Origin of the sequence: Roseovarius nubinhibens ISM (assembly GCF_000152625.1) — a bacterium.
Lineage (GTDB): Bacteria > Pseudomonadota > Alphaproteobacteria > Rhodobacterales > Rhodobacteraceae > Roseovarius > Roseovarius nubinhibens.
The window spans coordinates 3,090,905-3,316,389 of sequence record NZ_CH724156.1; the positions used below are offsets into that span (position 1 = coordinate 3,090,905).

225 protein-coding genes, 3 tRNA genes and 1 pseudogene (2 of these 229 running past the window's edge) are annotated in these 225,485 nt (G+C 63.6%); 131 read left to right on the forward strand and 98 right to left on the reverse strand.

Annotated elements, in window-relative coordinates; all coding sequences use genetic code 11:
* The 3 genes in view from alaS to ISM_RS14810 are tightly spaced (at most 4 nt apart) and all read left to right on the forward strand, a layout consistent with a single transcriptional unit that may run on beyond the window.
* Positions 1–891 carry the 3' portion of an alanine--tRNA ligase gene (gene alaS, locus ISM_RS14800; RefSeq protein ID WP_009815002.1) on the forward strand. 1,776 nt of this gene lie to the left of the window's left edge, so only the last 891 of its 2,667 coding nucleotides appear in the window; the start codon falls outside the window, past its left edge; the stop codon is at positions 889–891.
* A 1-nt stretch (position 892) separates the two neighbouring features.
* Positions 893–1,180, forward strand: coding sequence for a DUF1330 domain-containing protein (locus ISM_RS14805; protein ID WP_009815003.1), 288 nt, complete (start codon positions 893–895; stop codon positions 1,178–1,180).
* A gap of 4 nt (positions 1,181–1,184) precedes the next feature.
* On the forward strand, positions 1,185–1,667 hold the full coding sequence (locus ISM_RS14810) for an MOSC domain-containing protein (protein WP_009815004.1): 483 nt from the start codon (positions 1,185–1,187) through the stop codon (positions 1,665–1,667).
* Between the two features lie 15 nt (positions 1,668–1,682).
* On the opposite strand, the gene typA is transcribed toward ISM_RS14810, so the two are convergent.
* From typA to ISM_RS14825, 3 genes are all read right to left on the reverse strand, one after another.
* On the reverse strand, positions 1,683–3,500 hold the full coding sequence (gene typA / locus ISM_RS14815; RefSeq protein ID WP_009815005.1) for a translational GTPase TypA: 1,818 nt from the start codon (positions 3,498–3,500) through the stop codon (positions 1,683–1,685).
* Positions 3,501–3,535: 35 nt separating this feature from the next.
* Positions 3,536–4,204: a GNAT family N-acetyltransferase gene (locus ISM_RS14820; protein ID WP_009815006.1), complete on the reverse strand. Its 669-nt coding sequence runs from the start codon at positions 4,202–4,204 to the stop codon at positions 3,536–3,538.
* Positions 4,205–4,543: 339 nt separating this feature from the next.
* A complete protein-coding gene (locus ISM_RS14825; protein WP_009815007.1) occupies positions 4,544–5,071 on the reverse strand; it encodes a single-stranded DNA-binding protein in 528 nt (175 codons plus the stop codon).
* Between the two features lie 190 nt (positions 5,072–5,261).
* Here ISM_RS14825 and ISM_RS14830 point away from each other — a divergent pair, with 190 nt between their 5' ends.
* Positions 5,262–5,861 carry a lytic transglycosylase domain-containing protein gene (locus ISM_RS14830; protein ID WP_040618116.1) on the forward strand — a complete coding sequence of 200 codons (600 nt, stop codon included), beginning with the start codon at positions 5,262–5,264 and terminating at the stop codon, positions 5,859–5,861.
* Positions 5,862–5,924: 63 nt separating this feature from the next.
* Here the strand turns inward: ISM_RS14830 and ISM_RS14835 are convergent, their stop codons facing one another.
* Together ISM_RS14835 and miaA are read right to left on the reverse strand one after the other, a co-directional pair.
* Complete coding sequence (locus tag ISM_RS14835) at positions 5,925–6,791, reverse strand: AraC family transcriptional regulator (RefSeq protein WP_009815009.1); 867 nt, start codon at positions 6,789–6,791, stop codon at positions 5,925–5,927.
* Between the two features lie 92 nt (positions 6,792–6,883).
* Positions 6,884–7,759 carry a tRNA (adenosine(37)-N6)-dimethylallyltransferase MiaA gene (miaA, locus tag ISM_RS14840; protein WP_009815010.1) on the reverse strand — a complete coding sequence of 292 codons (876 nt, stop codon included), beginning with the start codon at positions 7,757–7,759 and terminating at the stop codon, positions 6,884–6,886.
* Positions 7,760–7,904: 145 nt separating this feature from the next.
* Between miaA and pyrH the strand changes: the two genes are divergently transcribed.
* From pyrH to lpxB, 13 genes are all read left to right on the forward strand, one after another.
* Positions 7,905–8,636 carry a UMP kinase gene (gene pyrH / locus ISM_RS14845; RefSeq protein WP_040618117.1) on the forward strand — a complete coding sequence of 244 codons (732 nt, stop codon included), beginning with the start codon at positions 7,905–7,907 and terminating at the stop codon, positions 8,634–8,636.
* Between the two features lie 64 nt (positions 8,637–8,700).
* Entirely contained in the window at positions 8,701–9,264 is a 564-nt protein-coding gene (frr, locus tag ISM_RS14850; RefSeq protein ID WP_009815012.1) for a ribosome recycling factor, read from the forward strand.
* Positions 9,264–9,998 (forward strand): polyprenyl diphosphate synthase, encoded by a 735-nt coding sequence (gene uppS, locus ISM_RS14855; protein ID WP_009815013.1) that lies wholly within the window; start codon positions 9,264–9,266, stop codon positions 9,996–9,998. Before frr ends, uppS begins: the two co-directional genes overlap by 1 nt.
* Complete coding sequence (locus ISM_RS14860; RefSeq protein WP_009815014.1) at positions 9,995–10,783, forward strand: phosphatidate cytidylyltransferase; 789 nt, start codon at positions 9,995–9,997, stop codon at positions 10,781–10,783. The genes uppS and ISM_RS14860 overlap by 4 nt, the downstream gene beginning before the upstream one ends.
* Positions 10,780–11,952: a 1-deoxy-D-xylulose-5-phosphate reductoisomerase gene (gene dxr / locus ISM_RS14865; protein WP_009815015.1), complete on the forward strand. Its 1,173-nt coding sequence runs from the start codon at positions 10,780–10,782 to the stop codon at positions 11,950–11,952. Before ISM_RS14860 ends, dxr begins: the two co-directional genes overlap by 4 nt.
* Before the next feature lie 28 nt (positions 11,953–11,980).
* The gene (rseP, locus tag ISM_RS14870) at positions 11,981–13,327 is read left to right on the forward strand and encodes an RIP metalloprotease RseP (RefSeq protein ID WP_040618118.1); all 1,347 of its coding nucleotides are present in this window, start codon (positions 11,981–11,983) and stop codon (positions 13,325–13,327) included.
* Positions 13,328–13,467: 140 nt separating this feature from the next.
* The gene (locus ISM_RS18610) at positions 13,468–13,593 is read left to right on the forward strand and encodes a hypothetical protein (RefSeq protein WP_009815017.1); all 126 of its coding nucleotides are present in this window, start codon (positions 13,468–13,470) and stop codon (positions 13,591–13,593) included.
* A gap of 166 nt (positions 13,594–13,759) precedes the next feature.
* Positions 13,760–16,081 carry an outer membrane protein assembly factor BamA gene (gene bamA, locus ISM_RS14875; RefSeq protein WP_198011693.1) on the forward strand — a complete coding sequence of 774 codons (2,322 nt, stop codon included), beginning with the start codon at positions 13,760–13,762 and terminating at the stop codon, positions 16,079–16,081.
* Between the two features lie 2 nt (positions 16,082–16,083).
* The gene (locus tag ISM_RS17815; protein WP_009815019.1) at positions 16,084–16,746 is read left to right on the forward strand and encodes an OmpH/Skp family outer membrane protein; all 663 of its coding nucleotides are present in this window, start codon (positions 16,084–16,086) and stop codon (positions 16,744–16,746) included.
* Positions 16,747–16,875: 129 nt separating this feature from the next.
* A complete protein-coding gene (gene fabZ, locus ISM_RS14885) occupies positions 16,876–17,346 on the forward strand; it encodes a 3-hydroxyacyl-ACP dehydratase FabZ (RefSeq protein ID WP_009815020.1) in 471 nt (156 codons plus the stop codon).
* Between the two features lie 2 nt (positions 17,347–17,348).
* Complete coding sequence (gene lpxA, locus ISM_RS14890) at positions 17,349–18,143, forward strand: acyl-ACP--UDP-N-acetylglucosamine O-acyltransferase (protein ID WP_009815021.1); 795 nt, start codon at positions 17,349–17,351, stop codon at positions 18,141–18,143.
* Position 18,144: 1 nt separating this feature from the next.
* Positions 18,145–18,945 carry an LpxI family protein gene (locus tag ISM_RS14895; protein WP_009815022.1) on the forward strand — a complete coding sequence of 267 codons (801 nt, stop codon included), beginning with the start codon at positions 18,145–18,147 and terminating at the stop codon, positions 18,943–18,945.
* Entirely contained in the window at positions 18,942–20,105 is a 1,164-nt protein-coding gene (lpxB, locus tag ISM_RS14900; protein WP_009815023.1) for a lipid-A-disaccharide synthase, read from the forward strand. The genes ISM_RS14895 and lpxB overlap by 4 nt, the downstream gene beginning before the upstream one ends.
* A gap of 175 nt (positions 20,106–20,280) precedes the next feature.
* On the opposite strand, the gene mnmA is transcribed toward lpxB, so the two are convergent.
* A complete protein-coding gene (mnmA, locus tag ISM_RS14905; protein WP_009815024.1) occupies positions 20,281–21,423 on the reverse strand; it encodes a tRNA 2-thiouridine(34) synthase MnmA in 1,143 nt (380 codons plus the stop codon).
* Between the two features lie 118 nt (positions 21,424–21,541).
* On the opposite strand from mnmA, the gene sciP reads away from it, so the two are divergent.
* The 4 genes from sciP to recG all read left to right on the forward strand — a co-directional run bounded on the left by sciP (position 21,542) and on the right by recG (position 27,142).
* Positions 21,542–21,838 (forward strand): CtrA inhibitor SciP, encoded by a 297-nt coding sequence (sciP, locus tag ISM_RS14910; protein ID WP_040618120.1) that lies wholly within the window; start codon positions 21,542–21,544, stop codon positions 21,836–21,838.
* A gap of 126 nt (positions 21,839–21,964) precedes the next feature.
* Positions 21,965–22,681 carry a response regulator transcription factor CtrA gene (ctrA, locus tag ISM_RS14915; protein WP_040618121.1) on the forward strand — a complete coding sequence of 239 codons (717 nt, stop codon included), beginning with the start codon at positions 21,965–21,967 and terminating at the stop codon, positions 22,679–22,681.
* Between the two features lie 127 nt (positions 22,682–22,808).
* Positions 22,809–25,055 (forward strand): NAD-dependent DNA ligase LigA, encoded by a 2,247-nt coding sequence (gene ligA / locus ISM_RS14920; RefSeq protein WP_009815027.1) that lies wholly within the window; start codon positions 22,809–22,811, stop codon positions 25,053–25,055.
* Positions 25,052–27,142, forward strand: a complete 2,091-nt coding sequence (gene recG, locus ISM_RS14925) for an ATP-dependent DNA helicase RecG (RefSeq protein WP_009815028.1) — start codon at positions 25,052–25,054, stop codon at positions 27,140–27,142. Before ligA ends, recG begins: the two co-directional genes overlap by 4 nt.
* Before the next feature lie 488 nt (positions 27,143–27,630).
* Here the strand turns inward: recG and ISM_RS14930 are convergent, their stop codons facing one another.
* Positions 27,631–28,086 (reverse strand): iron-sulfur cluster assembly scaffold protein, encoded by a 456-nt coding sequence (locus tag ISM_RS14930; RefSeq protein WP_009815030.1) that lies wholly within the window; start codon positions 28,084–28,086, stop codon positions 27,631–27,633.
* A 64-nt stretch (positions 28,087–28,150) separates the two neighbouring features.
* Here ISM_RS14930 and hisI point away from each other — a divergent pair, with 64 nt between their 5' ends.
* On the forward strand, positions 28,151–28,513 hold the full coding sequence (gene hisI / locus ISM_RS14935) for a phosphoribosyl-AMP cyclohydrolase (RefSeq protein ID WP_009815031.1): 363 nt from the start codon (positions 28,151–28,153) through the stop codon (positions 28,511–28,513).
* A gap of 119 nt (positions 28,514–28,632) precedes the next feature.
* Here the strand turns inward: hisI and ISM_RS14940 are convergent, their stop codons facing one another.
* Genes ISM_RS14940 through ISM_RS14950 form a run of 3 tightly spaced genes read right to left on the reverse strand, consistent with a single transcriptional unit; the run spans position 28,633 to position 30,957 of the window.
* Positions 28,633–29,694, reverse strand: a complete 1,062-nt coding sequence (locus ISM_RS14940; protein ID WP_009815032.1) for a methyltetrahydrofolate cobalamin methyltransferase — start codon at positions 29,692–29,694, stop codon at positions 28,633–28,635.
* A 10-nt stretch (positions 29,695–29,704) separates the two neighbouring features.
* A complete protein-coding gene (locus ISM_RS14945; protein WP_040618599.1) occupies positions 29,705–30,634 on the reverse strand; it encodes a methylenetetrahydrofolate reductase in 930 nt (309 codons plus the stop codon).
* Positions 30,635–30,660: 26 nt separating this feature from the next.
* Positions 30,661–30,957, reverse strand: a complete 297-nt coding sequence (locus ISM_RS14950) for a virulence factor (RefSeq protein WP_009815034.1) — start codon at positions 30,955–30,957, stop codon at positions 30,661–30,663.
* 238 nt (positions 30,958–31,195) lie between these two features.
* On the opposite strand from ISM_RS14950, the gene ISM_RS14955 reads away from it, so the two are divergent.
* The 4 genes from ISM_RS14955 to ISM_RS14970 all read left to right on the forward strand — a co-directional run bounded on the left by ISM_RS14955 (position 31,196) and on the right by ISM_RS14970 (position 33,753).
* Positions 31,196–32,308, forward strand: coding sequence for a Ppx/GppA phosphatase family protein (locus ISM_RS14955; RefSeq protein ID WP_040618122.1), 1,113 nt, complete (start codon positions 31,196–31,198; stop codon positions 32,306–32,308).
* Positions 32,308–33,024 carry an RlmE family RNA methyltransferase gene (locus tag ISM_RS14960; RefSeq protein WP_040618600.1) on the forward strand — a complete coding sequence of 239 codons (717 nt, stop codon included), beginning with the start codon at positions 32,308–32,310 and terminating at the stop codon, positions 33,022–33,024. The genes ISM_RS14955 and ISM_RS14960 overlap by 1 nt, the downstream gene beginning before the upstream one ends.
* Positions 33,025–33,603: a histidine phosphatase family protein gene (locus ISM_RS14965; protein ID WP_009815037.1), complete on the forward strand. Its 579-nt coding sequence runs from the start codon at positions 33,025–33,027 to the stop codon at positions 33,601–33,603.
* 74 nt (positions 33,604–33,677) lie between these two features.
* Positions 33,678–33,753, forward strand: a tRNA-Val gene (locus ISM_RS14970).
* A gap of 68 nt (positions 33,754–33,821) precedes the next feature.
* Here the strand turns inward: ISM_RS14970 and ISM_RS14975 are convergent.
* The 3 genes from ISM_RS14975 to ISM_RS14985 all read right to left on the reverse strand — a co-directional run bounded on the left by ISM_RS14975 (position 33,822) and on the right by ISM_RS14985 (position 36,729).
* The gene (locus ISM_RS14975) at positions 33,822–35,120 is read right to left on the reverse strand and encodes a TRAP transporter large permease (protein ID WP_009815038.1); all 1,299 of its coding nucleotides are present in this window, start codon (positions 35,118–35,120) and stop codon (positions 33,822–33,824) included.
* The gene (locus ISM_RS17820; RefSeq protein ID WP_009815039.1) at positions 35,117–35,644 is read right to left on the reverse strand and encodes a TRAP transporter small permease subunit; all 528 of its coding nucleotides are present in this window, start codon (positions 35,642–35,644) and stop codon (positions 35,117–35,119) included. The genes ISM_RS14975 and ISM_RS17820 overlap by 4 nt, the downstream gene beginning before the upstream one ends.
* A 113-nt stretch (positions 35,645–35,757) precedes the next feature.
* Positions 35,758–36,729, reverse strand: coding sequence for a TRAP transporter substrate-binding protein (locus ISM_RS14985; protein ID WP_009815040.1), 972 nt, complete (start codon positions 36,727–36,729; stop codon positions 35,758–35,760).
* 198 nt (positions 36,730–36,927) lie between these two features.
* On the opposite strand from ISM_RS14985, the gene ISM_RS14990 reads away from it, so the two are divergent.
* Positions 36,928–37,608, forward strand: coding sequence for an aspartate/glutamate racemase family protein (locus tag ISM_RS14990; RefSeq protein WP_009815041.1), 681 nt, complete (start codon positions 36,928–36,930; stop codon positions 37,606–37,608).
* A gap of 18 nt (positions 37,609–37,626) precedes the next feature.
* Here the strand turns inward: ISM_RS14990 and ISM_RS14995 are convergent, their stop codons facing one another.
* Entirely contained in the window at positions 37,627–39,003 is a 1,377-nt protein-coding gene (locus ISM_RS14995) for a M20/M25/M40 family metallo-hydrolase (RefSeq protein WP_009815042.1), read from the reverse strand.
* A 222-nt stretch (positions 39,004–39,225) separates the two neighbouring features.
* On the opposite strand from ISM_RS14995, the gene hemA reads away from it, so the two are divergent.
* The 3 genes from hemA (at position 39,226) to ispG (ending at position 43,017) form a co-directional block, all read left to right on the forward strand.
* Complete coding sequence (gene hemA, locus ISM_RS15000; protein ID WP_009815043.1) at positions 39,226–40,449, forward strand: 5-aminolevulinate synthase; 1,224 nt, start codon at positions 39,226–39,228, stop codon at positions 40,447–40,449.
* A gap of 115 nt (positions 40,450–40,564) precedes the next feature.
* Positions 40,565–41,812 (forward strand): helix-turn-helix domain-containing protein, encoded by a 1,248-nt coding sequence (locus ISM_RS15005; RefSeq protein WP_040618123.1) that lies wholly within the window; start codon positions 40,565–40,567, stop codon positions 41,810–41,812.
* A gap of 83 nt (positions 41,813–41,895) precedes the next feature.
* Positions 41,896–43,017: a flavodoxin-dependent (E)-4-hydroxy-3-methylbut-2-enyl-diphosphate synthase gene (gene ispG, locus ISM_RS15010; RefSeq protein WP_009815045.1), complete on the forward strand. Its 1,122-nt coding sequence runs from the start codon at positions 41,896–41,898 to the stop codon at positions 43,015–43,017.
* 3 nt (positions 43,018–43,020) lie between these two features.
* Here ispG and ISM_RS17825 read toward each other — a convergent pair whose 3' ends face one another.
* The 3 genes from ISM_RS17825 to ISM_RS15025 are packed head-to-tail and all read right to left on the reverse strand — an operon-like array spanning position 43,021 to position 45,613.
* Positions 43,021–43,536: a hypothetical protein gene (locus ISM_RS17825; RefSeq protein WP_156783411.1), complete on the reverse strand. Its 516-nt coding sequence runs from the start codon at positions 43,534–43,536 to the stop codon at positions 43,021–43,023.
* A complete protein-coding gene (locus tag ISM_RS15020; RefSeq protein WP_009815047.1) occupies positions 43,533–44,279 on the reverse strand; it encodes a DsbA family protein in 747 nt (248 codons plus the stop codon). The genes ISM_RS17825 and ISM_RS15020 overlap by 4 nt, the downstream gene beginning before the upstream one ends.
* 5 nt (positions 44,280–44,284) lie before the next feature.
* Positions 44,285–45,613 (reverse strand): M48 family metalloprotease, encoded by a 1,329-nt coding sequence (locus tag ISM_RS15025; protein WP_040618125.1) that lies wholly within the window; start codon positions 45,611–45,613, stop codon positions 44,285–44,287.
* A 63-nt stretch (positions 45,614–45,676) separates the two neighbouring features.
* Here ISM_RS15025 and ISM_RS15030 point away from each other — a divergent pair, with 63 nt between their 5' ends.
* From ISM_RS15030 to ISM_RS15070, 9 genes are all read left to right on the forward strand, one after another.
* Positions 45,677–46,819: a pyridoxal phosphate-dependent aminotransferase gene (locus ISM_RS15030; RefSeq protein WP_040618126.1), complete on the forward strand. Its 1,143-nt coding sequence runs from the start codon at positions 45,677–45,679 to the stop codon at positions 46,817–46,819.
* 227 nt (positions 46,820–47,046) lie between these two features.
* Positions 47,047–48,279, forward strand: coding sequence for an N-acetylmuramoyl-L-alanine amidase (locus tag ISM_RS15035; RefSeq protein ID WP_009815050.1), 1,233 nt, complete (start codon positions 47,047–47,049; stop codon positions 48,277–48,279).
* Between the two features lie 109 nt (positions 48,280–48,388).
* Positions 48,389–50,914: a penicillin-binding protein 1A gene (locus ISM_RS15040; RefSeq protein WP_040618128.1), complete on the forward strand. Its 2,526-nt coding sequence runs from the start codon at positions 48,389–48,391 to the stop codon at positions 50,912–50,914.
* A 68-nt stretch (positions 50,915–50,982) separates the two neighbouring features.
* On the forward strand, positions 50,983–51,942 hold the full coding sequence (gene speB / locus ISM_RS15045) for an agmatinase (RefSeq protein ID WP_009815052.1): 960 nt from the start codon (positions 50,983–50,985) through the stop codon (positions 51,940–51,942).
* A 113-nt stretch (positions 51,943–52,055) separates the two neighbouring features.
* On the forward strand, positions 52,056–52,487 hold the full coding sequence (locus tag ISM_RS15050) for a DUF1036 domain-containing protein (RefSeq protein ID WP_156783412.1): 432 nt from the start codon (positions 52,056–52,058) through the stop codon (positions 52,485–52,487).
* Positions 52,474–52,935, forward strand: coding sequence for a hypothetical protein (locus ISM_RS15055; protein WP_156783413.1), 462 nt, complete (start codon positions 52,474–52,476; stop codon positions 52,933–52,935). The genes ISM_RS15050 and ISM_RS15055 overlap by 14 nt, the downstream gene beginning before the upstream one ends.
* 23 nt (positions 52,936–52,958) lie before the next feature.
* Positions 52,959–53,753 (forward strand): pyrroline-5-carboxylate reductase family protein, encoded by a 795-nt coding sequence (locus ISM_RS15060; protein ID WP_009815055.1) that lies wholly within the window; start codon positions 52,959–52,961, stop codon positions 53,751–53,753.
* Positions 53,754–53,827: 74 nt separating this feature from the next.
* Positions 53,828–54,955 carry a peptide chain release factor 2 gene (prfB, locus tag ISM_RS15065; protein ID WP_009815056.1) on the forward strand — a complete coding sequence of 376 codons (1,128 nt, stop codon included), beginning with the start codon at positions 53,828–53,830 and terminating at the stop codon, positions 54,953–54,955.
* 70 nt (positions 54,956–55,025) lie between these two features.
* On the forward strand, positions 55,026–56,432 hold the full coding sequence (locus ISM_RS15070) for an amidase (protein ID WP_009815057.1): 1,407 nt from the start codon (positions 55,026–55,028) through the stop codon (positions 56,430–56,432).
* Between the two features lie 53 nt (positions 56,433–56,485).
* On the opposite strand, the gene ISM_RS15075 is transcribed toward ISM_RS15070, so the two are convergent.
* The 3 genes from ISM_RS15075 to ISM_RS15085 form a co-directional block, all read right to left on the reverse strand.
* Positions 56,486–56,758 carry a hypothetical protein gene (locus ISM_RS15075; RefSeq protein ID WP_009815058.1) on the reverse strand — a complete coding sequence of 91 codons (273 nt, stop codon included), beginning with the start codon at positions 56,756–56,758 and terminating at the stop codon, positions 56,486–56,488.
* Positions 56,755–57,912 carry an aromatic ring-hydroxylating oxygenase subunit alpha gene (locus tag ISM_RS15080; protein ID WP_009815059.1) on the reverse strand — a complete coding sequence of 386 codons (1,158 nt, stop codon included), beginning with the start codon at positions 57,910–57,912 and terminating at the stop codon, positions 56,755–56,757. The genes ISM_RS15075 and ISM_RS15080 overlap by 4 nt, the downstream gene beginning before the upstream one ends.
* 135 nt (positions 57,913–58,047) lie before the next feature.
* The gene (locus tag ISM_RS15085) at positions 58,048–58,872 is read right to left on the reverse strand and encodes a helix-turn-helix domain-containing protein (RefSeq protein ID WP_254655690.1); all 825 of its coding nucleotides are present in this window, start codon (positions 58,870–58,872) and stop codon (positions 58,048–58,050) included.
* Positions 58,873–59,081: 209 nt separating this feature from the next.
* Between ISM_RS15085 and ISM_RS17830 the strand changes: the two genes are divergently transcribed.
* Positions 59,082–59,471: a hypothetical protein gene (locus ISM_RS17830; RefSeq protein WP_156783414.1), complete on the forward strand. Its 390-nt coding sequence runs from the start codon at positions 59,082–59,084 to the stop codon at positions 59,469–59,471.
* A 138-nt stretch (positions 59,472–59,609) separates the two neighbouring features.
* Here ISM_RS17830 and ilvN read toward each other — a convergent pair whose 3' ends face one another.
* On the reverse strand, positions 59,610–60,167 hold the full coding sequence (gene ilvN, locus ISM_RS15095; RefSeq protein ID WP_009815062.1) for an acetolactate synthase small subunit: 558 nt from the start codon (positions 60,165–60,167) through the stop codon (positions 59,610–59,612).
* Positions 60,168–60,198: 31 nt separating this feature from the next.
* Complete coding sequence (locus ISM_RS15100; RefSeq protein WP_009815063.1) at positions 60,199–61,953, reverse strand: acetolactate synthase 3 large subunit; 1,755 nt, start codon at positions 61,951–61,953, stop codon at positions 60,199–60,201.
* A 365-nt stretch (positions 61,954–62,318) separates the two neighbouring features.
* On the opposite strand from ISM_RS15100, the gene ISM_RS15105 reads away from it, so the two are divergent.
* Complete coding sequence (locus ISM_RS15105) at positions 62,319–64,202, forward strand: PhoX family protein (RefSeq protein WP_009815064.1); 1,884 nt, start codon at positions 62,319–62,321, stop codon at positions 64,200–64,202.
* Positions 64,203–64,248: 46 nt separating this feature from the next.
* Here the strand turns inward: ISM_RS15105 and ISM_RS15110 are convergent, their stop codons facing one another.
* A complete protein-coding gene (locus ISM_RS15110; protein ID WP_009815065.1) occupies positions 64,249–64,905 on the reverse strand; it encodes a response regulator transcription factor in 657 nt (218 codons plus the stop codon).
* Positions 64,906–66,330 (reverse strand): cache domain-containing protein, encoded by a 1,425-nt coding sequence (locus ISM_RS15115; RefSeq protein ID WP_009815066.1) that lies wholly within the window; start codon positions 66,328–66,330, stop codon positions 64,906–64,908. It abuts the gene before it with no gap.
* A gap of 224 nt (positions 66,331–66,554) precedes the next feature.
* On the opposite strand from ISM_RS15115, the gene ISM_RS15120 reads away from it, so the two are divergent.
* The 5 genes from ISM_RS15120 (at position 66,555) to ISM_RS15140 (ending at position 72,308) form a co-directional block, all read left to right on the forward strand.
* Positions 66,555–67,637, forward strand: coding sequence for a TRAP transporter substrate-binding protein (locus ISM_RS15120; protein WP_009815067.1), 1,083 nt, complete (start codon positions 66,555–66,557; stop codon positions 67,635–67,637).
* A 104-nt stretch (positions 67,638–67,741) separates the two neighbouring features.
* A complete protein-coding gene (locus ISM_RS15125; RefSeq protein WP_009815068.1) occupies positions 67,742–68,632 on the forward strand; it encodes a TRAP transporter small permease subunit in 891 nt (296 codons plus the stop codon).
* A 15-nt stretch (positions 68,633–68,647) separates the two neighbouring features.
* Complete coding sequence (locus ISM_RS15130; RefSeq protein ID WP_009815069.1) at positions 68,648–71,005, forward strand: TRAP transporter large permease; 2,358 nt, start codon at positions 68,648–68,650, stop codon at positions 71,003–71,005.
* A gap of 145 nt (positions 71,006–71,150) precedes the next feature.
* Positions 71,151–71,885 (forward strand): hypothetical protein, encoded by a 735-nt coding sequence (locus ISM_RS15135; protein ID WP_040618129.1) that lies wholly within the window; start codon positions 71,151–71,153, stop codon positions 71,883–71,885.
* A gap of 84 nt (positions 71,886–71,969) precedes the next feature.
* A complete protein-coding gene (locus ISM_RS15140) occupies positions 71,970–72,308 on the forward strand; it encodes a cupin domain-containing protein (RefSeq protein ID WP_009815070.1) in 339 nt (112 codons plus the stop codon).
* On the opposite strand, the gene ISM_RS15145 is transcribed toward ISM_RS15140, so the two are convergent.
* Positions 72,305–72,763, reverse strand: coding sequence for an Lrp/AsnC family transcriptional regulator (locus ISM_RS15145; protein WP_009815071.1), 459 nt, complete (start codon positions 72,761–72,763; stop codon positions 72,305–72,307). The genes ISM_RS15140 and ISM_RS15145 overlap by 4 nt on opposite strands.
* Positions 72,764–72,880: 117 nt before the next feature.
* On the opposite strand from ISM_RS15145, the gene ISM_RS15150 reads away from it, so the two are divergent.
* Positions 72,881–73,084 (forward strand): DUF6356 family protein, encoded by a 204-nt coding sequence (locus ISM_RS15150; protein ID WP_009815072.1) that lies wholly within the window; start codon positions 72,881–72,883, stop codon positions 73,082–73,084.
* A 125-nt stretch (positions 73,085–73,209) separates the two neighbouring features.
* On the forward strand, positions 73,210–73,938 hold the full coding sequence (locus ISM_RS15155; protein WP_009815073.1) for a type 1 glutamine amidotransferase: 729 nt from the start codon (positions 73,210–73,212) through the stop codon (positions 73,936–73,938).
* On the opposite strand, the gene ISM_RS15160 is transcribed toward ISM_RS15155, so the two are convergent.
* Positions 73,939–74,613: a FadR/GntR family transcriptional regulator gene (locus tag ISM_RS15160; protein ID WP_009815074.1), complete on the reverse strand. Its 675-nt coding sequence runs from the start codon at positions 74,611–74,613 to the stop codon at positions 73,939–73,941.
* A gap of 427 nt (positions 74,614–75,040) precedes the next feature.
* On the opposite strand from ISM_RS15160, the gene ISM_RS15165 reads away from it, so the two are divergent.
* From ISM_RS15165 to ISM_RS15200, 8 genes are all read left to right on the forward strand, one after another.
* Entirely contained in the window at positions 75,041–76,447 is a 1,407-nt protein-coding gene (locus ISM_RS15165) for a glutamine synthetase family protein (RefSeq protein WP_009815075.1), read from the forward strand.
* An 86-nt stretch (positions 76,448–76,533) separates the two neighbouring features.
* Positions 76,534–77,469, forward strand: coding sequence for a class II glutamine amidotransferase domain-containing protein (locus ISM_RS15170; RefSeq protein WP_040618131.1), 936 nt, complete (start codon positions 76,534–76,536; stop codon positions 77,467–77,469).
* Positions 77,457–78,326, forward strand: coding sequence for a GltB/FmdC/FwdC-like GXGXG domain-containing protein (locus tag ISM_RS15175; protein WP_009815077.1), 870 nt, complete (start codon positions 77,457–77,459; stop codon positions 78,324–78,326). Before ISM_RS15170 ends, ISM_RS15175 begins: the two co-directional genes overlap by 13 nt.
* Positions 78,327–78,394: 68 nt before the next feature.
* Positions 78,395–79,759 carry an FMN-binding glutamate synthase family protein gene (locus tag ISM_RS15180; protein WP_156783415.1) on the forward strand — a complete coding sequence of 455 codons (1,365 nt, stop codon included), beginning with the start codon at positions 78,395–78,397 and terminating at the stop codon, positions 79,757–79,759.
* Positions 79,760–79,828: 69 nt separating this feature from the next.
* Positions 79,829–80,242, forward strand: a complete 414-nt coding sequence (locus ISM_RS15185; RefSeq protein ID WP_009815079.1) for a hypothetical protein — start codon at positions 79,829–79,831, stop codon at positions 80,240–80,242.
* A gap of 5 nt (positions 80,243–80,247) precedes the next feature.
* Positions 80,248–81,102 (forward strand): carbon-nitrogen hydrolase family protein, encoded by an 855-nt coding sequence (locus ISM_RS15190; protein WP_009815080.1) that lies wholly within the window; start codon positions 80,248–80,250, stop codon positions 81,100–81,102.
* Between the two features lie 94 nt (positions 81,103–81,196).
* Positions 81,197–82,813 (forward strand): trimethylamine N-oxide permease, encoded by a 1,617-nt coding sequence (locus ISM_RS15195; RefSeq protein ID WP_040618133.1) that lies wholly within the window; start codon positions 81,197–81,199, stop codon positions 82,811–82,813.
* A 77-nt stretch (positions 82,814–82,890) separates the two neighbouring features.
* Positions 82,891–83,475 carry a hypothetical protein gene (locus ISM_RS15200; RefSeq protein WP_254655691.1) on the forward strand — a complete coding sequence of 195 codons (585 nt, stop codon included), beginning with the start codon at positions 82,891–82,893 and terminating at the stop codon, positions 83,473–83,475.
* Here ISM_RS15200 and ISM_RS15205 read toward each other — a convergent pair.
* On the reverse strand, positions 83,472–84,404 hold the full coding sequence (locus ISM_RS15205) for a LysR substrate-binding domain-containing protein (protein ID WP_009815083.1): 933 nt from the start codon (positions 84,402–84,404) through the stop codon (positions 83,472–83,474). The two genes, ISM_RS15200 and ISM_RS15205, sit on opposite strands and share 4 nt — an antisense overlap.
* Before the next feature lie 261 nt (positions 84,405–84,665).
* Here ISM_RS15205 and ISM_RS15210 point away from each other — a divergent pair, with 261 nt between their 5' ends.
* From ISM_RS15210 to ISM_RS15225, 4 genes are all read left to right on the forward strand, one after another.
* Entirely contained in the window at positions 84,666–85,625 is a 960-nt protein-coding gene (locus tag ISM_RS15210) for an ABC transporter substrate-binding protein (RefSeq protein ID WP_009815084.1), read from the forward strand.
* 69 nt (positions 85,626–85,694) lie between these two features.
* Positions 85,695–86,723, forward strand: coding sequence for a quaternary amine ABC transporter ATP-binding protein (locus tag ISM_RS15215; RefSeq protein WP_040618136.1), 1,029 nt, complete (start codon positions 85,695–85,697; stop codon positions 86,721–86,723).
* Positions 86,723–88,705, forward strand: coding sequence for an ABC transporter permease (locus ISM_RS15220; RefSeq protein WP_009815086.1), 1,983 nt, complete (start codon positions 86,723–86,725; stop codon positions 88,703–88,705). The genes ISM_RS15215 and ISM_RS15220 overlap by 1 nt, the downstream gene beginning before the upstream one ends.
* Complete coding sequence (locus ISM_RS15225; protein ID WP_040618137.1) at positions 88,705–91,089, forward strand: trimethylamine N-oxide demethylase; 2,385 nt, start codon at positions 88,705–88,707, stop codon at positions 91,087–91,089. Before ISM_RS15220 ends, ISM_RS15225 begins: the two co-directional genes overlap by 1 nt.
* 329 nt (positions 91,090–91,418) lie before the next feature.
* Here the strand turns inward: ISM_RS15225 and ISM_RS15230 are convergent, their stop codons facing one another.
* The 4 genes from ISM_RS15230 to ISM_RS15245 all read right to left on the reverse strand — a co-directional run bounded on the left by ISM_RS15230 (position 91,419) and on the right by ISM_RS15245 (position 95,278).
* Positions 91,419–92,603, reverse strand: a complete 1,185-nt coding sequence (locus ISM_RS15230; RefSeq protein WP_009815088.1) for a vWA domain-containing protein — start codon at positions 92,601–92,603, stop codon at positions 91,419–91,421.
* An 18-nt stretch (positions 92,604–92,621) separates the two neighbouring features.
* Entirely contained in the window at positions 92,622–92,789 is a 168-nt protein-coding gene (locus tag ISM_RS18440; RefSeq protein ID WP_009815089.1) for a hypothetical protein, read from the reverse strand.
* A gap of 46 nt (positions 92,790–92,835) precedes the next feature.
* Positions 92,836–94,155 carry a DUF2927 domain-containing protein gene (locus ISM_RS15240; protein WP_009815090.1) on the reverse strand — a complete coding sequence of 440 codons (1,320 nt, stop codon included), beginning with the start codon at positions 94,153–94,155 and terminating at the stop codon, positions 92,836–92,838.
* 283 nt (positions 94,156–94,438) lie between these two features.
* Positions 94,439–95,278: an AAA family ATPase gene (locus ISM_RS15245; RefSeq protein ID WP_009815091.1), complete on the reverse strand. Its 840-nt coding sequence runs from the start codon at positions 95,276–95,278 to the stop codon at positions 94,439–94,441.
* 195 nt (positions 95,279–95,473) lie between these two features.
* Between ISM_RS15245 and dksA the strand changes: the two genes are divergently transcribed.
* On the forward strand, positions 95,474–95,896 hold the full coding sequence (dksA, locus tag ISM_RS15250) for an RNA polymerase-binding protein DksA (RefSeq protein WP_009815092.1): 423 nt from the start codon (positions 95,474–95,476) through the stop codon (positions 95,894–95,896).
* Positions 95,897–95,986: 90 nt separating this feature from the next.
* Entirely contained in the window at positions 95,987–97,159 is a 1,173-nt protein-coding gene (locus tag ISM_RS15255; RefSeq protein WP_009815093.1) for an FAD-dependent monooxygenase, read from the forward strand.
* Here ISM_RS15255 and ISM_RS15260 read toward each other — a convergent pair.
* The 11 genes from ISM_RS15260 to ISM_RS15310 form a co-directional block, all read right to left on the reverse strand.
* Positions 97,111–97,899 (reverse strand): carbon-nitrogen hydrolase family protein, encoded by a 789-nt coding sequence (locus ISM_RS15260; protein WP_009815094.1) that lies wholly within the window; start codon positions 97,897–97,899, stop codon positions 97,111–97,113. The genes ISM_RS15255 and ISM_RS15260 overlap by 49 nt on opposite strands.
* A gap of 2 nt (positions 97,900–97,901) precedes the next feature.
* Entirely contained in the window at positions 97,902–98,324 is a 423-nt protein-coding gene (locus ISM_RS15265) for a Fur family transcriptional regulator (RefSeq protein WP_009815095.1), read from the reverse strand.
* Positions 98,325–98,399: 75 nt separating this feature from the next.
* The gene (locus tag ISM_RS15270) at positions 98,400–99,647 is read right to left on the reverse strand and encodes a cation:proton antiporter (RefSeq protein ID WP_009815096.1); all 1,248 of its coding nucleotides are present in this window, start codon (positions 99,645–99,647) and stop codon (positions 98,400–98,402) included.
* Positions 99,648–99,765: 118 nt separating this feature from the next.
* The gene (locus tag ISM_RS15275; protein ID WP_009815097.1) at positions 99,766–101,190 is read right to left on the reverse strand and encodes a protein adenylyltransferase SelO; all 1,425 of its coding nucleotides are present in this window, start codon (positions 101,188–101,190) and stop codon (positions 99,766–99,768) included.
* 42 nt (positions 101,191–101,232) lie between these two features.
* The gene (locus ISM_RS15280) at positions 101,233–101,679 is read right to left on the reverse strand and encodes a GNAT family N-acetyltransferase (protein ID WP_009815098.1); all 447 of its coding nucleotides are present in this window, start codon (positions 101,677–101,679) and stop codon (positions 101,233–101,235) included.
* Positions 101,676–102,617: a nucleoside hydrolase gene (locus ISM_RS15285; RefSeq protein WP_009815099.1), complete on the reverse strand. Its 942-nt coding sequence runs from the start codon at positions 102,615–102,617 to the stop codon at positions 101,676–101,678. The genes ISM_RS15280 and ISM_RS15285 overlap by 4 nt, the downstream gene beginning before the upstream one ends.
* 32 nt (positions 102,618–102,649) lie before the next feature.
* The gene (gene tpiA / locus ISM_RS15290; RefSeq protein ID WP_009815100.1) at positions 102,650–103,396 is read right to left on the reverse strand and encodes a triose-phosphate isomerase; all 747 of its coding nucleotides are present in this window, start codon (positions 103,394–103,396) and stop codon (positions 102,650–102,652) included.
* Between the two features lie 49 nt (positions 103,397–103,445).
* Complete coding sequence (locus tag ISM_RS15295; protein WP_009815101.1) at positions 103,446–103,796, reverse strand: HesB/IscA family protein; 351 nt, start codon at positions 103,794–103,796, stop codon at positions 103,446–103,448.
* Positions 103,797–103,821: 25 nt separating this feature from the next.
* Positions 103,822–104,565 carry a DUF3307 domain-containing protein gene (locus tag ISM_RS15300; protein ID WP_009815102.1) on the reverse strand — a complete coding sequence of 248 codons (744 nt, stop codon included), beginning with the start codon at positions 104,563–104,565 and terminating at the stop codon, positions 103,822–103,824.
* A 5-nt stretch (positions 104,566–104,570) separates the two neighbouring features.
* Positions 104,571–105,230, reverse strand: coding sequence for a hypothetical protein (locus tag ISM_RS15305; protein WP_009815103.1), 660 nt, complete (start codon positions 105,228–105,230; stop codon positions 104,571–104,573).
* A gap of 161 nt (positions 105,231–105,391) precedes the next feature.
* Positions 105,392–105,754, reverse strand: a complete 363-nt coding sequence (locus ISM_RS15310) for an SUF system Fe-S cluster assembly protein (protein ID WP_009815104.1) — start codon at positions 105,752–105,754, stop codon at positions 105,392–105,394.
* Between the two features lie 231 nt (positions 105,755–105,985).
* On the opposite strand from ISM_RS15310, the gene ISM_RS15315 reads away from it, so the two are divergent.
* Entirely contained in the window at positions 105,986–106,378 is a 393-nt protein-coding gene (locus ISM_RS15315) for an RcnB family protein (protein WP_009815105.1), read from the forward strand.
* An 11-nt stretch (positions 106,379–106,389) separates the two neighbouring features.
* Entirely contained in the window at positions 106,390–106,614 is a 225-nt protein-coding gene (locus ISM_RS15320; protein WP_009815106.1) for a hypothetical protein, read from the forward strand.
* 22 nt (positions 106,615–106,636) lie between these two features.
* Here ISM_RS15320 and rimK read toward each other — a convergent pair whose 3' ends face one another.
* From rimK to ISM_RS15335, 3 genes are all read right to left on the reverse strand, one after another.
* Entirely contained in the window at positions 106,637–108,049 is a 1,413-nt protein-coding gene (gene rimK / locus ISM_RS15325; protein ID WP_009815107.1) for a 30S ribosomal protein S6--L-glutamate ligase, read from the reverse strand.
* A 106-nt stretch (positions 108,050–108,155) separates the two neighbouring features.
* Positions 108,156–108,434, reverse strand: a complete 279-nt coding sequence (locus tag ISM_RS15330) for an NfeD family protein (protein ID WP_198011672.1) — start codon at positions 108,432–108,434, stop codon at positions 108,156–108,158.
* Positions 108,431–109,321: an SPFH domain-containing protein gene (locus ISM_RS15335; protein ID WP_009815109.1), complete on the reverse strand. Its 891-nt coding sequence runs from the start codon at positions 109,319–109,321 to the stop codon at positions 108,431–108,433. The genes ISM_RS15330 and ISM_RS15335 overlap by 4 nt, the downstream gene beginning before the upstream one ends.
* 112 nt (positions 109,322–109,433) lie before the next feature.
* Between ISM_RS15335 and tgt the strand changes: the two genes are divergently transcribed.
* Positions 109,434–110,564 carry a tRNA guanosine(34) transglycosylase Tgt gene (tgt, locus tag ISM_RS15340; protein ID WP_009815110.1) on the forward strand — a complete coding sequence of 377 codons (1,131 nt, stop codon included), beginning with the start codon at positions 109,434–109,436 and terminating at the stop codon, positions 110,562–110,564.
* A gap of 456 nt (positions 110,565–111,020) precedes the next feature.
* Positions 111,021–113,428, forward strand: a pseudogene (gene lon, locus ISM_RS15345) (endopeptidase La).
* A gap of 53 nt (positions 113,429–113,481) precedes the next feature.
* Here the strand turns inward: lon and ISM_RS15350 are convergent.
* Positions 113,482–114,468 (reverse strand): phosphotransferase, encoded by a 987-nt coding sequence (locus ISM_RS15350; RefSeq protein WP_009815114.1) that lies wholly within the window; start codon positions 114,466–114,468, stop codon positions 113,482–113,484.
* A 144-nt stretch (positions 114,469–114,612) separates the two neighbouring features.
* Here ISM_RS15350 and ISM_RS15355 point away from each other — a divergent pair, with 144 nt between their 5' ends.
* The 4 genes from ISM_RS15355 (at position 114,613) to ISM_RS15370 (ending at position 118,840) form a co-directional block, all read left to right on the forward strand.
* Entirely contained in the window at positions 114,613–114,855 is a 243-nt protein-coding gene (locus tag ISM_RS15355; RefSeq protein ID WP_009815115.1) for an exodeoxyribonuclease VII small subunit, read from the forward strand.
* Positions 114,856–114,857: 2 nt separating this feature from the next.
* Entirely contained in the window at positions 114,858–115,721 is an 864-nt protein-coding gene (locus ISM_RS15360) for a polyprenyl synthetase family protein (protein ID WP_009815116.1), read from the forward strand.
* Positions 115,722–115,748: 27 nt separating this feature from the next.
* Positions 115,749–117,677 (forward strand): 1-deoxy-D-xylulose-5-phosphate synthase, encoded by a 1,929-nt coding sequence (dxs, locus tag ISM_RS15365; RefSeq protein ID WP_040618139.1) that lies wholly within the window; start codon positions 115,749–115,751, stop codon positions 117,675–117,677.
* Between the two features lie 74 nt (positions 117,678–117,751).
* Positions 117,752–118,840, forward strand: coding sequence for a PQQ-dependent sugar dehydrogenase (locus ISM_RS15370; protein WP_009815118.1), 1,089 nt, complete (start codon positions 117,752–117,754; stop codon positions 118,838–118,840).
* 21 nt (positions 118,841–118,861) lie between these two features.
* Here ISM_RS15370 and ISM_RS15375 read toward each other — a convergent pair whose 3' ends face one another.
* A complete protein-coding gene (locus tag ISM_RS15375; protein ID WP_009815119.1) occupies positions 118,862–119,863 on the reverse strand; it encodes a GlxA family transcriptional regulator in 1,002 nt (333 codons plus the stop codon).
* Positions 119,864–120,029: 166 nt separating this feature from the next.
* Here ISM_RS15375 and ISM_RS15380 point away from each other — a divergent pair, with 166 nt between their 5' ends.
* On the forward strand, positions 120,030–121,397 hold the full coding sequence (locus tag ISM_RS15380) for a class II 3-deoxy-7-phosphoheptulonate synthase (RefSeq protein ID WP_009815120.1): 1,368 nt from the start codon (positions 120,030–120,032) through the stop codon (positions 121,395–121,397).
* A gap of 137 nt (positions 121,398–121,534) precedes the next feature.
* Here ISM_RS15380 and ISM_RS15385 read toward each other — a convergent pair whose 3' ends face one another.
* Together ISM_RS15385 and ISM_RS15390 are read right to left on the reverse strand one after the other, a co-directional pair.
* Positions 121,535–122,041, reverse strand: a complete 507-nt coding sequence (locus ISM_RS15385; protein WP_009815121.1) for a hypothetical protein — start codon at positions 122,039–122,041, stop codon at positions 121,535–121,537.
* 132 nt (positions 122,042–122,173) lie between these two features.
* Complete coding sequence (locus tag ISM_RS15390; protein WP_009815122.1) at positions 122,174–122,947, reverse strand: PAS domain-containing protein; 774 nt, start codon at positions 122,945–122,947, stop codon at positions 122,174–122,176.
* 247 nt (positions 122,948–123,194) lie between these two features.
* Here ISM_RS15390 and ISM_RS15395 point away from each other — a divergent pair, with 247 nt between their 5' ends.
* The 10 genes from ISM_RS15395 to phoB all read left to right on the forward strand — a co-directional run bounded on the left by ISM_RS15395 (position 123,195) and on the right by phoB (position 132,770).
* Positions 123,195–124,073: a YicC/YloC family endoribonuclease gene (locus ISM_RS15395; RefSeq protein ID WP_009815123.1), complete on the forward strand. Its 879-nt coding sequence runs from the start codon at positions 123,195–123,197 to the stop codon at positions 124,071–124,073.
* A complete protein-coding gene (gene gmk, locus ISM_RS15400) occupies positions 124,063–124,725 on the forward strand; it encodes a guanylate kinase (protein WP_009815124.1) in 663 nt (220 codons plus the stop codon). The genes ISM_RS15395 and gmk overlap by 11 nt, the downstream gene beginning before the upstream one ends.
* Positions 124,722–125,249 (forward strand): gamma carbonic anhydrase family protein, encoded by a 528-nt coding sequence (locus ISM_RS15405; protein WP_009815125.1) that lies wholly within the window; start codon positions 124,722–124,724, stop codon positions 125,247–125,249. Before gmk ends, ISM_RS15405 begins: the two co-directional genes overlap by 4 nt.
* A gap of 2 nt (positions 125,250–125,251) precedes the next feature.
* On the forward strand, positions 125,252–126,295 hold the full coding sequence (locus ISM_RS15410) for a sensor histidine kinase (RefSeq protein WP_009815126.1): 1,044 nt from the start codon (positions 125,252–125,254) through the stop codon (positions 126,293–126,295).
* A gap of 238 nt (positions 126,296–126,533) precedes the next feature.
* Complete coding sequence (locus tag ISM_RS15415; RefSeq protein ID WP_009815127.1) at positions 126,534–127,592, forward strand: substrate-binding domain-containing protein; 1,059 nt, start codon at positions 126,534–126,536, stop codon at positions 127,590–127,592.
* A gap of 111 nt (positions 127,593–127,703) precedes the next feature.
* Positions 127,704–129,164 carry a phosphate ABC transporter permease subunit PstC gene (gene pstC / locus ISM_RS15420; RefSeq protein ID WP_040618142.1) on the forward strand — a complete coding sequence of 487 codons (1,461 nt, stop codon included), beginning with the start codon at positions 127,704–127,706 and terminating at the stop codon, positions 129,162–129,164.
* Positions 129,161–130,510 carry a phosphate ABC transporter permease PstA gene (gene pstA / locus ISM_RS15425; protein ID WP_009815129.1) on the forward strand — a complete coding sequence of 450 codons (1,350 nt, stop codon included), beginning with the start codon at positions 129,161–129,163 and terminating at the stop codon, positions 130,508–130,510. The genes pstC and pstA overlap by 4 nt, the downstream gene beginning before the upstream one ends.
* 19 nt (positions 130,511–130,529) lie before the next feature.
* Positions 130,530–131,327, forward strand: a complete 798-nt coding sequence (gene pstB, locus ISM_RS15430; RefSeq protein ID WP_009815130.1) for a phosphate ABC transporter ATP-binding protein PstB — start codon at positions 130,530–130,532, stop codon at positions 131,325–131,327.
* Positions 131,328–131,339: 12 nt separating this feature from the next.
* Positions 131,340–132,065, forward strand: coding sequence for a phosphate signaling complex protein PhoU (gene phoU, locus ISM_RS15435; RefSeq protein WP_009815131.1), 726 nt, complete (start codon positions 131,340–131,342; stop codon positions 132,063–132,065).
* Positions 132,066–132,080: 15 nt separating this feature from the next.
* Entirely contained in the window at positions 132,081–132,770 is a 690-nt protein-coding gene (gene phoB, locus ISM_RS15440; protein ID WP_040618143.1) for a phosphate regulon transcriptional regulator PhoB, read from the forward strand.
* Between the two features lie 63 nt (positions 132,771–132,833).
* On the opposite strand, the gene ISM_RS15445 is transcribed toward phoB, so the two are convergent.
* Positions 132,834–133,763, reverse strand: a complete 930-nt coding sequence (locus ISM_RS15445; protein ID WP_009815133.1) for a LysR family transcriptional regulator — start codon at positions 133,761–133,763, stop codon at positions 132,834–132,836.
* A gap of 120 nt (positions 133,764–133,883) precedes the next feature.
* On the opposite strand from ISM_RS15445, the gene ISM_RS15450 reads away from it, so the two are divergent.
* Positions 133,884–135,107 carry an acyl-CoA dehydrogenase gene (locus ISM_RS15450; protein WP_040618144.1) on the forward strand — a complete coding sequence of 408 codons (1,224 nt, stop codon included), beginning with the start codon at positions 133,884–133,886 and terminating at the stop codon, positions 135,105–135,107.
* Positions 135,108–135,355: 248 nt separating this feature from the next.
* On the opposite strand, the gene ISM_RS15455 is transcribed toward ISM_RS15450, so the two are convergent.
* The 3 genes from ISM_RS15455 to ISM_RS15465 all read right to left on the reverse strand — a co-directional run bounded on the left by ISM_RS15455 (position 135,356) and on the right by ISM_RS15465 (position 137,408).
* Positions 135,356–135,628, reverse strand: a complete 273-nt coding sequence (locus ISM_RS15455) for a hypothetical protein (RefSeq protein ID WP_009815135.1) — start codon at positions 135,626–135,628, stop codon at positions 135,356–135,358.
* Positions 135,629–135,644: 16 nt separating this feature from the next.
* Positions 135,645–136,991: an ISNCY family transposase gene (locus ISM_RS15460; protein ID WP_009815136.1), complete on the reverse strand. Its 1,347-nt coding sequence runs from the start codon at positions 136,989–136,991 to the stop codon at positions 135,645–135,647.
* Positions 136,992–137,168: 177 nt separating this feature from the next.
* Entirely contained in the window at positions 137,169–137,408 is a 240-nt protein-coding gene (locus tag ISM_RS15465) for an Lrp/AsnC ligand binding domain-containing protein (protein ID WP_009815137.1), read from the reverse strand.
* Between the two features lie 191 nt (positions 137,409–137,599).
* Between ISM_RS15465 and aroQ the strand changes: the two genes are divergently transcribed.
* Complete coding sequence (aroQ, locus tag ISM_RS15470; RefSeq protein WP_040618606.1) at positions 137,600–138,043, forward strand: type II 3-dehydroquinate dehydratase; 444 nt, start codon at positions 137,600–137,602, stop codon at positions 138,041–138,043.
* Positions 138,040–138,798 (forward strand): LuxR family transcriptional regulator, encoded by a 759-nt coding sequence (locus ISM_RS15475; RefSeq protein WP_009815139.1) that lies wholly within the window; start codon positions 138,040–138,042, stop codon positions 138,796–138,798. Before aroQ ends, ISM_RS15475 begins: the two co-directional genes overlap by 4 nt.
* 433 nt (positions 138,799–139,231) lie before the next feature.
* Here the strand turns inward: ISM_RS15475 and tsf are convergent, their stop codons facing one another.
* Both tsf and rpsB read right to left on the reverse strand, forming a co-directional pair.
* Entirely contained in the window at positions 139,232–140,107 is an 876-nt protein-coding gene (gene tsf, locus ISM_RS15480) for a translation elongation factor Ts (RefSeq protein WP_040618145.1), read from the reverse strand.
* 77 nt (positions 140,108–140,184) lie between these two features.
* On the reverse strand, positions 140,185–141,051 hold the full coding sequence (gene rpsB, locus ISM_RS15485; RefSeq protein WP_040618146.1) for a 30S ribosomal protein S2: 867 nt from the start codon (positions 141,049–141,051) through the stop codon (positions 140,185–140,187).
* 331 nt (positions 141,052–141,382) lie between these two features.
* On the opposite strand from rpsB, the gene ISM_RS15490 reads away from it, so the two are divergent.
* Positions 141,383–142,069: a DUF502 domain-containing protein gene (locus tag ISM_RS15490; RefSeq protein WP_009815142.1), complete on the forward strand. Its 687-nt coding sequence runs from the start codon at positions 141,383–141,385 to the stop codon at positions 142,067–142,069.
* Positions 142,070–142,087: 18 nt separating this feature from the next.
* Here ISM_RS15490 and ISM_RS15495 read toward each other — a convergent pair whose 3' ends face one another.
* Positions 142,088–143,113: a patatin-like phospholipase family protein gene (locus tag ISM_RS15495; RefSeq protein WP_009815143.1), complete on the reverse strand. Its 1,026-nt coding sequence runs from the start codon at positions 143,111–143,113 to the stop codon at positions 142,088–142,090.
* Positions 143,114–143,187: 74 nt separating this feature from the next.
* Positions 143,188–143,961 carry a 3-hydroxybutyrate dehydrogenase gene (locus tag ISM_RS15500; protein WP_009815144.1) on the reverse strand — a complete coding sequence of 258 codons (774 nt, stop codon included), beginning with the start codon at positions 143,959–143,961 and terminating at the stop codon, positions 143,188–143,190.
* 445 nt (positions 143,962–144,406) lie between these two features.
* Here ISM_RS15500 and ISM_RS15505 point away from each other — a divergent pair, with 445 nt between their 5' ends.
* Complete coding sequence (locus tag ISM_RS15505; protein ID WP_156783417.1) at positions 144,407–146,233, forward strand: extracellular solute-binding protein; 1,827 nt, start codon at positions 144,407–144,409, stop codon at positions 146,231–146,233.
* A 7-nt stretch (positions 146,234–146,240) separates the two neighbouring features.
* On the opposite strand, the gene ISM_RS15510 is transcribed toward ISM_RS15505, so the two are convergent.
* Positions 146,241–146,864, reverse strand: coding sequence for a helix-turn-helix domain-containing protein (locus ISM_RS15510; protein WP_009815146.1), 624 nt, complete (start codon positions 146,862–146,864; stop codon positions 146,241–146,243).
* 66 nt (positions 146,865–146,930) lie between these two features.
* On the opposite strand from ISM_RS15510, the gene ISM_RS15515 reads away from it, so the two are divergent.
* The 5 genes from ISM_RS15515 to ISM_RS15535 all read left to right on the forward strand — a co-directional run bounded on the left by ISM_RS15515 (position 146,931) and on the right by ISM_RS15535 (position 152,311).
* Entirely contained in the window at positions 146,931–148,457 is a 1,527-nt protein-coding gene (locus ISM_RS15515) for a class I adenylate-forming enzyme family protein (protein WP_009815147.1), read from the forward strand.
* Positions 148,444–149,115: a DsbA family oxidoreductase gene (locus ISM_RS15520; RefSeq protein WP_009815148.1), complete on the forward strand. Its 672-nt coding sequence runs from the start codon at positions 148,444–148,446 to the stop codon at positions 149,113–149,115. The genes ISM_RS15515 and ISM_RS15520 overlap by 14 nt, the downstream gene beginning before the upstream one ends.
* A 96-nt stretch (positions 149,116–149,211) precedes the next feature.
* Complete coding sequence (locus tag ISM_RS15525; protein WP_009815149.1) at positions 149,212–150,465, forward strand: multidrug effflux MFS transporter; 1,254 nt, start codon at positions 149,212–149,214, stop codon at positions 150,463–150,465.
* Positions 150,466–150,589: 124 nt separating this feature from the next.
* Positions 150,590–151,804 (forward strand): NADP-dependent isocitrate dehydrogenase, encoded by a 1,215-nt coding sequence (locus ISM_RS15530; RefSeq protein WP_009815151.1) that lies wholly within the window; start codon positions 150,590–150,592, stop codon positions 151,802–151,804.
* A gap of 171 nt (positions 151,805–151,975) precedes the next feature.
* The gene (locus ISM_RS15535; protein ID WP_009815152.1) at positions 151,976–152,311 is read left to right on the forward strand and encodes a DMT family transporter; all 336 of its coding nucleotides are present in this window, start codon (positions 151,976–151,978) and stop codon (positions 152,309–152,311) included.
* A gap of 9 nt (positions 152,312–152,320) precedes the next feature.
* Here the strand turns inward: ISM_RS15535 and ISM_RS15540 are convergent, their stop codons facing one another.
* Positions 152,321–152,782 carry an Lrp/AsnC family transcriptional regulator gene (locus tag ISM_RS15540; RefSeq protein WP_009815153.1) on the reverse strand — a complete coding sequence of 154 codons (462 nt, stop codon included), beginning with the start codon at positions 152,780–152,782 and terminating at the stop codon, positions 152,321–152,323.
* Positions 152,783–152,928: 146 nt separating this feature from the next.
* On the opposite strand from ISM_RS15540, the gene cysG reads away from it, so the two are divergent.
* From cysG to ISM_RS15570, 6 genes are all read left to right on the forward strand, one after another.
* Complete coding sequence (gene cysG, locus ISM_RS15545; protein ID WP_009815154.1) at positions 152,929–154,320, forward strand: siroheme synthase CysG; 1,392 nt, start codon at positions 152,929–152,931, stop codon at positions 154,318–154,320.
* 1 nt (position 154,321) lies between these two features.
* Entirely contained in the window at positions 154,322–154,624 is a 303-nt protein-coding gene (locus tag ISM_RS15550; RefSeq protein ID WP_009815155.1) for a DUF2849 domain-containing protein, read from the forward strand.
* A complete protein-coding gene (locus tag ISM_RS15555) occupies positions 154,624–156,291 on the forward strand; it encodes a nitrite/sulfite reductase (RefSeq protein WP_009815156.1) in 1,668 nt (555 codons plus the stop codon). The genes ISM_RS15550 and ISM_RS15555 overlap by 1 nt, the downstream gene beginning before the upstream one ends.
* Positions 156,278–157,018, forward strand: a complete 741-nt coding sequence (locus ISM_RS15560) for a phosphoadenylyl-sulfate reductase (protein ID WP_009815157.1) — start codon at positions 156,278–156,280, stop codon at positions 157,016–157,018. Before ISM_RS15555 ends, ISM_RS15560 begins: the two co-directional genes overlap by 14 nt.
* The gene (locus ISM_RS15565) at positions 157,015–157,419 is read left to right on the forward strand and encodes a DUF934 domain-containing protein (protein ID WP_009815158.1); all 405 of its coding nucleotides are present in this window, start codon (positions 157,015–157,017) and stop codon (positions 157,417–157,419) included. The genes ISM_RS15560 and ISM_RS15565 overlap by 4 nt, the downstream gene beginning before the upstream one ends.
* A 66-nt stretch (positions 157,420–157,485) precedes the next feature.
* Positions 157,486–158,337: a ferredoxin--NADP reductase gene (locus tag ISM_RS15570; protein ID WP_009815159.1), complete on the forward strand. Its 852-nt coding sequence runs from the start codon at positions 157,486–157,488 to the stop codon at positions 158,335–158,337.
* Positions 158,338–158,428: 91 nt separating this feature from the next.
* Here ISM_RS15570 and ISM_RS15575 read toward each other — a convergent pair whose 3' ends face one another.
* Positions 158,429–159,142 carry a hypothetical protein gene (locus tag ISM_RS15575; RefSeq protein WP_009815160.1) on the reverse strand — a complete coding sequence of 238 codons (714 nt, stop codon included), beginning with the start codon at positions 159,140–159,142 and terminating at the stop codon, positions 158,429–158,431.
* Between the two features lie 217 nt (positions 159,143–159,359).
* On the opposite strand from ISM_RS15575, the gene infC reads away from it, so the two are divergent.
* On the forward strand, positions 159,360–159,947 hold the full coding sequence (gene infC, locus ISM_RS15580; protein ID WP_246557992.1) for a translation initiation factor IF-3: 588 nt from the start codon (positions 159,360–159,362) through the stop codon (positions 159,945–159,947).
* A gap of 74 nt (positions 159,948–160,021) precedes the next feature.
* On the opposite strand, the gene ISM_RS15585 is transcribed toward infC, so the two are convergent.
* From ISM_RS15585 to ISM_RS15595, 3 genes are all read right to left on the reverse strand, one after another.
* A complete protein-coding gene (locus ISM_RS15585) occupies positions 160,022–160,987 on the reverse strand; it encodes an XdhC family protein (RefSeq protein ID WP_009815162.1) in 966 nt (321 codons plus the stop codon).
* 53 nt (positions 160,988–161,040) lie between these two features.
* Entirely contained in the window at positions 161,041–161,649 is a 609-nt protein-coding gene (locus ISM_RS15590; RefSeq protein WP_009815163.1) for a Pr6Pr family membrane protein, read from the reverse strand.
* 155 nt (positions 161,650–161,804) lie between these two features.
* Positions 161,805–163,808 (reverse strand): OmpA family protein, encoded by a 2,004-nt coding sequence (locus tag ISM_RS15595; RefSeq protein ID WP_009815164.1) that lies wholly within the window; start codon positions 163,806–163,808, stop codon positions 161,805–161,807.
* A gap of 287 nt (positions 163,809–164,095) precedes the next feature.
* Between ISM_RS15595 and ISM_RS15600 the strand changes: the two genes are divergently transcribed.
* Positions 164,096–165,073, forward strand: coding sequence for a hypothetical protein (locus ISM_RS15600; RefSeq protein ID WP_040618148.1), 978 nt, complete (start codon positions 164,096–164,098; stop codon positions 165,071–165,073).
* Positions 165,074–165,133: 60 nt separating this feature from the next.
* Positions 165,134–166,168, forward strand: coding sequence for a dihydroorotase (pyrC, locus tag ISM_RS15605; protein ID WP_009815166.1), 1,035 nt, complete (start codon positions 165,134–165,136; stop codon positions 166,166–166,168).
* Here pyrC and ISM_RS15610 read toward each other — a convergent pair.
* On the reverse strand, positions 166,161–167,807 hold the full coding sequence (locus ISM_RS15610) for a bifunctional helix-turn-helix transcriptional regulator/alpha/beta hydrolase (RefSeq protein ID WP_217622875.1): 1,647 nt from the start codon (positions 167,805–167,807) through the stop codon (positions 166,161–166,163). The genes pyrC and ISM_RS15610 overlap by 8 nt on opposite strands.
* A 467-nt stretch (positions 167,808–168,274) precedes the next feature.
* Here ISM_RS15610 and ISM_RS15615 point away from each other — a divergent pair, with 467 nt between their 5' ends.
* From ISM_RS15615 to purF, 11 genes are all read left to right on the forward strand, one after another.
* Positions 168,275–168,955, forward strand: a complete 681-nt coding sequence (locus tag ISM_RS15615) for an orotate phosphoribosyltransferase (protein WP_009815168.1) — start codon at positions 168,275–168,277, stop codon at positions 168,953–168,955.
* A 196-nt stretch (positions 168,956–169,151) separates the two neighbouring features.
* Positions 169,152–170,639, forward strand: a complete 1,488-nt coding sequence (locus ISM_RS15620; protein WP_040618610.1) for a replicative DNA helicase — start codon at positions 169,152–169,154, stop codon at positions 170,637–170,639.
* A gap of 197 nt (positions 170,640–170,836) precedes the next feature.
* On the forward strand, positions 170,837–171,874 hold the full coding sequence (gene alr, locus ISM_RS15625; protein ID WP_009815170.1) for an alanine racemase: 1,038 nt from the start codon (positions 170,837–170,839) through the stop codon (positions 171,872–171,874).
* Positions 171,871–172,656 carry an MlaE family ABC transporter permease gene (locus ISM_RS15630; protein ID WP_009815171.1) on the forward strand — a complete coding sequence of 262 codons (786 nt, stop codon included), beginning with the start codon at positions 171,871–171,873 and terminating at the stop codon, positions 172,654–172,656. Before alr ends, ISM_RS15630 begins: the two co-directional genes overlap by 4 nt.
* On the forward strand, positions 172,653–173,399 hold the full coding sequence (locus tag ISM_RS15635) for an ABC transporter ATP-binding protein (RefSeq protein WP_009815172.1): 747 nt from the start codon (positions 172,653–172,655) through the stop codon (positions 173,397–173,399). Before ISM_RS15630 ends, ISM_RS15635 begins: the two co-directional genes overlap by 4 nt.
* A gap of 196 nt (positions 173,400–173,595) precedes the next feature.
* The gene (locus tag ISM_RS15640) at positions 173,596–174,030 is read left to right on the forward strand and encodes a paraquat-inducible protein A (protein ID WP_040618151.1); all 435 of its coding nucleotides are present in this window, start codon (positions 173,596–173,598) and stop codon (positions 174,028–174,030) included.
* Positions 174,031–174,116: 86 nt separating this feature from the next.
* Complete coding sequence (locus tag ISM_RS15645) at positions 174,117–174,890, forward strand: DNA repair protein (RefSeq protein WP_009815174.1); 774 nt, start codon at positions 174,117–174,119, stop codon at positions 174,888–174,890.
* 115 nt (positions 174,891–175,005) lie between these two features.
* Positions 175,006–176,370: a DNA repair protein RadA gene (gene radA / locus ISM_RS15650; RefSeq protein WP_009815175.1), complete on the forward strand. Its 1,365-nt coding sequence runs from the start codon at positions 175,006–175,008 to the stop codon at positions 176,368–176,370.
* Positions 176,371–176,395: 25 nt separating this feature from the next.
* On the forward strand, positions 176,396–176,977 hold the full coding sequence (locus tag ISM_RS15655) for a CvpA family protein (RefSeq protein ID WP_009815176.1): 582 nt from the start codon (positions 176,396–176,398) through the stop codon (positions 176,975–176,977).
* A gap of 5 nt (positions 176,978–176,982) precedes the next feature.
* Positions 176,983–177,429, forward strand: a complete 447-nt coding sequence (locus tag ISM_RS15660; RefSeq protein ID WP_009815177.1) for a DMT family transporter — start codon at positions 176,983–176,985, stop codon at positions 177,427–177,429.
* Positions 177,430–177,580: 151 nt separating this feature from the next.
* Positions 177,581–179,032, forward strand: coding sequence for an amidophosphoribosyltransferase (gene purF / locus ISM_RS15665; protein WP_009815178.1), 1,452 nt, complete (start codon positions 177,581–177,583; stop codon positions 179,030–179,032).
* Between the two features lie 55 nt (positions 179,033–179,087).
* On the opposite strand, the gene ISM_RS15670 is transcribed toward purF, so the two are convergent.
* Complete coding sequence (locus ISM_RS15670; protein WP_050754152.1) at positions 179,088–179,744, reverse strand: class I SAM-dependent DNA methyltransferase; 657 nt, start codon at positions 179,742–179,744, stop codon at positions 179,088–179,090.
* A 223-nt stretch (positions 179,745–179,967) separates the two neighbouring features.
* On the opposite strand from ISM_RS15670, the gene ISM_RS15675 reads away from it, so the two are divergent.
* Both ISM_RS15675 and ISM_RS15680 read left to right on the forward strand, forming a co-directional pair.
* Positions 179,968–180,231 carry an amidophosphoribosyltransferase gene (locus tag ISM_RS15675; RefSeq protein ID WP_040618152.1) on the forward strand — a complete coding sequence of 88 codons (264 nt, stop codon included), beginning with the start codon at positions 179,968–179,970 and terminating at the stop codon, positions 180,229–180,231.
* Between the two features lie 39 nt (positions 180,232–180,270).
* On the forward strand, positions 180,271–180,714 hold the full coding sequence (locus ISM_RS15680; protein ID WP_009815181.1) for a DUF1284 domain-containing protein: 444 nt from the start codon (positions 180,271–180,273) through the stop codon (positions 180,712–180,714).
* A 69-nt stretch (positions 180,715–180,783) separates the two neighbouring features.
* On the opposite strand, the gene ISM_RS15685 is transcribed toward ISM_RS15680, so the two are convergent.
* Positions 180,784–181,350, reverse strand: coding sequence for a biotin transporter BioY (locus tag ISM_RS15685; protein WP_040618153.1), 567 nt, complete (start codon positions 181,348–181,350; stop codon positions 180,784–180,786).
* Positions 181,351–181,463: 113 nt separating this feature from the next.
* Between ISM_RS15685 and ISM_RS15690 the strand changes: the two genes are divergently transcribed.
* From ISM_RS15690 to ISM_RS15705, 4 genes are all read left to right on the forward strand, one after another.
* Positions 181,464–182,129: an SDR family NAD(P)-dependent oxidoreductase gene (locus tag ISM_RS15690; RefSeq protein ID WP_009815183.1), complete on the forward strand. Its 666-nt coding sequence runs from the start codon at positions 181,464–181,466 to the stop codon at positions 182,127–182,129.
* Between the two features lie 119 nt (positions 182,130–182,248).
* Positions 182,249–183,031: a 5'/3'-nucleotidase SurE gene (gene surE / locus ISM_RS15695; protein ID WP_009815184.1), complete on the forward strand. Its 783-nt coding sequence runs from the start codon at positions 182,249–182,251 to the stop codon at positions 183,029–183,031.
* On the forward strand, positions 183,028–183,681 hold the full coding sequence (locus tag ISM_RS15700) for a protein-L-isoaspartate(D-aspartate) O-methyltransferase (RefSeq protein ID WP_009815185.1): 654 nt from the start codon (positions 183,028–183,030) through the stop codon (positions 183,679–183,681). Before surE ends, ISM_RS15700 begins: the two co-directional genes overlap by 4 nt.
* A gap of 85 nt (positions 183,682–183,766) precedes the next feature.
* On the forward strand, positions 183,767–184,960 hold the full coding sequence (locus tag ISM_RS15705) for a peptidoglycan DD-metalloendopeptidase family protein (RefSeq protein ID WP_040618154.1): 1,194 nt from the start codon (positions 183,767–183,769) through the stop codon (positions 184,958–184,960).
* Between the two features lie 106 nt (positions 184,961–185,066).
* Here the strand turns inward: ISM_RS15705 and ISM_RS15710 are convergent, their stop codons facing one another.
* The 7 genes from ISM_RS15710 to ISM_RS15740 form a co-directional block, all read right to left on the reverse strand.
* Entirely contained in the window at positions 185,067–185,909 is an 843-nt protein-coding gene (locus tag ISM_RS15710) for an ATP-binding protein (protein WP_009815187.1), read from the reverse strand.
* The gene (gene tatC / locus ISM_RS15715) at positions 185,906–186,841 is read right to left on the reverse strand and encodes a twin-arginine translocase subunit TatC (RefSeq protein WP_009815188.1); all 936 of its coding nucleotides are present in this window, start codon (positions 186,839–186,841) and stop codon (positions 185,906–185,908) included. Before tatC ends, ISM_RS15710 begins: the two co-directional genes overlap by 4 nt.
* Entirely contained in the window at positions 186,838–187,431 is a 594-nt protein-coding gene (tatB, locus tag ISM_RS15720; protein ID WP_009815189.1) for a Sec-independent protein translocase protein TatB, read from the reverse strand. The genes tatC and tatB overlap by 4 nt, the downstream gene beginning before the upstream one ends.
* Before the next feature lie 9 nt (positions 187,432–187,440).
* The gene (locus tag ISM_RS15725; protein WP_009815190.1) at positions 187,441–187,665 is read right to left on the reverse strand and encodes a twin-arginine translocase TatA/TatE family subunit; all 225 of its coding nucleotides are present in this window, start codon (positions 187,663–187,665) and stop codon (positions 187,441–187,443) included.
* A gap of 126 nt (positions 187,666–187,791) precedes the next feature.
* Positions 187,792–188,898: an ABC transporter ATP-binding protein gene (locus ISM_RS15730; protein ID WP_009815191.1), complete on the reverse strand. Its 1,107-nt coding sequence runs from the start codon at positions 188,896–188,898 to the stop codon at positions 187,792–187,794.
* A gap of 107 nt (positions 188,899–189,005) precedes the next feature.
* Entirely contained in the window at positions 189,006–190,376 is a 1,371-nt protein-coding gene (locus ISM_RS15735; protein WP_009815192.1) for an SLC5/6 family protein, read from the reverse strand.
* 169 nt (positions 190,377–190,545) lie between these two features.
* Positions 190,546–191,325 (reverse strand): SDR family oxidoreductase, encoded by a 780-nt coding sequence (locus ISM_RS15740; RefSeq protein WP_009815193.1) that lies wholly within the window; start codon positions 191,323–191,325, stop codon positions 190,546–190,548.
* 194 nt (positions 191,326–191,519) lie between these two features.
* Here ISM_RS15740 and ISM_RS15745 point away from each other — a divergent pair, with 194 nt between their 5' ends.
* Complete coding sequence (locus tag ISM_RS15745; RefSeq protein ID WP_009815194.1) at positions 191,520–192,509, forward strand: Hint domain-containing protein; 990 nt, start codon at positions 191,520–191,522, stop codon at positions 192,507–192,509.
* Between the two features lie 8 nt (positions 192,510–192,517).
* On the opposite strand, the gene ISM_RS15750 is transcribed toward ISM_RS15745, so the two are convergent.
* Entirely contained in the window at positions 192,518–192,769 is a 252-nt protein-coding gene (locus ISM_RS15750) for a Rho termination factor N-terminal domain-containing protein (RefSeq protein ID WP_040618613.1), read from the reverse strand.
* Between the two features lie 102 nt (positions 192,770–192,871).
* Between ISM_RS15750 and ISM_RS15755 the strand changes: the two genes are divergently transcribed.
* From ISM_RS15755 to ISM_RS15770, 4 genes are all read left to right on the forward strand, one after another.
* Entirely contained in the window at positions 192,872–194,482 is a 1,611-nt protein-coding gene (locus ISM_RS15755) for a peptide chain release factor 3 (protein ID WP_009815196.1), read from the forward strand.
* 186 nt (positions 194,483–194,668) lie between these two features.
* Complete coding sequence (locus ISM_RS17835) at positions 194,669–195,190, forward strand: hypothetical protein (protein ID WP_009815197.1); 522 nt, start codon at positions 194,669–194,671, stop codon at positions 195,188–195,190.
* Positions 195,187–195,702 (forward strand): hypothetical protein, encoded by a 516-nt coding sequence (locus ISM_RS15765; protein WP_009815198.1) that lies wholly within the window; start codon positions 195,187–195,189, stop codon positions 195,700–195,702. The genes ISM_RS17835 and ISM_RS15765 overlap by 4 nt, the downstream gene beginning before the upstream one ends.
* Positions 195,703–195,792: 90 nt before the next feature.
* Positions 195,793–195,869, forward strand: a tRNA-Met gene (locus ISM_RS15770).
* 183 nt (positions 195,870–196,052) lie between these two features.
* Here ISM_RS15770 and ISM_RS15775 read toward each other — a convergent pair.
* The 15 genes from ISM_RS15775 to iscR form a co-directional block, all read right to left on the reverse strand.
* Positions 196,053–196,129 (reverse strand) — tRNA-Arg (locus tag ISM_RS15775).
* A gap of 169 nt (positions 196,130–196,298) precedes the next feature.
* Positions 196,299–196,430, reverse strand: coding sequence for a hypothetical protein (locus ISM_RS18615; protein ID WP_009815199.1), 132 nt, complete (start codon positions 196,428–196,430; stop codon positions 196,299–196,301).
* A 122-nt stretch (positions 196,431–196,552) separates the two neighbouring features.
* Complete coding sequence (locus ISM_RS15780; protein ID WP_009815200.1) at positions 196,553–197,773, reverse strand: cysteine desulfurase; 1,221 nt, start codon at positions 197,771–197,773, stop codon at positions 196,553–196,555.
* Entirely contained in the window at positions 197,773–198,378 is a 606-nt protein-coding gene (locus ISM_RS15785; protein ID WP_009815201.1) for a Yip1 family protein, read from the reverse strand. The genes ISM_RS15780 and ISM_RS15785 overlap by 1 nt, the downstream gene beginning before the upstream one ends.
* Entirely contained in the window at positions 198,375–198,758 is a 384-nt protein-coding gene (locus ISM_RS15790) for a hypothetical protein (protein ID WP_009815202.1), read from the reverse strand. The genes ISM_RS15785 and ISM_RS15790 overlap by 4 nt, the downstream gene beginning before the upstream one ends.
* A 104-nt stretch (positions 198,759–198,862) precedes the next feature.
* The gene (gene sufD / locus ISM_RS15795; protein ID WP_009815203.1) at positions 198,863–200,167 is read right to left on the reverse strand and encodes a Fe-S cluster assembly protein SufD; all 1,305 of its coding nucleotides are present in this window, start codon (positions 200,165–200,167) and stop codon (positions 198,863–198,865) included.
* Positions 200,167–200,922: a Fe-S cluster assembly ATPase SufC gene (gene sufC, locus ISM_RS15800; protein WP_009815204.1), complete on the reverse strand. Its 756-nt coding sequence runs from the start codon at positions 200,920–200,922 to the stop codon at positions 200,167–200,169. The genes sufD and sufC overlap by 1 nt, the downstream gene beginning before the upstream one ends.
* Before the next feature lie 31 nt (positions 200,923–200,953).
* Entirely contained in the window at positions 200,954–201,556 is a 603-nt protein-coding gene (locus tag ISM_RS15805; protein WP_009815205.1) for a hypothetical protein, read from the reverse strand.
* A complete protein-coding gene (locus tag ISM_RS15810; protein ID WP_009815206.1) occupies positions 201,553–202,320 on the reverse strand; it encodes an FkbM family methyltransferase in 768 nt (255 codons plus the stop codon). The genes ISM_RS15805 and ISM_RS15810 overlap by 4 nt, the downstream gene beginning before the upstream one ends.
* A gap of 52 nt (positions 202,321–202,372) precedes the next feature.
* Positions 202,373–203,248, reverse strand: coding sequence for a hypothetical protein (locus ISM_RS15815; RefSeq protein WP_009815207.1), 876 nt, complete (start codon positions 203,246–203,248; stop codon positions 202,373–202,375).
* A complete protein-coding gene (locus ISM_RS15820; RefSeq protein WP_040618156.1) occupies positions 203,245–203,997 on the reverse strand; it encodes an FkbM family methyltransferase in 753 nt (250 codons plus the stop codon). Before ISM_RS15820 ends, ISM_RS15815 begins: the two co-directional genes overlap by 4 nt.
* Positions 203,994–204,341 (reverse strand): hypothetical protein, encoded by a 348-nt coding sequence (locus ISM_RS15825; protein ID WP_009815209.1) that lies wholly within the window; start codon positions 204,339–204,341, stop codon positions 203,994–203,996. The genes ISM_RS15820 and ISM_RS15825 overlap by 4 nt, the downstream gene beginning before the upstream one ends.
* A 3-nt stretch (positions 204,342–204,344) precedes the next feature.
* Positions 204,345–205,868 (reverse strand): Fe-S cluster assembly protein SufB, encoded by a 1,524-nt coding sequence (gene sufB, locus ISM_RS15830; RefSeq protein WP_009815210.1) that lies wholly within the window; start codon positions 205,866–205,868, stop codon positions 204,345–204,347.
* A gap of 19 nt (positions 205,869–205,887) precedes the next feature.
* Positions 205,888–206,931 carry a cysteine desulfurase family protein gene (locus ISM_RS15835; RefSeq protein ID WP_009815211.1) on the reverse strand — a complete coding sequence of 348 codons (1,044 nt, stop codon included), beginning with the start codon at positions 206,929–206,931 and terminating at the stop codon, positions 205,888–205,890.
* Positions 206,932–207,076: 145 nt separating this feature from the next.
* On the reverse strand, positions 207,077–207,538 hold the full coding sequence (gene iscR, locus ISM_RS15840; protein ID WP_040618157.1) for a Fe-S cluster assembly transcriptional regulator IscR: 462 nt from the start codon (positions 207,536–207,538) through the stop codon (positions 207,077–207,079).
* Positions 207,539–207,693: 155 nt separating this feature from the next.
* On the opposite strand from iscR, the gene ISM_RS15845 reads away from it, so the two are divergent.
* The 4 genes from ISM_RS15845 (at position 207,694) to ISM_RS15860 (ending at position 209,409) form a co-directional block, all read left to right on the forward strand.
* On the forward strand, positions 207,694–208,347 hold the full coding sequence (locus ISM_RS15845; protein WP_009815213.1) for an alpha/beta hydrolase: 654 nt from the start codon (positions 207,694–207,696) through the stop codon (positions 208,345–208,347).
* Positions 208,348–208,350: 3 nt separating this feature from the next.
* Entirely contained in the window at positions 208,351–208,611 is a 261-nt protein-coding gene (locus tag ISM_RS15850; protein ID WP_009815214.1) for a hypothetical protein, read from the forward strand.
* Positions 208,612–208,905: 294 nt separating this feature from the next.
* Positions 208,906–209,139: a hypothetical protein gene (locus ISM_RS15855; protein WP_009815215.1), complete on the forward strand. Its 234-nt coding sequence runs from the start codon at positions 208,906–208,908 to the stop codon at positions 209,137–209,139.
* 36 nt (positions 209,140–209,175) lie between these two features.
* A complete protein-coding gene (locus ISM_RS15860) occupies positions 209,176–209,409 on the forward strand; it encodes a hypothetical protein (RefSeq protein ID WP_009815215.1) in 234 nt (77 codons plus the stop codon).
* Positions 209,410–209,457: 48 nt separating this feature from the next.
* Here the strand turns inward: ISM_RS15860 and mfd are convergent, their stop codons facing one another.
* Together mfd and ISM_RS15870 are read right to left on the reverse strand one after the other, a co-directional pair.
* A complete protein-coding gene (gene mfd / locus ISM_RS15865) occupies positions 209,458–212,919 on the reverse strand; it encodes a transcription-repair coupling factor (RefSeq protein WP_009815217.1) in 3,462 nt (1,153 codons plus the stop codon).
* 3 nt (positions 212,920–212,922) lie between these two features.
* Entirely contained in the window at positions 212,923–213,450 is a 528-nt protein-coding gene (locus ISM_RS15870) for a hypothetical protein (RefSeq protein ID WP_040618158.1), read from the reverse strand.
* 120 nt (positions 213,451–213,570) lie between these two features.
* On the opposite strand from ISM_RS15870, the gene hemB reads away from it, so the two are divergent.
* On the forward strand, positions 213,571–214,566 hold the full coding sequence (gene hemB, locus ISM_RS15875) for a porphobilinogen synthase (protein WP_009815219.1): 996 nt from the start codon (positions 213,571–213,573) through the stop codon (positions 214,564–214,566).
* Positions 214,567–214,689: 123 nt separating this feature from the next.
* Positions 214,690–215,250, forward strand: coding sequence for a lipid-binding SYLF domain-containing protein (locus tag ISM_RS15880; RefSeq protein WP_009815220.1), 561 nt, complete (start codon positions 214,690–214,692; stop codon positions 215,248–215,250).
* A 109-nt stretch (positions 215,251–215,359) separates the two neighbouring features.
* Here the strand turns inward: ISM_RS15880 and ISM_RS15885 are convergent, their stop codons facing one another.
* A complete protein-coding gene (locus ISM_RS15885; RefSeq protein ID WP_009815221.1) occupies positions 215,360–215,641 on the reverse strand; it encodes an usg protein in 282 nt (93 codons plus the stop codon).
* 228 nt (positions 215,642–215,869) lie between these two features.
* Here ISM_RS15885 and gyrA point away from each other — a divergent pair, with 228 nt between their 5' ends.
* Positions 215,870–218,626, forward strand: a complete 2,757-nt coding sequence (gene gyrA / locus ISM_RS15890) for a DNA gyrase subunit A (RefSeq protein ID WP_420806193.1) — start codon at positions 215,870–215,872, stop codon at positions 218,624–218,626.
* An 83-nt stretch (positions 218,627–218,709) separates the two neighbouring features.
* On the opposite strand, the gene ISM_RS15895 is transcribed toward gyrA, so the two are convergent.
* From ISM_RS15895 to ISM_RS15905, 3 genes are all read right to left on the reverse strand, one after another.
* Complete coding sequence (locus tag ISM_RS15895; protein WP_009815223.1) at positions 218,710–220,191, reverse strand: carboxypeptidase M32; 1,482 nt, start codon at positions 220,189–220,191, stop codon at positions 218,710–218,712.
* Between the two features lies 1 nt (position 220,192).
* Positions 220,193–221,338 (reverse strand): heme A synthase, encoded by a 1,146-nt coding sequence (gene ctaA, locus ISM_RS15900; protein ID WP_009815224.1) that lies wholly within the window; start codon positions 221,336–221,338, stop codon positions 220,193–220,195.
* Between the two features lie 73 nt (positions 221,339–221,411).
* Positions 221,412–222,155: an RNA methyltransferase gene (locus tag ISM_RS15905; protein WP_040618160.1), complete on the reverse strand. Its 744-nt coding sequence runs from the start codon at positions 222,153–222,155 to the stop codon at positions 221,412–221,414.
* 187 nt (positions 222,156–222,342) lie between these two features.
* On the opposite strand from ISM_RS15905, the gene ISM_RS15910 reads away from it, so the two are divergent.
* On the forward strand, positions 222,343–222,963 hold the full coding sequence (locus tag ISM_RS15910) for a thiamine phosphate synthase (protein WP_009815226.1): 621 nt from the start codon (positions 222,343–222,345) through the stop codon (positions 222,961–222,963).
* A 114-nt stretch (positions 222,964–223,077) separates the two neighbouring features.
* Here the strand turns inward: ISM_RS15910 and olsA are convergent, their stop codons facing one another.
* From olsA to ISM_RS18045, 3 genes are all read right to left on the reverse strand, one after another.
* On the reverse strand, positions 223,078–223,914 hold the full coding sequence (olsA, locus tag ISM_RS15915) for a lyso-ornithine lipid O-acyltransferase (RefSeq protein WP_009815227.1): 837 nt from the start codon (positions 223,912–223,914) through the stop codon (positions 223,078–223,080).
* A complete protein-coding gene (olsB, locus tag ISM_RS15920) occupies positions 223,911–224,675 on the reverse strand; it encodes an L-ornithine N(alpha)-acyltransferase (RefSeq protein WP_083780940.1) in 765 nt (254 codons plus the stop codon). The genes olsA and olsB overlap by 4 nt, the downstream gene beginning before the upstream one ends.
* A 158-nt stretch (positions 224,676–224,833) precedes the next feature.
* Entirely contained in the window at positions 224,834–225,037 is a 204-nt protein-coding gene (locus tag ISM_RS18045; RefSeq protein ID WP_083780941.1) for a DUF3553 domain-containing protein, read from the reverse strand.
* Between the two features lie 29 nt (positions 225,038–225,066).
* Between ISM_RS18045 and ISM_RS15925 the strand changes: the two genes are divergently transcribed.
* Positions 225,067–225,485, forward strand: the 5' portion of a protein-coding gene (locus ISM_RS15925) for a histidine phosphotransferase family protein (protein ID WP_040618161.1). The gene runs 178 nt beyond the window's last position; only the first 419 of its 597 coding nucleotides appear in the window; its start codon is at positions 225,067–225,069; its stop codon lies beyond the right edge, outside the window.

Here is a 225,485-nt window from a genome sequence, read left to right on the forward strand (position 1 = left end):
CTGCGCTTTGACTTTAGCCACAGCAAGGCGATGAGCGCGGACGAGCTCGACCAGGTGGCGCGCGAGGTCAATGAGTACATCCGTCAGAACACAAGGGTCGAAACCCGGATCATGACGCCGGATGATGCGCGTGACATCGGGGCGCAGGCGCTCTTTGGCGAGAAATACGGCGACGAGGTGCGTGTCGTGTCGATGGGGTCGCTCGACGGGTCGGGCAAGGGGCTCGACGGGACGACCTATTCGATCGAGCTCTGCGGCGGCACCCATGTGCGCCAGACCGGCGATATTGGCATGTTCGTGATCCTTGGCGACAGCGCCAGCAGTTCGGGCGTGCGCCGGATTGAGGCGCTGACCGGTGACGCGGCGCGGGGCTATCTCGCGGCGCAGGACGCGCGCGTTGCATCGCTCACCGGGGAAATGCGGTGCAAGCCTGAAGATCTGGTCGCGCGTGTGCGCGGGCTTCTCGATGAGCGCAAGGCGCTGACCAATGAGGTGGCTCAGCTGCGGCGTGAGCTGGCCATGGCGGGCGGTTCGGGCGGCGCGGCCTCCGATGATCTGCGTGAGATCAACGGTGTGAAACTGCATGCCCAAGTGCTGAGCGGCGTGTCCGGCAAGGATTTGCCTGCGCTGATCGACGAGCATAAGTCGCGGCTTGGGTCGGGCGCGGTGTTGCTGATCGCCGATACCGGCGGCAAGGTCGCCGTCGCGGCGGGGGTCACGGATGACTTGACCGAGCGCCTCTCTGCGGTCGAAATGGTGCGCGCAGCGGCGCCCGCGCTGGGCGGCAAGGGCGGTGGTGGCCGGGCCGACATGGCCCAGGGCGGCGGCGCCGATGCCTCGAAAGCGGATGAAGCGATTGCGGCCGTTGAAACTTTGATCGAAGGGGTCTGATATGCCTGCCTTGTGGATTGCCCATGTGACTGTCACCGACGAAGAGGCCTATGGCAAATACGCGGCCCTCGCGGGGCCCGCGATCGCCAAGCACGGCGGCAAGTTCATCGCCCGCGCCGGTCGCTATGTGCAGCTTGAGGGCAAGGACCGGCCGCGCAATGTGGTGGCCCAGTTCGACAGCGTCGAGGCCGCCGAGGCGTGCTATCATTCGCCCGAGTATCAAGAGGCGCTGGGCCATGCGCGCAACGCCTCTGAGCGCGAGCTTTTGATCGTCGAAACGAGCGAATAACCCAATGTCGGTGCTGCGCGAATTGCTGCGCAGCCATCGGGGCGATGGCCGGGTCGATTGGATCGGTCTGCGGCCCGAACGGCTCGCCCCGGTTCAGTCGGTGACGCGGGCGGAGATCACTGAAAAGGGCCTCGTGGGCGACCATGGGCGGCCGGGGAAACGTGCGCTGACCCTCATTCAGGCCGAGCATCTGCCTGCGATTGCAGCGCTCTGCGGAGCCGGGGAGCTGTCCCCTGAAATGCTGCGCCGCAATATCGTGGTGTCGGGGATCAACCTCATGGCGTTGCGCCATAATCAGATCCGTATCGGCAGTGCTTTGATCGAATTTACCGTGCCCTGCGCGCCCTGTTCGAGGATGGAAAAAGCCTTGGGAACAGGGGGCTATAACGCGATGCGCGGGCATGGCGGCTGGTGCGCCACGGTGATCGAGCCGGGCCATGTGGCCCTGGGCGATCCGGTGCGGCCCGAGGACCGGGCCGACACCTGATTTAAGTCGCCAAGCTTAGGCCGTTTTGGCCATCCGCTTGCGCTCGTGGGGGTCGAGATAGCGCTTGCGCAGACGGATCGCATTGGGCGTCACTTCGACCAGCTCGTCATCATTGATATAGGCGATGGCCTCTTCGAGGCTGAGCGTGATCGGCGTGGTCAGGCGCACCGCTTCGTCGGTGCCCGAGGCCCGCACGTTGGTGAGCTTCTTGCCCTTGAGCGGGTTCACTTCGAGATCGTTCTCACGGCTGTGCTCGCCGATGATCATGCCGGTGTAGACCTTGGCCTGCGCGCCGATGAACATCTTGCCGCGATCTTCGAGGTTCCACAGCGCATAGGCCACCGCCTCGCCGTTTTCCATCGAGATCAGCACGCCTGCACGACGGCCGGGGATCGAACCTTTGTGCTCGGTCCAGCCGTGGAACACGCGGTTGAGAACCCCGGTGCCACGCGTGTCGGTGAGGAATTCGCCATGATAGCCGATGAGCCCGCGCGACGGCACATGTGCGATGATCCGCGTCTTGCCCGCGCCCGCCGGTTTCATCTCGACCAGCTCGCCCTTGCGCGCGCCTGTGAGCTTTTCGATCACCGCGCCGGAATATTCGTCATCGACGTCGATGGTGGCCTCTTCGACCGGTTCCATCCGCTTGCCGTCGACGTCCTTCATGATCACCTGCGGGCGCGAGATCGACAGTTCGAACCCTTCGCGGCGCATGTTTTCGATGAGAACGCCCATCTGCAATTCGCCACGGCCAGACACTTCGAAGGCCTCGCCGCCGGGGGTGTCGGCGATCTTGATCGCGACGTTGCTCTCGGCCTCTTTGTGGAGGCGTTCGCGGATCACCCGGCTTTGGACCTTTTTGCCGTCACGACCGGCCAGCGGGCTGTCGTTGATGCCGAAGGTCACGGTGATGGTGGGCGGATCGATGGGCTGTGCTTCGAGCGGCTCGTCGACCGCCAGCGCGCAGATCGTGTCGGCCACGGTGGCCTTGGCCATGCCCGCGATGGTCACGATATCGCCTGCGACGGCCTCTTCGATGTCCTGGGTTTGCAGACCGCGGAAGGCTTGGATCTTGGTCACGCGGAACTGTTCGATTTTCTGGCCGACGCGGCTCAGCGCCTGCACGGTGGCGCCGACCTTGAGGCGGCCGCTTTCGACGCGGCCGGTGAGCTGACGGCCGACGAAAGTGTCAGAGCCGAGCGTGGTCGCCAGCATGCGGAAATCTTCGCCGGCACGCGCCACCTGGCGCGGGGCGGGGACGTGGTTGACGATGAGATCAAACAGCGCGGTCAGGTCCTTGCGTGGGCCGTCGAGCTCGTGATCGGCCCAGCCGTTGCGGCCCGAGGCATACATATGCGGGAAGTCGAGCTGATCATCATCGGCGCCGAGGCTTGCGAAGAGATCGAAACATTCGTCCAGCGCACGATCCGGCTCGGCGTCGGGCTTGTCGACCTTGTTGAGGACCACGATGGGGCGCAGCCCGAGGGCGAGCGCCTTGGAGGTCACGAATTTCGTCTGCGGCATCGGGCCTTCGGCGGCATCGACCAGCAGAACAACGCCGTCGACCATGCTCAGGATCCGTTCGACTTCACCGCCGAAATCGGCGTGGCCGGGGGTGTCGACGATGTTGACGCGCTTGCCCTTCCATTCCACCGAGGTGGGTTTGGCAAAGATGGTGATGCCACGTTCGCGTTCGAGGTCGTTGCTGTCCATGGCGCGTTCGTCGACGGCCTGGTTGGCACGGAAGGCACCGGATTGTTTCAGCAGCTCGTCGACAAGGGTGGTCTTGCCATGGTCGACGTGGGCGATGATCGCAATATTGCGCAGGTCCATTCTCGGTGTCTCTCGTTTATCGGGTTTACCGCGCCCTATACGGGGTCGCGCCGAAAGGCCAGAGGCAAAAGCGTAGAAGGCCCGCGTGTGAGCAGATATGTGGGCTCTATGCGGCGGATTTGTGCGCCTGCGCCGGTTTTGAAGTGGTCGAGCCCTTGATTTGCTGGGGTGGAGGGGCCGAGGTTGAGATGGGTGACCTGGGTGGCGGAATAGTGGGTCATGGCGGTCCAGAGGAGGAGATTGTGGGCGCAGGCGTGGCGGCCTGCGGGGCTGGACCAGCCGAGATGATAGCTCGCCATACTGCCGTGGCGCAAAAAGAGCATATAGGCCAAGGGGTTGGATGGATCTCCGGCGAGGAAAAGCCGTGTGGCACCCGGCGCGGCGCGGGCCCAGGCGAGGGTGAACGCCGTGGGCAGGGCGCGGTAGCCGCGCTGGCGGCGTTGCGAAATTTCGAGATCCAGCAAGGGTTTATCGCGCAAAGGGTCAAGCGCGCGGTGGTGGATGGGCAGGGTGTCGCGGGCGGCGCGGCGCATCCGGTTGCGCCATTTTCCCTGCATGGCGGCAAGCATCACATCACCATCTGATGAGAGCGGCAGGATATGCTCAGACCCCGGTTGGGTGAGCCGATATGCGCCCGAGAGCGGCAGATCATCGGGCTGATCGGGGGCGATGAGCCAGAGGGTCAGGGGCGAAAAACGCGACATCAGTTTTACGACTGCATCACGTCGGTATTGCGACGGTGCGTCTTTTGGCGCGTCTTGGAGCCAAAACGGACCCCTTGCGAGCCAGTGAAGACGCAAGGGCCCGAGCCGCCGTTCGACCCATTGCGCGTGGCCAAGAGGCGACGCTGCGTCAGGACCGAGCCACGCCTCACCAACAGAGCGCCCCATCGCGGAGAGCGCGCGGCCATAGAGCGGGTGCTGCTGCAAGGGCAGGGGGTAGGGATCAAGAAAATGGCGGCGATGCATCTGCATGGCCGCCATTCAATCCTGTCACGGTAAATCGCGCGTTAACCTGCGTCGATCAGCCGGTGCGAAAAACCTTTAGAAGGGGATTTCATCATCCATGTCGCGCGAGGGGGCACCGCCGCCCTGATTGCTGCCGCCGCCACCTTGGCCGCCACCGTAATCGCCGCCATAGCCGCCACCGCCGGCCTGATCGCCGCCATAGCCGCCGCCACCGTAGCCGCCGCTGCTGCCGCCCGAGCCGCCGCCTTCGCCGCGCCCGTCGAGCATGGTCAGGGTCGAGCCGAAGCCCTGCAGCACGACCTCGGTCGAATAGCGGTCCTGACCGCTTTGGTCCTGCCATTTGCGGGTCTGAAGCTGACCCTCGATATAGACCTTGGAGCCTTTGCGCAGAAACTGTTCGGCGACGCGCACCAGACCTTCGTTGAAGATCGCCACCGAATGCCATTCGGTACGCTCGCGGCGTTCGCCGGTGTTGCGGTCCTTCCAGGTTTCCGACGTGGCGATGCGCAGGTTGCACACCTTGCCGCCGTTCTGGAATGTCCGAACCTCGGGATCGCGCCCCAGATTGCCGATGAGTATGACTTTGTTAACCGAACCGGCCATGGCTGCTCTCCCGAATCCTGATGAGTGATGCCGGTGTTACATCACCGTGCAAAAGTGAAGGAAAGCCTAAAACACCCCTAAAATTACTTCAACCGTGCAAGATGCCGCCGAAGCGGGTTGCGGGGGTGGCAAAAAAACATTGGAACCTGTATGTTAAGAGCCGAGTTGGGGAACGGGACAATTTAGCCAGATGAAGAGACTGTTTTCAGCCGCAGTTGCGGGGGCGCTGTTTTTATCCGCGCCAGTGTCCGCCGAAGTTCTGTCGACGAAGAACCGTCAGAAATCTTTCAGCATTCAGACCAAGGTTCTCGATAACCGCGCGGCGTCGCAATATAAGGCGTCGGTCCGGCTCAAGCCGCAGAAGGTGGAAACACCGACCAAATGGGGCAGCGGCAAATCCTTCTCGGGCACCTATTCCGGTGCCTACAAAGGGCAGTATCTGACCATCGCCAAACAGGCCGCCGCGCGCCATGGCGTGCCGGAACATCTCTTCTTGCGGCTGGTGCAGCAGGAGAGCGGCTGGAAGCCCACGGCGCTGTCGCATAAGGGCGCGATCGGTCTGGCGCAGCTGATGCCGGGGACGGCGCGGGTGCTGCGGGTCGATCCGCATGATCCGGCGCAGAACCTCGAGGGCGGCGCGCGCTATCTGGCGCAGCAATATCGCAAGTTCGGCTCGTGGCGTCTGGCGCTCGCGGCCTATAATGCGGGCCCGGCGGCGGTGACGAAATATGGCGGGGTGCCGCCCTATAAGGAAACCCAGAATTACGTGCGGGTGATCTGGGGCAGCTAAGCCGCCTGCCAAGCCGCCTGCCGCAATCCTCAAATTACCAATATGACCGCCCGCCGCCCGGGATCAGGCGGCGCGGGCCGCCTTGCGCAGGCTGCTCGGGCTGTGGGTCGTGTGGTGTTGGATGAAGCGCGAGAAATAGGCGGCGCTGCCAAAACCGAGAGATGCGGCGATTTGGGTGATCGGCAGATCGCCATCCTCAAGGGCCACGCGGGCCGCGTGCAATTTGCGCCGCACCAGCATATCGGCGGCGGTCATGCCGGCGCTCTGGCGGCAGGTGCGGGTGAGATGGGTCGGGGTCACGCCCAAATCGGCCGCATAATCCGCCATCACCCGGGGCAGGTGGTAGTCGCGCTCGATGAGCGCCGCATAGGCGGTGACCAGCCGTTGCGAGGCCTTGGGCCGGGCGGTGTTGTCATGGTCGATCATCGCGCGGCGCAGCCAAACCGTCATCAGCTGGGCATGGGCGGCGAGTGCTTCGTCGGCGAAGGGCAGGTTGTGATGGGTTTCACGCTGCATCCGGTCGATGAGCGCGGTGAGCTCGGTCTGGTTCTGGACCTCGAGAATGCGCAGGATCTGGGCATTGTCCGGCATCAGGATCGGGCTCTGGGCCGCGACAGAGACCACCCAGCCGAAACATTGCGCCCCGGGTTCGAGGGCAAAGCCGCTGCCCGCCGGGATGACGACGGCATTATGCGCGCCAAGCCCGCGCTGCACCCCTTCGAGCGTGATGCGGGCCTGTCCCTTGGTGATCCAGAGGAGATTATGGGTTTTGCTGCTATGGGGCAGGGAGAGCCGCCAGCCGCCGCCCGCGCCCCATTGCGCGAGGGTCAGGAGCCGGACCTTGGGGCTGGGGAGGTCGGTGCCGAGCGTGGCGGTGTCGAGCGGATGAAGCTCGGCTGCGTCGGTGGGAATGGGCTGATGCTCTGCCATGGTGCCCCCTGTGGACATGTTTGTTTTGGTGTGAGACTCGCATCTCACCCCGATCATGTCACCTAATTTTGTCGAAAATTGTAAATAATGCGTTAATTGCAGGGCAGCCAGATCCAGCCCTGCATATGCTTGCGGAACCAGGTGCGCTGACGCTTGGCATATTGCCGGGTGATGGTGATCGACCGCTCGCGCGCCTCATCGAGCGTCATGTCGCCGCGCAAGTAGGCCACGAGTTCCGGCCCGCCATGGGCGCGCGACGAGGGGTGCGTCGGGTCGAACCCGTCGAGATTGGCCCGCGCCTCGTCGAGCGCGCCGGCCTCGAGCATGAGATCGAACCGCGCCTCGATGCGCGGCGTGAGCCAGGGTTTCGGCGCGTCGAGCACGAGGCAGGTGGCGGCGCTCTCGGGCAGCAGGGGGGCTGCCGTTTCGCGCTGCCACGACAGGAGCCCGCGCCCGGTGGCCTGCAGCACCTCCCAGGCGCGCTGCACCCGCATCGGATTATAGGGGTCGATGGCGGCGCGGGTCTCGTCGTCGAGCTCGGCGAGCATCGCCTCGCGCCCCGCGGTTTCAAGCAGTGCCGTGCCGCGCGCCCGGATTTCGGGATCGGTGGGCGGGATCTGCGCCAGCCCTTCGGTCAGGGCGCGGAAATAGAGCCCGGTGCCGCCGATGATGATGGCGCGCTCCGAGCCTGCGAGGATTTCGGCCACTTCGCGCAGCCAATGGCCGGTGGAATACTCGGCCCCGCGCGGCACGTGACCATAAAGCAGATGCGGCGCGCGTGCTTCGTCCTCGGGCGAGGGGCGGGCCGAGAGAATGCGCCAGTTTTCATAGACCTGCATGCTGTCGGCATTGACGATCACGCCGCCCTGATCCTCGGCGATGCGCAGCGCGAGGGCGGATTTTCCGCTGGCGGTGGGACCGGCGATCAGCACCGGTTTATGGCGGTCGATGTCAGGCAGGGCGATCATGGGCAGGGCAATACGACAGTTTCCACGGCGAGGCGAGGCGTCAGGATGCAATTCTTTGCAGGGCGCGGCAATCGGCGATTGAACTTGCCCGGTATTTACGACATTTTGCGCGCGACCTCTACATAGCCAAGAATGGAGCGCGGCCATGCCCGTCAGCGACACCCCCGCCACAACATACAACCGCGTCATGTTGAAGATTTCGGGGGAGGCGTTAATGGGCGATACGGGCTTTGGGCTGCACCCGCCGACGGTCGAACGGATCGCACGCGAAGTGAAGATCGTCCACGATATGGGTGTCGAGATCTGCATGGTCATCGGCGGCGGCAATATCTTTCGCGGCCTGTCGGGCAGCGCCCAGGGGATGGAGCGCACCACGGCCGATTACATGGGCATGCTGGCCACGGTGATGAACGCGCTGGCGATGCAGAGCGCGCTGGAAAAGCTCGGGGTGTTCTGCCGGGTGATCAGCGCCATTCGCATGGATGAGGTGGCCGAGCCCTATATCCGCCGTCGCGCGGTGCGCCACCTTGAAAAGAAGCGGGTCTGCATCTTTGCGGCGGGCACCGGCAACCCCTATTTCACCACCGACACTGCGGCGACGCTGCGGGCCAATGAAATGGCCTGTCAGGCGATCCTCAAGGGCACCAAGGTCGACGGGGTCTATGACAAGGACCCGGTGACCAATGCGGATGCCGTGCGCTTTGACACGGTGACCTATGACGAGGTGCTGGCCAAGCATCTCAAGGTGATGGACGCGAGCGCCATCGCGCTGGCGCGGGACAACAACCTGCCGATCATCGTCTTTTCGCTGGACGAGCCGGGCGGGTTCAAGGGCATTCTGGCGGGCGAGGGCACCTATACCAAGGTGCATGGCTGAGCGCGCCAGAGCGCGTGGCAAAACCCCGGCAAAGAAGTTATAAAGACGTGAAGGGACGAGGATAATGGCTGACGATTTCGAACTGAATACCGACGATCTCACCCGGCGCATGGATGGCGCCATGGCATCGCTGCGCACGGAGTTTGCCTCGCTGCGCACCGGGCGGGCTTCGGCCTCGATGCTCGAGCCGGTGATGGTAGACGCCTATGGCCAGCAGACCCCGATCAACCAGGTCGGCACGGTGAACGTGCCCGAGCCGCGGATGGTCACGATCAATGTCTGGGACAAGGGTCTCGTCAACAAGGTTGAGAAGGCCATTCGCGAAAGCGGTCTTGGCATCAACCCGCAGCTTAACGGCACCATCATCATGCTGCCGATCCCCGAGCTCAACGAGGAACGCCGCCGCGAGCTTGGCAAAGTGGCGTCGCAATATGCCGAGAGCGCCCGCGTCGCGATCCGCAACGTGCGCCGCGATGGCATGGACCAGATCAAGAAGGCCAAGGCCGATGGCATGTCGGAAGATGACCAGAAATTCTGGGAAACCTCGGTGCAGGAACTGACCGACAGCTTTATCGCCAAGGTGGACGAGGCGCTTGAACACAAGCAAGCCGAGATCATGCAGGTCTGATGCCAGAGGGTTCCGATACGAGTTTGCTGGCCTCCGCGCCGCGCCATGTGGCGATTATCATGGATGGCAATGGCCGCTGGGCGCAATCGCGCGGGCGGCCACGTCTGTTTGGGCATCATGCAGGCGCCAAGCGCGTCCGCGAGATTGTGGAAACCTGTCCCGATCTGGGGGTCAAATACCTGACGGTCTTTGCCTTTTCGACCGAGAACTGGAAACGCACCCAGACCGAGGTGGCGGGGCTCATGAGCCTCTTTCGCCGCTATATCACCAAGGAAGCGCGGGCGCTGCGCGATGATGGCGTGCGGGTGCGGTTCATCGGCGATCGGGTGCGGCTCGACCGCAAGCTTGTGTCGATGATGGACGAGCTCGAGGCGATGACCGAGGGCAATGACCGGGTGCATCTGACCATCGCGCTCAACTATGGCAGCCGCGACGAGGTGGGCCGGGCGATGAAGCTCATGGCCGAGGATGTGGCGGCGAACCGTCTGTCCCCCGGGGATGTCGATGACGGCACGCTGGCGCGGTATCTCGACACGCGGGTGCTGCCCGATCCCGATCTGGTCATTCGCACCAGCGGCGAGGCGCGGATTTCCAACTTTTTGCTCTGGCAATCGGCCTATGCGGAATATGAGTTCATCGACACGCTCTGGCCGGATTTCACCGCCGAAATCTTTACCGGGCTTGTGCATGGCTATGCCAAGCGCGACCGCCGGTTCGGCGCGGTCAAGGCATGAGCCGCAGGGCGAAATGGGCGGATCTCGCGCCGCGCGTCATGACGGCGGCGGTTCTCTTGGCCATCGGTCTGGCAGAGGTCTGGGCCGGGGGCTGGGTCTTTGCGCTGGGCATTCTGGCGCTCTGCGGGCTGATGATCTGGGAATTGTCGCGGATGCTGGCGCCGGGGGCCGAGGGCCGGGCGCTGGGCCTTGCGGTGCTGGGCGTGCTGGCGCTTGGCCTCGGCTGGCTCTTGCCGGGGCTGATGGCGCTGCCGCTCATCGGGGCGGCGGCGATTGGCGGGGCCGGGCGGTTTGCCCGGGATAGATGGATTTTCGGGCTCGGCTGTGCCGCGATCCTGCTTGGCGCGCATGTGCTCTGGGGGCTGCGCGAAGAGGCGGGGCTTGCTTGGCTCTTGTGGATCATCTCGCTGGTGATCCTGTCGGATATTGCCGGGTATTTCGCGGGCAAAACCTTTGGCGGGCCCAAGTTCTGGCCCGCGATCAGCCCCAACAAGACATGGTCGGGCACGATTGCCGGTTGGATCGGCGCGGCGCTGGTGGGGCTGGCCTTTGGCTATTCCACCGAGGCCGGCTTTGGCCTGGTGATCGTGTCGGTGCTCATCGCCATGGCCGGTCAGATGGGCGACATTGCCGAGAGCGCCATCAAGCGGCGCGTCGGCGTCAAAGACAGCTCGGAGCTCTTGCCGGGGCATGGCGGGGTGCTCGATCGCTTTGACGCGATGCTCGGCGCGGCGCTGGCCACCGGGCTGCTCTGGGGGCTGGGACTGATCCCGGGGATCGCATGAAACGGATTTCTATTCTGGGCGCGACCGGCTCTATCGGGCAGAGCACGGTAGACCTCATTGCTCGCGCGCCCGAGGCCTATGCGGTCGAGGCGATGACCGGCGGGCGCAACATCGCCCTTCTGGCGCAGGATGCGCGGCGGTTGGGGGCGCGGATCGCGGTGACCGCCCATGACGATCTGCTCGACGATCTGCGCGCGGCGCTTGCCGGCAGCGGCGTCGAGGCGGCGGCGGGGCGTGCCGCACTTCTCGAGGCGGCGGCGCGGCCGGTGGATTGGGTGATGTCGGCGATTGTCGGCAGTGCGGGGTTGGAACCCGGGCTGGCCGCTGTGGACACAGGCGCGACGCTGGCGCTCGCCAACAAGGAATCGCTGGTCACCGCCGGGCCGATCCTTCTCGACCATGGGCGGCGGGCCGGGGCGACGATCCTGCCCGTCGACAGCGAGCATTCGGGGATTTTCCAGGCCCTACGCGGCGAAGACATGGCCAGCGTCGAGCGGGTGATCATCACCGCCAGCGGCGGGCCGTTCCGTGACCGCAGCCGCGAGGACCTCGCCTCGGTGACGGTGGAAGAGGCCCTGCAGCATCCGAGCTGGTCCATGGGTCAGCGCATCACCATCGACAGCGCCTCGATGTTCAACAAGGCGATGGAGATGATCGAGACCAAGGAATTCTTTGGCATCGAAGCGGAGCGCATCGAGGCGGTGATCCATCCGCAGTCGATCATTCATGCGCTGGTGGGCCATTGCGACGGCGGTATGATCGCCCATATGGGCGCGCCGGATATGCGCCACGCCATCGGCTATGCGCTACACTGGCCCGAGCGCCGTGATCTGCCGGTCGAGCGGCTCGATCTGGTGGCGCTGGGCGCGCTGAGTTTCGCCAAGGCCTGCCCTAAGCGGTTTCGCGCGCTTGGGCTGGCGCGGCAAGTGATGGATCAGGGCGGTCTCTCTGGGGCCGTGTTCAACGCCGCCAAGGAGCGGGCGCTTGATCATTTCCTCGCGGGGCGGGCCAGTTTCCTGCAGATGGACGACCTTGTCGCCGGGGCCTTGGACCGGATGATGGGGCGCGAGGGGTTCGACCGCGTCGAGATGACGCTTGAAACGGTCAGCCATGCAGACCAAGTTACCCGGCAGGCGGTGGATGATATGATCCGCGTCGCCGCCGATTGATCCGACATTAACCGACAGGACCGAGCTTTTGGATATTTCCTCTCTTCTCCCGCAATTTGGCAGCCTTCTGGAAATGATCGCGGCCTTTGTGGTGGCGCTTTCGGTGATCGTCGCGGTTCATGAATACGGCCATTACATCGTCGGGCGCTGGTGCGGGATCAAGGCGGATGTCTTCTCTCTCGGCTTTGGGCCGGTGCTGTTGTCCCGGGTCGACCGGCATGGCACGCGCTGGCAATTGGCGGCGCTGCCCTTTGGCGGCTATGTCAAGTTTCGCGGTGATGCCGATCCGGCGAGCGCGGGCAAGGACGGCGCGGCGATCTCTGAGCTTTCGCCGAGCGAGCTGCGCCAGACCATGCATGGCGCGCCGCTCTGGGCGCGGGCGGCGACGGTGCTTGCCGGTCCGGTGTTCAATTTCATCCTGTCGATCCTGATTTTCGGCGCGGTTCTCATGGTGCAGGGCAGGGTGGCCGAGCCGCTGACCATCAGTGCGCTGCCGCCGCTGCCCTATGAGGAGCTGACGCTTGAACCGGGCGATCAGGTGCTGGCGATCGACGGGCAAGAGCTGCCCGCCTTTTCCGAGCGCGAGGCGTTCCGCGATATGCTCGACGCGTTGCCGCATGAGCGGGTGCTGCCCTATGCGGTGCTGCGGGCGGGCGAAGAGACCATCGTGCGGGGGCCCTATCCGATCCCGCCGCGGGTGGCGCAGCTCTCGCCGAAATCGGCGGCCTATGAGATCGACATGGAAGTGGGCGACATGATCCTCGCGGTCAATGGACGCGAGATCGCGGCCTTTGACGAGATCAAGGAGATCGTCGAGGCCTCGGAAGGCGCGCCGCTGCAGCTCGAAGTGTGGCGCGAGGGTGAGATCCTTGAGTTTGTGCTGGCACCGCGCCGGGTGGACGAGCCGCAGCCGGATGGCGGGTTCAAGACCGAATGGCGGATCGGCATTGCCGGGGGCTATGCGTTTGAGCCGGCGACCGCGACGCTCGGGCCGGTGCAGGCCGCCGGGGCAGGGGTCACGGCGATGACCGGGGTGATCACCAATTCGCTCTCGGGGCTCTATCACATGGTGACCGGCGCGATCAGCAGCTGCAACATGTCGGGGCCCATCGGCATTGCCCAGGTTTCGGGCGCGATGGCCAGTCAAGGGGTCGATAGCTTTATTTGGTTCATCGCGGTTCTGTCGACGGCGGTCGGGCTGCTCAATCTCTTCCCGATCCCCGTTCTCGATGGCGGGCATCTGATGTTCTACGGCTATGAGGCGGTGCGGGGCAAACCGCCGAGCGACGGCGCGCTGCGGGTCTTCATGTCGATCGGGCTCACGCTGATTCTCGCGCTGATGGGCTTTGCGCTGTTGAACGACGTGCTGTGCTAAAAGATTTTGCAGGGAGGTAAAAATTTCCCTGCAAAATCAAGGACAGTTTTAGGCATGGTCACAGAATGGCCATATTTGCCACGATTTTTCGCCACCTTGCGCCGATAGGGTCATCTCACCTGAATCTGTGGAGAGACCCAATGCAGCACCTCGTCGGTGGATATCGTGGCCTGAGCCTGATTGTCGATCTGAACTGGGATCGGCTGTTCTATCTTGCGGCCGTTGGCGGGGCGCTTTTTGCCGCGGCTTTTGTCGCCTCTCTCTAAGGTATTTTCCCACAAAATATGAGGTTTTACCCCCACAGTTGGGGATAAAATGCTGTCTGGACGCATCATATTGAATTGGCGTTTTGACAAGGTCTATGAGACCAGTTAGTGACATCTGATAAGTGGGGTGGCTGACTGGAATATGACTATGCTCGATGCAAACTGTATGTGCCCGAAACGCATTCTTCGCAACGCGCGAGCCGGATTGCTTCCGCTGGTTTTATTTGTAGCTTTGTTTTCAGTATTTAGCGCCAGTGCAGCACGCCAGGCCGAGGCACAGAATTACCGCTTTACTTCTGTCGATGTGGACGGGAACCAGCGGATCGAAACCGGCACCATTCTGACCTATGCGGGAATCGCCCGGGGCGAGACCATCAACGCCGGTCAGTTGAACCAAGCCTATCAGCGGATCGTGAGTTCCGGTCTCTTCGAGAGCGTGTCGCTCGAGCCGCGCGGCAATCTTCTCAAGATCACCGTGAAGGAATACCCGACGATCTCCAAGATCGCCTTTGAGGGCAATCGCAAGCTCAAGGATGACGATCTCAGCGGCTTTATCGAAAGCAGCCCGCGTCAGGTGTTCAACCCCGAGAAGGCCGAGCGCGACGCGCAGACCATCGTCGAAGCCTATGAGCAGAACGGCCGTCTGGCGGCCCGCGTCAAGCCGCGCATCATCCGTCGCAGTGACAACCGCGTCGATCTCGTGTTCGAGATTTTCGAAGGTGGCGCCATCGAGGTGCAGCGCATCGGCTTTGTCGGCAACCGCGCCTATTCCGACCGTCGTCTGCGCCGTGTGCTTGAAAGCAAGCAAGCGGGCCTTCTGCGGGCGCTGATTGCGCGCGACACATTCGTCGAAGATCGGCTCGAGTTCGACAAGCAGGTGCTTGCCGATTTCTATGCCGCCCGTGGCTTTGTCGATTTCCGGGTGACCGGCGTCAATGCCGAGCTGGCCCGCGAGCGCGACACCTATTTCGTGACCTTCAACATCGAAGAGGGGCAGCAATTCCGCTTTGGCGAGATCACCACGATCAGCGAGATCAACGGGGTTGATCCCGACATCTATCAAAACGTGCTCAAGATCCGCCCCGGCGTGATCTATTCGCCGACCGCCGTGGAAAACTCGATTGCCCGGATGGAACGTCAGGGCGTGCGCGATGGGGTGGATTTCCTTCGCATCGAGCCGCGCATCACCCGCAATGACCGCGATCTGACCCTCGATGTCGAATTTGCCATCGTCCGTGGCCCGCGTGTCTTTGTCGAGCGGATCGATATCGAAGGCAACACCACGACGCTCGACCGGGTGATCCGTCGCCAGTTCAAGACCGTCGAGGGCGACCCGTTCAATCCGCGTGAGATCCGTCAGGCGGCCGAACGCATCCGCGCGCTGGGCTATTTTGCCAATGCCGATGTGAATGCCCGCGAAGGCTCGCGCCCCGATCAGGTGGTCGTCGATGTGGATGTGGAAGAGCAGCCCACCGGCACGCTGAGCTTTGGCGCCTCCTATTCGACCAGCAGCGGGTTTGGTGTCTCGGTCGGCCTGCGCGAGCGCAACTTTCTCGGTCGTGGCCAGACGGTGGCAGCGAGCGTCTCTGTCGGCGCGGATACGGTCAACTATAATCTCGACTTCTCCGAGCCTGCCTTCCTGGGTCGTGATGTGGAATTTGGCGTGGGCTTCTCCTATCTCGAAACGGATAGCGACAATGCGCTCTATGACACCAATATCGGCACGTTCCGGCCGCGGCTGAGCTTTCCTGTGAGCGAAAACGGCCGCTTTACCGTGCTCTATTCGGCGCGCTATTCCGAAATGGATAACTATACCGGCACCTCCGGTATTCTCGCCCGGGAGAGCGCAGAGAGCGGCAGCTTTGCCAGCGGCTTTGGCTATAATTACACCTATGACACCCGCCGCTCGGGGCTCAATCCGAACGCCGGCGTGCTACTGTCCTTTGGGCAGGATTTCTACGGGGTCGGTGGCGATCTGGATTACATCCACACCAGCGCGCGGGTTGTCGCCCAAACACGGGTCTTCCACGAGGAAGTGACCTTGCGGGCGACGCTTGAAGGCGGGGCGCTGACCTTCGGCAGCGGGTCGAACAGCCGCGCGGTGGATCGGTTCAGCGGTCAGATCATCCGGGGTTTTGAAAGCAACGGGATCGGGCCTGCGGAAACCAATGGCACGACCACGGAACAGCTTGGCGGCAACTACTATGCCGCGCTCAAGCTCGATGCGGAATTCCCACTCGGCTTGCCTGACGAGTATGGTCTCACTGGCGGCGCTTTCTATGACATCGGCGCGATCTGGGATGTGAATACCGCAGGGGCCACCGGCACCTTGTCGTCGACCGGCTTTGAGGATCGCCATTCCATCGGCCTCTCGCTGATCTGGCGGTCGCCCTTTGGTCCGCTGCGCTTCAACTGGTCAACACCGTTGAAGAAAGAGCCGACAGACAAAACCCAGAACTTTGACATTTCGATCGCCACGGAATTCTGATCATGCCGGGGGCGGCACGGTTTGCAGCCCTGGGTTTGGCGCTCGGCTTGCTGGCAGCGGGGATGGCCCCCGCGCCAACCCAGGCCCAAGCGCCGGCCAGTGATCCTGCACAGGCGGGCGACCGGCAACCTGACCCCATACGTATCCTCGTGCTCGACACCGAGCGGCTCTTTGTCGACTCGGCGCCGGGGCGGGCCTTTCTCGAACGCTACAACACCGAGCGCGAGGCGCTGATTGCCAGCAATCGCACGGTCGAGGAAGAGCTGCGTCAGGAAGAGCAGGAGCTGACCCAGAAGCGGCTGCAGCTCTCGCCCGAGGCGTTTCGCAAGCTGGCGGATGCCTTTGACGAGAAGGTCCGCGAGATCAGGGAACAGAGCGAGCAGGCCTCGCGCGATCTTGAGCGGCGCCGCGATCAAGCGCCGTTTCTGCTGTTGCGACAGGCCGAGACGGTTCTTTTCGAGATCATGCGCGACACCGGCGGTGCGGTGATCCTCGATGCGCGGCAGGTGCTGGTGCGCTCGGATGCGGTGGACATCACCGAACTGGCCATTGCGCGTGTGAACGAGGCGATGGAGAGCCAGGCGGTCGATGACGGGCAGGCGCAGGAGCTGCCTGAGGCCGGCGGTGAGGACACGCAAGACACAGGCCAGCAACCGGCGGAGTGAGGCGCGCGCCGCCTGCCATCGCTTGCCCAAAGCCGGGCCAGTTGCTAAAGCCGAGGGAACGTGATCGGTGGCCCCAAAGAGAGCCGCCGCAGAATATCAGGGCCATGCTGGCCCGGAATAGGAGCATGGATGACTGACGCCCTGAAGACCGCCGATATCCAGATGATCAAGCGGCTTATCCCGCATCGCTACCCGTTTCTTCTCGTCGATAAGGTGGTCGATATCGACGGCTATAAATCGGCCCGTGGCATCAAGAATGTCACCATGAACGAGCCGCATTTTCAGGGCCATTTCCCCGACAAGCCGATCATGCCCGGCGTGACCATCGTCGAGGCCATGGCGCAGACTGCGGCCGTCATGGTGGGCACGGCGCTCGATATGGCGGACAAGAACCTGCTGGTCTACTTCATGGCCATCGACAAATGCAAATTCCGCCGCATGGTGGTGCCGGGCGATGTGCTCGAGATGAATGTCGAGACCATGCGCGGCAAGCCCGGTGGCAAGGTCTGGAAATTCACCGGCGTGGCCACGGTCGAGGGGGAGATGGCCTGTGAGGTCGAATTCACCGCGATGATGGATCTCGACGGCGCCGGAGCCTGAACATGAGCGAGACGCAGATACATCCGAGCGCGATCGTCGAGCCCGGGGCCGAGATTGGCGCGGGCGTGGTGATCGGTCCGTTTTGCCATATCGGGCCCGAGGTCCGGATCGGTGCGGGCAGCGTGATCAAGAGCCATGTGGTGATCACCGGTGACACGCGGATCGGCGAGGACTGCACGATTTTCTCTTTCGCCTGTATCGGCGAGATCCCGCAGGATCTTAAATTCGCGGGCGAAAAGACCCGGCTCGAGATCGGCGACCGCAATCGCATTCGCGAGCATGTGACCATCAATCCCGGCACCGAGGGCGGTGGCGGCGTGACCCGGATCGGCGACGATTGCCTCTTCATGGCGGGCTGTCACGTGGCGCATGACGTGATCATGGGCAACCGGGTGATCGTGGTGAACAACGCGGCGCTTGCAGGCCATTGCATCGTCGAGGATGACGTGATCATCGGCGGTCTCTCGGGCGTGCATCAATTCGTGCGCATTGGCCAAGGCGCGATCATCGGCGCGGTGACCATGGTGACCAATGATGTGATCCCCTACGGGCTCGTGCAGGCGCCGCGCGGCGTGCTTGATGGGCTGAACCTGGTGGGGCTCAAACGGCGCGGTGTGGCGCGGGCGGATATCACGGCGCTGCGCGCGGCGTTTCAGATGCTGGCGCAGGGCGAAGGCGCGTTTCAGGATCGGGCCCGGCGGCTTGGCGAGGAAACCGACAGCGACTATGTCCGCCAGATCGTTGATTTCGTGACCGGCACCAGCGACCGGTCCTTCCTCACCCCCGGAACCGACTGAGATGAGCCGCGATCTGGCAATTCTGGCCTGTGGCGGAGCCTTGCCCGTGCGGCTCGCCGAGGCCCATCCCGAAGCGCATATCTACACGCTCAAGGGCGTGCCGAGTGCGGTGAAGGGTGAGGCGCATCAGCTTGAAAAGATTGGCAGTCTCTTTGATGCGATGAAATCGGCGGGGGTCACGCGGATGGTCTTTGCCGGTCATCTGGCGCGGCCCGCGATCAACCCGGCGGAATGTGATGCGCAGATGCTGAGCATCGCGCCGCGGATCATGCAGGCGCTGCCCAAGGGCGATGACGCGCTCCTGCGCGAAGTCATTGCGATCTTTGAAGAACAGGGCTTTGCCGTGGTGGGCGCGCATGAGTTGTTGCCCGAGCTGGTGGTCGAAAGCGGGCTTGCCCTCGGACCAGCGCCGAGCAAGGCGGAAGAGGCCGATGTGGCGCGGGCCATCGAGATCCTGAGCCATATGTCGCCGCTCGATATCGGGCAGGGCTGTGTGGTGGCGGGCGGTCAGTGCCTGGGCATCGAGACGGTGCAGGGCACGGATGCGATGCTGGGCTTTGTGGCGGGCACGCCAGAGGCGCTGCGGCGCGGGCAGAAGGGGGTCTATGTGAAGGCCCCGAAACGCGGGCAGGATCTGCGCGTGGATATGCCGGCGATTGGCGCGAACACGGTCGAGGCGGTGGCCAAGGCGGGGCTTGCAGGCCTCGTGGTGGCAGCGGATCAGGTGATGATGATCGACCGCAAGACCACACTGGAAGCCTTGGAAAAGACAGGGGTTTTCCTTGTCGCGCGGGCGCTGTGACACGGGTTTTCCTGATCGCTGGTGAAGCCTCGGGGGATCGGCTTGGCGCGGCGCTGATGGCCGGGTTGAAAGAGCTGGGTGTCTCTGAGTTCACCGGCGTCGGCGGGCCGTTGATGCAGGCCGAGGGCATGGCGAGCCTCTTTGATATGAGCGAGCTCAGCGTCATGGGGATCGTCGAGATCCTGCCGAAATACGCCCATCTCAAGCGCCGTATCCGCGAGACGGCGCAGGCCATTCTGGACAGCAAACCCGATGTGGTGATCTCGATCGACAGCCCGGATTTCTGTTTGCGTGTGGCGAAGATCGTCAAGGAAAACAGCGACATACGGACCGTTCATTATGTAGCGCCTTCGGTCTGGGCCTGGCGGCCCAAGCGGGCGGTCAAGATGGCGAAGGTCATTGATCAGGTGCTGACGCTGCTGCCCTTTGAGCCGCCCCTGATGGAGGCCGTTGGGATGCGAGCGGATTTCGTCGGCCATCCGGTGGTGAGCGAGCCGCAGGCGAGCGATGCGGAAATCCTTGATTTCCGGGCACGGCATGGGCTGGGCGAGGATCCGGTGATGCTCGTCCTGCCGGGGTCGCGGCGTGGTGAGGTGAGCCGTCTGGCGCCGATTTTCGGTGCGGCGCTGGCTCCGGTTCTGCAAGACCATCCCAAGATGCGGCTGGTGGTGCCGACCACGGCCCATGTCGCCCCGGCGCTGCGCGAGGCGGTCAAGGATTGGCCGCAGGCGCCGCTCATCCTTGATCCGATCGACATGAAGATCGACCTCTACAGGGCTGATAAACGGGCAGCTTTTGGCGCGGCAACTGGCGCGCTGGCGGCCTCGGGGACGGTGTCGCTCGAGCTTGCGGCGGCCAATACGCCGATGGTCATCGCCTATGATGTGAACTGGATCAGCCGTCAGATCATCGCGGCGCTGTTGCGGATTGATACGCTCACCCTTGTCAATCTGGTGAGCGAGACGCGGGACATTCCCGAGTGCAACGGCAAGCAGTGTAATCCCGCGGAAATTGCCCCGGCGCTGCGCGAGATGCTGGCCCATCCCGAGCGGCAATATGAGGCGATGCGGATCACCATGGAGCGGCTCGGACGCGGTGGCGAGGCCCCCGGTCTGCGGGCGGCGCGGGCGGTGATGGACGGGCTGGAGACGGCTCAGTAGTCCCCGAAACACGCCTGAAAACGCCATGTCGGTAAGACGTCGGTATTGCGTCGGCAACGCGACAGTGGGCGTTTTGGGCAAAATCCCCCGGAGAAATTGAGGTAAATCCAACGGAAAAACCCGCCGCGCGCGGCGACGGGTTTGTGCAGGAAATCGTGAGAAAGGCGAGCGCCGCTCAGCCTTCGCCGCGCCAGATCCAGCCGCCGCCGAGGATGCGGCTGCCTTCGGTCTCGTAGAAGACGCAGGCCTGACCCGGCGAGATGCCGTCTTCGGGGCTCAGCAATTCGACCTCGGCCGTGGTCGGCGACAGCGGGCGAATGACCGCCTCGCGCGGCGGGCGGGTCGAGCGGACCTTGACCGAGACCTGCCATTCGGCGCGGCTGTCGAAGGGTTCGTCGCCGAGCCAGTTGATTTCGCGCACCGGCACGTTGCGGGTCGAGAGCATCTCTTTCGGGCCGACGACCACATGTTTCTTGTCGACGTCGAGTTTCACCACATAGAGCGGATCGCTCAGCCCGCCGATGCCGAGACCGCGGCGCTGACCGATGGTGTAATGGATCACGCCATTATGCGTGCCGAGCACCCGGCCATCGGCATGGACGATCTCGCCGGGTTCGGCCGCGCCGGGGCGCAGTTTCTCGATTACCGCGGCGTAATTGCCATTGGGCACGAAACAGATGTCCTGGCTGTCGGGCTTGTCCGCGACGCTCAGCCCGTATTTCGCCGCCAGCTCGCGGGTGGCATCCTTGGAGGGCAGGTGGCCCAGCGGGAAGCGCAGAAACTCGAGCTGCTCCGGGGTGGTGGAGAAGAGGAAATAGCTCTGATCGCGGTTGGCATCGGTGGCGCAATGCAGCTCGGGGCCGTTTTGGCCCTGCTTGCGCTGGATATAGTGACCGGTGGCCATGCAATCGGCGTCGAGATCGCGGGCGGTTTGCAGCAGGTCCTTGAACTTCACCCGCTCGTTGCACCGGATGCAGGGCACCGGGGTGGCGCCCGCGAGATAGCTGTCGGCGAACTCGTCGATCACCGCGTCCTGGAAGATGTTCTCGTAATCGAGCACGTAATGGGGAAAGCCCATTTCCTCGGCGACGCGGCGGGCATCATGGATGTCGATCCCGGCGCAGCAGGCGCCTTTTTTGGCCAGCGCCGCGCCATGATCGTAGAGCTGCAACGTCACGCCCACCACATCATAGCCCTCTTCGGCGAGCTGCGCCGCGACGACGGAACTGTCGACGCCGCCGGACATGGCCACGACGACGCGGGTTTCCGAGGGCGGCTTGGGCAGGCCGAGCGAGTTTAGCGGGTGATCGAGGGGCATAATCTTCTCCGGTGGAACCAGCGGAATATAGGAAAATCCTAAACACTCTCAAGGGCCGATTTCAGCCTGCGTTAAGGCTCGCCCGGCAGATTACCCCGGCAACCAAGGGGTAGGTGAGATGTATCTGAAGAAAGTTGAAGGGCCAAGGACTGTGACTTTGCCGGATGGGACGGTGCTCTGTCAGGCGGATTTGCCCGATCCGCGCACGCGCCGCTGGGTCGCGTCACGCAAGCTCTCGGTGGTGCGGGGCGTGCTGTATGGGTTGATCACGCAGGAGGAGGCGTTGCGGCGCTATGGGCTCAGCGAGGAGGAGTTTCGCGAATGGGTCCGCGCGGTGAGCCTGCATGGTGAAGCGGCGCTCAAGGTGACGGCGCTCAAGACATTTCGTGATGGGGGTGGTCACAAAGATGAATAGCAGACGCGGTCTTTATTCGATTTGGCAACCGAGGGTTGTGGAGGTTCCTATGACGCTTATAGTAACGGGTGGTTAACCAATTTTCGCCAGTGTCTATCGCAATCGATGACCATTCGGAGAAGTTTAATGCGCGTATTACTGGTGGAAGACGATCCCACGACATCGAAGAGCATCGAGATGATGCTCAGCCATGCCAATCTCAATGTCTATACGACATCGCTTGGCGAAGAGGGTGTCGATCTGGCGCGGCTTTATGATTACGATTTGATCCTTCTCGACCTCGGTCTGCCGGATATGACGGGCCATGAGGTGCTGCGGCAGCTGCGGCTGGCGCGGATCGAGACGCCGATCCTGATCCTGTCGGGGTCGGATGATACGGACAACAAGATCAAGGGATTTGGCTTTGGCGCCGATGATTACCTCACCAAGCCGTTCCATCGGGACGAGCTGGTGGCGCGCATTCATGCGATCATCCGCCGGTCCAAGGGCCATTCGCAATCGGTGATTCGCACCGGCGAGATCAATGTGAACCTCGACGCGAAGACGGTCGATGTGGACGGCAAGACCGTGCATCTCACCGGCAAGGAATATCAGATGCTCGAGCTGTTGAGCCTGCGCAAGGGCACGACGCTCACCAAGGAGATGTTCCTCAACCATCTCTATGGCGGCATGGATGAGCCGGAGCTCAAGATCATCGATGTGTTCATCTGCAAGCTGCGCAAGAAGCTCAGCCAGGCCACCGGCGGCGACAATCATATCGAGACGGTCTGGGGCCGGGGCTATGTGCTGCGCGATCCCGAGAGCACGCAGAACCGCGACGGGCGGCTCGCCATCGGGGCCTGACGGACCGGGGTCTGTGGCGCTGTGGTGATCCGGCGCTTTGGGTTCTGGACCTCGCCGCGCCCGCGTTCTATCCCTTGAGGCGGAGCAAGACCCGCCTGTGGCGCGGTCCACCGGCGCGAGGGGTATCATGGCGGAGACGACAGCGGTTGAGAGGCTCACCGAAGACGCGGCGCGGGCCGAGCTGGCCCGGCTGGCCGATCTGCTGCAGCGTGCCAATGCGGCCTATCACGGGGCGGATGCGCCCGAGATATCCGATGCGGAATATGACGCGCTCAAACAGCGCAATGCCGAGATCGAGGCGCGATTCCCAGAGCTGAAGCGCGACGACAGCCCGAGCGAGCAGGTGGGCGCGGCGCCGTCGGAGGGGTTTGGTAAGGTCGCGCATGAGATCAGGATGCTCAGCCTCGGCAATGCCTTTGCCGATGGGGATGTGGCGGATTTCGACGAACGTATCCGCAAATATCTCGGCCTCGGGTCTGGGGCGGCGCTGGCCTATACGGCGGAGCCCAAGATCGACGGTCTGTCGCTGTCGCTGCGCTATGAGCAGGGCAAGCTGGTGCAGGCGGCGACAAGGGGCGATGGCGCGGTGGGCGAAAATGTGACCGCCAATGCCCGCACCGTGGAAGACATCCCGCAGGAGATTTCGGGCGCGCCGGAGGTTCTCGAGGTGCGCGGCGAGGTCTATATGAGCCATGCAGATTTCGAGGCGCTCAACGCGCGGCAAGAGGCGGCGGGGGCGAAACCCTTTGCCAATCCGCGCAATGCCGCCGCCGGATCGCTGCGCCAGCTTGACCCGGGTGTCACTGCCGCGCGGCCGCTGAAATTCTTTGCCTATGCCTGGGGCGCGCTGTCGGCGCCGCTGGCCGAGACGCAGATGGGCGCGATTGCGCGGCTCGGGGCGCTGGGCTTTCCGGTCAATCCGCTGACCCGGCGCTGTGAGAGCGTGGGTGAGATGATCGCCCATTACCGCGAGATCGAGCAGGGGCGCGCGACGCTCGGCTATGACATCGACGGGGTGGTTTACAAGGTGGATGATCTGGCGTTGCAGGCGCGGCTCGGGTTTCGTTCGACCACGCCGCGCTGGGCGATTGCGCATAAATTTCCCGCCGAGCTGGCCTGGACGCGGCTCGAGGGGATCGACATTCAGGTGGGCCGGACCGGGGCGCTCAGCCCGGTGGCGCGGCTGGCGCCGGTGACCGTGGGCGGCGTGGTGGTGAGCAACGCGACGCTGCATAATGAGGATTATATCGCCGGGCGCGATGCCAAGGGCGGCGAGATCCGCGGCGGCAAGGATATTCGCGTGGGCGATTGGGTGCAGGTCTATCGCGCGGGCGATGTGATCCCGAAGATCGCCGATGTGGACCTCGCCAAGCGGCCCGAGGGGGCGGAGCGATTTGACTTTCCGACGCGCTGCCCGGAATGCGGATCGGAGGCCATTCGTGAAGAGGGCGATGCGGTGCGGCGCTGTAGCGGCGGGCTGATCTGTCCGGCGCAGGCGGTGGAAAAGCTCAAGCATTTCGTCAGCCGCGCCGCCTTTGACATCGAGGGGCTGGGCGCAAAACAGGTGGAGCAATTCTACCGGGATGGCTGGATCAAGGCCCCGGCGGATATTTTCACGCTGCAGGAGCGCTATGGCGCGGGGCTGCAGCAGCTCAAGAACCGCGAGGGCTGGGGCGAGAAAAGCGCCAATAATCTCTTTGCGGCGATCGAGGAAAAGCGACGTATCCCGCTGGCCAAGCTGATCTTTGCGCTGGGCATTCGCCATGCCGGGGAGGTCGCGGCGCGCGATCTGGCGCTGCATTACCGCGACTGGCAGGCGATGGCCGAGGCGATCGACCTGGCGCGCCCGGCGGCGCGGGCCCATCGCGCGGCGGATGAGGCGGAAGAGGCCGAACGGCAGGCGGCCGGGGCCGAGGGGCGGCGGGCGCGGGTGTCCGAGACCCGCGCGGCGGCGGTGGCGGATTGCGACGTGCCGGCAGAGGCGGCGGCGGCCTGGGCCGATCTCATCGCGGTGGACGGGATCGGCGCGGTGCTGGGCCTGTCGCTCTCGGATGCCTTTGCCAATGACCAGGAGCGCGCGGCGATTGACACGCTGGTGGCCGGGCTCGACATCGTGGCGCCCGATGCGCCCGCCGCCGACAGCCCCGTGGCGGGCAAGACGGTGGTGTTCACCGGCAGTCTCGAAAAGATGACGCGGGCCGAGGCCAAGGCGCGGGCCGAGAGCCTTGGCGCGAAAGTGTCGGGATCGGTTTCGGCCAAGACCGACATTCTGGTGGCCGGGCCGGGGGCCGGATCCAAGGCCACCAAGGCGGCCGAGCTCGGCATCGAGACGCTGGACGAGGATGGCTGGCTCGCGTTGATCGGCGACGCATGAGCGGGCGGCCGGAAATCCTCTTTCCGCTCTTTGCCGGGGTCGAGACGCTGCCCGGCGTCGGCCCGAAACTGGCGCAGGCCTTTGAGGGGCTGGGGGTGAGCCGGCCGCGCGATCTCATCTTTACCTTGCCGCATTCGGGAATCGATCGGCGGCGGCGCGACACGATCCGGGGGGCGGAGCTGCCCGGTGTGGTCACGGTCGAGGTCGAAGTGGGCCCCCACCGCGCGCCGCAGCGGCGCGGCGGGCCGTATCGGGTGACGGTGGAGGACAGCGAGACGAGCTTTCAGCTCGTGTTCTTTCACGCGCGCGATGAATATCTGCGGCGTCTCTTGCCAGAGGGCGCGCGGCGGGTCGTGTCGGGGCGGGTCGAGCTTTTCGACGGGATCGCCCAGATGGTGCATCCCGATCATATGCTGCCGGTGGAAGAGACCGGCGAGATCCCCGATTTCGAGCCGGTCTACCCGCTCACCCATGGCATCAGCCAGCGGGTGATGGCCAAGGCGGTGGCGGGGGCGCTGACGCGGGTGACGGCGCTTGAGGAATGGATCGATCCGGGGCAGAAGGCCAAGGCGGGCTGGCCCGATTGGAATGATGCGGTGATCGACGCCCATGGGCCGCAGGATCGCGGCGGCCTCGCGCCGAGCCACCCGGCGCGCGAACGGCTCGCCTATGACGAGTTTCTGGCGCATCAACTGACGCTGGCGCTGGCGCGGGCCAAGCGGCGGGCGGCCAAGGGGCGCGAGAGCCTCGGTGACGGGCATCTGCGCGACAAGGTCCTGGGTGCGCTGCCCTATCGGCCGACCAATGCCCAGACCCGGGCGGTGACGGATATCGCGGGCGACATGGCGCGGCCCGAGCGGATGAACCGGCTGTTGCAGGGCGATGTGGGCGCGGGCAAGACGCTTGTCGCGATGTTGGCGCTGCTCATTGCCGTGGAGGCGGGCGGGCAGGGGGTGATGATGGCCCCGACCGAGATCCTCGCGCGGCAGCATCTGGCGGGGCTGGCGCCTCTGGCCGAGGCGGCGGGGGTGCGGATCGAGATCCTCACCGGGCGCGACAAGGGCGCGGCGCGGGGCGAGAAGCTGCGCGCTCTGGCGGCGGGTGAGATTGGTATTCTGGTGGGCACCCATGCGGTGTTTCAGGCGGATGTGCAATTTGCCGATCTGCGGCTTGCGGTGGTCGATGAGCAGCATCGGTTTGGCGTGCGCCAGCGGCTTGAGCTGGGGCGCAAGGGGGTGCTCGCCGATGTGCTGGTGATGACCGCGACGCCCATTCCGCGCAGCCTGGCGCTGGCGCAGTATGGCGATATGGATGTGAGCATCCTCGACGAGAAACCGCCGGGGCGCAAACCGATCAAGACGGCGCTGGTGAATATGGCGCGAATGGAAGAGGTGGTTGCACATCTGCGCCGCGCCATTGCCGAGGGGCGGCAGGCCTATTGGGTCTGTCCGCTTGTCGAGGAAAGCGAGGCGGTGGATCTGTCGAGCGCCGATGAGCGGTTCAAGGCGCTGCGGGCGGTGCTCGGTGAGGGGCATGTGGGGCTTGTCCATGGTCAGATGCCGCCCGAGGAAAAAGACGCGGCCATGGCGGCGTTTCAGGCGGGCGAGACGGCGGTTCTGGTGGCGACCACGGTGATCGAAGTGGGGGTCGATGTGCCCAATGCCTCGATCATGGTGATTGAGCGGGCCGAGTATTTCGGGCTGGCGCAGCTGCATCAGCTGCGCGGCCGGGTGGGGCGCGGCGAGGCTGAGAGCACCTGTTTGCTGCTCTATCAAGCGCCGCTCAGCGAGACCGGGGAAAAGCGCCTGACCACGATGCGCGAGACCGAGGATGGGTTTCGCATCGCGGAGGTCGATCTCGAGATGCGGGGCGCGGGCGATGTGATCGGCACGGCGCAATCGGGGCTGCCGCGGTTCCGGGTGGCCGATCTCGAGCATCAGGCGGGGTTGATGGCGGTGGCGCAATCGGATGCGCGCAAGCTCTTGCATGATGATCCCGACCTCACCGGCGAGCGCGGGCGCGCGGCGCGTGTTCTGCTCTGGCTGATGGAACAGGATCAGGCGATCGGGCTGATCAAGGTCGGCTGAGCCGCGTTTTGTTCCAATTTCTTACCCTATAAAATCAAGCACTTGGGGATATTTGTTCCTAAGTGTTCTCAAATGTTCTTAAAAAGTTCTTTACAGGTTCCGGAAAAAATGAGAACAAATAAGCAACACGCAATCAAGGGAGGTTACGATGCTTCGCCAGATCACCACCACCGCCAGCCGCTGTGACACGCTTTTGAGCGATGCCATTGGCGGCGCTGCCTTGATGGTCTTGCTGATCGGAGGTCTCTACCTGCCCGGATTGTTCTGAGTTCTGCCTGCGACCCTTCCGTACCGGCGCGCAAGACGCATCACCTGTCCCCAAGCGATGATGCCGCGCGATCCATATCTGTCCCATTGGACGCGATTGCCCGGGTTTCTCTGCCTGTTTCCCCGGCCTCAGATATGCGCCCCGGATCCCGACGGAAGCCGCAATTCCTGACCGCCGCCATGCCCAGCATGTGCGGCGGCTTTTTTATGGGCGGGGGGATTTAGGCGCAGCTTTGCTTTGCGAGCTCGTCGAGCGCCTCGACTGAGGCGTCGAGGGTCAGCAGGATCGAGGCGTGGCGGTTTTTATAGTCGCGGGCGGGTTGCAGCACTTCGAGCCCGTCGAAGGGCGCGGGCGGCACCGGGCCGCCGTCCTTGAGCATGTGCCGCAGCGCGTCGCGGGCCTGGGTCACCTCGGCCCGGGTCAGCCCGATGATATTGGCGCCGACGATGCTGGCCGCGGCCTGGCCCAGAGCGCAGGCTTTGACGTCCTGGGCATAATCGGTGATCCGGCCCTGATCATCGGTGTTGATGTCCACGGTCACGGTCGAGCCACAGAGCGGCGCGCGTTTCTTGACGCTGGCCGAGGGCGCGTCGAGCCGGCCCACCCGAGGCATATCGGCGGCGAGCGCGAGAATTCGGGCTGAATAAAGCTTGATCAGATCGGTTTCGCCGCTCATGGCTTTTCCTTTGTGTCGCTGTCTCTTAGATAGACCTGCACGCCGGACAAGGAAAGGGCCCCGCATGACATTCGATCCCGCAACCCTGCGCTATGATGCCGCCGGGCTCATCCCCGCCATTGCCCAAGATGCCGAGACCGGCGAGATTTTGATGATGGCCTGGATGTCGTCGGAGGCGGTGGCGCGCACGCTCGAGACCGGGCGGGTGACCTATTGGAGCCGGTCGCGCCAGAGCTTCTGGATCAAGGGCGAAACCAGCGGCCATGTGCAGGAGCTGGTGGAGATGCGCGTCGATTGCGACCGCGATTGCCTTTTGGTGCTGATCCGGCAGACCGGGCCTGCCTGTCACACCAACCGCCGCAGCTGTTTCTACACGGCGCTGCGCGACGGGGAAGAGGTCGAGATCATGGCGCCGATGGCGGAGTGACGGGGGAGGGGCGCGGCCCCTCTTGGCCCAAGGGCCAATTCACCCCGGGATATTTCCCGCCAGAAGATGCGAAAACCCCGCCATGCGGCGGGGTTTTGCTTTGGTTTTGCGGGGTTCGATCAGGCGCGGCGGCGGCGGCCACCGGTGCGGCCGGCGCGGCCGCGGCCTTCTTCGCCGGCTTTCGGCGGGGCCTTGTTGAACTTGATCCAATTGCCGCCATGCGGGTCGTTGTTGGTCAGGAAGTTGGCGGCGAGGATCGCCTCCATCTCCTTGCCGGCGCGCGGCTTGGTCGAGCCGAGGCCGAAGAGCTGACAGAAGGTTTCGTCATCCATATCCTCGGGCAGCACCAGACCGGCGGCGGCGACTTCGAGCTTTTTGGCTTCGATCTCGGCCATTTTCACCGGCAGCGCCACCGGGTTCATGATCGCGGAGGTCATGCCCGCGCCCATGGCCATCGGCAGGAAGGCGTTGTTGATGCCGTGACGGTTGGGCAGGCCGAAGGAGATGTTCGACGCGCCGCAGGTGGTGTTGACGCCCAGCTCTTCGCGCAGTTTGCGGACCAGGGTGAAGACCTGCTGACCGGCGGTGCCCATGGCGCCGATCGGCATGACCAGCGGGTCGACCACGATGTCATGCGCCGGGATGCCGAAATCGGCGGCGCGTTCGACGATCTTCTTGGCCACGGCGAAGCGGACCTCGGGATCCTCGGAAATGCCGGTGTCGTCGTTGGAGATGGCCACCACCGGCACGTTGTATTTCTTGACCAGCGGCAGCACGAACTCGAGCCGGTCCTCTTCGCCGGTGACCGAGTTCAGCAGCGGACGGCCTTCGCAGGCCTGCAGACCGGCCTCGAGCGCGGCGGGGACCGAGCTGTCGATACAGAGCGGCACGTCGACGAGGCCTTGCACCAGCTCGACGATCTTGGTCATCAGCGGCGGTTCGGTCTCGTTCGGGTTGGGGTTCGAGTTATAGACCACGCCCGCGTTGATATCGAGCACCGTGGCGCCGGCCTCGACCTGGGCGATGGCATCGGCTTCGACGGTCGAAAAATCGCCGGCCTCAAGTTCGGCTGCGAGCTTTTTGCGCCCGGTGGGGTTGATGCGTTCACCAATCACGCAGAACGGCTGATCAAAGCCGATGATGGCGGTTTTGGTTTTGCTCTCGACGACAGTGCGGGTCATGTAACTTCCTTTAGGCGGGGTTGACGGGCTGGGTGGACGCGCCACCGTTTTCGATGGCCCATGTGGCATTGGTCTTGATCCCGCCCAGCGGGAAGAAATGCACGTTGGTGATGTTGAAATCCGGGTTGGCGGCCTTGTGGGCGGCCAGCTCGGCGATGACATCGGTGGGCTCGTAGGGCAGCAGCAGCTTGGACACGTCCATGGCGCGTTTCTGCAGAACCTTGAGCGACGGGCCGACACCGCAGGCGATGGCAAACTTGATCAGCGTCTGCAGCTTGGCCGGGCCGGCGATGCCGATATGGATGGGCAGGGTGACGCCCGCCTCGCGCAGGCTGTCGGCCCAGGCGATGATCGGCTTGGCGTCGAAGGCAAACTGTGTCGCCAGCGCCATTTCGGCATCGGTGGTTTCGTTGAATTTCGTCTTCCAGCGCAGAGCGGCATCGACATTGGTCGAGGAGCCATCGGGATCGATGTCCTTGTTGCCCTCGGGGTGGCCGGCGACATGCAGCCGGGTAAAGCCCGCGCGGTCGAACTCGCCGGTTTCCAGAAGCTGCATCGAGCTGTCGAAATCGCCATGCGGGTTGGTCACGCCACCGGCCAGCAGAAGCGCCTGTTTGACGTCGGCCTCGCCCTGATAGCGGGCGATCCAATCGGTGAGCGTGGCGCGGTCCTTGATGATGCGCGCCGGGAAATGCGGCATCACCGGAAAGCCTTCGGCGTTGATCCGTTTGGCGGTGGCGACCATGTCCTCGATCGGCGTGCCCTCGATATGGGCGATATAGACGCGGGTGCCTTCGGGCAGCAGGGCGCGGAAATCCTCGACCTTCTCGGCGGTGCGCGGCATCACCTCGATCGAGTAATCCTTGAGGAAGGCCTCGACCTGACCATTGACGGGCGTGTCGGCGGGTTTCTCACGTTTGCGGAAATTCAACAGAGCCATCGCGGCCTCCCAGAGTGTACGGGGCATTAAGCCCAGCCATCATTGGCGATCAGTTGCTTGATGCGCTCCTGATCATATTCAGCGTCGAGCCGGGCAACCTCGGCTTCGACAATCTCGGCGGGATCGCCCTCGATCTGGACCGGCGCGGCCTTGCGCCACTCGGCCAGATAGGCATCGGTGTCCTGTGCGCCCACTTTCATGGCCGCGCGGTCGATGGCCTGTTCGAACCGTTCGGGAAGCGGTTTTTTCGCGCCCCGGCGGCCCTTGCCCACGATGACCTGCGCGGGAATGTCGCGCCAGTATACGATTGTCACATCAGCCATGGTTGATTCCCCGTTTTCGATTGATCCTGTCTAAACCGCGCCCAAGGGTCCGCGACGTCGATTTTCGACATAAACGCTTCGTGCTGCGACCTTTGGCGACCATGCGACAGCCAGCGGGGAATGGCCAGAGAGGCGCGGTGGAGAAATCTTCATCATCAAGATGAGCCCTGCTCGGCGCTTGCGGAGCGTCAGGGAAAGACCTAGGTTAAAGGTAACTCGAAATGGAGGGCGTGACGTGATGGCGCCCAAGCGTCCCAAAGGTGCGGGCGCACTCCCGAAGCCGGTCGAGAGCGCCGCGCCCGAACAGCCCCGATCCCGTCCGCTTTATGCGGCGCTGGACCTGGGAACGAACAGTTGTCGCATGCTGATTGCCGAACCGAGGGGCAATCAGTTCAAAGTTGTGGACAGCTTTTCGAAATCCGTGCAGCTCGGCTCTGGTCTGGAGAAGACCGGGCGGCTGTCGCGCGGCTCGATCGCGCGGACCATTCAGGCGCTGCGGGTCTGTCAGCAAAAGCTCAAGCGGCACAAGGTGCGCAACATGCGGCTGGTGGCGACCGAGGCCTGTCGGCGGGCGGTGAATGGTGAGCAGTTCCTCAACCGGGTGGCGCGGGAGACCGGGCTCAAGCTCGAGATCATCCGGCCGCAGGAAGAGGCGCAGCTGGCGGTGGTGTCCTGTGCGCCGCTGGTCAGCCCGAAGACCGATCAGCTCTTGGTGGTGGATATCGGCGGCGGCTCGACCGAGCTTGTCTGGATCGACCTGACGGCGGTGCCAGAGCAGGAGCGGATCAAATCGATCATGCAGCTCTGCACCGGGTTCGACCGGCCCTGTGACGACGGCCCGCGGGCGCGGGTGGTGGATTGGATCAGCGTGCCGCTCGGCGTGGCGACGCTGCGCGATCAGTTCCAGGATGTCGAGGATGACGCGGCGCGGTTCGCGCTGATGAGCTGGTTCTTCGAGGAAAACCTTGCGGAATTCGCGCCTTACAAGGAAGAGCAGGCGCGCGAAGGCTTTCAGATCGTCGGCACCAGCGGCACGGTGACCACGGTCGCGGCCAGCCACCTTGGGCTGCGGCGCTATGACCGCAACCGCGTCGATGGGTTGCGCATGACGAGCAACGAGATAGATACGGTCATTCGCAGCTATCTGGCGCTTGGGCCTGAGGGGCGGCGGCGCGACCCCCGGATCGGGCTCGACCGGCAAGCGTTGATCATGTCCGGGGCGGCGATCCTGCAGGCGCTGTTGCGCTGTTGGCCGACGGATCGGCTGTCGGTGGCGGATCGCGGTCTGCGCGAAGGTATGTTATACGCCCAGATGGCCGCCGATGGCGTTTTGAGAGATGAGGACGAATGATGGCGAAGGGGCCGGACGGCAAGAACACCTCGGGACGCGGGCAGCGCGACCTTACGGTGAAGGTGAAAACCGCGCGGGGACGGCGCAATTCCTCGACCCGCTGGCTGCAGCGGCAGCTCAACGATCCCTATGTGAAACGCGCGCAGGCCGAAGGCTATCGCGGGCGGGCGGCGTTCAAGATCATGGAGCTCGATGACAAGTTCCGTTTCCTGGTGAACGGCGCGCGGGTGGTCGATCTTGGCTGTGCGCCGGGCGGCTGGGCGCAGGTGGCGGTGCCGCGGATCAACGCGCTGGGCGAAAAGCCGGGCAAGGCGGTGGGCCGGTTCATCGGCGTCGATCTGCAAGAGGTCGAGCCGCTGGCGGGGGCCGAATTCCACGTGCTCGATTTCATGGAAGACGGGGCCGATGACAAGGTCAAGGAATGGCTTGGCGGGCGCGCCGATGTGGTTATGTCCGACATGGCCGCGTCGAGTTCCGGCCATAAGCAGACCGACCATCTGCGGATCATCGCACTGTGCGAGGCGGCGGCCTATCTCGCCTTTGACGTGCTCGAAGAGGGTGGGACGTTTGTCTCCAAGGTACTCGCCGGTGGGGCGGAAGGCGATTTGCAGAAACTGCTCAAGCAGCGGTTCACCAAGGTGGCCAATGTCAAACCGCCGGCGTCACGGCCTGACAGTTCCGAGAAATTCGTCATCGCCACCGGGTTTCGCGGCTAGATGCTGCGGGACGTGCCGCCGATCTGGTTCCTGCGCCATGGCGAGACCGAGTGGAACCTCGAGAAACGCATTCAGGGTCGCCGCGATTCCTCGCTGACCGCGCGGGGCGTCGGGCAGGCCCATGCGCAGGCGCGGCTCATGTCAGGGATCATCCCAGAAGTGCTGGGCGCGGGCGGCGGGCTCTTTGTGTCGCCGCAGGGGCGGGCGCAGGCCACGGCGCGGATCGCGCTGGCAGGGCATGGTTTTGCCACCGATGCAAGGCTCTCTGAGATCGACACCGGCGACTGGGAAGGCCAGCTGCGCAGCGAGGTGGTCGGCGGGCAGGACGGGCTCGCGGCCTATGCGGCGGCGCCGGGGGGCGAGGGCTTTGACGGTCTTTCGGCGCGGGTCACGGAATTTCTATCAGAACTGCGCGCGCCTGCGGTGATCGTGTCGCATGGCATTCTGGGGCAGGTGTTGCGCGGTTTGATCTGTGGGCTTGGACCCGACGAGATGGCGCGGCTCAGCAATCATCAGGGCTGTGCCTATCTGCTCAAAGAGGGCGGTGAAACGCTGCTCCGCGAAGAGGCGAAGGCCTAGCCGCGCGATTTCGATCACGCGCGCCTTTTGCCCTCTTGCAACGCTCCGCGCGCTTGGCTATGACGCGGCACGGCGGGTGATTAGCTCAGTTGGTAGAGCGCTTCGTTTACACCGAAGATGTCGGGAGTTCGAGTCTCTCATCACCCACCATTTCCTCACATGCGAAACAGTCGAGCGCAGCCAAAACCGGGCGCCAGCCTTGGCCAGCGCCCGATGGGTCACTTGCTCAGCACCTCGGGCAGCCATGTGGCGAGGCCGGGGACCATGACGAGGATCACCACAAAGACGCACATCACCAGAAACATCGGAAACGAGGCCTTGGAGATGAACCCCATGTCGCGGCCGGTCATGCCTTGGAGCACGAAGAGGTTGAACCCGATGGGCGGAGTGATCTGGGCCATTTCCACCACGATCATCAGGTAGACGCCGAACCAGAGCATATCGAAGCCCGCGGCGCGGACCATCGGCTCGATCACCGCCATGGTGAGCACGATCGAGCTCAGCCCGTCGAGGAAACAGCCCAGGATGATGTAGAACACCGTCAGGATCGCGATGAGCGCCAGCGGCGAGAGCTTCCAGCCTTCGATGGTTTCGGCCAAGGCCCGGGGGATGCCGGTAAAGCCCATGGCGAGCGACAGAAACCCCGCGCCCATCAGGATGAACATGATCATCGCCGTGGTGCGGACCGAGCCCATGATGCTGTCGGTAAAGCTCTGCCATGTCATGCTGCGTTGCGACAGCGACAGAAGGATCGCGCCGAGCACGCCAAGTGCCGCCGCCTCGGTCGCGGTGGCGATGCCCGAATAGATCGAGCCGATCACGCCGATGATCAAGAGCAGCACCGGCGCCAGATCGAGCACCCGCCGCCCGAGATGCGAGACGTCGAGATCCTCCACCGGGTTAAAGCGCGCGCGGTTCAGCTTGGCCCAGATCACGATATAGATCATGAACATCAAGGCGAGGCAGAGCCCGGGGATCATCGCCGCCATGAAGAGCTTGGAGATGCTTTCATTGACGGTGACGCCAAAGATGATCATCGAGATCGACGGCGGGATCAAAAGACCGAGCGTGCCCGCGCCCGAGAGCGTGCCGATGATCATATGTTCGGGGTAGTTGCGTTGTTGCAGTTCGGGGATCGACATCTTGCCCACGGTGGCGACGGTGGCGGCACTCGAGCCCGAGATCGCGGCAAAGACCGCCGAGGCCCCCACATTCACATGCAAGAGACCGCCGGGCAGGCGGCGCAGGAAGGGGGCGAGGCCGCGAAAGAGCGTTTCGCTCAGCTTGGATCGGAAGAGGATTTCGCCCATCCAGATGAAAAGGGGCAGGGCGGTCAGGGTCCAGGAACTCTGTTCGCCCCAGATGGTGACCGCCATGCTGTCGCCGATGGGCGCCGAGGTAAAGAGCGCCATGCCGAGGATCGCGGTCAGCAGAAGCGCCGCGCCGACCCAGACACCGATGCCGAGCAGCACGAAGAGCGTGCTGAGAAAGATGATGATGGATAGCGCTTCGCTCATATCTCGTTCGGTCCCTCATTGGCCATTTTGTCGGGATCAACCGAGGCGTAATCGAATATCGCCTGCAACAGCGTATGCGCGACCGCGATGGCGAGCAGCCACGCGCCAAAGGCCACCGGCGTTTGCGGGATCCACAAGAGGATCGCGTCGGCACCTTCGCTGCGTTCGCCGAAATCGTAGCTGTCATAGGCGAGCCGTGCCATATACCAGGCGAGGAAGAACGCCAGCCCGGTCATGATCGCGAGGCAGAGAATTTCGAGCCCGCGGCGGGTGGCCCCGATGGCGCGCTGAATGAGAAGCTGCACCCGGATGTGGCCATCGCTGCGAAAGGTATGGGCGAGGGCGAGAAAAGTCGCGGTGGCCATGACATAGCCCGCCACATCGCTCGCGCCGCCGGAATAGAGGCCGAACATGCGCGCCACGATACTATAGAGCACGAGCGCGCAGAGCAGCACGAGCGCCGCGCCCGCGACATAGGCCCCGAACCTGTAGATATGATCGAAAAGTGCAGATATTCTGCGCATTTGGCCCCCCCGTCATCCCCATCGCCGTTTCTCGGCGTATTCTTCTGGTCGAACCAGACGTCACTCATACGACAGCCGGACGGCCCCGGAAGGGACCGCCCGAATTGGTCTGCTTACTTCATGCCTTCATAGGCTTCGAGCACGGCACGGCCCTTGTCGCCGGCGCGCTCTTCCCAATCGGCACGGAGCTCTGCCCCGACCTTTTCAAAGGCCTCTTGGATCTCGGCGGGCAGGGTGCCCACTTTCATGCCGTTCTCGGTGAATTGCGAGACATACCAAGCGTCGAGCTCTTCGGCCTTGGACCAGCATTTTTCCTCGGCAGTCGCGGCGGCCTTGGTCACCGTCTCTTTGGTGGCGTCGTCGAGACCGTTCCACGCCTTGCCATTGACGATCACCATGTTGCGCGGCAGCCAGGCCTTCACGTCATAGTAAAAGCCCACATGTTCCCAGAGCTTGCGGTCATAGCCGGTGCTGCCCGAGGAAATCATCGATTGCGCGACGCCGGTGGCAAAGGCCTGGGCCAGCTCGGCGGCTTCGATCTTGGTCGGGACCATGCCGAGCCCCTCGGCCATTTTCGAGGTGGTGGCGTTATAAGCGCGGAACTTCAGACCCGAGAGCGCATCGAGGCCGGTGGCCTCTTCAGCGGTGTAAAAGCCCTGCGGCGGCCAGGGGCAGGAATAGAGGAAATGCAGCCGCGCCTCTTCCAGTGTTTCAACGAGGCTGGGTTTCGACGCATCATAGAGCTTGCGCGCATCGGCAAAGCTCGAGGCGAGGAAGGGGATGCTGTCGACCTCATAGAGCGGGTCGTCATTGCCCAGCGCCGAAATCAGCCGTTCGCCGATCGGGGCCAGCCCCTTGCGCACCGCGCCAAAGATTTCCGAGCCGCCGAAGAGCGAGCCGCCGGGATGGGTGACGATCTCGAGCTCGGAATTGGCGGTGACCTCGGCGGCAAACTCGGCCGCGATCTCGGAATGGTAATTGGTCGCCGAATAGGCCAGCGCCATGTCCCATTTCTCGGCTTGGGCCGCGCTGGCGGCAAAGCTCAGCGAGACGGCGAGGGCGGAAAGGCCGGTGGTGATTTTCATGATGATTTTCCCTGTTACACATGACATCCTTGGCGGCGATCCCGGCCGTTTCGGCGGGAGAGCCGTAGAGACATTTGCCGGGGGCGGGTTGCGCGGTCGGGCGATCCGACCCGGTCCCGCCCCGGGCACAGGCACCAGATTAGCCGGTTATCGCGGAATGGCAAATGCCCTCTGGGGCAAGAGAGGGATGAGGCGGAAATGCTGGGAATTCTGGCGCTCGACACGCGATTCGAGCGGATCGTCGGCGATACGGGCAATGCCGCGAGCTATCCCTTTCCGGTGCGCATCCATGTGGTGGAGGGGGCCGACAGCCCGCTCATCGTGCGCGATGGCGCACCTGACGCGGCGCTGGTGGCGCGGTTCATTGCGGCGGCGCAGGCGCTCGAGGCAGAGGGCGTGCGGGCGATCATTTCCACCTGTGGGTTTTTGGTGAGCGTGCAGGACGAGATTGCCGCTGCTGTGAACGTGCCGGTGATGCTGTCGGCGCTGTCGCTCTATCCGCTGGTGGCGACGAGCGGCAAAGGCCGGGTGGCGATCCTCACCGCCTCGCGCGCCGCACTTGGCCCTCGCGCCATGGCGGCGGCGGGCATCGATCCTGCGCGGGTGGTGGTGATGGGATGCGAGGATATTCCCAGCTTTGCCGAGAGTTTTCTGGCCCCGCAGGCGGCGCAGGCGACACGGCTGGATCGAGAGTGCCTCGAACAGGCACTGGTTGAGAAATCACAAGAAGCCTTGCGGGAATCGCCCGATATAGGGGCTATATTGTTGGAATGTGGAAATTTGCCGCCCTATGCGCGGGCCATTGCCCGGGCCACCGGCCGGCCGGTGTTTCACATGCTCGATGCGGCGGCGCTGTTGATGCGGGCGCAAGGGCAATAGCCCCTGCGCCCATCGTCGTTATTTCGACAAGGCGTCGAGAACGCGGGCCCAGCTGCGCATGCCCTTGTGGAAGCTCTCGACATTGTATTTCTCGTTCGGGCTATGGATAGCGTCATCTTCCTGGGCAAAGCCGATGAGCATCGCGTCGAGCCCGAGGATGTCCTTGAAGAAGCCCGCGATGGGGATCGAGCCGCCCATGCCGCTGAACACCGCCTCGCGGTTCCATTCCTCCGACAGCGCGCCGCGTGCCTTTTCGAACTCGGGCCGCGCGATATTCATCACCGCCGCTTTGGAGCCGTCGAGATCATTGTTCCAGACGACCCGGGCATCGACCGGCAATTGTGCCTCGACATGGGCGCGCAGATTGCGGCGCAGCGCCTCGGGCTCCATGTCGCCGACGAGACGGCAGGTGAGCTTGCAATGTGCCTCGGCGGGGATCACGGTTTTAGAGCCTGCGCCCTGATAGCCGCCCCAGATGCCGTTGATCTCGAGCGTCGGGCGGGCCCATTGCTGCACCAGTGTCGAATAGCCTTCTTCGCCATGGGGCCGGGTGTAGCCCACGGAATTGAGATAGGCCGCCTCGTCAAAACCGCAGTTTTCCCATTGCCGCAGGATTTCGTCCGGGACCTCTTGGACGCCGTCGTAAAAGCCCTCGACCGCGACGCGGCCGGTGTCGTCATGGAACGACGCGATGACCTGACCCAGCACTTTGAGAGGGTTGAGGCCGGGGCCGCCGTAATGGCCCGAATGGAGGTCAATGCGCGGGCCGTGAATGGTGAACTCATCCTTGAGCATGCCGCGCAGCTGCGACGCGATGGAGGGGACGCCCGGCGCGACCATGGAGGTGTCGCAGATCAGTGCGAGATCGGCCGATAGCTCGGCCGCGTTCTCCTTCATGAAAGGGATGAGCGAGGGCGAGCCGCTTTCCTCTTCGCCTTCAAAGAAGAAGGTGATCTTGCAGGGCAGGGACCCGTGCACCGATTTATAGGCGCGGCAGGCCTCGACAAAGGTCATGAGCTGGCCCTTGTCATCCGACGCCCCGCGGCCCCGGATCACCGGGCCTTGATTGGTGTCCTCGATCTGCGGATCGAAGGGATCGCTGTTCCACAGCTCGAGCGGATCGACCGGCTGCACGTCGTAATGCCCGTAAAACAGAAGATGCGGCCCCGGCCCGTCGATATGGCCCACGACCATCGGATGACCCGGCGTGGGGCGTTTTTCGGCCTCGACGCCAAAGGATTTGAGATCGGCCACCAGCCAATCTGCGGCGGCGTCGCAATTCGCCTTATAGGCCGGATCGGTCGAGATGGATTGAATGCGCAGCACCTCTTTCAGCCGGTCCAGCGCGGCGGGCAGGGCGTCGTCGATATGTGACAGGACGGGCTCGAGGGCCATGGGAACACTCCTTCTTTGTCCGGTTTCGCGCGGAAGGTAACAGCATCGCGTCCACTGTCCAGCAGAAGCCGTGCGCGGGCCCGCCGGGGGCGCGGCACCCGGTCGCGGGGCAGTCTGAGGTGTTGCGATATGTGCTTTTCGGTTATATTCAACCGCGAAGATATGTTCCGGGGAGGGCCCCGGCCGGGCCAAGGGTCCGCGTGAAGACCGAGGAGACCCTAGGTGAATTACGACGCGAAACTGGATCAGGCCATCGCCCGTCTCCACGAGGAAGGCCGGTATCGTACCTTCATTGATATTGAACGGCATAAGGGTCACTTTCCGCATGCGACCTGGAAATGTCCCGATGGCACGGACCAGCCGATCACCGTCTGGTGCGGCAATGACTATCTCGGCATGGGCCAGCATCCCGCCGTGCTCGACGCGATGCACGAGGCGATTGACGCCACTGGCGCGGGCTCGGGCGGGACGCGCAACATTTCGGGTACCACGGTCTATCACAAGGCGCTCGAGGCCGAGCTGGCCGATCTGCATGGCAAGGAAGCGGCGCTTCTCTTCACCAGCGCCTATATCGCCAATGACGCGACATTGAGCACGCTGCCCAAATTGTTCCCAGGCATGATCATTTATTCCGACGCGCTCAACCATGCGTCGATGATCGAAGGCGTGCGCCGCAATGGCGGGGCAAAGCGGATTTTCCGGCACAATGACCTCGACCATCTGCGCGAATTGCTCGAGGCGGATGATCCGGCGGCCCCCAAGGTGATCGCCTTTGAATCGATCTATTCGATGGACGGCGATTTCGGCCCGATCGAGGCAATCTGTGATCTTGCCGACGAGTTCGGCGCGCTGACCTATATCGACGAGGTCCACGCGGTCGGCATGTATGGCCCGCGCGGCGCCGGTGTGGCGGAACGTGACCGTCTCATGCATCGGCTCGACATCATCAACGGCACCCTTGCCAAAGCCTATGGCGTGATGGGCGGCTATATCGCGGCCAGCGCGAAAATGTGCGACGCCATAAGGTCTTATGCGCCGGGCTTCATCTTTACCACGTCGCTGTCACCGGCAGTGGCGGCGGGGGCTGCGGCCTCGGTGCGCCACCTCAAGACCGATCAGAGCCTGCGCGATCAGCAGCAGACCCAGGCGCGCATTCTCAAGATGCGGCTCAAGGGGCTTGGCCTGCCGCTCATCGATCATGGCAGCCATATCGTGCCGGTCATGGTGGGCGATCCGGTCCACACCAAGATCATCAGCGATATGCTGCTTGAGCGGCACGGCATTTACGTGCAGCCGATCAATTTCCCGACCGTGCCGCGCGGCACCGAGCGCCTTCGTTTCACCCCCTCGCCGGTCCATGGCCCCGATGATATTGATCGGGTCGTTAAGGCGATGGATGAGCTTTGGAATCATTGTGCGCTAAATCGTGCCGATATTTCCGCCTGATCGCCACATTACTGCAATCTTCCTTGCAGTATGATAGCCTTTGTTAAAAGAACATGAGCATGATCCGAATCGGGACGTTCGGGTCATAGTTCAAGTACGATGAAGGGCAGGCTTTATGATTTTGCGTCGAGGAACGCGCGCTAAGCAGCAGGACGAGCAGACTCCGAACGGATTTGATTCTTTCGAACTGCGTCTTGGTGATATGATGCGCGGCGAGCGTGCCACGCTCGGGAAATCCCTTCTCGATGTCGAACGCGAACTGCGGATCAAAGCCAGCTTTATCGCCGCGATCGAAAACTGCGACCCCGATGCCTTTGATACGCCGGGCTTTATTCCCGGCTATGTGCGCTCTTATGCGCGCTATCTCCGGATGGATCCGGATCAGGCCTTCGCCGGGTTCTGCGCCGAAAGCGGATTTTCGACGGCCCATGGCATGTCTTCGGCCGCTTCGTCCAAACGCCAGGAAGAGGCGCCGCGCCAGACCCGCGCCAAGCGCGGTCTCGACGATCCTCTGATGACCCCCTCAACCCCCTTTGTGCCCGCCGCCGAGAGCATGTTCTCGCGGATCGAACCCGGTGCGATCGGCTCGCTCATCGTGCTGGCCGCGCTGATCGGTGGTATTGGCTATGGCGGTTGGGCGGTGCTCAATCAGGTGCAGCAGGTGCAGGTGGCGCCGGTGGAAAACACCCCCGATGTGCTCGCCGATCTCGACCCGCTGAGCGGCGTGTCCGGGGCGGGCACCGATGTGGCGCAGGCCGGCACCGGCCAGTTTGCCGCGCCGCAAGAGGATGCGCTCGACCGGCTCTACCGGCCCGAGGCGCTTGATGTGCCGGTGCTGGTGGCCCGTGATGCGCCGATTTCGACGCTGAGCCCGACGCAGGTCGGCACCATCCGCCCAACCATCGACCGCAGCAGCCAGCCGCAGTTTGCTACGGCCCAAGGCCCGCAGGCGACCGGCGGCATCGAGGGCGCGCTGACCCAGGCCATGTCGCCACAGGTTCTGGCCGCGCCGGAACCCGGTGTGCAGATGGTCGCCGTGCGCCCGGCCTGGGTGCGGGTCCGCGCGGCCGATGGCAGCGTGATCTACGAGACGATCATGAACGCGGGCGACACCTATAACGTGCCGGTGATGGAAGCCGCGCCGAGCCTTCGGGTCGGCGAAAGCGGCGCGATTTATTTCCGCGTCAACGGGCAACATTACGGCCCCGTCGGCCCGCGCGGCTCGGTCACCGCCAATCTGGCGCTCGACGCAGAGGCGCTGGCCGAGACCTATGCCGTCGCCGATCTGACGCAGGACGCGGACCTCAAGCGCTACGTGGCCGAGCTCAGCCAGCCCACCACGCAAGAGCAGCCCGCCCAATAAGCCCGCATCGCAGACAGTCGATTGCCTGACCGGGGCACAGCCCCTATGTAGGGCGTGAACCGCTTTGACAGAGGCCGCCGCCGATGACCCATAATCCGATCCGCCCCTGGCGCAATATCGAGCGCCGCAAATCCCGTCAGATCCATGTGGGCTCTGTACCGGTGGGGGGCGACGCGCCGATCTCGGTTCAGACCATGACCAACACGGTCACCACCGACATCAAGGGCACCATCGCGCAGGTCACCGCCGCCGCAGAGGCGGGGGCGGATATCGTGCGCGTCTCGGTGCCGGACGAGGCTTCGGCCAAGGCGCTCAAGGAGATCGTGCGCGAAAGCCCGGTGCCCATCGTGGCCGACATTCATTTCCACTTTCGGCGCGGCATCGAGGCGGCCGAGGCGGGCGCGGCCTGCCTGCGCATCAACCCGGGCAATATCGGCGATGAAAAACGCGTGCGCGAGGTGATCGCAGCGGCGCGGGATCATGGCTGTTCGATGCGGATCGGGGTCAATGCCGGCAGTCTCGAAAAGCATCTGCTCGAGAAATATGGCGAGCCCTGCCCAGAGGCGATGGTCGAAAGCGGGCTCGAACATATCCGCATTCTCGAGGACAATGATTTCCACGAGTTCAAGATTTCGGTCAAAGCCTCGGACGTGTTCCTCGCCGCCGCCGCCTATCAGCAATTGGCCGAGGCCACGGATGCGCCGATCCATCTCGGGATCACCGAGGCGGGCGGGCTCACCTCCGGCACGATCAAGAGCGCGATCGGCATGGGCAATCTGCTCTGGATGGGTATCGGCGACACGATCCGGGTGAGCCTGTCGGCCGATCCGGTGGAAGAGGTGAAGGTCGGCTATGAGATCCTCAAGAGCCTCGGGCTGCGTCATCGCGGCGTCAACATCATCTCCTGCCCGTCCTGCGCGCGGCAAGGGTTCGATGTGATCAAGACCGTCGAGGCGCTGGAAACCCGGCTCGAACATATCAAGACCCCGATGAGCCTGTCGATCATCGGTTGCGTGGTGAACGGGCCGGGCGAGGCGCTGATGACCGATGTGGGCTTTACCGGCGGCGGGGCCGGGTCGGGCATGGTTTATCTGGCGGGCAAGGCGAGCCACAAGATGTCCAATGATCAGATGATCGACCATATCGTCGAAGAGGTGGAAAAGCGCGCCGCCACCATCGAGGCCGAGGCGCAAGCGGCCGAGTAAGCCCTAGCGCGACAGGTATTTTTCCAAGACAATCGCGGGCATCGCGCCGCGCAGCATCATGTCGGGCAGCACATAGCTTGGCACGGTGTCGAGCTCGAGCGCGCGGGCGATGTCGGCGTGCGCGGCCATGTCGAGGACCCGCACCTGCCAGCCGGTCGCCTCCGCCAGATCGCGCAGCTCGGTCAGGGCCTGAGTACAGTTCTCACAAACGTCACGGGTCAGAAAGGCGATGCTGCGCGCCGGTGCGTCCGGGCCAAAGAGCGTGGCGCTATGGGCCGCGATCTGCGCCAGATCATCGCTCACCGCATCGGCATAGAGATCGACAGTGGGCGGCGGCGCATCTGGCAAAAGATCACGGGGCAGGGAGAGCAGAACCTCGCGGATTTCGGCGCCCAGGTTGGCGCGTTCGGTCGCGCTCAGCTCGGAAAATCGGGTGTCGCCCGCAGCCGCAAGCCCCGGGATGACACACAGGCCCGCTGCCAAGAGCGGGCCTGCGAAAAACTCTAAACGGCGGCTCACTCCTTGCGGAGCTCGGCCACGATCTGTTCCATGCCCTCGAGTGGAACATAGCCGCGCACCATCTGATCGCCCATCACGAAGGTCGGCGTGCCGGTGATCTGCAGCGCGCCGGCGAGCGCGTGGTTCTGGGCGATGGCCTCGGAGACCTCTTCATCCTCCATCCGCGCGGCAATGGCATCGGCATCGAGACCGAAGGAGGTGGCGAGACGCTTGAGCGCCGCCTCGGTGATATCGCCGTTGAACGCCATGAGCCCGTCATGCAGGCTCTCATAGGCCTCGTCGCCGGCTTCGAGCTTGGTCGCGATGGCAAAGCGCGAGGCCATCACAGAGGCTTCGCCGAGGATCGGAAACTCTTTGACGATAAAGCGGATATTGCCATCCGTTTCGAGCAGCTCCTTGACCTCGCCAAAGGCGCGTTTGCAATAGCCGCAGCGGTAATCGAGGAACTCGACGATGGTGATGTCGCCCTCGGGATTGCCGCCGACCCAAGAGTGGTCGTCGTTGAAAATGGCGTCGCTGTTGCGGCTGACCATTTCCTGATCGGCGCTGACCTGATCCTGTTGCTGGCGCTGTTCGAGAACGGCGACCGCCTCCATGATCACTTCGGGGTTTTCCAACAGGTAGGTGCGGATTTCGTCGTGCAGCGCGCTGCGTTCGGCATCGGTCATCGACCCGAGATCGAGGGCTGCCGCAGGCAGCGCCAGGGTGAGCGCGAGCGCGGTCGAGGTGAGAAAACGGGTCATCAACTTTATTTCCTTTTACGTTGAGCGGCCTTGGCCGCAGAGAGCACATCCTGAGCGCGTTGCCAACCGGCGGAGCCGCGCGGCAAAAGGTCCGAGGCGCGCCCGGCGTGAAGCCCGGCATCCGCCATCCGCCCCTGCAGCGCATAGCGTTCGGCCGTGACCAGCGAGGCCATACCGCGATTGCCGGATTTGGCATAGGCGACGCCGAGATCGCGCATCACGCGAATATCGCCGACGTCGCGGGACCGTGCCTTGGTGAGAATTTGCAGGGCCTTGTCATTTTGCCCCTGCGCCAGCAGCGCCCGCCCATAGGAACCGAGGATCAGCGCATCATTGGGGGCGGCGTTGACCGCGCGGGCATAGCTGTTGGCGGCCTCGGCAAAGCGGCGGTTCTCCATCAGGATCTGGCCGCGCAGCTCTAGGTAATAGGGATCGTTGCGGCGGATCGCGAGCGCCCCGTCGATCGAGCGCAACGCCCGATCCATCCGCGACTGGCGGTGATGGGCGGCGGCCTCGCGCATGAGTTTCACATCCTGAAAGCCGCTTTCACCGGCGCGGGTGAGCGTCCATTTCGGCGAGAGTTTGAAGGCCGAAAGCTTGCCCTTGGCGCGGGCGAACCAATAGTCGGCATTGGGCGATTTGGCCCCCGGACGGGCATTGGCATCGGCGAGGCTCTTGACCGCGCGGTAGCGGTCCGAGGACATCGGATGCGAGCGCGAATAGGGGTCCTGGCGGCTTTCGCTGAGCACTTCCTGACCGCGAAAAATCTCCATCACCTCGACCGCGCCCTGCGGGTCGATCCCGGCGCGCAGCAGATAGCGCACGCTGGCGCTGTCGGCGGAACTTTCTTCGGCGCGGGTGTGCACGAAGAAAAGCCGCAGCGCCGTGTTGGTGGCGCCCACGGCGCCTGCCGCCGCCACCTGTCCGTTGCCCGAGATGGCACCTGCCGCCGCGGCAAGCGCCACGCCGATCCCAGCCGCTGTGCGCGCGTTGCGCATATTGACGGGGCGGCGCACCAGATGGCCGCTGGCGATATGGGCCGCCTCATGGGCAATCACCGCCTGCAGCATTTCCGGCGTGCGCATTTTGAGCAAAAGCCCGGAATGGATAAAGATATGATCCTGATCCACTACGAAAGCGTTAAGATTGCGGTCGTCAATCACCAGGATCTTGACCCGCGCGGGGCTCAGCCCGGCGGCCTGCAGCACCGGCGTGGCGAGCTGTTTCAGCGCATGTTCGATATCGGGGTCGCGCAACAGCGTCAGCGCCCGGGCCGGGGAGGTCATCCCGAGGCCAAGAATGAGGATCGCTGCAAAAAGTCGTACAAGTTGCATTGACGGCAACCCCTTAACCAAGTGAATGGGCTGGGTGACTGTGCAACAATGTGAGAGAAACCCATGCGGAACTCAACCCGATCCCAGGTCGATCCCTTTATTGTGATGGATGTCATGGAGGCCGCCCGCCGGGCCGAGGCCGAGGGGCGTCACATCATCCATATGGAAGTGGGTCAGCCGGGCACGCCCGCGCCTGAGGGGGCGCGCGCGGCACTGGCGCAGGCGATGGAGGGCGACGCGATGGGCTATACCGTGGCGCTCGGCCTGCCGGCGCTGCGCGAACGGATCGCGGGGCTCTATAAGTCGTGGTACGGGCTCGATATTTCGCCCGAGCGGGTGGTTGTCACCTCGGGCTCTTCGGGGGCGTTCATCCTCGCCTTTACGGCGCTTTTTGATGCCGGCGACCGGGTGGGGATCGGCATGCCGGGCTACCCGTCCTATCGGCAGATTCTCAAGGCGCTCGACTTGGTCCCGGTGGAGATCGAGACGAAAGCGGAAAACCGCCTGCAACCGGTGGCGCAGGACCTGGAAGGCCATGATTTGCAAGGGCTTATGGTGGCGAGCCCGGCGAATCCGTCGGGCACGATGCTGGACCATGCGGCGCTGGCGGAGTTGATCGAGGCGGCGCGGGCGCAGGGGGCGAGTTTTATCAGCGACGAGATCTATCACGGGATCGAATATGACAGCAAAGCGGTGAGCGCGCTGGAGATCTCGGACGAGGTCTATGTGATCAATTCCTTCTCGAAATATTTCTCGATGACGGGCTGGCGTGTGGGCTGGATGGTGGTGCCGCAAGATCATGTGCGCACGGTTGAACGGCTGGCGCAAAATCTCTTCATCTGCCCGCCCCATGCGAGCCAGGTGGCGGCCTTGGCGGCGATGGGGTGTGACGAGGAATTGCAAGCGAATCTAGAGGTTTACAAGGTGAACCGACAGTTGATGATCGACGGTTTGCCGAAGGCAGGGTTCGACCGGATCGCGCCGCCGGACGGGGCGTTCTACGTCTATGCGGATGTCTCGCATCTGACCGAGGATTCCCGGGCTTTCGCAGCGGAAATCCTTGAAAAAGCAGGGGTTGCGGTGACGCCGGGGCTCGATTTCGATCCCAAGCGCGGCCATGGCACGATCCGGTTTTCCTATGCGCGGGCGACCGAGGATATCCGCGAAGGGCTGCGCCGGTTGGCGGAGTTCATGGCGGCGCGATAGGCCGGAAAGTGACGGATAATGCCACGTCGGTATCGCGTCGGTAAAACGACAGCAAAGCGACAGTGCGCAAAATCGCGTCTCGCGGCAGAGGACGAGAGGGCGTTGCGGCCTCTCGTCTTGGGGCGCACGGTTTGCTATAGCTTTGGCAACCAAAAGATTATCGAGCAGCCCCAATGATCCGATCTTTGCCCAGATTGATTCTCTGCGCCGCTTTGGCCGCAGGTCCGATGTCATGGTCGCCCCTTCAGGCGCAAGAGCAGACCCAGAGCCAGACCCAGGCCCAGAGCCAAGCGCCGGCCCCGGCCGCGCTCAGCGGTCTGGCGCGGTTCGATCCGGAGACGAGCCGGGTGGCCGACACAAATGGCGGGGTGCAGGTCGATCTCGATCTGAGCCAAGGCGTGCCCTATCGCGCCTATACGCTCGACGCGCCAAAACGGCTCGTCCTCGATTTCCGCGAGGTGGATTTCAGCACGCTGAGCGCCACGCGGCTTTTGCAAGGCGACAAGGTGCTGGCGGTGCGGGCGGGCAAGATCCGCCCCGGCTGGTCGCGGATGGTGCTCGACCTCAACGCGCCCTTGGTGCTGCGCAGCGCCAATATGGCGATTGACCGGGCGACGGGGCGGGCGGCGCTGTCGCTCTGGCTCGAGGACACCGACGCAGACGAGTTTGCGGCCAGCGCCGGTGTGCCCGATATTGCCGGCTGGGCACCGCCGAAGCCGGGCGAGGGCAAGCCGCCGGTGGCCCGTGACCCGCATGGGCCGCTGCGCGTCATGCTCGACCCCGGCCATGGCGGCATCGATCCCGGGGCCGAGGCCGATGGCGCGGTGGAAAAAGAGCTCATGCTGAGCTTTGCGCGGCAGCTCAAGGAGGTTCTGCTGCGGGGCGGTGATGTCGAGGTCATGCTCACCCGCGAGGATGATCACTTCGTCTCGCTCGAGCGGCGGGTGGCCATCGCCCATGAGCGCAAGGCCGATATTTTCATCTCGCTCCATGCCGATGCGCTGAGCGAGGGGGGCGCGCGAGGGGCCACGGTCTATACGCTCGACCCCGATGCCAGCGACGCGGCGAGCCGGGCCTTGGCCGAGCGTCACGAGCGCGACGATCTGCTATCGGGCGTCGATCTCAGCCAGAGCGACGATGTGGTGGCGGATGTGCTGATGGATCTGGCGCGGCTCGAATCAAGACCCCGGTCCGATCTTCTGGCGCGGGCCATCGTGCTGGCCTTGCGCGAAGAACAGCTGCCGGTGAACAACCACGCGCTGCGCGCGGCGGGGTTTTCGGTGCTGAAATCGCCCGATATTCCCTCGGTTCTGCTCGAGCTTGGGTTTCTCTCGTCCGAGAGCGATCGCGGCAATCTTCTGGATGAAGAGTGGCGCAACCATATGGCGGTGGCGGTGGCGGATGCGATCCGCGCCTGGGCCATTGCCGACGAGGCGGCGGCCGAGCTGGTGCGCCAGTGAGTTATGTGACGGCGTGGCGGCGGGTTTTGGCCCAGCGTCACGGCGGGGATGTTTTGACGCCGGGCGCGGCGATGCCTATATGGGCAGGTGAATTGATGCGGGGGCCGCAGTGCTAAGAGCCATTCTTTCGTTTTTCGGTACGATCTTTACCCTCCTGACCATGGGGGTGATGTTGATTGCGGTCAGTCTTGGCGCGGTTTTCTATATCTATGGCAAGGACTTGCCGAGCCATGAGAGCCTCGCCAATTACACGCCGCCGACGATCAGCCGAATCTTTTCGACCGAAGGCCGCATCATTGACGAATTTTCCCGCGAGAGGCGGCTTTTCACCCCGGCGGATGAAATCCCCGAGCTGGTGAAACAGGCGTTCATCAGCGCCGAGGACAAGAATTTCTATTCCCATGGCGGCTATGACGCGGGCGGGATCGCCGCCGCCGCCTATGAGGCGGTGCGGTCGCGGGGCGAAAACGTGCGCGGCGCTTCGACCATCACCCAGCAGGTGATGAAGAACTTCCTTCTGTCGGGCGACCGCAAGCTTGAGCGCAAGATCAAGGAGATCATCCTCGCCACGCGGATCGAAGAGACGCTCGACAAGGAAAAGATCCTCGAGCTCTATCTCAACGAGATTTTCCTCGGTCAGAACAGCTATGGCGTGGCGGCGGCGGCGCAGACCTATTTCAACAAGACCCTGTCGCAGCTCGCCCCGCATGAGGCGGCGTTCCTCGCCTCGCTGCCCAAGGCACCGTCGGATTTCCATCCGGTGCGGCGCAAGGACCGTCTCTTGCAGCGGCGCAACTATGTGCTGCGCGAAATGCGCGAGAACGGCTTTATCACCGAGGCCGCCTATGAGACGGAGGTCGATGAGCCGCTGCGTTCGGTGCAGAACGGCGATTACGAGCCCTTTGCCAAGGCGCTGCCGCCGCGCGATTATTTCACCGATGAAATCCGCCGTCAGCTCAGCCGGGATTTCGGCGAGGCCGAGTTCTTTACGGGCGGTCTGAGCGTGCGCGCCACGCTCGACCCGGAATTGCAGGTGGTGGCGGCCCGAGCGCTGCAGGGCAAGCTCGAGGAATATGACCGGGGCATTGGCCGCTGGCGTGGCACCGGCAAGAGCATCCCCGCCGAAGTGGCCACGGATGACGCGGCCTGGCGCGAGGCGCTGGCCAATGTGAGCGTGGCGCGTGATATCGATCTCGACGGGCCATGGTATCCGGCGGTGGTGCGCAAGATCGAGGATCAGCAGATGACCCTTGGCATCGAGGGCACCATCAATGATGCGGAGCCGCCGGTGGTGCCGCGCAAGGATATTTCCTGGCTGCGGGGCGATTTCGCCGCGAATTTCGAAGTGGGCGACGTGGTGCATGTGCGCCGCATGACCGAAGGCAGCAATGGCGAGGGCGCGTTCATCCGCTGGACCCTGCGGCAGGTGCCGGAAGTGCAGGGCGGCTTCATGGCGATGGACGTGAACACCGGGCGGGTGATCTCGATGCAGGGCGGGTTCTCTTATCAGAACTCGGTCTTCAACCGCGCCACCCAGGCCAAGCGTCAGCCGGGCTCGAGTTTCAAGCCCTTCGTCTATGCCGCCGCGCTCGACAGCGGCTATACGCCCGCGACGATCATCGTCGACGCGCCCATCGAGATCAACACGCCGCAGGGCCTCTGGCGGCCGCGCAACTCGTCCAACAAATTCTATGGGCCGACGCCGCTGCGCACCGGGATCGAACAGTCGCGGAACCTGATGACCATCCGTCTCGCGCAAGAGGTCGGCATGGATGTGGTGGCGTCCTATGCCGAACGCTTTGGCGTCTATGAGGATATGAGCCCGTTTCTCGCCAACTCGCTCGGGTCGGAAGAGACGACGCTCTATAACATGGTGGCGGCCTATGCGATGTTCGCCAATGGCGGCGAGCGGGTCGAGCCGACGCTGGTCGACCGGGTGCAGGACCGCTATGGCCGCACGGTCTATCGCCACGATCCGCGCACCTGTGTCGATTGTACCGATCCCGGCATCCCCGAGAGCCGTGGCCCGCGCATCGTGTCGGACCGCGAGCGGGTGATGGATGCAATCACCGCCTATCAGCTCACCTCGATGATGCGCGGCGTGGTCGAACGCGGCACCGCCAGCAACCATGTCAAGCTCAGCGTGCCGGTGGCCGGCAAGACCGGCACCACCAATGACGCGCGCGACGTGTGGTTCGTGGGCTTTACCAGCAATATCGTGGCGGGCTGCTACATCGGCTTTGACCAGCCCCGGAGCCTGGGCCGTGGCGCCTATGGCGCGGGCATGTGCGGGCCGGTGTTCACCGAGTTCATGCGCAAGGCGACGGCCAAATATGGCGGCGGCGAATTCAAAGTGCCGCCGGGCGGGTTCTTTATGAAGATCGACCGTTTCACCGGGGCGCGGCTGTCGGATGATGCGAGCGGGCCCAATGTGGTGGCCGAGTATTTCCGCGAGGGCGAAGAGCCGATCTTTGGCATCGCCTTTGACGGGGGCTTTGCCATGGGCAATGACCTCGAACTCTTTGCCACCGGCGAGCGGGACACGATCCGCGAGGTCACGACGTCGGACGGTCAGACCGGCAAGGTCGGCAAGAAAGCCACCTTTGGCTCGATCTCTTCCGGCGGGCTCTACTGATCGCGATTGCCAAATCGGCCCGGCCCCGATTACCCTGACCCGATGCGTCGCAAGAGGGAGGGCTGGGCATGAGCGGACATGGCTATGAGAGCGGGCGGTTGAACCTGCCGTTTGTGGGGATTTCGACCTTTGGCAAATCGCCTTATCAGCCCGATTGGGACGCGATAGAGGCCGATGTCGCCATCCTCGGCGCGCCGTTCGATTTCGGCACGCAATGGCGGTCCGGGGCGCGGTTTGGGCCGCGCGGCATTCGCGAGGCCTCGACGCTTTTCTCCTTTGGTCATGGCGGTGCCTATGACCACGAGGATGACATCACCTATCTGCCCGCCGACAAGGTGCGGATGGTCGATCTGGGTGACGCCGATATCATCCACACCGACACCGAACAGAGCCATGCCAATATCGAATTTGGCGTGCGCAAGATCCTCGCAGCGGGGGCGCTGCCGGTGGTGCTCGGCGGCGATCATTCGATCAACATCCCCTGTATCAACGCCTTTGAGGGCCAAGAGCCGATCCATATCGTGCAGATCGACGCCCATCTCGATTTCGTCGATGAGCGCCACGGCGTCCGCCATGGCCATGGCAACCCGATGCGCCGCGCGGCGGAAAAGCCCTATGTCACCGGGCTCAGCCAGATCGGCATCCGCAATGTGAGCTCGACCGCCAAGGAGGGCTATGACGATGCCCGCGCCATGGGCTCGGACATCCTGTCGGTGCGCCAGTTCCGCAAGCTGGGCGTCGACGCCGTGCTCGACCGGATCCCCGCGGGCGTGCGCTATTACGTGACCATCGACATCGACGGGTTTGATCCCTCGATTGCGCCGGGCACCGGCACGCCGAGCCATGGCGGATTTCTCTATTACGAGGTGCTCGAACTGCTGGACGGGCTGGCGCGGCGCGGCGATGTGGTGGGGATGGATCTGGTCGAAGTGGCCCCGGATTACGACCATTCCGGCAGCACGACGATCCTTGCGGCACAGATCCTGATGAACGCCATTGGAAGGGTCTTGCACCACCGGGCGGGGTAGCCGCAGAGCTCTGAGAGTGGCCTGAGGGGTTTACCCCTTCATATCCCTGTGCTTTCCTGACGCCATTCTAAGTCGACATTATCAGGCGACGATTGGCGAAAGGGATTTCAGACATGCGACGATGGATTGCGCGGCTCGGCATGATACCCGCCGCGCTCGCATTTGCGGCGGGGGCGGCGCAGGCCGCGGGGCCGAAGGTGCGGGTGACCAACCAATGCCCCGAAGAGATGTATCTCTACCTCTATTATCAGCCGACGGCGGGCGATTGGCGCACCGCTGGCTGGTACACGATCGCGCCGGGGGCGCGCACCACGCTCAACCATGATGGCGAGACGATCCGCCATGAGTTCAGCAAATATCTCTATGTCTATGCCGACACGGCCAGCGGCCATGGCTATTTCAACGATGCCGAGCTGGGCTCGCAGAAGCTGAATGAGATGTTGCTGATCAAGGCCGGCGACGAACGCTATCTCAAGGCCTATCCGGCCACGGGCGAGACGCGCGACGATATTTTCGACTGGATGATGCGCTGTGACAGATATTGACCGAACCGGTGCCACGCGCCGAGACACCCGTTCGCCGCGCCGTGCCCTGATCCTTGGGCTGGCCGCACTATTGCTGGGCGCGCTGAGCCTGCCCGCCATGGCCGAGCGGGACAAGAACCGCGCCCGGCAATTGGTGCTGGTGAACCAATGCCATCTCGATTTGCAGGTGGCGGTGCTCTATTCGCCCGCGCCCGATGTCTGGCGCAAGGCGGGCTGGTACACGATGGCGAGCGGCGAATATATCATGCCCTATAAGGGCGATACCAAAGTTCGGCATCGCGACAATGCGCGGCTCGTGGTGGCGGCCAACAAGAAGGGCGACACCGATATCATCATCAAGAACAGGAAAGAGGCGCATGAGTTCGAATATAAAGGCGAACGGCTCAAGGGGATGTTTGTCCTCCGGGTGCTGCGCGGTCCCTATGTGGAAAGCTATATCACCTGCTGAAGGCGGCGGCGAAAGGGCGAAACATGCGTGATCTGACACCTCTGGCGCTGGTTGGAGCCTCGGGCTGGCTTGGCCGGTTCATGGGGCCTGCGCTGTTGCGGGCGGGCGTGGTCGGGCCCGGTGATTTCATCGGGCTGAACCGGTCGGGCGCGTCCGAGGCCTATGCCCAATGGCCCGGGCTGCGCTGGTCCACCGATCCCGAGAAGGGGCTGGAGGGCGCGGGAATGGTGATCCTGTCGCTGCGCCCGGATGAGTTTCGCGCGGCCCCGCTGCGCTGTCCCGGGGCGCTCGTCCTGTCGGTCATGGCGGGGGTGAGCATGGCAGAGATCCGCGAACGCACCGGCGCGCGGGCGGTGGTGCGGTCGATGCCCAATGCCGCGATGGAGATCGGTCAGAGTTTCAGCCCCTGGGTGGCGGAGGCCGAAGCCGACGACGCCGACCGGGCCATGGTGCGCGCGGTGCTCGGCGCATCGGGGCGCGAAGAGGCCTTTGCCCGGGAGGCCGATATCGACGTCTATGCGGCGATCTGTGGCGCGGGGCCGGCCTGGGCCGCGCTCTTGCTCGAGGCGCTGGCGGCGGCGGGACGGGCCGAAGGGCTGTCGCCCGAACAGGCGCTGGCAGCGGCAGAGGGCGCGGTGGTCGGCGCGGGCGCGATGCTTGCGGGTCAAGGCGCGCAGGCGGGGGCCATGGTCGACGAGTTCATCGCCTATGCGGGCACCACGGCGGCGGGGCTTGAGGCGGCGCGCGCTGCGGGCTTTGCCGAGGCGGTGGCGGCGGGGATTGCGGCGGGCACGCAAAAGGCGCGGGCGCTCGGCTAAGTGATGCGCGCCGCCTTGCCGCTGCGCCAATGCTGCGGTATCACGCAGGCCTGAGCAGACAAAGGGCCAAAACTATGCGCGCGGAAATTCAGACGGTTGTGCAGGAGATCGAGAAATCGCTGGAGCTGTTGCGCCAGCGGATGGATTGGGACACCGCCAAACACCGGCTTGAGGAGTTCAACGCGCGGGTCGAGGATCCGAACCTCTGGGACGATCCCGCCAAGGCGCAGAAACTCATGCGCGAGCGCCAGTCTCTTGTCGATGCGATCGACACCCATGACGCCATCAATCAGGAAATGAGCGACAATATCGAGCTCATCGAGCTGGGCGAGATGGAAGGCGACAATGAGGTGATCGGCGAGGCCGAAAGCGCGCTCAAATCGCTCAAGGAGAAGGCCGGGGCGAAGGAGCTCGAGGCGCTGCTCAACGGCGAGGCGGATGCCAATGACACCTTCCTCGAGATCAACGCGGGCGCCGGCGGCACCGAGAGCTGTGATTGGGCCTCGATGCTGGCGCGGATGTATGTGCGCTGGGCCGAGAAGCGCGGCTATACGGTCGAGCTGCAATCCGAGAGCGCGGGCGAAGAGGCGGGGATCAAATCCGCCGCCTACAAGATTTCCGGGCATAACGCCTATGGTTGGCTCAAATCCGAGAGCGGCGTGCATCGGCTGGTGCGGATCAGCCCCTATGATTCCGCCGCCAAGCGGCACACCTCCTTTTCCTCGGTCTGGGTCTATCCGGTGGTCGATGACGATATCGAGATTGAGGTGAACCCCGCCGATATCCGCATCGACACCTATCGCAGCTCGGGCGCGGGCGGCCAGCACGTGAACACGACGGATTCGGCGGTGCGGATCACCCACCACCCGACGGGCATCGTGGTGACGAGTTCCGAGAAATCGCAGCACCAGAACCGCGACATCGCGATGAAGGCCCTGAAATCAAGGCTTTACCAGATGGAGCTCGACCGGCGAACGGCGGATATCAACGCCGCCCACGAGGCCAAGGGCGATGCCGGCTGGGGCAATCAGATCCGGTCCTACGTGTTGCAGCCCTATCAGATGGTCAAGGATCTGCGCACCAATGTGGAGACCTCGGACACCAAGGGCGTGCTCGACGGCGATCTCGATCAGTTCATGGCGGCGACGCTGGCGATGAATGTGAGCGGCAAGAGCCGCGCCGAGGCGCAGGGCGAGGATTGAGCCAGGTGCAGGCGTCTGTGGCCCGCGTCGGATTTGGGTATTTGAAACCAGAAAGAGAAGTGAGGCGCGCATGACCGACCCCGTGGATCTGGAGGCCAGCGCGCAGCTGGTGGAGCTGGCCGCCGGGCGGCTCAGCGTTGAGGCGCTGATAGAGGCGACGCTGGCGCGGGTGGCGGCGCGCAATGGCGCCTGCAATGCGGTGGTCTCGCCGCGTGATCCGGAGGAGGTCATGGCAGAGGCGCGGGCCGCCGACCGGGCCGAGACGCGCGGGCCGCTGCATGGGCTGCCGGTGGCGATAAAGGATCTGGCCGATGCCAAGGGCCTGCCGACCAGCCATGGCTCGCCGGTCTTTGCCGGGCAGATCGCGCAAGGTGACAGCCTGCATGTGGCGCGGATGCGCGCGGCGGGGGCGATCATCATCGGCAAGACCAACACGCCGGAATTCGGCCTTGGCTCGCACACTTATAACCCGGTGCATGGCGCGACCGGCAATGCCTATGACCCGAGCGTGAGCTGTGGTGGGTCGTCCGGCGGCGCGGCGGTGGCGCTGGCGCATGGGATGGTGAGCCTTGCCGACGGCTCGGACATGATGGGCAGCCTGCGCAACCCGGCGGGCTGGAACAATGTCTATGGGATGCGGCCGAGCTGGGGCCGGGTGCCGTCGGAGCCGGGCGACGATCTCTATCTGCACCGGCTGGCAACCAATGGGCCGATGGCGCGGAGCCCGCGAGACATGGCGCTTTTCATGTCGGTGATCGAAGGGCCGGGGGTACAGCCCGAGGGCTGGCCCTTTGAGCCGACGCTCTTGCCGCAGGGGCAGATTGGCGCGGCGCGGCTTGGCTGGCTCGGCGATTGGGACGGGGCCTTTGCCTTTGAGCCCGGCATTCTCGATCTGTGTCGCGGCGCGGCGGATGTCTTTGGCGATCTTGGCTGCAAGGTCGAGGATCTGGCGGCACCGATGCCGCGCGAGGTGATCTGGGACGCCTGGGTCACGCTGCGCAATTTCTCCAACGCGGCGGGCAAACAGCCGCTTTTGGAGAACCCGAAGACCCGCGATCAGCTCAAGCCCGAGGCGGTCTGGGAGATCGAGCGCGGGCTTGGCCTTTCGGCGATGGATCTGCAGGCGGCGAGCGCCGGGCGCAGCGCCTGGTTCAAACGCGCCATGGCGCTTTTTGACGAGTATGACGCGCTCTTGCTGCCCTCGGCGCAGGTCTGGCCCTTTGCGCTCGACATGCCTTGGCCCAAGGCGATCGCGGGGCAGGAGATGGACACCTATCACCGCTGGATGGAGGTGGTGATCTGTGCTTCGATCCTCGGGCTGCCAGCGGCCTGTGTGCCGGCGGGCTTTGGCGACAACGGCCTGCCCATGGGGCTGCAGATCATCGGCGCGCCGGGGCGCGATCAGCAGGTTCTGGAACTGGCCGAGGCCTATCACCGCGCCAGTGATTGGCCGGGGCAGCGCCCGCCCCAGGGCTAAAAGCTCAGGCTAGAATTTCCGCAAAGATCGGATGCTTGCGAGGGCGCGGGGCGTTAGGCCTCGCGCCCTTCGGCCTTGAGCCGGGCGTGGAGCTTGGGCGCATCGGCATGGCCCGCGTCCAGCGCGAAAATATAGGCATGGGTCAGGTAGAAACAGGCGGCGTCGAGATCATTGGCATGATCGGCGGCCTCGGCATAGAGCCGCACGAGCGCGGGCTTGTCGCCCGCCTCATGGGCCGCGAGAAGCCGCCGGTCGAGACCGCCTGCCATCAGGCCGGGCTTGCCTTCTGTCAGGCTCTCCGACATGGCCGCGACCGCGCCTGTCATTCCGCCGCTTGCGCGGTGCTGCGCCCGGCCATGATCTTGCCCGCGACCCAAGCGTGGAACATATGGGTCGGGCTGTCCATCACCGGCGAAAAACGCCCGCCGTCATAGCCCTGCACATGGCGGCCCTTCTGCATGCCTTCGACCACGAAAATATCCTCTTCGAACACCTGCTTCCAGAGCTTGGTGTTCTGGGCGCGCAGCTCTTCGTCGGTCTCGGGCGTCGCATAATAGAGATGGATATGTTCGACCGTGGCCTCGGGGCCCTTGGGCTCGAGCACGATGGCAAAGGCATGGTCGCGGTGCACGCCCAGAAGGACGTTGGGATAGACCGCGATATATTCGGCCTGTTCGTTCCACTTGGCGCCGACATCGGCGAAATCGGGGAATTTCTGGCCGCGCTCATTGGTGAGCTGGCGATAGACCAGCGTGCCTTGGCCGGAATATTGATCAGGCTCTTCGATATTGTAGTGATCCTCGAGCCGCGAATAGCTGTTGAGACCGGGGTGCACCCAAGGCAGGTGATAGCTCTCGCAATAGTTCTCGACCGCGAGCTTCCAGTTGGTCTTGATCTCGAGGGTAAATCGGCTGTCGGCACCGCCGTGATAGAGCGGCAGGTCGAACTCTTTCCAGCGCTCGATGACATGGGCCATGGCGTCCTCGAACGCGGGCGCATCGCCCGAGACGTTGATCCAGACCACATCGCGCCAGATATGGCTGCGCACCTCGTTGAGGCCGAGCGTGTCGCGGTCGATCGCCTGATGGGTGTTGTGGCCCGGGCCGCCCACATGCGGCGTCGAGACCAGCTTGCCCTTGGTCGAGTAGCACCAGGAGTGATAGGGGCAGCGGATCGCGCCTTCGATCTTGCGCGGCTCTTCGACGAGGATCATGCCCCGGTGGCGGCAGATGTTCTGAAAGACGCGGACCTGACCGTCGCGGTCGCGCAGCAGCAAAAGCGGCATGCCCATGAATTCCATCGGCACCGCATCGCCCGGTTCCGGCACATCGGCGGCGACGGCGAGACCCGACCAAGTGGCAAAGAGCACGGACTGCTTTTCTTCTTCATAGACAGCCGGATCGATGTAATGGGCATTGGGCAGCCCGTTGGCGCGGGCGACATCGGTGCGGACATTGGACAGGTCGGTCACAGGGCTCATGGCGAACTCCGAAAGGGGTGTGGCTTTCGGATATCTGACCGGAAATGCGGGGCGAAAAACCGTCAATGCGCGACCGAGTTTGCCTTTGGGCGACCAGTTTGCAGAGGTTGATTTGCCTAAAGGGCAGGGGGCCGCCTAGCGGAAATCCTGATCGAGTCGCAGCAGGCGCGCGTGGAATTGCGGCACCTCGTCGAGCGGCACTAGCCCTGAGCTGCGCGCCGCCTCCATCACCGCGCGACGGTCGCGCCCGAGATGTTCGTAAACCATCCTTGTGGCGCGGCGGCCGGTGACCTTTTCGCGCACGGTGCGGGTGACATAGCCCTCCCAGAGGTTGCTCTGGAACGAGGTTTCCTGGGTCAGGAAGTTGAACGAACAGGCCAGCGAGTCGCGATGGGTGACAATCGCCATGATGCCCTCTTCCTGGCGCATCACCAGGCCGCGAAATTCGCGGTCGCGGGGTTTGAGCGACAGGCCCTGACTGCGCAGCGCGGCGCGGGATTCGTAGCCGCGCAGGAAGGTATAGCCATCGGCGCGGCTGATATAGACGAGGCCGCGCACGAACTGCGTGTCGTCGATAAAGCTTGGCCGCACAAAGCGATAGAACCCGTCGGGAAAGATCTCCATCGGCACCTGCACCGGCCCCGCGCCGAAAAACCCGGCCACCACCGGGTGATTGAGCAGGTCGATGCCGCCGGGCTGGATTGCCTCCACCGGTTCGAGCAGCACCCGCGCGTCGACCTCGAAGAACTGACAGATCCGGTGCAGCACATCGGGACGCGGAAAGCTCTCGCCCGAGAGGTAGCGGTTGAACTGGGTGCGGTTGATCCCAAGTTCGCGGCAGAGCCCGGCGACCGAGCTGTAGCTTTCCGAGAGCTTGCGCAGGTTCTCGCCAAAGATCGCCCGAAGCTCGGCCGGATCGACCGCATCCGAGGCTGCTGCTGTTTGGGATTTTGCTGTCACGAATCGCACCAAGCGCTGGTCATTTTACTCTCTAGTCAGGGCTGTAACCCTTTGGCATATTAAGTCTTAAGGTTGTAAGTGATGCTATATCGCGTCACCCATGACGTCAAGCCGCGTCAGACTGATCCCGCTTTGACACAAACGAACGAGCGAGGAAACCGCTTTCATTATGTATCCGAAAGACAAGACGCGTCATTCTAGTGAAGACGATGTTGGATATGGAGGCGACTGCGATGCTTGGTGTTGTTCTTTGGAGTGACGTGAAAGACAACCGTGCCGTTGTGTGGTGCGACGATCATGGTGATCTGGCCTTCTACAAACCGGGCAAAACAACCGCCGACCGCGCGGTGTTCCAACCCGGCGATCTCATTCAATTCGAGCTGCGCGAAGCGTCACAGATGCGAATTGTCGCGCGTCCTCAAATGCTTGCACGGGACAGCCATCCCAATCTCGCGGATGAACTCAAGCAGGTGGGCGAGGCGATGGGCGTGGTCACTCATTCGCGCGACGCGAAACGCGCAAGCCCGCCGCAGGGGCGCACCCGGCGCGACGCGGATGTCATCCGCATGGACAGCTATCGCCGCGCCGAAGTGGCCTAAGCCACGGCGCGGACACGAAAAAGCCGCCCCAAAAGGCGGCCCGATCGATCCGGTTCACTCACGGATGAGGTCAAATCCACTCACGGATAGAGAGCAGACGGACCGGGCCGCCAACGGCCCGGTCTGATCGTTTTTGTGTCAGCCCCGCGGCAGGGCGGCGACCCCGGTGCGCGCGATGTCGATGAGCCCCAGCGGCCGCATCAGATCGGCAAAGGCGTCGATCTTGTCCGACGGGCCGGTGATCTCGAAGACGAAACTGCCAAGCGTGCTGTCGACCACATTGGCGCGGAAAATATCCGCCAGCCGCAGCGCTTCGACGCGTTTCTCGCCTTCGCCCTCGACCTTCATCAGCGCCAGTTCGCGCTCCACCACCGGGCCCTCGACGGTCAGGTCATGCACCGCATGCACCGGCACGATCCGGCCAAGCTGGGCCTTGATCTGTTCGATGATCTGCGGCGTGCCCTTGGTCACGATGGTGATGCGGCTGGTGTGGCCGGTGTGATCGACCTCGGCCACGGTCAGGCTGTCGATGTTATAGCCCCGGCCCGAAAACAGCCCGATCACCCGCGCCAGAACCCCCGGTTCGTTGTCGACGAGCACCGCCAGCGTATGGCTTTCCACCACGTCCGAGAACGTCGGCCGCAGGTTATAGGCGGAATGCTTGTTGGAGCCTTTTTTGATCTTCAGTGCGGACATTGCACAAATCCTTCCTTCGAATTCCAGCCGATCACACCAGCACCGCGCCGCCGGACTTGATGGCATCCTTGGTGGAGGCCTCGCCCAGCAGCATCTTGTTATGGGGCTCGCCCGACGGGATCATCGGGAAACAGTTCTCGTGCTTCTCGACCAGGCAGTCAAAGATGACCGGCCCGTCGTAGGTGATCATCTCCATGATCGCGTCATCGAGATCGGCGGGATCGCTACAGCGGATGCCCTTGGCGCCAAAGGCTTCGGCGAGCTTGACGAAATCGGGCAGCGCCTCGGACCAGCTGTGCGAATAGCGCTCGCCATGCAAGAGTTCCTGCCACTGGCGCACCATGCCGAGACGTTCATTGTTGAGGATGAACTGTTTCACCGGCAGGCGGAATTGCACCGCGGTGCCCATCTCCTGCATGTTCATGAGCCACGAGGCCTCGCCCGCGACATTGATCACCAAGGCCTCGGGATGCGCCATCTGCACCCCGATGGAGGCGGGGAAGCCATAGCCCATGGTGCCGAGCCCGCCCGAGGTCATCCAGCGGTTGGGATCGTTGAAGTTGAGATACTGCGCCGCCCACATCTGATGCTGGCCCACCTCGGTGGTGACATAGCGGTCGTGGTCGCGGGTCAGCGCCTCGAGCCGCGCCAGCGCGTGCTGCGGTTTGATCACCTTGCCGGTCTGTTTGAAGGCGAGGCAATCGACCTTGCGCCATTCGTCGATCTTGGCGCGCCATTTGGCGATGGCCGCGGCATTGGTCTTGCGGCCGCGCGCCTTCCAGACCTTGAGAATATCTTCGAGAACATGCGCCACATCGCCGACAATCGGGATATCGGCCTTGATCACCTTGTTGATCGAGCTGGGATCGATGTCGATATGGGCCTTGGTGGAATGCGGGCTAAAGGCATCGACGCGGCCGGTGATCCGGTCGTCGAACCGGGCGCCGACATTGATCATCAGATCGCAATCATGCATCGCCATATTGGCCTCGTAGAGACCGTGCATCCCGAGCATGCCGAGCCAATGCTCGCCATTGGCCGGATAGGCGCCAAGCCCCATCAGCGTCGAGGTGATCGGCACGCCGGTGGCCTCAACCAGTTCCCGCAAGAGCTGGCTCGCCGCCGGGCCCGAATTGATCACGCCGCCGCCGGTGTAGAACACCGGGCGTTCGGCGGTCTCGAGCGCCTCCACCAGTTCGGTGATCTCTTCCATATCGCCTTTGACCTGCGGCTGATAATGCGAGACCCGCGCCTTGGCCGGGGGGGTATAGTCGCCATTGGCGAATTGCACATCCTTCGGGATGTCGACGAGCACCGGACCGGGACGGCCGGTGGTCGCCACATGGAACGCCTCATGCAGCGTGCCCGACAGACGGTTGGTGTCGCTCACCAGCCAATTGTGCTTGGTGCAAGGCCGGGTGATGCCCACCGTGTCGGCCTCCTGGAAGGCGTCATTGCCGATCATGAAGGTCGGCACCTGGCCGGTCAGCACCACGAGCGGGATCGAGTCGAGCAGCGCATCGGTGAGGCCGGTCACCGCATTGGTGGCGCCGGGGCCAGATGTCACCAGCACCACGCCCGGCTTGCCGGTCGAGCGGGCATAGCCTTCGGCGGCATGCACCGCGCCCTGTTCATGGCGCACCAGAACGTGACGAATGTCATTTTGCTGAAAGATCTCGTCATAAATCGGTAGCACGGCGCCCCCGGGATACCCGAATACGACGTCCACACCCTGATCCTTGAGGGCCTGAACCACCATTTTCGCTCCGGTCATCTGACGTGTCATATGCTTGCTCCGTTCATGACGTCATTGTCGTGCTGCATAAAAAAGCCCCCGTCGTTTCGGGGGCGCATGGGGAACCGTTATGGTTGTCCGTTACCGGCCCATGCGCCAAGATCCTACGATGACAATTAGCTGTGCCAATTGGGGCATCCTTATGCTGCGTGTGCGCGGGACATTATGAGCCGTGTCCGGGGGCGTCAAGCGCGTTTTGCGCATTTATTTCGTGAAACGGGGGTAAATCTTTGCATTTGTTGCGGGGATCGCCACGGGTGTCCCGGACGCTCTGGCCGCTTTGCCGCATTCCCGTTACAGGAATCGGTCTAGATGCGCGGGCAAAGCCTTATCCCTTCTTTTCATGGAGACCTGCCATGCGCCAGCCCGTAAGCCCCGATCTGTCCGCCGACGACTGGGATGAAATCATCAACCCGCGTCCCGAGGAAACCGAGTTCGACCGTGTGGTCGAGGCCCATCTGTCGCGGCGCGGCTTTATGAGCGGTCTCGTGGCGCTCGGCTCCGGGGCTGCGGCCATGGGGCTCGGGCTTGGCGGGGCAGGGCGCGCCGAGGCGGGCAGCGACCGCTTTCCCTTCACACCGATCGCCGCCCAGACCGATGGCACCGTGCATGTGCCCGAGGGCTATAGCTGGGAGGTGCTGGCCCGCTGGGGGGATCCGCTTTTCTCCGACGCGCCGGCCTTTGACAATGCGACCGGCGGTGCTGCCGCGGGCAGCGACCGGATCTTTGGTGAGAACACCGATGGGATGGAGCTCTTCAGCATCGGCAATCATCAGGTGATCGCGGTCAATCATGAATATGCCAACCGCGATGTGAACCTGCCGCAGCGCGAAGGCGGCGTGCCGGAACATGCCGATGACGTGACCAAGCTGCAGAACCTGCAAGGCGTCGCCGTCTTTGAGGTGGCCAAGGGCGACGCGGGCTGGGAGGTGGTGATCGACAGCCCTTTCAACCGCCGCATCACCCATCTGACCCCGATCCGCATCAGCGGCCCGGCGGCAGGCCATGAGATGCTGCGCACCGAGGCCGATCCCGAGGGCAAGCTGGCGCTCGGCACCTTCAACAACTGTGGCGCGGGCCGCACGCCCTGGGGCACGTTCCTGACCTGCGAAGAGAATTTCAACGGCTATTTCGGTGCCTCCGATGAGGCCCATGAGATGCCCGAGGATTTCAAACGCTACGGGATCAGCCATGATGGCTGGGGCTATGACTATCACAAACATGACGCGCGCTTTGACGTGGTCGCCACCCCGAACGAGCCGCGCCGCGCGGGCTATGTGGTGGAAATCGACCCCGCCGATCCCAATTCGGTGCCGGTGAAACGCACCGGGCTGGGCCGGTTCAAACATGAAAACGCCGCCGTGGTTCTGGCCGCCGATGGCCGGGTCGTGGTCTATATGGGCGATGATGAGCGCGGCGAGTTCCTCTATAAATTCGTCTCCGATGGTGTCTATGCGCCGGGGGCCGACACCGAGGCGCTGCTGGATGAGGGCACGCTCTATGCCGCCCGGTTCCTTGACGACGGGCGCGGCGAATGGCTGCCGCTCACCGAAGAGACCACCGGCATGACGAAAGCCGAGATCGCGATCCTGACCCGGATGGCGGGCTCCAACGCCGGGGCCACCACCATGGACCGTCCCGAATGGGTCGCGGTGAACCCGAACGCGGTCGAGGCCTATTGCGCCCTCACCAACAACAAGAACCGCGGCATCAAGCCCAATGCCGGCGGTGACGAGACCCCGGTCGGCGGCCCCAACCCGCGCGCCGAGAACAACTATGGCCAGATCGTCCGCTGGCGTCCCGATGCCGATGATCACGCGGCGCTGGGCTTTGACTGGGATCTCTATGTGATGGCGGGCAACCCGGATGTGCATGAAGACGCGCGCAAAGGCTCCGAGAATGTCCACACCGGCAATCTCTTCAATGCGCCGGACGGGATGATGTTCGACAGCACCGGCCTCTTGTGGATCCAGACCGATGGCAAGGACAACAACGAGGGCGATTTCGCCGGCATGGGCAACAACCAGATGCTGGTCGGCGATCCCGTCACCGGCCGGATCGAACGGTTCCTCACCGGGCCCTACGGGGCCGAGGTCACCGGGCTGGCCTGGTCGGCGGATCGGCGCACGATGTTCGTGGGCATTCAGCACCCCGACGCGCCCTTCCCCGATGGCGAAGGGCGTCTGCCGCGCTCGGCGGTGATTGCCGTCTGGCGCGACGATGGCGCAATGGTGGGCTAAGCCCAGACCCCAAACGCCTCGCCCCAACGGGCGGGGCGTCCCCGTGTCAGAGGCTCACGCCAGTGCCCTGCAACACGCCATGCTCGAGCGCATAGCGCGTCAGCCCGGCGGTCGAGCTGATGCCGAGCTTGCGCTTGATGTTCTTGCGATGGGTTTCCACCGTGCGCACCGAAATATCGAGCGCCAGCGCCACATCCTTGTTCGACCTACCTTGCGCCAGTTGCAACAGGATCGTCTGCTCGCGGTTGGTGAGCTGTTCGCGCACCCCGGCACCGCCCTGCGGTTCGAGCGAGCCCTGCGCCCCGGTGCACAGATAGCGTTCGCCGCGCATCACCGCATCGATGGCGAGCTTGATCTCATCCGTCGGCACATCCTTGAGAACATAGCCCATCGCCCCATGGCTCAGCGCCGACGAGATATATTCCGGGCTGTCATGCATGCTCAGGATCAAGATCCGCGTCGCAGGCCGCCGTTCGAGAATGATCTCGGTGGTCGAGAGCCCGCCAATCCCCGGCATGTTGAGATCGAGCAGGATCACATCGGGCGCGAGCTGTGACACCTGATCGATGATCTGCTGCCCGTCCGACAATGTGGCGACCACTTCGATATCGTCATAGGTCTCGAGGATCGCTTCGACCCCTTCGGCCACCATCGGGTGATCGTCGACGATTACGATGCGGGTGGGCGCGGGCGTTTCTGTCATCTAGGCGTTGACCTTGGTTTCGTGGCTGTCATCTTCGGGCGGTAGCATATGCGACAATGGCACGGTGGCTTCAATCACCGTTCCCGCCGAGGATGAGAGAATGCGCAACGTCCCGTCAAGCTGATCAATCCGTTCCTGCATGTTCCGCAGACCGAGCCCGGGGGGCAGCCCGGTGCGGGCGCGCGCCGCTTCGATCCCGAGCCCGTCATCGCTGATCCGCATCGTACCACCGCGCCGGTGACCGCGCAAATCTATGGTCACCCGGCTCGCCGAGGCGTGACGCTCAATATTGGTGAGCGCCTCCTGCGCGATCCGGTAGAGCGCGATCTTGGCCTCGGGGTCGAGCCGGTTGCGAAACACCACCGTGGCAAATTCCGCCGTGATGCCGCTGCGCTTGCTGAAATCTTCCGTCAGCGCCTTGAGCGCGGGCCCAAGACCGAGATCGTCGAGCGTGCCGGGCCGCAGATCGCGGCTGATCCGGCGCACCTCCTGGATGGCCCCCGCGAGATGGGTGATCCCCTTGTCGAGATGATCCGCCGCCCGGTCGTCCCCCGCCACCAGCCGCCGCCGCGCCATGTCGAGCGCATAGCGCACCCCGACGAGAAGCTGGCTGATCCCGTCATGCAGCTCGCGCGCGACGCGGCCGCGCTCCTCTTCCTGCGCGTCAAACACCCGTTGGGTGAGCCGCTTGAGCTTGGCATTGGCGAGCCTGCGCTCGCGGATGGTGATGAAAAGGCCGGAGGTAAAGACCACCAAGAGCGCCACAAGGGCAAAACCGCCGATAAAGAGGAAACTGCGCCGCACCCGTTCTTCGACATCGGCCCGCGCCGCCGCCACCGTGGCCAGCACATCGTCGATAAAGACGCCGGTGCCCACCGCCCAGCGCCAATCCTGCAAGCCGATCACATAGGTGACGATCTGCGCCGGTTTGCCGGTCGACGGCTTGACCCATTCATAGCTGTGATAGCCGCTGCCCTGTTTCGCCAGCCGGATGAGCTCGTCGGTGACCGGCACGCCCTCGGGATCGGCGAGCCCTGACCAATTGCGCCCGATAAGATCGGTGTGCCGCGGCGCCACAAGATTATTACCGTCATAATCAAAGACAAAGAAATAGCCGTCCTGCCCATAGAGCATCGAGGACAGGATCTGCGTCACCGCCAGCTTGGCAGCCTCATCATCGGGGGCGGCGCGGCCATAGATATTGATGAAAGAGGTCCGCGCCATGGCGAGATAGTTCTTGAGCTCTTCGCGCTTGGCATGGATGAGCTGGCTTTCCAGCGCGGCAATCTCGCGATCGGCCAGATGGCGCGACTGCAGCGTGGCAAAGACGGCAATCACCACCGCCGCCGCGATAAAGGGCAGGGTGGCGGTCAGAAACAGTTTCTGCCCGTAATTTTGCCAAAGCCGATCAGTTAAACGTCGCATCGCCGAATCGTTACGCGCAATTTGGAACGATTCCCAGAATTTCCGGTGCGAAACTGGGTCATATGCCTAAAGTTAAGGCAGGTTTTGGGTGTATAGTTTCTGTTTATACGCAGTAGTCGGTATTTCCTAAACCGCCGACATTGGCTAGCGTTGAAAGTCTTGTAACGGTCCGCGCGGGTGTGGAGGCACGCGCGCAGAAAACTTATCTGGGAGGGTATATCTTAATGGATCGTCGTTCTTTTCTGACAAAATCCGCGCTGGGCGGGACCGCAGCCGCGGCCTCGACGCTGGCCGCACCGGCCTATGCACAGGGCAACCGCACGCTGACCATGGTCACCACCTGGGGCCGGGGTCTGGCAGGCGTGTTCGACGCCGCGCAAAAGGCCGCTGACAACATCAACGCCATGGCCGATGGCCAGCTCACCGTCGACGTCAAGGGCGCGGGCGAGCTTGTCGGCGCGTTCGAGGTCTTCGACGCCGTGACCGCCGGTCAGGCCGACATGTACCACGGCGCCGACTATTATTTCGTGGGCCAGCACCCGGCCTATGCGTTCTTTACCTCGGTGCCCTTTGGCATGACCGCGCAGGAACTCGTCAACTGGTACTACCATGGCGGCGGACAAGAGTTCCACGACGAGCTGGGTCAGATCTTTGGTCTGAAATCCTTCCTCGCGGGCAACACCGGCGCGCAGGCTGGCGGCTGGTTCTCCAAGGAAATCAAAGGCCCCGAAGATTTCAACGGCCTCAAGTTCCGGATGCCCGGCCTCGGTGGCAAGGCGCTCGGCAAGCTCGGCGCAAGCGTCCAGAACCTGCCCGGTGCCGAAGTGTATCAGGCGCTGGCCTCCGGCGCGATTGACGGCACCGAATGGATCGGCCCCTGGGCGGATGAAAAGGCCGGTTTCCAGGAGATCACCAAGATCTACTACACCGCCGGGTTCCACGAGCCGGGCGCCGGTCTCTCGATCGGGATGAACCGCGAAGTCTTTGAAAGCCTCACCCCGGCGCAGCAGAAGATCGTCGAGATCGCCTGTGCCGAGGCGCATCAATGGAACCTCGCACAATTCCTGTCGAACAACTCGGCCGCACTTGGCCGTCTGCAATCGGCCGGCGTGAAAACCATGGAATTCCCCGACAGCGTCTGGGACGCCTTCGGTGGTGCCGCCGACGCGGTGCATCAGGAGAACATGGGCGACGACATCTACAAACGCGTCTACGACAGCTACATGGCGTCGATGCGGTCGTCCTCGGCCTGGATCGCCAAATCGGACGGTGCCTATTCCAAGCAACGCGACCGCGTGCTCGGCTAAGCCCCACTCTCACCTGTCGGCGGGGCCCGGATTATGCACCGGGCTCCGCCATTGTGCTGTAAGATAAGGTCCATGTTGGACCAAAAAAGGGACATGGGGGAGCGATGCTGGACGCGATCATCTGGTTTTTCCAGAATATCGGCTTGGCCTTCTACAATCTTGCCTATGCAGTGACCCACCCGGGGCTGTGGCTGGATTGGTCAAACAACGAGGCCATCATGCGGGTCGTCTATTATGGCGGCTCGATAGAGTTTTTCTTCGTGGTGTTTACCGCCTTTCTGGTGGTCTCCGCGATCGGGTTCTGGCGCAACAGTTTCATGTGGGGCTGTGTGCGGGTGCTCGAAGGCTTTGCCAACACGGTGGGACGGTTCGCCGCCTGGGCGGGCCTGTTGATGGTGCTGCAACAGATCGTCATCGTCTTCCTGCAACGGGTCTTTGTGCGGCCGGACATCGCCTTTGGCTTTGGCATCCCGCTGCAGATGGACATCAGCTGGTGGTCGGAAGAGCTCAAGCTCTACAACGCGCTCGTCGTCTGCCTCTGCGCCACCTACACCTTTGTCCAAGGCAGCCATGTCCGCGTCGATCTCGTCTATTCGGCGGTGAAATACCGCACCAAGAAGATGATCGACATGATCGGCAGCCTGATCTTCATGATGCCCGCCGCGGTGCTCATGTGGATGTATGGCTGGTATTTCATGTGGCGCCATCTCATCACACCCAAACCCTCGGCCAGCGACACGCTCGACCGGCTCTTGATGAAATCCCGCGCGGTGCGCTGGAACGTCGAGACCATCGGCTTTAGCCCCAACGGGTTCAACGGCTATTTCCTCTTCAAGGTGCTGCTGGTTCTGTTCACCGCCATGGTGTTCCTGCATGCCATCGCCTTCTTCTACCGCTCCTATCTCGAGTGGAAGGAAGGACCCGAGAGCGAAGGCAAATATCTCGACCGCGACACGTTGGGCGCGGGTGAAGAAGCCTATGAAGGCACGCATTAACGAGGGGCGGGACACATGCTTTTTGGACTAGACGGCGTCGAAATCGGCCTGATCATTGTATTTCTGTGCCTTTTCGGTGCGATCCTCTCTGGCTTTCCGGTGGCCTTCTCCATCGGTGGCGCAGGGGTCATCTCTTTCGCGATCATCGCGGCGCTCGACAGCTCGGGCCTGCTGATCCATCAGGCCATCGACACATCGAGCGAGGCCTACCGACAAATCATCGCCTCGGGCGTCAAGCCCGAGACCATATCGGTTTTCCGATACCCGGATTTGCCACGCTATGCCCAACCCGTCTTTGATCGCGGCTGGGAAGTGGCGCTCGACCGGAACGTCTCCTTCATCGTCAACCGGATGAACGAACGGGTGCTCGCGGGCGCCTCGATCGAAACGCTCCTGGCAGTTCTGATGTTCGTGCTGATGGGCATCACGCTCGAACGCTCGAAGATCGCCAATGATCTGCTGACCACCATGGCGCGCGTCTTTGGCCCGCTGCCCGGCGGTCTGGCGGTGTCGGTGGTCGTCGTCGGCGCTTTCCTTGCCGCCTCGACCGGGATCGTCGGTGCCACCGTGGTGACCATGGGCCTCCTGAGCCTGCCCACCATGCTGCGCAACAACTATTCCCCCGAGATTGCCACCGGGGTCATCGCGGCCTCGGGCACGCTGGGGCAGATCATTCCGCCCTCGATCGTGATCGTTCTGCTCGGCACGCTGGCGGGCGATCTCTATTCCGTGGCGCAAGAGGCGCGGGCACAGGAGGTCGGCTGTTCCGACGCGCTCACCTATCTGGGCGAACCGGCAGTCGTTTCCGTCGGCACGCTTTTTCAGGCGGCGCTCTTGCCGGGCATCCTGCTGGCGCTGCTCTACGGGCTCTATGCCTTTGGTTATGCGCTTTTGAACCCGTCCAAGGCCCCGGCGGTCCGGTTCACCGGTGAACCCGGTTCTGAGACCACAACCCGTGGCGAGAAATTCACCTGGTTCGTTGGCGCGCCCGTCGCGCTCATCGTCGGGCTGATGCTCGCCAGCCAGGTCAATATCGTCGGCAGCCAGAGCCTCACCGTCGACACCTTTACCTCGCGTGGCGAAGGCGCATCCCTGCGCACCAATGTAAGCGCCGAGTGCAAGACGGCGATGATCGATCTCCACGGCCAATCGGCCTGGGATGCGGCCCTCGCCGAACAGGCCGAGATCGACGCGGCAGGCGGCGTGCAGGAAAGCACCCGGTTGAGCCCCGAACAGATCGCCGAGGCTCGGCTCGCCAAGATCGACGATGCCGCGCCCATCGGCACCGGCGTCGCCACGATCCTGCTGATCCTGTCGCTGGTTCTGGTCATGGGCCGGGGCATCGCGCCCAGCGCCTCGGCGCGGCCTCTGATCATCGGTGGCATCGGGGTGATACTGGCGCTTCTCGCCGATATCCTGCTCATCGGTCCGGCCATGTCCTCGGGGGCCAGCATCCTGATCCTGCTCATCCCCTATGGTCTCGTGCTCTATGGCGCGGGTCATGCGGCGGGGCGGCTGGCGCAGAACGATCTCATCCGGGTGGTCTTTCCGCCGCTGGTGCTGATCGTCGCGGTGCTCGGCTCGATCCTGGGCGGCATCACCAACCCGACGCCCGCCGCGGCGCTCGGCGCGGGCGGGGCCATCATGCTGGCGGCCTATCGCAAGCTCAAGGACGAGGAACGCTCGGGCAAGATCATCATCTGGGCGACACTGGCCATCGTGCTGGCGATCCTGATCGGCATCAATTTCGACCTGCGCATCAACATCTCTGATGTGACCTTCGAGACATGGGTCGCCTTCTTCTTTGCCAAGGCGGCCTATCTCTTTGCGCTCTTCGGTCTGCTGTTCAGCTGCTGGGTGCTCTTTGCCGGCGGGGTGCTGACCCCGGTGGTGCGCGAGACGGCCAAGGTGACCTCGATGGTCTTTACCATCCTGATCGGGTCGCAGCTTCTCAACCTCGTGGTGATCTCCTTCGGGGGCGAGCATTACATTCAGCAATTCCTGCGCAGTTTCGACAGCGAGTTCCAGGTCTTCCTGATCGTGATGCTGGTGCTCTTCGTGCTCGGCTTCGTGCTCGACTTCCTCGAGATCATCTACATCGTGATCCCGATTGTCGGGCCGGTCATCTATGGCGGCACCTTCGATCCGAAATGGGTGACGATCATGATCGCGGTCAACCTGCAGACCTCCTTCCTCACGCCGCCATTTGGCTTTGCGCTGTTCTACCTGCGCGGCGTGGCCCCGAAAGAGGTCACCACCGGCCATATCTACCGGGGCGTGGCACCGTTCGTGCTGATCCAGGTGGTGGGGCTGGCGATCCTGTGGTTCTTCCCGGCGATCGTGACCATCGTGCCGGCACTGATCCCGAACTGATCGGGGGTGCAGTCAGAGCTGCAACCAGAGATAAGGGCAGGGGCCGGTCGCAGGACCGGCCCTTTTTTCCGTTAGGTGTAACCGCAGTGACTTCTCTAACTATCTAAGGAGCGTAAGAAATGAAGATGCATCAGGAGGGCGTCCATTGCCAATCGACACCGAGATTTACACTCACCCTGATTGGGCTAAAGATCATCTCACTTGTTATTTGAAGACAAGCTACAATAACCAGGTTGCGACATTCGCAAACTTTAGAGATCAAGCACGCGATGTTGTTGAGATTGATAGGATTTTCTTCAAGCTTCTAAGCGATGTAGTCGATCCGAAACCGCTATACCCATATGATTTCCTGACCCGCGGTCACTCCGCATTCATGGCAGCCTCCGGTGCGACAATGGCTGGGCAAATTTTCGAGGCACAGTGTCAATTGCGCCTTTGCCTAGAGAATGCAGCGTATGCTTTTCATATTTTAGATAATCGTGATCTATGGGAAAAATGGATGGCACGGCATGACAGCAAGAGGTGCCTCGAAAACGTTCGTAAAGAGTTTTCCTTTGGGAACGTGTCGCGGAGTATCAAAGAGGTTCGGCCTGAAATTGCGGGCGCTTTTGTTGAGTTGTATGACCGCTGCATAGATTTTGGCGCACATCCCAATGAGCGTGGATTCACATCGAACAGAAAAATAGTGGATCAAGAAGATGGCAGTAAAAGGTTCCTGAATACATACCTGAACTGTGCGGAAGATATGATGCAATTTGGTCTTAGGACGCTTTGTCAGGTTGGTCTTATAAGTTTTGCAATCGCGAGAGAAATCTACCCGGAATGGGTGGCGCGCAAGGGCTTGAATAGCAGCTTTGAAGAAATGGCTAAGCGATACTGAGTTTCAGGTCTTGCCGACTATCAAGACCGAGGTTTTGGCCAGTGCGATTTGGGCGTTGAATAGAGAAGTAGAGGCAGACATCCGATGTCCATTTCCCGCGACACGGCCCCGCATTACATCTGGGGCGCGGCCTGCGATGGCTGGCATCTGGTCGAGGGGGCGGATCTCTCGGTGATCGAGGAACGGATGCCACCCGGTACGTCCGAGACCCGCCACAGCCATGCGCAGGCAAGGCAATTCTTCTATGTGCTGGGCGGCGCGCTCACCCTCGAACGGGACGGCACGCGCCATGTGCTGAGCAAAGGGCAGGGGATCGAGATCGCCCCCGGCACGCCGCATCAGGCGCTGAACGAAGGAGATGCGGACGCGGTCTTTCTGGTGATCTCCAGCCCCCGCGCGCAAACCGACCGCCAGCCCGCCTAGAGCGGCAGCTCGGTCGTGTCCTTGATCTCTTCCATCACGAAACTGGCCGAAACATCGCCCATCGGCACCCGCGCGATGAGCCGCTGATAGAGCCGGTCGTAATCCTTCATATCCGCCACCCGCGCCCGGATGAGATAATCGAGATCGCCGGTCATCCGGTAGACGCTCTGGATTTCCGGCATCGCCTTGGTGGCCCGCGCAAAGGCGGTGAGCCATTCCGCGTCATGCCGCTCGGCCCGGATCTGCATGAAGACGGTGAGCCCAAGGCCCAACCGGTCGGGATCAAGCAGCGCCACCCGGCCGAGAATCACCCCCGCCTCGTCGAGTGCCCGGATGCGCCGCCAGCAGGCATTGCGCGACAGCCCCACCTTGTCGCCCAGCGCATCGAGCCCGATCGCCGCGTCACGTTGCAAAATGGCGAGGATACGCCGGTCTGTGTCATCAATTTTCACCATGACCGACTATATTCGTTGAAAATATCCCATGAGTCACGCATTTTTCGCAATCATTGGGAAAATCTCACAGCCTTCGCGCGGTATCTTGGACAAAATCGCACCACAGGAGGCAGACCCATGATCACCCGCATTTTCCTCGCCCATCCGCGCAGCGTCGATGAGACCTATCTGCAACATGCGCGCTTTGCCGGGCTCTTTGCGCTGACGCTCTTTGCGGCGGCTTTTGCCGCGCTGATCCACGCGATCATCCCCGCCGCCTTTGAAAAGACCGCGAGCCGCATCATCACCCGGCTCTACGAGCGCATTCACAACCGCGGCTGAGGGGGCAAAACCGCCACTGTCGCTTTACCGCCGTAATACCGACGTGTCACCGACATGCCATTTCCGGGGCTTGCGCGGCGGCCCGCGCCCTGCTTAGGCTAAAGTCCGACAAGGAGGAGCGCCCCATGAAGCTACTGGTACTGCTGCACGAAGACACCGACCGCCCCGGCGTGTTTCATGAGTTTCTGGACGAGGACGGGCACAGCTATGACCCGGTCCATATGCACCGGAACACGCCCCTCCCGAGCCTTGATGGCTATGACGCGCTCTGGGTCATGGGCGGGCCGCAGAACACCTGGGAAACCGAGCAATATCCGTGGCTTGTGGCGGAAAAGGCGCTGATCCGCGAGGCCGTCGAACAGCGCGGATTGCCGTTTCTCGGCATCTGTCTCGGGCATCAATTGCTGGCCGAGGCGCTGGGCGGCGAGGTCGGCCCCGCCACCACGCCCGAGATCGGCGTTTTCGACGTGCAGCTCACCGAAGCCGGCGCCACGGGCGTGTTCTTCGACGGGGTCACCGAACGCTTTCCGGTGCTCCATTGGCACAGCGCCGAGGTCCACAAACTCCCCCAAGGCGCCCAAGTCCTCGCCACCGCCCCCGCCTGCGCCGTCCAGGCAATGCGTTGGGGAACAAGGGCTTTTTCAACGCAGTTCCACCTCGAGGCCGACGAGGACACGATCACCCGCTGGATGGGACAGCCCGATGGCGTGGCGGCTCTGGTCGACACGCTCGGCAGCGACGGCCCGGCCCGTTATGAGGCCGCGGCGCGCGACCGGATGAGTGCGCTCAATGAGACGGCAGAACGGCTTTATATCAACTGGTTGCAATGTGCGGCGCAGGCCGTGCCGGCCTGATCACGCATCCGCCGCCCGCATCAAAGACACCCGCGCGGTTTCGAGATGGATTTTCATCGCATTCGCAGCCTCTTCCGGTTCCCGGCTGCGGATCGCGGTGAGGATGCGGCGATGTTGCTCGTTATATTTACGAATAATTGACGGCTCTAGCGTCACATGGCGCATGCGGGTCCAATCATCCATCGAGCGCACCGCGTTGATCTGACCGATCACCCAGATCAGCAGGTTGTTGCGCGAAGATTTGGCCAGCGCGTGATGAAAGGCGGTGTCGGCCTCGGAAAAGGCGACGGGATCATGCTCGGCGCGTTCCATCCGCTCGCATTGCCGGGCCATTTCCTCGAAATCGGTCTGCCGGCCCTGCAGGACGCTCAACCGGCACAGATGCGGCTCGAGCGCGAAACGTGCATCAATGAGTTCCAGCGGGTTGGCATGTTCCAGCGCCTCGATGGTTTCGGTGCCTTTTTGGTAGGTCACATAGGTGCCGCTGCCCGCCCGTGTCTGGATCAGCCCTTCGCGTTCCAGCTGGGCCAGCGCATCGCGCAGCGTGTTGCGCGCCACGCCATGGGTTTCGGCCATCTGGCGTGAGGCAGGCAATCGCTCATGCTGCCGGTAGATTCCCTTGATGATATCGCGCCGGATCAGTGATGCCACATCCGCAGAGCCCAGTTTTGCCATGAAACCTCCTTACAAACTGATCCGTAGATGAACCAATTGACGGCATTTGTCCAGAAACCGGGCTTCATTGGTTCAAAAAACTTGCTTGAAAAATCGATTCGTCCCTAACGTCAACCACAGAAGGGTCCGGGTTCTTTCTTCCGGAGCCAGTGAATTAAGAGCTTAACGGTAACAATCGGTGCTTTTGCAGGGCGTATCGCCTCATGACCACAGGTCAGGGTTGAACGGAAAGCAGGGCCAAAATCGAAAGGCGAACAAGATAAGGCCTAAACCAGGTCTGAACCAAAATAGTCCCAGCAATTCAAAAAGACGCGGCACCAAAGATCGCGGACCCGACCAGCAAGGAGAGACAGACGTGGCTGAAACAGACCTCGAAAGATTCGTCGAAGCGCCAGGGCGTGACGAAAAGATCAAAGAAGTCCGTAAGATGATCGATGCCAAGGGGATCGAATATCTTTACCTCCAATTCGTTTCCGTAACCGGCAAGATCATGGGCAAGGGTATCCCGGCAGATCACTGGGAAAGCGTTGCCAAGAAAGGGTTCCAACTGGTCTACGGGGCCACGGTGAACCTCTTTACCAACCGCGCCGGTGAATATCTGGGCTATGGGCCCGAAGCCGCTGAGCTGATCGGCATTCCCGAGCCGGAAACCTTCATGCAGCTGCCTTGGGCGCCGACCATCGGCCGGTTCTATTGCACGCTTTTCCGCAACCGAGAGGAAAAGGAAAACCCGGGTGGTTACCTGACCTCGGATTGCCGTGGCAACCTGCGCCGCATGCATGATGATTTCGAGAAGAAACACGGCCGCCGCCTGCGCATCGGCACCGAGCCCGAAATGATGTGGCTCAAATTCGATGAAAACGGCAAGCCGCGCGACGGCTATTCCAAACCCTATTGCTATCACATTGATCAATTTGAGAGCCTGCGCCCGGTATCGATGCAGGTGATCCGCTATGCCCGCCAGATGGGGCTCGACATGATCCAGGGCGACCATGAGGACGCGCCCGGCCAGCTCGAATTGAACTGGATGTTCGACGACGTGCTGCGCAACGCAGACCGGCTCACCACCTATCGCCAGATCTGCGCCCAGGTGGCGCGGGAGAACGGGATCTTTGCCTGTTTCATGACCAAACCCTTCATGGGCGTGTCGGCCTCGGGCTGTCACCACAACATGAGCCTGTGGCGCGGTGGCGAGGATGAGTTCGTCAAATGCGGCAACGATCCGGATGATCTGCCGGGCATGGCCGAAAACTACATGTATGTGCGCGGCGGTGAAAACACCTTCATGCCCGATGACGACGATCCGCAAATGCCCGGCAAGGAAGGGCTCGAGGCGATCGGCGGGGTGGTGCATCACCTGCAGGCGCTGACGGCAGTGGGCTGTTCCACGGTCAATTCCTATCGCAGGCTCTGGGACACCGGGTTCTGGGCGCCGGTATTTGCCGACTGGGGCTTTCAGAACCGCACCACGGGTCTGCGCGTCTCGGCCCCGGGGCGGTTCGAATACCGCTCGGTCGACAGCATGGTGAACCCCTATCTCATGGGCACCACCTTGCTCGCGGCGATGGATGACGGGATCGACAATCAGCTCGACCCGGGCGCACCCGAAGAGCGCAACATCTATGCCGCCATCAAGGCCGGCAAAGAGGTCAAGAAGCTGCCGATGAGCCTCGGTGAGGCGCTCGAGTTCCTGAAAAACAGCGAGGTGGTCCGGCGCGGCATGCCCGGTGAGATGTACCGCCTCTATGACGAGTACAAACAGGACGAATACGCGCGATTCATGTCCACGGTCACCGATTGGGACAAGGATACCTATATGGAGTGCCTTCCCTAAGGTGCCCCGAAAAACTGAGCGAAGGCCGGGTGTTACACCCGCCTTCACCCATCAACGCAACCTGGAACGAAGGAGGCGCATTCAAGATGTGCGGGATTGCAGGATTGATACACAAGGGCAAAAGCAGCTCGGTCGGGTCAGAGATGACCGCCATGCTGCAGGCGCTCAAACACCGGGGGCCGGACAGCACCGGCTATGCGGTCTACGGCGAACCGACAGAGGGCGACTATATCATGCGCCTCAAGGTGGCCGAGGCCGAAGACATGGACCGGGGCCGGGGCATCCATCAGGTGATCAAGGACCGGATCACCGAGGTGGAAACCATCCTCGCGGAACATGGCGCCAAGGTGAAATCGAAATCGGCGCCGCGGGAATATTCGCTGCGCTATGTGCTGACCCATTCCGGCGACACAGGTGAGATGGCGTCGCATATCGAAGAGACCGAAGGGGTCGAGATCCTCAGCATGGGCAACGGGCTCGAGCTGATCAAGGATCTGGGCGATGCGAGCGTTGTGTCCGAGGCCTATGGGCTCAATGACTTCAAGGGCACTCATGGCATCGGCCACACCCGGATGGCCACGGAATCGGATGTGGATATCAAATCCGCGCACCCGTATTGGGCCTTTCCCTATAATGACGTGAGCGTCGTCCATAACGGCCAGATCACCAACTACTGGATCATGCGCCGCGAGATGGAGCGCAAGGGCCATCGGTTCATGTCGAACTGCGACAGCGAACTCCTGGCGGTCTACACGGCGCATAACCTCGCCAATGGCGTGTCGCTGGAGGAAAGCCTGCGCAATTCGATCAACGAGATCGACGGCGTCTTCACCTATTTGGTGGCGACCAAGGATCAGCTCGGCATGGCCAAGGACACGATGGCCGCGAAACCGCTGGTTCTCTACGAGAGCGATGATCTCATCGCCATGGCATCCGAAGAGGTGGCGATCCGTGCGATCCTGCCAGAGGAAATCGACACATATGATCCCTATGATGAGGAGGTTCGGGTATGGCAGGCGTAAGCGACGCAGAGCTCAAGACCATGAGCCAGGACGAGCGCGCCAAGGCGCTCGGCATGACCACCGAACAGCTGACGGGCAAATCGCTCTATGTCGAGTTCGACCCCGACGCCGAAGAGCGCTTTACCTATCCTTGGGCGCCCGAGGTAGATTTCAACAAGCGGACCGAGATCGACACGGATGACATGACCTCGACCCAGGTCAACAGCCGCATCCGGTCGCTGATGGCCGAAGGCTATGGCACGATCGTGCTCAAGAACCCGCGCGGCAAGCACAGCCTTGGCGTCGGCATCCTGAGCAAGCTCAACCTGATCATCGAAGGCTCGACCGGTTATTTCGGCGTGGGGCTTCTCGATGGGCCGAATGTGCGCATCACCGGCCGCGTCGGCTGGTCCTGTGGCGAGAACATGATGTCCGGCACGGTTCTGGTGGAAAAGAATGCAGGCTCGACCTTTGGCGCGGCGATCCGGGGCGGTGATCTCGTCTGCCGCGGCTCGGTGGGCTCGCGGACCGGCATCGACCAGAAGGGCGGCACGATCATCGTCGGTGGCGACACTGGCGCGCTCTCGGGCTTTATGATGCAGCGCGGTCGGATGGTTGTCTGTGGCAATGCCGGCAAGAACCTGGGCGACTCGATGTATGACGGCACGATTTTCGTGGGCGGAGACATCAAATCGCTCGGCGTCGATGCGGTCGAGGCCGAGCTGACCGAGCTCGACAAGAAATGGCTCACCCGCAAGCTCACCCAATATGGGCTGATGCCGGACAAGGGCGTGGATCATTTCACCAAGATCGTCGCGGGCAAACAGCTCTGGAACTACGACAATCTCGAACCCTCCGAGAAGAAACTCATTCTGTGATGGCTGGCGCGCGCCCGGGTGTCACCGGGCGCAGTTCTCCAGCTCTCCGCAAGACAAGGAACACCACCATGGCTGACGGTGACATGCCGAAAAAACCAGCGCTGGCCCGCGATGTGAACCGCATCGGTGACAGCTTTATTTTCCCGCCGAGGGTGATGGATGACATCCACATCAAGTCCGAGCTCGGGCGCTATCGGATGCGGGGGTTCTCGCTCTTCAAGAAGATCCCGCATTGGGATGACCTGACCTTTCTGCCCGGCACGCTGACGCGTTTCGTGATCGAAGGTTACCGCGAGAAATGCGAAACCAAGACGGTCATTGGCCCGCGGGCCAAACGCCCGCTCGAGCTCGATATCCCGGTCTATATCACCGGCATGTCCTTTGGCGCGCTGAGCTATGAGGCCAAGACCGCGCTGGCCCGTGGGGCGACCATGGCGGGCACCGCGACCTGTTCGGGCGAGGGCGGCATGATCCCCGACGAGCGGCGCTATAGCTCGAAATGGTTCTACCAATGCATCCAGTCGCGCTATGGCTTCAACCCCAACCACCTCGTGCTGGCCGATGCTTGCGAGTTCTTCATCGGGCAGGGCTGTAAGGTCGGGCTTGGCGGGCATCTCATGGGTCAGAAAGTGACCGATCAGGTGGCCGAGATGCGGTCCTTGCCCGCGGGCATCGACCAACGCTCGCCCGCGCGGCACCCGGATTGGCTCGGTCCCGATGACCTCGCGCTCAAGATCCAGGAGATCCGTGAAGCGACCGATTGGCAGATCCCCATTCAGCTCAAGCTTGGCGCGAGCCGCGTCTATGACGATGTGCGGATGGCGGTGAAATGCGATCCCGACAGCATCTATATCGACGGGATGGAAGGCGGCACCGGGGCCGGTCCGCACCTCGCCACCGAGGACACCGGCGTGCCCGGCATGGCGGCGATCCGTCAGGCCCGCAAGGCCATTGACGACCTCGGCAAGCGCGGCGAGATCAGCCTCGTCTATGCCGGCGGTATCCGCAACGGCGCGGATGTGGCCAAGGCGATTGCGCTTGGGGCGGATGCCATCGCCATCGGCCATTCGGCGATGATGGCGCTCAACTGCAACAAGGACATCCCCGAGGCCAACTTCCCCGAGGAGATCGGCGCCGAGCCGGGCTATTGCTACCATTGCCACACGGGCCGCTGCCCGGTCGGCGTGGCGACGCAAGACCCCAAGCTGCGCGAGCGGCTTGATCCGGATGCGGCGGCGGAACGTGTCTATAACTTCCTGCACACGCTGACCATCGAGGCCCAGCTCTTTGCCCGCGCTTGCGGCAAGACCTACATCCACAGCCTCGAGCCCGAAGACCTGGCGGCGCTGACGATGGAAGCCTCGGCCATGGCCGGCGTGCCGCTGGCGGGCACCAATCACACGGTGGGCGTCGAGGACTACCACCACCTGTAAGAGCTGCGCGTCGTCCGCCTGAACCCCGAGGGGCAGGGCGGACGGCCCCCAAAACGGAGGAAAGACCAAATGGCTGGAACACAGTATCGCGGCTCCGAGATCAAGGATGTCGACCAGTTCCTGAAGGACAAGGACGGGCTCGAGAGCGAGCGCGAAAAGGAAATCGGGCAGCACATCGGCTACCGCTACGATGTGAACCTCGTGCCCGATTACGAACGGATCACGCCTTTTCTGACCAAATATATGGAGACGATGGGCTGGGACGATCTCAATTGGCTCGAAGATGTCCATATGGGCTATGAAGAGGGCAGCCCGGCGGTGTTCGACCGCAACAACAATGGCTGGGTCCGAGTGCCCGACACGATCTCGCTGCCCGACAATCAGCAGGATCGGGACATGATCGCGCGCGAGCTGCTCATCAAGTTTCAGATGTCTGATAGGCATCCGCTGGTGAACCTGCGCAAAGCTTATATGAAGTTTTGAACCCCGTGCCGCGCCCGCTGCATATCGCCTGTCTTCAGACCCGGCCTCTGGCCGGGTTTCAGCCCGCCTTGGACGAGGCCATCGGGCTGGCCGAAGAGGCGGTGGCGGCGGGCGCGGAAATTCTGTTCCTGCCGGAATATTGCGGCGGGCTGCGCACCGAGGATGGGCGGCTTGCCCCGCCGGTGGCCGAGGAGGAGAGCCATCCCGTCCTGCAAGGTCTGCGCGACTGGTGCGCGGGCGCGGGCGTCTGGCTCAATATCGGCTCGATTGCCGTTCGCGGGCCAAGCCCCGAGAAATTCATCAACCGCGGCTATATGATCGCCCCCGATGGTTCCATCGTGGGGCGTTATGACAAGATCCATCTCTTCGATGTCGATCTCGGCCCCGGTCAATCCTATCGCGAAAGCGCCACGGTCGCGCCGGGCGGACAGGCTGTGATCCATGACACGCCCAAGGCGCGGATCGGTCATGCAATCTGCTATGACCTGCGCTTTCCGGCGCTGTTTCACACGCTGGCCTGCGAGGGCGCCGAAATCCTGTGCTGTCCCGCAGCCTTTACCAAGCTTACCGGCGAGGCCCATTGGCATATCCTGAACCGCGCCCGCGCGATTGAAACCACGCGTTTCATGGTCTCGGCCTGTGCGACCGGCCCGGTGCCGGGCGGCGGCGAGACCTATGGGCATTCTCTCATCATCGACCCTTGGGGGCGCGTGCTGGCCGATGGCGGCAGTGACAAGGGCATCATTTCCGCCACCATTGATCTCGACATGGTGGCCGCCACCCAATCCCGAATTCCAAGTCTTAACAACGCGAGGAGCTTTGACACCCCAACAGCTTTTTCAACGCAAGAGCGCGCCTGACCTCTCCGAGTAACGCCGAACATGGTCCGAGTATTGCGGGGGTCGGCACGAAAATCAGCGAAAAATAACAAACTGAACAGTGGAGATGTGAGAAATGACTTTGGCAAATGAAAATGTCGGGGCGGCACCAGGGGACGGAACCCTGCACCGCGCCATTCGATGGCCTCAGGCCTTTTGGCTCGCCAGCGGTGTTCCGGCTCTGGTTCTGTTTTCCATCGGCGGTATTGCCGCCACTATTGGTAACCCGTCTTGGGTGATCTGGATGCTCTCGGTGAGCTTCGGCTTTCTGCAGGCCTTTATCTATGCCGAGATCGCCGGGCTTTTCCCGTCGAAAAGCGGCGGCGCCTCGGTCTATGGCGCGGCGGCTTGGGTGCGCTATAGCAAGCTTTTGGCGCCACTATCAGTCTGGTGCAACTGGCTCGCCTGGACGCCGGTTCTGGCGATCGGCGGCGGGCTTGCAGCGGGCTATATTCTCAACGTCTTCTTCGATCCCGAAAGCGCCATTCGCAGCTGGCAGATCACGCTGGTCAATCTCGATGGTCTGAAAGAGGGGCTGAGCCTGCGGATCGACGCGACCTTCATGCTCGGCGCGATGATCCTGTTGGTGGTCTTCGGTGTTCAGCATGGCGGCGTTTTGCGCGCGGCCAAGTTCCAGACGATCATGGGGCTTGCCGTGGTGATCCCGCTTCTCATCGTGGGGATCGTGCCGCTGTTGACCGGCGATGTTCTGGCGGAAAACCTCACGCCGCTCAAACCTCTGGCCTTTGACGCGGACGGCAATGTGACCCAAGGCCAGTGGGATATCCCCGGCTGGACGCTCTTCCTTGGTGGGCTCTTTATCGCGGCCTGGTCGGCCTATGCGTTCGAGACGGCGATTTGCTATACGTCCGAGTTCAAGGACCCGGCCTATGACACGCCGCGGGCGATCCTCTTTGCCGGGCTTCTGTGCATCTTGGTCTATACGCTGGTGCCGCTCTCGTTTCAGGGGGTTCTGGGCGTCGAAGGGATGTTGCAGGACGGCATTGTCGACGGCTCGGCGGTGGCCGGTGCCATGGCGGGCATGGTCGGCGGCGGATCCTTCGTTTTCTCGCTCATGGTGATCATGCTGATCCTCGCGCTTTTGCTGGCGGTGATGACCTCGATGGCGGGGTCGTCGCGCACGCTCTATCAGGGCGGCGTCGATGGCTGGTTGCCGCGCTACCTGGCCAAGGCCAATAGCCATGGCGCGCCGACCAATGCGATGTGGACGGACCTTGGGTTCAACCTGATCCTGCTGATGATGTCGGATTACCTCTTCGTGCTGGCAGTGTCGAACTGCTGCTATCTGATCTTTAACTTCCTCAACCTCAACGCCGGTTGGATCCACCGGATCGACAGCCCCGACACACCGCGCCCGTGGCGCTGCCCGACGCCGTTGATGGCGGTGGGTATCGTGCTCAGCTTCATCAACGCGATCCTGCTTGGCGCCGGTGCGAATGTCTGGGGCGAGGGGACGCTGATGTCCGGGATTATCGCGGCGCTTCTGATTCTGCCGGTCTTTGCCTATCGGCATTACGTGCAGGACAAGGGCCAGTTCCCCGATGCAATGCTCGACGATCTACATCTGAGCTCGCGCGATCTGAGCGTGAAGAAGGCGGGCATGCTGCCCTATCTGGCGCTGGCCGGAGGCATCGCGGTGGCGATCATCGCCAACCAGATCTTCCAGCTCTGAGCGCCTTATGACCACCCGGAGGGCGCAGGTCGCGCCCTCCGACCCCAAGACAGAAAAGAGAGTATGCGCCCGTGTCGATGCTTCAGGACCAGTTCGGAATAGCCCGCGATCCCAACCCGCTGCAGATGACCTTTCTGCGCTGGCAATGTCGTGTGCGGCAAATGGCGATGCGCGATCAAGAGGGGCGGCCCGATGACGCGATCACCCCAGCGGTCTTTCTGCCCGGCGAGGATGACGCCATGGGCCATATCATCACGCTTTTGAACAAGAGCCCCGGCTATTCGGTGACGGCCGAGCTCGATTACATGGCGGCCAAGACCAATGACCCGGCCCAGCGCCGCGATCAGGCGTTGCAGTTTCTGGCGGCAGGCTATTATCAAAACGCGGTTGAATTTTCCGATATTCTGACCGCGACCTTTCCGCCGGGATCTGAAGGGGCCAAGACCTTGCATGAGGCGGGCCATGTGACCTTGGTCTTTGAGGCGTTCAATCAGCGCTTTGACCTCAAGTGCAAGGTCTGGCGGCTGGCGGCGCATATTCCGCTCCATGCGGCGACCATCGCCCATAACCGCCTGTTCAACCCGGCACTGCCACCGGGCACCGAGGTGCTCGGGTTCGAGCCGGATTGGGACGCCTCGAGCGCCGTCGCGCCGGGCCGTTAACCGAGGCTATGGGCAGGTTGCGCCGGTGGCGTGTAGCGTTTGCGCGCGGCGCTTTCCTGCAAGAGCCAATCCTCGACGATCTGACGTTCGGGAAAGGCCTGCTGTTCGGTCGGGCGTAGAAGGTGATAGCCTGACTTGGTGCGCAGGCAGGTGTCGCCCAAAGGCCGCACCAAGCTGCCCGCTTCGAGCTGCCGATCGACCAGATGCGCCCAGCCCAGCGCCACGCCCAGCCCATCCACCGCTGCCTGCACCGCGAGCGGATAGGTGTTGAGCTGTATGCGGCTGCCGGTGTCATGGGTCAGGTCGTAATTGACGTGGTTCTGCGTGAGCCAGGTGCGCCAATTCATCCATTCCGTATGCTGGTTCGCCACCTCGATGAGATCATGCCGGGGCAGGGCCGCGGCGCAGTCGAGCTCTGGGTGCGCCTCGAGATAATCGGGCGAGCAGACCGGAAACACCGTCTCGCCAAAGAGCTGGCTCGCCTGGAAACAGGGCCAATGCCCTTCGCCACGCAGAATGGCGAGATCGACCGTATCGGCCAAGCATTCGCCGTCATCATCCGACGCGATTAGCGTGATCCGAATCCGCGGATTGGCCCGGTTGAACCGCGCCAGCCGGGGCATCAGCCAGAGCGCCGCGACTGAATTGGTGGCGGACACCGTCACCGTGTTGCGCTGATGTTTCGAGAGCATGTCCTGCGAAGTGTTGCGGAGCTGGTTCATCGCCTGCTGCACCGGCACCAAGAGGCTATGCCCCTGCGGCGTGAGCGTGACAGAGCGATGCCCGCGCACGAAGAGCGGCACGTCGTAATGCTGTTCCAACAGCCGCACTTTGCGGCTGATCGAGGTCTCGGAGATGTTCAAAAGCCGTCCGGCGCGGGCAAACGACCCGTGCTGCGCCGCCGCCTCGAAGGCCAGCAGGTAATCCAATGGGGGCAGTAATTTTCCGGCTCGGCCCATGATGGTGACACCTTTTGCGACGTCATACGGCAGGGACAGAGGGTAGATCCCTTTGGCCTTCCTGCGCAACAGGTTGATTAGACCAGAAAAACCCTGCCAAGGCTATAAAATATGAAGGCTCAGCCTCGCAAATCTCTTGTTCAGGATTTGCCCCTCCTGACGTCACAATACGGCAGCCCGGCGGCGTAGCGCTGCAAGAGGCAAAACAAAATCAGATATCAGGGAGTTGTCATGAAACTGAACCGTAGTTTGCCCATCGCGTTACTCACCTCGGGGCTGGCCCTCAGCGGCCCGGCTCTGGCCGAGGACAGTTCTGATCCGATCGTGATCCCGGTGCACAACTGGTCGAGCCAGATCGTCATGTCGAATGTCACCGGCCAGATCATGGAAGAGGCCGGGCTCGCCGTGGAATATGTCACCACCGACAGTCAGGCGGTCTACGAATCCGTGCGGCTCGGCGATGTGACCCTCGAAATGGAAGTCTGGGAAGGGGCGTTTGGCGCGTCCTTCCGGGCTGCGATGGAAAAGGGCGGGATCGTCGATGTGGGCGATCATGATGCCGTCACCCGCGAGGATTGGTGGTATCCCATGTGGACCAAAGAGGCCTGCCCGGGCCTGCCCGACTGGAAGGCGCTCAACGATTGTGCCGAGAAATTCGCCACACCCGAGACCGGCGACAAGGGCCGTTACCTCGACGGTCCGGTGGACTGGCTCAAACATGGTAAGGAACGTGTCGAAGCGCTCGACATGAACTTTACCGTGATCAACGCGGGCTCTGCCGCGGCGCTCTGGGCCGAGATTGGCTCGGCCGAGGCCGACAAACGCCCGGTGGTGGTGTTCAACTGGACGCCAAACTTTGCCGAAGCCGTCTGGCCCGGTGAATTTGTCGAATTCCCGGAATGGGAAGAGGGTTGCGACACCGATCCGGCGGTGGGACCCAACCCCGACGCGCTCTATGATTGCGGCAACCCATCGGCTGGCTACCTGAAAAAGGCCGCCTGGGAGGGGATGGAGGCCAAATGGCCCACCGGCTACTGCCTGCTTGAGGCGATCAGCTTTACCAACCCGCAAATCGCCGAGATGGCCAAGCTGGTCGACACCGACGAGCTCGAACCCGAAGAGGCGGCGGCCGAATGGCTCGATGCCAATACCGACGCCTGGGAGCCCTGGGTCGCGTCCTGCAAAGCCTAAGCCTTTCACCTACAGCCAACGTCGCGCCCGCCCGTCGCGGGCGTGACCCCAGCAGCCCCAGGGGGACCAATGACCACAGATCAACCAGTGATTTCCGCGCGAAACGTATGGAAGCTTTTTGGCGCCAACCCCAAGAGCTATCTGTCCAAAATGCCGCAAGGGCATTCTTTCGACGCCATTCGCGCAGATGGGTATATTGCCGGCGTCAAAGATGTGTCGATTGATGTGGGACGGGGCGAAATGCTCGTCATCATGGGGCTGTCGGGATCGGGAAAATCTACGCTTGTGCGTTGTTTTTCGCGGCTCCATGACATCACCGGCGGCACGATCGAGGTGGATGGCGAGGACATCATGGCGATGTCCGAGCAAGAGCTGATCGAGCTGCGCCGCTCCAAGATGGGGATGGTATTTCAGTCCTTCGGCCTTCTGCCGCACCGCACCGTTCTCGACAATGTGGCCTTTCCGCTCGAAATGCGTGGGCAAGATCGACATGCCCGCCGCGAACGCGCGATGGAAGTGATCCAGCTTGTTGGTCTCGACGGGCGCGAGGATTATTTCCCGCGCGAACTTTCCGGCGGTCAGCAACAGCGCGTCGGCATCGCCCGCAGCCTCGCCATCGAGCCGGATATCTGGTTTCTCGACGAACCGTTCAGCGCGCTCGATCCGCTCATCCGGCGCGAAATGCAGGATGAGTTCCTGCGCCTGCAGGAAATGCTCGGCAAGACCATCGTCTTCATCACCCATGATTTCGACGAGGCGCTGCGCCTTGCTGACCGGATTGCCATCATGCGCAACGGCGCGGTCGAACAATGCGACACGCCGGACAAGATCGTGCTCAACCCGGCGACCGATTATGTCCACAAATTCACCGAAGACATCGACAAGGCGCGGGTTGTGCGCGCCCGAGGGCTGTTGCGCCCGGTCAATGGCACCGCCGTCGAAGGCCAGCCCATCGCCGGTCACCTGACCATTCACGCGCTGGCCCGGCAATTGGTCAACGACCCGCGCGAATTGATGCCCGTCAGCGACCGCCAAGGCGCTGTGATCGGCGTGCTTGAACGCAAGGCAGCTCTGGATGTGCTGCTGGGGGCGGAATAATGGCCGAGACGCAGCTTGTGACGGAGTTGGAACCGACGCGGTCGATCTGGCCGCAGAACCCGGTGCTCTGGGCGCTCTTGGGCGGATCGGTGGCCTTGGTGCTGCTGCATGCGGTCGGGGCGCTGCCCGCGTGGCTCGTGCGGGTGCCCGAGTGGGCGGTGCCGCCGATGGCGGTCTGGCTCGATGCGGTGTTCAATTTCATCAAGGACGATCTGGGCCTGATCCATCTCACCCGGGCACTGACCGCCGGGCTTGAAGTGATCCTGGACGCCACGGCCAACCTCTTTTACGGCAAGCGCCGCTGGCCCAATATCGGCCCGATCCCATGGACGGCGATTGCCGCATCGGCGGCGGTTCTGGGGTACTATCTCGGTGGCTGGCGGTTTGCACTGCTGGCGGGTGGGACATTCGTCTGGACCGCGCTGATCGGCCAATGGGACATCGCGATGCAGACCATGTCGGTGCTCGTCGTGGCCGCACCTTTCGCCTTTGTCATCGGGCTGACCCTGGGCATTCTCGCGTGGAAATTCCACGGCTTCGAGCGGATGATCAAACCGATCCTCAGCGTGCTTCAGACCCTGCCGTTCTTTACCTATCTGCTACCGGCGGTGATCTTTTTCAAAGTTGGGCCGACGGCGGGCGCGGTGGCGACGATCATCTATGCCATCCCGCCGATGGTTCTGATGACGACGCTCGGCCTCAAGAAAGTCAGCCCCGAAGTGGTCGAGGCGGGCAAAATGTCGGGCTGTACGCGCTGGCAAATGCTCAGCCGGGTCTATGTGCCTTCGGCGCGAACCGAGATCCTCGTGGGGCTCAACCAGGTGATCATGCTCTGCCTCGCCATGGTGGTTCTCACCGCCTTTATCGGGATGCCGGGCCTTGGCGCCAAGCTCTTGGCGATGATGGGCAGCTTCAAGCTCGGCCGGTCCTTCGAGATCGGCGTGACCATCGTCCTTCTGGCGATCATGCTCGACCGGCTGAGCAAGGCCTGGGTCGTCAAACAGCCCGAACATTTCGAGCGCGGCACGCCCTGGTGGAAGCGGCATATCTACCTGCTGGCAGGCGTCGGCGGTTTTGTCCTCTTCCTCTTGCTGTCGCAGGTGATCGAGGTTTTCGCCGAGATCGGCCGCCGTCAGCATTTCAGCCAGGGCAAGGAAATCGACAATATCATCAAGAACTTCCTCGCTCTCGAGGCGGTGCGTGGCGTGACGGATTGGCTGCGCTGGTTCCTCAATGTGAAGATCCTGATCCCGTTCCGGGATGCGCTCTTGTGGGTGCCGACGCCTGCTTTCGTGCTCGTCATCGTGGCCTTTGCCTATGGGGTGGGCGGGCGCAAACCGGGGATCTATGCGGCGGTGTTTTTCACGATTGTCGCCTTCTCGGGCTGGTGGGATCGGTCGGTGATCACGCTCTACACGGTGATCTCGGCGGTGATCCTCGCGACGCTTCTCGGCATCCCGCTCGGCATTGCGGCGGCGCGGTCGGAGAAATGGTCGAAACGGGTGCTGCTTGCCTGTGACACGGCGCAGACCTTCCCGAGCTTCATTTACCTGATCCCGGCGATCATGCTCTTTGGGGTGAATGATGTGGCGGTGGTCTTCTCCATCCTGATCTTCGCCATGGTGCCGCTCTGCCGCTACACGGTGGAAGGCCTGCGCTCGGTGCCGCCAGAGATGACGGAATCCGCCGATATGTCGGGCGCGACGCGGCGGCAGAAGATGCGGTCGGTGCAACTGCCCATCGCGCTGCCGACCATGGCGGTGGGGTTCAATCAGGCCATCATCTTTGCCTTTTTCATGGTGATCATCGCGGCCTTTATCGGCACGCAGGATCTCGGTCAGGAGCTGCAGCGGACGCTGGCCGGGACCGAGATGGGCAAGAATTTCGTGCTCGGGATGAACGTCTCGCTGATGGCGCTGACCTTCGATCTCGCGATCAGCTCTTGGGCCGAAAAACGTAAGAAATCATTGGGGTTAGGGTGATGAATATAACACCGGTTTTTGAGGTGCCGTGGGAGCGGCAGGGGGTGCTGACGCCGGGGTTGCCGATCCTGCCGCCGGGGGTGGAGAGGCATCCGGTGCCGGGCGGGGGCAGCCGGGCGGTGGCGGTCTGGCGCGGCGATGAGATCATGGTGCTCGACCGTGAGGGCATGCAGCCAGTGGAGATGGTCTTCTTTGGTCCGGACAAACGCTCGGACGCCGGGCGGCTCGGGGCCAAGGGCTATGGCCGGCCCGAGGGCATCATCGCGACCCTCAACAATGGCTCAAGATCAGGGGCCAAAGTGTTGAAATCGCTGGATGCCGCCGGGTTCGACATTGGCCGGGGCGACGCCATAAGGGCGCTGGGCGAAGGCTCGCGGCCGGGGGATATGGCGCGGTTCACGGCCGAGCAGGATGGGCTGTTGATCGTGGCCGCACCGGGGGGTGAAATGGGCCCCGAGGGTGAGGGTTTGGCCACGGAATTGACCCTTTATATCCGTAGGGCCGATCCGAAACTGGTCAAAATGACCGGGCAGAGCCACGATCCGCTGGCCGATCCGCTCTTGGATGCGACCATTATGCCGGGCGAGGCGAAACCCTATGAGGTCCGAAAAGGCCAATATATTCAGATCCTTGACGTGCAGGGCAGAGAGTGTTCGGACTTTCAGGCCTTCTCTATGCGGGCGCTGGACAAGGGGCTCGAGCGCGAAATTGACCCGACGACGACACGGGCGTTAATGGGAAATCTTTACCCGACCCCCGGAATTTTTTCAAAATACTGGTCGTCGGACCAAGAACCGCTCGTCGAAATCGTGCAGGACACCTGCGGGCGGCATGACACGTTCGGGCTCGCCTGTACGGCGCGCTATTACGAGGATCTGGGCTATCCGGGCCATGTGAATTGTTCGGACAATATGAACGCCGAACTCGGCGCCTATGGCATCCGGCCGCGCGGCGGCTGGGCTGCGATCAACTTTTTCTTCAACACGATGCTGGATGACGCCAATGCGATCGGGATGGACGATCCCTGGTCACGGCCGGGCGATTTCGTGCTGCTGCGGGCGCTGACCGATCTGGTCTGTGTCTCGACGGCCTGCCCGTGTGACGTGGACCCGGCCAATGGCTGGAACCCCACGGAAATTCAGCTTCGGACCTATAAGGAAACCGAGAGTTTCCAACGGAGTATCGGTTACAGGAAATCCACGGAGGCAGATGTGGAAGAGACCAAGAAAACAGCGTTCCACGAGTGTTTCGCACGCCATACCCGCGATTTCATCGAGTATAACGGCTATTGGCTGGCCAATACGATGACCAATCACGGGGCGATTGCCGAATATTGGGCCTGCCGGGACAAGGTCGCGGTGATGGACCTGAGCCCCTTGCGCAAATACGAGGTCACGGGGCCGGATGCCGAGGAGCTCATGCAGCTCTGCGTGACGCGCAACATGAAGAAGCTCAGCGTCGGGCAGGTGGTCTATACCGCCATGTGCTATGAGCATGGCGGTATGATCGACGATGGCACGGTTTACCGGCTCGGCGAGACCAATTTCCGCTGGATCGGCGGCAACGACACGAGCGGGCTCTGGCTGCGCGAACAGGCCGAGCGGCATGGGTTGAATGCCTGGGTCCGCAATTCGACCGATCAGCTGCATAATATCGCGGTGCAGGGGCGGCATAGCCGCGATATCCTGTCCAAGATCTTCTGGACCCCGCCGCAGCAGCCCACCATCGACGAGCTGCCGTGGTTCCGGCTCACCATCGCGCGGCTTGGCGATCTGTCGGGGCCCTCGGTGGTCATCTCGCGCACCGGCTATAGCGGTGAGCTCGGCTATGAGATCTTTTGCCACCCGAAACATGCCGTTGAAATCTTTGACAAAGTTTGGGAGGCGGGGGCGCCCTATGGGATCACGCCCCTGGGGCTTGCGGCGCTCGATATGCTGCGGATCGAGGGCGGGCTTATCTTTGCCGGCTCCGAGTTCGACGACACCACGGACCCCTTTGAGGCGGGCATCGGCTTTACCGTGCCGCTCAAATCCATGGAGGATGATTTCATCGGCCGGGTGGCGGTCGAGCGGCGCAAGGCCAGCCCGCATCGCAAGCTCGTGGGCTTTGAGGTGCAGGGCGGCGTGGTGCCGGTGCCGGGCGATTGCGTGCGCGTCGGCAAGGCGCAGGTGGGCGAGATCACCAGCGCGATGAAATCGCCCATTCTGGGCAAGGTGATTGCCCTGGGCCGGGTGGCGCCGGAATATGCCGAACCCGGCACGGTGATCGAGATCGGCCAGCTCGACGGGCTGCAAAAACGGCTGCGGGCGACGGTGTCGGCCTTTCCGCATTTCGATCCGACAAAGTCCCGGGTGAAGGGCGAATATGCGAGTGAGATGGCCTGAGACCGGGCCATGAGGTAGATGGTTAACGGCGGCGGGTGCATGGGATCGCACCCGCCGTTTTCTATAGGGTTGGGGTTTTTGAGATTATTATATAAGTCCAGTATTACGGGTGCTTAGAGATCACTCTTGAACTATTAACCGAAATGCCATCTGAGCGGGTTTTGACCGCTTGTCGCGCCGCGTTAACCTTTGGCGAGACCTCGTCGAGAGGGTCAAAATGGCCCGTCGGCAGCCCGTCGGCAGCGCGTCGGTATCACGTCGGTATTACGGCGGTGGGGGAGTCGGGCGCGGTTGTGCAGGGCGCAAATCTTGCCACAAGGGGCGATGGCTTAGCGTAGCAGCGTCCGCATGCCGCGATCGAGCCCTTCGAGCGTCATCGGCACCATGCGCCCGTCGAAAATCTCGGAGATCATCGCGATGGATTGGGTGTAGCCCCAATGCCGTTCCGGCACCGGGTTGATCCAGAGATTGGCCGGCCATTGTTCGCGGGCGCGGGTGAGCCAGAGCTGACCGGGTTCTTCGTTCCAATGCTCGTTGGCGCCGCCCGGATAGGCGATCTCATAGGGTGACATGCTCGCATCGCCGACAAAGATGCATTTGTAATCGGGACCATAGGTGTTGAGCACCTCCCAGGTCGGGGTTTTCTGATCCCAGCGGCGGTGATTGTCGCGCCAGACGCCTTCGTAAAGGCAATTATGGAAATAGTAATATTCGAGGTGTTTAAATTCGGCACGGGCGGCGGAAAACAATTCCTCCACCACTTTGATATGCGGATCCATCGAGCCGCCAACATCGAGAAAGAGGAGGATTTTAACCGCATTGCGCCGTTCCGGGCGGGTCACCACATCGAGATAGCCGTGATCGGCGGTGGCGCGGATCGTGCCGTCGAGATCGAGCTCTTCTTCGGCGCCGTCGCGGACCCAGTTGCGCAGCCGTTTCAGCGCCACCTTGATGTTGCGCGTGCCGAGCTCGACGCTGTCGTCGAGATTGCGAAACTCGCGCTTGTCCCAGACCTTGACGGCGCGCTGGTGGCGGCTCTCGTCCTGGCCGATGCGGATGCCTTCGGGGTTGTAGCCATAGGCCCCGAAGGGCGAGGTGCCGGCGGTGCCGATCCATTTGTTGCCGCCCTGGTGGCGGCCCTGCTGTTGCTTGAGCCGCTCTTTCAGCGTCTCCATCAGCTTGTCAAAGCCGCCCAGCGCCTCGATCTCGGCCTTTTCTTCGGGCGTGAGGTGTTTCTCGGCCATTTTTTCGAGCCAGTCGGCGGGCAGATCGACGGCGTCGAGCACCTCTTGGGCGGAGAGGTTTTCTAGGCCCGAAAAGCTCGCGGAGAAGGCGCGGTCAAAGCGGTCGATGTGGCGCTCGTCTTTGACCATGGCGGAGCGGGCGAGGTAGTAGAAGGCCTCGGGGTCATAGGTCACGAGACCGGCGCGCATGGCTTCGAGAAAGGTCAGGAATTCCCGCAGGCTCACCGGGACGCCGGTTTTGCGCAGGGTCTCGAAGAAGGGCAGGAACATCGCGGCGCGCCCCCCGGATCAGGCCATCAGGCGGAAGAAGACGATGCCGCCAAACAGCGCCAGAAGGGCGAAGATCAGCGCGTGGACCGCGCCATATTGCACCATGTCGGCGCTGTTGCCCTTGCGGCGGCGCGCCCGGAGTGCGCCAAGGGCGGCGCCCAGAAGCGCCGCGAGTAGAATATGCATGGCGGTCCTCGTCAGAAGCTTGGCCTTGGAGGCCCAAGCCCCCGGTTCAGAAGGACTTGAGCGGGTTGAGCGCCGCGACCTCGCGCATTTTCGCGCGCACGGCCCAGTCGGCCCCGTATCCGTATCGTGCCCAGCCGAGGCTGTCCAGCCGAACGGTCTTGGCCTCGGAGCTGCGCCCGGTGAGATCGAGAGCCTCGGCGCGCAACAGCAGGAGCGTGGCCAAAAGCGCCGCGTTTTCATAGCGTTCCGCGACTTCGATCTGCGGGTTGATGAGCATCAGCGCGACATCGCCACGGCCTTGCGAAATGGCGTTTGCGGCCAGTTGCGAGGCGGTCAGCGCGCGGTGCGGCGCGGTGGCGGGGCTTTGGCGGTAATAGGCGTCGGCGGCGGAGAAATGTTTCTGCGCGGCGGCGGGGTCGGTCGATTGCGCGATGCGGCCCATGGCGTAATGGGAAAACCCGCGGCGGTGATCGGTCCAGCCCATGGTCTGGGCGATCGAGACGGCCTGGGAGGCGGCGCGCTGGCGCTGGCCATAGCTCGCGCCCGGGCCGAGCGCGGTCTGCACGGCCTGGATCCAGGCGCGCGGGGTGCTCGAAATGGCGCCGGAGGCCACGCTATTGCCGCGCGGGTTGAGCCGCGACAGAAGGGCGGGCAGCCGTTCGGCCACCTGATTGTAGCTCATGCCGGAGCGCAGTTCGGGGGCGTAATAGGCGCGCAGGATCAGCATGTCGAAGCCGGTGAGTACGGTGTGGACATTGTCGTCGTTAAAGACGCTGTCGGGCAGGCGGTAGAGATCGTTGAGCGGGCCGATGGCCTGCGCCAGTTCCTCGTGCAGGCAGTCGCGGACCTCTTGCGGGCTCGCGTCATTGGGCAGGAAGATGGCGATCTTGTCGCGGCGGGTGAGGCTCGACCAATTGGTGCGGCCCGCCATCCGGGCGCGGCGATATTGCGAGATGTCGTCGATATTGGGGACGACGAAACAGGCGGCCTGTGGCAGGTGACGGCGGATTTCGGCGCGGCTCACGGCCTGAATGGTCAGGTTGGCGGGCGCGTTCGATCCGGCGTGATCAATGTCGATCCCGGCCTCGCTGCGCAGGCGGTGCAGCACGCGGGCCAGATCGGGCAGCAATGTGGTGGGCGGTGCGCCGGTGACGCGGACGCGGATCGGGGCCTCGAACCGCGAGAAGCTGCGCAGCTGGCGGCCGCTTTCGAGCTGCATCGAGAGATCGAGAAAATCGCGGGCGATGTCGCGGTTGGAGCGCATCGGCGGCGTCGGACGGGGCACCGAGAAGAGCTTGATCGAGCCGATGTCAGCCGGTGAGGGGGTCGCGGCGCGCGACGGAATATCGCCCGAGTTTCCGGGCATACAGGCGCCCAGAATCAGGCAGATTGGAAGAAGGATGCGGCGCATAAGCCCCCCGATATTTGTCAGTTTCACCCATCCCGCCACACACACGGCGGGGATACACGGCCACGTACCAGATCGGATCACGCCGAGCAGGTGATGTGGTCAAGGGTGACACTCTTGCCCCTTCCAGTCACCTGTAAGGTTGGATGAGGGCAATAATGTGACTTTTGCCACCGGAGCAAATTAACAACCGGAGCGCGAGGGACAAAGCATTAGTTTCGAGGGGGCCGACAGCCGTGGGCTAGCGTTGCCGGCGTGCCATAAAGGCGAGCCGCTCGAAGAGATGCACATCCTGTTCGTTTTTCAGCAAGGCGCCATGCAGTTTCGGCAGCGCATCGGTGGCCCCGGCGCGCAGATCCTCGGGCGCCAGATCCTCGGCGAGGATCAGCTTGAGCCAGTCGAGCACCTCGGAGGTGGAGGGCTTCTTCTTGAGCCCTTGCTGATCGCGAATCTCGTAGAACTGGGTGAGGGCGGTGGTCAGCAGCGCCTCTTTGATGCCGGGGTGATGGACCTCGACGATCTTCTTGAGCGTCTCCATGTCGGGAAACTGGATGTAGTGAAAGAAGCAGCGGCGCAGAAAGGCGTCGGGCAGCTCTTTTTCATTGTTGGAGGTGATGATGATCACCGGGCGCTGTTTGGCGCGGATCGTCTCGCCGGTCTCGTAGACATGGAATTCCATCCGGTCGAGTTCCTGCAGCAGGTCGTTGGGAAACTCGATATCGGCCTTGTCGATCTCGTCGATCAGGAGCACCACCTGATCGTCGCTGTCGAAGGCCTGCCAGAGCTTGCCGGGGCGGATGTAATTGCGCACGTCATGCACCCGGTCGTCGCCGAGCTGGCTGTCGCGCAGACGGCTCACCGCGTCATATTCATAGAGGCCCTGGGCGGCGCGGGTGGTCGATTTGATATTCCATTCGATCATCCGAAGGCCCAGCGCCTGCGACACCTGACGCGCCAGTTCGGTCTTGCCTGTGCCGGGCTCGCCCTTGACCAGCAGCGGACGCTGAAGGGTAATGGCCGCATTCACTGCAACCTTAAGGTCATCGGTGGCGACATAGGCCTCGGTGCCTTGGAATTTCATGTCTTTTCAACCCTTTTCTGGAAATTGCTCAGGCGCTGCACGCGGCAAGCTATCGCGAAGCTCAATTCACCGCAACTCTGTGTGATTGGCTAGTGACAATCGGGTTTCATTGGAGTAAACGCCACGTCATGAGGGGCCAGAGTCTGAAGGTAAGATTGTATGACGACAGACAATGGTATTGACGAGGGGGACCTAATGAAGTCCGAAGTTTTTCTTCCGGAAGATTACCAACCGGTCGAGGACGAACCGTTCATGAACGAGCGTCAGACCGAGTATTTTCGACGTAAATTGATCACGTGGAAAAATGAGATCCTGGCAGGCAGCCGCGACACGATCGAAGGCTTGCAGGACGGCACGCGGGCCATTCCCGATGTGGCGGACCGCGCCAGCGAAGAGACCGACCGCGCGCTTGAATTGCGGACCCGGGATCGGCAGCGCAAACTGGTCGCCAAGATTGACCAAGCACTGCGGCGTATCGAGGATGGCGAGTATGGCTATTGTCAGGTGACGGGCGACCCGATCAGCCTCAAGCGGCTGGACGCGCGACCCATCGCCACCATGAGCCTTGAAGCTCAGGAACGTCACGAACGGCGCGAAAAAGTACACCGCGACGACTGATAATAGATCGTCGCACGTATAAAGAACTCGGCGCCGGGGCAATGGCCTCGGCGTTTTTGTTTTCGGAACGGATTGGGGGTTTTGGGGTCTGTGAAGGGACGCAAGGTCATCATCGTGGGGGCCGGGATCGGCGGGCTGGCGGCGGCAACGGCGCTGGCGCGGCAGGGCGCGATGGTGACGGTTCTCGAACAGGCCGAAGCGATCACCGAAGCCGGCGCAGGCATTCAGGTCAGCCCCAACGGCTTTGCGGTGTTGCGCGCCTTGGGGCTGGCGCAGGAGGCCTGTGACCTCTCGACCAAGGCTAGCGGCGTCTGTCTTTATGATTACCAGCGTGGGCCGGTTCTGCCGCTCGATATGGCGGGCGGCCAGTATCGGCTGTTTCATCGCGCCGATCTCATCGATCTCTTGCATTGGGCGGCGCGGCGGGCCGGGGTGCGGGTGCTTCTCTTGCAAAAGGTGCGCGAAGTGGTTCCGGGGCCCGAGCCTTTGGTGCGGCTGGCGTCGGGGGCCGAGCTCTGTGCCGATCTGGTGGTGGGTGCGGATGGGCTGCATTCGGTATTGCGGCAGGCGCTCAACGGCGAGGAAGAGCCTTTTTTCACGGGCCAGGTGGCGTGGCGGGCGGTGATCGACAACCCGACCGAGCGGCGCGATGACGTGACCTTGCATATGGCGCCGCATCGGCATCTGGTGACCTATCCGCTGCGGCAGGGGCGGCAGCTCAACATCGTGGCGGTGCAGGAACGCGCGGCCTGGGTCGGCGAGGATTGGCGGCAGCAGGACGACCCGGAGGCGCTGCGCGCGGCATTTGCCGATTTCGCGCCGGATGTGCGGGCGTTGCTCGACCGGATCGAGACCGTGCATCTCTGGGGCTTGTTCCGGCATCGGATCGCGCCGGTCTGGCATCGCGAGGGCGTGGCGCTTTTGGGGGATGCGCTGCATCCGACGCTGCCGTTTCTGGCGCAGGGGGCGAATATGGCGCTCGAGGATGGCTGGGTTTTGGCCGAGGCGCTGGGCCGGGCCGAGGCGATCGAGCCGGGGCTGGCCGAGTATCGCGCGCGGCGCGAGGCGCGGGTGGCGCGGGTGGTGCGGGCGGCCAGTGGCAATGCGCGCAAATACCATCTGGCGTTCCCGCCGCTGCGCTGGGCCGCGCGCACCGGGCTGCGGATGGCGGGGCGGGTGGCGCCGGGCATGATGCTGCGCAGTTTTGACTGGCTCTACGGGGTCGATGTGACCGAGGGCAGCGCCGCGCGGTCGCGCAAGTAAGGTAGGCGGGCGCGGGCCTCGGCCACTTGCGCCGGGTCGAGCGTGGCGCGGATGATATCGGGTGTTTGCGCGGCGCGGGCGAGGGGCGTGCCCCAGGGGTCGGCGATGACCGAGCCGCCGAAATAGCCATGGCCGTTTTGGGCGCCGGCGTGATCGGCGTAGGCGACATAGGCGCCGTTTTCAAAGGCGCGGGTCGGGATCAGGTGGCGCGAGACGACGCCCCAGTCGGCCCCGAGCGCCGTCGGCACGAGGATGAGATCGCAGCCCGCCATGGCCTGGGCGCGGGTGTTTTCGGGAAATTCCACGTCATAGCAGATGAGAAAGCCGCAGGTGAGCCCGCCGAGCGTGAACTGACCCAGATCTGCGCCGCGGGTGAAATGATCGGCCTCATAGCCGGGCGGCAGGGTGAGCTTGCGGTGATGGCCGATGGGTTGACCTGATTTATCAAGGCATTGCGCGGAATTGTAGAGGCGGCCTTCGGCGGCCTCGGCATAGCCATAGGCGAGGGCAACCCCGTGCTGACGGGCGAGATCCGCCATGGCGCGGGCGAAGGGGCCGTCGCGCGGCTCGGCCCGCTCGGGCAGGGCGTCGCCGATGTTGTAGCCGCAGTGGAAAAGCTCGGGCAGCAGCAAGAGATCGGTGGCTTGCAGGGTGGCGAGATGGTCGCGCAGCCAGCCGAGACGCTCCTCGGGCAGGCCGAGATCGCCCGGTGGCTGGGCGATGGCGAGGGTGAACCCCATGATCAGTCCTTGGATTTGTCGAGCGGCACGCCGAAGAGCTCCATCCGGTGGCCTTGCAGCTTGTAGCCGAGGCGGCGGGCGATCTTTTCTTGCAGCGCTTCGATCTCGGGGTCGACGAATTCCACCACATCGCCGGTGGTGACGTCGATCAGGTGGTCGTGATGTTCGCGCTCGGCATCCTCATAGCGGGCGCGGCCGTCGCCGAATTCGAGCTTTTCGAGAATGCCCGCCTCTTCGAAGAGCTTGACCGTGCGATAGACCGTGGCGATGGAAATGCCCGGATCGACCGCCGAGGCGCGGGCGTAGAGCTCGTCCACATCGGGGTGATCATCAGAGCTTTCAAGGACGGTGGCGATGGTGCGGCGCTGTTCGGTCATCCGCAGCCCGCGGGCTTCGCAGCGTTCAAGGATCGTCGTATCGGTCATGGGCTCTTCCGCGGTAAATCTCGGCTTGGACAGTAACGGGGGGCAATAACGGGTCGGGCCGGGCAGTTCCAGTGTTTAAACCAAATCCGGCTCGCGGCCAAAACGATTGGCAAGACGGGCCACGGTGAGCCCTTGGACGATGATCGAAAAGATCACCACGAGATAGGTGGCGGTGAGGATCACCGGCTTCCATTCGCTGTCGGGCAGCGAGAGCGCCAGCGCCACCGAGATACCGCCCTTGAGCCCGCCCCAGGTCATGATCGGGATGACGCCGTTTTCAAATGTGCGGAAGGGGCGCAGGATGTAGATCGGCACCAGCACGGCGGCGAGCCGGCCAAAGAGCGCCAGCGCGATGGAGGCCGCGCCAATGAGCAGGTAATCGGTCTCAAACGCCACGGCGAAGACCTCGAACCCGATCATCAGGAAGAGCACGGCGTTGAGGATCTCGTCGATGAGTTTCCAAAACCCGTCGACATATTGCCTTGTGGTTTCGCTCATCCCGTGTTTGGCGCCGACCTCACCGATCAAAAGACCGGCGCAGACCGCCATGATCGGGGCCGAGACATGGAGATAGACGGCGAGCTCATAGCCGCCGAAGGCGAGGCCGAGGGTCAGCAGCACTTCGAGCGAATAGTCGTCGATATGGCGCATGACGCGGAAGGTGAGCCAGCCCAGCGCGAGGCCGAGAGCTGCACCGCCCAGAGCCTCCTGGATAAAGAGCTTGGCCGCGCCGGCAAGACCGCTGCCATGGGCGTCGCCGGTGGGGAATGCGAGGCCCACGAGCACCAGAAAGACCACATAGCCCACGCCATCGTTGAAGAGGCTTTCGCCCGCGATCTTGGTCTCGAGCGCCTTGGAGAGATTGGCCTCGCGCAGCACGCCGAGCACCGCCACCGGATCGGTGGGCGAGACCACCGAGCCAAAGACCAGTGCAATGAGGAAAGGCGCGCCGGTGAGCCAAGAAAAACCGGTGCCGATGACGAGGGTGGAGAGGCCGACGCCGAGCGTTGCCATGAGAAACACCGCCCGCCATTGGGCGCGCAGGTCGGAGATTTTCACATGGAGCGCCCCGGCAAAGAGCAAAAGCCCCAGCATCCCTTCGAGCAGCGCGTCAGAGAAATGCAGCCCGGTGACCAAGCGTCGGATTTCGTCGGAAATCCCCAGATGCGGCAGCATCCAGTCGACCCCCATCATCCCGAAAGAGGCGACCAGCGCCACCACCAGAATGCCGATGGCGGAGGGCAGTTTGAGAAAGAGGTAATTGATGGCCCCGAAGACGCCTGCGAGCACGATGAGCAGCGAGGAAATCTGCAGAATGGTCATGGGCGCGCTCCGGGCGAAAGATCAATCCTTGCCAAAGACCTAGCACGGGGGGCGCGATGGGGCCAGAGTCATGGGTCAGTGCGATGGGCCAGAGTGATGGGCCCATCGCACTCCTGTCTCAGGTGCCGCAGAAGGTCTGTTGCACGCGCTCTTCGGGCAGGGGCGGCCGGGTCAGATCGGCAAACTCTTCGCGCGTCTCATAGGGGCTGGAGAGCGCCGTCAGCAGCCGGTCGAACGGGGCGTAATCGCCTTCGCGCGCGGCCGCGATCATCTGCTCGATGCGGTGATTGCGCGGGATCACGTAAGGGTTGGCGGCGCGCATCACCGCCTCTGGGTCGGTCTCGTATTTGAGGCGGGCCTGCCAGCGGGCGTGCCAGCCGTCGAAAGCGTCGCGGTCGGTGAACTGATCGCGGGGGGCGCCGTCGCTCAGGCTGCGGAAGGTGTTGGTGAAATCCGCGCCATCCTGCTGCATCAGCGTCAGGAGATCATCGACCAGCGCATCATCGCCGTCTTGCGCCGCGCTCAGGCCAATTTTGCGGGCGAAAACCTCGCTTCGGTATTTGGCGATGAGGGCGGGCATGTCATGGACGAGCTTGGTGAACTCCTCGACCGCCACGTCCTGATCCGGGGTGAGCGGCACGAGGCAGGTGGCGAGCTGGGCGATGTTCCAGACGATCACATGCGCCTGATTTGAATAGGAATATCGGCCCTGGGCGTCGATCGAGCTAAACACCGTTTGCGGGTGGTAGCGGTCCATATAGGCGCAAGGCCCATAGTCGATGGTCTCGCCCGAAAGCGTGGTGTTGTCGGTGTTCATCACGCCATGGATAAAGCCCAGACCCTCCCAAAGCGCGATGAGCCGGGCCTGCCGTCCGATGACGCCTGCGAGCATCTCGCCCGGGGTCTCGGCCTGCGGGTAATGGCGGGCGCGTGTGTAGTCGAAAAGCGCGCGCAGCCGGTCAAGATCGCGGCGGGCGAGGAAGAACTGAAACGTGCCCACGCGGATATGGCTGTCGGCGACGCGGGTCAGCACCGCGCCGGGTAGGGCGCCGCTCTCGCGAAAGACCTTTTCGCCGGTCTCGACGGCGGCGAGCGCCCGGGTGGTCGGCACGCCCAGCGCATGCATCGCCTCGCTCACCACATATTCGCGCAGGACCGGGCCGAGCCAGGCGCGGCCATCGCCCATCCGGCTATAGGGGGTGGGGCCGGAGCCCTTGAGCTGAATATCGCGGCGGCGGCCAGCGCTGTCGATCACCTCGCCCAAGAGATTGGCGCGGCCATCGCCGAGCTGGGGTGAGAAGCCGCCAAATTGATGCCCGGCATAGGCCTGGGCCAGCGGGTCGGCCCCGTCGGGGATGCGGTTGCCAGCGAGCATGTCGGCCAGGGCGGGATCAGAGGCGTCGGCCTCGATCCCGAGATCGCGGGCGAGGCCGTCGTTGAAGCGGATGAGGCGCGGGGCGGCGACGGGTTTCGGGTTGATCCGCGTGAAAAAGCCCTCGGGCAGGGCGGCATAGCTGTTGTCGAAGGGGATCTGCAGGGTCATCGGCTCTCCTTTCGCGGCGCTCTGAGAGGGGCGGATGGGGGGTCAGAGCTTGCGGCTCATCAGGATATAGTCATCGCGGGGCGTGAAATGGAGACGTTGGTAGAGCTTGCGCGCCTTTTCATCGCTGCGATCCACCTCGAGATGGATGGCCTTGAGCCCGTGCCCGGCGAGCGCCTTGGGCAGCGCGGTGAGCAGTTCCGAGCCGATGCCGCGGCCGCGCACGCCGGGGCGGATGTAGATCTCGTCGAGAATGGCGTCGAGCCCGCCAAATTCGAGCGACCAGCCAAAGGAGAGCGCCGCATAGCCGATGGGGGCGCGGCGCGGTCCGGCGAGGTAGATCACCCCATGCGGCGAGCCGGTCAGGAGCGGTTCGAGCGCGGCCCGGCGGCCCGCGTCATCCTGGGCGATCCCGGCCTCGGCATGGAAGGCGGTGACCAGCGGCAAGAGCCGGTCGAGATCGTCGAGTGTGGCAAGGGTGAGCGCGGTCATAGGCGGGCGAGCCTTTCGGTCAGGAGCGAGAAGAAGCCATCGGCGTCGATATCGCCGAGGAACAGGGCATTGGGGGCGCGGGAGGTCACGCCCCACCAGTCGGCGACGCTCATGCCCATGGTGAGTTCGGACGTGGTCTCGATCGCGACATTGACGTGGCGGCCGGAAAAGAGATCGGGGCGCAGAAGATAGGCGATGACGCAAGGATCATGCAGCGGCGCGCCGGGCGAGCCGTATTTCTCGCGGTCGTAGCGTTCAAAGAACTCGGTCATCTGGGCCACGGCGATGCCCACCGGGGTGCCAAGCGCTCGGAAGGCGGCGTTGCGGCTTTCGGTGACCAGCGCCTTATGGGTGAGATCGAGCGGCGCCATGGTGATATCAACGCCGGATTTCAGCACGATGCCAGCGGCTTGCGGGTCGACATGAATGTTGAATTCAGCGGCGGGGGTGACATTGCCCACGGCGAAATAGGCGCCACCCATGAGCACGATCCGGCGGATGCGGGGCGCGATGTCGGGGGCTTTTTGCAGGGCGGTCGCGATATTGGTGAGCGGCCCGAGCGGGCAGAGCGTGACGGTGCCGGAATCGTGCTCGCGCAGGCAGGCGATGATGTGATCGACGGCGTGGGCGTCCTGCAGCGGCATGGTGGGTTCGGGCAGGTCGGGCCCGTCGAGCCCGGTCTTGCCATGGACATGTTCGGCGGTGACGAGAGCGCGGCCCAGAGGCCGGTCGCAGCCTGCGAAGACCGGGATGTCGCGGCGGCCCGCCAATTCGCAGACCATCCTCGCGTTGCGCGCGGTGAGCGCCAGCGGCACATTGCCCGCGACACAGGTGATCGCCAGCAGATCAATCTCCTCCGGGCTGGCCAGAGCCAGCAGGATCGCCACGGCGTCATCCTGGCCGGGGTCGGTGTCGATGATGATCTTTTCTCTGCTCATGGCCGCACCTTGGGACCCGGCGGGGCGGATGTCTAGGCCGAGGCTTCGAGGGCGCTGACGATGGGGGAGAAATCGGCGGCCTTGAGCGAGGCGCCGCCGACCAGCGCGCCGTCAACATTGGAGACGGCAAAGATCGAGGCGGCGTTTTCGGGTTTGACCGAGCCGCCATAGAGCAGTCGCACCGAGCGGCCGACGCCCGCGCCAAAGCGCCGTTCGAGACGAGCGCGGATGAAATCATGCACCTCGCCAATCTGATCGGTGTCGGGCACCAGCCCAGTGCCGATGGCCCAGATCGGCTCGTAGGCGATGACGGTGTTTTCGCCGGTGGCGCTGTCCGGGACCGAGAGGGCGAGCTGGGCGCCGATGATGTCGAGCGTGTTCTGGGCCTCGCGCTGGGCGAGGCTCTCGCCGAGGCAGATCACGGTCAGGAGGTCTGCCGCATGGGCGGCGCGGGCCTTTTCGCGGACCTGATCGCTGTCTTCGTCATGGTCTTCGCGGCGCTCGGAATGGCCCAAGATGACCGCCGTGGCCCCGGCATCGCGGAGCTGGGCGGCGGAAATGTCGCCGGTATGGGCACCCGAGGGCGCGGCATGGCAGTCCTGGCCGCCGATGCGGATCGGGCCGGCGCAGGAGACGGCGCGCGAAATCAGCGTGGCGGGCGGGCAGATGAGCAGATCGACGGAGGCCTCGGCATGACGTTGGGCCAATGTGGCCAGCTCATCCAGCGTGGCGCTGTCGCCATTCATCTTCCAATTGCCGGCGGCCAGCTTGCGTCGCATATACTCGTCCCTGATTTGTTTCTCTTATCAACGGCTTGCGCCGCGACGTTCACATCCCTTCGAAGCGGATGGATTCGCCGCAGCCGCAGGCTTCGGTGACGTTGGGGTTATTGAATTTAAAGCCGGATTCCAAGAGCGACACCTCGTAATCGATCTCGGTTCCGAAGAGAAACATCTGGGCCATGGGGGCGATCATGATGCGCGCGCCCTCTTGTTCGACCACCTCGTCATTGGGGTCGACCTCGGTCACGTAATCCATCGTGTATTCCATACCCGCGCAGCCGCCTTTCTTGACGCCGATGCGCAGCCCCTGATGGCCGTCCTTGGTCATCAGCTTGGCGATCTGGGCAGCGGCGGCCGGGGTCATGGTCACGGCCTGTTTTCCGGGGATTCCGAACATGGGCAAGTCTCCTTATGCGCCATATCTAGGCGCTTGGGCGGATGATCTCAAGCAGGGGCAGACCGAGAAGGCTGTGCAATAGGGCGAGCGTGCCCATCGACACCGCCAGCGCCCAGGCAAATGAGGCCAGCGTGCCGATGATAACATACTCCGCCATCTGGCGGCTGTCGTCTTCGCCGCCGCTCTGGATCGTCTCGAATCGCAGCACCGATTTGGCGGCGATGAGAAAGCCGATCCCGGCGGGCAGCCCGGCGATCATCAGCCCGAAAATGAGCCCGCGTTCGAGAATGCCGATCATCTGGCCACCGCCCGGCAGGCTCTGGCGGGTGAGCTCGGGGCTGAAGGGCTCCATCAGCTTGCCCACGGCAAAGCCGCCGGCGCGGGTGGCGTAGAGGAGGCCGGCGAGCAGGAGCGCGCTTTCGGGCAGCCAGGTGAGCGGGGCGTGCGGTGCATCGGCCCAGAGCGAGGGGGCGAGGGCGGCGGTGATCAGCAGCGTGGCGATATGGGCGATCTGGTCGAGGATATGGGCGCGAAACCGGTCGTCGAAGAGCTGCACCTTGATCGTGTCGATAAAGATATGGCTGAGCGCCAGCAGATAGAGCGCCGGGGCGTCCCATTGGCCGAAGATGAGCAGCAAGCTGCCCAGCACGATGAGGAAATGCAGCGCCAATGTCGCGCCCTTGTCCTTGGTCTCGACCATGCGGCGGGTTTGCAGCACGTAATCGGCGAGCACATGGGCAAAGAAGAGAAGGGCGAGGGTTTCGGGCATGGCGCTCAGTCCGGTGCGGCGTGGTGTTCGAGGGCGGAAAGCGCCAGTTCGATCGCCGGGAAATGCGCCGCGTCGAGCGATTTGGTGACGCTCTGGCGGGATTTGCCGACGGTCTCGGCGAGCGCGGTAAAGCTTGGTCGGGGCGGCGGCGCGAGGGCCTGGGTCAGGATCTCGGCCTGCACCGGGGTCCAGCCGCGCGACAGCGTGTCGAGCAGGTAGAGCGTCGCCTGACGCGGGCCGGTGGCGGCATCTGTGCCGTGGTAATAGAGGCGAGAGGGGGCCGTTTTGCCCAGTTTGATCGCCTCGAGCGCATGGCCGGAGGCGGCAAAGACCGGATCGGTTTCGGCGTTGAGATCGGGGCCGAGCAGGGCGGTGACAGGGCCGATGGCGAGGCCGATATAGCTGTCGTAGCCGTCCCCCAGCGCGCGCAGGGCGGCGCGGAAGGCAAGGCAGGCGCGAAAGGCCAGCTCGGGCCGCCCCAGCGCCACCTGCCAGCCATCGCCCCGGTGACGGGTAAAGCGCAGGCTGTCGCCTTGCCAGGCGGCCTGAGCCATGGCGCAAGCGGCCAGCGCGTCAAAGGCGCGGGCGACACTTGCCTCGCCCAATCCGGTCGAGTTCACGAGGTCGCCGGTCAGCACGGCAATATGATCGGGTGTGCGGGTCATTGCGCATCCAGTATAGGCTGCGAATGAAGAAATGCAATATGTTTGGGCTGCGGTGATTGAGGCGCACCCTGTAGGGGCTGCGGAAGCGGAGATGCATCCCAAAGGGGCTGCCACGAAAAAGGCGGCCCGCAGGCCGCCCGATCTTCGCGTTACATTTCGCGTTACATGAAGCCCAGTTCGAGACGGGCTTCGTCGCTCATCATCTCCATGCCCCAGGGCGGCTCCCATGTCAGTTCGACATCCACCTGCTTGACCCCGGCCATCGGTTCGATCGCCTCGGCGACCCAGCCCGGCATCTCGCCCGCCACCGGACAGCCCGGAGCGGTCAGCGTCATGATGATCTTGACCGCGCTCTCGTCGTCGATGTCGATCGTGTAGATCAGGCCAAGGTCATAGATATTCACGGGAATTTCAGGGTCATAGACCGTGCGGCATGCTTCGACCACGCCGTCGTAGAGCGGGTGATCCGTCGAGGAGGGGGCGATCAGCGGAGCGCCTTCGAATGTTTGGGTGTTCTCGGTCATCAAGCCTATCCGGTCATGTATCCGAGCAATCATATAAGGATTAACAGGGCCGAGGTCCAGAGGCGGTGACCTTTGCTCCATGGGCGGGTTTTTGCAGAAAATGACCCCTCTGCGACGGAATGCTGGCGCGAGACCGTATCAGGGCTGTAATCGGATGCGAGCCAGGGCCGCATCGAGCCTTGTGGAGAAAAAACAATGAAACGATCGAGCACAGTACTGAGCCTTGCCGTGATGGCCACTTTGATCGGGGGGGCGGTGCAGGCCGGCCCGTCGCGCCATGAGGATGACAAAGGCCGCGATGGCTATTCCCAGCGCAGCGAGCGCGGCGAGCAACGCGGCCAGTCGAAGAGCCGTCAGGTCACCGTCAAGAAGGTCACCGTGACCAAGGGCAATTCGGGCAAGGCCCATGCCAACAAGGGCCATTCGGCCAAGACCCATGGCAGCCAGCGCGCCCAGCGCCATGCCGTGGGGCAGCGGCTCGACCGGAACAAGGTGGTGGTGGTGAACAATTACCACAATCATGGCTTCAAGGCGCCGGGGCGTGACCGGGTCTATGTGCAGCAGGGCGATGCGATTTACCTCGCCGCCGCCGCGACGCTGGCGATTCTCGCCGTGATGAACTGAGGGGGCGGGTGATGTCGGCCAAATGGATCGCGGTGGTTGGAGCGGCGGCGTTGGCCGTGACGTTGGGATCGGTGGTGATGACCGAACGGCAGGCGGCGGCGGAGAATATCACGCCGCATCTGCCGGGCATCCCGCCGGTGTCGGTGCAGGATCTCGACAAGGATCTGGCCCGCAACGGGCCGGAGCCGCAGAAGATGTCGGTTCAGAGATCAGGACAGCAATCGGGCCGGGGCTAACCCCCGACCCGGTGTTTTCAGATCAATCCTGAGAGGCGGTGCCCTTGCGGCGTCGGATCGGGGCCGGGCGCACCTGGCCTTCGATCGCCTCATAGAGCTTGCCCACGATATTCTTGGCGGTGGATTTCTCGATCCCCTCAAAGCCCGGCGACGAGTTCACCTCGAGCACTTTGGGCCCGGCGCTCGACCGCAGGAGATCGACCCCGGCCATGTTGAGGTTGAAGGCGCGGGCGGCGCGCAGGGCGGTGTCCCGCTCTTCCTTGGTGATGCGCACCGATTTGGCGGTGCCGCCACGGTGCAGGTTGGAGCGGAAATCGCCATCCGCCCCGGTGCGTTTCATCGAGGCCACCACCTTGCCCGCGATCACCAGACAGCGGATGTCTTCGCCGGCGGCCTCCTTGACAAAATCCTGCACGAGAAAGTTCGCCTTGAGCCCGCGGAAGGCGTCGATGACGCTCTCGGCGGCCTTTTTGGTTTCGGCCAGAACCACGCCCTTGCCCTGGGTCGATTCCAGAAGCTTCACGATGAGCGGCGCGGTGCCCACCAGCCCGATGATGTTATGGGTGTCGCGGGGGCTTGCGGCGAAGGCGGTGTTGGGCATGCCGATCTTGGCGCGGGCCATGATCTGATGGGCGTAGAGCTTGTCCCGGCTGGCGGTGATGCCGGCCGAGCCGTTGACGCAATAGGTGCCGATGGTTTCGAACTGGCGCACGATGGCGGCGCCATAGGGGGTGATCGAGGCGCCGATGCGCGGGATCACCGCGTCGAACCGGGGCAGGCGCTTGCCGTCGTAATGGACCTCGGGGGCCATGGCGTTGATCGCCATATAGCAGCGCGTGGTGTCGATCACCTCGACCGTATGGCCGCGTTTCTCGCCCTCTTCGACAAGCCGGCGGGTCGAGTAATTGTCCTCGCGCGACAAGACCGCCACGCGCAGGGCGCGTTCGGGCGCCGCATGGCGCATCCGGGCGGAATGGTAGACGTCATAGCTCAGCTCGGGCTGCATGAAACGGTCGGTGGCGACAATGGAGATGTGATCCTTGAGCGCCTGACGGCCCAGGAGCATCCGCGAATTCATCGTGGCGCGGTTCGTGAGCGTGATCTCGATCGGCCAGCTTTCGCCCGCCACGTTCATCGGCGTCTGGATCACATAGCGGTTTTCCTTCTCGCCATTGGAGGAGGTGACATCGCGCCGGTCGATGATCGTGGCCGAGCAGGGGATCACCAGATCCTCGCGCCCCGGAATCGGGTGCAGGGTAAAGCGCACCTTGGGCTTGCTCTGCGGGCCGAAGGTTTCGATGTCGAACGCATGCAGCGCCGAGGTGCGCGCGCCGGTATCGACCTTGGCGCGGATCGCGGGCACGCCCAGACCGGGTAACGAAATCCATTCCTCCCAGCCGAATTGCAGCTGTTGCGGGGTGTCGTCATCGGTCATGGGATACTCCTTGGTACGTGCGTTTACTGGCGTCCCCCCATCATCGGGGATTCGCCGCGAGGTGCAACCAATGCCCCCGGAACGCCGTCCACACCAGTGGGAAAGATCACTGGTTGATATCTTCGTCGATATAGCGCGTCTGGTCATTCGGAGCGCGGAACACCCGTCGCAGGATCATCCACGCAATCAATGACAAAATCGCAAAGATCGCCAAGGTTGGCGCAAGCCCCGGCGCCCATGGCAGCACCAGAAAGACGAGCGCCATGACCGCCGCCGCCGCCGCAAAGCCGAGGAAGAGAAACCCCGGCAGAAACACCTCGAGTACGGCCAGCGCGAGCCCGGCAGAGAGCCAGACCCACCAGATTGTCCAGAGCTGGCCCATCATGCGCCTCCCTTGAGCATCTTGAACGCGTCACCGAAGGCTTCGAGCGCCTGGGCGGGCAGCACGATGGTCTGTTTGCCAGTGCCCGCGCCGAGCGCGTTGAGCGCCTCGACCTGTTTCAGCGCGACCTGATAGCGCGCGGCCTCCAACCCGTGATCGGCGATGGCCTTGGCCACCACCCCGGTGGCGAAGGCCTCAGCCTCGGCCTCGATCCGGCGGGCCTTGGCGCTTTGCTCGGCGGCGTAGAGTTCCGCATCGGCGTTGAGCTCGACCGCGCGTTTGCGGCCCTCGGCCTCGGTCACATGGGCGCGGCGGGCGCGTTCAGCGTTGAGCTGTTGCAGCATCGCGTCGCGGGTCGCCTGATCGAGATTGACGTCGAGGATCTCGGCCCGGGTGACTTCGATCCCCCAATTGTCGACGGCATCCTCGACCGTGGCCTTGATCGTCGAGATGAGCTGTGAGCGGTTCGACTGCACCTCGTCGAGATCCATCTTGCCGATCTCGGCCCGGACGATCCCGGCGACGGTGGTGGCGATGGCGGCATCGACGTCGCGGATGCGGTAGACCGTCTTTTCCGGCTGCACGATGCGGTAGAAGACCGAGGTTTCCACCTGCACCAGCACGTTGTCGCGGGTGATGGCGTCCTGGCTCGCCGTCGGCAATTGCCGTTCTAGGATAGAAATCCGGTGCCGCACCACATCAAGGAAGGGCACGATGATGTTGATCCCCGGCCCAAGCACCGAGCGCAGCCGCCCGAAACGTTCGACCACATGCTGTTCGGACTGCGGCACGATCTTGATGCCGCGGAAAATGATCACCACCACCAGCAGCGCCAGCAGCAGGTAGATCAGATTGGCAGAAAGGAAGTCGTTGAAAAAATCGGGGTCCATGAAAACTCACCTGTGAAGAGAAGGGACGGGATCAGACTGCGGCAGGGCGGGCGGTTTTACAAGGCTGCGGTTTCGGCCTAAAGGGGGCGCAAACCTGTTTGAGGAACGACCCATGACCCGCAGTTTCGGCTTTACGCTGTCCGCCACCGACGGGCGCGCCCGCACCGGCCGCATCGACACGCCGCGCGGCGAGATCCGCACGCCTGCCTTCATGCCGGTGGGCACGGCGGCGACCGTCAAGGCGATGATGCCCGAGAATGTCCGCGCCACCGGGGCGGATATCTTGTTGGGCAACACCTATCATCTGATGCTGCGCCCCGGCTCGGACCGGGTGGCGCGGTTGGGCGGGCTGCACAAGTTCATGAACTGGGAGCGGCCCATTCTGACCGACAGTGGCGGGTTTCAGGTGATGAGCCTCGCCGGGCTGCGCAAGCTCACCGAGGAGGGCGTCAAGTTCAAGAGCCATATCGACGGCTCGGTCCATAACCTCACGCCGGAACGGTCGATGGAAATCCAGGCCGAGCTTGGCAGTGACATCGTCATGTGTTTCGACGAATGCCCGGCCTTGCCCGCCGATGAAAAGCGCGTGGCCGAGAGCATGCGGCTCTCGATGCGCTGGGCGCAGCGGTCGCGCGACGCCTTTGGCGACCGGCCCGGTCATGCGCTCTTTGGCATCATGCAGGGCGGGCTCAGCCCTGAGCTGCGCGAAGAAAGCGCCGAGGCGCTGCGCGGCATCGGCTTTGACGGCTATGCGATTGGCGGTCTCGCCGTGGGCGAGGGGCAGGAGGCGATGTTCGACGTGCTCGACTATGCGCCGGGGCTTCTGCCCGAGGATCAGCCGCGCTACCTCATGGGGGTGGGCAAGCCCGATGATCTCGTCGGTGGGGTCAAGCGCGGCGTCGATATGTTCGACTGTGTGCTGCCGTCGCGGTCGGGGCGGACGGGGCAGGCCTTTACCCGCCGGGGCGTCGTCAACATCAAGAACGCGCGCCATCAGGACGATCCGAGACCTCTTGACGAGAGCTGTGACTGCCCCTGCTGCCGCAACTATAGCCGCGCCTATCTGCATCATGTGATGCGGGCCAAGGAAATCATCAGCTCGATGCTCATGACATGGCACAATCTGCATTATTATCAGGTGCTCATGTCCGAGATGCGGGAGGCGATTTCTGCAGGTCGGTTTGACACCTGGGAGGCCGGGTTTCACGCCGAGCGGGCGCAGGGCGATATCGAGCCGCTGTGATCGCTCAGGGGCCGTCCGGCAGGGGCGGGCCGGAAAATTTCGCAAGAAATGGAACCATTTGCCCGCGCCGCGCATTCCCTATGCAGACCACATCTGGAGGGGAAGATATGCATTTCGCGGTATTCATGCAGGGTTGGATCATGGTGGCAATTGTCGCGGCAACGACGCTCGCCTGATCCGTGATCCGGGGCCTGATATTTACGGGAAAGCGTCGCGCAAGCGGCGCTTTCTTGCGTTTCGAGGGATGGGGAAGGGACGTCTTGGCGCGGTTTGGCCAAAACGACCTTGCCCCCTTTCGGCGCAGAGGCCATTGTGGGGCACAGGCGGTTGAAAGGGGGCGTGAGACCCCCCAGATGTAGCCGGTAAACGGAGAGGATCGGGGCTGCCGCCCAGCGGGGCCAGTATCCTCTTGCCAAGAATAGGGTGCCAATGAGCGCCCGAGACAAAGGATAGAGCATGCAAGAGCCACTCAACGCTTCCTACCCGGTCCTGCCGCTGCGCGACATCGTGGTGTTTCCGCATATGATCGTGCCGCTGTTCGTGGGGCGTGAAAAATCCGTGCGGGCGCTGGAAGAGGTGATGCAGGACGACAAGCAAATTCTGCTGTCGAGCCAGATCGACCCGGCCGAGGACGAACCCGATACCGATGGCATCTATGCCACCGGGGTGCTGGCCAATGTGCTGCAGCTGCTGAAACTGCCCGATGGCACCGTCAAGGTGCTCGTCGAAGGCGTGGCGCGGGTGCGGATCAAGGATTACCTTGAAAACGACGAATATTTCGAAGCCACCGCCGAGTATCTCACCGAGATGCCGGGCGATCCGGCGACGATCGAGGCGCTGCTGCGCACCGTGAATGACGAGTTCGCGCGCTATGCCAAGATCAAGAAGAACGTGCCCGAAGAGGCGCTGAGCGCGGTGTCGGAAGCCGAAGAGCCCGCCCGTCTCGCCGATCTCGTGGCCGGTCATCTGGGCATCGAAGTGGCGCAGAAGCAGGATCTTCTCGAGACCCTGTCGATCAGCGAGCGGCTTGAGAAAGTCTATGGTCTCATGCAGGGCGAGATGAGCGTTCTGCAGGTCGAGAAAAAGATCAAGACCCGCGTCAAGAGCCAGATGGAGCGCACGCAGCGGGAATATTATCTGAATGAGCAGATGAAGGCCATTCAGAAGGAGCTTGGCGATGGCGAGGAGGGCGAAGGCGAAGTGGCCGAGCTCGAGGCGCGGATCTCCGAGACCAAGCTCAGCAAGGAAGCCCGCGAAAAGGCCGAGGCCGAGCTCAAGAAGCTCAAGAACATGAGCCCGATGAGCGCCGAGGCGACGGTTGTGCGCAACTATCTCGACTGGATGCTGTCGATCCCGTGGGGCGTCAAATCCCGCGTCAAGAAAGACCTGAGCCGCGCCGAGAGATCCTCGATGCCGATCACTACGGGCTCGAGAAGGTCAAGGAGCGGATCGTCGAATATCTCGCGGTGCAGCAGCGCTCGAAAAAGCTCAAGGGGCCGATCATGTGCCTTGTGGGCCCTCCGGGTGTGGGTAAGACCAGCCTCGGCAAATCCGTGGCCAAGGCGACGGGGCGCGAGTTCATCCGCATCAGCCTCGGCGGGGTGCGTGACGAAAGCGAGATCCGTGGCCACCGTCGGACCTATATCGGCTCGATGCCCGGCAAGATCATCCAGGCGCTGAAGAAGGCCAAGACCACCAACCCGCTCATCCTGCTCGACGAGATCGACAAGATGGGTCAGGATTTCCGTGGTGACCCGGCCTCGGCCATGCTCGAAGTGCTCGATCCGGAACAGAACGGCACCTTTGTCGACCATTACCTCGAGGTGGAATATGACCTCTCGAACGTGATGTTCCTGACCACGGCCAACAGCTATAATATGCCCGGGCCGCTCTTGGACCGGATGGAGATCATCCCGCTGGCCGGCTATACCGAGGATGAAAAGCGCGAGATCGCCAAGCAGCATCTCATCGCCAAACAGGTCAAGAACCACGGGCTCAAGCCCAAGGAATTCAGCCTGCGTGACGATGCGCTGACCGATGTCATCCGCCACTATACCCGCGAGGCGGGGGTGCGGAACCTCGAGCGCGAGCTGGCCAAGGTGGCGCGGAAAGCGGTGACCAAGATCGTCAAGAAAGAGGCCGAGCGCATCGAAGTGACGGCGGATAATCTCGACGATTTCCTCGGCGTGAAGAAGTACCGCTATGGTCTGGCCGAAGAGAAGGATCAGGTCGGTGTTGTCACCGGGCTGGCCTATACCTCGGTCGGTGGCGAGCTTCTCAACATTGAGGCGCTGCGTCTGCCGGGCAAGGGCCGGATGAAGACCACCGGCAAGCTTGGCGACGTGATGAAGGAATCGATCGACGCGGCCTCGAGCTATGTGCGCTCGATCAGCCCGCAGATCGGGGTCAAGCCGCCGAAGTTCGAGAAATGGGACATCCACGTGCACGTGCCCGAGGGGGCGACGCCCAAGGACGGGCCGAGCGCGGGGCTTGCCATGGTGACCTCGATCGTTTCGGTGCTGACCGGCATTCCGGTGCGCAAGGACATCGCTATGACCGGCGAGGTGACGCTGCGCGGCAATGCGCTGGCCATTGGCGGGCTCAAGGAAAAGCTTCTCGCGGCGCTGCGGGGCGGCATCAAGACGGTGCTGATCCCGGAGGAGAACGAGAAGGATCTGGCCGATATTCCTGACAATGTGAAGGAAGGGCTGACGATCATTCCGGTGACCCATGTGTCCGAAGTGCTCAAACATGCGCTGGTCGAGGCGCCCGAGCCGGTGGAATGGGATGAGGCCGCCGAAGAGGCAGCCGCCGCCGAGGCGGCGCTCAAATCCTCGGGCGGGGCCGAAGCCACAGCCCATTGATCTGGGTGAAGAGTAACGGAAAGCCCCCTGATTTCAGGGGGCTTTTTGTTTTGTCAAAGCCGACCCGCGAGCGCGGTGAGATCCGACAAGAGCCCTTCATACATCCGGCGTGCGGCGCGGATGCGGCGGTCTGGAAGGTTGCGGTTTTCCACCCGCAACAGCGCTTCGACCCCGAGGAAGAAGGGCAGCAGGATCTCGGCCTCGAAGGGGCTTAGCTCGAAACTGGTCTTGAAAGCCTGCGCCAGCGCGGCATCGACGCCCATCCAGCGCGCGCCCGAGGGCAGGAGACCGCGCCGCCCGAGATGCATCAGGAACCGCGCCATATCCTTGTAGATCGGCAGCCGGTGACTGCCGCCAAAGTCGATGCCCGAGAGGTGCCGCGCGCTGCGCAAGAGATTGTCGGGATGGAAATCGCCGTGGATGATCGCGACGCGCCAGTTCTGACCTGAAATATGTTTCTCAAGCTGTTCCAGAATAACAAGAATTTCGTCCTCGAGAGCGCGTAGATCGGCAAAGGGCTGTTTCGCGGCGGCCTTGGCGGCGCGGGCGCGCCAGGGGCCGGGACGGGCGGCGCGGTCTGCCTCGCTGTCCCGCGTGGCATGGCGCAACCATTGGGCCGCCTCGCACAGCATCGGCAGCGCCTCGGGCCCCGGCATCTGCCGCGCCAGCGCAAACAGCGGCTGCCCCTCCGCCCGCGACACGATCAGCGCGCCTTGGGCGGCGTTATAATAGAGCGGCTCGGCCATGGTCAGCCGTCCGTCCCGCAGATGCGGCCAGAGGCGGTTCATCTCTTCCCAGGTCTGATCAAGCCCGATGTCGACCGAGCCGGTGGAAAGTCGAAGAATGGCGTCCAGCCCATTGTATTTGCAATGCAAAACCGCATAACGCCCGGGCACGTTGCGGATGATCTCGCCAAATTCGACAGCCGCGAGAACGGGATCGGCGGCGGCGATCGCTTCGAGCCGCGCCGAGACGTCCATGAGCGCCGCGATATCGCTGGCCAAATTGGGGGTCTGGTTTTTGGTTTGGGGTCCGGTCATGGCGCAGCATCCCGCAGGGCGCGGTTGCGGTCAAGCTACGGTCGCGCGGGGCGCTTAGCGAATTGAACCCCGGCGCGGCTCTGGCTATGGTGCCGCGAACCCGCACGCGGGGCAGGAATCCTGCGTCTGGAAGAGGAGAGCGAGATGAGCACAGCCGATGTCAATGAAATGAGCTTTGAAGACGCCATGCGCGAGCTTGAGGCCGTGGTCAACAAGCTCGAACGCGGCGATGTGGCGCTCGAGGAATCGATCACCCTCTATGAGCGTGGCGCGCTTCTTAAAAAACGCTGTGAAAAGAAGCTCAAGGAAGCCGAAGAGAAGGTGGCCACCATCACGCTCGACGGGCAGGGACAGCCCACCGGCACGACGCCCACCAAGGAAATGTGACCATGCAAGAGCGTCTGGCGGAGGTGGCAGCCGGGGTTGCCGCCCATCTCGATCATGTTCTGGCGCCATTTGGCACGGGCGAGCTGGCGCAGGCGATGCGCTATGCCACCGAGGGCGGCAAGCGTCTGCGGGCCTATCTGGTGATCGAGGGCGCGCGGCTGCATGGGGTGCCGGCGGAACAGGCGATCTGGCCCGCCACCGCGATCGAGGCGCTGCACGCCTATAGCCTCGTGCATGACGACATGCCTTGCATGGATGACGACGATCTGCGCCGGGGCCGTCCGACGGTGCATCGCAAATGGGATGAGGCGACCGCCGTTCTGGTGGGCGATGCGCTGCAATCGCTGGCCTTTGAATGCGTGGCCGATCCGCGTGCGGGCAGTGGCGAGGTGCGGGCCGAGCTCTGCCTCGGGCTGGCACGCGCTGCGGGCGGGCAGGGGATGGTGCTGGGCCAGGCGCTCGATATCGCGGCTGAGACCGCCGGCACGCCGCTCAGCCTCGACGAGATCACCACGCTGCAGGCCGGCAAGACCGGTGCGCTCATCATCTGGTCGGGCATTGCCGGGGCGGTGATGGCGGGGGCAGATCCCGCGCCGCTCACCCGCTATGCGCAGGCCGTCGGTTTGGCTTTTCAGATCGCCGATGACATATTGGATGTTGAGGGCTGTGCCGAAGAAACCGGCAAGGCGGTGGGCAAGGATGCCGCGGCGGGCAAGGCGACCTTTGTGTCGCATCTCGGGCTGGCCGGGGCGAAATCCCGCGCAAGCGCCCTCATCGACGAGGCGATTGCCGCGCTCGATATATATGGTGAGGATGGCGATGACTTGCGGGCTCTGGCGCGCTTCGTTATCGCAAGGTCCAGTTGATTTCCCCCCAAAGGAGGGGTGTGCCAGATGTCTGATGCTCCAGTAACACCGATCCTGGACCGTGTTTCCAGCCCGTCCGATCTCAAGCGGATGTCCGATGCCGAGCTGCGTCAGCTGGCCGATGAGCTGCGCGCCGAGACAATCTCCGCCGTGTCGCAGACCGGGGGCCATCTGGGGGCGGGGCTTGGCGTGGTCGAGTTGACCGTGGCGCTGCATGCGGTGTTCGACGCGCCGCGCGACAAGATCATCTGGGACGTGAGCCATCAATGCTATCCGCATAAGATCCTCACCGGGCGGCGCGACCGGATGCGCACCCTGCGCCAGAAGGATGGGCTGTCGGGCTTTACCAAACGCTCCGAGAGCCCCTATGACCCGTTCGGCGCGGCGCATAGCTCGACCTCGATCAGCGCGGCGCTGGGCTTTGCCGTGGCGCGCGATCTGGGTGGCGCAAGCGAGACCGGCCATGGCGATGCGATTGCGGTGATCGGCGACGGTGCAATGAGCGCGGGCATGGCCTTTGAGGCGATGAACAACGCGGGCCATCTGAAGAAACGGATGATCGTCATTCTCAACGACAATGAGATGTCGATCGCGCCGCCGGTGGGCGCGCTGTCCTCCTATCTGAGCCGGCTCTATGCCGAGGCGCCGTTCCAGGAGCTCAAGGCTGCCGCCAAGGGCGCGGTGAGCTTGCTGCCCGGCCCGTTTCAGGAAGGCGCCAAGCGGGCGCGCGACATGCTGAAGGGGCTCGCCGTCGGCGGCACGCTCTTTGAAGAGCTGGGGTTCTCCTATCTCGGGCCGATTGATGGCCATGACATGGATCAGCTCTTGCCGGTGCTGCGCACGGTGCAGGATCGCGCGACGGGGCCGATCCTCATCCATGTGCTGACCAAGAAGGGCAAGGGCTATGGCCCGGCCGAGGCGGCGCGCGATGGCGGGCATGCGACCGCGAAATTCGATGTGGTGACCGGCAAGCAGAAGAAATCGCCGAGCAATGCGCCGAGCTATACGGCGGTTTTCTCCGACGCGATCCTCGCCCATGCTGCCGAAGATCAGCGGATCTGTGCGGTGACGGCCGCGATGCCCGATGGCACCGGGCTCAAGCTCTTCGAGGAACGCTATCCCAGTCGTTGTTTCGACGTGGGCATTGCCGAGCAGCACGCGGTGACCTTTGCCGCGGGGCTGGCCGCCGGGGGGCTGCGGCCCTTCTGTGCGCTTTATTCGACCTTCTTGCAGCGCGGCTATGATCAGGTGGTGCATGACGTGGCCATTCAGCGCCTGCCGGTGCGTTTCGCCATTGATCGCGCGGGGCTTGTGGGCGCGGATGGCGCGACCCATGCCGGGAGCTATGATGTGGCCTTTCTGGCCAACCTGCCGGGGATGGTGGTGATGGCCGCCGCTGACGAGGCCGAGCTTGTCCATATGGTGGCGACCGCCGCCGCCCATGACGAGGGCCCGATTGCCTTTCGCTATCCGCGTGGCGAGGGCGTGGGCGTCGAGATGCCAGACCGTGGCGTGCCGCTCGAGATCGGCAAGGGCCGGATCATCCAGGAGGGCAAGGGCGTGGCGATCCTGTCCTTTGGTACGAGGCTCGGCGAGGTGCGCCGCGCCGCAGAGGCGCTGGGCGCGCGCGGCATCACGCCGACCATCGCCGATGCGCGCTTTGCCAAGCCGCTCGACCGCGACATGATCCTCGATCTGGCGGCGCGGCATGAGGCGCTCATCACCATCGAAGAGGGGGCCGTTGGCGGCTTTGGCAGCCATGTGGCGCAGCTTCTGTCAGAGGAGGGCGTGTTCGATCATGGGCTCAAATTCCGCCAGATGGTGCTGCCCGATATCTTTATCGATCAGGCGAGCCCGGAGGATATGTACCGGGTGGCGGGGCTGAGTGCCGAGGATATCGAGGCCAAGGTGCTCGAGCTCTTGGGCGTGGCCCGGATCAGCGATCAGCGCGCCTGACCCTCGCAATCCTCGGATCAGCCCCTAGATTACTCCTGTCCCCCAAAGGGAGAGGAGAGATGCCCCGATTTCCAATGATATTTGCCTGCCTGGCGCTCTGGGCGCTGCCTTTGCAGGCGCTGGAGAGCTCGCAAGGCGCGTTGCGCGTCGAAGAAAAGGCGCAGGGGCTCTCTGCGCCTTGGGGGTTTGGATTTTTGCCCTCGGGCGAGGTTCTGATCACCGAGAAAGCCGGGCGGCTTCTGCGGCTCGACCCCGATGGAGGGTTGAGCGAGATCACCGGGCTCGGCGAGATTGCCAATCGCGGGCAGGGCGGGCTCTTGGATATTCTGGTGCCGGGTGCTTTCGAGACGCGGCGCGAGTTGTTCTTTACCTTCGCCAAACCGCAAGGGCAGGGTGAGGGCACGGCGGTGGCGCGGGCGCGGCTCAGCCCGGCGGGCGATGCGTTGCAGGACTGGACTGTGATATATGAGATGACGCCCGGGTCCAGCGGCGGACGGCATTTCGGCTCGCGCCTTGTGGAGGCCCGCGATGGCACGCTTTTTGTCACCATCGGCGAGCGTGGCGACAGGCCGTCGGCGCAGGATCTGAGCCGCGAAAACGGTTCGGTGCTGCGCATCAGCCGCGCGGGCGAAGTGCCGCGTGACAACCCGTTTGTCGGGCAAGAGGGCGTGCGCGGCGCGATCTGGTCCTATGGGCATCGCAACCCGCAGGGCGCGGCGCTCGACCTCGATGGGCAGCTCTGGGTGAGCGAACATGGCGCCAAGGGCGGTGACGAGGTGAACCGCGTGGTGAAAGGCGCGAATTACGGCTGGCCGGTGATTTCCTACGGGCGGCATTATTCCGGGGCCAAGATCGGCGAGGGCACGGCCAAGCCGGGGATGGAACAGCCCGCCCATTACTGGGACCCGTCGATCGCGCCCTCTGGCCTCATGATCTATTCCGGCGCGCTCTGGCCCGAGTGGCGCGGCGATGTGTTCACGGGCAGTCTCAAATTCGGGTTTCTGTCACGGCTTGACCCGTCCGAGAGCTCGGGCGACGGCTGGACCGAGGAACGGATCGAGGGGCCAGAGACCGGCCGGCTGCGGGATCTGCGCGAGGCGCCGGATGGGGCGATCTGGATCCTGTCGGAAGAGCAGGGCGCGCTCTATCGGCTCAGCCCGTAATTCGAGTCCGATAGGCCCGCGTCAGATCGACAGTCGCGAGGCCTGCGAGCCGCGTTCGCGATAGGGCGTGGTGTTGTAATGCGCCCGGTAGCATTTCGAGAAATGCGAGGGCGAGGAAAAGCCGCAGGCCAGCGCCACGTTGATCACCGTCATATCGGTCTGCATCAACAGGTTGCGCGCCTTTTGCAGCCGCAGCTCCATGTAATACCGCTTGGGCGAGCGGTTGAGATAACGCCGGAAGAGCCGTTCGAGCTGTCGCGTCGACATGCCCGCGTCCTTGGCGAGGATCGAGGGGCTGATCGGCTCTTCGATATTGCCCTCCATCATCTGGATGACCTGGCTGAGCTTGGGGTGGCGGACGCCGATGCGGGTCGGCACCGAGAGACGCTGTGTGTCCTGATCGGTGCGGATCGTGTTGTAGATGAGCTGATCGGCCACGGCATTGGCCAGTTTCTCGTCGTGATCCTTGGCGATGATATGCAGCATGAGATCAATGGACGAGGTGCCGCCCGCCGTGGTCATCCGGTTGCCATCGACGGTAAAGACCGATTTCGTCAAGTTCACCTCGTCGAATTCCTCGGCGAAACTGTCGTGGTTCTCCCAGTGGATCGTCGCCCGTTTGCCATCCAGAAGCCCGGCGCGCGCCATCGTGTAAGAGGCGGTGCAGAGCCCGGCCACCGGCAGCCCGCGACGGGCCTCGCGGCGCAGCCAGCTCAGCAGGCGTTTGGTGGTGGCGAGATGAATATCCATGCCACCACAGAGCATCACCGTGTCGTCGCGGTTGAGTTCGCTCAGCGGGATGTCGATCTGAAACCGCGAGCCGGCGGAGCAGGAAATCGTCTCTTCGGTGTCGCCAGAGACCTGCCATTCATAGATCGGTTTGCCGGCCATCCGGTTGGCAATACGCAGACATTCCACGGCCGAGGCAAAGCTCAGCAGGGTGAATCCCTCCATCAAAACGAACACAAAGCGCCGGGGCGCGTCTGCGTTGGACCCGCGGGTCTGTTTTGCCTGTACTGTCATCGGCCGCCACTCCGATTGGCTGTGGAATTGAACCGTCTTCTGTGAAATCGCGCACAAACACAAGGGGTCGCGCGGAATTTCCGGTTTTTACTATATCTCGGATATGGCGATTTGGCCCGTGGCGCGTTATATGGCTATTTCAGACTTCTGAAGGTGGAGAGAGAAGATGAGCGAGTGGCAGAAAAAAGGATGGCGCAACAAGCCGCGGATCCAGATGCCCGACTATCTGGATATGGATGCGCTGCAGGATGTCGAGGCGCGCCTTAGCCAGTATCCGCCGCTCGTCTTTGCAGGCGAAGCGCGGCGGCTCAAGGCCCAGCTTGGGGCGGCGGCGCGCGGCGAGGCCTTCCTGTTGCAGGGCGGCGATTGTGCCGAGGCCTTTGACCAATTCAGCGCCGATGGCATCCGTGACACGTTCAAGGTGATGCTGCAGATGGCGATGGTGCTCACCTATGGCGCCAAGGTGCCGGTGATCAAAGTGGGCCGCATCGCGGGCCAGTTCGCCAAGCCGCGTTCGGCGCCCACGGAAACCCAGGGCGATGTCGAGCTTCCGAGCTTCCGGGGCGATATCATCAACGAGCTGGACTTCACGCCCGAGGCGAGAATTCCCAACCCGTCCAAGATGTTGCAGGCCTATACTCAAGCAGCGGCGACGCTCAACCTGATCCGGGCTTTTTCAACGGGCGGCTATGCCGATGTGCATCAGGTCCATGCCTGGACGCTGGGCTTTACCGAGGGTGAGAAGGCCGCGCGCTATCGTGAGATGGCGAACCGGATCAGCGATACGCTCGACTTCATGAAGGCCGCCGGTGTCGACAGTGACAGCGCCCATACGCTGCAGACGGTGGATTTCTACACCAGCCACGAGAGCCTGCTTCTGGAGTATGAAGAGGCGCTGACGCGGGTGGATACGACCACGGGCAAATGGCTGGCGGGGTCGGGGCATTTCCTGTGGATCGGGGACCGCACGCGGCAGCCGGATGGCGCGCATGTGGAGTTCCTGCGCGGCGTGCAGAACCCGATCGGGTTCAAATGCGGACCGTCGATCACGCCGGAGGATCTCAAGCAGCTTATCGGCATTCTGAACCCGAAGAACGAGCCGGGCCGGATCACCCTGATCAACCGCTTTGGCGCGGGCAATGTGGGCGAACATCTGCCCAAGCTGATCCGCACCGTGGCCGAGGAAGGCTTTGACGTAACCTGGGTCTGCGACCCGATGCATGGCAATACGATCAAATCGGCCAGCGGCTATAAAACCCGGCCTTTTGAACGGGTTCTGCGCGAGGTGCGGGAATTTTTCGCGATCCACAAGGCCGAGGGCACGATCCCCGGCGGGGTGCATTTCGAGATGACCGGTCAGGACGTGACCGAGTGTATCGGGGGCGTCCAGGCGGTCAGCGAGGAAAACCTGAGCGACCGCTACCACACGGCCTGCGATCCGCGTCTCAACGCGTCGCAATCGCTCGAGCTGGCCTTCCTCGTGGCCGAGGAATTGTCGAGCCTGCGCGAGGACCGGCAAGCCGTCGCGGTGTAATTCAGCCGATACAAGAAACGTATAAAGGCGGGGGAAACCCCGCCTTTTTTTATGTCGGTATCCCGTCGGTAAAACGACGGCAGCGCGTCGGTGCACATTTTGCCCCCTCGATACGCCCCGATTTCGCGCCTCGAAGGTCAGTAGCGGCCGAGCTCGACCTGACCGCGATCGAGCACCTGACCCTTGGCCGAGATCGCCTTGACCACGGCGAAATAGGCGTTGCCCTTGCCACCGGAACAGGGCGGCAGGTAGCCGCGCGATTTATACTTGCCGGTGCCGCGCGCCGGTTTGATGACCTTGGCCTGACCGGGGAGCTTGCCGGCGAGACCGGGGACCGGATGCAGATTGGCCGAGGCGCCTTTCACCGGGTAGCCGATGACCCCATGACCGCCGTCGCGCGACAGCGGTTTGTAGCTGCGGTCGTTGAATTCCACATAGACCCAGGCCGTGCCCTGGGGCAGGCCGCTCACCTGCATCGGCGGGGTCGCGCCCTTGCCACCAAAGAGCGGGCAGTGCTGACCGGCGGGCACCCGTTTGCCATCCCAGCCGCCGCCGAGCTTGACCGAAATCTCGGCAAGGGCGGCGGGGGCTGTGGCAAGGCTGGCAGCGGTGACGAGAAGAGCGGGGAGAATGAGAGATTTCATGAATGGCCTCCGAAATGGCATCGCGCAAGGTACACGGGCGCGGAAACTGCGCCCGGGATCAGCTTAGCCAAGAGGGGTGCCCGGTCAATTCCTTTCCCGGATCAGAGTTTCCGGGATGAGGCTGTCAGGGTCTTAGCGGACCAGCCGCAGGTAGGGCCGCTCGCTCGGATAGCTGGGCGCGTCCGAGCCGGGGGCGAGAAAGTCGAGCTGTCGCTCGGCAAAGCCGGGCTGGGGCGCGGGATGGGCGGTGGGAGAAGCGGTGGGCAGCGGGTAGCCGGGCGGGAGGCCCTGTGGCTGTGCGATGCGCTGGACCGAGCTGCTGGTGATGCCAAAGCGGTTGACGCCGCTGCCCACCGGGCCGCGCGTGCGCAGGATGCCAAGGGCGCGAGAGACATCGCCGAGATCGCTGCGCAGCGGCAGGAGCAGCATCGCGCCGGTGAGCCGCGCGCCCGAGCGCAGGCGCATCCGCAAGATGGCCGGTTCCTCGAAGAGCCGCACCAGATCGGCTTGCAACGCGTCGCGGCTGCCGAGCTGGATCAGCGCGCTGAGCGGCATGCCGCGCAGGTCCATGCCCATGACTTCGCTCACCTGTTGGCCGGCGATGCGAAACCGGGCGAGGCCGGGGGCGATTTTTTCCAGTACGAAGACGGAGGAGACATGATCCGAGAAGCCGCGCGGGTCGAGATCGGCGCGGCGTGGTACGAGATGGCCGCGCCGCAGCCCGTGCCAATAGTCGGAGATCGCATCGAGCGCCGCGTCTTCTTGGGTCGCGCGGCGCAAGAGCCGGGTGAGGCCGCTGAAGGGCTGCGGCGTGTTCGAAGCTGCGCCAGAGGAGGCACGCCGGTCCGCGCCGTCGAAGCGCTTGCCCTCGTCGTCCCGTGGTGTGTCGTGCCGATCATCTTGCATGTCATCGCGTCCTTGCTGCTGTCCGGTCAACGCGGTCCTCAGACCTCCGGTTGCCACCATGATGACACAAGTCCCATGAGAATTGACTCAAATCCTAAACGATTGGTTAACCTCTGGCCGCAAGGCCTCTGGCAGGTTCCTGGCAAGCATCTGGCGGGGCTCTGGCGGGCCGCGACCTTGCGCGAGGGGGCAAGCCCGCGTAGGACGAGGCGCGAACCAAAAGCGGAGACTAGGCGTGCTGATATCAATGACAGGGTTTGCCTCGGGCCGGGGCGCGAGCGAGGGCTATGCCTGGGACTGGGAGCTGCGCTCGGTGAACGGCAAGGGGCTCGACCTGCGGCTGCGCGTGCCGGATTGGGTTGAGGGGCTTGAGACCGCCTTGCGGGCGCGGCTTGGCAAGGGTTTGGCGCGCGGCAATGTCACGGTGAACCTGCGGCTGCAAAGCGAACAGCGCGCCGCACGGATGCAGGTCAACGAGGCGCAGCTCGACGATGTGCTCGAGGCGATTGCCCGGATCGAGAGCGAAGCGATGGCGCGCGGCATCTCGCTCGCCCCGTCGCGGCCCGGCGATATTCTGGCGCAGCGCGGCGTGCTCGAGATGGCCAGCAGCGAGGCCGACACCACCGCGTTGCAAGCGGCGCTTCTGGCAGATTTCGAAGCGGTGCTCGACGGATTTCTCGATATGCGGCGCGGCGAGGGCCGGGCGCTCGAGGAGATCCTCGCAGGCCAGCTCGACGAGATTTCGCGGCTGACAAGCGAGGCGGCGGAGGCCGCCCAATCGCGGCGCGAGGATGTGGCGCAGGCGCTGCGTGACGCGCTGGCGCGGGTGCTCGACAACAGCGAGGGGGCAGACCCGGACCGGATCGCGCAGGAGCTGGCGCTTCTCGCTGTGAAATCGGATGTGACCGAAGAATTGGACCGGCTTCATGCGCATGTTACAACGGCGCGCGACATGATCGCCACTGGCAGCCCGATTGGCCGCAAGCTCGATTTTCTGGCGCAGGAATTTAACCGCGAGGCCAATACCTTGTGTTCCAAGGCGCAATCGGGCGCGCTGACCAAGATCGGGCTCGAATTGAAAACGGTGATCGACCAGATGCGGGAGCAGGTGCAAAATGTCGAGTGACGCGAAAAAACTGCCGTCGCGGCGCGGCTTGCTCATCATTCTCAGCTCGCCCTCGGGGGCGGGGAAATCGACGCTCACCCGGCGGCTGCGGGCATGGGACGAGAGCCTGAGTTTCTCGGTCTCGGCCACGACGCGGGCGCCGCGCGAGGGCGAGATCGATGGGCAGGATTACTATTTCCTCGACGAGGCCGGGTTTCGCCATCAGGTGAGCGAGGGGCAGATGCTCGAACATGCGCATGTGTTCGGCAATTTCTATGGCTCGCCCAAGGGGCCGGTGGAAGAGGCGATCAGCGCCGGGCGCGATGTGCTCTTCGACATCGACTGGCAGGGCGCACAGCAAATCCAGAACTCGGACCTTGGCAAGCACACGCTGTCGATCTTTATCCTGCCGCCCTCGATCGCCGAGCTGCGCCGCCGGTTGGAGAGCCGGGGCCAGGACAGCGCCGAGGTGATCGCGAAACGGATGCAGAAGAGCTGGGACGAGATAAGCCATTGGGCGGAATATGATTTCGTTTTGGTCAATGACGATCTTGACGCGACCGAAGAGCGGCTCAAATCCATCGTCGAGGCGGCGCGGCTCAAACGTATTCAGCAGCCGGCGCTGACCGACCATGTGCGCGCCTTGCAGGCGGAATATGAGGAGACGGCATGACGCTCTATACGCTCGACGGGGTTGCCCCGCAGACACCCGAGGATGGCGATTTCTGGGTCGCGCCCGATGCCAATGTGATCGGCAAGGTGGCGCTTGAAAGTGCCACGTCGGTCTGGTTCGGGGCGACGTTGCGCGGCGATAATGAGCTGATCCGTGTCGGTGCGGGCAGCAATATTCAGGAAAACGCGGTGCTGCACACCGATATGGGCTATCCGCTGGTGATCGGCGCAGGTTGTACCATCGGCCATAAGGCGATGCTGCATGGCTGTGTGATCGGCGACAATAGCCTCATCGGGATGGGGGCGACTGTTCTCAATGGTGCCAAGATCGGCCGCAATTGCCTCATCGGGGCAGGGGCCTTGATCACCGAGGGCAAGGAAATCCCCGATGGCAGTCTGGTGATGGGCGCGCCGGGCAAGGTGGTGCGGGCGCTGGATGCGGCGGCGGTGGATCGGCTCAAGCTGAGCGCGCTGGGCTATCAGAAGAACATGCGGCGGTTTCGCGACGGGCTTGAGAGGATCTGACCATGGAGCTGGTGCGCGACGAGATCGACGGGCTGATCGCGGCACTGCCGCTGGCGGCACTGGTGATCGGGCGCGACGAGCGCATCCATGCGGTCAATGATCAGGCGCGGGCGCTGTTGGGCGAGCATCTGGTGGGGCGGCATTTCATCACGGCGCTGCGACAGCCGGCGGTGATGGACGCGATCGAGGATTGTCTCGCGAGCCAGGTGCCGCAGGTCGGGCGCTATCTCGGCAATGACGGGGCGCAGGACACCACCTATCGGGTGCAGGCGGCCTGGGTCGAATTTGCCGGCAAGGCCGGGGTTCTGGTGTCCTTTGAGGATGTGACGCCGATGGAGCGGGCAGGCCAGATGCGGCGCGATTTCGTCGCCAATGTGAGCCATGAGCTGCGCACGCCGCTCACCGCGATGATGGGGTTCATCGAGACGCTGCAGGGCCCGGCGCGGGGCGATACCGCGGCCTCGGACCGGTTTTTGGCGACGATGTATTCCGAAGCCAACCGGATGGAGCGGCTGGTGCGCGATCTGCTGGCGCTGAGCCGGGTCGAGAGCGAAGAGCGGGTGCGCCCCAATCAGACGGTCGATCTGGCGGGGCTGGTGCGCAGCGTGGCGCATACGCTGCGGCCGCTCTTGGAGAATTCCGAGGTGACGCTCGATCTCGAGCTGCCGCAGAGCGACACGGAACTGCCGGGCGATGCCGACCAGCTGCGTCAGGTGGTGACCAACCTGATCGAGAACGCGGTCAAATACGGCGGCAAGGGCAAGACCGTCACCGTGACGCTGAGCCATGCCGAGAATGATCCGATGCTGCGCCGCGATGCGCTCTTGTTGTCGGTGCGCGACGAGGGGCCGGGAATTTCCGAGATCCATATCCCGCGCCTGACGGAACGATTCTACCGGGTCGACAGCCACCGGTCGCGCGAAATGGGCGGCACCGGGCTTGGCCTCGCCATCGTCAAACATATCGTGAGCCGCCACCGCGGCCGGCTTCGCATCGAAAGCGAGCTGGGGCAGGGCAGCGTGTTCCGGGTGATTCTCCCTCGCTGAGCTCGTCTCAGGGGTGCAGATGTCATGATTCCCCTCTGGCGCGCGGTTGTTCGCGGTTTGTCAGCCGGTGGCAGGGCAAAAAATCGGCTGTTTTGTCTGGTTTTCTTCAACAAATCCACGCTGTCATAAAACCGTTACAAAATCGTAACAAAAGCTTTGTCCGTGGGGCGTAGACCGCCGCTGTAGGCCACGCAGTTGTGGCCGCTGCCAAATTCAAATCGCATCTAAGGAGCGACACATGTCCCGTTTCACCCTCAGCACTTCGGCTCTGGCCATCCTGGCCGTGTCGGCCACTGCCGCTGCCGCCCGCGACAACGTTCAGGTTGCCGGTTCCTCGACCGTGCTGCCCTATGCCTCGATCGTGGCCGAAGCCTTTGGCGAAAACTTTGACTTCCCGACGCCCGTCGTCGAATCCGGCGGCTCGTCGGCTGGTCTCAAGCGCTTCTGCGAAGGTGTTGGCGAAAACACCATCGACGTCGCCAACTCGAGCCGCAAGATCCGCGAAAAAGAAATCAAGGCCTGTGCCGAAGCCGGCGTGACCGACATCATCGAAGTCCGCATCGGCTATGACGGGATCGTCTTTGCCAGCCAGAAGACCGGCCCCGAATTCACCACCTTCACCCAGGCGGACCTGTTCAACGCGCTGAGCCCGAAAGTGGTCATCGACGGCAAGCTGGTCGACAACCCCTATCAGAAATGGTCGGATTTCAACGCCGATCTGCCCGACGTGGAAATCGCCACCTTCATCCCCGGCACCAAGCATGGCACCCGTGAAGTGTTCGAAGAAAAAGTTCTGGTTCAGGGCTGTGAAGACACCGGCGCCTATGAGCTGCTGAAAGCCGAAGCCGAAGGCGAAGACGACAAAGCCAAGGGCAAAGCGGCGCATAAAGCCTGCTACAACGTCCGCACCGATGGCAAATCGGTCGACATCGACGGCGACTACACCGAGACTCTGGCGCGTCTCGACAGCAACTCGAACGGCGTTGGCGTCTTTGGCCTGGCCTTCTACGAGAACAACACCGACAAGCTCAAGGTTGCGACCATGGCCGATGTGGCCCCCTCGACCGAGACCATCGCCAGCGGCGAATACCCGGTGTCGCGCCCGCTCTACTTCTACGTCAAGAAAGCGCATATCGGCGTGATCCCGGGCCTCAAAGAATACGCTGAATTCTTTGTCAGCGACGAGATCGCAGGCCCCGATGGCCCGCTCTCCGACTATGGCCTCGTGTCCGATCCGGAACTGGCCGCGACCCAAACTCTGGTGGCTGACGAAGCGACCATGGGCGAAGGCATGTAAGCCAAAGGCTTGCTCTGGGGCGGCGCGGGTTCTCGTGCCGCCCCTTTTTGATGTTTGCACGCCTCTGGCCGCTGGGACATCTGGGGACGAAAAAGGGCTTGGGGGACCGCAATGCCTGTATTCTGGTTAGTTTTGATTGTCGGCGCGATGGCGTTGATCGGCTATGGGCTGGGACGGGCCCGGGCCCTCAAATCGGCAGGCGGCGACAGTCGCGTGCTGCACTCCTTGCCAAGCTTCTACGGCGCCAATGTGGCGCTGAGCGCGCTTGTGCCGGCGCTGGGCCTTGTGCTGGTCTGGCTCATCGCGCAGCCGCTGGTGATCAATGCGAGCATCTCTGGCGACATCCCGCAAAGCGCCATTCCCGAGAGCAGCACGCTCAGCCTCGTGATGAGCGATGTGCGCCGGGTGGCCGATGGGCTCGACCTGGCGGTGAGCCAGGGCGTGCTGAGCGCCGATGCCGCCAAGACGCTGAGCGCCGATGGCACGATCCGCGACACGCTTGGTGCGGTCGGTGTGGCGCTGGGCTCTGATGTGACCCCTGAAATCCTCTCGGCGGCGCAGACCTACCGCACGATGAATGCCGCTGGCAGCTGGATGCTCACCGCTTTGGTGTTGGCGCTGGCCTTTGGCGGGTTCGTCTTTGCCATGTCGCGCACCAAGGCCGAGTTCCGCGCCCGCAACGTCGTCGAGAGCGGCATTCGCGTGCTCTTGGTTGCGGCCGCCTCGATCGCCATCCTGACCACGCTCGGCATCGTGCTGTCGCTGATCTTCAACACGATCGAGTTCTTCAAGCTCTACCCGGCGTCGGAGTTCTTCACCTCGCTGACCTGGGCGCCGAGCTTTGGCGGCGGGTCCGAGCTTGGCATTCTGCCGCTGCTGTGGGGCACGCTCTATATCTCGATCATCGCGCTTCTGGTGGCGGTGCCCATCGGGCTCTTTGCGGCGATTTATCTCTCGGAGTATGCCAGCCCCGCGGTGCGCGGTGTGGCCAAGCCGCTCATCGAGATCCTCGCCGGTATCCCGACCATCGTTTACGGTCTTTTCGCGCTGCTCACCGTCGGGCCGCTCTTGCTGCAGGTCTTTGGCGACGAAGGCCTTGGCTGGATGCAGGCGGGCACGGCGGTGATGACCGCGGGCCTCGTCATGGGGGTGATGCTCATCCCCTTCGTGAGCTCGCTCAGCGATGACATCATCAACGCGGTGCCGCAGGCGATGCGCGACGGCTCCTACGGGCTTGGCGCCACCAAATCCGAGACGATCCGTCAGGTGATCCTGCCCGCCGCGCTGCCGGGCATCGTGGGGGCGATCCTGCTCGCCGCGAGCCGCGCCATCGGTGAGACGATGATCGTGGTGCTCGGGGCAGGGGCCGCGGCCCGGCTCAGCATGAACCCGTTCGATGCGATGACCACCGTCACCGCCAAGATCGTGAGCCAGCTCACCGGGGACGCGGATTTCGCCAGCCCCGAAGCGCTGGTGGCCTTTGCGCTCGGCATGACGCTTTTCGTCATCACGCTGGGTCTCAATATCTTCGCGCTCTACATCGTGCGCAAATACCGGGAGCAATACGAATGACCGACGCGACCGCAACTCCGCAAGCCGCACCCGCGACCTCGCTGGTGGCGGCGGACGCCCGCACCCAAAAGCGCAACAGGGCCGAACGCCGGTTCCGCGCCTATGGCATGGCGGCCATTCTCACCGGTCTGTTCTTCCTCGTCGTGCTGGTGTCCTCGATCCTCTACAATGGGGTCGGCGCCTTTCAGCAGAGCTTTGTCAACGTGCCGGTCTATCTCGACCCGGCCAAGCTCGACAAGAACGGCACGGGCGACATCGAAGAGATCAAGAAAGTGTCGACCTTCGGCTATGCGCCGCTGATCCAGGATGGGCTTCTCTCGGAGGTTCAGAAAAGCGGCATCGAGACCCCGCTCACCAAGTCCAAGGACATGAAGAACCTGCTGTCGGCCTCGGCCGCGGCGGAGGTGCGCGACTATGTGGTGGCGAACCCCGAGCAGATCGGCGAGACGGTCGAGTTTCGCCTGCTCGCCTCGAGCCGGGTCGATGGCTATCTCAAGGGCCGGGTCAAACGTGAAGACGTGGCCGATGACAAGAACATCTCTGTCGAGCAGCTCGACCTGACCGACCAGCTCCGCGATGCGGGGATCGTCAGCAAGGGGTTCAACCTGAGCTTTATCACCGGCGCCGATGCCTCGGAGAGCCGCCCGGAACAGGCGGGGATCGGGGTCTCGATGCTGGGGTCGTTCTTCATGATGCTGGTGGTGCTGGTGCTCAGCCTGCCGATCGGGGTGGCCGCCTCGATCTATCTCGAGGAGTTTGCGCCGCAGAACCGGTTCACCGATCTCATCGAGGTCAATATCTCGAACCTCGCCGCGGTGCCGTCGATTGTCTTCGGTATCCTTGGCCTCGCGGTGTTCATCCAGTTTGCCCATCTGCCGCAATCCGCGCCTCTGGTGGGCGGTCTGGTGCTGACGCTGATGACCCTGCCGACGATCATCATCTCGACGCGCGCCTCGCTCAAGGCGGTGCCGCCGTCGATCCGCGATGCGGCGCTGGGCGTCGGGGCCTCGAAGATGCAGTCGATCTTTCACCATGTGCTGCCGCTTGCCATGCCCGGCATCCTGACCGGCACGATCATCGGCCTCGCACAAGCGCTGGGCGAGACCGCGCCGCTGCTGCTCATCGGGATGGTGGGGTATATCGCCTCGAACTATCCCGACGGGTTTGCCTCGGGGTTCCTCGATCCGAACTCGGCCATGCCCGCGCAGATCTATGAATGGGCGAAACGCGCCGACCCGGCCTATTATGAACGGGCCTGGGGCGGCATCATCATCCTGCTGGTGTTCCTGCTGACCATGAACGCCATTGCCATCATCCTGCGCCGTCGCTTTGAGCGCCGCTGGTAAGAGAACGAGGATCAAACCAATGTATGACGCTCCAAACCGGGAGATGAAAGTGGACCAGAAGACAACCAAGATTTCGGCGCGCGGCGTGCAGGTCTATTATGGCGACACCCATGCCATCAAGGACGTGGATGTCGATATCGAAGACCGCACTGTGACCGCCTTCATCGGCCCGTCGGGATGTGGCAAATCGACCTTTCTGCGCTGTCTCAACCGGATGAACGACACGATCGACGTCTGCCGCGTCAAGGGCGAGATCAAGCTCGACGGCGAAGACATCTATGACAAGCGGGTCGATCCGGTGCAGCTGCGTGCCAAGGTCGGCATGGTGTTCCAGAAACCCAACCCGTTCCCCAAGTCGATCTATGACAACGTGGCCTATGGGCCGCGCATCCACGGGCTCGCCCGCGACAAGGCCGATCTCGACGAGATCGTCGAGCGCGCCCTGCGCCGGGGGGCGATCTGGAACGAGGTCAAGGACCGTCTCGACGCGCCGGGCACCGGTCTTTCGGGTGGGCAGCAGCAGCGTCTGTGCATCGCCCGCGCCGTTGCGACCGAGCCGGAAGTTCTGCTGATGGACGAACCCTGTTCGGCGCTCGACCCCATCGCCACGGCCCAGGTCGAAGAGCTCATCGACGAGCTGCGCGAGAGCTATTCGGTGGTCATCGTCACCCACTCGATGCAGCAGGCCGCCCGGGTGAGCCAGAAGACCGCCTTCTTCCACCTCGGCAATCTGGTGGAGTTCGGCGAGACCGGACAGATTTTCACCAACCCGCAAGATTCACGCACTGAAAGCTATATCACCGGCCGGATCGGGTAAGAGGACAGGACCATGCAGGACACACATATCCAATCGGCCTTCGACCGCGACCTCGAAGGCATTCAGGCCAGCATCATGAAGATGGGCGGCCTCGTGGAAGAGGCCATTCTCGACGCGGCGCAATCGCTCGAGACCCGGGACGAAGAGCTGGCCGAGACCGTCCGCCGCCGCGACAAGGTGATCGACGCGCTCGAAGAGCAGATCAACGAAGAGGTCGCCCGCGTGATCGCGCTGCGCGCGCCCACGGCGGTCGATCTGCGCATCGTTCTGTCGGTGCTCAAGGTGAGCGGCAATCTCGAACGGATCGGCGACTATGCCAAGAACATGGCGAAACGGACCACGGTCCTGTCGTCCATGGCCCCGGTGCATGACGCCGCCGCCGCCCTGCGCCGCATGGCGCGCGAGGTGGAGCGGATGCTCAAGGATGCGCTCGACGCCTATATCCAGCGCGACGCGGGCCTCGCCCGGGACGTGATGGAGCGCGACCGCGACATCGATCAGATGTATAATGCGCTGTTTCGTGAATATCTCACCTTCATGATGGAGGATCCCCGCAACATCACGCCCTGTATGCATCTGCATTTCATTGCCAAGAATACCGAGCGGATGGGCGACCATGTGACCTCGATCGCCGAGCAGGTGATCTATCTGGTGACCGGCGAGATGCCCGAGGACACCCGTCCCAAGGGCGATCAGACCTCGGTCAATCCCGATCTGTCCCAAGGGGCAGCAAGCTAGGACTGGATACGGACCATGAGTGCAGAACAACCTTGCGTGTTGCTGGTCGAAGACGAACCGGCCCAGCGCGACATCCTGACCTATAATCTCGAGGCCGACGGCTTTGAGGTGGCGGCGGCCGAGAATGGCGAAGAGGCGCTTCTTCTGGTGGATGAGGTGTCGCCAGATATCATCGTGCTCGACTGGATGCTGCCCAATGTGTCCGGCATCGAAGTCTGTCGGCAGCTCAAATCGCGCAGCGACACGCGGGGCGTGCCGATCATCATGCTCTCGGCCCGCTCGGAAGAGGTGGACCGGGTGCGAGGCCTCGAGACCGGCGCCGATGATTACGTGGTGAAACCCTATTCCGTGGCCGAGCTCATGGCGCGGGTGCGGGCGCAGCTGCGCCGGACCCGGCCGGCGGCGATGGGCGCGCGGCTCGAATTTGACGATATCGTGCTCGATGCGGAAACCCATCGGGTGACGCGGGCCGATCAGTCGCTCAAGCTCGGGCCGACAGAGTTTCGCCTGCTGTCGACCTTCATGGAGAAACCGGGCCGTGTCTGGAGCCGCGAGCAATTGCTCGACCGGGTCTGGGGCCGCGACATCTATGTCGATACGCGCACTGTGGACGTCCATATCGGGCGGCTGCGCAAGGCGCTCTGTCAATATGGCGGCGATGACCCGCTGCGCACGGTGCGCGGCGCGGGATATGCGCTGGGCTAAAAGATTTACGAGTGACGCGAAGTGGGTGTCCGGGGCAGGGGGAACTTTGCCCCGGTTTTACGTTCAGCGCGGCAGCATGTCCTCTTCGTCGACCACCGCCGCCAGCCAGTCGCGAAAGGCCCGCAAGGCCGGATCGGTGGCGCGCGCCTCGGGCCAGACGAGGTAATAGGCGCCCGGCAGCTCTACGGGATGCGGGGCGAGCGCCACGAGCCGCCCGGCGGCGATCTCGGGCTCGGCCAGATAGAGCGGCAAGAGCGCCACGCCAAGCCCATGCAGCGCCGCCTGAATGATCGTCGAGAACTGATCATGCACGGTGCCGGTGAGCCGCGGGGCGGCCACATCATGCCGGGCAAACCACGTGGGCCAAGCCTCGGGGCGGGTGTCGATATGCAAAAGCGGCAGCTGTGCCAGCGCCGCTGGCTCGGGCAGCGCGTCGGGTTTCATGCCGGCCAGCAGATTGCCCAGCAGATCGGGGGCCGCGACCGGCAGGACCTGTTCCTGCATCAGCCGCAGCGCCTGTGTTCCGGGCCAATCCGCATCGCCGAAATGTATCGCTGCATCAATGCCTTCACTGGCGAAGTTGAACTTCTGCAGCCGGGTCGAGAGATTGATCGTCACCTCGGGATGGGCGCGGGCAAATTCCGGCAAGCGCGGCACCAGCCAGCGCATCCCGAAGGTCGGCAGGATGGCGAGGTTGAGCCGCCCGTGATCGACCGGGGCGCGCAGCCGCATCCCGGCCTGGGTCAGCCGCGCCAGCGCCTCGCGCGCCTCAGCGGCATAGGCCTGCGCCGCGGCGCTCAGCACCAGATGCCGGCCCTCGCGGTGAAAGAGCGCCACGCCAAGCTGCTCTTCCAGCGTCTTGAGCTGCCGGCTCACCGCGCTTTGCGTGAGGCCGAGCGCGTCACCGGTGGCAATGGTGGTGCCGAGCCGGTCAAACGTCTCGAGCACCCGCAGCGCGGCGGTCGAGGGGATATGGGCGCGGGGCAGGGGCATGATATATGCTGTTCCCTCATAGGATTATGCGGATATATCGTTATTCACCGCAGGTTTTCTCATATATACACCGGTCAAACCCGGAAATGAATGCCTGTTTCGCATGGAAAGGACCGCAAGATGTCACTGGATGCCCCGAGCCTGAAGCCGAAAGACAAACCCGATCTTGGCAGTTTTGACTGGCAAGACGCGTTCCGCCTCAACGATCAGCTCGAAGAAGACGAGCGGATGATCGCGGAAAGCGCCCGCAGCTTTGCCCAGGAAAAGCTGCAGCCGCGGGTGATCGAGGCCTACGCGCAGGAAAAGACCGATCCCGAGATTTTCCGCGAAATGGGCGAGATGGGCCTGCTTGGCACCACGATCCCCGAGGAATACGGCGGGCTCGGCGGTGGCTATGTCGGCTATGGCCTCGTGGCGCGCGAGATCGAGCGGGTGGATTCGGGCTATCGCTCGATGATGTCGGTGCAGTCGAGCCTGGTGATGTACCCGATCTATGCCTATGGCAGCGAAGAGCAGCGGCAGAAATACCTGCCGAAACTCGCCAGCGGCGAATTCATCGGCTGTTTTGGTCTGACCGAACCTGATGCGGGTTCCGACCCGGCGGGGATGAAAACCCGCGCCGAGAAGATCGAGGGCGGCTATCGCCTCAAGGGCTCGAAGATGTGGATTTCGAACAGCCCGATCGCCGATGTGTTCGTGGTCTGGGCCAAGTCCGACGCCCATGATGGCAAGATCCGCGGCTTTGTCCTCGAGAAAGGGATGAAGGGGCTGAGCGCGCCGAAGATCGAAGGAAAACAGAGCCTTCGCGCCTCGATCACCGGCGAAATCGTGATGGATGGCGTCGAAGTGGGCGAAGATGCGCTGCTGCCCAATGTCGAGGGCCTCAAGGGGCCGTTCGGCTGTCTCAACCGGGCGCGCTATGGCATTGCCTGGGGCGTGATGGGCGCGGCCGAGTTCTGCTGGCACGCGGCGCGTCAATATGGGCTCGACCGGCAGCAGTTTCGCAAGCCGCTGGCTCAGACGCAGATTTTCCAGCTCAAGCTCGCCAATATGCAGACCGAGATCACCTTGGGCCTGCAGGCGGCGCTGCGGGTCGGGCGGCTCATGGATGCGGCCAATGCGGCGCCCGAGATGATCAGCCTGATCAAGCGCAACAATTGCGGCAAGGCGCTCGAGATTGCGCGCCACGCCCGTGACATGCATGGCGGCAACGGCATCTCGGAAGAGTTCCAGGTGATCCGCCACATGATGAACCTCGAGACGGTGAACACCTATGAGGGCACCCATGACGTGCACGCGCTGATCCTTGGCCGGGCGCAGACGGGGCTTCAGGCGTTCTTCTGAAGCGCTTGAGAGAGTTTGGATGACAGAACGGCCCGTCAGGATCTCTGGCGGGCCGTTTCATTATGGGTATTTGGAACCAGAAAGAGCGGCAGCGGGGACCCTGTCAGCCCACAGGCAATGTAAACACCATTCAGAAATGTCACCGGCTGCGCAAAACAGAAACGTCACCAAGAGGCGTGACGTGAGCAAGGCTTAGCAGCCCGTAGACCCCACATATCGAAGGGCTGAAAAGCCTTGCGGGGCTCAGGTCATAGACCGAGCTTTCGCCGTTCTTTCTTATTGTAGAATGCTTTGATGCCTTCTTCGCGCAGGATCTCTTCAAAGGCGCGCCAGGCGAGGCCATCACCGAAGAAGGGCGGGTTATCGGAAACCGTCAACGTGCCGAACTGGTTCTCCACGGACAGGATCCAGCCGGGATTGATGCTGGTCCGGTAGATCTCAACATCGAAATGATGCCCGTCGATGACGACGGATTGCGTGTAATCGGAGAAGATGATTTCTGGGTCGTCGTCGGCAGTCATGCCTTCATTCTTGGGCCTATTCGGCCGCGTGCACAATCTTCTTCTTGGCCCGCGACCCTGACGGCCGGCTTGGTCTCCGGCCATTCGGCTTATAACCCATCTTCTCTGAGTTCGTCCGCACCTTGGGCTTGGGCGGGGCGGCCTCCTGCATCTCTTTGATGTGCTCGAGGACAGCGCTCAGGCGTTTGTTGCCGGTGATAGCCGCATGGGTCACGCGCTGATCCATGTCGAAGATTTTGTAGGGCAGGGAGCGGCCTTTCCAGCGCGCCTCAAACCGGCCATCCACGAAGGCGTAGGTGTCTACATATTTGCCGACCAGGCCGCGTGTGATCTCGCTTTCCTCGAGCATGATCCGCTTGCGGTCATAGGAAAATGTCAGTTGCTTTCCGACATATCGGTTCTCACGCCAGCACAGCACTTCCGCCAAACGGTCCGGTTCCACATTCAGCGCCCGGTGCAGGTTATCCGGTTTGGCCGGGGCCTTGGAAAACTTGGCGTTGAAGCGGGCCTTGAAGCCTTCCAGAAAGGCGTTTCCGGCCTTTATATTCGAAACACCTGCCAGTCTCAGCTCTTTGACAAGCCGGTCCTGAAGCGTGCGGTTGGCGCGTTCCACGCGACCCTTCGCCTGGCTTGAGTTGGCGCACAAAATCTCGATATTCAGCTCACTCAAAGCGCGCCCGAACTGAGTGATCCGCGCGCCGCCCTTGGCGTCTTCCTTGGCCACGCGAAACACCGAGTGCTTGTCACTGTAAAATGCAACCGGCCGCCCATGGGTATGCAGGTAGCTCTCAAGCGCTTCGAAGTAGCTGAAGGTGCTCTCGGATTTGACAAACCGCAGTTCCATCAACGTGCTGGTGGCATCGTCGATGAACACGAGCAGGGTGCAGGGACCGCCCCGATCCTCGAACCAGCGGTGATCGGAGCCGTCGATCTGGATCAGCTCGCCATAGCATTCCCGGCGCAGACGCGGCTGGTGGAACGTCCGGCGCTGTTTGCGCGACAGCCAGATGCCGTCTTCAATCATCCATTTGCGCAGCGTCTCACGGGACACCTTGAACCCGTGATGTTCCGCCAGCTTTTCCGCGGCCAGCGTCGGCCCGAAATCCACATAGTTTTCTTTTATCAACGCCAAGGCATAGTCGCGCTTCGCTTTGTGGATCCGGTTGTTCGGAGGCTTGCCGCGCGCCTTGTGACGGATCGCGGATGCGCCGTCCTGGCGGTATCGCTTCAGCAGCCGGAATACCTGCCGCCGTGTCAGATCCAGCAGGTTCGCCGCATTCTCAACCGTCAGCCGGCCGTCATCGACCTGTGCCAAAACCTCCACGCGGTTCAACTCGCGCTCGCTCATCATCACCCATCCCATGCCCGATCTCTCTGCCTGTTCTCATTGCAGGCGAGAGTGACACTTCTGCTTTGCCGATGGGTGACATTACTGCTTTGCGGCTACAGGCAAAAGTCGCATAATCAGTATTATGTTAATATAGCATGTGCGGGCTGCATGAAAACAGCGGTCTAACCCGTTGCCCTGGCGTCTCTTTTGTCAGAACGCGTTGAAGGTCAATGTGGTGAGCGTGCGCTCGACCCCCTCGATCATCGCGATATTGTCGTTGATATAGACGCCGACATCTTCGCCCGCGGGCACGTAGAGCTTGAGCAGCAGATCATATTCGCCGCTGGTCGAGAACAGTTCGGAATGGATTTCGCGCAGGACGATGGCATCGGCGACCTTGTAGGTCGTGCCGGGCTTGCAGCGGATCTGGACGAATACGCAGGTGGTCATGGTCCCTCTCGTGTGGCAGGATGAAATGGCTTGGGGCGCAGCTTTACGTGGCTTTGTCCCAATTGCAAATGTCCAAATGCCGGTGACCCATTGTCCGCACAGCCGTCGCGCATGGCACAGAAGATGGCTTGTGACGCTCGACAGCGTCAGTTTTGAGCGGTATTGCAATGGTCACGAAAAGGAAGCTGATCATGACCTCACTGCTCATTCTGAACGGCCCCAACCTCAACCTCTTGGGCACACGTCAGCCCGAGATCTACGGGGCGACCACGCTGGCAGATATCGAGGACATGTGCCGTGCCCATGCGCGCGAGACCAATGTCAGCATCGGCTTTGAGCAGAGCAATCACGAAGGCGCGCTGGTCGAAGCCATCCATGGCGCGCGCGGCAGCCACGACGGGATCATCCTCAACGCCGGGGCCTACACCCATACCTCCATCGCCTTGATGGATGCGATCAGCTCGGTCGAGCTGCCGGTGGTGGAGCTGCATCTGTCGAATGTCCATGCGCGCGAGGAGTTTCGCCATAAATCCTATATCGCGCGGGTCGCGGTTGGTGTGATTTGCGGTTTCGGCGCGGCAGGTTATCCTTTGGCGATGGACGCTCTCATCAGTTACTTGCACATGTCCAAATGATCGACAGTACCGAACTTAACGATTTTCTGCATGCGTCAGAGCTTGAAACCCTCTGGGATCATCTGGTGCGCCGGATGGCGGGCTATGGGTTTGATCGGCTGATCTATGGCGCGACGCGGTTTCGCACCGCGACCTCGCTCGGCGATGCCGAGGATTTCGTCATCCTGACCAATCACGATCCCGAGTATATGGATGGGTTTGTGAATGGCGGCCTCTATTTTCACGCGCCTATGGTGAAATGGGCGCTGGAACATGAAGGCCCGTGTTCCTGGTCGGTGCTGCATGAGATGGCGGAGACCGGCACGCTCAGCGCGCAGGAGCGCAAGGTCGTCGCGTTCAACATCTCGCATCAGGTGACCGCGGGCTATTCGATCTCGTTTCAATCGGTCAGTGCCCGGACCAAGGCGGCGATTGCGCTCACCGCGCGGGCCGGCATGGGACAGGACGAGGTCGATGCGATCTGGGCCGAGCATGGCGACGATATCCTGCTGCTCAACAACATCGCGCATCTGCGCATCCTCTCCCTGCCCTATACCAGCCCGACCCGCAGCCTGACGGCGCGGCAGCGCGAGGTTCTGGGCTGGGTCGGCGATGGCAAAACGGTGCAGGATATCGCGCTCTTGCTCAATCTGACGCCCGCTACGGTTGAAAAGCATCTGCGCCTGGCCCGCGATGCGCTGAGCGTCGAGACCACGGCGCAGGCGGTGCTCAAGGCCAGTTTCCAGAACCAGATCTTCACGCTGGAACCGTCCTAAACCGCCCTAAGGTTTAATCAATCTTAATATACACTGCTTAAATTTGCATTCATTTCATTGAAGGTACGGATTTCCTGACTTTCATTCCATGAAATTATTTTGCAATTTAGACGTGTTCCGTGAGTGGTGGCAATTTTCGCCTGGGAACATCGGGCCCACAATCCTTGGCATTTCAAGGCTCGGTGGACCGGTCCGGTACAACCGGAGCTGGTGGTCAGTCTCTATTGTTCGGGGCTGATCATCGGCACTTTAAAATCGGCCCCCACCCCCCATCTTCACAGCTCTTAACGCGCGGCGCGGCGACGCCCTTATGTCGCCCCCTGCCACCAGAATTCGGGCCTTTGTCAGCCTGCGACCGGCCAAGAAAAAACGCGCCCCGAGAGGCGCGTTTTCACAATCGTTTCAAACCGTTGAACGGGGCTTAGCTCGAGGCTTAGCCCTGGGCGGCCTTGGCCACTTCGGCGGCGAAATCTTCTTTTTCGACTTCGATGCCTTCGCCCACTTCGAGACGGACAAACCCGACGATCTCGGCACCGGCTTCTTTGGCGGCGGCCTCGACGGTGAGGTCGGGGTTGATCACGAAGGATTGGCCCAGCAGGGTCACTTCGGACATGAATTTCTTCATGCGGCCGACGATCATTTTCTCGATCACGGCATCGGGCTTGCCCGACTCACGTGCGATGTCGATCTGAACCTGCTTTTCCTTCTCGACGACGGCCGGGTCGAGCTCGGCTTCGTTGAGCGCGGCGGGGTTGGTCGCGGCGATATGCATGGCAACCTGCTTGCCGAACGCCTCATCACCCCCTTTGAGAGCGACGAGAACGCCGATCTTGCCCATGCCGTCCGCGGCGGGGTTGTGGATGTAGGAGACGACCGTGTCGCCCGACACCGACGCCATGCGGCGCAGCGACATGTTCTCGCCGATGGTGGCGATCTTGTCGGTGATGGTGTCTGCCACGGTCTTGCCGCCGAGATCGGTCGCCTTGAGCGCCTCGATGTCGTCTGCCTTGACGGCTGCATCCGCGATGCTTGCCACCATCGCCTGGAACTCGGCGTTCTTGGCGACAAAGTCGGTTTCGGCGTTCACTTCGACGGCGACGCCACGGCCACCTTCGACATTGACCGCAACGAGACCTTCGGCCGCGGTGCGGCCCGATTTCTTGGCCGCTTTGGCCAGGCCCTTGGTGCGCAGCCAGTCAACAGCCGCCTCCATGTCGCCATCGGTTTCGGTCAGCGCTTTTTTCGCGTCCATCATGCCTGCGCCGGTCGTGTCGCGCAGCTGTTTCACCAATGCAGCAGTGATTGCCATCGTGGCTCTCCTCGAATCTGTGGATTACGGGGACAGGTCTGCCCTGCCCCCCATGTCATTTGCGTGAAACCCGAGGCTTAGCCTTCGGCGTTTTCCTTGACTTCCTCGGACGATTTGATGTCCAGGGGCGCATCTTTCGACATGGCGTCGTTATGCGCGGTCTCGTCGCTGACATTGCCGGTTTCGACGCCGTCCGACAGCGTCTCTTCTACAGGGGCCTCGGCCAGGGCACCGAGATCGACGCCTGCGGCACCCATCTGGGCCGACATGCCGTCGAGCGCGGCACGGCTCACCAGGTCGCAGTAGAGCGAGATGGCGCGGGCCGCGTCGTCGTTGCCGGGGATGATGTAGTCGATGCCATCGGGCGAGCAGTTGGTGTCAACCACAGCCACAACCGGGATGCCGAGCTTGTTGGCTTCGGCCACGGCGAGGGCTTCTTTCTTGACGTCGATGACGAAGAGCATGTCCGGCACGCCGCCCATTTCGCGGATACCGCCGAGCGAGGCCTGCAGCTTTTCCTGGTCGCGTTCGATGCCGAGACGCTCTTTCTTGGTGAGGCCTTCGGCGCCACCTTCGAGGGCTTCGTCAATCTCTTTGAGACGCTTGATCGACTGGCTCACGGTCTGCCAGTTGGTCAGCGTGCCGCCGAGCCAGCGGTGGTTCATGTAGAACTGGGCCGATTTTTCGGCGGCTTCGGCGACGGGGCCTGCGGCCTGACGCTTGGTGCCGACGAAGAGAACCCGGCCGCCTTTGGCCGCGGTGTCACGGATCGCATTCAAAGCCGCGTCCAGCATCGGAACGGTCTGGGTCAGGTCCATGATGTGGATGCCGTTACGCGCGCCATAGATGAACTCGCCCATACGGGGGTTCCAACGCTGCGTCTGGTGACCAAAGTGAACGCCTGCTTCGAGCAGCTGACGCATGGTGAACTCGGGAAGAGCCATGTCTTTTTCCTTTTCCGGTTTTCGCCTCGGCATGGGGTGAGAAGCGGCGCTTCAACCGGTGGACCGCCGGGGATGTCTCCCCCGATCAGCCCGCCCATACCTGCGGATTTCAGTGCCGCGCGTATAGACCGCCCCAACCAAAGGCGCAAGGGCAAAGGCACACGGACAAAGGCCCAAAAGCCGCAAACCGCCGCAAAAGATGGCAGAAGACCGTGTAGGCCACCCAAGACCGTGCCAAACCGGGGAAAAGAGAGCGGCAATCTGCCCCTGCCCCGTTGCCGCCCGGCCGCTTTCCGCCTACATACGGGTGACCCTTAGCAGTGGCATCATAATGAACACACCTTTCGACGACGAGCCGAAACCACCGCGCCGCCCCGGGCGCTTTGCAGGGCTCCGTGCCAGCTTTCTCACCGGGCTGGTGGTGATCGCGCCCGTGGGCATGACCGTCTGGCTGGTCTGGACGCTGGTGGGCTGGGTCGACGGGGTGGTTCTGCCGCTCGTGCCCTATGATCTGCGGCCCGAGAAATACATCGGCATCAACCTGCGCGGCGTCGGCGTCATCTTCTTCTTTGTCTTCACCATTCTGGTGGGTTGGATCGCCAAGGGGCTGATCGGGAAATCCATGATCGGCTTTGCCGAACGGCTGGTCGACCGGATGCCGGTGGTGCGTTCGATCTATTCCGGCGTGAAACAGATCGCCGAGACGGTCTTTGCCCAGAGCGAACGCAGCTTTGAAAAGGCCTGTCTCGTGCAATATCCGCGCAAGGGGATCTGGGCCATCGGCTTTATCTCGACCACCGCCAAGGGCGAAGTGGCGCGGCGGGCGGAGACCTCGGGCGCGCTGATGTCGATCTTTGTGCCGACGACGCCGAACCCGACCTCGGGGTTTTTGCTGTTTTTCCCGCGCGAAGATGTGATCGAGCTCGACATGTCGATCGAGGACGCGGCCAAGCTGGTGATCTCGGCGGGTCTCGTCTATCCGGGCAGCAAGGACCGGCCGGAGGATGCCGACGGCTGATCCCCCGATGCCCGTGGCCTAGCTGAACATCTCGGCCAGGTTGATCGTGTCGCGTTCACCCAGATCGTCGAAATGCGCGGCGAGAAACTCTTCTGCCGCCGCGCGCCCCGCCTCCTTGAGACGGCGCAGCAAGGCCGGCACCGGCACCATTTTCGTGGCCACTGACAGATCGCGCATCAGCCCGTCATCGGCGATCATATGAATGAGCACCCGCTTCATCGCGCCGCCCGGCATCGCGCCCTCGTCGAGCAGACGCTGGGCAAAGCTGATGGCGCGCAGCTCGCGCAAGAGCGAGCTGTTGAAACTGATCTCGTTGATCCGGTTCTGAATGTCCTGGGCGCTGCGCGGCACCGCGTCGCGTTCCAGAGGGTTGATGTTGATCACCACGATGTCGCGCGGGAAATCCGGGCGAAACAGCGGAAAGAGCGCCGGGTTGCCGGTATAGCCGCCATCCCAGTAATGCTCGCCACCGATTTCGACCGCTTGGAACATGGTCGGCAAACAGGCCGAGGCCAAGAGCACATCGGTGCTGATCTCATTGTCCTTGAACACCCGGATCTTGCCCGTCTTCACATTGGTCGCGCCAACGAAAAGCGCCGGCCCCGCCTCGGAACAGATCTTGTCATATTCGAACGCCTCGGCCACCGGGCGCAGCGGGTTGCTGTAGAACGGTCCATAGACATAGGGCGACACCGCGCGACTGACCGCATCGGCCATGAGGAAGGGCGGTGAAAAGCTCACCGCACGGCTGAGCTCGGCGCTGGGTAGGTCGAGCCCGAACCACGCGGGCCAGCGCAGATCGTTGACCGCGCCCATCTGCCCCCAGAGCCAGTTAAGCCGCTCTCGCGCCCCGTCGCGCCCATCCGCGACCCAACCCGATTTCACCGCCGCGCCATTCATCGCACCCGCCGAGGTGCCGGACATGGCGGCGATCTCGATCCGCTCGTCTTCGAGCAGCCGGTCGAGCACGCCCCAGGTATAGGCGCCATGCGCCCCGCCGCCCTGCAGCCCGAGATTGATCCGCTTGGTCGCGCGTTTGGCCATGGTTCGCCTCTCTCATAAATGCGGTCAGGGCAGAGGCCCGCCCCCTGCCCTGACATCTGCGCCTCTGCGCTGGTTCAGAGCGCCGTCCAGCCGCCGTCGACGCTGATCGTCGTGCCGGTCACCTGCGCCGCCGCATCCGAACAGAGATAGAGCGCCGTGCCGCCCAGCTGTTCGACCGTGGCGAACTCTTTCGACGGCTGCCGGGTGAGCATGACATTCTTGATCACCTCTTCACGGCTCATGCCATATTCCTTCATCGTGTCGGGGATCTGCGCCTCGACCAGCGGGGTGAGCACATAGCCCGGGCAGATGGCATTGGCGGTGATCGGCTCTTCTGCGGTCTCGAGCGCGGTCACCTTGGTGAGCCCGACGATGCCATGTTTCGCCGCCACATAGGCCGATTTGAAGGGCGAGGCAGTGAGACCATGGGCCGAGGCCACGTTGATCACCCGGCCCCAGCCCGCCTTGCGCATCAAGGGCAGCGCCGCGGCCGTTGTGTGAAAGGCCGAGTTGAGGTTGATCGCGATGATCGCATCCCATTTCTCGGTCGGAAACTCGGGCAGCGGGGCGACGTGCTGAATGCCCGCGTTGTTGACGAGAATATCGCAGACGCCGGCCTCTTCGATCAGCGCCCGGCAGTCCGCCGCTTTCGACATATCCGCCTTGATATAGCGCGCCTCGACGCCATGGGTCTTGGCCAGCTCGGCGGCCAGCGCGTGATCCTCGTCGCGGTCGGTGAACGAGTTCAGAACCACATTGATCCCGGCGCGGGCCAGCTCGGTGGCGATGCCCAGACCGATCCCCGAATTGGACCCGGTGACGACAGCAGTTTTACCTTGAACGCTCATGCATAGCTCTCCTCATGCTTTCCGCTTGCACCCTACATGCTGCACATGCGAAATGCACCAGCCGGATGTAGGACCAAGCGCAGCCCACGCCCGGCAAATTCGCACAACACGACAACGTGATCCCCGGGACGGGATTGCCGCATTCTGCACCATGGGAATCGCCGCCCCGAGGCCCTAGATGGATCAGGGGTGATGGCCGTCCCCGATGCGGGGCGCGATCAGAGGCGTAAAGGGATGCAAAGAAGGGCTGCGGCCAAAAAAAACGCCGGCACGAGGCCGGCGTTAAGTTATTGAGGCAGGTTTCATACAGGCAAGAAACCTATCGAGCAGTGACACCTTTATAAGCAATCTCGCGCTGGCATCCAAGCTAAAAGTTTGAAACTACGGAAATCTGTTACTACCCTGAGGGGCAGACAAATAAGGGCAGTCGGGAATTGTTGCCAAAATGATATCAGATATTTTCCGGCCCTTCGCGGTCGCGTTTACCTTTTTCGCAACGGGTTTTTGCCTCTCGCCCGCGCTGGCAGAGCCGAGCCATGGCATAGCTATGTATGGCGACCCGGCGCTGCCACCGGATTTTGTGTCGCTGCCCTATGCCAATCCCGATGCGCCGAAGGGCGGCAAGGTGGTCACGGCCAATGTCGGCGGCTTCGATTCGCTCAATCCTTTCATCGTGCGCGGCACCCCGCCCTGGCAATTCCGCTATCTCGCCTATGAAAGCCTGATGCTGCGCTCCGAGGACGAACCCTTCACCCTCTACGGTCTTCTGGCCGAATCGGTAGAGACCGATTCGTCGCGCAGCTGGGTCGAGTTCACGCTGCGCCCCGAGGCCCGGTTTTCCGATGGCAGCCCGGTCACCGTCGAGGATGTGATCTGGTCGCTCAGCGAAATCGGCGCGCGCGGGCATCTGCGCTATCGCGGGCTCTGGGACAAGATCGAGAAGATCGAGGAAACCGGCCCGCGCAGCCTGCGCATCAGCTTCAATTCGAAAGAGCGCGATCTGGCGCTCCTGGCCGGGCTGCGGCCCATCGTCAAGAAATCGCAATGGGACGGGCGCGATATCACCGAGAGCACGATCCACGACATCCCGATCGGCACCGCGCCCTATGTGGTCGAAAGCTATGAGATCGACCGCTATGTCACCCTGCGCCGCAATCCCGACTATTGGGGCCGCGACCTGCCGATCAAACGCGGCACCGACAATTTCGACGAGATCCGCATCGAGTTCTATGGCGACAACAATGTCATGCAGGAGGCGTTCAACGCCGGGGCCATTTCCTATCTGCGCGAATTCAACGCCGAGAAATGGGAGAGCCAGTATGATTTCCCCGCCGTGCAGCGCGGCGATATCGTCAAATCCGAGATCCCGCATCAGAAACCCTCGGGCATCAGCGGTTTCGTGATGAACACCCGACGCAAGCCGCTCGACGATTGGCGGGTGCGCGAGGCGCTCATCCGCGCCTTCAATTTCGAATTCATCAACGAGGCGCTCACCGGCGGCCGTCAGCCGCGCATCACCTCCTATTTCTCGGGCTCGGAACTGGCAATGGATCACGGTCCCGCCACCGGCGCGGTGCGCGAGCTTCTCCTGCCCTTTGCGGACGAGCTTCTGCCCGGCGCGCTCGAGGGCTATGCCCTGCCCGTCTCCGACGGCACCAAGCGCAACCGCGCCAATATTCGCAGCGCCGCCAAGCTTCTGGATGAGGCGGGCTATCCGGTGGTCGATGGGCTGCGCCGCGATGCCGGGGGCCGGCCGCTGACCCTCACCGTGGTGCTGAAACAGGACGGGCTCATCCAGCAGGCCAATGCGATGATGGCGATCTATGCCCGCGCGCTCGAACGGCTTGGCATCGCGCTCACCGTGCAAAGCGTCGACAAGGCGCAATATGGCACGCGCGAGGCCAACTACGATTTCGACCTCACCTTCATGCGCCGGTCGCTGTCGCTCAGCCCCGGCAATGAGCAATATTTCTACTGGGGGGCCGAAGGCGCCGATACGCCCGGCAGCCGCAATCTCATGGGGATGAAATCCGCCGCCGCCGAGGCGATGATCGCCCGGATGCTCGAGGCGGAAAGCCGCGAGGACTTCATCCACGCCACCCGCGCGCTCGACCGGGTGCTCACCACCGGGCGCTATGTGATCCCGATCCACCAATATGCGGTGGGCCGGATCGCCCATAAGAAAGAGCTCAAATACCCCAAGGAGCATCTGCCGATCTATGGCGATGGCGTGGCGTTCCTGCCGGCGGTCTGGTGGTTTGATCCGGAGTAAACTCCGTTCAGGTCAGCGACGTCACCCACAGCAGGGTGGCGTCTTCCTCGCTGATCGAAATGACGTTATGGCCCATGGTCCCGTCATAATAGGCGCTGTCGCCGCGCCGCATCTCGACCGGTTCGTAGAACTCGGTATAGAGCCGCACCACCCCGGTCAGCACGAACAGGAACTCTTCGCCATCATGGCGCACCCAGCCGTCGAACTCTTCCATCGACCGCGCCCGGATGCGGGCATGATAGGGCAGCATCTTCTTCTTGGTGAGCGTGTCTGACAGCAGCTTATGCTCATAGGTGGTGGTGAGATAAGGCGTGCCCTCGCCGAGCTTGGTCACCGTCATCCGCCCCGTCACCTGATCCTTCTGCGGCGCGGTAAAGAGCTGCGGCACGGAAATCTCGAGGCCCACCGCCAGCTTTTTCAACGCCTCATAGGTCGGCGACATCTGACCGTTCTCGATCTTCGACAGGGTCGACCGGGCCAGCCCCGCCTGCTTGGCGGCCTGTTCCAGCGTCCAGTCCCGCGCCTTGCGCAGCTCGCGCACACGCTGGCCGAGGTTGAGCGGCTCGCCATGCTCTTCACCGCCGCTGTCGCGGGCGATCCGGATGAGATTGTCAGAGGTCGGTTTTTCCATGGCGCGATGTATAAGAAGAGCCCTCGCCACTTGCAACTGCCCCGGCACGCCCCTACCCCTAAGCCCATGCTGTCTGTCTTCGATCAAGGCCCGCCTGCCCCTTGTCCCACGCCGTTCAACATGGCGGGCTATGTGCTTGGCGCGGCGGGTGCGACGCCCGAGAAACTGGCGCTGGCGGTGGTTGGAGCAACGGGGGCCGAGCGCTGGACCTATGCCGCGCTCGAGGCCGCCGTGCGCGGCACCGCGACCGGGCTCTTGCAGGCCGGGCTGCGCCCCGGTGACCGGGTGCTGATGCGGCTTGGCAACCGGGTGGAATTTCCCATCGCCTATCTCGCCGCGATCACCGCCGGGCTCGTCCCGGTGCCAAGCTCGGCGGCGCTCACCGCGCGCGAAGTGGCCAATATGCTGCCCGAGCTTGCCCCCTCGGTGATCCTGCACGCCCCCGACGTGGCCTGCCCCGAAACTGACCTGCCGGTGATCGGCGCCGATGCTCTGGCCGCGATGCGTGCCCTGCCGCCCGCCGGTTATGACATGGGCGATCCGAACCGTCCGGCCTATATCGTCTATACCTCCGGCACCTCCGGCAAGCCGCGTGGCGTGGTCCATGCCCATCGCGCCATCTGGGCGCGGCGGATGATGCATGACGGCTGGTACGGCATCGGCCCCGAGGACCGGCTCTTGCACGCCGGCGCGTTCAACTGGACCTATACGCTCGGCACCGGGCTGATGGACCCGTGGAGCGTCGGCGCCACCGCCCTGATCCCCGCCGAGGGCACCGATCTGGCTGCCCTGCCGGGGCTGATGGAGGCGCATGGCGCCACGATTTTCGCAGCCGCCCCAGGGGTTTACCGCAAGATCCTCAACGCGGGCGCGGCACGGGCGATCCCCAGCCTGCGCCACGGCCTCTCCGCAGGTGAGAAACTTCCCGCAAGTATCGAAGATAACTGGCAAAATGCCACCGGAACGCCGATCTACGAGGCCTATGGCATGTCGGAATGTTCGACCTTCATCTCCGGCGCGCCGCGCCGTCCCGCCACCCGTGGCACGCTTGGCCGACCACAGCCCGGCCGCCGCATCGCGATCCTCGGGACCGACGGCCCCGTGCCGCTCGGCACCGAAGGCACCATCGCCGTGCACCGCAGGGATCCGGGGTTGATGCTTGGCTATCTCGGGGCCGAGGACGAGACAAGGGACCGCATGCGAGGAGACTGGTTTTTGACCGGAGATCAGGGCGTTATGGATAACAGCTCATCCATCACCTATCTCGCCCGCAAGGACGATATGATGAATGCCGGCGGCTACCGCGTCTCGCCGCTCGAGGTGGAACAGGCGCTGTCGGACATTCCCGGCATCACCCAGATCGCCGTGACCGATATCGCCGTCCGCTCCGATGCCCGGCTCATCATGGCCTTCTACACCGGCCCAGCGCCGCTCTCGGAGGCCGAGCTCGCAAGGCTGGCCTCCGAGCGGCTGGCAGGCTACAAGACCCCGCGCGGCTTTTTCCATGTGGACGCCCTGCCGCAAAACCCGAATGGCAAGCTGCAGCGCCGCGCGCTTGCCCAGATCTATGAGGCCCTGCATGATCCGTCTTGATATCGTTTCCGACCCCATCTGCCCCTGGTGCTACATCGGGAAAACCTATCTGGATCAAGCGCTTGCAGAGCGACCCAATCATCCGTTCACCATCCTGTGGCACCCGTTTCAGCTCAACCCCGAGATGCCCGCCGAAGGCATGGACCGCCGCGCCTATCTCGAAGGGAAATTCGGCGGCAAAGAGGGCGCGCTGCGCGCCTATGCCCCGATCGTGGAACGCGCCGAAGAGATCGGGCTCAACATTGATTTCGCCGGGATCAAGCGCACGCCGAACACGATCGACGCCCATCGGCTCATCCATTGGGCCGAGGCCGAGGGCGTGCAGCAAGAGGTGGTAGACGCGCTCTTTCGCGCCTATTTCGAGGAAGGCCGGGACATCGGCGATGCCGCCACCCTGACTGAGATCGCCGAGAGCGCCGGGATGGACCGCGCCGTCACCGAACGGCTCTTGGCGGGTGAGGATGACAAGGCTGACGTGCGCGCCCGCGACACGCAGTTCCGCGAAATGGGCGTCTCTGGCGTGCCCTTCTTCATCGTCGCGGGCCAGCATGCGGTGCCCGGCGCCCAGCCCAAGGAAACCTGGATCAAGGTGATCGACGAGGTGCTCGAACAGCTGGCACAGGCCGCCGACAACCCGGACGCCGCCAGTCAGGGTTAACGCCTCCCCCCTAAGGCACTCCTGTGCATTCTTGCGCGCAACCCTGTGCGCAACCCGCCTATAGCGCGCGTGGTCACAACGTGATAGCGGCGGGACATGACCGAGACCGCACAACCGCAGGCTGCTCCGCAGGCCACGACGCCCCTCGCCGAACCGGCAATCGGGCGCACCGAATTCATTGCCCTGATGGCGATGATGATCGCCACCGTGGCCTTTTCCATCGACGCGATGCTGCCCGCCCTGCCCGAGATCACGGCCGAGCTTTCGGCGGATAATCCGAACCGGACACAGCTTCTGATCACCAGCTTTGTGCTCGGCATGGGCGCCGGCACGCTCTTTGTCGGGCCGATCTCGGACGCCTTTGGGCGCAAACCGGCGGTGGTCGGCGGCGCGGCGCTCTATTGCTTTGCGTCGCTTCTGGCCTGGGCCGCGCCCAATCTCGAACTGGTGATCGCGGCGCGGGTGCTGCAGGGCCTCGCGGCCTCGGCGGCGCGGGTCGTGCCCATGGCCGTCACCCGCGACTATTTCAAAGGCCGTGGCATGGCGCGGATCGTCTCCTTCATCATGATGGTCTTTACCCTCGTCCCGGCCATCGCCCCCTTGGCGGGCAGCGTCGTCATCGACTTTGCTGGCTGGCGCGGGCTCTTTGCGGTGCTGGTCGGGTTCGTGCTCATCTCGACGCTCTGGCTTGTGCTGCGCGTCCCCGAACCGCTGCCCCGCGACCGGCGCACCCCGTTCAACGCGCGCGCGCTCTGGCGCAATGCGGGCATCGTGCTGGCCCACCCGGCGGTGCGGATCAGCACGCTGGCCCAGACGCTTTGCCTCTCGGTGCTCTTCGCCTCGATCAGCAGCATCCACCAGATTTTCGACGTCACTTATGACCGCGCCGAGAGCTTTCCGCTCTGGTTCGCGGCCATCGCGCTGCTGTCGGGCGGGTTCAGCCTGATCAACGCGGCGCTGGTGATGCGGCTCGGCATGCGGCGGCTCATCCGGGTCGCCATGGTCGGCATGATCGCCCTGTCGCTCGCCGTCCTCGGGCTCGGCCTCGTCACCGGCGGCGCGGCGCTGCCCTTCTGGGTCTATGTGGTCTGGCAGGGCGGGATTTTCGTTCACACCGCCATGACCATGGGCAATCTCAACGCCATCGCGCTCGAACCGATGGGCCATCTCGCAGGCACCGCGACGAGCGTCTTCAGCGCCGCCGCCACCATGGGGTCTGTGGTCATCGCCATCCCCATCGGGCAGGCCTTCAACGGCACGCCGCTGCCGCTGATCATCGGGGCGCTTCTGGCGATTTCGCTGGCCTTCCTGTCGATGGCTTTCATGCCCGAGGAAGAGCGCGACGCCTGACCCGAGACCCGCGCCAAAGGATTTCGGTATACAACTGCATACATGACTTCCCTTTGCTGCGATTTTCCGCTAGCAACGCGCCAGATACGATTCCTCACACATGATCACATGAAAGGTGCGCCCCATGTCCAAGATCAAGGTAGCCAACCCGGTCGTCGAACTCGACGGCGATGAAATGACCCGGATCATCTGGGACTTCATCAAGAAGAAACTCATCCTGCCCTATCTCGACGTGGATCTGCTCTACTACGATCTCGGCATCGAAGAGCGCGACCGCACCGATGACCAGATCACCATCGACGCCGCCAATAAGATCAAGGAAATCGGCGTTGGCGTGAAATGCGCCACCATCACCCCCGATGAAGGCCGGGTCGAAGAGTTCGGCCTCAAGAAGATGTGGCGCAGCCCCAACGGCACCATCCGCAACATCCTCGGCGGTGTCGTCTTTCGCGAGCCGATCATCTGCTCGAACGTGCCGCGTCTGGTGCCGGGCTGGACCCAGCCCATCGTCATCGGTCGTCACGCCTTTGGTGACCAGTACCGCGCCACCGACATGAAATTCCCCGGCCCGGGCAAGCTGTCGATGAAATTCGTCGGCGAAGACGGCACCGTGATGGAAGAAGAGGTGTTCGACGCGCCCTCCTCCGGCATCTACATGGGCATGTACAACCTCGACCAGTCGATCATCGACTTTGCCCGCGCCTCGTTCAACTACGGGCTCAAGCGCGGCTACCCGGTCTATCTCTCGACCAAGAACACCATCCTCAAGCAATATGATGGTCAGTTCATGATCCTCTTCCAGAAGGTGTTCGACGAAGAGTTCAAGGACCAGTTCGAAGAGGCCGGCCTCACCTATGAGCACCGCCTGATCGACGACATGGTCGCCTCGGCGATGAAATGGTCGGGCGGCTATGTCTGGGCCTGCAAAAACTACGATGGCGACGTGCAGTCGGACACCGTGGCACAGGGCTTTGGCTCGCTCGGCCTGATGACCTCGCAGCTGATGACGCCGGATGGAAAGATCGTCGAGGCCGAAGCGGCCCACGGCACCGTCACCCGTCACTACCGTCAGCACCAGAAGGGCGAAGAGACCTCGACCAACTCGATCGCGTCGATCTTTGCCTGGACCGGCGGCCTCAAGCACCGCGCGAAACTCGACGAGAACGCGCCGCTCAAGACCTTTGCCGAAACGCTGGAAAAAGTCATCGTGGACACCGTCGAAAGCGGCCACATGACCAAGGACCTGGCGCTGCTCGTCGGCCCCGATCAGGGCTGGCTCACCACCATGGGCTTCCTCGAGAAAGTCGACGAAAACCTCGGCAAGGCCCTCAAGGGCTAAGCCAGACGGCATCGCAAAGATCGAAAACGGGGCGTCCTCACGGCGCCCCGCTTTATTTTGTGGCTCTCACAAGCTGGACCCCAAGCTGCGACAAAATTTCATCCGGCGCGGATTGACAGTTTTTTCCCGCTCTGGTCTGGCTGGACCATAGTCCCAAAAAGAGATTGCCCCATGACCCGCGCCTATCTTCTGCTTGTCGTCGCCGTCCTTTTCGAAGGGCTCGGCACCACCAGCCTGCAAGCCTCACAACAATTCACCCGGCTTTGGCCCTCGCTCGGCGTGATCCTCGGCTTTGGCGCGGCGTTCTTTTTCCTGATGCAGGTGCTCAAGGTCATGCCGCTCGGCGTAACCTATGCGCTCTGGTCCGGTCTCGGCATCTGCCTCACGGTGTTCCTGGGCTGGCTCGTCTTCAACCAAAAGGTTGATTTGCCGGCCTTTCTCGGCCTGTCGATGATCGTGGGCGGCATCGTGGTGATCAATCTCTTCTCCTCGACCGCCACCCACTGAACCCCATCGTCAGAGCGGCAGTTCGGTGGTCGATTTGATCTCTTCCATCGACAGAAGCGCGGTGACGTTATGCACCTTCACCTCTGAAATCAGCGCCTGATAGAACGTGTCATAGGCCCGCGCATTTTGCACCCGGACCTTGAGGATGTAATCGATATCTCCCGCCAGCCGATGCGCCTCCTGCACCTCGGGCCGATCGCGCAGCGCCTTGAGAAACGCCTTCTGCCAGGCCGCGTCATGTTCAGATGTGCGGATAAGCACGAAAAAACAGGCCTCAAAGCCCAGCGCCTCGGGGTCGAGAAGATAGGTCTGCTGACGGATCACCCCGGCCTCGCGCAGCTTGCGAATCCGGTTCCACACCGGGGTCTTCGAACTGCCCACGGATTTGGCGATATCATCGAGCGACTGACCGCCATCCTGCTGCAGTTGCAAAAGGATTTTTCGGTCAAGATCATCGATACGAACGGACATTCCAGCTTTCCTCTTTCCTTGGAACGGGCGGCCTAACCGGCGGCTGATCTGGAACATATGTCCTTATTCGCCCGCCCATCTAGCGCGTTGGTGGGAATAAATTCTATATATCAGGGCAAGTCAACCGCAAGCCGAGGCCCCGCCCCATGAAACACTTTCCCATTTTCGTAGCCCTCGAAGGCCGCCGCGTCGTGCTCTCGGGCGGTGGCGATGCGGCCCTTGCGAAACTGCGGCTCCTGCTCAAGACCGAGGCCGCCATCCATGTCTATGCCAAGACCCCCGCGCCCGAGATCGTGACCTGGGCCGACGAGGCCCGGCTGACCCTGCACCGGCGCACATTGGCCGCAGGCGACTGCGAAGGCGCCACGCTCTTCTATGCCGCCGATGAGGACGCCACCGAAGACGCCCGCACCGCCGCCCTTGCCACCGCAGAGGGCGCGCTAGTCAATATCGTCGACAATCTGAGCGACAGCCAGTTCATCACCCCCGCCATCGTCGACCGCGATCCGGTCACCGTGGCGATCGGCACCGAAGCGCGGCCCCGGTCCTCGCCCGCGCCATTAAGCCGATCTCGAGGCGCGGCTGCCCGCCCATCTCGGCCTTCTGGCGCGCATCGGCAGGCCTTCCGCCATGCCGTCGACGTGCTGCCCATGGGCCGCCGCCGCCGCGACTACTGGGCCGATTATTATTTCCGCCAGGGCCCACGCGCTCTCGAACAGGGCGGGCCGGACGCGGTGCGCCGCACCCTCGCCAGCCTGCTCGACGACTACAAGACCCGCGAAGACCGCGCCGGTCACGTGGCCTTTGTCGGGGCTGGCCCGGGCGATCCCGAGCTGCTGACGCTCAAGGCCCGCCGCGCCCTCGACGAGGCCGATGTGGTGATCCATGACCGTCTGGTGACGCCTGAGATCCTCGAACTGGCCCGCCGCGAGGCGGTGCTCGTCGACGCGGGCAAAGAGGGCTTTGGCCCCTCGATGACCCAGGACGAGATCAACCGCCTCATCGTCGCACATGCCGAGAGCGGCGCCCAGGTGGTGCGGCTCAAGGGCGGCGATCCCACCGTGTTCGGCCGTCTCGACGAAGAGATCGACGCCGTGACCGAGGCGGGCATCACCTATCACGTGGTCCCCGGCATCACCGCCGCCTCGGCCTCTGTCGCCGCCATCGGTCAGAGCCTCACCAGCCGTGGCCGCAACAGCTCGGTCCGCTTTCTCACCGGCCATGACACCCGGGGCTTTGCCGATCACGATTGGGCGGCGCTGGCCCGGCCCGGCGAAGTGGCGGCGATCTACATGGGCAAGAAATCCGCCCGCTTTATCCAAGGCAGGTTGATCATGCATGGCGCCGACCGCGCCACCCCGGTCACCGTGATCGAAAACGCCACCCGCCCCGATCAACGCGTGCTCTCGACGACGCTCGACGCGCTGCCCGCCGATCTCACGGCCGCCGGTCTCACCGGCCCCGCCCTCACCTTCTATGGCCTTGCGCCGCGTGCGGCCCAGGCCGCGCTGACCCAAACGAAACAGGAGTTCGCCTGACATGGCCCGCGCCTTTACCCCGAAAATCATCACCGCCAATGCCCTGCTCGAGGGCGATGTGGTCTATCTCACCGCCGATGATCGCTGGTCGCGCCAGATCTCCGAGGCCGAGCTGCTGACCGACGAGGCGCATGCCCAGCTGCGCCTTCTGGGCGCAGAGGCCCAGACCGGCACCGTCGTCGGCGTCTATCTCGCCGATGCCAAACCCGGCGACACCGGCCCCGAGCCCACCCATTTCCGCGAGGAATTCCGGCGCACCGGCCCCTCCAACTACTTCCACGGCAAGCAAGCGGAGCAAGCCTGATGTACAGCTATAATGAATTCGACGCGGCCTTTGTCGCCGAACGCAACCGCCAGTTCCGCGCCCAGGTCGAACGCCGCATCGACGGCTCGCTCACCGAGGACGAGTTCAAGCCGCTGCGCCTGATGAACGGTCTCTACCTGCAGCTCCACGCCTATATGCTGCGCGTGGCGATCCCCTATGGCACGCTCAACTCCCGCCAGATGCGTCAGCTCGCGCTGCTCGCGGAAAAGTGGGACAAGGGCTATGGCCATTTCACCACCCGCCAGAACATTCAGTACAACTGGCCCGAGCTGCGCGACGTGCCCGACATGCTCGACGCGCTGGCCGAGGTGGAGATGCACGCGATCCAGACCTCGGGCAACACGATCCGCAACGTGACCGCCGACCATTTCGCCGGGGCCGCCGCCGATGAGGTGACGGATCCGCGTCCCGTGGCCGAGCTCTTGCGCCAATGGTCGACCGACCACCCGGAATTTCAGTTCCTGCCGCGCAAGTTCAAGATCGCCGTCACCGGCTCCGAAAATGACCGCGCGGTGATCCGCGCCCATGACATCGGCATCCAGGTGGTCGAGCGCGACGGTCAGATCGGCTATCGCATCCTCGTCGGCGGCGGCCTTGGCCGGACCCCGATGATCGGCAAGGTGCTCAATGATTTCGTCGCCCAAGAAGACCTGCTGCCCTATGTCGAGGCGGTGGTCAGCGTCTGGAACCTGCTCGGGCGTCGCGACAACAAATACAAGGCCCGGATCAAGATCACCGTGCATGAGCACGGCATCGACGACATCCGCGCCCGCGTCGACGCGGCCTATGCCCGCATCCGGCCGAGCTTTGGCGGGCTCGATCTCGACCTTTTCGAAGATATCAAATCGGCCTTTGCCGCGCCGGCCTTTTCGCAAAAGCCCACCGCGCTCTTTGACACGGCCTATCAGACCGACCCGATCTTCCGCGCCTGGGCCGACACCAACCTGGCCGAGCACCGCGCGCCGGGCTATGCCATCGTGCAGATCAGCCTCAAGGCCCATGGCGAGACGCCGGGCGACGCCACCGCCGAACAGATGCGGGTGATGGCCGATCTCGCCGAACGCTTTGGCCATGACGAGCTGCGCATCAGCCATGAGCAGAACGTGATCCTGCCGCATGTCCATAAATCGGACCTGCCCGAGATCCACGCCACGCTCAAGAAACACGGGCTCGCCACCGCCAATATCGGTCTCATCTCCGATATCATCGCCTGCCCCGGCATGGATTACTGCGCGCTGGCCACCGCCCGCTCGATCCCCGTGGCGCAACAGATTGCCACCCGCTTTGACGAGCTCAAGCTCGAGCATGAGATCGGCGATCTCAAGATCAAGATCTCGGGCTGCATCAACGCCTGCGGCCATCACCATGTGGGCCATATCGGCATTCTCGGCCTCGATCGCGCGGGCGTGGAAAACTATCAGATCACCCTCGGCGGTGACGGATCGGAAAACGCTTCGCTCGGCGAACGCACCGGACCGGGCTTTGCCTATGATGAGATCATTCCCGCCATCGAACGCCTGATCGCCGCCTATCTGCAGCACCGCGACAACCCCGAGGAAACCTTCCTCGCGGCCTATCGCCGGCTGGGCATGGCGCCGTTCAAGGCGGCGCTCTATGACGAGGCACAGGCCTATGCAGCCGAATGAGGATCTTGGCACACGGGTCTCCGGGCTCAACGACTGGTACCGGCTGAACTCGGCCACCAGCGTGCTGCGCCACGCGCTCACGGATCCCGCCGCGGGTCAGCTGGCGCTGGTGTCGAGCTTCGGGGCGGAATCGGTCGTGCTCTTGCACATGGTGTCGGTGATCGACCGGACCACCCCGGTGATCTTTCTCGACACCGAGCTGCTCTTTGCCGAAACGCTGGTCTACCAGCAGGAGCTGAGCGAGCGGCTCGGCCTCAAGGATCTGCGCATCATTCGCGCGGACCCGGACGAGGTTCAGGCCACCGACCCGGAACAGTCGCTACACCGACGCGATACCGACGCCTGCTGTACGCTGCGCAAGACCCGGCCCTTGGCCCGTGCTCTTGACGGGTTCGACGGCTGGATCACCGGGCGCAAACGCTATCAGGGCGGTGCCCGCGCCACGCTCGATTTCTTCGAGACCGAAGAGGGCACCGGCCGGATGAAGGTCAACCCGCTGGCCCATTGGCGCCCCGAAGACGTGCGCACCTATATGGAAGAAAATCGCCTGCCAAAACATCCGCTTGTGGCACGCGGCTACCCGTCGATCGGCTGTATGCCCTGCACCAGCCCGGTCACCGATGGCGACACAGACCCCCGCGCCGGACGCTGGCGCGGCCAAGACAAAACCGAATGTGGCATCCATTTCGTGGATGGAAAAATGATCAGAACCGGAGAAAACGCATGAGCATTCTCGTACAAGACCAGGGCTTTCAGCCCGACGATTGGACCGCCCCGATCACCGCGCTCGAAGATGCGCGCGCGGGCTATGGCATCGACCTTCCTTCCTCGACCGACCCGGTCGAGCTGGCCGGTCGCTTGGGCAATATCCCCTTGATCCGGGTGGATTTTCCGAGCTTCGCCGACGGCCGCGGCTTTACCATCGCGCGGCAATTGCGCCTGATGGGCTACACCGGACGACTGCGCGCCCGCGGCCATGTGATCGCCGATCAATACGCCATGGCGCGCCGCGCGGGCTTTGACGAGGTGGAGATTTCCGAAGATCTCGCCGCCCGCCAGCCCGAGGATCAATGGCTCTTCCGGGCCGATTGGCGCAACCATGACTATCAGGCCCGCCTGCGCGGCTAGGTCTTTCGCCTCTTCCCATAACCGACTATCAGGAGGTGCCGGCGCGCGACGCCGGCACAGACATGCATGAACGAGATTGCCGACGTGACCGACGCCAGCCCCATCAAGGCCAAACCCGCCCTGCCTGACGCCCAGAAAGTGACCGAAGTCACCCATTGGACGGACCGGCTGTTTTCCTTCCGCGTGACCCGCCCCGCGAGCCTGCGCTTTCGCTCGGGCGAGTTCGTGATGATCGGGCTGATGGGCGACCCGCATCCCGAAACCGGCAAGCAAAAACCGCTCCTGCGCGCCTATTCCATCGCCTCGCCCTCCTGGGATGAAGAGCTCGAGTTCTACTCGATCAAGGTGCAGGACGGCCCGCTGACCTCCAAGCTGCAGCATATCCAGCCTGGCGACGAGATCATCCTGCGCCCGAAACCCGTGGGCACGCTGGTGCATGACGCGCTCCTGCCCGGCAAGCGGCTGTGGTTCTTTGCCACCGGCACCGGCTTTGCGCCCTTCGCCTCGCTCTTGCGCGAGCCGCAGACCTACCACGATTATGACGAGGTGATCATCACCCACACCTGCCGTGGCGCGGACGAGCTCAAATACGGCGCGGCGCTGATCGACAGCATCCGCAATGATGAGATGCTGGCCGAGCTGATCGGCGAAGGCTTTGCCGACAAGATCCGCTACTACCCGACCACCACCCGCGAAGAGAGCCCCAAGATGGGCCGGATCACCGATCTGCTGCGCAAGGGCGAGGTGTTCGAGGATCTCGGCATCGACCCCATCGCGCCCGAACATGACCGCGCGATGATCTGCGGCAACCTCGCCTTTAACCTCGAGCTCAAGGACCTGCTCGAAGAGTTCGGGCTCAAGGAAGGCGCCAATTCCGATCCGCAGACCTATGTGGTGGAAAAAGCCTTCCTCGACTGAGGCCTAGCCCCCATCCGGGGCACCCAGCCAAGGCTCAGCCATAAAAAAAGGCCCGCATCGCGCGGGCCTTTTTCGATTATGAGGACCGGGTTTATTCGGTCACTTTCTTCATCGCATCCTTGGCGGCGTCGGTGGCCGCATCGGTCGCGTCCTTGGCGGCCTCGGCGGCACTGTCCATCGCTTCCTTGGCGGCGTCTTCGATCTTCTGCATCGTCGCGTCGCTGGTGGCGTCCGAGGTGGCCTCGGTGGCAGTATTGGCCGCATCCGTGGCGGTCTCGGCGGCCGCATCGCCCGCGTCGCTCGCCGCGCCGGACACATTGCTGGCCGCGTCGCCTGCGGCCTCGGTGGTGGCCTCAGTGGCCTCAGCGGCTTCCGTCGCGGTCTCTGTCGCAGTCTCGGTGGCGCTCTCGGTGGCGGCAGCCGCCGCATCGCCGGTGGCCTCGGTGGCATTCTCGACCGCCTCGGCCGTGCTCTCAGCCGCTGCATTGGCCGCGTCACCCGCCGCCTCAACCGCCTCGCCTGCGGCCTCGGTCACGGCCTCGGCCCCTTCGGCCACGGCATCAGCGGCCTCGGTCGCCATCTCGGTGGCGGTCTCCGCCGCCGCATTCACAGCGTCCCCGGCTGCATCGGCGGCTTCACTTGCGGCCTCGGCCGTCGCATCCACCGCTTCCTTGGCTTCGTCCATGGCGGTTTCGCCCATGGATTTGCCGTCCTCGACGAGCTCCTGAGGCGATTTACCTGTGATGAGAAAATAGCCGCCGATGAGAACGGCCCCGGCCAACGCAATCCAAAGAAGATTTTTCATTTGCTTAGTCCCTTGCAAAATGGCCGACATACCGTGATCGGCCTGAAAACTACGGACCTCAAATGACCCATGCCGAGGCTCCCGACAAGGGGGAAACTCATCCCGCCCAGCGCAAACCGGCGCTCTCCCACAGTTTGTGCGCCAAGCCCGGTTTTCCGGTGTAAATTCGTAAAAACCCTTGATTTGCCGCTTGAAACACCCGCAACGCGGGTCTATTTTGCACCCTCGAACATTCGTCCATTATTCAAGGAACAAAGCCATAGCCCGCAGACCTCACAACGCGCCGCCGACACGGGACACTGGTCCCCGGATCAACGATCGCATCCGTGCAGACGAAATCCGCCTGATCGGCGCAGACGGCGAAAACGTCGGGGTCGTGACCCCGACCCGGGCGATGGAGATGGCCGAAGAGGCCGGTCTCGATCTGGTCGAGATTTCCCCCAATGCCAATCCCCCGGTCTGTAAGATCATGGATTTCGGCAAATACAAATACGAACAGCAAAAGCGGGAATCTGAAGCCCGCAAAAAGCAAAAGGTGATCGAGGTCAAGGAAATCAAATTCCGGCCCAACACCGACACGCATGACTATGAAGTCAAAATGCGCAGCGTGATGAAATTCCTCGAGAATGGCGACAAGGTGAAGATCACCATGCGCTTCCGGGGCCGCGAAATGGCGCACCAGGATCTGGGCCGCCAGCTGCTGCAACGGGTTTCCGGTGATATCGAAGGCGTGGGCAAGGTGGAAAACATGCCCAAGATGGAAGGCCGTCAGATGATCATGATCATCGCGCCCGCCGCCCGCTAACGGGTCCTCGCCTCCAGGATTTCAACGGCGTCCCGCTTGGGGCGCCGTTTGCGTTTCGGGCCTTAGGCGATCCGTCAGGCGCTCTTGCCGCGCAAGACCGCGATCATCTCGGCCAGGGTCGAGACCGCAATCTCCGCCGGTGTCGCCGCCCCGATATCGAGCCCCACCGGCCCGTGTATGCGCCCGATCTCCTCGGCGCTGGCGCCCAGCAGGCCCAATCGCACCGCCCGCTTGTCCCGCGACCGGGTCGAACCCAGAGCACCGATGTAATAGGCCTCTGACCGCAGCGCCGCCATCAGCGCCGGATCGTCGATCTTCGGATCATGGCTGAGCACCACCACCGCCGTGCGCGCGTCGATGCCGAGCGCCGCCAGCGCCTCGTCCGGCCAGTCATCGATCAATCTCTCGCCGGGAAACCGCGCCGCGCTGGCAAAGCTCTCGCGCGGGTCGACGATCACCACGTCATAGCCCGCAATCCGCGCCATCGGCACCAGCGCCTGCGCGATATGCACCGCCCCCACCACGATGAGCCGCAGCGGCGGGTTGTGGATGGTGACAAACCGCCCATCCGCCTCGAACCCCGACAGATCCTGCCGAAACCGCGCCTCGAACCCCTCGCGGGTGATCTCTGCCGGGCGGTCGCCGCCCGAAATCACCGCCACCGGCTCCTGCGCCGCCCTTGCCGCCACCAACTCGGCCATCAGCGCTTCGCTCAGCACCGATCCCAGCGGCTCGACCATCACCCGGATCGTGCCGCCACAGCCAAGCCCCACGGCGAAGGCATCATCATCGCTCACCCCGAAAGTGAGCGTCGCCGACGTCCCGCGCTCGATCGCGTCGAGCGCCTCGGCCACCACAGCGCCCTCGACACAGCCGCCCGAGACCGATCCGGCAATCTCGCCCGCCCCGGAAATGGCGAGCTGACTGCCCACCCGGCGCGGCGCGCTGCCCCATGTCTCGACCACGGTGGCGAGCGCCGCCCCCCGGCCCTCGCGGAACCAGGCCAGCGCCTGTTCGGGAATGTCATCAAACCTGTCCATGGCCCAGATGTGCCGCGTCCCCGCGCCACTTGCAAGAGGCGCCGCTCAGGCCGCTACCGCGCCCTTACCCCGGCCCGCCACCGCGCCAGCGTCAAGAGCATCAGCCCGCCCCCGGCAAAGGCCAGCAGCAGCCCCACGACATTGACCGCCACCGCCCCGGGACCGAGCGCTGTCACATCGAGAAACGGATAGGGATAAAACCCGCTCAGCGCCCCCCGGATCAACGCATAGGTGCAGTAAAGCGCGGGCCAGAGGAGCCAGATCGCCGCATGGCGCCGCCGCAATCCGCTCTTGTCGGCTTGCCACCCCCACCAGAGCACCACCAAGAGCGGCACCGCCGTATGCAGCCCCTGATCGGCCCACCAGGCGAGCCCCTCAGGCCGCCACAGCCCCGCCAGCACGAGGTGATAGACGATCCCCACCGCAGCGATCCACAGGGTCAACCCCCCGGCCCAGGTCGGCCCGACGCGCTGGCCCGTCCCCACCACATAGAGAAACGTCACCGCCACGAGCGTATTGGTCAACACGGTGAAATACCCCGCCATCCGCCACAGCACCGCGCCGAACCCCGGCGCGCCCATGAGCGCCTCGGAGACCAGAAACTGCGCCCCGAGCGACATCAGCGCCGTGCCGCAAATCAGCGCCGCAAACCCTCTGTGCATGGCCAGTCCTACCCTTTGGCGTGAATGATATGCCTCTGGAAACAAGCATAGAATGTCCCGCGGCCCTTGGGAATGACGGACGCGCACCCGCGCATGACAAAGGGGCAAGGCTTGCGCCCTGCCCCCTGTCATCTTTTCTCGACCGATCGCGGCGCTTATTGCGCGGCAGAGGCCTGCAAGAGCGGTGTGATCCGGCGCACGGTGGCGCGGCGGTTCTGACGCTCCGGCCCCGGCGTGCGGATCTTGAGGTTCGCCTCACCATAGCCCTGCACCACCATGTTCTCTGGCGGCACGTCGAAATATTCGGTCAGCGCCAGCGCCACGGATTCGGCGCGACGGTCCGACAGGGCGAGGTTATAGCTTGCGCTGCCCACCGCATCGGTATGGCCCTCGACCAGGAACACTTCATTCGGGTTGCGCTCGATGAGCTCGCTCATCGCGAGGCCCAGCGCCCGCAGCTCTTCGGCCTCCGAGGCGGTGATCGCGGCACTATCGGTGGCAAAGTTGATCGCCTCCAGCTCGATCACCGGCACCAGATCGCGCACGGCGCGGATCTCACGCACTTGCTGCAGCGTATAGTGACGGTGCAACTGGTCACGCTCCTTCTCGGCCAGCGCGGCGCGCAGCTCTTCCTCGCTCAGCTCAGAGAGCTGAATGCTCCGCGTGCTGGTGCGCGGCAGCTCGGTCACTTCGACCGGCTCAACCGTCACGGTGTCGTCAAAGAGCACGATCTGTTGCCCATCGGGCATCACGCGCACCCGGCGCAGCACCTGACCGTTCGACGCCTTGATGGTCACCACCTTGACGCCATTGGCACGGGTCACCGTCTCGCGGACCGAGCCATCGCTGAACCGTTCGGTGGTCACCTCGGCCCCCGGACGACGCAGCAACACGTTGTCATCCTTGAGAACTTCGATCTCGCCATCGCTGCGTTCCACCACAACCCGGTCGCCCGAGTTCGACAGAACCTTGTTGCCATTGTTGAGGATGGTGCCCACGGCCACAGCCCCCAGAGCGCCCAGCGCGAATTTCTCGAAATTGCTAAGCCCGCTGTCGCTTTCGGTCACCGTGGTGGCATTGGCGGCGGTCGAGAAATCTTCGTCGCTCGACCGGGCGTTGTCCTCGGTCACGGTCTCGGTCTCGACCTCGACACCTTGGGCATCGGGGTTGCTGGCCGCTTCGGCCTCGACCGCTTGGTTGGCGTCCGCCGTGGTGCTTTCGCTGTCTTCTTGCGGCACGATCATGGTCTTGGCGCCCTCGACGATGGGCTCGACCTCTTTGCCTTCGGAGACCGTCGCATCGCTCTCGGCGGTGGTCTCAGCCGTGGTTTCAGCGGTGGTTTCAGCCGTGGCCTCACCGGTGGTCTCAGCCGTCGCGCTGGCCGCCGGGTCCGATGCCTCGGCCGCCTTGAGCGCCTGCTCAAGCTCGGCTTCGGTCTGCGCCGCTTCCGCCGCGGTGCGCGCCTCGGCTTCGGCTTCGGCTGCCGCCTGCGCTTCGGCCTCGGTCACGGTCTCGGCCATGGTTTCCGTGGTAGTCTCGGTTTCCAGAGGCGCCACCACATCCTCCGAGACGCTCAGCTCTTCCTCGGGCTTGGTCTCGGCCTCAGCCGCGGCCCCAACGGTCGCCTCTGCCGGTGAATCGGCGCTGGCCTCTGCAGTCGATTCTGCAGTCGTATCCGCGCTCGCATCGGCGCTCGCTTCAGGCGTCACCTCTGCCTCGGGCAGCGGCGTCGATGTCACAGCCTCCGCCGTGGCACCGGCGGTCGCACCCACATCGGCCAGCGGCACGATCACGCCCGCCTCGGTCAGCGCGACCTCGACATCGCTCTTGCGGGCATAGACCTCGCCCGCATCGGTTTGCGAGCCTTCCACGACGAGCTTGGCCCCCGCCTCGCCTTCGATCACGCAATGACCCATCGCGCCGGTCGGCTTGACGACAGGGCTTGCATCCAGCTCGCCAATCGCCGGATCGAGCGTCATTTCGACCCCCGCCTGCAGCGGCGGCAGGATCGGCCAAGGCGCGCCCTCTGCGGTCACACAGGGCTGCAGCGTGTCGGGATCGGGCAGCACGCCGCTCTCTTGCGCGAAGAGCGGGGCGGGCATGGCCAGCGTGGCGCTCATCACGAGCGCCGTGGTGGACTTGAGAACTCTCTTGCTCATCTTTGAACCTCTCAGATTCTGCGTGTGATTATCTCGACCCCCCAACGCCTCGGAGCGATAGAAGTTTCCTCACCGTGCCATATTTCGCCGAAACCCCAGTGTTTCTTTGCTGCCACAAACCGGCCACGGCCCCCGAAAACCGGCCCAAACCGCCGCTTGGCCTGCGAATTTCGCGCTCTTGTCCTTTCAAATCTCATGGAAATTCCCCATTTTAGACAGGATTGCCGCCTACGCCTGTGGTTCACGTAGCCGGCTGAGACCGGTAAACAGTGATTGAGGAAAGTGCGATGCAGAATGCCACCAACACGTTTGACATGCCCCTCTCGGGTCTCGAGTCGCGTGAGGCCTGGCTGGCCAAAGTGTCAGACTTGGTAGACGAAGATGGCTATGCAGAGCGTCTCGACGACCGTCACAGCGCGATTTTCGTCGAAGATGGCAAGACCTTGCTCGTCACGTTTGAAACCCATGACAGCATCGCGCGGCTCTCCGAGGATGGCCAACCGCTGGGCTGGGATATGGTCAAGGCGCTCGGCTGGTCGCATCTGTGCCTGCTGAGCGATGGCGACACCTGGTTTCGCGCCCCCCGCGTCTATGGCTATTTCGACCGGCTCATCGACGATGGCTTCTTCGAGGATTTCGACCAGGTGATCTTTTACGGCGCAGGTGCCTGTGGCTATGCCGCCGCCGCCTTTTCCGTCGCCGCCCCCGGCGCGCGTCTGGTGCTGGTGCAGCCGCAGGCCACGCTGGATCCGCGCGTCGCCGAATGGGACGACCGCTATCGCCACATGCGCCGCACCTCCTTTACCGACCGCTACGGCTATGCCCCCGATATGATCGACGCGGCGCAAGAGGTGTTCCTGCTCTATGATCCCGAGATCGAGCTCGACGCGATGCACGCCTCGCTCTTCACCCGCTCCAATGTGACCAAGTTCCGCATGCGCCACATGGGACCCGATCTCGAAACCGTGCTGATGCAGATGCAGCTTCTCTACCGCATTCTTGCCCAGCTCAGCGCCGACAAGCTCACCGTGACCAATCTCGCCCGGCTCTTCCGCAACCGCCGCGAACATCCGGGCTATCAATTCGGGCTCTTGCAGCGGCTGACCGGCGCGAACCGCGACCGGCTTATCATCCGGCTCGCCGATTTCGTGCTCGAGCGGCGCAACGGCCGCCCCTTCCGCAAGGCTCGCGAGGCGGCCGAGGCCCGGCTTGCCGATGCCGCCGCCGCACAGCACCGCCCCGAGACGAGCGACATCCAAGACTGATCTAAAGCTCAGGCATCGACACCTCTGGCGCAGCCCCGCGCGATTGTGTAATCGATCCCCATGACACAGAGCTTGACCCTCCGCCGCCCCGACGACTGGCACCTGCATCTGCGCGATGGCGCGATGCTCGGCGCTGTCCTGCCCGAAACCACCCGGCATTTCGCCCGCGCGATCATCATGCCGAACCTCGTGCCCCCGGTGGTCACCGGCGCTCAGGCCGCGGCCTACCGCGACCGTATCCTCGCGGCCCTGCCCGAAGGCGCCGCCTTCACCCCGCTGATGACGCTCTACCTCACCGAGGACACCGACGCCGAGGACGTGGCCGAGGCCCATGCCAGCGGTCTCGTCACGGCGGTCAAGCTCTACCCGGCAGGTGCCACCACCAACTCCGCCTCAGGGGTTGCCAATTTCGACAAGGTGCGCGGCGTGCTCGACAAGATGGCCGAGATCGGCCTGCCGCTCTGCCTGCATGGCGAAGTCACCGACGAGGGCATCGACATTTTCGACCGCGAGGCGGTGTTCATCGACCGCGTGCTCGACCCAATCCGCCGCGCCACCCCCGGCCTGCGCACCGTGATGGAACATATCACCACCCGCGACGGGGTCGAATATGCCAAGTCACAGGACAATCTCGGCGCGACCATCACCACCCATCACCTGGTGATCAACCGCAACCACATCCTCGTGGGCGGGATCAAGCCGCATTACTACTGCCTGCCGGTCGCCAAGCGCGAAGAGCACCGGCTCGCCCTGCGTGCCGCCGCCACCTCGGGCGATGCGCGCTTCTTCCTCGGCACCGACAGCGCGCCGCATCTCGACGCGGCCAAGCTGAGCCCCTGCGGCTGTGCCGGCTGTTTCACCGCGACCAACACCATGTCGATCCTCGCCGAAGTGTTCGAACAGGATGGCGCGCTCGACCGGCTCGAAGGCTTTACCTCACTCAATGGCCCGGCCTTCTATGGCCTGCCCGCCAATGACGAAACGATCACCCTGACCCGTGGCACCCCGGTGGAATATCCCGCCCAGATCGCCACGCCCGAAGGCCCGGTCACGCTCTTCGATCCGCAAATGCCGCTGCATTGGTCGGTCAGCTAGCCGCCTCGTAAAGCTCGCGCAGCGCCGCAATCACCAGCTGGGGATGCTCATAGAACATGAGCTGCCCGGCCGATTGCACCTCATGCAGCGCGATCCCGTCGATCCCGTCGAACCCGGCCCGCACCGCGTCGGGCCGGTTCACATGATCCTTGGCCCCCATCAGATAGACCACCGGCGCCGGCGCCTCACAATCGAGCATATCGCTCCAGTCGCGCACCATATAGGGCGCGTCGCCGAGAAACCCGAAATGCCCCTGATGCACCGAGAGCCGATAGCCCGCCTGAATGAGCGGCGCGATTTCGAGCCGCGCAATCACTTCGCGGTCATGCGACCCTTCGGGGTAGAGCCCGCCCATGAAATTCTTCACATCCTGACTGTCAATCTGCGCCACACCGGCGCGCAGGATCGTCGGCAGGAAGGACGGCAGGTAGCGCGCGGTAAAGGCCACGATCTTCTGCCGCGGCGCCATATCGACCAATTGCCGCCGCGACCTGATCGGCGCCACCGAGCCGATGCCGAGCATCCCCGACACCTTGTCGGGGAAGCGATGGCACAGGATATGGCCATGAAACCCGCCCGCCAGATGGCCGAGAATCACCGGCCGGTCGAGCTCGAACCGCGAGATGAGCTCGACCAGATGCGCCATGAAACTCTCGAGAACCGGGGTCTCGTCGCATTGCTCCGACTGGCCATAGCCGGGCCGGATCGGCGCCACCACCCGAAGACCCGCCCGGCTCAGCACCTCTTCGAGATGGCGCAACACCGCCACCCCTTCGAGCATCCCGTGCAAGAACAACACCGGCATCCCATCCGGCGGCCCGAGGCTGAACACCTGCATGTTGAGCCCGGTCCCCATCCGCAGGATCTGCGCATCGAGGCCCAGCGACGCCCCCGGCGGCGCCTGCGACGGTGACAATTGGTTGATCATATAGACCACCAGCCGGATAAGCTCGGCCTGCCCCGGCGCGCCGGTCTTGGCGAGCACCGCCTTGGCCTGATTGCGGATCGTATGTTTCGACTTGCCGGTCATCTCGGCAATCGCGCCGAGGTTATGCCCCGCCAGAAGATGCTCGACCACCGACAGCTCCGCCCGGCTCAGCGCAAAGCTTTGGACGAGCATCCGCTCCGCCGCCGGGCTCCAATGGTAATCGAGCGATTCGAGCAACACGGCCGACCCGGTCGCCCCCTCCAAGGGCACGAGCCGCGCCAGGAGATGCCGCAGCTCCCCCTCCACCGCCAGCACCACCGGCGAGGCATCGCCCGGCACATCCGCCAACCGGCCAAGCAGCGCCTCCATCAGCTCCGCCCCATGTGGATCGAGCCGCTCTTGCAACGGCTGCCCGCCAAGCCAATCCTGCGCCACCCGGCTCTGCGCCAGAACCCGGCTCCCCCGCCCGAGCAGCAGCATCCAGGTATTCGACTGCGCCACCTCATCCTTCAAGCTCTGGCGCGGCGTCTGCCGTCCCAATTGGTCGAGGATCATCAAGGCCCGAGTGAAATGTTCGGTGAGCACCGGATCAATGCCCAGCGCATCGGATTGGCCCGCCGTGTCCAAAGGCTCCGGTGCCGTTTCCATCGCCTCGCAGATGTGATCGCCCCAGAGATCCATGAAATCGGCATAGCGCTCCGGTCGGATCACCGAATCGTAAATCGCTGCGATCACTTTGTCTCTGTTGGATGTCGGCATGCGCGCTTCACCCCGTTGCTTGGCATGGACCGGAGAAACACAATCTTGGCACTTTTTTACCAAATGGTACGTTTTTGGCCCAAATGGGTCATGCCAGACCGGCATGACTAGACCTAAATTAATACTACCAAAACCTTTTAATCAGTAGCTTTTCTTCAATTTATTTTATCAGCGGCCGCTAAGCCGTGAGCGAAGGCCGCCTCAGGAGACTGGGGCGGCCACTCTCTTTGCGGCGCAGTTCAGCCCATTTGCGTGCTAATTTCCGCCCCAACCTCTCGCGATCCCCTCCGGTTCCCTGCCACCCCGGCGTGGCCCGCAGGCCGCGCCCCGGCCTGACCCGGCCCCGCCGGCATCGCGCGGCTTGACAAGACCCCCTCTCGAGGCGGAAAAGCCCCTGCGCCCGCCAAAAGGACCCCGACATGATCCCCACCAGCTATCCGCCCCGCGAAGAGATCGCCCGCCTGACCGCCCGTATGCTGCTCGAGATCGGCGCCGTGCATTTCAACGCGGCCGAGCCCTTTACCCTCGCCTCCGGCCTGCCCTCGCCCACCTATATCGACTGCCGCAAGCTGATCAGCTTCCCGCGCATCCGCTCGACGCTGATGGATTTCCTCACCGTGACGGTGATGCGCGACGCAGGCTTTGAGGCGTTCGACAATGTCGCAGGCGGCGAAACCGCGGGCATCCCCTTTGCCGCGCTGGTCGCCGAACGCATGGCGCTGCCGATGACCTATGTGCGCAAAAAGCCCAAAGGATACGGCCGCAACGCCCGGATCGAAGGCGCCATGTCCGAAGGCGAACGGGTGCTGCTGGTCGAGGATCTGACCACCGATGGCGGCTCCAAGCTCTCCTTTGTCGACGCGATCCGCGAAACCGGTGCGAGCTGTGGCCACACCGCCGTGATCTTCTACTACGGCATCTTCCCCGAGACCGAGACAACCCTCGGCGATCACGGCGTCGCGCTGCATTATCTCTGCACCTGGTGGGATGTGCTGGCCGAGGCCCGCGCGCAAGGTGTCTTTGACGCCGAGACGCTCGACGGGGTCGAAAGCTTTCTCAACGATCCCCGCGCCTGGCAAGAGGCCCGCAAGGGCGACTGACTTAGGGGGAAATTTCCCTCAAAAGTCACCCTAAAGACACGCGCCCCCGTGGCGCACTCAACATATCGCTGTGCGAAACCGCCTGACCGCTATATGATGCGGTCAGTTTATCCACAGCTTTTGCACAGCGATATACAATTTGCCCAAGACCCGGCCCGCCGCTTATGTGATCGGCACGCGGGACAATGAGGACAGGATGACCAAGGTAGAAGCCTTCAACGCCACCGGCACCGAAGTTCAGGCCGCCGACACCATGCCCCATTCGATTGAGGCCGAGCAGCAGCTCTTGGGCGCGATTCTGACCAACAATGATGTCTACGACAAGATTGCGTCGATCATCGGCCCGCAGCATTTCTACGACCCGGTCCACGCGCGGATCTACGAGACCGCCGCCGCCCGCATCGCCCGCAACAACCTCGCCTCGCCAGTGACGCTCAAGGCGTTTCTGGAAGATGACGAAGGGCTCAAGGAGCTTGGCGGCCCGGCCTATCTGGTGAAACTCGCAGGCGCCGCGATCTCGTCCTTCGCCGTGCGCGATTATGCCCAAATGATCTATGACATGGCGATCCGGCGCGAGCTCATCACGCTGGGCCATGACATTGCCGGCAAGGCGATGCGCGCCGATGTAAAAAGCGAACCCAAGGATCAGATCGTCGAGGCCGAACAGAGCCTCTACAAACTCTCCGAACAGGGCCAGGCCGAAAGCGGCTTTCAGAGCTTTCTCAAGGCGGTCACCGATGCCGTCAACGTGGCCAACGCCGCCTATCAGCGCGACGGCGGCCTCGCCGGCGTCTCCACCGGCCTCATGGATATGGACAAGAAGCTCGGCGGTCTGCACCCGTCCGACCTGCTGATCCTCGCCGGCCGCCCCTCGATGGGCAAGACCTCGCTCGCCACCAACATCGCCTATAACATCGCCAAGGCCTACAAGCGCGGCAAGCGTCACGACGGCACCGAAGGCGCCATCGACGGCGGCGTCGTGGGCTTCTTCTCGCTCGAGATGAGCGCCGAACAGCTCGCCGGTCGTATCCTCGCCGAAGCCTCGGAAATCTCGAGCCACAAGATCCGCCAGGGCGACATGACCGAAGAGGAATTCCGCCGCTTCGTCAACGCCGCGAAAGAGCTCGAAAGCTGCCCGCTCTTCATCGACGACACCGCCGCGATCCCCATCGCCCAGCTCGCCGCCCGCGCCCGCCGCCTCAAGCGGACCCATGGGCTCGACCTGCTGATCGTGGACTATCTGCAGCTGGTGCGCGGCACCTCCGACAACCGGGTGCAGGAGATCGGCGAGATCTCCATGGGTCTCAAGGCCATCGCCAAGGAACTCAACATCCCGGTCATCGCGCTCTCGCAGCTGTCGCGGGGCGTCGAGAGCCGCGACGACAAACGGCCTCAGCTCTCGGACCTGCGCGAATCCGGCTCGATCGAACAGGATGCCGACGTGGTCATGTTCGTCTTCCGCGAGGAATATTACGTCGAACGCGAAAAACCCTCCGAGGAAAAGCTCGACGAAATGGCCGAATGGCAAGAGCGCATGTCGCGCCTCCACGGCAAGGCCGAGGTCATCATCGGCAAACAGCGTCACGGCCCCATCGGCACCGTCGAGCTCAGCTTCGAGAGCCAATTCACCCGCTTCGGCAATCTGGTCAAACCCTGGCAGCAGGGCGGCGACGGCGAATTCTGATCGCCACAGGCCGGTTTCGCCTTGGGCAAGCCTCGGGAATTTGGGTATTTTCAACCAGAAAGAGGCGCAGGGAAGAGGCTCTCCCGCCTGCTCCGTGGCCCTTCTGTGGCCCCTCTGCGCAGGCGCATGGGAATTTCCCCGCCCGGCCCGCGCTTTCCACTTGACGCGCCCGGCTGGGATGGCATCTACCCGATGCCATGAGTACCGCGACCCTGACCATTGATTTGAACGCCGCCGTCGCCAATTGGCGCGCGCTTGATGCGAAAACCGATTGCGAAACCGCCGCTGTGGTAAAGGCCGACGCCTATGGGCTCGGCGCTGACAAACTGGCGCGCGCCCTGGCCCGCGCCGGCGCCCGGAGTTTTTTCGTGGCCGTCGCCGAAGAAGGCGCGGCGCTCCGCCAGGCCCTCGGCCCCGGCCCCAATATCTGCGTGTTTTCCGGCCATATGCCGGGCGATGCCGACATGATTGGCGATCTCGAGTTGACGCCGATGATCAACTCGCTCGACCAGATGATCCGCCATGTCGAGGCCCTGCCCGGCCATGCCTTTGGCCTGCAGCTCGACACCGGCATGAACCGGCTCGGCATGGAGCCCTCGGAATGGGCCGCCGTGCGCGATGTGGCGCTGGCCCAGAACCCGGTGCTGATCATGAGCCATCTCGCCTGCGCCGATGAGCCCGATCACCCGATGAACGCCCAGCAGCTGCGGACCTTCCGCGAGATGACCGACGGGCTCGACGTGCCGCGCAGCCTCGCCAACACCGGCGGCGTGCTCTTGGGGCGCGACTATCATTTCGATCTCTGCCGGCCCGGCATCGGCACCTATGGCGGCGCCCCCTTTGCCGAGGCGCGCCATGTGGCGACGCTCGACATCCCGGTGATCCAATGCCGCGACGTGGCCCCCGGCGAAACCGTAGGCTATGGCAATTCCTACGTCGCCTCGCGCCCGACCCGCATCGCCACCATCAGCGCCGGCTACGCCGATGGCATCCTGCGCGCCATGGGGCCGAAAACCGGGCTCTGGTGCGATGGCAAACGGCTGCCCATCGCGGGCCGTATCTCGATGGATCTCATCGGCGTCGATGTGACTGCCCTCGGCCAAGACCCCAAGAGCCTGCAGCTCCTTGGTCCCAATCAGGGCGTCGACACGCTCGCCGATGCGGCGGGCACCATCGGCTATGAAATCCTCACCTCTCTGGGCGCGCGCTACACCCGGCGCTACCTGACCGCATGAGCATGATCGCACAGTTCCTCGCCAGCATCGGCGCCACCGTTCTGGGCTTTCTCGCCACCATCGGCCGGGTCACGATCTTTGCCGGCAACACCGTGTCGCATCTGATCCGCCCGCCCTTCTACGGGCGCGAATTCGGCGCGGCGCTGATCCAGATCGGCTGGCTCTCGCTGCCCGTGGTCGGCATGACCGCGCTCTTCACCGGCGGCGCGCTGGCGCTGCAGATCTATGCCGGCGGCGCCCGGTTCAACGCTGAAACCGTGGTGCCCTCGATCGTCGCCATCGGCCTCACCCGCGAGTTGGGCCCAGTGCTCGGCGGTCTCATGGTCGCCGCCCGCGTGGCAAGCTCGATCGCCGCCGAGATCGGCACCATGAAAGTCACCGAACAGATCGACGCGCTCACCACGCTCTCGACCAACCCGATGAAATACCTGACCCTGCCGCGCGTTCTCGCCGCCACGCTCGCCGTGCCGGTGCTGGTCGGCGTCGGCGATGTGCTCGGCATCATGGGCGGCTTTCTCGTCGGCGTCGGACGGCTCGATTTCGGCGCCGCCACCTATCTGCACAACACGCTCGACTTCCTGACCCTCTGGGACGTGACCTCGGGCCTGATCAAAGGCGCGGTTTTCGGCTTTCTCGTCGCCCTCATGGGCTGCTATTTCGGCATGAACTCCGGCCGCGGCGCCCAGGGCGTCGGCCGAGCCACCAAATCCGCCGTGGTCGCTGCCTCGGTGCTGATCCTCGCCTCCAATTACCTCCTGACAGAGCTGTTTTTCTCCGCATGATCGAGCTTCGCGACGTCCATAAATCCTTCGGCCCCATCGATGTGCTCCGGGGCGTCAACCTGTCGATCCCGACCGGCAGCTCGATGGTGATCATCGGCGGCTCGGGCACCGGCAAATCGGTCACGCTGAAATGCGTGCTGGGCCTCGTGACCCCGGATCGCGGCAGCATCACCCTCGACGGCCAGGACGTGACCCGCGGCGACCGCGACGCCTTTCTCGCGCGCTTTGGCATGCTCTTTCAGGGCGGCGCGCTCTTCGACTCACTCCCGGTCTGGCAAAACGTCGCCTTTCGCCTGCTGCGCGGCGCGCTCAAACGCCCCAAGGACGAGGCCCGCGCCATCGCCATCGAGAAACTGCGCCGCGTCGGGCTCAAACCCGAGGTTGCCGATAAATTCCCCGCCGAGCTTTCGGGCGGCATGCAAAAACGCGTGAGCCTCGCCCGCGCCATCGCCGCCGAGCCCGAGATCATCTTCTTCGACGAACCCACCACCGGGCTCGATCCGATCATGTCCGGCGTCATCAACGACCTGATCCGCGAGATCGTGGTCGAGATGGGCGCCACCGCCATGACCATCACCCATGACATGAGCTCGGTGCGCGCCATCGCCGACAATGTGGCGATGCTGCATGACGGGGTGATCCAATGGTCCGGCCCCGTGGCCGATCTCGACCAATCGGGCGATCCCTATGTCGATCAGTTCATCTCGGGCCGCGCCGACGGCCCCATCGAGGCGGTGCGCTAACCCCTCTTTCTGGTGCCAAATACCCGCCTGCGCCACGCCCGCCCCAAGGGGCAAAATCGCGGCCTGAGACACGACCGACGCCACACCGCCGCGATACCGACGTGACGCCGAGCCCGGATTTTTCCCCCAATCCAAGCACTTGATCGGCGCGCCCTCCCCGCTTAGCTTGGATAGTGACAACGGGGGAACCGGCTTCATGCTCCGCTTCGCTAACCTGAGCCTCTTGCTCCTCTTCCCCCTCTCGTGGTTCGCGCCCCTGATGCGCGCGGGCCTCCTGCCGATCTTCGGGCTGAGCGAGATTTCGGTGATCTCGGGCCTGCAATCGCTGTGGACGACGGATGTGTTTCTGGCGCTGATGGTGACCTTCTTCGCCCTCGTCGCGCCCTATCTCAAGACCATCGGGCTGGCCCTTATCCACTTCGGCCTGATGCGCCGCAAACTGTTGCCCTATCTGCAGATCATGGGGAAATTGGCGATGGCGGATGTGTTCTTGATCGCGGTCTACATCACCCTGGTCAAGGGGCTGGGGATGGGCCGGATCGAAACCGCCTGGGGCCTGTATTTATTCACCTTCTGCATCCTCGCCTCGCTGGCGATAGGGTTGCTGACGGCGAAACGAACTGTTTCGTGATGCCCGGATTTCGCCTTTTTTCTTAGAATAATCGCAAACCAGGACTACACTTACTCCACACGCTTAAGTCGAAGGGGGAAGCGACCATGGGCGAGTATGCCAAAACCACCACCGGGGTGATCTTCACCCTGTCACAATATGTCTCCGGAACAATCCTTGCGGCCACGGCCTTTGGGTTGCTCCTCGTCACCGGGCTGAGCGCCGCAGGCGTCCTGCCCTGGCTCGATCTATCACTTGCGTTTGGGGCGCAGCCGATAGAGCAGGCCGGGATCTGGGTGCAGTCGGGGGTCACTGTCTTTGCCGTGATGCTCTTGTTTTACCTGCCCTCGCATTTCCGCGTGGCGCGGCTCGAAACCTCGCATCGTCAGTTTCAGCTGAGCATGGAAGACGTGGCCCGGGCCTATGCGCGGGTTCATGCAGAGGATCGCAAGGGCGCGTTTCGCATGTCGGCAGAGTTCGACGCGGTGCGCGAACGGCTGGTCTTTCTGCGCGACCATCCCGAGCTCGGCTCGCTCGAGCCCGAAGTGCTCGAGGTGGCGGCCCAGATGAGCCGGGTGAGCCAGGAACTGGCCTCGACCTATTCCGACCGCAACGTGGCGCGAGCGCGCGAGTTTCTGCGCCAGCGGCAGGATGAGGTCGAAGAGCTCGAACAGCGCATCGTCATGGCCAAGCAGATCAACTCCGAGCTGCGCCGCTGGACACAGGAAGTCGAGTTGGAGGAGAGCATGGCCGAAAGCCAGCTCCGCCGCCTGCGCGACGACCTGCGCGAGATCCTGCCCGAGCTCGACGGTCTCGATGTGGAACCCGGCCCGACGCACAGCCGCGTCATCGGCCTGCCGCATCGCGCCGCCGCCGAGTAACGGCACCGCGCCCCGGCACGGGAGACGCCTACGCTAAATCACCCGGCCTGCCGCAACCGGCGGGCCCGGGCCAAGAAAGCCTTTACCCCGCCGCGCCGCTGGGGCAAGAGAAGACATGGCCAAGACCACCAGTTTCTCTTGCAATGCCTGCGGCGCGGTTCACTCGAAATGGTCGGGCCGTTGCGACGCCTGTGGCGAATGGAATTCCATCGTCGAGGATGCCGGCATCTCCACCGGCCCGGCCAAGGCAAGCCTCGGAAACGCCAAGGGAAAACGCGTCCCCCTCACCAATCTGACCACCGAAGAGGCACCGCCGCAACGCACCATGTCCGGCCTCGCGGAACTTGACCGCGTGCTGGGCGGCGGGCTGGTCGAGGCCTCGGCGCTTTTGGTCGGCGGCGATCCCGGCATTGGCAAATCGACGCTGCTCTTGCAGGCCGCCGCCGCCTTCGCCCGCAAGGGGCTCAAGACGATCTATGTCTCCGGCGAAGAGGCCAGCGCCCAGGTGCGGCTGCGCGCCGAACGGCTCGGGCTCTCCGACGCGCCGGTGCAGCTCGCGGCCGAGACCAATCTGCGCGACATCCTGACCACGATCGAGGCCGAACGCCCGCGCCTCGTCATCATCGACTCGATCCAGACCATGTGGTCCGACAGCGTCGGCTCCGCCCCCGGCTCGGTGAGCCAGGTCCGCGCCGCCGCCCATGAGCTCACCAGCTTTGCCAAACGCGCCGGGGTCTCGATCATCCTCGTCGGCCATGTCACCAAGGACGGCCAGATCGCCGGCCCCCGCGTCGTCGAACATATGGTCGACACCGTGCTCTATTTCGAGGGCGAGCGCGGCCATCAGTTCCGCATCCTGCGCGCCGTCAAGAACCGCTTTGGCCCGGCCGATGAGATCGGCGTCTTCGAGATGACCGGCGGCGGGCTCTCCGAGGTGCTCAACCCCTCCGCCCTCTTCCTGTCCGAACGCGGCACGCCGAGCGCCGGCAGCGTCGTCTTCTCCGGCATCGAAGGCACCCGCCCGGTGCTCGTGGAGCTGCAAGCCCTCGTCGCCCCCTCCCCCCATTCCCAGCCGCGCCGCGCCGTGGTCGGCTGGGACGGCGCGCGGCTGGCGATGATTCTCGCCGTGCTCGAGGCCCGCTGCGGCATCCCCTTCACCGGGCTCGACGTCTATCTCAACGTGGCGGGCGGCATGAAAATTTCGGAACCAGCCGCCGATCTGGCTGTTGCTGCAGCGCTACTCTCGGCCCGCGAAGACACGGCGCTTCCCGCGGATACGGTTGTTTTCGGTGAAATCAGCCTGTCTGCTGCGCTCAGACCCGTGGGTCAGAGCGAAAACAGGTTGAAAGAAGCCCAAAAACTTGGTTTCTCCTCCGCAATTCTACCCGCAGGCGGAAAATCCGGCTCGGGCAATGGTATGAACCTGACACGGGTCTCTGATCTGACCGGGTTTGTGGGTGATATTTTCGGCGCCGGGTAGGCGCATCCTAGAACAGAGGCAGGGCATGGAAGGCTTTACCATCATCGACGGCATCGTGGCGCTTGTGATCGTGCTCTCCGCACTTCTCGCCTATTCCCGTGGCTTCGTGCGCGAGGCCCTGGCCATCGCCGGCTGGGTCGTGGCGGGCATCCTCGCCTTCATCTTCGCGCCACAGGTCGAACCTCTGGTCAAACAGGTGCCCTTCGTGGGCGAATTCATCGCCGACAGCTGCGAGCTGAGCATGATCGGCGCCTTTGCCGCCGTCTTTGCCGTGGCGCTCATCGTCGCCTCGCTGATCACCCCGCTGTTTTCCTCGCTGGTGCAACGCTCGGCGCTGGGCGGGCTCGATCAGGGCGCGGGCTTCCTCTTTGGCGTGGCGCGCGGCATCCTTCTCGTGGCCATCGCCTATTTCGTCTACGAAACCGTCGCCTCGAGCCAAGAGGTCGCGATGATCGACGACAGCCGCTCGGCCCGCGTCTTTGCCAAGCTCACCGGCAAGATCGAAGACGGCAACCCCGAACAGGCGCTCGGCTGGGTCACCCAGCAATATGAGCAGCTCATCGGCCAATGCGACGGCGGCGCCGACACCCCCGCCCCGACCGAGTAAGCGCCATGCAACAGCCGATCCTGATCGCCTCGCTACTGATGATTGCGGTCGGGTTCGGTGTGACCGTGCAAAGCCCGATCAACGCGGCCCTCGGCCGCGCGATCGCAAGCCCGCTGGCCGCCGCCACCATCTCTTTCGGCGTGGGCTTCACGGCGCTCCTGCTGGTGACGCTCTTCACCGGTCAGGCCCCGGCGCTGGCCCGGGTCGGCAACGCGCCGCTCTGGCTCTTGATCGGCGGCTTCTTCGGGGCGCTCTTCGTTTTCGGCTCGCTCTGGACGGTGCCGATCCTCGGCGTGCTCACCATGACCATCATGATCGTCTTCGGTCAGGTCATCGCCGCCGGGGTGCTTGACGCCATCGGCGCCTTCGGGCTCGAGCCCCGCCCCTTTACCCTGCCGCGCATTCTTGCCGCGCTCTGCCTCCTGGCAGGGGTTGTATTGTCGCGCTTCTAGGGCCATATGCTGGGCGTGTTCACCACACTCACCAGGAACGATCCTGACAGAGCGCCACTTTCTATGATAGTTTCGTGACAGCACGGGCGATCCCGCGTAAAGGGAAGCCCATATCGCGCAACGGATTCGGAGCCGCACCTTGTCCCGACAGATGCCACCAGCACACCCTTTCGACGACGACAAACTGAAGGAGGAGTGTGGCATATACGGCGTCATCGGCGTTGCCGACGCTGCCAACTTTGTCGCCCTCGGCCTGCACGCCCTGCAACACCGGGGCCAAGAGGCCGGCGGCATCGTCTGCCACCACCCCGATCACGGGTTCAACAACGCCCGCCGCTTTGGCTATGTGCGGGACAATTTCACCGACCAGAACCTGATGGCGACCCTGCCCGGGCCGCTGGCCATCGGTCACGTCCGCTACTCCACCGCAGGCGGCAAGGCCCCGGTGATCCGCGACGTCCAGCCCTTCTTCGGCGAATTTTCCATGGGCGGCGCCGCCGTCGCCCATAACGGCAATATCACCAATGCCGACGCGCTGCGCCGCGAGCTGATCGAGCGCGGCTCGATCTTTCAGTCCAACTCCGACAGCGAATGCATCATCCACCTGATGGCGCGCAGCCTGCAGAAAACCATCCCCGACCGGATGGAAGACGCGCTGCGCCGGGTCGAAGGCGCCTTCTCCGTGGTCGCCATGACCCGGACCAAGCTCATCGGCGTCCGCGACCCGCTCGGCGTGCGCCCGCTGGTCCTGGGCCAGATCGGCGACGGCTGGGTGCTGAGCTCGGAAACCTGCGCCCTCGACATCATCGGCGCGCGCTATGTGCGCGAGGTCGAGCCGGGCGAAATGGTGGTCATCACCGATCAGGGCGTCGAGAGCCGCCGCCCCTTCCGCAAACAGCCCTCGCGCTTTTGCATCTTCGAACATGTCTATTTCTCGCGCCCCGACAGCATCATCGGCGGCCGCTCGGTCTATGAGACCCGCCGCCAGATCGGCATCGAGCTGGCCAAGGAAAGCCCCGTCGACGCCGATCTCGTCTGCCCGGTCCCCGACAGCGGCACCCCGGCGGCCATCGGCTTTAGCCACGAATCGGGCATTCCCTACGCCATGGGGATCATCCGCAACCAATATATGGGCCGGACCTTCATCGAGCCGACCGAGCAGATCCGCAACATGGGCGTGCGGCTCAAGCTCAACGTCAACCGCGCCCTGATCGAGGGCAAGCGCGTCATCCTCGTCGATGACAGCGTGGTCCGCGGCACCACCTCGCGCAAGATCAAGGAAATGATCCTCGACGCCGGCGCCAAGGAGGTCCACTTCCGCATCGCCAGCCCGCCGACCGCCTGGCCCTGCTTCTATGGTGTCGACACGCCCGAACGCGAAAAGCTTCTGGCCGCCACCATGTCCGAAGAAGAAATGCGCGATCACCTGCAGGTCGACAGCCTGCGCTTCATCTCGCTCGACGGTCTCTACCGCGCCGTGGGCGAGGCCGAAGGCCGCAACGCCAAATGCCCGCAATATTGCGACGCCTGCTTCTCCGGCGAATACCCGGTCGCCCCCTCCGATCAGATCGAAAAGGGCTTCACGCTCAAAGCGGCGGAATGATCCTGCCCTGATGGGCAAACAAAGGCGGCTGGGCCCGGAGGCCTGGCCGCTTTTTTTACGCTTTCCGCGCGAGCCAGACCGTCGCCCCGCCACAGGCCGGGTCGTTTTCCTGATGCGCGATCACTTCGAACCCGGCCCGCTCCAGCCGCGCCCGATACTCGGCCTTGTCGAGGCTGCCATGATAGAGCGGCTGCCCGGCAAATTCGCCGATCTCTGCCCCCTCCGACGTGCCACTCGTGAACATGAGCGCGGCACCGGGGCGGCAGAGCGCGCCAAGCCGCGCCAAGAGCGGGCGCTGATCCTCTGGCCTGAGATGAAACAGGCTATGCCAGGCCAGCACCCCGTCGAATTTCCCGAGCTCGGGCAAGTCCCGCATATCTGCCGTGATCCAGACCTGCTCTGGAAAGGTCAGGCGCGCTGTCTCAATCTGCGCCGCCGCGCCATCGACGCCGGTAATCCGGCAGCCCCTTTCGATCAGATAGCGGCCGATCGGCTCTCCCGTGCCGCAGCCAAGGTCGAGCAGCTCTGGGCCAGCTTGTCGCGCGATCGCGACAAAGCGATCCAGCCACCGCTTCTCGATCAGATCGCCAGAGCGCAGCGCCCGCCAGAGGGCGGCATGGTCGTCATAGAGACCCACGACCCTCTCCGAGGCCTGCCGGGCCTGCGCCGCCCGATCCGTCCCGGCTCTGGCCGCCCCCTTATGTCTGCGCATATTGCACCGTCGCTTTACCGTCGTTTTACCGACAGCTTACCGACCTGCCATTTCGCCGCCAAGCGGCGCTTCTCCGCCGCCCCGATGCCGCGACGCGGCATGATCCTGCCGAGCGGCATTTGCCCCGGTTTACCCCCCTCTCGCAACCGGCTACGGAGCGCTCTGACCCACGCTCCGGCACCGCCTGCGACAGGCCCGGACCAAACAGCTAAGGACGAGACAGATGGCAGAGGGGACACCGACCCCACGCAAGGTCACCGCCGCCGCGACCCAGCAAGACGCATTGCCGATGCGCGGCATGGTGCTCTTGGGGACCTTCATGAATGACAAGGCCCCCGAGGCCCTGATCCGCGACCCCCACGGCCGCATCGAAAAGATCGGCCTCGGCGACAAGGTCGGCCGTCAGCAGGTCGTGGCGATCAACCCCGGCCTCGTGGTGCTCATGCGCAATGGCGCGACCGAGCGCCTGACCATGCCCCGCGGCTAAGCGCTTGACGGGCGGTCCCGCAATGCGGATTGTGCGCCGATGACTGACGCACCGATCCGCTACCGCCCGCATCATTTCCTTTGTTCTCTGGGGTTTCAGGGCAAGGGCTATTCCGACGAGTTCACCGCCAATATGGCCTCCATCGTCCTCGGCCGCCTGCGCGCGCCGGGCGGCGATGACACGCCCATCCAAGTGGTCGGCGCCACCGATGACATCTGCGCGCCCTGCCCCAAACGGCGCGGCACGCTCTGCGAAAGCCAGGACAGCATCAGCCGTCTCGACACCCGCCACGCCCGCGCGCTGGGCCTCTTTGCGGGCACCGAACTCACCTGGGGCGAGGCCAAGCGCCGCATCGTCAAACGGGTGCCCCCCGGCAGTCTCTCGACGCTCTGTCAGGGCTGTCGCTGGCTCGAATTTGGCCTCTGCGACAGCGCGCTGAACGCCCTGCATGACGAGGCGAGGCTCACCTCCGAAGAGGGCTAACCAATTGCCCCCAAACGCAAAACGCCGCCCCAAAGGGCGGCGTTCGCATATATTGATGTAACGCGAGGCTTAGCCGCGGCGCGACTTGATCGCCTGCCAGCCACCCCAGACAACCATCGCCGCCATCACGGCCTTGATCGCGTCGCCGAGCAGGAACGGTGCCATCCAGCTCGACCACAGCGCTGCCGCCGATTTGCCGAGAACGGCCGCCGGCCATGCGAGGCCCGGGATGTAGAGCAGCAGCGAAATCACGATGCCACAAACGGCGGTCGATACGACACCGCGTGCGAGACCCTTTTCAACCGCCAGACCGGCCAGATAAGCCATGCCGACAAAGCCATAGAGGAAGCCCGCGGTCGGGCCGAACAGGGCCGGGCCGGTGGCGCCATTGGCAAAGACCGGAAGACCCATCGCGCCTTCGGCCAGATAGGCCAGAAGCGCCGCCGCGCCAAGACGCGAGCCCAGCGTCAGACCAACGGTCAGAATGGCAAATGTCTGCAGCGACATCGGCACCGGCCAGCCCACGCTCACCTGTGCAGCAGCTGCAATGAACAGCGATCCGCCCAGCACGAGGGCTGCTTTTTTGAGGAGGCTGTCAGTGCCAAGAACGGCTTGGCTCAAAACTCTTTCGCCCATAGGTCAAGGTCCTTTCCCTGATTTTTCTTATCTGCACGACTTTTTCGCTGCGCCTGCTAAAAAGTCAAGCAAAAGACCTTGATTATTACGCGCCGCAATGGGATTTGCCGCCCATGACCCAGACACATGCACAAGACACCGCCCGCCCCATCGCGCTCATCACCGGCGCGTCGCGCGGGCTTGGCGCGGCGCTGGCCGAGGCGCTGGCCCCCACCCATCACATCGTCGCCGTCGCCCGCACCGTCGGCGCGCTCGAAGAGCTCGACGATCGGATCAAGGCCAAGGGCGGCGAGGCGACGCTGGCACCGATGGACATCGCAAACCCCGACGCCATGGCGCAGCTCTGCCGCTCGATCCATGACCGCTGGGGCAGCGTGGCGCTCTGGGTGCATAGCGCGGTCCACGCCGCACCGCTGACCCTGACCGGGCATCTCGATGCCAAGGATATGGAAAAGTCCTTTACCATCAACGCCATCGCCACCGGGCGGCTCATTCCCTTTGTCGCACCGCTGCTGGGCGAGACGGGCACGGCCGTCTTCTTCGACGATCCCCGCGCCGGCGAGAAATTCTTTGGCGCCTATGGGGCGAGCAAGGCCGCGCAGATCGCGCTGGCCAAGAGCTGGCAGGCCGAGACCGCCAAGACCGGCCCCCGGGTGCAGATCCTCGCGCCGAACCCGATGCCCACGGCGACCCGCGCCCGGTTTCACCCCGGCGAAGACCGCGCCACCCTGGCCGATCCCCATGCCGAGGCGGCCCGCCTTCTTCCCGCGCTGCTTTAACACCCTTGCGTTAATTCCCGCGCAACGCTTGCCGCAGCAGGCCCACCCGGCTAGACAAGACATCAAACAGGGGCAGACCGCGCACGCCCCGGCGGGCGCGGGTTTCAGAAGGCGACGCAATGCGCATTCTCATCACCAATGACGACGGCATCTCGGCCCCCGGGCTCGAGGTCTGCCAGCAGATTGCCAGCGATCTCGCCGGGCCCGAAGGCGAGGTCTGGACCGTGGCCCCCGCCTTTGAGCAATCGGGCGTCGGGCACTGCATCTCCTACACCAACCCGATGATGGTCTCGGAAATGGGCCCGCGCCGCTATGCGGTGCAAGGCAGCCCCGCCGATTGCGTGCTCGCGGCGCTGCATGACATCATGGTCGACTGCCCGCCCGATCTGGTGCTCTCCGGCGTCAACCGGGGCAACAATTCGGCGGAAAACGCGGTCTATTCCGGCACCGTCGGCGGCGCGATGGAGGCCGCGCTCCAAGGCACCCGCGCCATCGCGCTGAGCCAGTATTACGGCCCCGCCAACCGCGATCTCGACGACAAATGGGAGGCCGCGCGCCAGCATGGTCTCGACACCTGCCGCGCCATTCTCGACGCCGATCTCTGGGGCAATGACGATTACGGCATCTTCTTCAACGTGAACTTCCCGCCGGTCCCCGGCGCCGAAGTCAAAGGCCGCCGCTCGGTGCGCCAGGGCTTTCGCCGCGACATGGGCTTTGGGGTGAAGCCGCAGCTCTCGCCCTCTGGGCGGCGCTTTCTCTGGGTCACCGGCGCGCCGCAACAACAGCCGACCGCGCCCGGCTCGGATGCCGATGTCAATCTCGCGGGCTATATCTCGGTGACGCCGATGCGCGCCGATCTCACGGCCCATGACGTGCTGGAGCCATTGAAGAGCATCGAATGACCGCGCTTGACCCCGAAATCGCCGAACGCAAGATGCAGTTCCTGTTCGCGCTCCGCTCCAAGGGCGTGACCGACAAGACCGTGCTCGAAGCGATGGAAAAGGTCGACCGCGCGCTTTTCGTCAAAGGCTATTTCTCCGACCGCGCCTATGAGGACATGCCGCTGCCCATCGCCTGCGGCCAGACCATCAGCCAGCCCTCGGTGGTGGGCCGCATGACCCAGGCGCTCGCCGTCTCGCCGCGCGACACCGTGCTCGAGATCGGCACCGGCTCGGGCTATCAGGCCGCGATCCTGAGCCACCTCGCCCGCCGGGTCTATACCGTCGACCGCCATCAGCGGCTGGTCGCCGAGGCCAATGACATCTTCCGCGATCTCGATATGGTCAATATCACCTGCCGCACCGTCGATGGCAGCTACGGGCTGCCCGGGCAGGCGCCCTTTGACCGCATCATCGTCACCGCCGCCGCCGAGGACCCCCCCGGCCCGCTCTTGGCCCAGCTCAAGATCGGCGGTATCATGGTGCTGCCCGTCGGGCAGTCGGACGCGGTGCAGAGCCTGATCCGGGTGACCCGGACGGAGACCGGATTTGAGTATGATGAATTGATGCCCGTACGTTTTGTGCCATTGCTCGAAGGGCTGGGGCGGGATTGACGCCTCGGGCCCGCGCGGCCTAAACGGGCAGAATGAAACTGGGTGAAGCCCCCGAGACAATGGGGCGCAAGCGAGGATACGAGCGATGAGATTGCGAGCAAACCCTGTGGTGATCGTGGCAGGCGCCGCGTGCCTGACCCTGGCCTCCTGTAGCGAGCCGTTCGATCTGGATCTGCGCGGCCGCACCAGCGGCGGCACCGCCGAGGCGGTCCGCACCGCCACCGCCGACCGGCCAACCCCCGACAGCCGCGGCATCATCTCCTACCCCGGCTATCAGGTGGCCGTCGCCCAACGCGGCGACACGGTGCAGACGCTGGCGCAACGGATCGGCGTCAACGCCGCCGAATTGGCCCGCTACAACGGCATGCAGCCCGGCGACCCGCTGCGCCAGGATGAGCTCGTGGCCCTGCCCGGCCGCGTCGCCGAACCGGCCGGCGGCCCGATCAAACCCGCAGGCGTCGATATCGAGAGCCTCGCCGGCAGCGCCATCGAACGCGCCGATTCCCAGAAGGTCGAAACCACCCCCCTGCCCGCCGCCGAAAGCACCGCCCAGCCGATCCGCCACAAGGTGGCGCGCGGCGAAACCGCCTATACGATCGCGCGGCTCTACAATGTCTCGATCCGCAGCCTCGCGGATTGGAACGGGCTCGGCTCGGATTTCGCGGTGCGCGAAGGCCAGTTCCTGCTGATCCCGGTGCCGAAACCCGGCGAAACCCGCAAGAGCTTTGACCCGAGCGAGGCCCCGGCCCCCGCCGCCGTGGCGGTGCCCGCCCCCGGCGCAGGCTCGCCCACGCCGGAACCGCCGAGCGCCGCCAAACCGCTGCCCAAAGAGGACACCGTCGCCGCCGCCACGCTCAAGAAGCCGCAAACGAGCCCCGGCGACGCCCCCGATCTCGGCAAGGAGCAGACCAAGACCACGGCCAAACCGACGCGCATGTCCTTCCCGGTCAAGGGCGACATCGTGCGCGAATATTCCAAGGGCAAGAACGACGGCATCGACATCGCCGCCACCCCCGGCGCCGCCGTCAAGGCCGCCGACAGCGGCACGGTCGCGGCCATCACCAAGGACACCAATGGCACGCCCATCGTCGTGGTGAAACATGCCAACAACCTGCTGACGGTCTATTCCAACGTGGACGGGGTCTCGGTCAAAACCGGCGACAAGGTCTCGCGCGGACAATCCCTCGCCAAGGCCCGCAGCTTGGGCTCGAGCGCGGTGCATTTCGAGGTCCGCCAGGGCTTTGAGAGCCTCGACCCGATGCCCTATCTGACCAACTGATCTTAGGTCCCTCTTGGGGGGCAGCGTGACGTAAAACCCCGGCAGGCCAAGGGCGTGCCGGGGTTCTTTTTGGGTATTTGGAACCAGAAAGAGGCGCAGTTTTGGATTACCCCGAAACCGCCACGCCCTTGCGCCCGGCCAGATCGGTGAAATATTGCCACGCCACCCGGCCCGAGCGCGAGCCGCGCGTTGCCTGCCATTCGATCGCCTCGGCGCGCAGGGTCTCGGCGTCGATCTCGACACCGTAAGCCTCGCAATAGCCCTGAATCATCGCGAGATATTCGTCCTGATCACAGGGGTGGAAGCCGAGCCAGAGCCCGAACCGGTCGCTCAGCGAGACCTTTTCTTCCACCGCCTCGCTCGGGTTGATGGCCGAGGAGCGTTCATTTTCGATCATGTCGCGCGGCATCAGGTGGCGGCGGTTCGAGGTGGCATAGAAGACCACATTCTCGGGCCGGCCTTCGATTCCGCCATCAAGGACGGCCTTGAGCGATTTGTAATGCTGATCGTCATGGCTAAAGCTCAGGTCATCGCAAAACAGGATGAACCGCGCCGCGCTCTGGCGCAGGAGGCCCAGCAGCCGGGTGACGCTCGGCAGGTCCTCGCGCTGCAACTCCACGATCTTGAGATCATGCCCCTCGGCCTGCACCTTGGCATGGACCGCCTTGACGAGGCTCGATTTGCCCATGCCGCGCGCGCCCCAGAGAAGCGCGTTATTGGCCGGCAGCCCCTTGGCGAATTGCCGTGTGTTTTCGAGCAGCGTGTCGCGCGACCGGTTGATCCCCACCAGAAGCGACATCTCGACCCGGCTCACCTGCGGCACCGGTTCGAGCCGATCCGGGCTCACATGCCAGACAAAGGCCTCGGCGGCGGTGAAATCAGGAGCGCTCAGCGGCGCCGGCGCCATACGTTCAAGCGCCTCGGCAATGCGCAGCATCGGATCGGTCATTTTTTGGTCTCGTCGTCCAGCATCTCTTCGGGATGGGCATCCATGCCCTCCGCGACGTCATCCGCGTCCGCGTCCTCGTCCTCATCGTCGAACCAGAGCCCTTCGGCGCGCAGACGCTTTTCACGCTCACGCTCCACACGGGCCACGAGGAAGATCGACACTTCGTAAAGGCCATAGACGACGGTGAAGAGGATGATCTGGGTGATCACATCGGGCGGCGTCACCAGCGCGGCCAGCACCAGAATGCCCACCACCGCATATTTGCGCACCGCCTTGAGCCCCGGCGCCGTCACCAGCCCCGCCTTGCCCATCAGGGTGAGCAGCACCGGCAGCTGAAAGCAGAGGCCAAAGGCCACGATGAACTTGATCGTGAGGTTGAGATATTCCTGCGCCGAGCCCTGGAACACCACGCTCAGCGGCGCGGCATTTTGCGGATCGCCATCGGGCAGCGCCTCGCCACCGGTGCCAAACTGCTGAAAGCCCAGGAAGAAATCATAGGCGAGCGGCGTCACCACGTAGAACGCAAAACTCGCGCCGAGAAAGAACATGAAGGGCGAGGCCACGAGAAACGGCAGGAAGGCGCCCTTCTCGGATTTGTAGAGCCCCGGCGCCACAAACCGCCACATCTGATTGGCGAGATAGGGAAAGGACAGGATGAACCCGCCCAAGAGCGACACTTTGATCGCCACGAAGAACCCTTCTTGCGGGCTGATGAAGATCAGGTCGCAATCCTGCCCCCGCTCGGCCAGCACCTGACAGAGCGGCGAGGTCAGAAAGGTAAAGATAGGCGTCGCCACGGTGAAACAGATCACCATGCCGATGAGAAACGCCACCACACAGCGGATCAGCCGCATGCGCAGCTCTGCCAGATGTTCGATCAGCGGCGCGGCGCTGTCTTCGAGCTCATCGCCGGGAATATTGCTGTCGCTCATGCCTTGTCCTTGGCCTCGGCCGTGGTCTTGCTCGCCGCTTTGGTCGCTGCTGTGCTGGTCGGTTTTTTGGCCGGTTTGGCCGCCGGTTTGGTTGGGGCCTTCGCGGCCTTCGCCGCCGGTTTTTTCGCCGCCGCAGGTTTGGCCGCCGGTTTCTTCGCCGCCGCGGTCTTGGCCGTCTTGGTTGCAGGCTTGGCCGCCGCCTCTGCCGCCTTCGCCTCTTCCGCCTTGCGCGCGGTGGCGACCTCGGCGGATTTCTGGGCGATCTTGTCGGCCTTTTCCTGCCGCGCCGGGTCAAGCTTGGGCTTGCCGCTCTCCATCGTCTGCTTGGTAAAGCTGTCGGTGGATTTCTTCACCTCGTCCATCGCAGTGTTGAGCGGACGGGTCGCGGCCTTGATCGTCTTCTGGACATCGCTGACCCCGGCCTCATCCGCCGCGTCATTCATCGCGCGGCTGAAATCGCGGGCCATGCCCTTGGCCTTGCCCACGAATTGCCCAACGGTGCGGAACATGCCCGGCAGGTCTTTCGGCCCCACGACGATCAACGCCACGACACCGATGACCATCAGCTCGGTCCAGCCAAGATCAAACATCTAGGACGCTCAGACCTTGTCTTTTTCTTTGTCTGCCGGGGTCACGTCGCGTGCCTCGTCGGCATTGGCCGTCTCATCTTCAAGCTCTTTCGAGCCTTCGCTGATGCCCTTTTTGAAGGACGTGATGCCCTTGCCCACTTCGCCCATCAGCGACGAGATCTTGCCGCGCCCGAAAAGCACCAGCACGACAACCGCGATCAGCAGAATGCCCGGCAGGCCGATATTGTTCAGCATGAATTGGTCTCCCTGAATGCAGCCCCGCCGGGGGCCGCGAAAAGCTCACCTTGTTTATCTAAATGCTCATCGCGGGATGTGGAAGGGCTAAGCGTGCATTCTGCGCCAATTTGCGGAAATTCCGCGTCATTCTATGCGCGATTGCAGATCCCGCTTGGGAAAAAGAAAGCATTTGTCGCGCCGGATCATCAGCCAGAGCGCATTGCCGGGATTGGGCAAAAACACATTCGGCACCGTCGCCCGCATCAAGGATCCGTCGTGATCCATGCGAAACTCAACGAGGCTCTCATTGCCCATGAATCGCGCCCGCTGCACCACACCGCGCACCGCCGTGCCCTCGGCCATGGTCGGGTTCGGGCCGCGCCCGTTGCGGTCGAAATCGATCTTGATATGCTGCGGCCGGATCACGATCTCGACCTCGTCGCCATCGGGCACACCGGGGGTAAAGAACTGACCAAAGGCGGTCTCGGTGAGCGCCCCATGCACCCGCCCCGTGAGCACGTTCACATCGCTGAAAAACGCCATGCAGTCGCGGTCGACCGGCGCGTTATAGATGTTATAGGGCGCGCCCTTCTGCACGATCCGCCCGGCCCGCATGAGAGCGATCTCATCGGCCATGCGCATCGCCTCTTCCGGCTCATGGGTGACCAGCAGAACCGCCGCGCCCTGTTCGCGCAAGATGTCGATCGTCTCGTCGCGGATGCCATCGCGAAGCCGGTTGTCGAGCCCGGAAAACGGCTCATCCATGAGCATGATCGACGGGTTCGGCGCCAAGGCCCGCGCCAGCGCCACCCGCTGCTGTTCGCCGCCCGAGAGCTCATGAGGATATTTCGCGCCATATTGGCCAAGCCCCACCCGCTCGAGCAGCTCCGCCACCCGACGCCCCTGCGCGTCCTTGGCACCGCTGAGGCCAAAGGCCACGTTATCGGCGACGCTCAGATGCGGGAAGAGCGCGAAATCCTGAAACATAAGCCCGATGCGCCGCTGTTCTGGCGGCAGACCCTGGCCGTTGGCACAGATCAACTCGCCATCGACGCGGATCTCGCCCGCATCCGGCGTCTCGACCCCCGCGACCATGCGCAGCGTCGTGGATTTGCCACAGCCTGACGGTCCCAAGAGGCAAGTCACCTGCCCCGGCGGCACCGACAGCGACAGGTCTTCGACCACCGCCCGCCCGCCATAGCGGCGCGTCAGCTTGCTGATCTCCAGTCTCGGGACAGTCGGCTCGGGCATCGGCTGCTCTGGCATCGGGTGCGGGTTTCCGATCAATTCACTCGGGGATGAACTTCGCAGATAGCAACCCTGCCCCATAGACGCAATCCCAACGGCTTAAACTGCCGTTACCGCCGCGCGCCCCGGCCCAAGAGCACCGCGGCAAAGCCCAGCGCCAGCACCACGAGACAGATGCACAAAAGCTGGCTGTATTTCGGCACGTCCGGTAGGATCGCCATCGCCCAGCCATCGCGCGCGAAATAGATCACCGCCCCCGCGAGGGCCACGGCAAAGCTCGCGAGATAGGCCCAGAGCGCGATCCGCCGCCCCTGCACCAGCCCGACGATCAGCACCGGGGTGAGAAACATGCTCGCCGTGCCGCTCACCGCCACCGCATCGAACAGCGACTGATTGCCCCAGAGCGTCAAAAGCGCCCCCAGCCCGGCAAACCCCGCCATCGCGACCCGCCCGGCCCAGAGGCTCCGCCCGCCGCCAAAGCCCCATTCCTCGACCGCCAGCCGCGCCGCACTGGCCAGCGCCGAATCAAGCGTGCTCAGCGCCGAAATCAAGAGCGACAGCACCAGTGCCAGATAGACCCAGCCCGGAAACATCCCCGCCCAGGTCCCCAAGAGCTGCCCCTCCACCTCGGCCCCGACGATCCCCGCCTGAATGCCAAAGAGGCCAAAGCCGAGGATGCACAGCAGCGAAATCCAGAACGCATGCAGGAACGACCGCCGCGTCGTCTCGGCATCGGCCAGAAACCCGCGATCCATCATCACCGGGTCATGCGCCGGATAGGAAAACACCTGCAACAGCGCCACCAGCGCCAGCACCTGCCCCTGACCCGGCCCCGCCACCCCCGGCGCGCTGAGCGCCGCGGCGAGGCTGAACCCGGGGCTGAGCAACAGCGCCAGAAGCGCCGCGCCGAACACCACGAGAAAGACCAGCATCTGCACCACATCGCTGCGCAGCGCCGCGCTGAGCCCGCCCCAGGCCGAATAGACGAGGCCCAGCGCCGCCACGATCACCACCGAGGCGCCATGGGTCTGGCGATACTCCGGCAGCAAGGCCGCAAAGATCAGCCCGACCACCAGAAGATTGGCGAAAACCTCGCTCAGAAGCCGCAGCGCCACCACGAGATCATAGGCCGCGCGCCCCACCGGGCCGAACCGCTGGCCAAGCCAATCCTGCACCGATCCCGCCCCGTCGCGCCGCAGCCGCCCGACAATGAACCCGCCGCTGAGGAACGAGCCGTAATAGGCCGCATAGGCGAGCGTGCCCCAGATCCCGTAGTAATAGCCAAGGATCGCCGCATTCATCAGCGACCGCGCGAAAATCCATGTGGTGACTTGGCTCAGCACCAGCACCCAAAGCCCCGGTGCCTCGCCGCGCGGCCCGTTGCCTGCAAAGAACCCGTCGACCGTCGCCCGCCGAGGCGCGGCCCAGATCGAGGCGAGGATCACCGCCCCGAAGAGCGCAAGAATGACAGACAGGGACATGGGGCCTCCGTTCATTGGACCCCCAAGCGCTAGCAGGCGCGCGCGCCGCCGCCTATGTCCCACCGCACACCCCCACGCGCTTGTGATGCGCGGTGAGCGGCGCGGGATGACAGCAAAACGGGCGCGCCCCTCGGCACGCCCGTCAGGATTATCAATATAATCCCGGTGCTTACATGGTGGAGTTCACGCCACCACCATCGAGAAGCAGGTTCTGCCCCACGATGAACCCGGCGTGCTGGCTGCACAGGAACGCACAGGCCGCGCCGAACTCTTCCGCCGTGCCATAGCGCCCGGCGGGAATGCCCGCACAGCGCTGCGCCTTGGCCTCGTCCATGCTGATGCCCTGCGCCTTGGACACGCCCTGATCGAGCGACACCGCCCGATCGGTGGCATGGATACCGGGCAGCAGGTTGTTGATCGTCACACCCTTGCCCGCGACCTGACGCGAGGTGCCCGCCACATAGCCGGTAAGCCCCGCCCGCGCCGAATTCGACAGGCCGAGCACCGGAATCGGTGCCTTGACCGATTGCGATGTGATGTTCACCACCCGGCCCCAGCCCCGGTCGATCATCGCCGGCACCAGCGCCTTGATGAGCGCAATCGGCGCGAGCATATTGGCATCGAGCGCCTTGATGAAATCGTCGCGGTCCCAATCGGTCCACATGCCCGGCGGCGGGCCACCGGCGTTATTGACAAGAATATCAACGCCTTCCGCCTCTTTGAGAACCTTCTCGCGGCCCTCTTCCGTGGTGATATCGGCGGCCACGGCGACGACCTTGACGCCGAACTCGTCGCGAATGGCCTGCGCCGACGCCTCGAGCGCCTCGGCGCCGCGCGCGTTCATCACCAGATCGACACCTTCGCCCGCCAGCGCCCGCGCACAGCCAAGCCCCAAACCCTTGCTCGACGCACAGACCAGCGCCCGTTTGCCCTTCAAACCGAGATCCATGGTAACACTCTCCCTAATTTCCCCGTGTATTTCACCGGCTTACAGGCCAGAATGCCAGCAAATTACCGGCTGCCAGCCCTGATCATGCCATATTACAGTCCTATTGACAGAACCATTCAGTCACAAGCCGCTTTCCCCCGGGACCAGTTCGGGCTAGGCGGCCCCAGCCATAGAAACAAAGCAGACGTCATAAAGTGCAAACGCTCCAGGTTCATCTCGCTCAGGATTTCTGCGTCGTCACCGGCGCCAATATGGGCGACGCCCTGTCCTTTTCCGAAGAGCTCGAGTTTGACGACACCTATGAGCTGAGCCCCCAGGCTAAGACCCACGCCCTCGTCCTCGACAGCGGCCAGGACGGCCATTTCGAGATCGCCAAAGGCTCGCCCCTCGGCACCCCGGGCCACCGCGTCATCGTCGACAGCTGCCTGACCTTCATGTCCGCCGGCGGCGGCACCATCGAAATGCTGGTGCTGGTGGAAATCGACGGGCTGGGCGATGTCTCGGGCCTCTATGCCCGCGCCCTCGCGCCGCTTGCCCCGCGCACCGATTATACGCTGGTGGGAATCGACACCGACCACGCCCGCGCCAAATTCGCCCAGATCGCCTGTGTCTCCTTCTCGCGCGGCACCCGGATCACCCTCGCCACCGGCGCCCAGACCCCGATCGAAAACCTGCAAGTGGGCGACCGCGTCCTGACCCGCGACGATGGCCCCCGGCCCGTCCGCTGGATCGGCAGCTCCACCGCCCGCGCCACCGGCGATCTCGCGCCCGTCCGCATCCGCAAGGGCGCGCTCAACAATTCCGACGATCTCGTGGTGAGCCCTGACCACCGGCTCTTCATCTACCAACGCTCCGACGCGCTCGGCGCGGGCCGGCACGAAATCCTCGTGCGCGCCCGCCATCTCGTCAATGGCGACACGATCACCCAAGAAGACGGCGGCTTCATCGACTATTTTCAGCTGCTCTTCGACCACCATCAGATCATCTATGCCGAAGGCATCGCCGCCGAGACGCTGCTCGTGGACACGCGCACCCGTGGCGCGCTGCCCGCCGATCTGGCCGACGCGATTGAAAGCGGCCTGCCCGATCACGCCCAGCGCCCACATCTCGAATTCGAAGTGGCGCAATCGCTCCTAGACCATCCCAATATGGCCGAGATCCTGCGCCGCGCCTCGACGAGCTAAGAGCGCCTTTACCGACGCAGCGCCGCGATCAGCTCATCCTTGCTCATCTCGCTGCGCCCGTCGATCCCGACCTCCTGCGCCCGCTGATAAAGCTCGGCTTTCGTCCACTCCTCATAGGGCTCGGCCCGGCCGCCCTTCTCGGACGGGTGCATATCGGGATTGGCCTGCGCATTGGCGATCCGCGCGGCCTTTTCCTTGGTATAGCCCTCGTCACGCAGCGCCTGATAGGTCTCTTCATCCTTGATGCTTGGATTTGGCATAATGGCCTCCTTTCCATAGAGGCCCAACGCCGCGCCACGTCCCGGCGTTCCAAACCGCAATCCATATTGCGCAAAACCCCGCCCCGGACTATACGCGCGCCTATGCTGGACACCGCTCAAAACCGCCCCGACCTGCCGCCCGAAGTGGCGCGCCGCCGCACCTTTGCGATCATCTCGCACCCGGATGCCGGCAAAACCACCCTGACCGAGAAATTCCTTCTCTTCGGCGGGGCCATTCAGATGGCCGGACAGGTCCGCGCCAAGGGCGAAGCCCGGCGCACCCGCTCCGACTTCATGCAGATGGAAAAGGACCGGGGCATCTCGGTCTCGGCCTCGGCCATGTCCTTTGATTTCGGCCCCTATCGCTACAATCTCGTCGACACGCCCGGCCACTCGGATTTCTCCGAGGACACCTATCGCACCCTGACCGCCGTGGATGCGGCCGTCATGGTGATCGACGGCGCCAAAGGCGTCGAGAGCCAGACCCAAAAGCTCTTCGAGGTCTGCCGGTTGCGCGATCTGCCGATTCTGACCTTCTGCAACAAGATGGACCGCGAGAGCCGCGACACGTTCGAGATCATCGACGAGATCCAGGAGATGCTCGCCATCGACGTGACGCCCGCCTCCTGGCCCATCGGTCAGGGCCGCGATTTCGTCGGCTGCTACGACATCCTGCGCGACCGTCTCGAACTGATGGACCGCGCCGACCGCAACCGCGTCGCCGAGAGCATCAAGATCGACGGTCTCGACGACCCGAAACTCGCCGAACATGTGCCCGCCAACCTGATCGACCAGCTCCGCGAAGAGCTCGAGATGGCGCGCGAACTTCTGCCCGCGCTCGACCCGCAGGCGGTGCTCGAAGGCCATATGACGCCGATCTGGTTCGGCTCGGCGATCAACAGCTTTGGCGTCAAGGAACTGATGGACGGGATCGGCAATTACGGCCCCGAACCGCAGCCGCAATCCGCCACCCCGCGCCAGATCGCCCCGGACGAGACCAAGGTTTCGGGCTTTGTCTTCAAGGTGCAGGCCAATATGGACCCCAAGCACCGCGACCGCGTGGCCTTTGTCCGCATGGCCTCGGGCCATTTCAAACGCGGCATGAAACTCACCCATGTCCGCAGCAAGAAACCGATGGCCATTTCCAACCCGGTGCTCTTTCTCGCCTCCGACCGCGAACTGGCGGACGAGGCCTGGGCCGGCGACATCATCGGCATCCCGAACCACGGCCAGCTCCGCATCGGCGACACGCTGACCGAGGGCGAGGCGCTGCGCGTCACCGGCATCCCGTCGTTTGCGCCGGAACTGCTGCAGACCTGCCGCGCGGGCGACCCGATGAAGGCCAAGCATCTGGAAAAGGCCCTGATGCAATTCGCCGAAGAAGGCGCCGCCAAGGTCTTTAAACCGGCCTTTGGCTCGGGTTTTATCGTGGGTGTGGTGGGCGCGCTGCAATTCGAGGTTCTGGCCTCCCGGATCGAGCTCGAATATGGCCTGCCCGTGCGCTTTGAGGCCTCGCAATTCACCTCGGCCCGCTGGGTCGCAGGCGACAAGCAGGCGGTCGACAAATTCACCGCCGCCAACAAACAGCATATCGCCCATGACAATGATGGCGACGTGGTCTATCTGACCCGGCTGCAATGGGACATCGACCGGATCGAACGCGATTACCCGGATGTGAAACTCTCGGCCACCAAGGAAATGATGGTGGGCTAAGCACCCCGTCGCCTTGCCGGACTCACAAGAGGCCGTTCCGCCGATGACGCGGGACGGCTTTTTTCTTGGGCCTTCGCCCTGCCGCCCTCAACAGGGCTTGCCTTCTCCGACTCTTTTTGTCAGATATTGCCCGCCCAGCTATGATCCCAGCCCGGCCCGTCCGCATTCTCACGCACGAGGCCCCACATGACCCAACACCGGCACCCCCATCAACAGCGGCTCGGCCCGCAGGATAGCCTCCTCGATCAGAGCCCGCTCGATCTGGCCGAGCGCACCTGCCTCGAAACCATCCGCCACATGCTGCACAGCTTTGCGGCCCCGCAGAGCCAGGCCTGGATGGCCGCTTTCCGCTGTGCCGACGCGGGCTTTGCCCCGGCCACCGGCCCGCTCATCGCGACCCAGGCCATGCGCTATATCGACGAGGTCCGCAAATCCCGCATTTCCGTCTTTCACTTCAACAGCGCCGCCTGTCCGCCCTGCGCCGCGGTGCTCACCGAACATGAAAGACGGCTGATGCTGGCGCTGCACTGGGCCCGCCGCGGCCACCCGGCCCGCGCCCGGCTCGAGCTGATGCTGCTCTGCGAAGGCAATGAGATCGCCCATGCCATGGCACGGCTCACCGCCCTCTCTCGCGCCCTGCCAGCCCCCGCTGATGCGGCCTCCGGCCCCGCGCAGACCGCTGCGCTGCACCCGGGCGCACCGCGATGAGCCTCGATCACCCGCCCGGCCAGACGGCCCCCGCCACGCTCGATCCCTTCGAACGCGATGTGCTGCCCGTGCTGCGCCATTTCCTGGCCACCCATCGCCACCCGGCGACGCAATCCTGGGACCATGGCTTTACCATTGCGGTCAACCGCTGGGGCGAGCCGCGCGGCCTTGCGCTCGCCTATGACCTGTCGCGCCTCGCCCGCGCCGCCCATGCCGCGACGCAAGGCCGGCTGCGCGCGGGCGATCCGCTCTGTCTCGATGCCCGCGCCCGGCTCACCGAGGACGAGATCTATCTGCTGCACATGCTCCATCACATGCGCCGCGACGCGACGCCTGCCGCCCGGCTGGCCCTCTCGGCGCTCACCCGTGGCCGCATGGACCGCGAGCTGATCCGCGCCGGGCTAAGCTTTGCCGCCCGCTACCCGGCAGCCCCGCGTCAGACCGCCTCGCAACCGGCCCGCGAGAGGGCCAAAACCGGCACATCTGGGCCGCGTCTGAGCCTCGTCACCTGAGCCCTCATATCTTCGGTCAAAGAGGGTGTGATTTTTTCGTTTCCCCCTCTTGACCCCCGCGCCCCCTCGGAATATCAGCACCCCACGTTTGGCGGAGTAGCTCAGTTGGTTAGAGCAGCGGAATCATAATCCGCGTGTCGGGGGTTCAAGTCCCTCCTCCGCTACCAAATCCCCCCTCAGAAAATCAAAGACGCGCTCCTGGCGCCGCACCGCTTTTGACGCGCGGCAAATCCCCACAGTCGCTTTACCGTCGTCATACCGACGCAATACCGCATCGCCAAACACGGCATGCCATAGCGCACATCGCCCAAGGGCGGCACAGCGATCATCTTGATTGGAAAAGAAGAATATGGCGCACCTGAGAGGATTCGAACCTCTGGCCTCTGCCTTCGGAGGGCAGCGCTCTATCCAGCTGAGCTACAGGTGCGTCTGGCTCGGTCTATACAAGCCCAGCCCCACCCGTGCAATCGTGAAATCGCACTAATCCGGCGGCTGTTTGGTTTTGCCCCTCACCCCCTGATCGACATGTCAGAGGCGCAAAAGGAAACCGCCGGACCATCTCTGGCCCGGCGGCGGAAATCGTTCTAAGGCAAGCCTTAGACCGGGTTGCCGTATTTGTCATAGACGGGCTCGGGCTCGACATAAACGGGCTCGGGCTCCGACTGCTGCGAGCAAGCAGCAGCAAACAGGCTCAGTGCGATAACCGCCGGGATTTTGAAGAGTTTCATACTTTTGGCTCCAAGTTTAGCAACAGTTAGACCTTAACAAGGCCTTAGTGGGTTTGTCGATGCCATCTGAGCGGAATCTCTCAAATGGTTTCAACTTTGTTGCGGTTGTCCGCCGACCGGGCTCAGGAAAGCAGATCGTTCGCCAATTCCAAGGCCTCGACCAGTGCGTCAACCTCACCTTTTGTATTGTAGAGCCCAAAGGACGCGCGGCAAGTGGCTGTCACGCCAAGATGCTGCATAAGCGGCCCGGCACAGTGATGACCTGCCCGCACAGCCACGCCCTTTTTGTCTAAAATTGTAGAAATATCATGGGGATGCGCGGCACCGCCCAGGGTGAAGCTAAAGATCGCGGCCTTGTCTTTCGTGGTGCCTTGCTGGCTCAACCAGTTCAATCCAGAGAGCTTTTCAACCGCGTAATCGCGCAGCATGTCCTCATGGGCGGCGACATTCTCCATCCCCAGCCCCATGAGATACTCTAGAGCAACACCAAGCCCGATTGTTTGCACGATCCCGGGGGTTCCGGCCTCAAATTTCATCGGCGGATCGGCATAGGACACCGAATCTCGGGTCACTTCCCGAATCATGTCACCCCCGCCAAGGAATGGCCGCATCTCTGCCAGACGGTCCCGCGACACCACGATCGCCCCCGATCCCGACGGCCCATAGAGCTTGTGCCCGGTAATGACATAGAAATCCGCGCCGAGGTCGTCGACATCGACGGGCGCATGCACCGCGCCCTGGCTACCATCTACGAGCACCGCAACACCGCGCGCATGGGCCGCCTCGATGATCGGTTTCACATCGACCCGCGTGCCGAGCACATTCGACAGATGGCTGATCGCCACCAGCTTGGTATGCGGCCCGATCGCGTCGATCACCTTCTGCGCCTCGAGCGCCCCGTCGGGTTCCGTCTCGACCCATTTGAGAACCACCCCCTGCCTCTCCCGCAGGAAATGCCAGGGCACGATATTGGCGTGATGTTCCATCACCGACAGCACGATCTCATCGCCCGCCTGCATCCTCGGCATGGCCCAGCCATAGGCGACCATATTGATCCCCTCGGTGGTGCCAGAATTGAGAATCACCCGCTCTTCGTCCCGCACCCCGAGAAACCGCGCCACGATGCCGCGCACCGCCTCGTATTTCTCGGTGGCGATATTGCTGAGCGTGTGCAGCCCGCGATGCACATTGGCATATTCCTCGGAATAGGCCCGCGTCACCGCGTCGATCATCACCTGCGGCTTTTGCGCCGAGGCCCCGTTGTCGAGATAGACCAGAGGCTTGCCGTTCACTTCCCGCGACAGGATCGGAAAATCCCGCCGCACCGTTTCGACATCATACATTAGAGCCCTCCCGCAGAGGCCGAGACACCGAGCAACCCGGCAATCAACGCCGAGCCCAGCGCCAGCGCCAGGATCGAAGCGATGAAAACGCCAAGGGATTTCAGCATGTTTTCGAATTTATGGGCGGCATCGATCATCGCCACCGTGATGAACAGCGCCCAAGCGATATAGGCGAGAATCGCGAACGCCCCGAGCGGCGGCAAGAGCACCACGAGCACCCCGACCCCGAGGCCAAGCACCAGCGCGATGAGCTGCAGCCAGATCGTCACGGCGAGCATATCCTCGACCCGCGCCGCCCCGCCAAAGAGCCGCCCGATCCAGGTCAGAACCACGACCGAAATCACCGCCTGCCCCCATTGCATGAGCGCAAACATGAGCGGCGTGCGATAGGCCGGATTCATCTGAACCATATCGCCCATATCGCCCTCGGGGATCGGCACCAGCTGAAACATCCCCGACACCAGAAGCGACATCAGCACCGCCAGAAAGGCCAGCGCCATCCACAGGAACTGCGCCGGCAGATCAAGCCCGATGATATAGCGCCCGGCCGCCCGGGGCTCTGTCAGGGTTTGCTTAAACAATGCGATGATAACCTCACGGTTCATTCACCCATCCCCCATTCAGCGACGCGCAACCCCGCGATCCAGAACCACAAAAACACAATGCACCACAAGAGACCCACGAGGGTAAGCCCGGCCCCCGGCCCGGCAAACCCCGCCATCAACCCCCATAGCAGGATGAGCGGGCTCGCCGCCAGAAGCGCCCAGAAAAGGGCGATCCGCGCACCATAGCCCGTCCCGCGCCCGCCCGCCAAACGGCTGAGCAGATGGCTGACAAAGGCCAGCGCGTAAAAGATCAACGGCGCCATGAACACCCAGCCCAAGAGCGCCCCACCCAACAGCGGGTTGAGTTCTTCACCGCTGAGATGCGCTTCGCGCGACAGGCGCGGCAGCTGCCCGATAAAGGTGATGACACAGGCCGCCATCAAGATGGCAAGCGCCCTGCCCTCACTCTCCGGCCCAGACAAAAGGCGCCGGACCACACGGCCCGGCCCCTTATAGGTCGCCACGATCTGCTGGCTAACAGACATCAGCCGCGCCGCCGCTCCAGCCAACCGCTCAGCAGGCCAACGACCTCTTCGCGCAGACCTTCGTCCTCGATCTCATCCACCGCCTCGGCCAGGAACGCCTGCGTCAGAAGATCGGTCGCGATCTCTTTCGGCAGCCCCCGCGCCCGCAGGTAATAGAGCGCATCCTCGTCAATCGCCCCGGAGGTCGAGCCATGCGAACAGACCACGTCATCGGCATAGATCTCGAGCTCGGGCTTGGCGAGAAACTGGCTGTCCTCGTCGAGCAAAAGCGACTGACTGATCTGATAGCCATCGGTCTTCTGCGCGCCGGGTTTCACCAGGATCTTGCCCTGGAACACGCCCGTCGCGCCATTGCGCAGCACCTTCTTGAACACCTGACGGCTTTCGCAGTTCTCGGCGTCATGGGTGATGAAAACCGTGTCGTCATGATGGAAATCGCCATCGCCCATCGCGGCCCCCGCGACATGGGCCACCGCGTCATCGCCGGTCAGCTCGAGCACCGCCTCGTTGCGGGTGAGCACGCCATTGGCGGTCATGGTGAACGATTTGAACGTGCTCTCGGTGCCGAGCCGCGCGAACACATGGGTGTTGCTGCGCCGCTCATGGTCCCGGCCCTGCACGCGCACATGGTGGAACCCGGCCTTGTCGGCCACATCCACTTCCATCACCGAATTGAACCGCGCGGCCCCGGGGCCGGTTTCCAACAGGGTGACATCCGCGCCCGCGTCGAGCTTGACCAGATGGTGCAACATCGCGTCCGAGCTGTCCGACTGATGCTCATAGACGATATGCACGGGCTTGCTCACCCGGCCGGTGACATGGATCACCACGCCATCGCTGGCAAACCCGGTGTTGAGCGCCGCGAGCGGCCGGTCGACCGGCCATTGCCCACGCTCTTCAAGCACGCCATAGAGGTCTTTGGCCCAGTGAATATCGGTGCCGTTCAGCTCTGCCAGACGCTCGATCCGCAGCCCGTCAAGCGCCAGTTCATCGCTCGCCTCGGCGTCAAAGACACCATCGACAAACACGATCTTGAGCGCATCAACATTGGCAAAGACCGACTGATCGCCGCCGGCAAAAACCGCGGCCTTAGGCGCCTCGGCCTGGACCAGCGTCTCGGGCCGGGTGAATTTCCAATATTCGTCACGACGATCCGGCAGACCACGATCGCGCACCCGCGCCACCGCGGCCTCGCGGATGTCACGCAGCCACGCAGGCCCGTCGGGCAGCGCCTGCGCGTTCAGCCGCGCCTCGGTCGCCGCGCTCTTTTGCGGGGTCGGGGCATGTTTGCGAACCGGCAGCATTAGGCCACCTCCTCGAGGATACCTGCATAGCCGTTGTTCTCGACCTCAAGCGCCAGCTCGGGCCCGCCGGTCTTCACGATGCGGCCATCGGCCATGATATGCACCACGTCCGGTTTGATATGGTCGAGCAGACGCTGATAGTGGGTGATCACAAGGAACCCACGCCCCTCGTCGCGCAGCGCGTTCACACCCTCGGCCACCAACTTCATCGCATCCACATCGAGACCGGAATCCGTCTCGTCGAGAATGCACATCTTCGGCTCGAGCATCGCCATCTGCAGGATCTCGTTGCGCTTTTTCTCACCACCGGAGAAGCCGACGTTGACCGGACGCTTGAGCATATCGGCGTCGATCTTGAGCGATTTCGCCTTCTCGCGCACCACCTTGAGGAAATCGGCGGCACTCATTTCTTCCTCGCCACGCGCCTTGCGCTGGGCGTTTACCGCGGTGCGCAGGAAGGTCATGTTGCCGACGCCCGGGATCTCGACCGGGTATTGGAAGGCCAGAAACAGCCCCGCCGCCGCGCGCTCTTCCGGCTCCAGCTCGAGCAGGTCTTCGCCATCGAGCGTCGCGCTGCCTTGCGTCACCTCATAGCCGTCACGCCCCGAGAGCACATAGCTCAGCGTCGACTTGCCCGATCCGTTCGGGCCCATGATCGCATGCACCTTGCCCGCCTCGACGGTCAGGTCGACGCCCTTCAGGATGCTCTTGTCTTCTTCTTCAAGATCTACGTGCAGGTTCTTGATTTCCAACATGTCTTTCGTCCTCATCTTGTCTCGGCCCTGCTTAGGGCCGGATCATCATTTCCACGATTTCCAACAGATCGGTGGCGTCGAGCGTGCTCGGTACCACGGTGAATTCAGCCATGCGGCCATGCAGCTCGGGCGCGCCAAGATAGCGTTCGACCAGGTGATACTGGCCACGGTTGGCATAATCATCAAAGAGCAGCGTCACGGGCTTTTGCGTGCGCAGCGCCGTCGCCATCGCACATCCCGTCCGAAACCGCCCATCCACCAGCACCACATCGGGCTGGCAAAACTCATCCAGATCCCAGACCGCCAGCGGATAGCGCGCATAGCGCATATAGCCGCTGCGGTTCTTGGGATAGCCCCATTCCTTCGTCTCACCCAGATCGGCCCAGATCACGTCGACCTCGCTGCCCTGGGCGGGCGGGTTCTGCGCGAACCACTCCCGCATCATGGCCGCCCATTCCGGATCACTTTCGACCGAGAACACCTTGGTATTCGGCAATTCTCCCGCCATCACGGTCGATCCGCCGCTGCCATATTCGAGCACCACAGACGCGCCCTCATAGGCCGCGCGCAGCCGCGCTGCCTCGCACTCGGGCAGGGTCAATTCGGGACGTGTCACCGGGGCCATCACACTCATCCGCGCGCCTCCGGGACCAGCAGATGATTGCAGTTCTTGGCGCTATGGCGCAGCGACCGGACAATCCGATAGCCTTGGTCTTGACGCCAGGCCTCGAACCCGTCGGCGTTCTCCTCATCGACCTCGACAAGGATCACCGGACGGCTCCGCGAAATCGTCTCTTCGAGACCGGAAAGCACTTTCATTTCCATGCCTTCCACGTCGATCTTAATCAGGTCCGGCGTCTCGTCGGCAAAGATCGCGTCGCCCGGATGGACCTCGATCCCGCCTTTGCCCGCCCGCAGCTTGGTCGCGCCGAGATTGCGGTCGTGACGCTTCATGCCAAAACCACCCTCAGACCGGTCCGACAGCCCGATGCCGAGCGCGCCCATATCGATCACATGCCCCAGCTTGTTGAGCACGACATTGGCCACCAGAGGCGCCAGCGCCAGCGGATTGGGCTCGACCACCACCACCCGCCGCGCCTGCATCCGCGTCGCGAAATAGACGGCGTGGTTTCCGATATTCGCCCCGATATCAATCACTTCCGCGCCAGACTTGACGTGCTCTGCGAGCAGCCCCAGCTCTTCCTCTTCAAAGAACCGCCCGGCCCGCAACGCCTTCTGGATCGGATCGCGCGCCATGTTGAGCGCAAACTGAAGCCCCGCATCCGGCCAATAAACCATCTCGAACGGCGGAAAGCGCAGCGCCCGCCCAGCCCCCAGATCCGACAGGGCCGCGCCCAGATCGAAATAGGACGCATCCGTCGCCTCGGGCGCGGGCATCGTCACAATGGGACGAGCTGCGGGACTATCTGCGCTGACCGTCATCCGTGCCTCAGCCCCGCGCCTTCTTCAACGCCGCAAGCACATTATCATGGGCCATCTGCGCCATGGCCTCGATCTCCTCATCGCTGAGCTTCTTGAGAGACGGCACCATATGTTTCAGAAACGCGGTCTTATTGCTGAGCCGATGCGCCACCGACGTCATCCAGAACTCCTTGGTCTTGACCGGGTGGAACACCTTGTCGCGCAGGCTCTCGTCATCCCGCACCAGATCGATGAGCAGGTCCGGATCGGATTCCACATAGGCCCCGTCGAACCAGCTCGGCGCGCCCTCGACCAGATCCCCGATGCTCAGCTCGGGATCGGCCTGCACCGTCGAAAAGGTAAAGAACTCGTCATTGGCGAATTTCCGGACCAGCTTTGGCACCTTGGCCGACGCCTGCCGCTGCGGCAGCAACCGATCCAGGGCCCGCCCCGAAAACCGCGTCAGCGCAAAGATCGCCCGATAGGGCTCGAGATGCTGCAATGTGCTCAGGAACGGATGCGCCTTATTCTCGAACGGCCCAGGCGACACGCCAAGAAGATCGCGGTCATCCCCCTCGAAGGCCGCAAAGAAACTGCTCGGGTCGCCGGTGAACATCACATCCGGTTCCACAAGCCAGTAAAACTCATACTCAGGCCGCGCCGCGCGCAGCGCATAGTAGAAATAATCGCCACAACGCCAGCCCCAGTCATGCGGCAGGCCAAGCCCCATCGCCTCGCAGACCTGATCGTTCAGATCGATCACCGGCACCGGCGGCACGACCCCTTCGGGCCGGTTGTGGAACACCACGACCACATCCTCGCCCTTGGCCTGCTGCAGATTGGCGACAAGCCGTTCCTCTTCCGAGGTCCAGCGGTTGGTACGGATTGCGACGACCGAGCTCATGACGTTTTCTCGATCATGAAATTGGTGTTCGACGGATAGCGCTGAAACGTCTCCAGAACGCGATAGCCCTTGGCCGCGACCCATTCGTCAAAGGCGCCGTAATTGCCCTTGTCGACCTCGATGAAAATCCGCGTCGGATAGGCCGCGAGATAGCCGGCGAGCCCCGCCAGAACCTTCATCTCCATGCCTTCGACATCGATCTTGATCAGGTCGAATTCCTGCGTCCCAAAGAGCTGATCGCCGGTGCGCAGCGGCACATCGCCCTCGCCCTCCTTGACCCGCGCCCCGCCGAGATTGTCCTTGCCGGTGCGGATAAAGGCCGTCTCGGCCCCGCCATCCGACAGCCCATAGCCGAGATAGCGCCGTTCACAGACCCCTTCGAGCCCGTTGAGAAAGATATTCGACTGCAGCAAGCGGATCGCCAGCGGGTTCGGCTCGACCATCGCGACACGCGACGCCCGCAGGAACTTGGCCACATAGACGGAATGATTGCCCACATTCGCGCCGATATCGAGAAACCGACCGCCCAGAGGGAAATACCGCGCGATGATCGCCAGCTCTTCGAGCTCATAGAACCGCCCGGAGAGATGTTCGGATTGGATGACGTCACGCGGATTTTCGACGGTGAAATACACCGCTTCGCCCAAATGCGAGGCCCGCACGATCTGCGCCTGAGGCGCCACATAGGCCCCCGTCTCGCGCAGCCGCTCATCGGCCTCCACAACCAATTGATGTCGTTCCAAACTCATTCCGATACTCCACTACTCACCTTAGGCACATTAGATGCCTTACCGTACATCTCATCCATCTGGCGCGCGGTCTCTGCCTCGGCCAACGCGGCCTTTTCGCGGAGCCACGCCTCCCGGCGGCGCGCACGCGCCCGCTTGGCCCGCCATCTCAGGGCAGTGGCGAGCCCCGCACCCAGAACGCCCCCGGCAAACAACACCCAGGTCGGGAAATGCCACGCGTCAAACAGGAAAGCCACCAGCACCGTAAAGCCCACGGAGAACACCACGAACGCCACGACATAAGCCATGAGATCGGCGCCCTCCCGGCTTTGCGGGATCTGGTGGTTCTCCAGATTGCTCGACACAGGTTACCCCACGGACCCTTCGAGGCTGATCGCCACAAGCTGCTGTGCTTCCATGGCAAACTCCATCGGCAGCGCCTGAAGCACATCCTTGCAGAACCCGTTCACAACCAGCGCCACGGCCTCTTCCTCGTCCATGCCGCGCTGACGGCAATAGAACATCTGGTCGTCATCCACTTTCGACGTGGTCGCCTCATGTTCCACCCGGCTCGAGTTGTTCTTGACCTCGATATAGGGGACCGTATGCGCGCCACAGTCACTGCCGATGAGCAGGCTGTCGCATTGCGTATAGTTGCGGCTTTCCTTGGCCTTGGGATGCATCGACACGAGACCGCGATAGGTGTTCTGCGCCCGGCCCGCGCTGATCCCCTTGGAGACGATGCGCGACTTGGTGCGCTTGCCCAGATGGATCATCTTGGTGCCGGTGTCGGCCTGCTGCATGTTGTTGGCGATGGCGATGGAATAGAACTCGCCCTGACTGTCGTCGCCACGCAGGATGCAACTCGGATATTTCCACGTCACCGCCGAGCCGGTCTCGACCTGGGTCCACATGATCTTGGCGCGGTCGCCGCGGCAATCGGCACGCTTGGTGACAAAGTTATAGATGCCGCCCTTGCCGTTCTCATCGCCGGGATACCAGTTCTGAACGGTCGAGTATTTCACCTCGGCGTCTTCCTCGATGATGATCTCCACCACCGCGGCGTGAAGCTGGCTGGTGTCGCGCTGCGGCGCGGTACAGCCCTCGAGATAACTCACATAGCTGCCCTTGTCGGCGATGATGAGCGTGCGCTCGAACTGGCCGGTGTTCTCCGCGTTGATGCGGAAATAGGTCGAGAGCTCCATCGGGCAGCGCACCCCCGGCGGCACGTAAACGAAGGAGCCATCGGAAAACACCGCGCTGTTGAGCGTCGCATAGAAATTGTCGCTGACCGGCACGACCGAGCCGAGATATTTCTTCACCAGCTCGGGATGCTCGCGAATGGCCTCGGAGATCGAGCAAAAGATCACCCCGGCTTTCTTGAGCTCGGCCTGGAACGTGGTGCCCACCGACACGGAATCGAACACCGCGTCGACCGCCACCTTGCGGCCCTCGGCCGGCGCATCCTCGGCGCCTTCGACGCCTGCAAGGATCATCTGCTCCTTGAGCGGGATACCGAGCTTTTCATAGGTCGCCAGCAGCTTGGGATCGACCTCGTCGAGCGACTTCGGCTTCACTTCCATGCTTTTCGGACGGGCATAGTAATACTGGTCCTGGAAATCGATCTCCGGGTAGTCGACCATCGCCCAATCGGGCTCTTCCTTGGTCAGCCAGCGCTCATAGGCCTCGAGCCGCCATTCGGTCATCCACGCGGGCTCTTCGTTCTTCTCCGAGATCAGCCGCACGATATCGGGCGTCAGACCCTTGGGGGCGTATTCCATCTCGATATCGGTGTTCCAGCCGTATTTATACGCGCCACCGACCTCACGGACCGCATCCACGGTCTCCTGGTCCACGCCTTCCTTCACTTGCACATCGTCAAGGGCAGCCATTTCGTCTCTCCTCATCCTCTCACGCCGCACGGGCGCGATGTCTTTCTCTCAGCTTCGCCCAGGTTTCGGCAAAGCGGTAAATCTCGTCCTCGGTGATCCCCGGTCCAAGCGACACGCGCAGGGCACAACCCGCCTGGCTCTCGCTCAGCCCCATGCATCGCAGAACATGGCTCGCGCGCGTCTTGCCACTGGAACAGGCGCTGCCCGCCGATACGGCAAACCCCGCCAGATCAAGCGCCATCACCTGCGTTTCGCCCTTCCAGCCATCGGTCACGAAGCAAGAGGTATTGGGCAGGCGTGGCCCCGATTTCCCGACAAAAATAGTCTCTTTAGACGATTCCACAAGCGCATTTTCTAGAATGTTTCTAAATTCCTCGACCTGCTGCCAAGCCCCGTCAGCAAGGTCACGCGCCGCCGCCTCCGCCGCTGCCCCGAACCCGGCAATCCCGATGAGGTTCTCGGTCCCCGAGCGGCGTCCCATTTCCTGCCCGCCGCCACGGATCTGCGCCGCCAGATCGGTGCCGCGCTTGATCACCAGAGCGCCGATCCCTTTCGGCCCGCCGATCTTATGCGCCGAGATGAGCGCCATCTCGCAACCCGCCCAGTTGAAGGCCAGCGGCAGCTTGCCAAAGCCCTGCGTCATGTCACACACCGCCAGCCCCTGCGGCAGCGTCTGAACAACCCCGGTCTCGGAATTGGCGAGCTGCAGCGCGCTCTGGCCCGGCTCGTTCACCGTCACCTGCCCCGCCGCATCCACCGCCAGCGTCTCGTCGATCCATTCGCGCACCGCGTCATGCTCGACCCCGGCCCCCAAAAGACCCCGCCCGGCACAGGCCAGCGCCGCCGCCTCGGTGGCGCCCGAGGTAAAGATCACATCCGCGCCCTCGGCCCCCAAGGCCGCTGCCACCTGACCGCGCGCCCGCTCCATGAGCGACTTGGCCGCGCGCCCCTCGGCATGAACGCTTGACGGGTTACCGACAAGATCCATCGCCGCCAGCATCGCCGCCCGCGCCTCGGGCCGCAGCGGTGCCGTGGCATTATGATCGAGATAGACCCGCGTCATCGCCGCACCGTCTCCTGACACACCCGCCCCGCCTTCTTCTGGCCCAAAATATCCCGGGGGGTCCCGGGGGGCAGCGCCCCCCGACTTACTTTTCCAGCGGGCAGCGCCCCCCGACTTACATTCCCAACAACGAACACCGCGCCGCTCATTCCTCGTCCACCACCGCGAAAAGCGTCGGCACCGCCGGACAGGGCGCCAGCTCATTCTCGATCACATCCGAGAGCCGCGTCTGGTGCAGGAACACATAGACATGCGCGCTGAGCCCTTCCCAGAGCCGGTTGGTCATCGATTGCGCCCGCGATCCGCTCGCCGCCCCCGAGGCCCCGGCTCCCTTGTGCAGCGCATCGACCGTCTCATCCACGGCGGCGAGGATCTCGGCCACCCGGATCTCCGACGGCGGCCGCGCCAGACGATAGCCACCGCCCGGCCCCCGCACCGAAGCCACCAGCTCGGCCCGCCGCAGCTTGACGAAAAGCTGCTCGAGATAGGGCAGCGAAATATCCTGACGCCGCGACACATCGCCCAGCGTCACCAGCCCATTGGCCTCCTGCATCGCGATATCCGCCAGGGCGACCATCGCATAGCGTCCCTTCGTGCTTAGCTTCACCGCTGCAACTCCTGCAAATGATTGACCTTCCGCCGCGCATTGCGTATCTGCATGAAACGCATCTGCACAGGCGAAAAGTGTTTAGAACAGTTCTAAAGTGACCTGGCCGCTCCGTCAAGAATGGCCGCACTTTCGTGAAAGGACAAAGGACCACCATGCCCGAGGTTATCTTTCCCGGCCCCGAAGGCCGTCTCGAAGGCCGCTACCACCCGCAAAAGGAAAGAGACGCCCCGATCGCCATCGTCCTGCACCCGCATCCGCAGTTTGGCGGGACGATGAACAACAAGGTTGTCTATAATCTCCATTACGCCTTCTACAATATGGGCTTCACCGTGCTGCGGTTCAATTTCCGCGGCGTCGGGCGCAGCCAGGGCGAATATGATCAAGGCGTGGGTGAGCTCTCGGATGCCGCTTCGGCGCTCGACTATCTGCAGTCGATGAATGCCAATTCCAAACATTGCTGGGTCGCGGGCTTCTCCTTTGGCGCCTGGATCGGGATGCAGCTCTTGATGCGCCGCCCCGAGATCACCGGCTTTGTCTCGGTCTCACCGCCGGCCAACATGTATGATTTCTCCTTCCTCGCGCCCTGCCCGTCCTCCGGGCTGATCATCAACGGCACGAATGACCGCGTGGCGCCACCCGCCGACACCCAGACGCTCGTCGCCAAGCTGCAAGAACAGCAAGGCATCACCGTCACCCATGAAGAGCTCGAAGGCTCCGGCCATTTCTTCGAAGAGCCCCATATGGACACGATGATCGACACCGTCACCGGCTATGTGAAACGCCGCCTCACCGAAGGCACGCGCTGAGCCATGGGGGTTGCCGAGGATCTTGCCGACGAACTGGCCCGCGATGTGATCAAATACATCGACGCGACCGGCGGGGATGAAAAGATCATCGCCGATATCGTCGGCGTCCTCGGGGCCTCGTCTCAAACCGCCGAAGAGGCGTTTCTCACCGCGATCCGCGTCCGCCGCGCCAATATCAAGGCCCGCGCCCTACTGATGGAACGCGCCCGCGCCTTCAAGGCCGAGCAAGAGGCCAAGGCCGGCGCGGCGAAACAGCCCGAGTAGCGAAAATCCCGGCGCAAGCCGCACAAAATCTTTCCAAAGGCGGTCAGCCCCTGACCGCCTTTTTTGTTGCAGATTGACCGCGTCCTTAGAACGCCCGCGATCACGGACAAGCCCCCCACCTTCACAAAACTGACACATCCCCATCGCGTCTCCGTGAGCCAGTTCTCACGGCCCATCACACGCGAGCGTGAGCCTATTTCATTCCCTTGGGCCACCCCCATTTGCTGTCTCACAAACGGCGACACACCGCCGCCTGAACAACAGACACACAGAGACACACGAAGGACAAACATCATGCGTATTCTTGCAACCACCGCCACTCTCATCGCCCTCGCAGCCCCGGCCTTTGCCGCCGTGCCTGACGCCCTGCCCAACGGCTTCGGCCAGGATCAACACATCGGCGCGCTGCCCAACGGCTTCGATCAGCCCGAGCATATCGGTGCCCTGCCGAACGGCTTCGAGCCCGACGAGCGTCGCGGCTACACCCTGCCCAACGGCTTTGAGCGCGACGAAAGCCGCGACCGCTAAGCCCCCACAAAACACATCAGATTAAGGATCAAAACCATGCGTATTCTTGCAACCACCGCCACTCTCATCGCCCTCGCAGCTCCGGCCTTTGCCGCCGTGCCTGACGCCCTGCCCAACGGCTTCGGCCAAGATCAGCACATCGGCGCGCTGCCCAATGGCTTCGACCAGCCCGAGCATATCGGTGCCTTGCCGAACGGCTTCGAGCCCGACGAGCGTCGCGGCTACACCCTGCCCAACGGCTTTGAGCGCGACGAAAGCCGCGACCGCTAAGCCAGGTCAACGCTTAACGCAACGCGGTCCCCACCCCGGGGGCCGCGTTCATTTTTGTGCAGAGGTGCGTTTCTTCTCGGCGACGACCTTCTCGGCCAGATCACGGGCAATGGCAAAGGCCCCCTTGATCTTGTCGCCATCCTTGCGCCAGTCGCGGCGCACCACGATCTTGTTGTCGCGGATCTTGGCCAGCCCGTCCTGCGCCTGCACGAATTCCACAAGCCCCTGCGGCGAGGCGAATTTGTCGTTGTGGAACTGGATCGTCGCGCCCTTCGGCCCGCCGTCGAGCTTGGCAATCCCGGCCTTCTTGCACATGGCCTTGATCCGCACCACCAGAAGCAGCGTGTTGACCTCGCGCGGCAGCTTGCCGAACCGGTCGATCAGCTCGGCGGCAAAGCCTTCCAGCTCGACCTTGGTCTCAAGCCCGCTAAGACGCCGATAGAGCCCGAGCCGCACATCGAGATCGGGCACATAGTCTTCGGGGATGAGCACCGGCACGCCGAGATTGATCTGCGGCGCCCATTGACCATCCGCCTCGCTCAGGCCCTCGAGATCGCCCGATTTGATCTTGGCAATCGCCTCTTCAAGCATGGATTGATAGAGCTCATAGCCCACATCGCGCATCTGGCCGGATTGCTCCTCGCCAAGCAGGTTGCCCGCCCCGCGAATGTCGAGATCCTGACTGGCGAGCGTGAACCCGGCCCCCAGCGTGTCGAGCGACGACAAGACGCGCAGCCGCTTTTCCGCCGCCGGGGTGAGCTTGACCCGCGGTTTCGTCGTCAGATACGCATAGGCCCGCAGCTTCGACCGCCCGACACGCCCGCGGATCTGATAGAGCTGCGCCAGCCCGAACATATCCGCCCGATGCACGATCATCGTGTTGGCGCGCGGAATATCGAGACCGGATTCGACAATCGTCGTGGCCAGCAGCACATCATATTTGCCGTCATAGAACGCGTTCATCCGCGCATCGAGCTCGCCCGCCGCCATCTGGCCATGGGCCACCGCGAACGTGACCTCGGGCACTTCGTTGCGCAGGAACTCTTCGATCTCGGGCAGATCGCTGACACGTGGCACCACGTAGAAACTCTGCCCGCCCCGGTAATGCTCGCGCAACAGCGCCTCGCGCACGGTCACCCGGTCGAACTCGCTCACATAGGTGCGGATCGACAGCCGGTCCACCGGCGGCGTGCCGATGATCGACAGATCGCGCACCCCCGACAGCGACAGCTGCAACGTGCGCGGGATTGGCGTCGCCGACAGGGTCAGCACATGCACATCCGACCGCATCTGCTTGAGCCGCTCCTTATGCGCCACGCCAAAGCGTTGCTCTTCGTCGATGATCAGAAGCCCAAGGTTCTCGAACCGCACCGACTTGGCCAAGAGCGCATGGGTGCCCACCACGATATCGACCTTGCCGCGCGCGAGGCCTTCGCGGGTCTTCGTCGCCTCGCCCGCCGACACAAACCGCGACAGCGGCGCGACATTGACCGGAAAGCCCCGGAACCTCTCGGCAAAGCTCTGGTAATGCTGCCGCGCCAGCAATGTCGTCGGCGCGATCACCGCCACCTGCTGGCCGGACATGGCCGCGACAAAGGCCGCGCGCATCGCCACCTCGGTCTTGCCAAAGCCCACGTCACCACAGATCAGCCGATCCATCGGCCGCCCCGACCCGAGATCCTCCATCACATCCGAGATCGCGCCAAGCTGGTCATCGGTCTCCTGATAGGGAAAGCGCGCCGAAAACGCCTCCCAGGCGTGATGTTCGGGCTCGAGCACCGGCGCCTTGCGCAGCGCCCGCTCCGCCGCCACCCGGATGAGCCGATCCGCCATCTCGCGGATGCGCTCCTTGAGCTTGGCCTTCTTGGCCTGCCACGCGCCACCCCCGAGCCGGTCGAGCAAGCCCTCGTCATGGCCATAGCGGCTCAACAGCTCGATATTCTCCACTGGCAGGTAGAGCCGCGCGTTCTCGGCATATTCGAGCAACAGACATTCATGCGCCGCGCCCGCCGCGCTGATCACTTCCATCCCGTGATAGCGCCCGATGCCATGATCCACATGCACCACAAGATCGCCGGGGCTGAGGCTCTGCGCCTCGGTGAGGAAATTCTCGGCCTTGCGCCGCCGCTTGGGCGCGCGGATCAACCGGTCGCCGAGAATATCCTGCTCGGCAATCACCGTGAGATCGGGCGTCTCGAAGCCGTGCTCGAGCCCCCAGACCGTGAGATAGAGCCCCTGCCCGCGCAGCCCCTTGGCGTCGGTGACGCTCACCGCCCCAAGCAGACCCTCATCCTCGACAAGCCCCTCAAGCCGCTCGCGCGCGCCCTCGGAATAGGCGGCGATGAGCACCGGCCCGGCGCTCATCCGCGCCTCGACATGGGTTTTCAGCGCGGCAAAGAGGTTCACATCCTCCTGCTGCCGCTCGGGCGAGAAATTGCGCCCGACCCGCGCGCCCGCATCGATGATCCCCGGCCCCGGCGCCTGCGGCAAGGGGCTAAAGGCCAGCACCCGCCGCCCCGCCACCGCCGCGTCCCAGCCCGCCCCATCGAGATAGAGCTGACCGGGCGGCACCGGCTTATAGATCGTCTCGTCGCGCCCCTTGGTCTTGAGCGCATGCTGCCGCGTCTCATATTGATCGACCACCGACACCCACCGGGCGTCGCGCATCGCGGCGCTCTGATCGTCGAGCGTGACACTCGCCCCCGGCAGATAGTCAAACAGCGTCTCAAGCCGCGCGTGAAAAAACGGCAGCCAATGCTCGATGCCCTGATGCTTGCGCCCCGCGCTCACCGCCTCATAGAGCGGATCATCGGTGCCCGCCGCGCCGAACTCGATCCGGTAATTCTGCCGAAACCGTGTGATCGCCGCCTCGTCGAGAATGACCTCCGACACAGGCGCGAGCTCGATCTGGTCGAGCTTGGCCACCGTGCGCTGGGTCGCCGGATCAAACCGCCGCACCCCGTCGAGCACATCGCCAAAAAGATCGAGCCGAACCGGCCCCGCATCGCCCGGCGAGTAGATATCAATGATGCCGCCCCGGATCGCGTAATCGCCGGGCTCGGTCACCGTCGGTGCCTGGGTGAACCCCATCCGCACCAAAAACGCCCTGAGCGCCTCTTCGTCGATCCGCTCGCCCACCTGCGCGGCAAAGGCGGCGCTTTGCAGCACCTCCCGCGCCGGCAGCTTCTGGGTCGCGGCATTGAGCGTGGTGAGCAGCACGAACCGCCCCGACATGCCATGCGCCAGTGCCGCCAGCGTCGCCATCCGCGTCGCCGAAATATCGGCATTGGGCGACACCCGGTCATAGGGCAGACAATCCCAGCCCGGAAAGGTGATGACCGGCAGATCGGGCGCGAAAAACCGCAGCGCCGCCTGCATCGCGACCATCCGCTTGTCGTCCCGCGCCACATGGATGACCGGGCCGCCGCTCTTGTCGCTTTCCTGAAGGATGAGCCGCGCGTCGAACCCCTCGGGCGCGCCGCCGACCGTGAATTTGAACTGTTCTGCCATGGCCTACCCGCCCAGCGCCGAACTCGAGAAATTCTGCAACATGCCCCACATCGCGGTGATGAAAAGCGAGATGATCCCGATCACCTGCGTCATCACCCGATGCCGCGACAGCCGCTTGACCAGATCCGGCCCATGCAGATCGCGCGCCCGAATGGCCCGCGCCGTGCGCACCACCAGCCACGCCACCAGCGTCATCGGCGTGCCCAAAAGCACCAGCGCCTGCGCGAACTCGCGGTCATAGACAAAGCCCAAAAGCACCAGCGCCGTCAGCATGAACGAGGCGAACCCCACCAGCAGCACACCGGATTCCTCGGCGATCAGCAGGATGCGATTGACGTTGATCCGCACCAGATCCTCGAAATCCTGGCCCGTCTCGCCCTTGGCCCGACGCGCCCGCAGGATCATGTCATAAGGCACGCCCAGCACCCAGTGATTGACCGTCGACCACATCACCGCCAGCGCAATCCAGAACCACAGGTTCGAAAAGCTGCGCATGTCGATCAGTTCGAAAACCGCTGTATACCAGTCCACTGTGCCGCCTCGGTTCTGCCTCAGACAAACCTCTTAGCGCCGCTCCGCGGCAATTCCTACCCTTGAGATGGCGAAAATATCGTGCGAGTGAGGGCAAAAGGACCAAACACGAGCCGATCCATGCGCCCGACCCAAGCTCCCTTCCCCCTGACCCGCCTGCGCCGCCCCCGGGCGAGCGCCGCGCTGCGCGACCTCGTGCAGGAAAACACGCTCACCGTGGGCGATCTGATCTGGCCGATCTTTCTGTGCGATGGCGAGGGGGTGAGCGATCCCGTCGCCTCGATGCCCGGCGTCAACCGGCTCAGCATCGACCGCGCGGTCGAGGCCGCCCGCGAGGCCGCCGATCTCGGCATCCCGGCGCTCTGCCTCTTTCCCTACACCTCGACCGCCAACCGCACCGAGGATTGCGCCGAGGCCTGGAACCCCGAGAACCTGAGCAACCGCGCCACCCGCGCCATCAAATCCGCCGTGCCCGAGATCGCCATCATGACCGATGTGGCGCTCGATCCCTATTCCGATACAGGTCATGACGGGTTTGTCCGCGACGGGCGCATCGTCAATGACGAAACCGTGGCGGCGCTCATCCGTCAGGCGCTGAGCCAGGCCGAAGCCGGCGTCGACATCATCGGCCCCTCGGACATGATGGACGGCCGCATCGGCGCGATCCGCCGCGCCCTCGAAGAGGCGGGCCACCAAGACACCTGCCTGATGAGCTATTCCGCCAAATACGCCTCGGCCTTCTATGGCCCGTTCCGCGATGCGGTGGGCGCGGCGGGCGCGCTCAAGGGCGACAAGCGCACCTATCAGATGAACCCCGCCAATTCCGACGAGGCGCTGCGCCTCATCGAACGCGATCTGTCTGAGGGCGCGGATATGATCATGGTCAAACCCGGCATGCCCTATCTCGACATCTGCCGTCGCGCCAAGGACGCCTTTGGCGCGCCCACCTTCGCCTATCAGGTGTCGGGCGAATACGCGATGATCATGGCCGCCGCGCAGAACGGCTGGATCGACGGCGACCGCGCCATGGCCGAAAGCCTGATGGCCTTCAAACGCGCCGGCTGTGACGGCATCCTGACCTATTTCGCCCCGCGCATCGCCCGCGCGCTCGGCTAAACCGGGCGGCATCTCGCCCAAAACCCCGTTGCGGGGTGACAGATGGCAGGCTTCCGCCTATAGTGACGGCAGATCGGCCATCCAAAGGTCGGCTGCTTTCAGGCAACAATTACAGGCAAGACCATGAGCACAGTTTCCCGACGCAGCTTCACGCTGGGCGCCCTCGCCGCCACCCCGCTTCTCGCCGCTTGCGGCAATGGTGTGGGATCACGCGGTTCCGAACGGATCGACGCCCGCGTCGACACCACGCTGAACTATCTCTACAACACCTACCCCAACACCCGCAGCCTCGCGGATAAATCCACCGGCATGCTGGTCATGCCACTGGTCACCGAGGCCGGGCTTGGCATCGGCGGCGGCTATGGCCGTGGCGCGCTGCGCATCGGCGGCTCGACCGTCGATTACTACTCGGCCACCAAAGGCAGCGTCGGGCTCCAGATCGGCGCCCAACAATTCGCCCATGTGCTGTTCTTCATGACCGATGACGCGCTGTCGAAATTCCGCCGCGCCTCGGGCTGGGCGGCGGGCGCCGACATCGAATACGCCTTCCGCGATCAGGGCGAGAACATCCGCGCCGAAACCACCACATCGACCTCGCCGGTCGTGGCGGTGATCTTCGGTCAGGCGGGTCTCTTGGCCGGCGTGTCGCTCGAAGGCATGAAATACACCCGCATCATTCCCTGATCGGGCCACGCGCCCAGATCGGCCTCCTTGCGCCCGGCCTCAGGCCGGGCGTTTTGGGTATTTGGACCCAGAAAGAGGCACAGGCCGCGCCAAAGCCGCGCCCTCAGGCTCAATGCAGGGTGAATTCCCCCACCACATTGCGCCATTCTCCGGGCGAGATCATCTTGCGATGGCTGAACCGCACCGAATGCAACGGGCCGTCCAGCTCGCGCTGCCAGAACTCGATAAATTCAAAAAGCCTCGGATGATCCGGCGCCACATCGTAATCCTGCCAGATATAGCTGTTGAGCACATGGATATGGTCCGGCATGTGGTAAAAGAATTCGGCCGTGGTCAGACCATATCCCTTGAGCATCAGCTCGGTCTCGCTCATGTCTTTCGGGTTGGGCATTTCCTGCTCCTTTCGCTGCTCTAACACCCCCCTTTCACCAGCTTGCCACAAAAACTTTACTTTTCAATGAAAACAATGTGTTAGCCACCCAACCCAGTGGCTGCCAAATCCCGGCGTGATGCGCCATTGCACCCCGCATCCGGGGTCTGATATAGTCCCATCAACTATATATAGACAGCAGGCCCTGACGTGAGCGATAAGTCGCAACCCCCTGAAGACACAGACGAAATTCCCGCCGAGCGCCCGGTTTACGATGGTCCGGCCGTGACAATCGAAGAGGAGATGAAGACCTCCTACCTCGATTACGCCATGTCGGTGATCGTCAGCCGTGCCATTCCCGATCTGCGCGATGGGTTGAAACCGGTGCACCGGCGCATCCTCTATGCGATGCATGAAACCGGCAACACCCATGACAAACCCTATCGCAAATCGGCCCGGCCCGTCGGCGATGTCATGGGTAAATACCACCCCCATGGCGACAGCGCGATCTATGACGCGCTGGTCCGCATGGCGCAGGATTTCTCCATGTCGCTGCCGCTGCTCGACGGTCAGGGCAACTTTGGCTCGATGGATGGCGATAACGCCGCCGCAATGCGCTATACCGAGGTCCGCATGGACAAACCGGCCAGCGCCCTGCTCGCGGATATCGAAAAAGACACGGTCAATTTTCAGGACAATTACGACGGCAAGGACCGCGAACCCACCGTTCTGCCGGCGCGTTTCCCCAATATGCTCGTCAATGGCGCGGGCGGCATCGCCGTCGGCATGGCGACCAATATCCCGCCGCATAACCTTGGCGAAGTCGTGGATGCCACGCTGGCGCTCATCGACAATCCGGATCTGAGCTCGGAAGAGCTCATCGATTATGTCCCCGGCCCCGATTTCCCCACCGGCGCCATCATGCTCGGCCGGTCCGGCGCACGAAAGGCCTATCTCGAAGGCCGCGGCTCGGTCATCATCCGGGCCAAGACCCGGGTCGAGGAAATCCGCCGCGACCGCTGGGCCATCGTCATCGACGAAATCCCCTATCAGGTGAACAAGGCCTCGATGATCGAAAAGATCGCCGAAGCCGCCCGCGAGAAACGCATCGAGGGCATCGCCCATGTGCAGGATGAAAGCGACCGCAACGGCGTCCGCGTCGTGGTCGAGCTCAAGCGCGACGCCACCGCCGAAGTGGTGCTGAACCAGCTCTTCCGCTTCACGCCGATGCAGACCTCCTTTGGCTGCAACATGCTCGCCCTCAATGGCGGCCGCCCAGAACAGCTCACCCTGCGCGGCTTTCTCACCGCCTTCATCGCCTTCCGCGAAGAGGTGGTCGCCCGTCGCACTGCCTATGACCTGCGCAAGGCCCGCGAACGCAGCCATATCCTCTGTGGTCTGGCCGTCGCGGTGAGCAATGTCGACGAGGTGGTCGCGACCATCCGCTCCTCTGCCGATGCCGCCGAGGCAAGGCAAAAGCTGATGGAGCGGCGCTGGCCCGCGGGCGACATCCTCGAATATATCGCGCTGATCGACGATCCGACCCACCGCGCCAATGACGACGGCACCTATAACCTGTCGGAAACCCAGGCCCGCGCCATTCTCGAGTTGCGGCTGCAACGCCTGACCCAGCTCGGCGTCAAGGAAGTCACCGACGAGCTGCAAGAGCTCGCCGCCAAGATCAAGGAATATCTCGCCATCCTCGCCTCACGCGAACGGATCATGGAGATCATCGCAGACGAGCTGCGCGAGGTCCGTGACCAATTCGCCGTGCCGCGCCGCACCGAGATCACCGACTGGTCCGGTGACATGGATGACGAAGACCTGATCGAGCGCGAAGAGATGGTCGTGACGGTCACCTCCGGCGGCTATATCAAACGCACCGCGCTGGCCGATTTCCGCGCCCAGAAACGCGGCGGCAAGGGGCTCTCGGGCATGCAGACGAAGGAAGAGGACGTGGTCACCACGCTCTTCGTCGCCAACACCCATACCCAGCTTCTGTTCTTCACCACCGACGGCATGGCCTACAAGCTCAAGACATGGCGCCTGCCGCAGGGTGGCCGCACCGCCAAGGGCAAGGCCATCGTCAACATCCTGCCCATTCCCACCGGGGTTTCTGTCGCGGCGATCATGCCCGTTGACCGGCCCGAAGAGGAATGGAACGATTTGCAGATCGTCTTTGCCACCGACGCCGGCACCGTGCGCCGCAACCGGCTCTCGGATTTCACCAATGTGAAATCCAACGGCAAGATCGCGATGAAATTCGAGGATGAAAACGCCGGGATGAGCCTGATCAACGCCCGCATCTGCTCCGAAGAGGATGATGTGATGCTGGTGACCAACTCGGGCCGCGCCATCCGCTTTCCGACCACGGATGTGCGGGTCTTCAACTCGCGCAATTCAGTCGGCGTGCGCGGCATCCGCCTCTCGGGCGAGGACAAGGTCGTCTCGATGTCGGTCATCCGCCATTTCGAGGCCAGCTCCGAGGAACGCGTCGCCTATCTCAAGCAGCGCCGCCTGATGGCGGGCCTGACCGAGGACGAGGCCGCCTCCGACGACGAGGATGAAACCGCCGTCGCAGGTCAGCTCAGCCCCGAACGCTATGCCGAAATGTCGGCGGTCGAGAATCTCATTCTCACCATCACCGCCAAAGGCGCGGGCAAGCTCAGCTCGAGCCATGACTACCCGGTGCGCGGCCGTGGCGGTCTCGGCGTCACCGCCTGGACCAAATCCATGTCGAACGGCCCGATCATCGCCTGTTTCCCGGTGGAAATGCCCGATCAGGTCATGCTCGCCACCTCCAAGGGCCAGTCGATCCGCATCCCCGTCGATGGCATCTCCTTCCGCTCGCGCAGCGCCGGCGGCGTCCGCGTCTTCAACACCGGCAAGAACGAAGAGGTGGTCTCGGTCGCCTGGATCGCCGATCGCGGCGACGAGGACGAAGATGAGGCGCAAACCGAGAACCAAACCGAGGCTCAGGACCAATCCCCCCCCGATCAGGACTGATCCCTCTTTCTGGTTTCAAATACCCCAAAGCCCCGCCAGCAACCTGGCGGGGCTTTTCGTTTCAGGCCATCAACGGACGCGGATCACCCCGCGAAAGGCGTGAATTTCTCTTCGAGATACTCCAGAAGCGGCGCCTCGCTCGGGGCCGCGCCACAGGCCCGCTCGATCACCTCGCGCGGCCCGTAAAGCGCCCCGTGCCGCTGCACCTTCTCGCGCAGCCAGCCGGTCGCCCGCGACGGATCGCCCCGCGCCAGATCCGCGTCGAGATCAGGTAGGTCCCGGCGCAACGCCGCATGCAGACACCCCGCATAAAGATTGCCGAGACTATAGGTCGGGAAATAGCCAAAAAGCCCCACCGACCAATGCACATCCTGCAACACGCCCTGCGAGGGTTTCGGCACCGCATAGCCGAAATCGCGCTGAAACCGGTCGTTCCACGCCGCCTCCAGATCACCGGGCAGCAGGTCCCCCGCCACCAGCGCCCGCTCGAGATCGAAGCGCAACAGCACGTGCAGATTATATTGCACCTCATCGGCTTCCGTCCGGATATAGCCCCGGCCAAGCCGGTTCACGACGCGGAAAAACGCCTCTTCATCCGCCACGCCGAAATCGCCGAACTTCTCGCGCATCCGGCCATAGAGCCAGCCACAAAACGCCCGGCTCCGGCCAAGCTGGTTCTCATAGATCCGGCTCTGGCTCTCATGCACCCCCATCGACACGCCCCGGCCCAGCGCGCTCAGCCCGAAATCGGGATCGACCGCCTGTTCATAGCAGGCGTGTCCCACCTCATGGATCGTCGAATAGAGACAGTTGAACGGATCGCTCGGATCGGTCCGCGTGGTGATCCGCACATCCGCCCCCGAGCCCGAGGAAAACGGATGCACCGCCCGGTCAATCCGCCCCCGGTTGAGATCATAGCCAAAGGCCAGCGCCAGCTCCCGGCTGAGCTCAAGCTGCAACGCTGTGTCAAACGCGCCCGAAAGCCCCGGCACCTCGCCCGCGCCCTGCACCTTGTCGCGCAGCGCCACGAGACGCGGCCGCATCGCGCCGAACATGGCCGCGAGCTCCGCCGCCGTCGCCTCCGGCTCATAATCCTGCAAGAGCGCGTCATAGGCATCGCCCCCAGCCCCGGCGAGCGCCGCACCCTCCTCACGCCGCAGCCGCAGCACCTCCGAGAGCGCTGGCAAGAACCGCGCCACATCCTCCTCGGCCCGCGCCTCGGCCCAGATCCCCTGCGCCAGCGCCGTCTCCCGCGCCAAGGCCATGGCCAGCGCCGCCGGCACCTTGAGCGTCCGCTCATAGCCTCGCCGGATCTCGCGCAGCTGCGCCCGCGCGACCGTATCCTCCTGCGCAAGCTCCGCCTCCGCCGCCGCCAACCAGTCGGCAATCCGCGGATCGCTGCGCCGCGCATGCAAAACGCCCTGCATCGCCGCCGATTCCTCGGCCCGCTGCGCCGCCGCGCCGCGCGGCATCATCGTCTCCTGGTCCCAGCTCAGCCGCCCAGCCACCTGGCCCAGCGCCTCGGTCTCGCGCTGATAGGCGATCAGCTCCGCATAGGCCCCCATCTTACGCGTCCCGCACCGATTGCGCCCGCGGATAGAGGCTCAGGAACCGCGCCCGCAGGATCAGGACAAAGAACACCACCGCCAGGATCTGATGCAGGATCGCGATATGCCAGGGCGCGCCGCTCATCACCGTGTGAATGCCGATCGCCACCTGCAAGAGCATGGCGATGAACGCCGCGTGAAACGCCACCCGCGTGGCGCGATGGGCGCTCTTGCGGCCGCGCAGCCAGACCACGATGCCAAAGGCAAAGATGAGATAGCCGGTCACCCGGTGAATGAACTGCACAAGCCCCGGGTTTTCAAAGAAATTCCGCCACCACGGCTCGATCATGAAAGGCTCGGGCGGCAGCACGCCCCCCGCCATCAGCGGCCAATCGGTATAGCTGCGCCCGGCGTCGATCCCGGCCACCAGCGCCCCGATGAGGATCTGCAGGAACGCGAAATGCAAAAGCCCCGTCGACATCCCATAGAGCTTGCGCTCCTTGCCGCGCCGCGCCTGCATCAACTCGCGCTCCTCACGCCCCAAGAGCATCACATACCACGCGATCAGCCCCAGGATCACAAAGGCCAGCCCGAGATGCGTCGCGAGCCGGTACGAGGCCACATCGGTCATGCTGCCCTGCAGCCCCGAATGCACCATCCACCAGCCCACAGCCCCTTGCAGCCCGCCCAAAAGACCCAGCCCCAAGAGCCGCTTGCTCCAGCCGGTGGGAATTTTCTTCGCCGCCAGAAAGCCGAAAAAGCCAAGCGCCCAAACCAGCCCGATCACCCGGCCAAGCTGCCGATGACCCCATTCCCACCAATAGATGGATTTGAAATCCTCAAGCTGCATCCATTGGTTCTGGATCTGAAACTCGGGGATCGCCTGATATTTGGCGAATTCCGCCTGCCAATCGGCGGCGTTCATCGGCGGCAGCGCGCCGGTGATGGGCCGCCATTCGGTGATCGACAGGCCGCTATCGGTGAGCCGGGTCAACCCGCCCACCACGATCATCGCCAGAACCAGCGCAAAGAGCCCCATGAGCCAGACCCGGATCGCGCCCCGCGCGCCGCCGCGTCCGCGATCGATCACGCCCTTGGCCGCCGCCTGACGCCCCCCGGGCGCATCCTGGCCCACCTCTTCGAAAATGCTGCGCTTGCCGCTCATCGCGTCACCTCATGCTTGGCCCGGGCTCTGCCCGCGCATCCCCTCGGATATACTGTGCCATCTTATGGCGTGGTCAACCACGGTCCTTCCAGCGGACCATCTGACGCATCACCCCATGCATCATCCGGATATCGGCCTGGGTGAGCGGCATCCGCGACCAGAAATTGCGCAGGTTGCGGCGCATATTGGCGGCCTTGTGCTCGGGAAAGAAGAACCCCGCCTCTTCCATCCGCTCCTCGTAATGCTCGGCGAGCTTGGCAATCTCGTCGCGCGACGCCCATTGCGTATCGCCAAGCCCCTCCTGCACCGGCGCCACATCACTCTGCTGGCGCATCCATTCATAGCCCACCAGCAGCACACATTGCGCGAGGTTGAGCGAGGCAAACTGCGGATTGACCGGCACGTTGATGATCGCATTGGCCCGCGCCACATCGTCATTCTCAAGCCCCGCGCGCTCCGGCCCGAACAAAACCGCCACCCGCTCGCCGCCCGCGATCTTCTCGGCCGCGAGCTTCATCGCGGCTTCGGGCGTATAGACCGGCTTGGTCATCTCCCGCGACCGCGCCGTGGTGGCAAAGACGAAACTCGTATCCGCCACCGCCGCATCCACATCCTCGACCAGTTGCGCCTCATCGAGCAGACGCCCGGCGCCGCTCGCCATCGCCACCGCTTTCGGATTGGGCCAGCCATCACGCGGGCTCACGAGCCGCATCCGGTCAAGCCCGAAATTCCACATGGCACGGGCCGCCGCACCGATATTCTCGCCCATCTGCGGACGGACGAGCACGAAAGAAGGCTGGGGGGTATCGCTTGGCATATCTGGTCTCCTTGGGCTTGCGTCATAAGCCGATCCGCCAAGGGCGAAAACCCCTCTCGCGCCGCAACTCGCGCCGAGACCGGCCAAACCGCGCCAAAATCGCGCAAAACCGGCCCCGCTGGCCCGCAGCCCCATGGACCGCAAGGGTTTTCCCCGCTATAGCGGGCCAAATCAAAAGAGGTTTCCCATGGCCGAGCCAGACACGCCAAAGCTCTATCTGATCACCCCCGCCGAGATCGAGCTGTCCCGCTTCCCGGATCAGCTCGCGGCGGCGCTCGACGCGCATGAAACCGCCTGCCTGCGCCTCGCGCTGGCGAGCCATGATGAAGACCGCATCGCCCGCGTGGCCGATGCCTGCCGCGAAGTGACCCTGCCCCGCGACGTGGCGCTGGTCATCGACAATCACGTGATGCTGGTGGAACGGCTCGGGCTCGACGGCGTCCATCTCACCGATGGCACCCGCTCGGTCCGCTCGGCGCGCAAGACCCTCGGCCCCGACGCCATCGTCGGCGCCTTCTGCGGCACCTCGCGCCATGACGGCATGTCCGCCGGCGAAGCCGGCGCCGATTACATCAGCTTCGGCCCCGCGGGCGTCACCTCGCTCGGCGACGGCGCTCAGGCCGAGCATGAGCTCTTCGACTGGTGGAGCCAGATGATCGAAGTGCCCGTCGTGGCCGAAGGCGCGCTCGACGCCGAACGCATCGCGGCCCTCGCCCCGGTCACCGATTTCTTCGCCATCGGTGACGAGATCTGGGCCAGCGACGACCCGCTCGCCGAACTGTCGCGCCTCGCCGCTGCCATGGGCTAAATCGACCTGCGCACCTTGTGGCAAGGACTGTCCTTGCCACAAATTGGCGCACTGTCGCTTTGCCGACGTAATACCGACGACTTACCGACCTCGCATTTTCGGGGTTAACACGGCCTAGCTCGCGACCCGCCGCGCCTCGGGCATGCCGCCGCGCACCGCCTCTTCCAGCTCCCGCGCCAGCGCCTTGCGATCCACCGCATCCGCCAATTTTACAGGGCTGTGATAGCGCAGCTCGACCCGTCCCCGCCGCCCCGCCGACAGGGTCTTGAGCAGATGCGCGCCAAAGCTCATATCGCCCCACCAGCCATAGAATCTCGGGTCTTCGCCCTCCGGCGCATGATAGACCACGCTGACCGGCTGAATGGCCATTTCTCCGCGCAATTCCTCGGTAAAGAACGACTGAAAGAGCGTTGTTTTGAAAGGCAAAACCCGGAACCCATCCGTCGAGGTGCCTTCGGGAAAAAACACCAACCGATGCCCCGCCCGGAGCCGCTCAACGAACAGCGCCGTCTGCGCCTTCGCCTGCCGCGGATCGCGCGCGATAAACACCGTCCCGGTGATCTTCGCCAGGAACCCGATCCCCGGCCATCCCGCCACCTCGGCCTTGGACACGAAATAGACCGACTTGACCGCATTCAGCACGAAAATATCGAGCCATGACGCATGGTTAGCCACCCATGCCCCGCGCATCTTCATCGGCCGCCCAATGACCCGCAGCCGCAGCCCGATCACCCAGAGCGCCTGACGGCACACTGTCCTTGTCACCCAAGGGGTTATCGGGCGTTTCTCGCGAAAAATCGGGTACTCAACCAGCCGCAGCAGCAGCTTCACGATCACCCCGGCCAGCAAGATGGTGCTCAGCGCCAGCGCCCGCAGCCCAACCCGCAGCCAGCCCGCCGCGCTGATCCGGACAGGCGTCTCGTCGCCGCCCCCGTCCCAGGTCACATTCACTCGGCAACCTCACGGGAATAAATGCTTTTTCGCGCCGAGCACATGCGCTCGGTGTCCATGATAAGGCAGACATCAATGGTGTTGAACGCGTGATCCACATAGGCGCCATCGCCCACAAACCCGCCCAAGCGCAGATAAGCCTTGATCAGCGCCGGCACCTGCAACATCGCACGCCGCCGGTCGATCTCTTCCGCTGGCATCAGATCCATCGGCTGATAGTTCACCGCCCGCGGCCGCAGCCCCTCTGGCGCGCGATGCCGGTGATAGAGCAGCGATAAAGGCTCGGCCAGCGCCTCGGCATCGGTCCCGTGAAAGCTCGCAACGCCGAACAAAACCTCGATCTCATTGGCCTCGACATATTGCGCCAAGCCTTGCCAGAGATGGTGCATCGCCGCCCCACCACGATAGGCCGGATCGAGGCACGACCTCCCCAATTCCAACAGGTTACGCCCCGATTTTAACAGCGGCGCGAGATCATATTCGCTCTCGGAATAAAACTGCCCGGCGGCCTCGGCGCCTGCGCGCTGCAACAGGCGGTAGACACCGACCACCGCATCCCCCGCCGCCTTGTCGATGAGCAGCAGGTGATCGCAATGCGCATCGAACGCATCCCGCTCGAGCCCTGCCTCATGGTCGACCAGGGCCCCGTCGCTTCCCAATTCATTAACGAATACACGATACCGTAGGGCCTGCGCGGCTCGGATATCGTCTTCCCCATCTGCCAGCCGAACCTCAAATTCGGGCCGTGTCGTCACATTCACCTAGGTCTAGCTCCCCGCTCTCGGCCTGTTCAACGCTTATACAGCAAAGTTTTTGCCCACCCAATGCCCCTTTGCCCGCAGCAAGCCGCGTCTTGACCTGCACCTTCTGTCACCCACAGCCCACAATGTCGGAATTCCGCCCTAATCCCACCGGGCTATTAACCTTTTGGTAACCTTGTCTCGGCATCAAAAACGGGGTGCAATGCGACACGGGAGGTTTCTATGACGATTTTCCCTATTTCAGGAAAGTTCACAGTGACCCGCCCGCCGATGTTCGACTGCACTTCGCCGATGCCCCAATCGGGCTGTTGCGGATGTTCGACCCGCATGCCCGGCTCCAGAAATTCATCTCCGCCCGCCATATCCCCATTCCCTTAGTGATCAAGACTTTATGGATCAAACTACCGCGAAACTCTCAGGGCTCATAGTCTCCCGCATCTGCCATGATTTGATCAGCCCGGTCGGCGCGATCAACAACGGGCTCGAATTGCTCGATCTGGCCCACAGCGCCCAAGGCGCAGAATTCACCCTGATCCGCGACAGCGCCGCCCAGGCCACCAGCCGCATTCGCTTCTTCCGTCTGGCCTTTGGCGCTGCGCACAAGGATCAGGCCGTCAGCGCCCCCGAGATGGCATCGCTGCTCCGCCACTGCTTTCCCGGCCCGCTCCGCGTGACCTGGGAGGTCGAAGAGACGCTGATCCGCCCCCGCGCCAAGGCCGCCTGCCTCGCCATTCTCTGCCTCGACCGCTGCCTGCCCTATGGCGGCGAGATCCGCGTCGCGCCCCATGGCGCGGCGCTGGCGATCACCAC

Bases quoted from the DNA above. Each gene is read 5' to 3' on its own strand.
- ISM_RS14805 (WP_009815003.1), top strand. From the start codon at position 893: ATGCCTGCCTTGTGGATTGCCCATGTGACTGTCACCGACGAAGAGGCC.
- ISM_RS14810 (WP_009815004.1), top strand. From the start codon at position 1,185: ATGTCGGTGCTGCGCGAATTGCTGCGCAGCCATCGGGGCGATGGCCGG.
- typA (WP_009815005.1), bottom strand. From the start codon at position 3,500: ATGGACCTGCGCAATATTGCGATCATCGCCCACGTCGACCATGGCAAG.
- ISM_RS14820 (WP_009815006.1), bottom strand. From the start codon at position 4,204: ATGTCGCGTTTTTCGCCCCTGACCCTCTGGCTCATCGCCCCCGATCAG.
- ISM_RS14825 (WP_009815007.1), bottom strand. From the start codon at position 5,071: ATGGCCGGTTCGGTTAACAAAGTCATACTCATCGGCAATCTGGGGCGC.
- ISM_RS14830 (WP_040618116.1), top strand. From the start codon at position 5,262: ATGAAGAGACTGTTTTCAGCCGCAGTTGCGGGGGCGCTGTTTTTATCC.
- ISM_RS14835 (WP_009815009.1), bottom strand. From the start codon at position 6,791: ATGGCAGAGCATCAGCCCATTCCCACCGACGCAGCCGAGCTTCATCCG.
- miaA (WP_009815010.1), bottom strand. From the start codon at position 7,759: ATGATCGCCCTGCCTGACATCGACCGCCATAAACCGGTGCTGATCGCC.
- pyrH (WP_040618117.1), top strand. From the start codon at position 7,905: ATGCCCGTCAGCGACACCCCCGCCACAACATACAACCGCGTCATGTTG.
- frr (WP_009815012.1), top strand. From the start codon at position 8,701: ATGGCTGACGATTTCGAACTGAATACCGACGATCTCACCCGGCGCATG.
- uppS (WP_009815013.1), top strand. From the start codon at position 9,264: ATGCCAGAGGGTTCCGATACGAGTTTGCTGGCCTCCGCGCCGCGCCAT.
- ISM_RS14860 (WP_009815014.1), top strand. From the start codon at position 9,995: ATGAGCCGCAGGGCGAAATGGGCGGATCTCGCGCCGCGCGTCATGACG.
- dxr (WP_009815015.1), top strand. From the start codon at position 10,780: ATGAAACGGATTTCTATTCTGGGCGCGACCGGCTCTATCGGGCAGAGC.
- ISM_RS18610 (WP_009815017.1), top strand. From the start codon at position 13,468: ATGCAGCACCTCGTCGGTGGATATCGTGGCCTGAGCCTGATTGTCGAT.
- bamA (WP_198011693.1), top strand. From the start codon at position 13,760: ATGTGCCCGAAACGCATTCTTCGCAACGCGCGAGCCGGATTGCTTCCG.
- ISM_RS17815 (WP_009815019.1), top strand. From the start codon at position 16,084: ATGCCGGGGGCGGCACGGTTTGCAGCCCTGGGTTTGGCGCTCGGCTTG.
- fabZ (WP_009815020.1), top strand. From the start codon at position 16,876: ATGACTGACGCCCTGAAGACCGCCGATATCCAGATGATCAAGCGGCTT.
- lpxA (WP_009815021.1), top strand. From the start codon at position 17,349: ATGAGCGAGACGCAGATACATCCGAGCGCGATCGTCGAGCCCGGGGCC.
- ISM_RS14895 (WP_009815022.1), top strand. From the start codon at position 18,145: ATGAGCCGCGATCTGGCAATTCTGGCCTGTGGCGGAGCCTTGCCCGTG.
- mnmA (WP_009815024.1), bottom strand. From the start codon at position 21,423: ATGCCCCTCGATCACCCGCTAAACTCGCTCGGCCTGCCCAAGCCGCCC.
- sciP (WP_040618120.1), top strand. From the start codon at position 21,542: ATGTATCTGAAGAAAGTTGAAGGGCCAAGGACTGTGACTTTGCCGGAT.
- ctrA (WP_040618121.1), top strand. From the start codon at position 21,965: ATGCGCGTATTACTGGTGGAAGACGATCCCACGACATCGAAGAGCATC.
- ligA (WP_009815027.1), top strand. From the start codon at position 22,809: ATGGCGGAGACGACAGCGGTTGAGAGGCTCACCGAAGACGCGGCGCGG.
- recG (WP_009815028.1), top strand. From the start codon at position 25,052: ATGAGCGGGCGGCCGGAAATCCTCTTTCCGCTCTTTGCCGGGGTCGAG.
- ISM_RS14930 (WP_009815030.1), bottom strand. From the start codon at position 28,086: ATGAGCGGCGAAACCGATCTGATCAAGCTTTATTCAGCCCGAATTCTC.
- hisI (WP_009815031.1), top strand. From the start codon at position 28,151: ATGACATTCGATCCCGCAACCCTGCGCTATGATGCCGCCGGGCTCATC.
- ISM_RS14940 (WP_009815032.1), bottom strand. From the start codon at position 29,694: ATGACCCGCACTGTCGTCGAGAGCAAAACCAAAACCGCCATCATCGGC.
- ISM_RS14945 (WP_040618599.1), bottom strand. From the start codon at position 30,634: ATGGCTCTGTTGAATTTCCGCAAACGTGAGAAACCCGCCGACACGCCC.
- ISM_RS14950 (WP_009815034.1), bottom strand. From the start codon at position 30,957: ATGGCTGATGTGACAATCGTATACTGGCGCGACATTCCCGCGCAGGTC.
- ISM_RS14955 (WP_040618122.1), top strand. From the start codon at position 31,196: ATGGCGCCCAAGCGTCCCAAAGGTGCGGGCGCACTCCCGAAGCCGGTC.
- ISM_RS14960 (WP_040618600.1), top strand. From the start codon at position 32,308: ATGGCGAAGGGGCCGGACGGCAAGAACACCTCGGGACGCGGGCAGCGC.
- ISM_RS14965 (WP_009815037.1), top strand. From the start codon at position 33,025: ATGCTGCGGGACGTGCCGCCGATCTGGTTCCTGCGCCATGGCGAGACC.
- ISM_RS14975 (WP_009815038.1), bottom strand. From the start codon at position 35,120: ATGAGCGAAGCGCTATCCATCATCATCTTTCTCAGCACGCTCTTCGTG.
- ISM_RS17820 (WP_009815039.1), bottom strand. From the start codon at position 35,644: ATGCGCAGAATATCTGCACTTTTCGATCATATCTACAGGTTCGGGGCC.
- ISM_RS14985 (WP_009815040.1), bottom strand. From the start codon at position 36,729: ATGAAAATCACCACCGGCCTTTCCGCCCTCGCCGTCTCGCTGAGCTTT.
- ISM_RS14990 (WP_009815041.1), top strand. From the start codon at position 36,928: ATGCTGGGAATTCTGGCGCTCGACACGCGATTCGAGCGGATCGTCGGC.
- ISM_RS14995 (WP_009815042.1), bottom strand. From the start codon at position 39,003: ATGGCCCTCGAGCCCGTCCTGTCACATATCGACGACGCCCTGCCCGCC.
- ISM_RS15005 (WP_040618123.1), top strand. From the start codon at position 40,565: ATGATTTTGCGTCGAGGAACGCGCGCTAAGCAGCAGGACGAGCAGACT.
- ispG (WP_009815045.1), top strand. From the start codon at position 41,896: ATGACCCATAATCCGATCCGCCCCTGGCGCAATATCGAGCGCCGCAAA.
- ISM_RS15020 (WP_009815047.1), bottom strand. From the start codon at position 44,279: ATGACCCGTTTTCTCACCTCGACCGCGCTCGCGCTCACCCTGGCGCTG.
- ISM_RS15025 (WP_040618125.1), bottom strand. From the start codon at position 45,613: ATGCAACTTGTACGACTTTTTGCAGCGATCCTCATTCTTGGCCTCGGG.
- ISM_RS15030 (WP_040618126.1), top strand. From the start codon at position 45,677: ATGCGGAACTCAACCCGATCCCAGGTCGATCCCTTTATTGTGATGGAT.
- ISM_RS15035 (WP_009815050.1), top strand. From the start codon at position 47,047: ATGTCATGGTCGCCCCTTCAGGCGCAAGAGCAGACCCAGAGCCAGACC.
- speB (WP_009815052.1), top strand. From the start codon at position 50,983: ATGAGCGGACATGGCTATGAGAGCGGGCGGTTGAACCTGCCGTTTGTG.
- ISM_RS15050 (WP_156783412.1), top strand. From the start codon at position 52,056: ATGCGACGATGGATTGCGCGGCTCGGCATGATACCCGCCGCGCTCGCA.
- ISM_RS15060 (WP_009815055.1), top strand. From the start codon at position 52,959: ATGCGTGATCTGACACCTCTGGCGCTGGTTGGAGCCTCGGGCTGGCTT.
- prfB (WP_009815056.1), top strand. From the start codon at position 53,828: ATGCGCGCGGAAATTCAGACGGTTGTGCAGGAGATCGAGAAATCGCTG.
- ISM_RS15070 (WP_009815057.1), top strand. From the start codon at position 55,026: ATGACCGACCCCGTGGATCTGGAGGCCAGCGCGCAGCTGGTGGAGCTG.
- ISM_RS15075 (WP_009815058.1), bottom strand. From the start codon at position 56,758: ATGACAGGCGCGGTCGCGGCCATGTCGGAGAGCCTGACAGAAGGCAAG.
- ISM_RS15080 (WP_009815059.1), bottom strand. From the start codon at position 57,912: ATGAGCCCTGTGACCGACCTGTCCAATGTCCGCACCGATGTCGCCCGC.
- ISM_RS17830 (WP_156783414.1), top strand. From the start codon at position 59,082: ATGTTGGATATGGAGGCGACTGCGATGCTTGGTGTTGTTCTTTGGAGT.
- ilvN (WP_009815062.1), bottom strand. From the start codon at position 60,167: ATGTCCGCACTGAAGATCAAAAAAGGCTCCAACAAGCATTCCGCCTAT.
- ISM_RS15100 (WP_009815063.1), bottom strand. From the start codon at position 61,953: ATGACACGTCAGATGACCGGAGCGAAAATGGTGGTTCAGGCCCTCAAG.
- ISM_RS15105 (WP_009815064.1), top strand. From the start codon at position 62,319: ATGCGCCAGCCCGTAAGCCCCGATCTGTCCGCCGACGACTGGGATGAA.
- ISM_RS15110 (WP_009815065.1), bottom strand. From the start codon at position 64,905: ATGACAGAAACGCCCGCGCCCACCCGCATCGTAATCGTCGACGATCAC.
- ISM_RS15115 (WP_009815066.1), bottom strand. From the start codon at position 66,330: ATGCGACGTTTAACTGATCGGCTTTGGCAAAATTACGGGCAGAAACTG.
- ISM_RS15120 (WP_009815067.1), top strand. From the start codon at position 66,555: ATGGATCGTCGTTCTTTTCTGACAAAATCCGCGCTGGGCGGGACCGCA.
- ISM_RS15125 (WP_009815068.1), top strand. From the start codon at position 67,742: ATGCTGGACGCGATCATCTGGTTTTTCCAGAATATCGGCTTGGCCTTC.
- ISM_RS15130 (WP_009815069.1), top strand. From the start codon at position 68,648: ATGCTTTTTGGACTAGACGGCGTCGAAATCGGCCTGATCATTGTATTT.
- ISM_RS15140 (WP_009815070.1), top strand. From the start codon at position 71,970: ATGTCCATTTCCCGCGACACGGCCCCGCATTACATCTGGGGCGCGGCC.
- ISM_RS15145 (WP_009815071.1), bottom strand. From the start codon at position 72,763: ATGGTGAAAATTGATGACACAGACCGGCGTATCCTCGCCATTTTGCAA.
- ISM_RS15150 (WP_009815072.1), top strand. From the start codon at position 72,881: ATGATCACCCGCATTTTCCTCGCCCATCCGCGCAGCGTCGATGAGACC.
- ISM_RS15155 (WP_009815073.1), top strand. From the start codon at position 73,210: ATGAAGCTACTGGTACTGCTGCACGAAGACACCGACCGCCCCGGCGTG.
- ISM_RS15160 (WP_009815074.1), bottom strand. From the start codon at position 74,613: ATGGCAAAACTGGGCTCTGCGGATGTGGCATCACTGATCCGGCGCGAT.
- ISM_RS15165 (WP_009815075.1), top strand. From the start codon at position 75,041: ATGATCGATGCCAAGGGGATCGAATATCTTTACCTCCAATTCGTTTCC.
- ISM_RS15170 (WP_040618131.1), top strand. From the start codon at position 76,534: ATGTGCGGGATTGCAGGATTGATACACAAGGGCAAAAGCAGCTCGGTC.
- ISM_RS15175 (WP_009815077.1), top strand. From the start codon at position 77,457: ATGGCAGGCGTAAGCGACGCAGAGCTCAAGACCATGAGCCAGGACGAG.
- ISM_RS15180 (WP_156783415.1), top strand. From the start codon at position 78,395: ATGGCTGACGGTGACATGCCGAAAAAACCAGCGCTGGCCCGCGATGTG.
- ISM_RS15185 (WP_009815079.1), top strand. From the start codon at position 79,829: ATGGCTGGAACACAGTATCGCGGCTCCGAGATCAAGGATGTCGACCAG.
- ISM_RS15195 (WP_040618133.1), top strand. From the start codon at position 81,197: ATGACTTTGGCAAATGAAAATGTCGGGGCGGCACCAGGGGACGGAACC.
- ISM_RS15200 (WP_254655691.1), top strand. From the start codon at position 82,891: ATGCTTCAGGACCAGTTCGGAATAGCCCGCGATCCCAACCCGCTGCAG.
- ISM_RS15210 (WP_009815084.1), top strand. From the start codon at position 84,666: ATGAAACTGAACCGTAGTTTGCCCATCGCGTTACTCACCTCGGGGCTG.
- ISM_RS15215 (WP_040618136.1), top strand. From the start codon at position 85,695: ATGACCACAGATCAACCAGTGATTTCCGCGCGAAACGTATGGAAGCTT.
- ISM_RS15220 (WP_009815086.1), top strand. From the start codon at position 86,723: ATGGCCGAGACGCAGCTTGTGACGGAGTTGGAACCGACGCGGTCGATC.
- ISM_RS15225 (WP_040618137.1), top strand. From the start codon at position 88,705: ATGAATATAACACCGGTTTTTGAGGTGCCGTGGGAGCGGCAGGGGGTG.
- ISM_RS15230 (WP_009815088.1), bottom strand. From the start codon at position 92,603: ATGTTCCTGCCCTTCTTCGAGACCCTGCGCAAAACCGGCGTCCCGGTG.
- ISM_RS18440 (WP_009815089.1), bottom strand. From the start codon at position 92,789: ATGCATATTCTACTCGCGGCGCTTCTGGGCGCCGCCCTTGGCGCACTC.
- ISM_RS15240 (WP_009815090.1), bottom strand. From the start codon at position 94,155: ATGCCCGGAAACTCGGGCGATATTCCGTCGCGCGCCGCGACCCCCTCA.
- ISM_RS15245 (WP_009815091.1), bottom strand. From the start codon at position 95,278: ATGAAATTCCAAGGCACCGAGGCCTATGTCGCCACCGATGACCTTAAG.
- dksA (WP_009815092.1), top strand. From the start codon at position 95,474: ATGAAGTCCGAAGTTTTTCTTCCGGAAGATTACCAACCGGTCGAGGAC.
- ISM_RS15260 (WP_009815094.1), bottom strand. From the start codon at position 97,899: ATGGGGTTCACCCTCGCCATCGCCCAGCCACCGGGCGATCTCGGCCTG.
- ISM_RS15265 (WP_009815095.1), bottom strand. From the start codon at position 98,324: ATGACCGATACGACGATCCTTGAACGCTGCGAAGCCCGCGGGCTGCGG.
- ISM_RS15270 (WP_009815096.1), bottom strand. From the start codon at position 99,647: ATGACCATTCTGCAGATTTCCTCGCTGCTCATCGTGCTCGCAGGCGTC.
- ISM_RS15275 (WP_009815097.1), bottom strand. From the start codon at position 101,190: ATGACCCTGCAGATCCCCTTCGACAACAGCTATGCCGCCCTGCCCGAG.
- ISM_RS15280 (WP_009815098.1), bottom strand. From the start codon at position 101,679: ATGACCGCGCTCACCCTTGCCACACTCGACGATCTCGACCGGCTCTTG.
- ISM_RS15285 (WP_009815099.1), bottom strand. From the start codon at position 102,617: ATGAGCAGAGAAAAGATCATCATCGACACCGACCCCGGCCAGGATGAC.
- tpiA (WP_009815100.1), bottom strand. From the start codon at position 103,396: ATGCGACGCAAGCTGGCCGCCGGCAATTGGAAGATGAATGGCGACAGC.
- ISM_RS15295 (WP_009815101.1), bottom strand. From the start codon at position 103,796: ATGTTCGGAATCCCCGGAAAACAGGCCGTGACCATGACCCCGGCCGCC.
- ISM_RS15300 (WP_009815102.1), bottom strand. From the start codon at position 104,565: ATGCCCGAAACCCTCGCCCTTCTCTTCTTTGCCCATGTGCTCGCCGAT.
- ISM_RS15305 (WP_009815103.1), bottom strand. From the start codon at position 105,230: ATGACCCGCACACCCGATCATATTGCCGTGCTGACCGGCGACCTCGTG.
- ISM_RS15310 (WP_009815104.1), bottom strand. From the start codon at position 105,754: ATGACCGAGAACACCCAAACATTCGAAGGCGCTCCGCTGATCGCCCCC.
- ISM_RS15315 (WP_009815105.1), top strand. From the start codon at position 105,986: ATGGCCACTTTGATCGGGGGGGCGGTGCAGGCCGGCCCGTCGCGCCAT.
- ISM_RS15320 (WP_009815106.1), top strand. From the start codon at position 106,390: ATGTCGGCCAAATGGATCGCGGTGGTTGGAGCGGCGGCGTTGGCCGTG.
- rimK (WP_009815107.1), bottom strand. From the start codon at position 108,049: ATGACCGATGACGACACCCCGCAACAGCTGCAATTCGGCTGGGAGGAA.
- ISM_RS15330 (WP_198011672.1), bottom strand. From the start codon at position 108,434: ATGATGGGCCAGCTCTGGACAATCTGGTGGGTCTGGCTCTCTGCCGGG.
- ISM_RS15335 (WP_009815109.1), bottom strand. From the start codon at position 109,321: ATGGACCCCGATTTTTTCAACGACTTCCTTTCTGCCAATCTGATCTAC.
- tgt (WP_009815110.1), top strand. From the start codon at position 109,434: ATGACCCGCAGTTTCGGCTTTACGCTGTCCGCCACCGACGGGCGCGCC.
- ISM_RS15350 (WP_009815114.1), bottom strand. From the start codon at position 114,468: ATGACCGGACCCCAAACCAAAAACCAGACCCCCAATTTGGCCAGCGAT.
- ISM_RS15355 (WP_009815115.1), top strand. From the start codon at position 114,613: ATGAGCACAGCCGATGTCAATGAAATGAGCTTTGAAGACGCCATGCGC.
- ISM_RS15360 (WP_009815116.1), top strand. From the start codon at position 114,858: ATGCAAGAGCGTCTGGCGGAGGTGGCAGCCGGGGTTGCCGCCCATCTC.
- dxs (WP_040618139.1), top strand. From the start codon at position 115,749: ATGTCTGATGCTCCAGTAACACCGATCCTGGACCGTGTTTCCAGCCCG.
- ISM_RS15370 (WP_009815118.1), top strand. From the start codon at position 117,752: ATGATATTTGCCTGCCTGGCGCTCTGGGCGCTGCCTTTGCAGGCGCTG.
- ISM_RS15375 (WP_009815119.1), bottom strand. From the start codon at position 119,863: ATGACAGTACAGGCAAAACAGACCCGCGGGTCCAACGCAGACGCGCCC.
- ISM_RS15380 (WP_009815120.1), top strand. From the start codon at position 120,030: ATGAGCGAGTGGCAGAAAAAAGGATGGCGCAACAAGCCGCGGATCCAG.
- ISM_RS15385 (WP_009815121.1), bottom strand. From the start codon at position 122,041: ATGAAATCTCTCATTCTCCCCGCTCTTCTCGTCACCGCTGCCAGCCTT.
- ISM_RS15390 (WP_009815122.1), bottom strand. From the start codon at position 122,947: ATGCAAGATGATCGGCACGACACACCACGGGACGACGAGGGCAAGCGC.
- ISM_RS15395 (WP_009815123.1), top strand. From the start codon at position 123,195: ATGACAGGGTTTGCCTCGGGCCGGGGCGCGAGCGAGGGCTATGCCTGG.
- gmk (WP_009815124.1), top strand. From the start codon at position 124,063: ATGTCGAGTGACGCGAAAAAACTGCCGTCGCGGCGCGGCTTGCTCATC.
- ISM_RS15405 (WP_009815125.1), top strand. From the start codon at position 124,722: ATGACGCTCTATACGCTCGACGGGGTTGCCCCGCAGACACCCGAGGAT.
- ISM_RS15410 (WP_009815126.1), top strand. From the start codon at position 125,252: ATGGAGCTGGTGCGCGACGAGATCGACGGGCTGATCGCGGCACTGCCG.
- ISM_RS15415 (WP_009815127.1), top strand. From the start codon at position 126,534: ATGTCCCGTTTCACCCTCAGCACTTCGGCTCTGGCCATCCTGGCCGTG.
- pstC (WP_040618142.1), top strand. From the start codon at position 127,704: ATGCCTGTATTCTGGTTAGTTTTGATTGTCGGCGCGATGGCGTTGATC.
- pstA (WP_009815129.1), top strand. From the start codon at position 129,161: ATGACCGACGCGACCGCAACTCCGCAAGCCGCACCCGCGACCTCGCTG.
- pstB (WP_009815130.1), top strand. From the start codon at position 130,530: ATGTATGACGCTCCAAACCGGGAGATGAAAGTGGACCAGAAGACAACC.
- phoU (WP_009815131.1), top strand. From the start codon at position 131,340: ATGCAGGACACACATATCCAATCGGCCTTCGACCGCGACCTCGAAGGC.
- phoB (WP_040618143.1), top strand. From the start codon at position 132,081: ATGAGTGCAGAACAACCTTGCGTGTTGCTGGTCGAAGACGAACCGGCC.
- ISM_RS15445 (WP_009815133.1), bottom strand. From the start codon at position 133,763: ATGCCCCTGCCCCGCGCCCATATCCCCTCGACCGCCGCGCTGCGGGTG.
- ISM_RS15450 (WP_040618144.1), top strand. From the start codon at position 133,884: ATGTCACTGGATGCCCCGAGCCTGAAGCCGAAAGACAAACCCGATCTT.
- ISM_RS15455 (WP_009815135.1), bottom strand. From the start codon at position 135,628: ATGACTGCCGACGACGACCCAGAAATCATCTTCTCCGATTACACGCAA.
- ISM_RS15460 (WP_009815136.1), bottom strand. From the start codon at position 136,991: ATGGGATGGGTGATGATGAGCGAGCGCGAGTTGAACCGCGTGGAGGTT.
- ISM_RS15465 (WP_009815137.1), bottom strand. From the start codon at position 137,408: ATGACCACCTGCGTATTCGTCCAGATCCGCTGCAAGCCCGGCACGACC.
- aroQ (WP_040618606.1), top strand. From the start codon at position 137,600: ATGACCTCACTGCTCATTCTGAACGGCCCCAACCTCAACCTCTTGGGC.
- ISM_RS15475 (WP_009815139.1), top strand. From the start codon at position 138,040: ATGATCGACAGTACCGAACTTAACGATTTTCTGCATGCGTCAGAGCTT.
- tsf (WP_040618145.1), bottom strand. From the start codon at position 140,107: ATGGCAATCACTGCTGCATTGGTGAAACAGCTGCGCGACACGACCGGC.
- rpsB (WP_040618146.1), bottom strand. From the start codon at position 141,051: ATGGCTCTTCCCGAGTTCACCATGCGTCAGCTGCTCGAAGCAGGCGTT.
- ISM_RS15490 (WP_009815142.1), top strand. From the start codon at position 141,383: ATGAACACACCTTTCGACGACGAGCCGAAACCACCGCGCCGCCCCGGG.
- ISM_RS15495 (WP_009815143.1), bottom strand. From the start codon at position 143,113: ATGGCCAAACGCGCGACCAAGCGGATCAATCTCGGGCTGCAGGGCGGC.
- ISM_RS15500 (WP_009815144.1), bottom strand. From the start codon at position 143,961: ATGAGCGTTCAAGGTAAAACTGCTGTCGTCACCGGGTCCAATTCGGGG.
- ISM_RS15505 (WP_156783417.1), top strand. From the start codon at position 144,407: ATGATATCAGATATTTTCCGGCCCTTCGCGGTCGCGTTTACCTTTTTC.
- ISM_RS15510 (WP_009815146.1), bottom strand. From the start codon at position 146,864: ATGGAAAAACCGACCTCTGACAATCTCATCCGGATCGCCCGCGACAGC.
- ISM_RS15515 (WP_009815147.1), top strand. From the start codon at position 146,931: ATGCTGTCTGTCTTCGATCAAGGCCCGCCTGCCCCTTGTCCCACGCCG.
- ISM_RS15520 (WP_009815148.1), top strand. From the start codon at position 148,444: ATGATCCGTCTTGATATCGTTTCCGACCCCATCTGCCCCTGGTGCTAC.
- ISM_RS15525 (WP_009815149.1), top strand. From the start codon at position 149,212: ATGACCGAGACCGCACAACCGCAGGCTGCTCCGCAGGCCACGACGCCC.
- ISM_RS15530 (WP_009815151.1), top strand. From the start codon at position 150,590: ATGTCCAAGATCAAGGTAGCCAACCCGGTCGTCGAACTCGACGGCGAT.
- ISM_RS15535 (WP_009815152.1), top strand. From the start codon at position 151,976: ATGACCCGCGCCTATCTTCTGCTTGTCGTCGCCGTCCTTTTCGAAGGG.
- ISM_RS15540 (WP_009815153.1), bottom strand. From the start codon at position 152,782: ATGTCCGTTCGTATCGATGATCTTGACCGAAAAATCCTTTTGCAACTG.
- cysG (WP_009815154.1), top strand. From the start codon at position 152,929: ATGAAACACTTTCCCATTTTCGTAGCCCTCGAAGGCCGCCGCGTCGTG.
- ISM_RS15550 (WP_009815155.1), top strand. From the start codon at position 154,322: ATGGCCCGCGCCTTTACCCCGAAAATCATCACCGCCAATGCCCTGCTC.
- ISM_RS15555 (WP_009815156.1), top strand. From the start codon at position 154,624: ATGTACAGCTATAATGAATTCGACGCGGCCTTTGTCGCCGAACGCAAC.
- ISM_RS15560 (WP_009815157.1), top strand. From the start codon at position 156,278: ATGCAGCCGAATGAGGATCTTGGCACACGGGTCTCCGGGCTCAACGAC.
- ISM_RS15565 (WP_009815158.1), top strand. From the start codon at position 157,015: ATGAGCATTCTCGTACAAGACCAGGGCTTTCAGCCCGACGATTGGACC.
- ISM_RS15570 (WP_009815159.1), top strand. From the start codon at position 157,486: ATGAACGAGATTGCCGACGTGACCGACGCCAGCCCCATCAAGGCCAAA.
- ISM_RS15575 (WP_009815160.1), bottom strand. From the start codon at position 159,142: ATGAAAAATCTTCTTTGGATTGCGTTGGCCGGGGCCGTTCTCATCGGC.
- ISM_RS15585 (WP_009815162.1), bottom strand. From the start codon at position 160,987: ATGGACAGGTTTGATGACATTCCCGAACAGGCGCTGGCCTGGTTCCGC.
- ISM_RS15590 (WP_009815163.1), bottom strand. From the start codon at position 161,649: ATGCACAGAGGGTTTGCGGCGCTGATTTGCGGCACGGCGCTGATGTCG.
- ISM_RS15595 (WP_009815164.1), bottom strand. From the start codon at position 163,808: ATGAGCAAGAGAGTTCTCAAGTCCACCACGGCGCTCGTGATGAGCGCC.
- ISM_RS15600 (WP_040618148.1), top strand. From the start codon at position 164,096: ATGCAGAATGCCACCAACACGTTTGACATGCCCCTCTCGGGTCTCGAG.
- pyrC (WP_009815166.1), top strand. From the start codon at position 165,134: ATGACACAGAGCTTGACCCTCCGCCGCCCCGACGACTGGCACCTGCAT.
- ISM_RS15615 (WP_009815168.1), top strand. From the start codon at position 168,275: ATGATCCCCACCAGCTATCCGCCCCGCGAAGAGATCGCCCGCCTGACC.
- ISM_RS15620 (WP_040618610.1), top strand. From the start codon at position 169,152: ATGACCAAGGTAGAAGCCTTCAACGCCACCGGCACCGAAGTTCAGGCC.
- alr (WP_009815170.1), top strand. From the start codon at position 170,837: ATGAGTACCGCGACCCTGACCATTGATTTGAACGCCGCCGTCGCCAAT.
- ISM_RS15630 (WP_009815171.1), top strand. From the start codon at position 171,871: ATGAGCATGATCGCACAGTTCCTCGCCAGCATCGGCGCCACCGTTCTG.
- ISM_RS15635 (WP_009815172.1), top strand. From the start codon at position 172,653: ATGATCGAGCTTCGCGACGTCCATAAATCCTTCGGCCCCATCGATGTG.
- ISM_RS15640 (WP_040618151.1), top strand. From the start codon at position 173,596: ATGCTCCGCTTCGCTAACCTGAGCCTCTTGCTCCTCTTCCCCCTCTCG.
- ISM_RS15645 (WP_009815174.1), top strand. From the start codon at position 174,117: ATGGGCGAGTATGCCAAAACCACCACCGGGGTGATCTTCACCCTGTCA.
- radA (WP_009815175.1), top strand. From the start codon at position 175,006: ATGGCCAAGACCACCAGTTTCTCTTGCAATGCCTGCGGCGCGGTTCAC.
- ISM_RS15655 (WP_009815176.1), top strand. From the start codon at position 176,396: ATGGAAGGCTTTACCATCATCGACGGCATCGTGGCGCTTGTGATCGTG.
- ISM_RS15660 (WP_009815177.1), top strand. From the start codon at position 176,983: ATGCAACAGCCGATCCTGATCGCCTCGCTACTGATGATTGCGGTCGGG.
- purF (WP_009815178.1), top strand. From the start codon at position 177,581: ATGCCACCAGCACACCCTTTCGACGACGACAAACTGAAGGAGGAGTGT.
- ISM_RS15670 (WP_050754152.1), bottom strand. From the start codon at position 179,744: ATGCGCAGACATAAGGGGGCGGCCAGAGCCGGGACGGATCGGGCGGCG.
- ISM_RS15675 (WP_040618152.1), top strand. From the start codon at position 179,968: ATGGCAGAGGGGACACCGACCCCACGCAAGGTCACCGCCGCCGCGACC.
- ISM_RS15680 (WP_009815181.1), top strand. From the start codon at position 180,271: ATGACTGACGCACCGATCCGCTACCGCCCGCATCATTTCCTTTGTTCT.
- ISM_RS15685 (WP_040618153.1), bottom strand. From the start codon at position 181,350: ATGGGCGAAAGAGTTTTGAGCCAAGCCGTTCTTGGCACTGACAGCCTC.
- ISM_RS15690 (WP_009815183.1), top strand. From the start codon at position 181,464: ATGACCCAGACACATGCACAAGACACCGCCCGCCCCATCGCGCTCATC.
- surE (WP_009815184.1), top strand. From the start codon at position 182,249: ATGCGCATTCTCATCACCAATGACGACGGCATCTCGGCCCCCGGGCTC.
- ISM_RS15700 (WP_009815185.1), top strand. From the start codon at position 183,028: ATGACCGCGCTTGACCCCGAAATCGCCGAACGCAAGATGCAGTTCCTG.
- ISM_RS15705 (WP_040618154.1), top strand. From the start codon at position 183,767: ATGAGATTGCGAGCAAACCCTGTGGTGATCGTGGCAGGCGCCGCGTGC.
- ISM_RS15710 (WP_009815187.1), bottom strand. From the start codon at position 185,909: ATGACCGATCCGATGCTGCGCATTGCCGAGGCGCTTGAACGTATGGCG.
- tatC (WP_009815188.1), bottom strand. From the start codon at position 186,841: ATGAGCGACAGCAATATTCCCGGCGATGAGCTCGAAGACAGCGCCGCG.
- tatB (WP_009815189.1), bottom strand. From the start codon at position 187,431: ATGTTTGATCTTGGCTGGACCGAGCTGATGGTCATCGGTGTCGTGGCG.
- ISM_RS15725 (WP_009815190.1), bottom strand. From the start codon at position 187,665: ATGCTGAACAATATCGGCCTGCCGGGCATTCTGCTGATCGCGGTTGTC.
- ISM_RS15730 (WP_009815191.1), bottom strand. From the start codon at position 188,898: ATGCCCGAGCCGACTGTCCCGAGACTGGAGATCAGCAAGCTGACGCGC.
- ISM_RS15735 (WP_009815192.1), bottom strand. From the start codon at position 190,376: ATGTCCCTGTCTGTCATTCTTGCGCTCTTCGGGGCGGTGATCCTCGCC.
- ISM_RS15740 (WP_009815193.1), bottom strand. From the start codon at position 191,325: ATGGATCTCGGTTTGAAGGGCAAACGGGCGCTGGTCTGTGCGTCGAGC.
- ISM_RS15750 (WP_040618613.1), bottom strand. From the start codon at position 192,769: ATGCCAAATCCAAGCATCAAGGATGAAGAGACCTATCAGGCGCTGCGT.
- ISM_RS15755 (WP_009815196.1), top strand. From the start codon at position 192,872: ATGCTGGACACCGCTCAAAACCGCCCCGACCTGCCGCCCGAAGTGGCG.
- ISM_RS17835 (WP_009815197.1), top strand. From the start codon at position 194,669: ATGACCCAACACCGGCACCCCCATCAACAGCGGCTCGGCCCGCAGGAT.
- ISM_RS15765 (WP_009815198.1), top strand. From the start codon at position 195,187: ATGAGCCTCGATCACCCGCCCGGCCAGACGGCCCCCGCCACGCTCGAT.
- ISM_RS18615 (WP_009815199.1), bottom strand. From the start codon at position 196,430: ATGAAACTCTTCAAAATCCCGGCGGTTATCGCACTGAGCCTGTTTGCT.
- ISM_RS15780 (WP_009815200.1), bottom strand. From the start codon at position 197,773: ATGTATGATGTCGAAACGGTGCGGCGGGATTTTCCGATCCTGTCGCGG.
- ISM_RS15785 (WP_009815201.1), bottom strand. From the start codon at position 198,378: ATGAACCGTGAGGTTATCATCGCATTGTTTAAGCAAACCCTGACAGAG.
- ISM_RS15790 (WP_009815202.1), bottom strand. From the start codon at position 198,758: ATGGCGGCCTGTGTCATCACCTTTATCGGGCAGCTGCCGCGCCTGTCG.
- sufD (WP_009815203.1), bottom strand. From the start codon at position 200,167: ATGCTGCCGGTTCGCAAACATGCCCCGACCCCGCAAAAGAGCGCGGCG.
- sufC (WP_009815204.1), bottom strand. From the start codon at position 200,922: ATGTTGGAAATCAAGAACCTGCACGTAGATCTTGAAGAAGAAGACAAG.
- ISM_RS15805 (WP_009815205.1), bottom strand. From the start codon at position 201,556: ATGAGTGTGATGGCCCCGGTGACACGTCCCGAATTGACCCTGCCCGAG.
- ISM_RS15810 (WP_009815206.1), bottom strand. From the start codon at position 202,320: ATGCCCGCGCCCGAGGCGACGGATGCGTCCTATTTCGATCTGGGCGCG.
- ISM_RS15815 (WP_009815207.1), bottom strand. From the start codon at position 203,248: ATGAGCTCGGTCGTCGCAATCCGTACCAACCGCTGGACCTCGGAAGAG.
- ISM_RS15820 (WP_040618156.1), bottom strand. From the start codon at position 203,997: ATGAGTTTGGAACGACATCAATTGGTTGTGGAGGCCGATGAGCGGCTG.
- sufB (WP_009815210.1), bottom strand. From the start codon at position 205,868: ATGGCTGCCCTTGACGATGTGCAAGTGAAGGAAGGCGTGGACCAGGAG.
- ISM_RS15835 (WP_009815211.1), bottom strand. From the start codon at position 206,931: ATGACGCGGGTCTATCTCGATCATAATGCCACGGCACCGCTGCGGCCC.
- ISM_RS15845 (WP_009815213.1), top strand. From the start codon at position 207,694: ATGCCCGAGGTTATCTTTCCCGGCCCCGAAGGCCGTCTCGAAGGCCGC.
- ISM_RS15850 (WP_009815214.1), top strand. From the start codon at position 208,351: ATGGGGGTTGCCGAGGATCTTGCCGACGAACTGGCCCGCGATGTGATC.
- ISM_RS15855 (WP_009815215.1), top strand. From the start codon at position 208,906: ATGCGTATTCTTGCAACCACCGCCACTCTCATCGCCCTCGCAGCCCCG.
- ISM_RS15860 (WP_009815215.1), top strand. From the start codon at position 209,176: ATGCGTATTCTTGCAACCACCGCCACTCTCATCGCCCTCGCAGCTCCG.
- mfd (WP_009815217.1), bottom strand. From the start codon at position 212,919: ATGGCAGAACAGTTCAAATTCACGGTCGGCGGCGCGCCCGAGGGGTTC.
- hemB (WP_009815219.1), top strand. From the start codon at position 213,571: ATGCGCCCGACCCAAGCTCCCTTCCCCCTGACCCGCCTGCGCCGCCCC.
- ISM_RS15880 (WP_009815220.1), top strand. From the start codon at position 214,690: ATGAGCACAGTTTCCCGACGCAGCTTCACGCTGGGCGCCCTCGCCGCC.
- ISM_RS15885 (WP_009815221.1), bottom strand. From the start codon at position 215,641: ATGCCCAACCCGAAAGACATGAGCGAGACCGAGCTGATGCTCAAGGGA.
- ISM_RS15895 (WP_009815223.1), bottom strand. From the start codon at position 220,191: ATGGGGGCCTATGCGGAGCTGATCGCCTATCAGCGCGAGACCGAGGCG.
- ctaA (WP_009815224.1), bottom strand. From the start codon at position 221,338: ATGAGCGGCAAGCGCAGCATTTTCGAAGAGGTGGGCCAGGATGCGCCC.
- ISM_RS15905 (WP_040618160.1), bottom strand. From the start codon at position 222,155: ATGCCAAGCGATACCCCCCAGCCTTCTTTCGTGCTCGTCCGTCCGCAG.
- ISM_RS15910 (WP_009815226.1), top strand. From the start codon at position 222,343: ATGGCCGAGCCAGACACGCCAAAGCTCTATCTGATCACCCCCGCCGAG.
- ISM_RS18045 (WP_083780941.1), bottom strand. From the start codon at position 225,037: ATGGCGGGCGGAGATGAATTTCTGGAGCCGGGCATGCGGGTCGAACAT.